Source organism: Bradyrhizobium diazoefficiens (genome assembly GCF_016616885.1).
Lineage (GTDB): Bacteria > Pseudomonadota > Alphaproteobacteria > Rhizobiales > Xanthobacteraceae > Bradyrhizobium > Bradyrhizobium diazoefficiens_F.
In genome coordinates this window covers 1,310,602-1,541,287 of the sequence record NZ_CP067102.1, presented here as the reverse complement: position 1 = coordinate 1,541,287, position 230,686 = coordinate 1,310,602, and the positions used below count along the sequence as shown (strand labels likewise).

199 protein-coding genes, 1 other RNA gene and 13 pseudogenes (2 of these 213 running past the window's edge) are annotated in these 230,686 nt (G+C 61.4%); 98 read left to right on the top strand and 115 right to left on the bottom strand.

Features of this window, described 5'->3' with window-relative positions:
- From JJC00_RS07140 to ftsZ, 3 genes are all read left to right on the top strand, one after another.
- Positions 1 to 421, top strand: the 3' portion of a protein-coding gene (locus JJC00_RS07140; RefSeq protein WP_246774115.1) for a hypothetical protein. 53 nt of this gene lie to the left of the window's left edge; only the last 421 of its 474 coding nucleotides appear in the window; the start codon falls outside the window, past its left edge; the stop codon is at positions 419 to 421.
- A 258-nt stretch (positions 422 to 679) separates the two neighbouring features.
- A complete protein-coding gene (locus JJC00_RS07135) occupies positions 680 to 1,129 on the top strand; it encodes a hypothetical protein (RefSeq protein ID WP_246774114.1) in 450 nt (149 codons plus the stop codon).
- Positions 1,130 to 1,227: 98 nt separating this feature from the next.
- The gene (gene ftsZ, locus JJC00_RS07130; protein WP_200471978.1) at positions 1,228 to 2,304 is read left to right on the top strand and encodes a cell division protein FtsZ; all 1,077 of its coding nucleotides are present in this window, start codon (positions 1,228 to 1,230) and stop codon (positions 2,302 to 2,304) included.
- 78 nt (positions 2,305 to 2,382) lie between these two features.
- Here ftsZ and JJC00_RS07125 read toward each other — a convergent pair whose 3' ends face one another.
- The 12 genes from JJC00_RS07125 to JJC00_RS07070 form a co-directional block, all read right to left on the bottom strand.
- Positions 2,383 to 2,706: a type IV toxin-antitoxin system AbiEi family antitoxin domain-containing protein gene (locus tag JJC00_RS07125; protein WP_200471977.1), complete on the bottom strand. Its 324-nt coding sequence runs from the start codon at positions 2,704 to 2,706 to the stop codon at positions 2,383 to 2,385.
- A 452-nt stretch (positions 2,707 to 3,158) separates the two neighbouring features.
- A complete protein-coding gene (locus JJC00_RS07120; RefSeq protein ID WP_200471976.1) occupies positions 3,159 to 3,479 on the bottom strand; it encodes a DUF736 domain-containing protein in 321 nt (106 codons plus the stop codon).
- A gap of 568 nt (positions 3,480 to 4,047) precedes the next feature.
- Entirely contained in the window at positions 4,048 to 4,491 is a 444-nt protein-coding gene (locus tag JJC00_RS07115) for a hypothetical protein (RefSeq protein WP_200471975.1), read from the bottom strand.
- A gap of 236 nt (positions 4,492 to 4,727) precedes the next feature.
- Positions 4,728 to 5,657: a DUF2493 domain-containing protein gene (locus tag JJC00_RS07110; RefSeq protein WP_200474009.1), complete on the bottom strand. Its 930-nt coding sequence runs from the start codon at positions 5,655 to 5,657 to the stop codon at positions 4,728 to 4,730.
- Between the two features lie 804 nt (positions 5,658 to 6,461).
- Positions 6,462 to 6,779, bottom strand: a complete 318-nt coding sequence (locus JJC00_RS07105) for a DMT family transporter (RefSeq protein WP_200471974.1) — start codon at positions 6,777 to 6,779, stop codon at positions 6,462 to 6,464.
- A 269-nt stretch (positions 6,780 to 7,048) separates the two neighbouring features.
- Positions 7,049 to 8,101, bottom strand: a complete 1,053-nt coding sequence (locus JJC00_RS07100) for a DUF7146 domain-containing protein (protein ID WP_200471973.1) — start codon at positions 8,099 to 8,101, stop codon at positions 7,049 to 7,051.
- 298 nt (positions 8,102 to 8,399) lie between these two features.
- The gene (locus tag JJC00_RS07095) at positions 8,400 to 12,695 is read right to left on the bottom strand and encodes a bifunctional class I SAM-dependent methyltransferase/DEAD/DEAH box helicase (protein WP_200471972.1); all 4,296 of its coding nucleotides are present in this window, start codon (positions 12,693 to 12,695) and stop codon (positions 8,400 to 8,402) included.
- 233 nt (positions 12,696 to 12,928) lie between these two features.
- On the bottom strand, positions 12,929 to 15,037 hold the full coding sequence (locus tag JJC00_RS07090; RefSeq protein ID WP_200471971.1) for a ParB/RepB/Spo0J family partition protein: 2,109 nt from the start codon (positions 15,035 to 15,037) through the stop codon (positions 12,929 to 12,931).
- A gap of 103 nt (positions 15,038 to 15,140) precedes the next feature.
- Positions 15,141 to 16,100 carry an ArdC family protein gene (locus tag JJC00_RS07085; protein ID WP_200471970.1) on the bottom strand — a complete coding sequence of 320 codons (960 nt, stop codon included), beginning with the start codon at positions 16,098 to 16,100 and terminating at the stop codon, positions 15,141 to 15,143.
- Between the two features lie 409 nt (positions 16,101 to 16,509).
- The gene (locus JJC00_RS07080) at positions 16,510 to 16,692 is read right to left on the bottom strand and encodes a hypothetical protein (protein ID WP_200471969.1); all 183 of its coding nucleotides are present in this window, start codon (positions 16,690 to 16,692) and stop codon (positions 16,510 to 16,512) included.
- 230 nt (positions 16,693 to 16,922) lie between these two features.
- Positions 16,923 to 17,447 (bottom strand): thermonuclease family protein, encoded by a 525-nt coding sequence (locus JJC00_RS07075; protein ID WP_246774255.1) that lies wholly within the window; start codon positions 17,445 to 17,447, stop codon positions 16,923 to 16,925.
- Positions 17,448 to 17,913: 466 nt separating this feature from the next.
- Positions 17,914 to 18,588: a helix-turn-helix domain-containing protein gene (locus JJC00_RS07070; RefSeq protein ID WP_200471967.1), complete on the bottom strand. Its 675-nt coding sequence runs from the start codon at positions 18,586 to 18,588 to the stop codon at positions 17,914 to 17,916.
- A 583-nt stretch (positions 18,589 to 19,171) separates the two neighbouring features.
- On the opposite strand from JJC00_RS07070, the gene JJC00_RS07065 reads away from it, so the two are divergent.
- A complete protein-coding gene (locus JJC00_RS07065; protein WP_200471966.1) occupies positions 19,172 to 19,756 on the top strand; it encodes a hypothetical protein in 585 nt (194 codons plus the stop codon).
- Positions 19,753 to 20,355, top strand: coding sequence for a hypothetical protein (locus JJC00_RS07060; RefSeq protein ID WP_200471965.1), 603 nt, complete (start codon positions 19,753 to 19,755; stop codon positions 20,353 to 20,355). The genes JJC00_RS07065 and JJC00_RS07060 overlap by 4 nt, the downstream gene beginning before the upstream one ends.
- A gap of 164 nt (positions 20,356 to 20,519) precedes the next feature.
- On the opposite strand, the pseudogene JJC00_RS07055 reads toward JJC00_RS07060, so the two are convergent.
- Positions 20,520 to 21,278: pseudogene (locus tag JJC00_RS07055) on the bottom strand (IS5 family transposase).
- Between the two features lie 271 nt (positions 21,279 to 21,549).
- Between JJC00_RS07055 and JJC00_RS07050 the strand changes: the two are divergent.
- A complete protein-coding gene (locus JJC00_RS07050; RefSeq protein ID WP_200471964.1) occupies positions 21,550 to 22,347 on the top strand; it encodes a hypothetical protein in 798 nt (265 codons plus the stop codon).
- A 2-nt stretch (positions 22,348 to 22,349) separates the two neighbouring features.
- Positions 22,350 to 22,880, top strand: coding sequence for a hypothetical protein (locus JJC00_RS07045; protein WP_200471963.1), 531 nt, complete (start codon positions 22,350 to 22,352; stop codon positions 22,878 to 22,880).
- A gap of 465 nt (positions 22,881 to 23,345) precedes the next feature.
- On the opposite strand, the gene JJC00_RS07040 is transcribed toward JJC00_RS07045, so the two are convergent.
- The 16 genes and pseudogenes from JJC00_RS07040 to JJC00_RS06965 all read right to left on the bottom strand — a co-directional run bounded on the left by JJC00_RS07040 (position 23,346) and on the right by JJC00_RS06965 (position 39,453).
- Entirely contained in the window at positions 23,346 to 24,431 is a 1,086-nt protein-coding gene (locus tag JJC00_RS07040; RefSeq protein WP_200474008.1) for an IS5 family transposase, read from the bottom strand.
- A 318-nt stretch (positions 24,432 to 24,749) separates the two neighbouring features.
- Positions 24,750 to 24,896: pseudogene (gene ccoS / locus JJC00_RS37845) on the bottom strand (cbb3-type cytochrome oxidase assembly protein CcoS); the annotation flags it as partial.
- The gene (locus tag JJC00_RS07030) at positions 24,896 to 27,085 is read right to left on the bottom strand and encodes a heavy metal translocating P-type ATPase (protein ID WP_200471961.1); all 2,190 of its coding nucleotides are present in this window, start codon (positions 27,083 to 27,085) and stop codon (positions 24,896 to 24,898) included. The pseudogene ccoS and the gene JJC00_RS07030, both read right to left, overlap by 1 nt.
- Positions 27,086 to 27,096: 11 nt before the next feature.
- Positions 27,097 to 27,597, bottom strand: a complete 501-nt coding sequence (locus JJC00_RS07025; RefSeq protein ID WP_200471960.1) for a FixH family protein — start codon at positions 27,595 to 27,597, stop codon at positions 27,097 to 27,099.
- Between the two features lie 19 nt (positions 27,598 to 27,616).
- A complete protein-coding gene (ccoG, locus tag JJC00_RS07020; RefSeq protein ID WP_200474007.1) occupies positions 27,617 to 29,077 on the bottom strand; it encodes a cytochrome c oxidase accessory protein CcoG in 1,461 nt (486 codons plus the stop codon).
- Positions 29,078 to 29,170: 93 nt separating this feature from the next.
- Positions 29,171 to 30,043, bottom strand: coding sequence for a cytochrome-c oxidase, cbb3-type subunit III (gene ccoP / locus JJC00_RS07015; RefSeq protein ID WP_200471959.1), 873 nt, complete (start codon positions 30,041 to 30,043; stop codon positions 29,171 to 29,173).
- A gap of 3 nt (positions 30,044 to 30,046) precedes the next feature.
- Complete coding sequence (locus tag JJC00_RS07010) at positions 30,047 to 30,211, bottom strand: cbb3-type cytochrome c oxidase subunit 3 (protein ID WP_200471958.1); 165 nt, start codon at positions 30,209 to 30,211, stop codon at positions 30,047 to 30,049.
- Between the two features lie 12 nt (positions 30,212 to 30,223).
- Positions 30,224 to 30,958 carry a cytochrome-c oxidase, cbb3-type subunit II gene (ccoO, locus tag JJC00_RS07005; protein ID WP_200471957.1) on the bottom strand — a complete coding sequence of 245 codons (735 nt, stop codon included), beginning with the start codon at positions 30,956 to 30,958 and terminating at the stop codon, positions 30,224 to 30,226.
- An 8-nt stretch (positions 30,959 to 30,966) separates the two neighbouring features.
- Positions 30,967 to 32,592: a cytochrome-c oxidase, cbb3-type subunit I gene (gene ccoN / locus JJC00_RS07000; RefSeq protein WP_433996513.1), complete on the bottom strand. Its 1,626-nt coding sequence runs from the start codon at positions 32,590 to 32,592 to the stop codon at positions 30,967 to 30,969.
- A 90-nt stretch (positions 32,593 to 32,682) separates the two neighbouring features.
- Complete coding sequence (locus tag JJC00_RS06995) at positions 32,683 to 33,132, bottom strand: DUF6455 family protein (protein ID WP_200471955.1); 450 nt, start codon at positions 33,130 to 33,132, stop codon at positions 32,683 to 32,685.
- 67 nt (positions 33,133 to 33,199) lie between these two features.
- The gene (gene hemN / locus JJC00_RS06990; protein WP_200471954.1) at positions 33,200 to 34,534 is read right to left on the bottom strand and encodes an oxygen-independent coproporphyrinogen III oxidase; all 1,335 of its coding nucleotides are present in this window, start codon (positions 34,532 to 34,534) and stop codon (positions 33,200 to 33,202) included.
- Between the two features lie 15 nt (positions 34,535 to 34,549).
- Positions 34,550 to 34,777: a hypothetical protein gene (locus JJC00_RS06985; RefSeq protein ID WP_200471953.1), complete on the bottom strand. Its 228-nt coding sequence runs from the start codon at positions 34,775 to 34,777 to the stop codon at positions 34,550 to 34,552.
- A 173-nt stretch (positions 34,778 to 34,950) separates the two neighbouring features.
- Entirely contained in the window at positions 34,951 to 35,559 is a 609-nt protein-coding gene (fixJ, locus tag JJC00_RS06980) for a response regulator FixJ (RefSeq protein ID WP_200471952.1), read from the bottom strand.
- Positions 35,549 to 36,991 (bottom strand): PAS domain S-box protein, encoded by a 1,443-nt coding sequence (locus JJC00_RS06975; RefSeq protein WP_200471951.1) that lies wholly within the window; start codon positions 36,989 to 36,991, stop codon positions 35,549 to 35,551. Before JJC00_RS06975 ends, fixJ begins: the two co-directional genes overlap by 11 nt.
- A gap of 103 nt (positions 36,992 to 37,094) precedes the next feature.
- Positions 37,095 to 37,304, bottom strand: coding sequence for a hypothetical protein (locus JJC00_RS06970; RefSeq protein WP_246774113.1), 210 nt, complete (start codon positions 37,302 to 37,304; stop codon positions 37,095 to 37,097).
- A gap of 364 nt (positions 37,305 to 37,668) precedes the next feature.
- Complete coding sequence (locus JJC00_RS06965; protein ID WP_246774112.1) at positions 37,669 to 39,453, bottom strand: outer membrane beta-barrel protein; 1,785 nt, start codon at positions 39,451 to 39,453, stop codon at positions 37,669 to 37,671.
- Positions 39,454 to 40,017: 564 nt separating this feature from the next.
- On the opposite strand from JJC00_RS06965, the gene JJC00_RS06960 reads away from it, so the two are divergent.
- Positions 40,018 to 40,242, top strand: a complete 225-nt coding sequence (locus tag JJC00_RS06960) for a hypothetical protein (protein WP_200471950.1) — start codon at positions 40,018 to 40,020, stop codon at positions 40,240 to 40,242.
- Positions 40,243 to 40,723: 481 nt separating this feature from the next.
- Here the strand turns inward: JJC00_RS06960 and JJC00_RS06955 are convergent, their stop codons facing one another.
- A complete protein-coding gene (locus tag JJC00_RS06955; protein ID WP_200471949.1) occupies positions 40,724 to 41,968 on the bottom strand; it encodes a type II toxin-antitoxin system HipA family toxin in 1,245 nt (414 codons plus the stop codon).
- Entirely contained in the window at positions 41,965 to 42,279 is a 315-nt protein-coding gene (locus JJC00_RS06950; protein ID WP_246774111.1) for a helix-turn-helix domain-containing protein, read from the bottom strand. Before JJC00_RS06950 ends, JJC00_RS06955 begins: the two co-directional genes overlap by 4 nt.
- Before the next feature lie 1,287 nt (positions 42,280 to 43,566).
- Here JJC00_RS06950 and JJC00_RS06945 point away from each other — a divergent pair.
- A complete protein-coding gene (locus JJC00_RS06945) occupies positions 43,567 to 43,764 on the top strand; it encodes a hypothetical protein (RefSeq protein WP_200471947.1) in 198 nt (65 codons plus the stop codon).
- 35 nt (positions 43,765 to 43,799) lie between these two features.
- Positions 43,800 to 44,012 (top strand): hypothetical protein, encoded by a 213-nt coding sequence (locus tag JJC00_RS06940; protein WP_200471946.1) that lies wholly within the window; start codon positions 43,800 to 43,802, stop codon positions 44,010 to 44,012.
- A gap of 51 nt (positions 44,013 to 44,063) precedes the next feature.
- On the opposite strand, the gene JJC00_RS37840 is transcribed toward JJC00_RS06940, so the two are convergent.
- Together JJC00_RS37840 and JJC00_RS06935 are read right to left on the bottom strand one after the other, a co-directional pair.
- Complete coding sequence (locus JJC00_RS37840) at positions 44,064 to 44,339, bottom strand: hypothetical protein (RefSeq protein WP_246752128.1); 276 nt, start codon at positions 44,337 to 44,339, stop codon at positions 44,064 to 44,066.
- A gap of 743 nt (positions 44,340 to 45,082) precedes the next feature.
- Positions 45,083 to 45,292, bottom strand: coding sequence for a hypothetical protein (locus JJC00_RS06935; protein WP_200471945.1), 210 nt, complete (start codon positions 45,290 to 45,292; stop codon positions 45,083 to 45,085).
- A 374-nt stretch (positions 45,293 to 45,666) separates the two neighbouring features.
- Between JJC00_RS06935 and JJC00_RS06930 the strand changes: the two genes are divergently transcribed.
- Positions 45,667 to 46,005 (top strand): hypothetical protein, encoded by a 339-nt coding sequence (locus JJC00_RS06930; protein WP_246774110.1) that lies wholly within the window; start codon positions 45,667 to 45,669, stop codon positions 46,003 to 46,005.
- 153 nt (positions 46,006 to 46,158) lie between these two features.
- On the opposite strand, the gene JJC00_RS06925 is transcribed toward JJC00_RS06930, so the two are convergent.
- The 5 genes and pseudogenes from JJC00_RS06925 to JJC00_RS06905 all read right to left on the bottom strand — a co-directional run bounded on the left by JJC00_RS06925 (position 46,159) and on the right by JJC00_RS06905 (position 48,290).
- Positions 46,159 to 47,055, bottom strand: a complete 897-nt coding sequence (locus JJC00_RS06925) for a C13 family peptidase (protein ID WP_246774109.1) — start codon at positions 47,053 to 47,055, stop codon at positions 46,159 to 46,161.
- A gap of 36 nt (positions 47,056 to 47,091) precedes the next feature.
- Positions 47,092 to 47,355 (bottom strand): hypothetical protein, encoded by a 264-nt coding sequence (locus JJC00_RS06920; RefSeq protein ID WP_200471944.1) that lies wholly within the window; start codon positions 47,353 to 47,355, stop codon positions 47,092 to 47,094.
- 148 nt (positions 47,356 to 47,503) lie between these two features.
- A pseudogene (locus JJC00_RS06915) lies at positions 47,504 to 47,697 on the bottom strand (PRC-barrel domain-containing protein); the annotation flags it as partial.
- 102 nt (positions 47,698 to 47,799) lie between these two features.
- Positions 47,800 to 48,045, bottom strand: a complete 246-nt coding sequence (locus tag JJC00_RS06910) for a hypothetical protein (protein ID WP_200471943.1) — start codon at positions 48,043 to 48,045, stop codon at positions 47,800 to 47,802.
- 23 nt (positions 48,046 to 48,068) lie between these two features.
- A complete protein-coding gene (locus JJC00_RS06905; RefSeq protein WP_200471942.1) occupies positions 48,069 to 48,290 on the bottom strand; it encodes a hypothetical protein in 222 nt (73 codons plus the stop codon).
- Between the two features lie 120 nt (positions 48,291 to 48,410).
- Here JJC00_RS06905 and JJC00_RS06900 point away from each other — a divergent pair, with 120 nt between their 5' ends.
- Together JJC00_RS06900 and JJC00_RS06895 are read left to right on the top strand one after the other, a co-directional pair.
- A complete protein-coding gene (locus JJC00_RS06900) occupies positions 48,411 to 48,647 on the top strand; it encodes a hypothetical protein (RefSeq protein WP_246774108.1) in 237 nt (78 codons plus the stop codon).
- Positions 48,648 to 49,059: 412 nt separating this feature from the next.
- A complete protein-coding gene (locus tag JJC00_RS06895; RefSeq protein WP_200298236.1) occupies positions 49,060 to 49,365 on the top strand; it encodes a hypothetical protein in 306 nt (101 codons plus the stop codon).
- A gap of 991 nt (positions 49,366 to 50,356) precedes the next feature.
- Here JJC00_RS06895 and JJC00_RS37835 read toward each other — a convergent pair.
- Complete coding sequence (locus JJC00_RS37835) at positions 50,357 to 50,830, bottom strand: hypothetical protein (protein WP_246774107.1); 474 nt, start codon at positions 50,828 to 50,830, stop codon at positions 50,357 to 50,359.
- A gap of 1,824 nt (positions 50,831 to 52,654) precedes the next feature.
- On the opposite strand from JJC00_RS37835, the gene JJC00_RS06885 reads away from it, so the two are divergent.
- Positions 52,655 to 53,812: an MFS transporter gene (locus JJC00_RS06885; RefSeq protein ID WP_200471941.1), complete on the top strand. Its 1,158-nt coding sequence runs from the start codon at positions 52,655 to 52,657 to the stop codon at positions 53,810 to 53,812.
- Positions 53,813 to 54,162: 350 nt separating this feature from the next.
- Here JJC00_RS06885 and JJC00_RS06880 read toward each other — a convergent pair whose 3' ends face one another.
- The 3 genes from JJC00_RS06880 to JJC00_RS06870 form a co-directional block, all read right to left on the bottom strand.
- Positions 54,163 to 54,585, bottom strand: a complete 423-nt coding sequence (locus JJC00_RS06880; RefSeq protein WP_200471940.1) for a hypothetical protein — start codon at positions 54,583 to 54,585, stop codon at positions 54,163 to 54,165.
- A gap of 12 nt (positions 54,586 to 54,597) precedes the next feature.
- Positions 54,598 to 54,819: a hypothetical protein gene (locus tag JJC00_RS06875; protein ID WP_200471939.1), complete on the bottom strand. Its 222-nt coding sequence runs from the start codon at positions 54,817 to 54,819 to the stop codon at positions 54,598 to 54,600.
- A gap of 469 nt (positions 54,820 to 55,288) precedes the next feature.
- A complete protein-coding gene (locus JJC00_RS06870; RefSeq protein WP_246774106.1) occupies positions 55,289 to 55,552 on the bottom strand; it encodes a hypothetical protein in 264 nt (87 codons plus the stop codon).
- Positions 55,553 to 55,709: 157 nt separating this feature from the next.
- Between JJC00_RS06870 and JJC00_RS06865 the strand changes: the two genes are divergently transcribed.
- The 7 genes from JJC00_RS06865 to groEL all read left to right on the top strand — a co-directional run bounded on the left by JJC00_RS06865 (position 55,710) and on the right by groEL (position 63,987).
- On the top strand, positions 55,710 to 56,270 hold the full coding sequence (locus JJC00_RS06865; RefSeq protein WP_200471938.1) for a sigma-70 family RNA polymerase sigma factor: 561 nt from the start codon (positions 55,710 to 55,712) through the stop codon (positions 56,268 to 56,270).
- Between the two features lie 2 nt (positions 56,271 to 56,272).
- A complete protein-coding gene (locus JJC00_RS06860) occupies positions 56,273 to 57,031 on the top strand; it encodes a hypothetical protein (protein ID WP_200471937.1) in 759 nt (252 codons plus the stop codon).
- 883 nt (positions 57,032 to 57,914) lie between these two features.
- Positions 57,915 to 59,579: a methane monooxygenase gene (locus JJC00_RS06855; RefSeq protein WP_200471936.1), complete on the top strand. Its 1,665-nt coding sequence runs from the start codon at positions 57,915 to 57,917 to the stop codon at positions 59,577 to 59,579.
- A 77-nt stretch (positions 59,580 to 59,656) separates the two neighbouring features.
- On the top strand, positions 59,657 to 60,715 hold the full coding sequence (locus JJC00_RS06850; RefSeq protein WP_246774105.1) for an NADH:ubiquinone reductase (Na(+)-transporting) subunit F: 1,059 nt from the start codon (positions 59,657 to 59,659) through the stop codon (positions 60,713 to 60,715).
- Positions 60,716 to 60,750: 35 nt separating this feature from the next.
- The gene (locus tag JJC00_RS06845) at positions 60,751 to 61,860 is read left to right on the top strand and encodes an aromatic/alkene monooxygenase hydroxylase subunit beta (RefSeq protein WP_246774104.1); all 1,110 of its coding nucleotides are present in this window, start codon (positions 60,751 to 60,753) and stop codon (positions 61,858 to 61,860) included.
- A 25-nt stretch (positions 61,861 to 61,885) separates the two neighbouring features.
- On the top strand, positions 61,886 to 62,242 hold the full coding sequence (locus tag JJC00_RS06840) for an MmoB/DmpM family protein (RefSeq protein ID WP_027545366.1): 357 nt from the start codon (positions 61,886 to 61,888) through the stop codon (positions 62,240 to 62,242).
- A 107-nt stretch (positions 62,243 to 62,349) separates the two neighbouring features.
- Positions 62,350 to 63,987, top strand: a complete 1,638-nt coding sequence (gene groEL / locus JJC00_RS06835) for a chaperonin GroEL (RefSeq protein WP_200471935.1) — start codon at positions 62,350 to 62,352, stop codon at positions 63,985 to 63,987.
- An 843-nt stretch (positions 63,988 to 64,830) separates the two neighbouring features.
- Here the strand turns inward: groEL and JJC00_RS38885 are convergent.
- Complete coding sequence (locus tag JJC00_RS38885; protein WP_246774103.1) at positions 64,831 to 65,169, bottom strand: metallophosphoesterase family protein; 339 nt, start codon at positions 65,167 to 65,169, stop codon at positions 64,831 to 64,833.
- Between the two features lie 287 nt (positions 65,170 to 65,456).
- On the opposite strand from JJC00_RS38885, the gene JJC00_RS06825 reads away from it, so the two are divergent.
- From JJC00_RS06825 to JJC00_RS06790, 7 genes are all read left to right on the top strand, one after another.
- On the top strand, positions 65,457 to 66,770 hold the full coding sequence (locus tag JJC00_RS06825; protein WP_200471934.1) for a DUF2130 domain-containing protein: 1,314 nt from the start codon (positions 65,457 to 65,459) through the stop codon (positions 66,768 to 66,770).
- 777 nt (positions 66,771 to 67,547) lie between these two features.
- Positions 67,548 to 68,672 (top strand): DUF3883 domain-containing protein, encoded by a 1,125-nt coding sequence (locus JJC00_RS06815; protein WP_200471933.1) that lies wholly within the window; start codon positions 67,548 to 67,550, stop codon positions 68,670 to 68,672.
- A 9-nt stretch (positions 68,673 to 68,681) separates the two neighbouring features.
- Positions 68,682 to 69,230: a hypothetical protein gene (locus JJC00_RS06810; protein WP_200471932.1), complete on the top strand. Its 549-nt coding sequence runs from the start codon at positions 68,682 to 68,684 to the stop codon at positions 69,228 to 69,230.
- Positions 69,227 to 70,144, top strand: coding sequence for a hypothetical protein (locus JJC00_RS06805; RefSeq protein ID WP_200471931.1), 918 nt, complete (start codon positions 69,227 to 69,229; stop codon positions 70,142 to 70,144). Before JJC00_RS06810 ends, JJC00_RS06805 begins: the two co-directional genes overlap by 4 nt.
- Positions 70,145 to 70,494: 350 nt before the next feature.
- Positions 70,495 to 71,160 (top strand): hypothetical protein, encoded by a 666-nt coding sequence (locus tag JJC00_RS06800; protein ID WP_200471930.1) that lies wholly within the window; start codon positions 70,495 to 70,497, stop codon positions 71,158 to 71,160.
- A 242-nt stretch (positions 71,161 to 71,402) separates the two neighbouring features.
- A complete protein-coding gene (locus JJC00_RS06795) occupies positions 71,403 to 72,329 on the top strand; it encodes a PD-(D/E)XK nuclease family protein (RefSeq protein WP_200471929.1) in 927 nt (308 codons plus the stop codon).
- Positions 72,326 to 73,444, top strand: a complete 1,119-nt coding sequence (locus JJC00_RS06790) for a hypothetical protein (protein ID WP_246774102.1) — start codon at positions 72,326 to 72,328, stop codon at positions 73,442 to 73,444. The genes JJC00_RS06795 and JJC00_RS06790 overlap by 4 nt, the downstream gene beginning before the upstream one ends.
- A gap of 10 nt (positions 73,445 to 73,454) precedes the next feature.
- On the opposite strand, the gene JJC00_RS06785 is transcribed toward JJC00_RS06790, so the two are convergent.
- Entirely contained in the window at positions 73,455 to 73,955 is a 501-nt protein-coding gene (locus JJC00_RS06785) for a hypothetical protein (RefSeq protein ID WP_246774101.1), read from the bottom strand.
- Between the two features lie 120 nt (positions 73,956 to 74,075).
- Positions 74,076 to 74,258: pseudogene (locus JJC00_RS06780) on the bottom strand (Arm DNA-binding domain-containing protein); the annotation flags it as partial.
- 306 nt (positions 74,259 to 74,564) lie between these two features.
- Here JJC00_RS06780 and JJC00_RS06775 point away from each other — a divergent pair.
- Positions 74,565 to 75,941: a hypothetical protein gene (locus tag JJC00_RS06775; RefSeq protein WP_200471928.1), complete on the top strand. Its 1,377-nt coding sequence runs from the start codon at positions 74,565 to 74,567 to the stop codon at positions 75,939 to 75,941.
- On the top strand, positions 75,934 to 77,160 hold the full coding sequence (locus JJC00_RS06770; RefSeq protein WP_200471927.1) for a hypothetical protein: 1,227 nt from the start codon (positions 75,934 to 75,936) through the stop codon (positions 77,158 to 77,160). The genes JJC00_RS06775 and JJC00_RS06770 overlap by 8 nt, the downstream gene beginning before the upstream one ends.
- Here the strand turns inward: JJC00_RS06770 and JJC00_RS06765 are convergent.
- Together JJC00_RS06765 and JJC00_RS06760 are read right to left on the bottom strand one after the other, a co-directional pair.
- A complete protein-coding gene (locus tag JJC00_RS06765) occupies positions 77,157 to 77,609 on the bottom strand; it encodes a hypothetical protein (RefSeq protein WP_200471926.1) in 453 nt (150 codons plus the stop codon). The two genes, JJC00_RS06770 and JJC00_RS06765, sit on opposite strands and share 4 nt — an antisense overlap.
- A 4-nt stretch (positions 77,610 to 77,613) precedes the next feature.
- On the bottom strand, positions 77,614 to 77,823 hold the full coding sequence (locus tag JJC00_RS06760; RefSeq protein WP_200471925.1) for a hypothetical protein: 210 nt from the start codon (positions 77,821 to 77,823) through the stop codon (positions 77,614 to 77,616).
- A 442-nt stretch (positions 77,824 to 78,265) separates the two neighbouring features.
- On the opposite strand from JJC00_RS06760, the gene JJC00_RS06755 reads away from it, so the two are divergent.
- Positions 78,266 to 78,901, top strand: a complete 636-nt coding sequence (locus JJC00_RS06755; protein WP_200471924.1) for a hypothetical protein — start codon at positions 78,266 to 78,268, stop codon at positions 78,899 to 78,901.
- Positions 78,902 to 79,147: 246 nt separating this feature from the next.
- Here JJC00_RS06755 and JJC00_RS06750 read toward each other — a convergent pair whose 3' ends face one another.
- The 7 genes and pseudogenes from JJC00_RS06750 to JJC00_RS06720 form a co-directional block, all read right to left on the bottom strand.
- On the bottom strand, positions 79,148 to 79,402 hold the full coding sequence (locus tag JJC00_RS06750; RefSeq protein WP_200471923.1) for a cupin domain-containing protein: 255 nt from the start codon (positions 79,400 to 79,402) through the stop codon (positions 79,148 to 79,150).
- Positions 79,403 to 79,508: 106 nt separating this feature from the next.
- Positions 79,509 to 82,631 carry an AAA family ATPase gene (locus JJC00_RS06745; protein ID WP_200471922.1) on the bottom strand — a complete coding sequence of 1,041 codons (3,123 nt, stop codon included), beginning with the start codon at positions 82,629 to 82,631 and terminating at the stop codon, positions 79,509 to 79,511.
- Entirely contained in the window at positions 82,628 to 83,275 is a 648-nt protein-coding gene (locus tag JJC00_RS06740; protein WP_200471921.1) for an ABC-three component system middle component 1, read from the bottom strand. The genes JJC00_RS06745 and JJC00_RS06740 overlap by 4 nt, the downstream gene beginning before the upstream one ends.
- On the bottom strand, positions 83,272 to 85,647 hold the full coding sequence (locus JJC00_RS06735; protein WP_200471920.1) for an ABC-three component system protein: 2,376 nt from the start codon (positions 85,645 to 85,647) through the stop codon (positions 83,272 to 83,274). Before JJC00_RS06735 ends, JJC00_RS06740 begins: the two co-directional genes overlap by 4 nt.
- A 173-nt stretch (positions 85,648 to 85,820) precedes the next feature.
- Positions 85,821 to 86,856, bottom strand: a pseudogene (locus JJC00_RS06730) (nucleotidyl transferase AbiEii/AbiGii toxin family protein).
- Positions 86,849 to 87,442 (bottom strand): AbiEi antitoxin N-terminal domain-containing protein, encoded by a 594-nt coding sequence (locus JJC00_RS06725; RefSeq protein ID WP_200471919.1) that lies wholly within the window; start codon positions 87,440 to 87,442, stop codon positions 86,849 to 86,851. Before JJC00_RS06725 ends, JJC00_RS06730 begins: the two are co-directional and overlap by 8 nt.
- An 82-nt stretch (positions 87,443 to 87,524) precedes the next feature.
- On the bottom strand, positions 87,525 to 88,622 hold the full coding sequence (locus JJC00_RS06720; protein ID WP_246774100.1) for a hypothetical protein: 1,098 nt from the start codon (positions 88,620 to 88,622) through the stop codon (positions 87,525 to 87,527).
- A 329-nt stretch (positions 88,623 to 88,951) separates the two neighbouring features.
- On the opposite strand from JJC00_RS06720, the pseudogene JJC00_RS38880 reads away from it, so the two are divergent.
- The 6 genes and pseudogenes from JJC00_RS38880 to JJC00_RS38550 all read left to right on the top strand — a co-directional run bounded on the left by JJC00_RS38880 (position 88,952) and on the right by JJC00_RS38550 (position 94,887).
- Positions 88,952 to 89,354, top strand: a pseudogene (locus JJC00_RS38880) (hypothetical protein).
- A gap of 41 nt (positions 89,355 to 89,395) precedes the next feature.
- Positions 89,396 to 89,644 (top strand): annotated as a pseudogene (locus tag JJC00_RS06715) (hypothetical protein); the annotation flags it as partial.
- A gap of 189 nt (positions 89,645 to 89,833) precedes the next feature.
- Entirely contained in the window at positions 89,834 to 91,666 is a 1,833-nt protein-coding gene (locus tag JJC00_RS06710) for an SIR2 family protein (protein WP_349643543.1), read from the top strand.
- Between the two features lie 40 nt (positions 91,667 to 91,706).
- Complete coding sequence (locus JJC00_RS06705; protein ID WP_200471918.1) at positions 91,707 to 93,572, top strand: competence protein CoiA family protein; 1,866 nt, start codon at positions 91,707 to 91,709, stop codon at positions 93,570 to 93,572.
- Between the two features lie 15 nt (positions 93,573 to 93,587).
- Positions 93,588 to 94,718, top strand: a complete 1,131-nt coding sequence (locus tag JJC00_RS06700) for a DUF4238 domain-containing protein (RefSeq protein WP_200471917.1) — start codon at positions 93,588 to 93,590, stop codon at positions 94,716 to 94,718.
- Positions 94,719 to 94,761: 43 nt separating this feature from the next.
- On the top strand, positions 94,762 to 94,887 hold the full coding sequence (locus JJC00_RS38550; RefSeq protein WP_283816803.1) for a hypothetical protein: 126 nt from the start codon (positions 94,762 to 94,764) through the stop codon (positions 94,885 to 94,887).
- A 67-nt stretch (positions 94,888 to 94,954) separates the two neighbouring features.
- On the opposite strand, the pseudogene JJC00_RS06695 reads toward JJC00_RS38550, so the two are convergent.
- A pseudogene (locus JJC00_RS06695) lies at positions 94,955 to 95,862 on the bottom strand (tyrosine-type recombinase/integrase); the annotation flags it as partial.
- Positions 95,844 to 95,960, bottom strand: a pseudogene (locus tag JJC00_RS38875) (branched-chain amino acid ABC transporter permease); the annotation flags it as partial. The pseudogenes JJC00_RS06695 and JJC00_RS38875, both read right to left, overlap by 19 nt.
- Positions 95,961 to 97,975: 2,015 nt before the next feature.
- Between JJC00_RS38875 and JJC00_RS06685 the strand changes: the two are divergent.
- Both JJC00_RS06685 and JJC00_RS06680 read left to right on the top strand, forming a co-directional pair.
- A complete protein-coding gene (locus JJC00_RS06685; RefSeq protein WP_246774099.1) occupies positions 97,976 to 98,719 on the top strand; it encodes a hypothetical protein in 744 nt (247 codons plus the stop codon).
- 478 nt (positions 98,720 to 99,197) lie between these two features.
- Positions 99,198 to 99,614: a hypothetical protein gene (locus tag JJC00_RS06680; RefSeq protein WP_246774098.1), complete on the top strand. Its 417-nt coding sequence runs from the start codon at positions 99,198 to 99,200 to the stop codon at positions 99,612 to 99,614.
- An 81-nt stretch (positions 99,615 to 99,695) separates the two neighbouring features.
- Here the strand turns inward: JJC00_RS06680 and JJC00_RS06675 are convergent, their stop codons facing one another.
- Positions 99,696 to 100,979 carry an IS256 family transposase gene (locus JJC00_RS06675; protein ID WP_200471915.1) on the bottom strand — a complete coding sequence of 428 codons (1,284 nt, stop codon included), beginning with the start codon at positions 100,977 to 100,979 and terminating at the stop codon, positions 99,696 to 99,698.
- A 307-nt stretch (positions 100,980 to 101,286) separates the two neighbouring features.
- Here JJC00_RS06675 and JJC00_RS06670 point away from each other — a divergent pair, with 307 nt between their 5' ends.
- Complete coding sequence (locus tag JJC00_RS06670; protein ID WP_200471914.1) at positions 101,287 to 101,565, top strand: hypothetical protein; 279 nt, start codon at positions 101,287 to 101,289, stop codon at positions 101,563 to 101,565.
- Positions 101,566 to 101,594: 29 nt separating this feature from the next.
- On the opposite strand, the pseudogene JJC00_RS06665 reads toward JJC00_RS06670, so the two are convergent.
- A pseudogene (locus tag JJC00_RS06665) lies at positions 101,595 to 101,968 on the bottom strand ((2Fe-2S)-binding protein); the annotation flags it as partial.
- 71 nt (positions 101,969 to 102,039) lie between these two features.
- Between JJC00_RS06665 and JJC00_RS06660 the strand changes: the two are divergent.
- The 6 genes and pseudogenes from JJC00_RS06660 to JJC00_RS06635 form a co-directional block, all read left to right on the top strand.
- Positions 102,040 to 102,462 (top strand): annotated as a pseudogene (locus JJC00_RS06660) (transposase); the annotation flags it as partial.
- A gap of 108 nt (positions 102,463 to 102,570) precedes the next feature.
- Positions 102,571 to 103,251 (top strand): hypothetical protein, encoded by a 681-nt coding sequence (locus JJC00_RS06655; RefSeq protein WP_200471913.1) that lies wholly within the window; start codon positions 102,571 to 102,573, stop codon positions 103,249 to 103,251.
- Positions 103,244 to 103,981 (top strand): RES family NAD+ phosphorylase, encoded by a 738-nt coding sequence (locus JJC00_RS06650; RefSeq protein WP_200471912.1) that lies wholly within the window; start codon positions 103,244 to 103,246, stop codon positions 103,979 to 103,981. Before JJC00_RS06655 ends, JJC00_RS06650 begins: the two co-directional genes overlap by 8 nt.
- Before the next feature lie 108 nt (positions 103,982 to 104,089).
- Positions 104,090 to 105,667, top strand: coding sequence for a phospholipase effector Tle1 domain-containing protein (locus tag JJC00_RS06645; protein ID WP_200471911.1), 1,578 nt, complete (start codon positions 104,090 to 104,092; stop codon positions 105,665 to 105,667).
- A 5-nt stretch (positions 105,668 to 105,672) separates the two neighbouring features.
- Positions 105,673 to 106,371, top strand: a complete 699-nt coding sequence (locus JJC00_RS06640) for an SGNH/GDSL hydrolase family protein (RefSeq protein ID WP_200471910.1) — start codon at positions 105,673 to 105,675, stop codon at positions 106,369 to 106,371.
- Between the two features lie 43 nt (positions 106,372 to 106,414).
- Positions 106,415 to 107,446 carry a S1/P1 nuclease gene (locus JJC00_RS06635; RefSeq protein ID WP_200471909.1) on the top strand — a complete coding sequence of 344 codons (1,032 nt, stop codon included), beginning with the start codon at positions 106,415 to 106,417 and terminating at the stop codon, positions 107,444 to 107,446.
- A 30-nt stretch (positions 107,447 to 107,476) separates the two neighbouring features.
- Here the strand turns inward: JJC00_RS06635 and JJC00_RS06630 are convergent, their stop codons facing one another.
- From JJC00_RS06630 to JJC00_RS06600, 8 genes are all read right to left on the bottom strand, one after another.
- The gene (locus tag JJC00_RS06630) at positions 107,477 to 107,905 is read right to left on the bottom strand and encodes a hypothetical protein (protein ID WP_200471908.1); all 429 of its coding nucleotides are present in this window, start codon (positions 107,903 to 107,905) and stop codon (positions 107,477 to 107,479) included.
- 10 nt (positions 107,906 to 107,915) lie between these two features.
- Positions 107,916 to 108,194: a hypothetical protein gene (locus tag JJC00_RS06625; RefSeq protein WP_200471907.1), complete on the bottom strand. Its 279-nt coding sequence runs from the start codon at positions 108,192 to 108,194 to the stop codon at positions 107,916 to 107,918.
- Positions 108,195 to 108,261: 67 nt separating this feature from the next.
- A complete protein-coding gene (locus tag JJC00_RS06620) occupies positions 108,262 to 110,040 on the bottom strand; it encodes a phospholipase D-like domain-containing protein (protein WP_200471906.1) in 1,779 nt (592 codons plus the stop codon).
- A gap of 43 nt (positions 110,041 to 110,083) precedes the next feature.
- Positions 110,084 to 111,178, bottom strand: coding sequence for a hypothetical protein (locus tag JJC00_RS06615; protein ID WP_200471905.1), 1,095 nt, complete (start codon positions 111,176 to 111,178; stop codon positions 110,084 to 110,086).
- A gap of 806 nt (positions 111,179 to 111,984) precedes the next feature.
- A complete protein-coding gene (locus tag JJC00_RS06610) occupies positions 111,985 to 112,491 on the bottom strand; it encodes a hypothetical protein (protein ID WP_200471904.1) in 507 nt (168 codons plus the stop codon).
- On the bottom strand, positions 112,488 to 112,556 hold the full coding sequence (locus JJC00_RS38685; protein ID WP_349643542.1) for a hypothetical protein: 69 nt from the start codon (positions 112,554 to 112,556) through the stop codon (positions 112,488 to 112,490). Before JJC00_RS38685 ends, JJC00_RS06610 begins: the two co-directional genes overlap by 4 nt.
- 528 nt (positions 112,557 to 113,084) lie before the next feature.
- Positions 113,085 to 113,216, bottom strand: coding sequence for a hypothetical protein (locus tag JJC00_RS37815; RefSeq protein WP_246774097.1), 132 nt, complete (start codon positions 113,214 to 113,216; stop codon positions 113,085 to 113,087).
- 1,482 nt (positions 113,217 to 114,698) lie between these two features.
- The gene (locus tag JJC00_RS06600; protein ID WP_200471903.1) at positions 114,699 to 115,481 is read right to left on the bottom strand and encodes a hypothetical protein; all 783 of its coding nucleotides are present in this window, start codon (positions 115,479 to 115,481) and stop codon (positions 114,699 to 114,701) included.
- A gap of 637 nt (positions 115,482 to 116,118) precedes the next feature.
- On the opposite strand from JJC00_RS06600, the gene JJC00_RS06595 reads away from it, so the two are divergent.
- The 8 genes from JJC00_RS06595 (at position 116,119) to JJC00_RS06560 (ending at position 126,947) form a co-directional block, all read left to right on the top strand.
- Positions 116,119 to 116,331 carry a hypothetical protein gene (locus JJC00_RS06595; RefSeq protein ID WP_200471902.1) on the top strand — a complete coding sequence of 71 codons (213 nt, stop codon included), beginning with the start codon at positions 116,119 to 116,121 and terminating at the stop codon, positions 116,329 to 116,331.
- Between the two features lie 420 nt (positions 116,332 to 116,751).
- Complete coding sequence (locus JJC00_RS06590; RefSeq protein ID WP_246774096.1) at positions 116,752 to 117,069, top strand: recombinase family protein; 318 nt, start codon at positions 116,752 to 116,754, stop codon at positions 117,067 to 117,069.
- Between the two features lie 102 nt (positions 117,070 to 117,171).
- Positions 117,172 to 117,642, top strand: coding sequence for a hypothetical protein (locus tag JJC00_RS06585; RefSeq protein WP_200471901.1), 471 nt, complete (start codon positions 117,172 to 117,174; stop codon positions 117,640 to 117,642).
- Positions 117,643 to 117,997: 355 nt separating this feature from the next.
- Complete coding sequence (locus JJC00_RS06580; RefSeq protein ID WP_200471900.1) at positions 117,998 to 119,065, top strand: DUF4062 domain-containing protein; 1,068 nt, start codon at positions 117,998 to 118,000, stop codon at positions 119,063 to 119,065.
- 358 nt (positions 119,066 to 119,423) lie between these two features.
- Positions 119,424 to 120,881, top strand: a complete 1,458-nt coding sequence (locus tag JJC00_RS06575) for a hypothetical protein (RefSeq protein ID WP_200471899.1) — start codon at positions 119,424 to 119,426, stop codon at positions 120,879 to 120,881.
- Entirely contained in the window at positions 120,868 to 121,584 is a 717-nt protein-coding gene (locus JJC00_RS06570; protein WP_200471898.1) for a hypothetical protein, read from the top strand. The genes JJC00_RS06575 and JJC00_RS06570 overlap by 14 nt, the downstream gene beginning before the upstream one ends.
- Positions 121,577 to 125,920, top strand: a complete 4,344-nt coding sequence (locus JJC00_RS06565; protein WP_200471897.1) for a hypothetical protein — start codon at positions 121,577 to 121,579, stop codon at positions 125,918 to 125,920. The genes JJC00_RS06570 and JJC00_RS06565 overlap by 8 nt, the downstream gene beginning before the upstream one ends.
- Complete coding sequence (locus JJC00_RS06560) at positions 125,910 to 126,947, top strand: Wadjet anti-phage system protein JetD domain-containing protein (RefSeq protein WP_200471896.1); 1,038 nt, start codon at positions 125,910 to 125,912, stop codon at positions 126,945 to 126,947. Before JJC00_RS06565 ends, JJC00_RS06560 begins: the two co-directional genes overlap by 11 nt.
- A gap of 16 nt (positions 126,948 to 126,963) precedes the next feature.
- Here JJC00_RS06560 and JJC00_RS38870 read toward each other — a convergent pair whose 3' ends face one another.
- Positions 126,964 to 127,356, bottom strand: a complete 393-nt coding sequence (locus JJC00_RS38870) for a mandelate racemase/muconate lactonizing enzyme family protein (protein ID WP_200471895.1) — start codon at positions 127,354 to 127,356, stop codon at positions 126,964 to 126,966.
- Positions 127,357 to 127,492: 136 nt separating this feature from the next.
- On the opposite strand from JJC00_RS38870, the gene JJC00_RS06550 reads away from it, so the two are divergent.
- Complete coding sequence (locus tag JJC00_RS06550; RefSeq protein WP_200471894.1) at positions 127,493 to 127,666, top strand: hypothetical protein; 174 nt, start codon at positions 127,493 to 127,495, stop codon at positions 127,664 to 127,666.
- Between the two features lie 24 nt (positions 127,667 to 127,690).
- Here the strand turns inward: JJC00_RS06550 and JJC00_RS06545 are convergent, their stop codons facing one another.
- Both JJC00_RS06545 and JJC00_RS06540 read right to left on the bottom strand, forming a co-directional pair.
- Positions 127,691 to 128,461, bottom strand: coding sequence for a PP2C family protein-serine/threonine phosphatase (locus tag JJC00_RS06545; protein ID WP_200471893.1), 771 nt, complete (start codon positions 128,459 to 128,461; stop codon positions 127,691 to 127,693).
- The gene (locus tag JJC00_RS06540) at positions 128,451 to 129,722 is read right to left on the bottom strand and encodes a hypothetical protein (protein WP_200471892.1); all 1,272 of its coding nucleotides are present in this window, start codon (positions 129,720 to 129,722) and stop codon (positions 128,451 to 128,453) included. Before JJC00_RS06540 ends, JJC00_RS06545 begins: the two co-directional genes overlap by 11 nt.
- On the opposite strand from JJC00_RS06540, the gene JJC00_RS06535 reads away from it, so the two are divergent.
- On the top strand, positions 129,721 to 129,861 hold the full coding sequence (locus tag JJC00_RS06535) for a hypothetical protein (protein ID WP_200471891.1): 141 nt from the start codon (positions 129,721 to 129,723) through the stop codon (positions 129,859 to 129,861). The two genes, JJC00_RS06540 and JJC00_RS06535, sit on opposite strands and share 2 nt — an antisense overlap.
- Positions 129,862 to 129,916: 55 nt before the next feature.
- Here the strand turns inward: JJC00_RS06535 and JJC00_RS06530 are convergent, their stop codons facing one another.
- Together JJC00_RS06530 and JJC00_RS06525 are read right to left on the bottom strand one after the other, a co-directional pair.
- Positions 129,917 to 133,363: an AAA domain-containing protein gene (locus JJC00_RS06530; RefSeq protein ID WP_200471890.1), complete on the bottom strand. Its 3,447-nt coding sequence runs from the start codon at positions 133,361 to 133,363 to the stop codon at positions 129,917 to 129,919.
- Positions 133,364 to 133,957: 594 nt separating this feature from the next.
- A complete protein-coding gene (locus JJC00_RS06525) occupies positions 133,958 to 134,434 on the bottom strand; it encodes an Lrp/AsnC family transcriptional regulator (RefSeq protein WP_027545364.1) in 477 nt (158 codons plus the stop codon).
- 686 nt (positions 134,435 to 135,120) lie between these two features.
- On the opposite strand from JJC00_RS06525, the gene JJC00_RS06520 reads away from it, so the two are divergent.
- The 3 genes from JJC00_RS06520 to JJC00_RS06510 all read left to right on the top strand — a co-directional run bounded on the left by JJC00_RS06520 (position 135,121) and on the right by JJC00_RS06510 (position 138,052).
- Complete coding sequence (locus JJC00_RS06520) at positions 135,121 to 135,936, top strand: ferredoxin--NADP reductase (protein WP_200471889.1); 816 nt, start codon at positions 135,121 to 135,123, stop codon at positions 135,934 to 135,936.
- A gap of 186 nt (positions 135,937 to 136,122) precedes the next feature.
- Entirely contained in the window at positions 136,123 to 136,566 is a 444-nt protein-coding gene (locus JJC00_RS06515; protein ID WP_200471888.1) for a hypothetical protein, read from the top strand.
- A gap of 1,111 nt (positions 136,567 to 137,677) precedes the next feature.
- Positions 137,678 to 138,052 (top strand): hypothetical protein, encoded by a 375-nt coding sequence (locus JJC00_RS06510; protein WP_200471887.1) that lies wholly within the window; start codon positions 137,678 to 137,680, stop codon positions 138,050 to 138,052.
- A 42-nt stretch (positions 138,053 to 138,094) separates the two neighbouring features.
- Here JJC00_RS06510 and JJC00_RS38680 read toward each other — a convergent pair whose 3' ends face one another.
- Both JJC00_RS38680 and JJC00_RS06500 read right to left on the bottom strand, forming a co-directional pair.
- Entirely contained in the window at positions 138,095 to 139,741 is a 1,647-nt protein-coding gene (locus JJC00_RS38680; protein ID WP_349643531.1) for a hypothetical protein, read from the bottom strand.
- 26 nt (positions 139,742 to 139,767) lie between these two features.
- Positions 139,768 to 140,583 carry a hypothetical protein gene (locus tag JJC00_RS06500; protein WP_200471886.1) on the bottom strand — a complete coding sequence of 272 codons (816 nt, stop codon included), beginning with the start codon at positions 140,581 to 140,583 and terminating at the stop codon, positions 139,768 to 139,770.
- Between the two features lie 1,520 nt (positions 140,584 to 142,103).
- Between JJC00_RS06500 and JJC00_RS06495 the strand changes: the two genes are divergently transcribed.
- Entirely contained in the window at positions 142,104 to 143,807 is a 1,704-nt protein-coding gene (locus JJC00_RS06495) for a recombinase family protein (protein ID WP_200471885.1), read from the top strand.
- Here JJC00_RS06495 and JJC00_RS37810 read toward each other — a convergent pair.
- From JJC00_RS37810 to JJC00_RS06470, 6 genes and pseudogenes are all read right to left on the bottom strand, one after another.
- A pseudogene (locus JJC00_RS37810) lies at positions 143,789 to 143,869 on the bottom strand (acyl-CoA thioester hydrolase); the annotation flags it as partial. The gene JJC00_RS06495 and the pseudogene JJC00_RS37810 overlap by 19 nt on opposite strands.
- A 68-nt stretch (positions 143,870 to 143,937) precedes the next feature.
- Positions 143,938 to 144,861, bottom strand: coding sequence for a metallophosphoesterase (locus JJC00_RS06490; RefSeq protein WP_200471884.1), 924 nt, complete (start codon positions 144,859 to 144,861; stop codon positions 143,938 to 143,940).
- 129 nt (positions 144,862 to 144,990) lie between these two features.
- Complete coding sequence (gene ruvB / locus JJC00_RS06485) at positions 144,991 to 146,049, bottom strand: Holliday junction branch migration DNA helicase RuvB (protein WP_246774095.1); 1,059 nt, start codon at positions 146,047 to 146,049, stop codon at positions 144,991 to 144,993.
- Positions 146,046 to 146,663, bottom strand: coding sequence for a Holliday junction branch migration protein RuvA (gene ruvA, locus JJC00_RS06480; RefSeq protein WP_200471883.1), 618 nt, complete (start codon positions 146,661 to 146,663; stop codon positions 146,046 to 146,048). The genes ruvB and ruvA overlap by 4 nt, the downstream gene beginning before the upstream one ends.
- Complete coding sequence (gene ruvC, locus JJC00_RS06475) at positions 146,660 to 147,187, bottom strand: crossover junction endodeoxyribonuclease RuvC (protein ID WP_200471882.1); 528 nt, start codon at positions 147,185 to 147,187, stop codon at positions 146,660 to 146,662. Before ruvC ends, ruvA begins: the two co-directional genes overlap by 4 nt.
- A 79-nt stretch (positions 147,188 to 147,266) precedes the next feature.
- Positions 147,267 to 148,013 carry a YebC/PmpR family DNA-binding transcriptional regulator gene (locus tag JJC00_RS06470; RefSeq protein ID WP_200471881.1) on the bottom strand — a complete coding sequence of 249 codons (747 nt, stop codon included), beginning with the start codon at positions 148,011 to 148,013 and terminating at the stop codon, positions 147,267 to 147,269.
- A 207-nt stretch (positions 148,014 to 148,220) separates the two neighbouring features.
- Here JJC00_RS06470 and JJC00_RS06465 point away from each other — a divergent pair, with 207 nt between their 5' ends.
- The 5 genes from JJC00_RS06465 to JJC00_RS06445 all read left to right on the top strand — a co-directional run bounded on the left by JJC00_RS06465 (position 148,221) and on the right by JJC00_RS06445 (position 156,163).
- Positions 148,221 to 149,963, top strand: a complete 1,743-nt coding sequence (locus JJC00_RS06465) for a methyl-accepting chemotaxis protein (RefSeq protein ID WP_200471880.1) — start codon at positions 148,221 to 148,223, stop codon at positions 149,961 to 149,963.
- Between the two features lie 189 nt (positions 149,964 to 150,152).
- Positions 150,153 to 151,577: a methyl-accepting chemotaxis protein gene (locus JJC00_RS06460; RefSeq protein WP_200471879.1), complete on the top strand. Its 1,425-nt coding sequence runs from the start codon at positions 150,153 to 150,155 to the stop codon at positions 151,575 to 151,577.
- A gap of 595 nt (positions 151,578 to 152,172) precedes the next feature.
- Entirely contained in the window at positions 152,173 to 152,637 is a 465-nt protein-coding gene (locus JJC00_RS06455) for a (2Fe-2S)-binding protein (protein WP_200471878.1), read from the top strand.
- Positions 152,638 to 152,645: 8 nt separating this feature from the next.
- Positions 152,646 to 154,823 carry a xanthine dehydrogenase family protein molybdopterin-binding subunit gene (locus tag JJC00_RS06450; RefSeq protein ID WP_200471877.1) on the top strand — a complete coding sequence of 726 codons (2,178 nt, stop codon included), beginning with the start codon at positions 152,646 to 152,648 and terminating at the stop codon, positions 154,821 to 154,823.
- Complete coding sequence (locus JJC00_RS06445; protein WP_200471876.1) at positions 154,820 to 156,163, top strand: c-type cytochrome; 1,344 nt, start codon at positions 154,820 to 154,822, stop codon at positions 156,161 to 156,163. The genes JJC00_RS06450 and JJC00_RS06445 overlap by 4 nt, the downstream gene beginning before the upstream one ends.
- A gap of 198 nt (positions 156,164 to 156,361) precedes the next feature.
- On the opposite strand, the gene JJC00_RS06440 is transcribed toward JJC00_RS06445, so the two are convergent.
- The 5 genes from JJC00_RS06440 to JJC00_RS06420 form a co-directional block, all read right to left on the bottom strand.
- On the bottom strand, positions 156,362 to 157,186 hold the full coding sequence (locus tag JJC00_RS06440) for a TIGR00282 family metallophosphoesterase (RefSeq protein ID WP_200471875.1): 825 nt from the start codon (positions 157,184 to 157,186) through the stop codon (positions 156,362 to 156,364).
- Positions 157,164 to 157,760: a 5-formyltetrahydrofolate cyclo-ligase gene (locus JJC00_RS06435; protein ID WP_200471874.1), complete on the bottom strand. Its 597-nt coding sequence runs from the start codon at positions 157,758 to 157,760 to the stop codon at positions 157,164 to 157,166. The genes JJC00_RS06440 and JJC00_RS06435 overlap by 23 nt, the downstream gene beginning before the upstream one ends.
- A 193-nt stretch (positions 157,761 to 157,953) precedes the next feature.
- Positions 157,954 to 158,114, bottom strand: a non-coding RNA gene (gene ssrS, locus JJC00_RS06430) — 6S RNA.
- Positions 158,115 to 158,383: 269 nt separating this feature from the next.
- Positions 158,384 to 158,767 carry a cell division protein ZapA gene (locus JJC00_RS06425; RefSeq protein ID WP_027530136.1) on the bottom strand — a complete coding sequence of 128 codons (384 nt, stop codon included), beginning with the start codon at positions 158,765 to 158,767 and terminating at the stop codon, positions 158,384 to 158,386.
- Positions 158,764 to 159,084 carry a DUF4164 domain-containing protein gene (locus JJC00_RS06420; RefSeq protein WP_200471873.1) on the bottom strand — a complete coding sequence of 107 codons (321 nt, stop codon included), beginning with the start codon at positions 159,082 to 159,084 and terminating at the stop codon, positions 158,764 to 158,766. Before JJC00_RS06420 ends, JJC00_RS06425 begins: the two co-directional genes overlap by 4 nt.
- 413 nt (positions 159,085 to 159,497) lie before the next feature.
- Here JJC00_RS06420 and tkt point away from each other — a divergent pair, with 413 nt between their 5' ends.
- The 8 genes from tkt (at position 159,498) to JJC00_RS06380 (ending at position 169,083) form a co-directional block, all read left to right on the top strand.
- Positions 159,498 to 161,483 carry a transketolase gene (gene tkt, locus JJC00_RS06415; RefSeq protein WP_200471872.1) on the top strand — a complete coding sequence of 662 codons (1,986 nt, stop codon included), beginning with the start codon at positions 159,498 to 159,500 and terminating at the stop codon, positions 161,481 to 161,483.
- A 168-nt stretch (positions 161,484 to 161,651) separates the two neighbouring features.
- A complete protein-coding gene (gap, locus tag JJC00_RS06410) occupies positions 161,652 to 162,659 on the top strand; it encodes a type I glyceraldehyde-3-phosphate dehydrogenase (protein WP_200471871.1) in 1,008 nt (335 codons plus the stop codon).
- 166 nt (positions 162,660 to 162,825) lie between these two features.
- Complete coding sequence (locus JJC00_RS06405; RefSeq protein WP_200471870.1) at positions 162,826 to 164,019, top strand: phosphoglycerate kinase; 1,194 nt, start codon at positions 162,826 to 162,828, stop codon at positions 164,017 to 164,019.
- A 50-nt stretch (positions 164,020 to 164,069) separates the two neighbouring features.
- On the top strand, positions 164,070 to 165,137 hold the full coding sequence (fba, locus tag JJC00_RS06400) for a class II fructose-bisphosphate aldolase (protein ID WP_200471869.1): 1,068 nt from the start codon (positions 164,070 to 164,072) through the stop codon (positions 165,135 to 165,137).
- Between the two features lie 236 nt (positions 165,138 to 165,373).
- Positions 165,374 to 166,399, top strand: coding sequence for a class I fructose-bisphosphate aldolase (locus tag JJC00_RS06395; protein WP_200471868.1), 1,026 nt, complete (start codon positions 165,374 to 165,376; stop codon positions 166,397 to 166,399).
- A gap of 3 nt (positions 166,400 to 166,402) precedes the next feature.
- Entirely contained in the window at positions 166,403 to 167,071 is a 669-nt protein-coding gene (locus JJC00_RS06390; RefSeq protein WP_200471867.1) for a thiamine phosphate synthase, read from the top strand.
- A gap of 8 nt (positions 167,072 to 167,079) precedes the next feature.
- Positions 167,080 to 168,180, top strand: coding sequence for a tetratricopeptide repeat protein (locus JJC00_RS06385; RefSeq protein WP_200471866.1), 1,101 nt, complete (start codon positions 167,080 to 167,082; stop codon positions 168,178 to 168,180).
- A gap of 117 nt (positions 168,181 to 168,297) precedes the next feature.
- Positions 168,298 to 169,083 (top strand): inositol monophosphatase family protein, encoded by a 786-nt coding sequence (locus JJC00_RS06380; protein WP_200471865.1) that lies wholly within the window; start codon positions 168,298 to 168,300, stop codon positions 169,081 to 169,083.
- 225 nt (positions 169,084 to 169,308) lie between these two features.
- Here the strand turns inward: JJC00_RS06380 and JJC00_RS06375 are convergent, their stop codons facing one another.
- Both JJC00_RS06375 and JJC00_RS06370 read right to left on the bottom strand, forming a co-directional pair.
- Entirely contained in the window at positions 169,309 to 170,445 is a 1,137-nt protein-coding gene (locus JJC00_RS06375) for a lactonase family protein (RefSeq protein WP_200471864.1), read from the bottom strand.
- Positions 170,446 to 171,058: 613 nt separating this feature from the next.
- The gene (locus JJC00_RS06370) at positions 171,059 to 171,466 is read right to left on the bottom strand and encodes a hypothetical protein (protein ID WP_200471863.1); all 408 of its coding nucleotides are present in this window, start codon (positions 171,464 to 171,466) and stop codon (positions 171,059 to 171,061) included.
- 611 nt (positions 171,467 to 172,077) lie between these two features.
- Between JJC00_RS06370 and JJC00_RS06365 the strand changes: the two genes are divergently transcribed.
- Positions 172,078 to 172,500 carry a hypothetical protein gene (locus tag JJC00_RS06365; protein ID WP_200471862.1) on the top strand — a complete coding sequence of 141 codons (423 nt, stop codon included), beginning with the start codon at positions 172,078 to 172,080 and terminating at the stop codon, positions 172,498 to 172,500.
- A gap of 158 nt (positions 172,501 to 172,658) precedes the next feature.
- Here JJC00_RS06365 and JJC00_RS06360 read toward each other — a convergent pair whose 3' ends face one another.
- From JJC00_RS06360 to JJC00_RS38860, 5 genes are all read right to left on the bottom strand, one after another.
- The gene (locus JJC00_RS06360) at positions 172,659 to 173,786 is read right to left on the bottom strand and encodes an AAA family ATPase (RefSeq protein WP_200471861.1); all 1,128 of its coding nucleotides are present in this window, start codon (positions 173,784 to 173,786) and stop codon (positions 172,659 to 172,661) included.
- Between the two features lie 122 nt (positions 173,787 to 173,908).
- Entirely contained in the window at positions 173,909 to 177,070 is a 3,162-nt protein-coding gene (locus JJC00_RS06355; RefSeq protein ID WP_200471860.1) for a multidrug efflux RND transporter permease subunit, read from the bottom strand.
- 6 nt (positions 177,071 to 177,076) lie between these two features.
- Positions 177,077 to 178,270, bottom strand: coding sequence for an efflux RND transporter periplasmic adaptor subunit (locus tag JJC00_RS06350; protein WP_200471859.1), 1,194 nt, complete (start codon positions 178,268 to 178,270; stop codon positions 177,077 to 177,079).
- Between the two features lie 264 nt (positions 178,271 to 178,534).
- Positions 178,535 to 178,672, bottom strand: coding sequence for a hypothetical protein (locus tag JJC00_RS38865; protein ID WP_433996490.1), 138 nt, complete (start codon positions 178,670 to 178,672; stop codon positions 178,535 to 178,537).
- Between the two features lie 182 nt (positions 178,673 to 178,854).
- Positions 178,855 to 179,037, bottom strand: coding sequence for a helix-turn-helix domain-containing protein (locus JJC00_RS38860; protein WP_433996489.1), 183 nt, complete (start codon positions 179,035 to 179,037; stop codon positions 178,855 to 178,857).
- 279 nt (positions 179,038 to 179,316) lie between these two features.
- Here JJC00_RS38860 and JJC00_RS06340 point away from each other — a divergent pair, with 279 nt between their 5' ends.
- The 4 genes from JJC00_RS06340 to JJC00_RS06325 all read left to right on the top strand — a co-directional run bounded on the left by JJC00_RS06340 (position 179,317) and on the right by JJC00_RS06325 (position 182,177).
- Positions 179,317 to 180,339 carry a flagellar motor protein MotA gene (locus JJC00_RS06340; RefSeq protein ID WP_200471858.1) on the top strand — a complete coding sequence of 341 codons (1,023 nt, stop codon included), beginning with the start codon at positions 179,317 to 179,319 and terminating at the stop codon, positions 180,337 to 180,339.
- A gap of 25 nt (positions 180,340 to 180,364) precedes the next feature.
- Positions 180,365 to 181,393, top strand: coding sequence for a peptidoglycan -binding protein (locus tag JJC00_RS06335; protein ID WP_200471857.1), 1,029 nt, complete (start codon positions 180,365 to 180,367; stop codon positions 181,391 to 181,393).
- Entirely contained in the window at positions 181,393 to 181,839 is a 447-nt protein-coding gene (locus JJC00_RS06330) for a GNAT family N-acetyltransferase (protein ID WP_200471856.1), read from the top strand. Before JJC00_RS06335 ends, JJC00_RS06330 begins: the two co-directional genes overlap by 1 nt.
- A 68-nt stretch (positions 181,840 to 181,907) precedes the next feature.
- The gene (locus JJC00_RS06325) at positions 181,908 to 182,177 is read left to right on the top strand and encodes a hypothetical protein (protein WP_200471855.1); all 270 of its coding nucleotides are present in this window, start codon (positions 181,908 to 181,910) and stop codon (positions 182,175 to 182,177) included.
- Positions 182,178 to 182,374: 197 nt separating this feature from the next.
- On the opposite strand, the gene JJC00_RS06320 is transcribed toward JJC00_RS06325, so the two are convergent.
- Complete coding sequence (locus JJC00_RS06320; RefSeq protein ID WP_200471854.1) at positions 182,375 to 184,201, bottom strand: ABC transporter ATP-binding protein/permease; 1,827 nt, start codon at positions 184,199 to 184,201, stop codon at positions 182,375 to 182,377.
- A 220-nt stretch (positions 184,202 to 184,421) separates the two neighbouring features.
- On the opposite strand from JJC00_RS06320, the gene rpmE reads away from it, so the two are divergent.
- Entirely contained in the window at positions 184,422 to 184,649 is a 228-nt protein-coding gene (gene rpmE, locus JJC00_RS06315) for a 50S ribosomal protein L31 (RefSeq protein WP_027530154.1), read from the top strand.
- A 221-nt stretch (positions 184,650 to 184,870) separates the two neighbouring features.
- Here the strand turns inward: rpmE and JJC00_RS06310 are convergent, their stop codons facing one another.
- The 3 genes from JJC00_RS06310 to JJC00_RS06300 all read right to left on the bottom strand — a co-directional run bounded on the left by JJC00_RS06310 (position 184,871) and on the right by JJC00_RS06300 (position 188,044).
- The gene (locus JJC00_RS06310; protein WP_200471853.1) at positions 184,871 to 185,380 is read right to left on the bottom strand and encodes a DUF1465 family protein; all 510 of its coding nucleotides are present in this window, start codon (positions 185,378 to 185,380) and stop codon (positions 184,871 to 184,873) included.
- 243 nt (positions 185,381 to 185,623) lie between these two features.
- On the bottom strand, positions 185,624 to 186,877 hold the full coding sequence (ltrA, locus tag JJC00_RS06305) for a group II intron reverse transcriptase/maturase (RefSeq protein WP_246773922.1): 1,254 nt from the start codon (positions 186,875 to 186,877) through the stop codon (positions 185,624 to 185,626).
- A gap of 975 nt (positions 186,878 to 187,852) precedes the next feature.
- Positions 187,853 to 188,044 (bottom strand): DUF1192 domain-containing protein, encoded by a 192-nt coding sequence (locus JJC00_RS06300; RefSeq protein WP_200471852.1) that lies wholly within the window; start codon positions 188,042 to 188,044, stop codon positions 187,853 to 187,855.
- Between the two features lie 120 nt (positions 188,045 to 188,164).
- Here JJC00_RS06300 and JJC00_RS06295 point away from each other — a divergent pair, with 120 nt between their 5' ends.
- The gene (locus JJC00_RS06295; RefSeq protein WP_200471851.1) at positions 188,165 to 189,163 is read left to right on the top strand and encodes an NAD(P)H-quinone oxidoreductase; all 999 of its coding nucleotides are present in this window, start codon (positions 188,165 to 188,167) and stop codon (positions 189,161 to 189,163) included.
- Between the two features lie 136 nt (positions 189,164 to 189,299).
- Positions 189,300 to 192,176: an EAL domain-containing protein gene (locus tag JJC00_RS06290; RefSeq protein WP_187436767.1), complete on the top strand. Its 2,877-nt coding sequence runs from the start codon at positions 189,300 to 189,302 to the stop codon at positions 192,174 to 192,176.
- Here JJC00_RS06290 and JJC00_RS06285 read toward each other — a convergent pair.
- Entirely contained in the window at positions 192,173 to 192,454 is a 282-nt protein-coding gene (locus JJC00_RS06285; protein WP_200471850.1) for a DUF7662 domain-containing protein, read from the bottom strand. The two genes, JJC00_RS06290 and JJC00_RS06285, sit on opposite strands and share 4 nt — an antisense overlap.
- A 146-nt stretch (positions 192,455 to 192,600) precedes the next feature.
- Between JJC00_RS06285 and JJC00_RS06280 the strand changes: the two genes are divergently transcribed.
- Positions 192,601 to 194,097: a GGDEF domain-containing protein gene (locus JJC00_RS06280; RefSeq protein ID WP_200471849.1), complete on the top strand. Its 1,497-nt coding sequence runs from the start codon at positions 192,601 to 192,603 to the stop codon at positions 194,095 to 194,097.
- Positions 194,098 to 194,209: 112 nt separating this feature from the next.
- Here the strand turns inward: JJC00_RS06280 and galU are convergent, their stop codons facing one another.
- Entirely contained in the window at positions 194,210 to 195,085 is an 876-nt protein-coding gene (gene galU, locus JJC00_RS06275; RefSeq protein WP_200471848.1) for a UTP--glucose-1-phosphate uridylyltransferase GalU, read from the bottom strand.
- A 250-nt stretch (positions 195,086 to 195,335) separates the two neighbouring features.
- Here galU and JJC00_RS06270 point away from each other — a divergent pair, with 250 nt between their 5' ends.
- Together JJC00_RS06270 and JJC00_RS06265 are read left to right on the top strand one after the other, a co-directional pair.
- Entirely contained in the window at positions 195,336 to 196,709 is a 1,374-nt protein-coding gene (locus JJC00_RS06270) for a lytic murein transglycosylase (protein ID WP_200471847.1), read from the top strand.
- A gap of 150 nt (positions 196,710 to 196,859) precedes the next feature.
- Positions 196,860 to 198,581: an SGNH/GDSL hydrolase family protein gene (locus JJC00_RS06265; protein WP_200471846.1), complete on the top strand. Its 1,722-nt coding sequence runs from the start codon at positions 196,860 to 196,862 to the stop codon at positions 198,579 to 198,581.
- A gap of 133 nt (positions 198,582 to 198,714) precedes the next feature.
- On the opposite strand, the gene JJC00_RS06260 is transcribed toward JJC00_RS06265, so the two are convergent.
- Both JJC00_RS06260 and JJC00_RS06255 read right to left on the bottom strand, forming a co-directional pair.
- Complete coding sequence (locus JJC00_RS06260) at positions 198,715 to 199,089, bottom strand: CsbD family protein (protein WP_200471845.1); 375 nt, start codon at positions 199,087 to 199,089, stop codon at positions 198,715 to 198,717.
- 91 nt (positions 199,090 to 199,180) lie between these two features.
- Complete coding sequence (locus JJC00_RS06255) at positions 199,181 to 199,918, bottom strand: SDR family NAD(P)-dependent oxidoreductase (RefSeq protein WP_200471844.1); 738 nt, start codon at positions 199,916 to 199,918, stop codon at positions 199,181 to 199,183.
- Positions 199,919 to 200,088: 170 nt separating this feature from the next.
- On the opposite strand from JJC00_RS06255, the gene JJC00_RS06250 reads away from it, so the two are divergent.
- Complete coding sequence (locus JJC00_RS06250) at positions 200,089 to 200,976, top strand: TauD/TfdA dioxygenase family protein (protein ID WP_200471843.1); 888 nt, start codon at positions 200,089 to 200,091, stop codon at positions 200,974 to 200,976.
- Between the two features lie 166 nt (positions 200,977 to 201,142).
- On the opposite strand, the gene JJC00_RS06245 is transcribed toward JJC00_RS06250, so the two are convergent.
- Complete coding sequence (locus tag JJC00_RS06245; protein WP_200471842.1) at positions 201,143 to 201,787, bottom strand: YqgE/AlgH family protein; 645 nt, start codon at positions 201,785 to 201,787, stop codon at positions 201,143 to 201,145.
- 142 nt (positions 201,788 to 201,929) lie between these two features.
- Between JJC00_RS06245 and JJC00_RS06240 the strand changes: the two genes are divergently transcribed.
- The 3 genes from JJC00_RS06240 (at position 201,930) to JJC00_RS06230 (ending at position 205,488) form a co-directional block, all read left to right on the top strand.
- Complete coding sequence (locus tag JJC00_RS06240) at positions 201,930 to 202,769, top strand: protein-disulfide reductase DsbD domain-containing protein (protein WP_200471841.1); 840 nt, start codon at positions 201,930 to 201,932, stop codon at positions 202,767 to 202,769.
- Between the two features lie 330 nt (positions 202,770 to 203,099).
- Entirely contained in the window at positions 203,100 to 204,467 is a 1,368-nt protein-coding gene (locus JJC00_RS06235; protein WP_433996486.1) for an oligosaccharide flippase family protein, read from the top strand.
- Positions 204,468 to 204,663: 196 nt separating this feature from the next.
- Positions 204,664 to 205,488, top strand: a complete 825-nt coding sequence (locus tag JJC00_RS06230) for a sulfite exporter TauE/SafE family protein (RefSeq protein ID WP_200471839.1) — start codon at positions 204,664 to 204,666, stop codon at positions 205,486 to 205,488.
- Positions 205,489 to 205,621: 133 nt separating this feature from the next.
- Here JJC00_RS06230 and JJC00_RS06225 read toward each other — a convergent pair whose 3' ends face one another.
- From JJC00_RS06225 to cysG, 12 genes are all read right to left on the bottom strand, one after another.
- On the bottom strand, positions 205,622 to 206,410 hold the full coding sequence (locus tag JJC00_RS06225; protein ID WP_200471838.1) for a 3-hydroxybutyrate dehydrogenase: 789 nt from the start codon (positions 206,408 to 206,410) through the stop codon (positions 205,622 to 205,624).
- A 1-nt stretch (position 206,411) separates the two neighbouring features.
- Positions 206,412 to 207,587, bottom strand: coding sequence for a DUF3734 domain-containing protein (locus JJC00_RS06220; protein WP_200471837.1), 1,176 nt, complete (start codon positions 207,585 to 207,587; stop codon positions 206,412 to 206,414).
- Between the two features lie 78 nt (positions 207,588 to 207,665).
- Positions 207,666 to 208,169 carry a CAP domain-containing protein gene (locus tag JJC00_RS06215; protein WP_200471836.1) on the bottom strand — a complete coding sequence of 168 codons (504 nt, stop codon included), beginning with the start codon at positions 208,167 to 208,169 and terminating at the stop codon, positions 207,666 to 207,668.
- A gap of 202 nt (positions 208,170 to 208,371) precedes the next feature.
- On the bottom strand, positions 208,372 to 209,406 hold the full coding sequence (locus tag JJC00_RS06210) for a sulfate/molybdate ABC transporter ATP-binding protein (protein WP_200471835.1): 1,035 nt from the start codon (positions 209,404 to 209,406) through the stop codon (positions 208,372 to 208,374).
- A complete protein-coding gene (gene cysW / locus JJC00_RS06205) occupies positions 209,396 to 210,307 on the bottom strand; it encodes a sulfate ABC transporter permease subunit CysW (protein WP_200471834.1) in 912 nt (303 codons plus the stop codon). The genes JJC00_RS06210 and cysW overlap by 11 nt, the downstream gene beginning before the upstream one ends.
- 11 nt (positions 210,308 to 210,318) lie before the next feature.
- Positions 210,319 to 211,104, bottom strand: coding sequence for a sulfate ABC transporter permease subunit CysT (gene cysT / locus JJC00_RS06200; RefSeq protein ID WP_246774253.1), 786 nt, complete (start codon positions 211,102 to 211,104; stop codon positions 210,319 to 210,321).
- 87 nt (positions 211,105 to 211,191) lie between these two features.
- Positions 211,192 to 212,220, bottom strand: coding sequence for a sulfate ABC transporter substrate-binding protein (locus tag JJC00_RS06195; protein WP_200471832.1), 1,029 nt, complete (start codon positions 212,218 to 212,220; stop codon positions 211,192 to 211,194).
- A 112-nt stretch (positions 212,221 to 212,332) separates the two neighbouring features.
- Entirely contained in the window at positions 212,333 to 213,058 is a 726-nt protein-coding gene (locus tag JJC00_RS06190) for a phosphoadenylyl-sulfate reductase (protein WP_200471831.1), read from the bottom strand.
- Positions 213,055 to 213,570 (bottom strand): DUF934 domain-containing protein, encoded by a 516-nt coding sequence (locus JJC00_RS06185; RefSeq protein ID WP_200471830.1) that lies wholly within the window; start codon positions 213,568 to 213,570, stop codon positions 213,055 to 213,057. The genes JJC00_RS06190 and JJC00_RS06185 overlap by 4 nt, the downstream gene beginning before the upstream one ends.
- Positions 213,557 to 215,212: a nitrite/sulfite reductase gene (locus JJC00_RS06180; protein WP_200471829.1), complete on the bottom strand. Its 1,656-nt coding sequence runs from the start codon at positions 215,210 to 215,212 to the stop codon at positions 213,557 to 213,559. Before JJC00_RS06180 ends, JJC00_RS06185 begins: the two co-directional genes overlap by 14 nt.
- An 11-nt stretch (positions 215,213 to 215,223) precedes the next feature.
- Positions 215,224 to 215,541 carry a DUF2849 domain-containing protein gene (locus JJC00_RS06175; protein ID WP_200471828.1) on the bottom strand — a complete coding sequence of 106 codons (318 nt, stop codon included), beginning with the start codon at positions 215,539 to 215,541 and terminating at the stop codon, positions 215,224 to 215,226.
- Complete coding sequence (cysG, locus tag JJC00_RS06170) at positions 215,538 to 216,974, bottom strand: siroheme synthase CysG (RefSeq protein ID WP_200471827.1); 1,437 nt, start codon at positions 216,972 to 216,974, stop codon at positions 215,538 to 215,540. The genes JJC00_RS06175 and cysG overlap by 4 nt, the downstream gene beginning before the upstream one ends.
- A 236-nt stretch (positions 216,975 to 217,210) precedes the next feature.
- Here cysG and cysD point away from each other — a divergent pair, with 236 nt between their 5' ends.
- From cysD to JJC00_RS06150, 4 genes are all read left to right on the top strand, one after another.
- The gene (gene cysD, locus JJC00_RS06165; RefSeq protein ID WP_200473992.1) at positions 217,211 to 218,005 is read left to right on the top strand and encodes a sulfate adenylyltransferase subunit CysD; all 795 of its coding nucleotides are present in this window, start codon (positions 217,211 to 217,213) and stop codon (positions 218,003 to 218,005) included.
- Between the two features lie 21 nt (positions 218,006 to 218,026).
- Complete coding sequence (cysC, locus tag JJC00_RS06160; protein WP_200471826.1) at positions 218,027 to 219,964, top strand: adenylyl-sulfate kinase; 1,938 nt, start codon at positions 218,027 to 218,029, stop codon at positions 219,962 to 219,964.
- Between the two features lie 337 nt (positions 219,965 to 220,301).
- The gene (locus tag JJC00_RS06155) at positions 220,302 to 222,467 is read left to right on the top strand and encodes a malate synthase G (RefSeq protein ID WP_200471825.1); all 2,166 of its coding nucleotides are present in this window, start codon (positions 220,302 to 220,304) and stop codon (positions 222,465 to 222,467) included.
- Positions 222,468 to 222,561: 94 nt separating this feature from the next.
- Complete coding sequence (locus JJC00_RS06150; RefSeq protein WP_200471824.1) at positions 222,562 to 222,762, top strand: CsbD family protein; 201 nt, start codon at positions 222,562 to 222,564, stop codon at positions 222,760 to 222,762.
- A gap of 84 nt (positions 222,763 to 222,846) precedes the next feature.
- Here JJC00_RS06150 and JJC00_RS06145 read toward each other — a convergent pair whose 3' ends face one another.
- Entirely contained in the window at positions 222,847 to 223,002 is a 156-nt protein-coding gene (locus JJC00_RS06145; RefSeq protein WP_084292245.1) for a Thivi_2564 family membrane protein, read from the bottom strand.
- Between the two features lie 135 nt (positions 223,003 to 223,137).
- Between JJC00_RS06145 and JJC00_RS06140 the strand changes: the two are divergent.
- Positions 223,138 to 223,599: pseudogene (locus JJC00_RS06140) on the top strand (HAMP domain-containing protein); the annotation flags it as partial.
- A gap of 224 nt (positions 223,600 to 223,823) precedes the next feature.
- Positions 223,824 to 225,917: a methyl-accepting chemotaxis protein gene (locus JJC00_RS06135; protein WP_200471823.1), complete on the top strand. Its 2,094-nt coding sequence runs from the start codon at positions 223,824 to 223,826 to the stop codon at positions 225,915 to 225,917.
- 5 nt (positions 225,918 to 225,922) lie between these two features.
- Here JJC00_RS06135 and JJC00_RS06130 read toward each other — a convergent pair whose 3' ends face one another.
- Both JJC00_RS06130 and JJC00_RS06125 read right to left on the bottom strand, forming a co-directional pair.
- Entirely contained in the window at positions 225,923 to 226,576 is a 654-nt protein-coding gene (locus JJC00_RS06130) for a DUF2865 domain-containing protein (protein ID WP_200471822.1), read from the bottom strand.
- A gap of 6 nt (positions 226,577 to 226,582) precedes the next feature.
- Positions 226,583 to 227,365, bottom strand: coding sequence for a L,D-transpeptidase (locus tag JJC00_RS06125; RefSeq protein WP_200471821.1), 783 nt, complete (start codon positions 227,363 to 227,365; stop codon positions 226,583 to 226,585).
- Positions 227,366 to 227,585: 220 nt separating this feature from the next.
- Between JJC00_RS06125 and JJC00_RS06120 the strand changes: the two genes are divergently transcribed.
- The 4 genes from JJC00_RS06120 to JJC00_RS06105 form a co-directional block, all read left to right on the top strand.
- Entirely contained in the window at positions 227,586 to 228,698 is a 1,113-nt protein-coding gene (locus tag JJC00_RS06120; RefSeq protein WP_200471820.1) for an AI-2E family transporter, read from the top strand.
- A gap of 80 nt (positions 228,699 to 228,778) precedes the next feature.
- The gene (locus JJC00_RS06115) at positions 228,779 to 229,150 is read left to right on the top strand and encodes a DUF883 family protein (protein WP_200473991.1); all 372 of its coding nucleotides are present in this window, start codon (positions 228,779 to 228,781) and stop codon (positions 229,148 to 229,150) included.
- A gap of 82 nt (positions 229,151 to 229,232) precedes the next feature.
- Positions 229,233 to 229,685 carry a hypothetical protein gene (locus JJC00_RS06110; RefSeq protein WP_200471819.1) on the top strand — a complete coding sequence of 151 codons (453 nt, stop codon included), beginning with the start codon at positions 229,233 to 229,235 and terminating at the stop codon, positions 229,683 to 229,685.
- 188 nt (positions 229,686 to 229,873) lie between these two features.
- On the top strand, positions 229,874 to 230,686 hold the 5' portion of the coding sequence (locus JJC00_RS06105; protein WP_200471818.1) for an OpgC domain-containing protein. Its footprint extends 330 nt past the window's final position; the window shows 813 of its 1,143 coding nt (coding positions 1–813); its start codon is at positions 229,874 to 229,876; its stop codon lies off the right edge, out of view.

The following is a 230,686-nucleotide window of genomic DNA, read 5'->3' as shown; positions in this document are numbered from 1 at the left end:
CGGCCCGGCGCCGGCTTCCGACAAGGAAGTGGTCGGCGCTTTCCTCAGGAACGATCCGTTTCTGCTGGCCTCCCCCAATGCTAACAACAGTCTCGGTGTGGGAACGACGCAGCTCTATGACAAGACGGTCGTCTACAATCACAAGCGCCACGGCGAGTTTCAGCTTGGCAACCGCAAGTTCGCGTTTCGCGTGAAGCCGCGCTTTCCGAAGTCGCTCACGAAGGAGTTTCTGCTTGTCGATCTCGTCAACAACGTCGATCAGCTTGCGGAAGCCAAGGATGAGGTCTTGAAGCGGGTGATGCAGCATGCCGCATCGACCGACCGGCGGCGCTTGCGCCGCGCGGTTCGCGATTATGGAAACGAAAGAACGAAGAAGTTCTTCGATCGTGTGCTGAGAACGGACGAACTGCATGCCGCGTGATTTCCTCCACAACATCCGCAGTTTGCCGACCTGATCCGGATCGTGACGGAAGAAAAGGGGATTGATCCCGCACTCGAACGCTTGATTGAGTTAGCTTTGACGAGGGCAATGCTCGGCCGCCTTGGCCTGGGCCCACGCGTACTCAAGTGGCAATCGGCACTGAAGCTGTTAACGACTTGTTAACCAACCCAGCCTACCTTGCGGTTACTTTTCGGTTAACAGCCGATTGCCTCCCGGTTCGTTCTAGGAGAACAGTCGATGCCCATTGAGGCGCTGACATATGTCGCACTTGGTGCTCGGCCGAAAATCTCACCCGAGGCCGCCCGATCGGTTGCCAAGCGGCTCAGGTTGCCGCGCTCACTTTCGGACAATGGCAAAGCAGTAGTGATCGTTGATTTCGCTGAAGTAAGGCATACTCCCTGCCCACGAGGTGGTCGTCGCGCGGGCGACATTGTCCCATTCGTGGAAAACATTGAGGCGTCGCAGACGGAAATTGTGCAGCTCGAGGCAAGGGCGGCCGGTTGCCGCGCGGATTTTGAGGGCGAACGCGAGCGCGCCGAGCGCCTGATGGCTAAAGTGCTGCAGGCGACCGCAGAGATCATGCCGCCAGAGAGGCCACCGCACCGCTTGAGGACGAGGTGGCGGCTCTACGGACCGGTGACGGAGTCGGCTCGATCGACAGCCACCGACAGACCGCACGTCGACTAGGATATCGAGCTGCGATCCTGGTCAAGACAGACCGCAAGGTTCGTCGGTAGCAATCCGGGTCCGCAATTCCAACGTGCCGAAGAAATCATGAGGTAAAAGTGACCGACATCAGCGACATTCGCGAGATGAAAGCGCGTATTATTGTGTTTGGAGTCGGTGGGGCCGGAGGCAATGCCGTCAACAACATGATCGCGGCCGGGTTGGAAGGCGTCGACTTCGTTGTCGCCAATACCGACGCACAAGCGCTCACCATGTCCAAGGCCAAGCGCCTCATCCAGTTGGGCACAAAGGTGACCGAAGGGCTTGGCGCCGGCTCGAACTCCAAAGTAGGATGCGCGGCGGCCGAAGAGGCAATTCATGCGATCCGGGATCATTTGACCGGCGCAAACATGGTGTTCGTTACCGCTGGCATGGGCGGCGGTACGGGAACTGGGGCGGCTCCTGTTATAGCCAGGATCGCGCGTGAACTTGGCATTCTCACCGTCGGCGTCGTCAGCAAGCCCTTCCACTTCGAGGGCCAGCGCCGTATGCGCGTTGCTGAAGCGGGCATTGCGGAACTGCTGAATGCGGTTGACACCCTGCTGATCATCCCAAATCAGAATCTGCTCCGAGTGGCCAACGAGAAGACCACATTCAACGATTCCTTCGCCATCGCTGATCAAGTGCTCTATTCGGGTGTGGCCTGCATCAGCGACCTTATAGTCAAAGAAGGTCTGATCAATCTCGATTTTGCCGACGTTCTCTCCGTCATGCGCGAGAAGGGCAAAGCCATGATGGGTGGGGGTGAGGCTTCTGGCGAGAAGCGCGTGCTCACCGCCGCCATGGCCGCGATCTCCAATCCATTGATCGAGGCCCCCTCGATCAAGCGCGCTAGTGGCCTCATCATCTCGATCACCGGCGGCAAGGACCTGACGTTATTCGAGGTCGACGAAGCTGCTAGCTGCATTCGCGAAGGGGCCGACCCGGACGCCAACGTCATCGTCGGCGCCACTTTCGATGAACGCCTGCAGGGTCTCGTCCGTGTCTCGGTCGTGGCGACCGGCATCGATAATCTTGACTCGGCGAATAAGTCCATTGCTGGGACAAGCAGGGTCGAACTACCAAATGATTCGAAGTCGCAGTTCGATACAGCAATATTGAACCCAACGAGGATGCGGCAAGCGGTTCAGGCTTGAATGATTCTGACCGAGCTGTACTGCGTGAGCTTCTGCTCACGTCGACAACCGGCTGCAGGAGAATTTCGGAATCACGTTTCAACGCCCTTGTCGAACTCCTTGGGACTGAAGCGCGATTTCAGTACGGGGACTTGTAATCTTGGGCCGCCAATCGCGCGGGCCGATCGCCATCCACACAGAGCGCGGGATATGGTCTATCAGTTCATGAAAGGCGAGTGCAGAGTCATAACAAACGACCCCGATAGGAACTAGTTTCGCGGCGACGGCGAGCGTGCGATTGCCGTCCAGGAGCGCGTCAGTGAGCTGGTAGAGGCCGCGAGCAAGTTGATTGAGCTTTCGCTCCATCCGGGAAATAGTTGCCGCCGTGATATTTTCGTTGAGGAATTCGGAAAGGCGCATCATGCCCCGCGCCCGGAGAAGCGAAGTTGCTCTATCCTCCTGGCGTTGCGGTTCCATGCTCATGAATCCTATGTGATAGAAAAGCTTGCAAACGTCAGGATACTACGCAAGGCAATCTATCGTGCAGGAGATTGAACAACCGAACAATTTTAAGGTCCTTAGAACTGGAAGTGCTCCAGGCAAAGGAAGACCGGTCCAACGAATTCAAGCGCATACACGCAACAGCTAAGCGGCGGGCCATCGACGTCGTCGATCGACTGGCGCGCAGTTTGGAAGTTGAGGCGGCCAATTTTTTTGACCGGCCGTCTGGCACGGGTGCCAACGAAAGACGCGCGGCTGCCTGAATAGCCAGTGGGGAGCCGAGCGGCTCGACCGGGCCGCAATGCGTCCGAACTGGCAGTTACCTCGAATTGAGAAGCCCCGCCCGGCGGACCGGACGGGGCTTCTTGGCGACCTCAGTCGCCGGTCTTGCGCGGCCGCGACCAGATCAGGCTGAAGCCGTCGCCGTCCTCGTCGCTGAACAGGTTCGCGTAGATCGGTGCGTTGAACGAGGGGTCGTCGAGCTTGAGCGAGAGGTAGTCGCGGCCCTCCTCGGAGCACTTCGACCAGGCGGCCCCGATCTCGGCCCGGCCGACGAAGACACGGTGGCTCGGGGCGTTCTCGTTGCTGCCTTTGGCCTCGGGCACGATGCGGACGCCCTTGGTCTGGAGGCTGAGGGTGACGATCTCGCCCTGGAAGTCGCTACCGACCTTCTTGAAAGAACCGATGGTAGCCATGTTACTTCTCCTTTGCTGTTTCGAGCCGCGACCACCGCGGCCTCGATGGCGATCTACAGGCCGAAGACGATCGACGACGCACCCGCCCGCGGGCCGCAGCGCAGCGGAGGACGCCAGCGGGGCGACTTTCTTGCCTCGCGAGGAATGGGCGTAGCCCAGGGGAAGAAAGTCGCGCTGCTGGCGTTGCGTTCAGGCGATCGAGGCGCAGCCGATCTTCGGCCAGATCGAGCCATCAAGAGGCCAGGTGGTCCGTGCGCTGAACAGCATCTCCGGAAGAAGTTGTGGCGCCGCTCGGTTGGGCTGCACAAGATGTGGCTGCGTTCAGGCGTAGACATGGAAACAAAAGCGAAGAAAGGGCGATCGCGATTGCGGTGGACCAACCGCGATGACATGCCCCTGGCTGGGCTTCCTTCCGCCGGGAGGGTCAGGTGCCAGGTGCCAAGCGCCCCGAGAACGCCGCGACTATCGCTCGCTCAAGCTCGTCGATCCAGCCAACGCTTGGACCCGAGGTGCCTCAGCCGTCGAGACCCAAGGCTCGTCCTTGTCGCGTCGTGGCCGAGAGAGGCTACTAATGTTCCTCCAACAAAGCCTCGCCCGATGGCGAAGATCCGGCACAGCTGGTGATCCGTCTCCAAGCCATGCCGGCGATGGCAAAGGCGCCGGTCCAGCTGAAGATATCCTGCCAAAATGAGGATGGCATCGCGATTTGGGCCAAGCCATGAGCGAGGTGATAGCCCGCGACAGCCGCCGGGACGGTGAAAGCTGCGGCAATCACCGCGCGCACGAAGGTGGATCGAGCCGAGATCAAGGCGGTTTGACCGATGAGAACGGTCACCGCGCCGGCAAGAATTGCGAGCAGAGCGGCGGAGGCAATGCCCGCGCCACCGTGAACAGCCGCCAGACCTGCGGAAAGCGCAATGAAACAGGGCAGCGCGTTGACAGCAAGGGTGAGACCCAGCCAGCAGATCAGGCCGATGCCAAGCATATTGAGGACGAGTGCGATGATAAGCATGGTGGTGGCTCCGCGACAAAAGACATGACGCTCGCGCCTTCCACCACCACCACCACGGCGCGATGAGAATCATAGCGCAGAATGCGCCGCTATGCGAGTGCGTGGCCTCGTTCGTCGAATCGGACAGAACCGACGCGTTCTGCTCGATCGCTATATCGGTCGCGTCAGAGAATTTGCACTGATCCGCGCTGGCGAACTTGGTCCTCGATCAAGAAAGCGCCGATGGATAACGGCGCTTACGCGCCGCCGAACTTCCAGACGGGAATGCCGAGCTTCCTGGCCTTGTCGGCAAGGTTGTCCTGTATCCCGCTGCCCGGAAAGTGCATGACACCGATCGGCAGCACTGCAAGCATAGCGTCATTGCGCTTGAACGGAGCTGCCTTGCCGTGCTTGGTCCAGTCCGGCTTAAAGGCGATCTGAGGAACCTTGCGGCTGGTCGCCCATTTGGCGGCGATCAGCTCGGCGCCCTTCGGCGAGCCACCGTGCAGCAGCACCATGTCCGGGTGCTTGGCGTGGACCTTGTCGAGGCGGCCCCAGATCAGGGAGATGTCATTACAGTCGAGCCCACCAGTGAGCGCGATCTTGGGTCCCGACGGCAGCAACGCCTCGGTGTCCGCGCGACGTTTGGCGGCCAGGAAATCGCGGCTGTCGATCATCGCAGAGGTGAGCGTGCGATGATTGACGAGTGACCCGGAACGGGGGCGCCAGGGCGAGCCGGTATGAAGCTCGAATTGATCAGTCGCCACGTCGCGGAACAGCTCCATGGCGTTGCGGCGTTCGATCAATGTGACGCCTTCGGCGGTAAGCCTTTCCAGTTCGACGGATCGCACCTCCGATCCATTCTGCTCGCGCTGGCTCTTTTGCTGGGCTTTTTCGTTGTCGTCGAGCTCGCGCTCGATGCGGCCCGTGGCGCGATGGAAGAGATTGACGGTCGACCAGAGGAGATCTTCGAGGTCGGGTTCAAGCCGTGTGTCGCTCAGGCTCGCCACGAGCGCATCAAAGATCTCGGCGATCGCGCCTGTGATGGCCTTGGCGTCCGGAAGCGGCCTTGGGTCAGGCTCGTCGTGGAAGGGGCGATGGCCATAGAGCTGAAGCTCGTTGAGGATATGATCGGTCGGTGATGAGCCGTGCGGCGGTTCGAACTGGTTGTCGTCGTGTTCGGTCATCATGGCTTGGGGTCCTTTGCCGTTCGGCCGCGCCCATCGCGGCCTTCGTGGCGATCACCAGACGGCGGGCGGAACGGACCAGAACCCGGAGCGATCAATCCGCCGAAGCCCGTGAGGGCGCAGGCGGAAGCGCAGGGCCGCAGCGAAGCGGAGGATGGCAGAGGTGCGGCTATTTTGTTTCGCGATGCAAAGGCGCGTGAGCGCCGGCGGAAAATAGCCGCACCGGAGCCATTGCCGGGCCGGGCCGCTTGCCGTCCGATCGCCCTCTAGAAGGCCGTGGGCGCGGCGCTGTCTGGCACAGGCACCGCGCGCAATGACCGGTCATGACGATAGCGCGTTCAAATTGCCTGGCGCATTCCCGTAGCGACCTCGGACGCGCCAAAATGCCGGCGATATCCTCAGGCACGAGTTGCGCACCCAAGGCTGAGTTGGATTCGACCACCTGGAGATGACTTTGACGCAGCCGATATCGTAAGTTGCTCTTCGGCAGCAGCAATGAGCGCCAGCGCTATCGCTTTTCCGGCGAGACTTCAGCAGCGACCCGAACGATCCCGCCTCGATGTCCACCGTCACCAGCCCTGACGGAATCAACGACCAGATTTCCTTCGAGTCCAGCGACATGAGAGCCGGCTGGAAGCGGATCTTGTGCGGGGTGTCTGCGGGAGCGACATTCCAAGTCTTGTCATCAGGAATGCGTTTTTCCATAGGGCGCCAACTGCGGCAAAATGCGCGCTTCGATCGCACACGACAGCCGCATTCGGTTCTCCATGGGCTTGATCCGTTCACGAATGGTGCAAGTGCAGACTATTCCGAAAAGAGCTTCACGCCGACCAGACCGACAACAACCAGCATGACAGAACAGAGGCGAGCAAGATTTGCACTCTCACCGAAAAACGCAATACCGACAATCGCTGTTCCCACGGTCGCAATTCCGGCGAAGGCCGCATAAACCGTCGAAGCGGGCAAGCACTTCACGGATTCACCCAACAGAAGAAAAATAGGAAGAGCGAAGACGACCCCCGATAAAACTGTTGTCCATTTCGAAAGCCCGACCGAGCGCTTCAAAACGAAGGGCCATGCGATCTCGAACACGTCCGCCAGAAGTATGTATAGCCAGGCCATCAGATATCCCTTTCATCAGGCGTCGCGTAGCACAAGCCGCTTGTCGATTACGACCATCAACTGATCCGCTTTGGTCAAAGGCGACCTACCAAATTCGGTAGTGCCACGGTCGCTGCACCTCAGATCGCTGCCGAGTGATTGCGCCTCGCATCTCGGCAGAGGTGGGCAAGGCCCGCTGGAGCGCTCTTCCAAACCCGACTGCGGTCCGCAACATCATCGACAACACAACATGATCTGCCCAATTGCCGGCGGCGCCGCAGGTGGATCAGTCAAACCGTCCCGGCATCGGCGAACAGCATAAAGCGAACGACATCCTGCGGCGCGAGTTGGATGCGCAGTGCCGCCCGCAGGGCGTCGAGCCCGAATGCATGCAGGTCCTCGTTGAAGTCGCCCGTGCGCGGAGACAGGACGAGCGCCTCGATGCCCGCGGCTTCCGCGCATTGCGTCAATGCCGCGACCGCCGTGTCACCCGCGGCGTCGGCGTCGCGGGCGATGTAGAGCCGACGCAGCGTCGGCGGAAGCAGAAGGGCGGCCAGGTGGTTCGCCGAGAGCGCGGCGGCCATCGGCATGGCAGGCAGCGCACAGCGCAGCGACAGCATCGTCTCGATGCCTTCGCCGGCAGCGAGAACGTCGCCGGCTGTGCCAAAGCGCACGGCATGGCCGAGGAGACCGCCCATGGCCCGTCGGGGCGTGTCGACCGGCGCCTTGCCAGAGCCGTCCGGCGCGAGCCAGGTGCGATGTGCGCCGGTGATGCGACCGGCAAGATCGGTCACGGCGGCGATCATCGCCGGCCAGGTCTCAGTCGGCGAACCGTCGTCCGGGCGATAGTAGCTGCGCGGATGAAACCGCAGCGCGCCCGCATCGTGGACAGCCTTGATGCCGCGATTGCCGAGGTAGGTCTCGACCAGCGTTCGGCGGATCGGCTGCGACATGGCCAAGAGCCGCCGTGCCGCTTCGACCGATCCGGCGGGGACGGGTGTGCGAACGGGCTTTAGGCTGCGGCGCGGTTCGGCGCGCGGCAGACGCAGAAAGCGTCGTGCCTCGCCTGCGATATCGCGAAACTCGACGAAACCGCAGCTCTCGCGGATCACGTCGAGGAGATCCCCATGTTCGCCGGAGGCAGCATCGGTCCAATGCCCGGCGGCGCCGGGACCACACTCCGGTCCGCTGAGCCGGACGAACATCGAGCGGCCGGGCGTATTGCGGACGTCGCCGACGATCCAATAGCGGCCCTGGCGCCGTCCATTGGACAGGTAGTGGCGGCAGACCGCCTCGGCCTCACGGGCGAGCCGGCGCGCCAGTTCGGAAGCATCGCGGGTCATCACGCAACCTCCCGCACTGCGCTGCCAGCAGGTCGCGGAGACGCTGTCGATCGTCTGTGAGACAGCGCCCAGGCGCAAACGCGCACCATCATCGGCCGCGCACCATGTTGGCTCCACTTGCCGGCCGATGCTTCGTGCGAATCGTAGAGTCGTACGAACAAAGAGCGGCCAGGCCGGTTGTGGACATCGCCCGGCAGCCAGTCGCGTCGCTCGCGCTTGCGGTTGCAGCGAGAGTGGCGGCACACAGCCTCGGCCTCGCGCACGAGGCGGCATGCCCGTTCGAAAGCATCGCGCCGCATCAGGCGGCCTCGCGCTCGCAGATGCGCTCGACCGGGTAGCATTCGAGCACCTTGCCAAGCACGACGGCCCCGCTTGCATCGGTGGGCACGAACAGGCGCAGCTTCCAGGAGATGATCTCACTGAACAGTCCATAGGTCCGTAAGCGCTCGCGCATGGTGTCGTTGAAGTCCGCGAGCTCGATGCGATGCGCACCCATGACGCGGACGCGCCGCAGTGTCAGGCCTTGCGCAAGCTCGACGAGCGCGCGGCCTTCGAGCAAGGCGGCGAAGACGTCTTCGGGTTTGAGCGTCGGCCGCTCGCTCAGCAGCGCGTTGGCGACCCAGGCGGACGAGACCTTCCGCCCAATGATCCGCTCGCCGGCGTCGGTCTGGAGGCGGTAGACGCGGGTCGACTCGTTTGGCAGCCGTTTCCAGATCGGCAGGAGGAGCCCGGCGACGACGTGGATCGTGCTCTCGGTGAACTCCGGCAGGTCTGCAAGCTCAGCTGTCCAGGCTGCGCGGAATTGCTCGCGGCCTGTCTCGATCCAATGGCTCTCGCCCATGGCCTTGGACGGGACAGCGTGGCTTTCCATCGGCCGGACCAATTTGACGCGCTGCTCGATATTGCCGTCGTCCAGCATCAGGCTTGGAGCGGGGACTTGCACGGCCGCGCGGCCGGAACGCTCGTTGACCAGCAGGGCCGCGCGGCAGTCCGATAGAAGGCCGAGGGCATCAACCAGAGTGAGCGGCCGGTTGCGTTCGCGCTGGACGATCGTGAGCAGCCGTGTCTCGGCGCAGGTGGCGGGATGGGTGTAGATTGTGCGCCGAGCTGTGACGGCAAAGCTTTCGGCACGAAGGGTCTCGAGGCCCGCATCATAGATTCCGGACGCGATTGCGCCTTCGATCCGCGCCGTCAGCAGCTGCTCGAAGGCGGTGAACAGCACGTTTTGCAGCTCGATGGTCAGCGCCAGCAGACGGTTGAGGAAGGTCGTGATCGGCGGCAGGTCATCCCGCATGCCATTGGAGTCGACGAGCTTCAGCCCGGTCGCATTCTCGAACATCTCGAGAGAGCAACCATCCACCTTGCCCCGAACCAGGAGCAGGTAGAGTTGGCGCAGAGCATCACGGCCGTAGATGCTTTCGAGATTGTCCTCGGGCCGAAACAGCCCCTGGCCCCCGGTCTGACGCTGACCGCGGGTAATCGCGCCGAGCGTGTCGAGGCGGCGCGCAATCGTGCTGAGAAAGCGCTTCTCGGCCTTCACGTCGGTCGCAATGGGACGAAACAGCGGCGGCTGGGCCTGATTGGTCCTGTTGGTCCGGCCGAGCCCCTGGATGGCCGCATCGGCCTTCCAGCCGGGTTCGAGCAGGTAGTGCACCCGCAGACGGCGATTCCGCGCCGACAGCTCGGCGTGATAACTGCGCCCGGTGCCGCCGGCATCCGAGAAGACGAGGATGCGCTTGAGATCGTCCATGAAGGCCGCGGTTTCGGCGAGGTTCGCCGAACCGGCGCGGTTCTCGACCATCAGGCGGTCGTGTTTGCGGATGATCCGGCGTGAGCGCCCGGTGACTTCGGCGACGCTGTCGGTGCCAAAGCGCTGGACGATCTGGTCGAGCGCGCCGGGCACGGGCGCAAGCGAAGCAAGCTTCTCGATCAGCCGGTCGCGGCGTGCGACGGCGTCCCGGCTCTCCACGGACTGACCATCACGGTACACGGGCCGGGAGAAGAGATTGCCTTCGGAGTCGGTGAAAGGCTCGTAGAGCTGGACCGGGAAGGAATGGGCGAGGTAGTCGAGCACGTATTCGCGCGGCGTGATGTCAACCTGGACATCCGCCCATTCCTCGGTCGGAATCTCTGCGAGCCGGCGCTCCATCAGCGCTTCGCCGGTCGACACGATCTGGACGACGGCGGCATGCCCCTCCCTGAGATCGCGCTCGATCGCGCAGATCAAGGACGGCGTCTTCATCGATGTCAGCAAATGGCCGAAGAAGCGCTGCTTGGCGGACTCGAAGGCCGACCGGGCCGCCGACTTTGCCTGGGCGTTCAAGGTCCCGGTCTCGCCGGTGATGTTGGCCGCCCGCATTGCGGCATCGAGATTGTTGTGGATGATGCTGAACGCGGCCGCATAGGCGTCATAGATGCGGATCTGTTCGGGGGTGAGCTCATGCTCGATCAGTTCATATTCGACGCCTTCGTAGGAAAGCGAACGCGCCGCATACAGACCAAGCGCCTTGAGGTCGCGTGCCAAAACCTCCATCGCCGCGACACCGCCCGCCTCGATCGCCTCGACGAATTCGGCGCGCGTGGCGAACGGAAAGTCTTCGCCGCCCCACAAGCCGAGACGCTGGGCATAAGCGAGGTTGTGAACGGTCGTGGCGCCGGTCGCGGACACGTAGACCATCCGTGCATTGGGCAGGGCGTGCTGCAGCCGCAGGCCTGCACGTCCCTGCTGCGAGGCGGCCTGCTCGCCGCGCTCGCCCTTGCCGCCCACCGCGTTTTGCATGGCGTGGCTCTCGTCGAACACCACCACTCCGTCGAAATCGAAGCCCAACCATTCGACGATCTGCCGGACACGCGAAAGCTTTTCGCCGCGCTCATCGCTGCGCAGCGTAGCGTAGGTGGTAAATAGGATGCCTTCCGACAGCCGGATCGGGGTGCCCTGGCGGAAGCGTGAGAGCGGCGTGACCAGGAGCCGCTCCATGCCGAGCGCCGACCAGTCGCGCTGTGCGTCCTCGATCAGCTTGTCGCTCTTGGAGATCCAGACCGCCCGGCGCCGGCCCTTCAGCCAGTTGTCGAGCAGGATACCGGCGACCTGCCGGCCCTTGCCCGCCCCGGTGCCGTCGCCCAGAAACCAGCCGCGGCGGAAGCGGACGGCATCTGGAGCGTCGTCGCGCGCAGCTGCGACAACGTCGAAGGTCGCGTCGACCCTCCAGGCGCCTGCAAGGAAGGCCGCGTGTGCTTCGCCGGCGTAGATCACGCTTTCAAGCTGGGCGTCCGACAACAGGCCGTCTGCGACAACGTTCTCCGGAAGATGGGGCCGGTACGACGGCTTCGGTGGAGCAACCGAGGCCATCGCGGCGGACTGCACCAGTTTGGTCGGATGCGGCTGCGATCCATGAATGCGGATCGATTGCAGGGTGTAGTCCTCATAGAGGGCATCGGTCAGATGAGCTCCGTCCGGAGGAGTCCAGTCGACCGTCTGGTAGGTGAGCTCAATGCTCTGCGGATCATCGAGCCGCTGTCCAGGCGAGGGCCGCATCGTGAAGGCGGGAGCGGATCGCCGAACCGGTCCGGGCGAGCTGACCGGAGCGAGAACAGGTGACGTGATCGGAAGCCGCGGCGGCACATGTTCGATGACCCATGCCAGCAGCGTGGCTGCGTCCGGCGCCACACCCAGACATTCTGGAAGGACGCTTCCGTCCGGCGCGGACTGCTTGTCGATGACAGTGAGCCGCGTCTCGATCGCCGTCCCGTGCTTGGCAAAAACCGCCCCTGCAATCGCTGCCGAGAACACCACGCGGCCGCGCTCCTGAAGACGGATGAAGGCGTCGGTCCACGCTGGATTGTCGGGCGCGAGATTTGCGCCGGTGATCGCGACGAGGCGACCGCCGTCGCGAAGCCTGGCCAATGCCGAGGAGAGATGGCGCAGGGCTGCGTCCGCCATTCGCCGGTCCACATTGGGCAGAGCCGAAAATGGCGGATTCATCAGCACGACGCTCGGGGCAACAGCGGTCTCGAGATGATCGTCGATCTGCGCCGCGTCGTAGCGCGTGACGCTCACGTTGGGAAACAGCAGATCGAGCAGCCCGGCGCGCGTCTCGGCGAGCTCGTTCAGCGCAAGTGTGCCGCCGGAGATCTGAGCGAGGATGGCGAGAAGACCTGTGCCCGCCGAGGGCTCCAGCACGAGGTCTGTGTTGGTAACGCCGGCGGCGGTGCAGGCGATGAAGCCGAGCGGGATCGGCGTCGAGAATTGCTGAAGCGCCTCGCTTTCTTCGGACCTGCGCGTATGAGTTGGAAGCAGGCTGGCGACCTTGGCCAGCATCGAGAGCAATGCAGCCGGCGATCCCGCCTTGGTCCGCATGGCGGCGCCGTGCTTGCGCAGGAAAAGAACGGTTGCGGCTTCACAGGCCTCATAGGCGGCTTTCCAATGCCAAGCACCGGCGGCATCCGAGCCGCCGAAGGCGCCTTCCATCGCCGAACGCAGAACACTTGCGGCATCGATGCGCCGCCCGTGTTCGAGGTCGCAGAGGATGAGCCGCGCGGCCTGGGCGATCGAGGACGCAGCCGCGGCGGTCGCGGAGCAGGACAGATTGATCATGACACTTGAGCTTTCGAGGAGAGCGGGAACGGTCAGGCCGACGGGCGCTCTCTAAGGCCCGACCGGCTCAAACCTGTCCCGGCCGATCTCTCACTCTGCTCACCTCTTGCCTCCACCGCGGGCGGAGGACGCGGGCCACGCCGCGCGCAAGGCTCAGCGCGACGGAGCCGCATTCCAAAATGAGAAGCCCGGCTGATGCCGGGCTTCGGACGCAAGTTCGAAGGCTACCGGACTCATTCAGCGGCAATGCCGTGTGGCTGAACGTCGTCTGCGGCGCCGCTACCGTCCTCATCGCCGGCGAGGAACTCGGGAAGCGGACCCGCGACTGCGTCTTGCTCTGGCGATTGGAGAGCGTCAGTGAGGCGCAGTGGCTCCGGCAGCCATCCCGTGCCCTCGAGAAGGCGCTCGGCCTCGCGGGCCATATCGGCCTTCTTCAGATGGTCGATTAGTTCTGCGGAGGCGTCGCCCTTTGCTTGCCTCACCGCCTCCAGAATACGTGGCTTGGTGACGCGGCCGAGATAATTATCGACGGTCGGCCTCCAGCCGGCCTGCACCATGTCGAGCCCGACCGCCCGTGCCAGCACGTCGGCCTGGGCGAGCCTGCGCGCGAGCCCATCAGCCGATACCCGCCCCTGAGCATAGCGGTTCACCGGTTCATAGAGCGCGTTGACCGAGAACGACGCGCAATGGGCGAACAGGGCTGCTTGCGCATTGCCGTCCAATGCGGAGAGCGTATCCCAAAGCGCCTTCGCATCGTTGGGCAGCCGCGCTTTCCAGGCTTCGTGCCTGGTGTCGATGGCCTTGGCCGGCGCGCTGTCCTTCAAGCCCGGAGCCTGGGCCGGAAATGCCGGCGTGTGCACCGCGATCTCGAGGCAACTGGCGGATGATGCGAACCGGTAAAAGGTTGCCAGCACGAAACTGTGCAGCACCGCCAAAAACGCGATCGACGGATGCTCGGCGAGCGCGTCGCGCAACGCCAGCGTTCGATGCGCTGTCAGTTCGGTGATCAGACGATCCGGCAGCGGTCTTGCAGCATCGTCCTCATCCTCTTCCGCCGGCTCGCTTGGCGCACCGCCGACGGTGATGGCCGTACGCTGCACCGGACCAACGGCATTCTCGCCGTCAACCGTTGCGCTGCCCTGTCCGGGGTCGGCATCGACCGTTGGTTCATCCTCCGGGCGGACGTAGCCGCGATCCACCGCGAGCCGTCCGTCGGAATCGATGCTGATGAAAACGCCGGCGCGGGCGATGTCGGCCGGATCGTAGATCATTGGCCGATCCTCGAACGCGAGCAATGCCGCCTCGATCTCGCCAAGGCGCTGGTCGACGGCCTCGGGCAGTTCGTCAGCATCCTGATACTCGGCTTCGAGCCTGCCATGCTCGGCATTGAGCGCATCGATCGTGCCCTGCTCCTCGATGCTGAGCGAGGCCGGCGTTCCCTCCAATTCCCGCAAGCCGCTGGTGTGGCCAAATGGAAAATCGACGGCCACCGAACCCCACTTCCACCCCTCCGCCGCAATCACCTCGGCGTCTTGCTTGAGCTTCTCCGTGACAAGACGATCGAGCAGTGCCACGTCCTGGAGCCAGCCACCGTCGTCATGCTCGAACAGATCGTGCAGGACCGGACCACCGGCGCGCTCGTAAGCCTCGATGCCGATATATTGCGCACGGCGATCGGACCCACGCACGGTGTTCTCGGTCAGCATGCGGCGGATCTGGTACGGCTCGTCATAGCCGGACCGGCTGACATTGTCCCAGACCTGCTCCTGGCGAGTGTGATCGCCGCTCACCGAGAACGCCATCAGCTGCTCCAGCGTCATGCCGTCCTCGGCATAGACCTCATGCAGCTTCGGCGAGACCGACGCCAGGCGCAGGCGCTGCTTGACGATCGCCGGCGCCACGAAATGCCGCGCGGCAATGTCCTCTTCGCTCATGCCGAGGTTTCGCAGTATCTGGAATGCGCGAAACTGGTCGAGCGGATGCAGCCCGACCCGCTCATCGTTCTCTGCGATCGAATCGTCTTCCGCGATGCCTCCCTCGCGAACGACGCAGGGCACGGCTTGGGTCTTGGACATGCGCTTCTGCTTAACCAGGAGCTCGAGAGCACGGTAGCGCCGCCCGCCGGCCGGCACCTCGAACATGCCGGTCTCATTGCCGTCTGCGTCCACGATGGCGCGGACATTGAGGCTTTGCAGCAGCGTGCGCTGGGCGATGCTCTCGGCAAGCTGCTCGATCGAGACGCCCGCCTTGACGCGCCGAACGTTGGACTGGCTCAGCACCAGCTTGTTAAAGGGAATGTCACGCGAGGGCGACAGCGTGATCTTTTGGACTGCCTTTGTCATGTTTCGTCTCCACGACGGGCGGCCGAAAGCCTCTCTCTCGACCTCCAACCCGTCGTGGCGCTCGGCGCCGCCCTCTTCCTCTGTTTCGCGAGCTAAGCTCCGCTCACGCCGCCTCCTGATCTGCGTCGGCACCATCGGCGGAAGCAGTTGGATGATCTCCTGGCAGGAAGCCAAGCAGATAGTCCGCGGCTTTGCTCGCCTGCGAGGCCGCCCGCACGATCGCGCGGTTGTCCTCGCGCAGGACTTCCAGCCAGGAGCCGATATAGTCGGCGTGCCGCACCGTCGGCACGATGCCGAGTGAAGCGCAGGAAAACGCGGCGCACAATTCCGCAATCAATTCCTCGAACGCGTATTTTTTCGTGCCGTAGGAACCGCCGAGATCGCGGTTGAGGCGCGAAGGATGACCGCTGGCATGGCCAAGCTCGTGCAGCGCGGTCCGGTGCCAATTGATCGGTTCGAAATAGGCCGCCGGCGGCGGCACCTGCACATAATCTTCTGCCGGCATATAGAAGGCGCGATTGCCGCCGATGCGAAAGTCGATGCTGGTTGCCTTGATCAGGGCCTCGACCTGCGGCTCGATCATGCCCGGCAGCGGCATTGGCGCGGTGGTGGCGACGTCGGCGGACAATCCGTCGCATTGATCGGTGTTGAAGACGGTGAACCGCTTCAGGAATGGAACGGCTTGCGCCTCTTCGCCCGTCTCACGCGCACGGCGCCGTTCGTCGGCCGGCACGAAGCGGTCGGCATAGACCACGGTTATGCCGCGCTCGCCCTTGCGGACATGACCACCGAGCGCAAGCGCCTGGCGAAAGGTCAGCCAGCTTTGGCCCGAAAAACCGCGCTCGATCACCGCCCCCCAGAGGATGAGAACGTTGATGCCGCTGTAGGGCCGGGCGGACGCGGCGTTCCTTGGCATCGACAGCGGCGCCTTTGCAGCCTCCGTCCCCCAGGGTTGAACCCAGGGCACGCGGCCGGCCTCCAGCTCGGCGATGATCTTGTCGGTGATTTCGTCATAAAGGCTTGTCCGGTCCTGACCGGCGCGCGGGCGAGAATGTCTGGACATCGCGGATCTTTCGCGACGGGCGCTGCAAGCCTCTCTCGCAGCTCCAACCCGTCGCGGCCGAACCCGGCCAGCCCTCTCACTCTCAATGTTTGTTGCGGAAGCGTTGTGTCTGTTGCAGGAGCGGCGTGCCGCTGCGAGCTCGGACGAGCTCCGGCCTTCGCGTCAGGGATGGAAGCCCGAATGGGTGAAAACCCGGCCGAAGGTCGGGGTTTCAGCGCAGCCGACAGCCCGGTCCCGCAGGGAGACGCACGGCAAAATCCCATGCAGATGGAACGATCAGGCGCCTGGAAACCAGGGCTTGAAAAAAGTGGGGTTTTCCGCCGCGACAAACGTGAAGTGCGTTTGCGCAGAGATCATGCTCAAATTAAAACTAAGAGCGTGATGGCGATTCGGCCTGATCAATCCCGCTTTAGATCTCCTCGCGAGTCTTCGTCTCTGCGTCATAGATTCTGATCCGAAGCATTGGAAAACGCTTCTTCAGCTCTTTCGCACCGCTCTTGGCCCCATCCTTGGTCGCAAATTCGGCCTTGAGGCGGCCATCTACTTCGAGCGCGTATCCTGAAGCTGGCAATTCTCGGGCAGCTGCAACCATCTTCGTCCTTTGCTCAACCGTGAGATCGAGGACAAGGCTTACCCCGAGTCGCCCAATTTGCGCCAGCTAGAGCCATTTCCCGTCCGATGGAATCGGAAGGGGCTCTAGATTGTTGTTTTGACCCGTTCTCTTGGCGCGAACCGGCATCCACTTCGCTCGAAAAACGCTCTAGCCAACAATGTTGATTTTTGCGGCCAAGCTGCGCGGGCTTTGATTCGCTCCGGGATCACTCAAGGATGTGCGTTAGCGTCATCCGAACAATTTGCCGGCGTGCCGCCCGACCGAATGCATGCGCGGTACAGCCAGGGCTCCACATAGCTCCCAGCCCACATCCCACGACCTGAACGATCCGCATCGCGCTGCGCGGCGGAATAGCGGCCGTGGGAATATCGCGGCCAATCCAGCGCGAGACCATTGCTGACCAGCCATTCCCCGAGGTCGGCAGCCCCGACAACACATGTCGCGACCGTACGCCCATATTGGTCTGCAGAAACCGAGGTGCAACTCACCGGACGTCGGGCGATGAAAATATCGAGTTCGTTGGCCGTCTTGGCGCCGCAGCGATACAAATTGCTGTCAGCACCCCGGCACAGCTGATTGCTTTCCGGCGCGTCGACACCCCAAAGCCGGATGCGGGTTCCATGTATGTCCAGCGTATCACCATCGATGACACTGGCCTGTCCGACAAGATCTGCAGCCGAGGCCGCCCTGGACAGGAGCAGGAACGTGAGGATGAGGGTTTTGCGCTTGCTCATGATCATGGGGTTTCAGTGGTCAGCGCAGATTGCGCAGATCAAATTGGGGCCAATTCTCGAGCCGCTTTTACGACGGCAGATGAGCGCAGCGCCCGGGCAGTCATGCGCGTGGAGCATGATCGGGAAAACTGTGCCGCGGACTTCCCGGCAAACGCGGAATGCGTTTGCGCGGAGACGATCCTCAAACAACAATCTAAACCGCGATGGTGATTCATCTTAAATCTCGTCGCGCTTGAGAGTGACGAATGACCAGCGCGCGATGGCGCCCTATTCTGTTCGATTTGCCGGGTGACCGGCAAAAAGTCCAGGGGGCTGATTGCGGAGGTCCCCGGCACGCCTGAGATGGTAACTATCTCGCCTTTTCGAGCCATTCACCGCGTCGATCCCATTGACGACGCGGTGCTCAGGGCCAACCCCAACAAGGCGAAAGAGCTGGTAGCAAACACCGCGGACGGAGATTCGATTGTCAGGCATTGATCCGGCTCAGCTCCACGCGGTTGCGGAGGACGATACAGCGCGAGGTTTCCAGCGCGATGGTTCCGGACAGTGCCAGCTGACTGAGCGTCCGCGACACCGTCTCGATCGTCAAGCCGAGATAGTCGGCGATGTCCTGACGCGGCATCGGCAGTTCGATGGAAGGAGCGGCAGCGTTGCGGCCCGCCATTTCCAACAGAAACCCGGCCACCCGTTCTTCCGCGCTCTTCATCAGCACCATTGAGTGCTCGTGCATACGCTGCAGCTCGCGGACCGCAAGGGACCAGAGCTGTTTGGCAACATCCTTTTCGTACTCGGCCTGGGCCATTACGGCGCTGCGCTCGGCGACCACGACATGCGCCTCCCTGATCGCTTCCGCGGAGGCAAGATGCACCTCGCTGGCCTCGACGTCGAAGATATCGCCGGGCAGATAGAAGCTGCCGATCTGGCGACGGCCGTCATCCAGCGTGCGACAGGTTCGCACCGCCCCGGAGATGACCTGGTAGAGGTATTCAGCCGGATCGTCTTCGGCGTAAATTTCGGCGTTGCGCGCAAAGCGCGTCGAAGCGCCGATCAAGCCCAGCGGGCCTCCGGGCAAGGAATTTGACCGAACCGCAGCGGCCGGACGCGCGCGGATTGAGGGCCCGGCGGCTGCGGCGGTGAGCATGGCAGATCTCCGGTTTCGATCGTCGGTGACGGCAGTCTGCCCGCTTCCCCGGGTTTCGAAACTCGTGTCATTCCCCTAAGTATAAATCCGGAGGCACCCGCAATCTGACCGGTTGTGCGGCGGTTCGTGCGCCGCTTGACCAGCTCGAGCCGGCTCACGCATGTTTGCGCTACCATCACCCGCCATTCGTCATCATGGCGGAAAAAGCGGCCATGATCCGACTGAGAGCATTCTTGTCGGAGTCTGCTGCGGACGAATGGCGCGAGATCGCCAGTGCGCCGTTCGATCGTGAGATCGAGGTTGCCATCATTGACTGGCGGTAATGCTTTGCGTTGTTTCCCCGTACCGAATCGGCAGGGAAACACTTGCGACGAAAGCAAATCGAACTACGTCAAACACGTAACTAAAATCGGTAAAATCGAGGTTGCGGCCCGTGTTTAGCGGGCTTCGGTACAATGGTCGCGCTGCAATTAAGAATCCGCCGTGTGCGGCAAGAGAAATGCCCGACCAAAGTCTAGCCTTCTGTCTTTTTGCTTGTGCACCTCCATAAGTTGCGAAATGATCCGCCGCCTTGGGGGCGAAAGTGCAAAAATTCTTAGTAGCCATTTTGACAATCGTAAGCGTCGCCTTGAGCGTGACCCTTGGGGTCGTACTTCAAGAGCCCGAAGTCTCAACCATTGAAATCGATCGAGACAGGGCCACTCTCAGCTCACAGATATCGACTACGCAAGAGGAGAGCGAAAAGTACGGACCGGGACTTCTCAGATCTCTAATCGAGATTCGGCTCGCAATCGCGCGAAATACGCTGGCCATGCTCGACCAAAAACGAGCTTCTTTCGTCAAACGCATCACGCTGGATTATCGGCTGGACGGTCGGCCGGTTCACGACGCATCCGACCAAGAACTAAACATGATCCTTGAAGAGCTCTCGCAGGCAGAGAAGAAGGCTGCCGCCTCTAAGCTTGAGGCCGCGAGGTACTCCGGCGGGCTGGCTCAGGCGATGTCTCTTTTGAAGGCAGAAACTGACGAGTTGAGTGTATCTCAACTCCGATTGAAATTTTACTCCGCAAAGCATGGAATTCCAATGTCGCTTCCGACTCTCACCGAGAATTCGAGCAAGCCTACTCAACCACCGGGCAAAGTCGTAAAGGATCGTGACGCGCTATGAAGTATGCTCTTGGCCTGATTGCATTCGCAGCATCGTGCCTCGCCTCGCCTACGCACGCACAGTCGCTCGCAACAGATGCTCCGATCGGTCTTGTTTGGGGAAGTTCCTCTGCTGAGGTTCAAGCCAAAGGGATAGAACTCAAAGAAGTTGAAGGAACGGACTTCGGAAAGAGCTACCTCGCATCGAAGTTGGAAAAGGCGCTGGCCGACCAAAGCGCAGCCTTATTGTCGTTTGGGTTCAACGACAAACTTTGGCGTGTCCTTATAACCAGCCGCCCATTCAGCGAAGACCCGGCAGGTAGTGCGGCGGTGGCTCGCTACGACGAGCTAGCCAGTCTACTGTCAGACAAATACGGAAAAGGCGCTCAAGTTCACAGGCTTGGTGAATCGATATACGCTCAATCGGGCTACTTCGTTGCGGGTATACGCGGCGGTCAATCGAGGTGGTTTACGAATTTCGATAACTCCAGTCTTTTCATTCAACTTGGTCTCACGGCAAGTGATAGCTCCACCGCAACGTGGCGCTTGATCTACGAGAACAAAATCTTTCGGCGAGACTTTGAGGCATCGAAGCGTTCACGCGAGAAGGGGACGTTATAGCCTCCTGAGACGCTAACGTTTCTGAACTGGCGGTGTCAGGTGACCTTGGTTCCATGATGGAAGCAGACAACTTAGTGACACCTTACGTCTTCATCGATGCGCAAGCATTTGTGCAAACGAAATTGGACTGGAGTTCAAATCGTTATCCAAGCTCGTCGAATTAGTTAGGGCGTGGACTCATAACGGCGCGGCCAGCCATAGCCGGATAGATGCGAGTTGGACGAAGGCAAGGTAGTCTCCCGCAAGCTGTCCTAGCGCGTCGCCACACGACGACATTGTTTGATCCTGTTGAAAAACGCGTTCGACCTGGTTGCGAGCGCGATAAAGGTACCGGCTGAAGCAGATCGGATCGCTGTGATTGCTTTTCGGGGGGATGTTGGCCCACGAGCCCTTTTTCATGGCCAGGTCTCTTGTCCAGTCGGCGTCATAGTCGCGGTCGGCAAGCGGCATTGACCCGGGCTTCAGGCGAGAGAGCAGTTTTCCGGCCAGCCGAACTTCGGGCTTCGCCGGGGTTCAACGGCAACCGTACCGGCAAACCATTGCTATCGACCACCGCGTGGATTTTACTCGTCAAGCCGCCGCGTGACCTTCCCATCGATTGGCACTGATTCCTAGTGATGTAGGCTCCATGTTGATGCACGCGGACCATCGAGGTGTCGATCATTTGGACAGCGGCATCTTGGGCAGCAGCAAGTGTGTCTATGATGCGGCCCCAGACATCAGCCCGCCGCCAACGGACGAACCGGTTATAGCATGTGGTGGACGGACCAAATATCTCGGGCAGATCACGCCAAGGTGCTCCAGAGCGCAAGACCCAGAACATGCCATTGAGGACTCGATGGTCGTTAATCCGTGAACGCCACGCGGCTTGTTCGGCAGCATGGGCTTGCGATCCATTCATCATCGGCGAGTTCGTAGTGCATGATTCGAGCCCCAGTTTCGAAGCTTGAATCACAGGGGGCTGACCGGACGCAACGCCTCTGGGCAGGTCCCAGTCGGACCCTTACGGAGTAAAAGCGGACATCAGCCAGCCGACAATCTCCGCTGAAACCGTCGAAAGTGACCCTAACCGGACGCCGGCTCTAGGAGCGGACGAAGGGCCGAAACAGGCTGTGCAACCGGGCGAGAAAAGCCTAAGATCGTCGTTAGCTTGCAATCGCAGCCTGAGTTCGGGTTCGGGAGGCGCGTAAGGATATGTGGAGAGTATTTTTCGGCGCCGGTATTTACTTTCTCTGTGTGAGCGTGGGTCCATCATTCTCGACAGATTTTGATCTGAAAAGCTTGCCTGGCCCGGGGCCGTCTCATCCCACCGTGCCGATCTCGCGTGAGACGACTGGTGGGATACCACCGTCGACGATCAAAATTGCCCCGCCGACTTCGCTGCCCTTGTCTGATCCGTGTGATGTAACCGGAAAGTCTCTCTACGAGCTACAGAAAATTTACAAGCACTGCCGAATTCGAACGGCTCCGGCCAATACTGAGGACGAGGAGGTGACGGGTGGGCTAGATGAACCGCAAATTGCAAACGCAAAGGCACTCAGGCGGTTTTTTCGAAGCGACCTAAGAGTTGAGCCCCTCATATGCCAAGCTCTTCTTCGTCTATACGATGAAAAGCCAAGCAAGAACGGCTGTGAAGGAAGAGTTACAAACCACGTCAAGTCAGTTAGCTACCTGGTAACTGCCACTGATAGTGTAGCTGGCACCTACGAGGTTGAGCTTCTCGGAAAGAGCTCGGAACTCGCGCTAAAATCACCCCATTGGATCGAGCGTCATCGATTTTACGTCGCTCTGGGCTTCAGCCGAAACCTTGAGCCTCAGATCACAGTCATTGACTTTGAGCCCATGGTCAGAACGACAGCAGAGCTTTTTCCGGAGCGCAGTGACCTCTTCGAGCACATAGGTCTCGAACACGACTCGGAAATTCGCGTGCTCCAAGACCGAATAAAAAGTTCGATAGCTGCTTCTTTACAACAAGCCACCGAGGCGAATTGATAATGCAGGCACGTACATTCCGTTACGCATGCGGGTTGTCGGTGCTGATGACCCATGTTGTGGCCATCGGGTGTATAGCGGTGGCCACACGGTTCACCGACTTTCGAGATCAAATAGGAAGTATCCTGATTGTTGCGCCAGTTACTCTGATCTATGCCAGCTCGTTTTTGAAATACGTGGTTGCAAATACCGCGCCCGCGCCTGCGGGGGCATTCGAACGCCTGGACGTTCTAGCGGCTCTAACGATGTACTTAGTGGTGGCAATTTTCTGTTTGAGCTTGCTTTATATCGTTGCGCGATTTGCGTTCTTCTCAAGCTATCAGGTTAACGAGTTCAAGATGTGGCTGGGAGCATCGGAAACTGCATTTGGCGCATTGATTGGTGTCGTTTTTGACCGCCTTTTTGGAGTTCAATCTGCGGCAATCAAGTCTGGCGGCGAGATTAGTGACGGACTGACTGTACAGCACACCAGCGGCCGAAGCGTCGAGCCACTTGGGTCCGTCGGCATCGAGAGAGCAAACGATAAAAGATAGAGCCAAACTTAATGCCCGGTGTTGGCCCATCGCGACATACTGCGCTACCCCACGAACTTGGTCGTTATAGGAGCAAAGCGGCGTAGTTAACAGTCACATGACGCCGCCGGGTTTATGGGTACACACCTAGTTCGCAGTGGCTACGTTCGCGTCCTTACGACGGGATAACTAAGCGAGAAACTTCGGAAAGGATCGTCGAGAGGCTAGGCCATGCCCTTGAGGGCATGAGAATACCTTTCTCTGCGAAATAGGGATGAGGTCGAGCTTGTAGTTCAAGTCGGGTTCGCGCGTCGTTTTGGTTACGGTGCTACGCATCATTGATCTGACGAAATCACGATCTAGCAGTTTGCTGAAAAACCTTGAAATGGAGAGTTTTCGTGTTCTTGCCGGTCGTTGTTGGGGGCGACGCGGTGGAGTTGGTTGTAATTTCCTAGGCTGGTGCTGGGTGTACCCTGACGCGGGTGGCTAAGCGGCAAGCAGTTTGGGAATGCGGATCAGGTTGTAGGCGATCAGATTGAGCAGGAAGTCGGCGGCGACGCGCGCGATGCCGCGATATTTGGTCTTGCGCATGGTGCCGTGCTGCTTGCCCCATCCGAAGATGCATTCGATCATCGCCCGGCGTGATTGCGACATGCCATATCCCGGATGCCGCGTGGTTCGTTCGTCGATGGCGCTGTTGCGGGTCTTGCCGGTTTTGGTGACGGCTTGGTTCTGCGTCACATGCGGCGTCACGCCGATGGCGCGAAGATTGGCGACATGATCGGCGGTATCGTACGCCTTGTCCTCACCGGCCGTGATGCGGCGACCTGCGGCTTTGCGTCTCGCCTTCAGCATGATCTCCGAAGCCCGGCGTTCGGCGGTGCCATTGGCATGCGTGACCCTGCCGGCCACCGCCAGCCCATGCCGGTTCTCCATGGTGGCGTGGCCCATATAGCAAAGCTTGGCTTCCCGTCCGGCCGCCTTGCGATAAAGTCTGCTGTCCGGGTCGCTGGTACTCGCATGGGTGTCGTTCTTGCGCTTCTGGCCGTGGAAGTTGGCGCCGTCATCATCGTCGCCGGAGCCGTCCTTGGGACGAAAACTCTTCTGTGAAGCCCAGGCTTCAATCAGCGTCCCGTCCACCGAGAAGTGCTCGTCCGACAGCAGCGGCTTGACCTGCGGATGGTTCAGAAGCCAGGTCATGAACTTCGTGAACACATCGCCGTTCTGCAGCCGCTCCCGGTTCTTGGTGAAGGTGGTCGGATCCCAGACCGGATCGTCCGGCGACAGCCCCACGAACCAGCGGTACAAAAGATTGTAGTCCAGTTGTTCCATCAACTGGCGTTCCGAGCGGATGCCGTAGAACACCTGCAGCAGCAAGGCGCTCAGCAATTGCTCCGGAGGGATCGAAGGACGTCCCTCGCTGGCGTAGAGCCTCCCAAGGCTGCGGTTCAAATCATTCAAGACATCCCGGACAAGTTCCCGGACCTTCCGCAGCGGATGGTTCGCTGGCACACGCTTTTCCGGCGCGATGTACGAAAACAGGCCGCCCTGATCCGTAAACCTGCCGCGCATGATCGCCTCCACCGAATCGGGATGATAAAGTGAATCATCAAGCCCTCTCCGTGGCGAGCGGGTTCTTCAGCAGACTGCTAGCGCATGTTCACGGCTGAAGCCGACATTCTTCTTGCGCTTCCGATAAACTGACCAATCCCCCAGCTGCTATTGATAGGTGGGCGGCCATGGCTGAGCGGCCGGGATCGTCCCGGATTGTCGAATCCCGCTCGGTCCGCCACGCGGGCGTCCTGATGGACGCTGCTGATGGCCTTCGCGCGGGTTGCGATCGCGTTGACGATGCTGGGCGCTCGCCGGGTGCGCCGAGGTGGAGGATGTCTCAGCCGGCTCATCGTCGGCGATCGCCCGCCAGGCGGCGCCATCCAGATCATCATACTGGCCGTTCTTGAGCGACCAGAGAAAGGCCGCGAGGCCGAACGCGCCAAGTACGATCGCAAGCGGCACCAGATAGAGCAGGACTTCCATCAGGCGGGCTCCCTCTGCCGGCGCGCGCGCAAGGCATTGAGCATCACGAGCAGCGACGAGGTGGACATCGCGGCCGCGGCGATCAGCGGCGTCACCAGGCCGGCCATGGCGAGCGGGACAGCGAGCGCGTTGTAGATCACCGCGAGCCAGAGGTTCTGCCGCATCAGCCGCACCGCCTGGCGCGAAATGGCGATCGCGGCTTGCACGGGTGCAAGCCGCTCGCCGAGGAACACCGCATGCGCCACCGACTGACTGAGGTGCGTCGCGCTGACCGGCGACATCGAGGCGTGAGCACCGGCCAGCGCCGGCGCATCGTTCAGGCCGTCTCCGACCATCAGCACCTTGTGGCCGTGGCGCGCGAGCTCGTCGATGCGGGCGATCTTGTCGACCGGGGTCACCTCGGCACGCCAATGATGAATGCCGAGCGTCTCGGCAGCGGCCCTGACGGCCGGCTCCCGGTCGCCGGACAGCATCTCCACCGTCAAGCCGACCCGCTGCAGCGCAGAGACGGTGTTCGCCGCATCAGGACGGATCCGCTGCCGGACTGCGAAGACATGGCGCGTCAAACCGTGTCGAAACGCGACGACGGATGCCTCGGGATCGTTCTGGAGAATCTGGTTAGCCGCCTCATCGGCGCCGCACCAGGACGGCCGCCCCAGCCTGATGTCGACGCCATCGACCACGCCGGAAACGCCCTGCCCCGGCACCTCCGCGATGTCCGGCAGCGGCGCTTTTGCGCCTGCCGCGCGCGCAACCGCGGCGGCGACCGGGTGCCGGCTGGACAGCGCCAGGCGGCCGGCCAAATCGAAGACATCGGCAGGAATTGACCCGGCATTTGCGACGTCGAGCTCGGGGAGAGTCAGCGTGCCGGTCTTATCGAAGATCACCCGATCGACCTCGGCGATCCGCTCGATCGCCTCACCTGCATTGAGCAACACGCCCGAGCCGAACAGGGCGCCGGAGGCCACCGTCTGAACGGCTGGGATGGCGAGGCCAAGCGCGCAGGGACAGGTGATGATGAGGACAGCGATGGCAATCACGACCGAATCGTGGAGCGTGGCGCCTGCGATAAGCCAGCCGGTCATGGTCAAGAGCGCGGTCGCGTGGACAAGCGGCGCGTAAAGCCGCGAGGCACGTTCGGCAAGGCGCAGATAGCGCGAACGCGATTGCAGGGCATTTTCCAACAGCCGCGAGATTTCAGACAGAAGCGTTGCTTCGCAGGCCGCCGAGACGCGCACGCGCAAGGCGCCGGATCGCACCAGGGTCCCGGCGTAGACCGCACTTCCGGCGATTGCCGTCGTTGGTCGCGTCTCGCCGGTGATCAGGCTTTGGTCAATCTCGGAGCGGCCGCTGAGGACAGCGCCGTCGACGGCCGACCGCTCGCCGGGACGGAGCAGCACGACATCACCGGGGCGGATCGCGGCGACGGGAACGGTGCGGATCTCCTCGTCAGTGATGAATTTCGTTGCCGTTTCCGCCTTCAGCGCGGCAAGATTGCCGGCAAAGGCGCGGGTACGCCGCCGCACATTCTGGTTGAGATAGCGGCCGGCCAGCAGGAACGCGATCAGCATGATCGCCGCGTCGAAATAGGCGTGCTCGGCATGCATCGCCGTTTCGAACAGCGACATCGCCAGCGCCAGGACGATGCCGATCGAAATCGGCACATCCATGTTGACACCGCGCGCACGCAGCGCCGCACAGGCCGACGCAAAGAAGGGCTGGGCCGAATAGGCTGCCGCCGGCAGCACGATCAGCGCGGAGAGCCAATGAAAGAAGTCGCGCTGCTCGCGCAGCATGTCGCCGAGATTGCCGGACCAGACCGGCACCGACAGCATCATCACATTCATCGCCGCGAAAGCGGCAACACCCAGGCGCCGCAGCAGCGCGCCCGCGAGGTCGGCCTCCCGTGTCTCTGCGCCCGCCGGCTCGAACGGATAGGCCTTGTAGCCGAGCTCGGCGAGACGAACGACGAAGAGCGCGGGATCCAACGCGCCCGCCTTCCACTCCAGGGCCAGGCGCCGATCGGTCAGATTGACCCGGGCCAGGGTGACATCCGGGATCTGCGACAAGTTGCGCTCGATCTTGGCCATGCAGCCGGCGCAACAGATGCCGTCGACCGCGAGATCGAGGCGCAGGCGATCGGGGCCGGACCTCTTCAGGAAGTGCGAAAAATCGATCGTCGATTGCATTCCCCCAGCCCTCAATTCAAAACGACGCGGTTGCGCGACAGGAACAGGCGCTTTCCGTCCCGATCGGCCTCGATCACCAGGTCCCACTGCCCCACCGCAACGCCATGCGCAATGCCGTGGTAGTTGCCGCCGCCCGCCTCGATCATCGCAAACGCCTGGTCGGCTCTGCGGTCGGTCGGCCGCTCGAGCCGGCCGAAGACCGACAGCCCGGCAAGCGGCGTGCCGTCCTGCGCCTTCGCGTCCACAGTCAGCCGGGCCGTCCCGCCGGCCTGGCGCTCGATATGCGCATCGATTTTCCAATCGCGCCCGTTCTGCTGATGTGCCGCCTGGATTTCCTTCTGATAGGCAAGGCTCACGCTATAGGCGCTGTCGACTTCGGTTCCCGGCAGCGTGGCAATGGCAAGCCGCATCATCACCGCGTTGACGCCGATCACGACGGCAAAGAAAGAGACTACGGCGATCAGGACGAAGCGCCCGGTGATCGGCCGTATGGCGGATGAAGACGTTGTCATGTCCGGTTTTCCTCAGATTTCAGGGCGTCACAAAATGATCGGTGGCGGAGGCAACCTCGCCGAGCCCGATGTCGGTGATGCGGAATTTCACCGGCTGGGTCTTCTCCGCTTTCTCGTCGAACGGCGCAGTCACCAGCACCCGCAACTCGGTGGTCGTATCGCGCGCAAGCACGATCATCGGCCGGTCCGGCGTGACGGAGTCGACGCCGACGATGTGGATCTGCGCATTGGCGGGGCCGTCGACATCGACGGCGATCACGCGATCAAATCCGCGCTTGTTGAGGAAGCGCAGCGTATAGCCGTTGCGGATCGCGCCGGCGCTGAGCTTGACCGCCACGGGGTTCCGGTCGTGCAGCACGTTCACGTCCAGCAGCGAGCGCGTCAGCAGCGCATGCAGCATCACCGCGCAAACCGTGGCGATCAGCGCGGCATAGACCACCGTCCGGGAACGGACCGGCTTGAAGAGTTCCGTCTTTCCGGATGTCCGCCGCTGCACATTGATGTCGTTGTCGTAGCCGATCAGGCGCGTCGGCCTGCCGATTCTCTTCATCACGTTATCGCAGGCGTCGATGCAAAGGCCGCACTGGATGCAGCCGAGCTGCGCGCCGTTGCGGATGTCGATGCCGGTCGGGCAGACCGCGACGCACTGGTTGCAATCGATGCACTCACCGATCTTCTCGCCCAGCGCGCGCAGGTCTCTTCCCTTCTTCATCGAACAGCGCGGCTCGCCGCGGTCGTATTTGTAGGTGACGTTGAGCGCCCACTCATCAGTAAGCGCGGCCTGGATGCGCGGCCATGGGCACATGTAGAGACAGACCTGCTCCCGTGCGTGGCCGGCCAGGAGATAGGTCGAAGCGGTGAGAATGCCGATCCAGATGTAGGCAATCGCCGGCGCCTGGAACGTGGCGAGATCCTTCACCAGCGTCGGTGCATCCGAGAAATAGAGGACCCAGGCGCCGCCGGTCCACCAGGCGATGATCAGCCAGATCGCCTGCTTCAACGCGCGCCGCGCCAGCCGCGCGGCCGTCAGCGGACCGGCATCGGCCTTGATTCGTGCGCGGCGGTCGCCCTCGGTCCAGCGCTCCACCGCGTAGAACAGGTCGGTCCACACCGTCTGTGGGCAGAGATAGCCGCACCAGGTGCGGCCGCCGAGCGCATTCATCAGGAACAAGGTGAAGGCAGCCAGGATCAGGAGCCCGGTGAAGTAGTAGAACTCCTGCGGCCACAGCTCGATGAAGAAGAAATAGAAGCGCTGGCTTTGAAAATCGATCAGCACGGCCTGGTCGGGCGCGCCGAGGCCCCGATTCCAGCGCACCAACGGCAGCAGGTAATAGACGCCGAGGCAGAGCGCCATCAGCCCCCATTTGATCCGCCGGAAGGTGCCCGAAACCCGTTGCGGATAGATTTTCTTCTGTGGTGCATAGAGCGGCAGATCATCATCGCCACCCATCAACTCCTTCGAAGTGACGTTCTTGGTCATCGGAACGCCCATCAAAATCCCCCGACAAGGCACCATTGCCCCAAGGCGGAACGGCTTCACCTGGGTGAACCGGTCAAACCTAGCCCGGCATTGCTATTTGCCACCGCCCAGCGAGTGGACGTAGACCGCCATCGCCTTGATGGTCGAAGGATCGAGCCGCCCTTCCCAGGCCGGCATGACGCCGGCGCGGCCATTGCTGATGGTCTCGATCAGGGTCGCCTCGTCCGAGCCGTAGAGCCAGATCTTGTCGGTCAAATTGGCGGCGCCGAGCTCCTGATTGCCCTTGCCGCTCTCCCCGTGACAGGCGACGCAATTGTCGGCAAAGATCTTCTCGCCCTTGGCGGCGTCATAACCTTTCCGGGTCGAGAGGCCCGACAGCGAGCGCACATAGTTGGCCACCGCGACGATCTCGTCCGACTTGAGCACGCCGTCCTTGCCGAAGGCGAGCATCTGGCCTTCATGCGCCTTGGCATGACCGGAGCGTGCGCCGAACTGGATGGTCTGCATGATCTGGTCGAGCGTGCCGCCCCAGAGCCAGTCGTCGTCGTTCAGATTTGGATAGCCCTTCGCGCCGGCGGCGCCGCTGCCGTGACAGGGCGCGCAATTGTCGCCGAACACCGTCTTGCCCCGCGCGCGCGCCAAGGCCAGGAGGGCCGGGTCCTTCTCGATGTCGGCCAGAGACGCGGTGCCAAGCGCCTTCATCCTTTCGCCGCGCAAGGCTTCGAGTTGGGCGAGATTTGCGGTCACGGCGGCGCGATTGGTGTAGTGCAGGACGCCGGCCGTATAGCCGCTCACCAGCGGCCAGGCCGGATAGACCACCCAATAGCCGAAGGCCCAGATGATGGTGGCGTAGAAGGTCAGCACCCACCAGCGGGGAAGCGGCGTATTCAGCTCCTTGATGCCGTCCCATTCGTGGCCCGTGGTCGACCGGCCGGTAATGTGGTCGGTGTCGTTGTGCTGGCTCATCCGTCAATCCTCCCGCAGCGGCAGTTTCGCCGCGGCATCGAACAGCGCCTTGTTGCGGGGACGCAGTGCATAAAAGACGATAGCAAGGAAGATGCCGACGAAGACCGGCGTCCAGAAATTGAGCACGAACTGCGACACCAGGTTTTCAACGGAGACAATCGCCTTCATCACAAATTGCCTTCAACGCAGATTGGCTTTTTCGTCGTAGAGCTTGAAGTCGACCAGCGTCCCTAGCATCTGCAGGTAGGCGACCAACGCATCGAGTTCGGTGGGTTGGCCGGCCTTGCCGTCGAAGTTGCGGACAACCGCATTTGGATAGCGCTTCTGGAACGCTTCGGCATCCGCGCCATCGGGATCGAGCTGCGCCTTGAGGTCGGCTTTGGCATGAGCGATCTGCTCGTCGGTATAAGGTACGCCGATTGCGCGGCTGGTCCGAAGATGCGCGGCGATGTCCTCAAGCTCGAGTTCGGTCGCAGCCAGCGATGGATACCCCGGCATCACCGATTGCGGCACGATCGCCCGCGGATCGGTCAGGTGCCGGACATGCCAATCATCGGAATATTTGGCGCCGACGCGGGCAAGATCAGGACCGGTACGCTTCGATCCCCACTGGAAGGGGTGATCGTACATGCTCTCGGCGGCCAGCGAGTAGTGCCCGTAGCGCTCCACTTCGTCCCGCAAGGGGCGGATCATCTGCGAGTGGCAGAGGTAGCAGCCCTCGCGGACATAGATGTTGCGCCCGGCAAGCTCGAGCGGCGTGTAGGGACGAAGGCCATCGACCGCCTCGATCGTGCTCTTGAGATAGAACAGCGGCGTGATTTCGACGAGACCGCCGATCGCGATGACCACGAGGATTCCACCGATCAGGATGGTCGCGTTCTTCTCGAAGATCTTGTGTCGGTTCCAGAAGGACATAGCACGACCTATTCGGCAGGCTGGAGCCGGCCGGCGGCGCGTGCCTCCTCGGCTTCGCCGGCCTGGACCGTCATCCAGAGATTGAAGGCCATGATCAGCGCGCCGATCAGGAACAACGCGCCCCCGGTTGCACGGATGATGTAGAACGGGTGCATGGCCTCGACGGTCTCGATGAAGGAATATTCAAGGAAGCCGAGCGAGGTGTAGGCGCGCCACATCAGGCCCTGCAGGATTCCCGACACCCACATCGCGGAGATGTAGAGCACGATGCCGAGGGTGGCGATCCAGAAGTGCCAGTTAACGAGCTTGAGGCTGTAGAGTCCGTTGCGATTCCACGCCCACGGCACCAGGCAGTACAGCGCGCCGAAGGAGACAAAGCCAACCCAGCCGAGCGCGCCGGAATGCACGTGCCCGATGGTCCAGTCGGTGTAGTGGCTGAGCGAGTTGACGACCTTGATCGCCATCATCGGGCCTTCGAACGTCGACATGCCGTAAAAGGCGACGGAGACGACAAGCATGCGCAGCACCGGGTCGGTGCGCAGCTTGTCCCAGGCGCCGGACAGCGTCATGAGCCCGTTGATCATGCCGCCCCAGGAGGGCATCCACAGCATGATCGAGAAGGTCATGCCGAGCGTCTGCACCCAGTCAGGCAGCGCGGTGTAGTGTAGATGGTGCGGGCCGGCCCAGATGTAGAGGAAGATCAGCGCCCAGAAATGGATGATCGAGAGCCGGTAGGAATAGACCGGCCGCTCGGCGCGCTTGGGGATGAAATAGTACATGATCGCGAGGAAACCGGCGGTGAGGAAGAAGCCGACCGCATTGTGCCCGTACCACCACTGGAACATGGCGTCCTGAACACCACCCCAGGCAATGTAGGACTTCGAGCCGAACACGGAGACCGGCAGCGCGGGGTTGTTGCCGAGGTGGAGCACGGCGATTGTGACGATGAACGCCAGATAAAACCAGTTGGCGACGAAGATGTGCGGTTCCTTGCGCTTGACCAGAGTAGCCAGGAACACCAGCAGATAAGTCACCCAAACGATTGTCAGCCACAGATCGGCGTACCACTCGGGCTCGGCATATTCCTTCGACTGCGTCACTCCGAGCAGATAGCCGGTGCCGGCGATCACGATGAAGAAGTTGTAGCCGAGCACGACGAACCAGGGCGCGAGATCGCCGGCAAGCCGGGTGCGGCAGGTCTTCTGCACGACGTAGAACGAGGTCGCGATCAGGACGTTGCCGCCGAACGCGAAGATCACGGCCGACGTGTGCAGCGGACGCAGGCGGCCGAAGCTGGTCCAGGGCAGATCGAGATTAAGCGCGGGCCATGCCAGTTGCGAGGCGATGATCAGCCCGACGGCAAAGCCGGCAATGCCCCAGAACATCGCCGCCACGGATGCGAACTTGATCGGTCCCAGATTGTAATTGGGACGCCCGTTGATCTCCTGCGGGGGCAGTCTGGCCGGGCGATCATAGTAGCGGTTGAGGATCGCAAACGCCGCCGCGATGCTGGCGGCGCAGCTAAGCGAGGCGTGAAAGGCGAACGGGGCGTCATGCGCGAATCCCGCGCCGATCAGGCAAATGAATGCGAGCACCGCAAACAGCGGCCACAACGTCGCTTCTCCGATCGTCATCGATTTTGCGCCGGCGGAGACGTTCGTCATGGTGCGACATCCTCGAGGAGTGGCTCAGGGAGGCACGCGCGGCGCCCGGGCTGATCGACATCAATTGTGGGTGGCGGGGACCGGCAGATTTTGTGGGGCGCACCGCTGCACATCGTCCGCCAACGCCCGCAGCGTCTGCTCATTTGGGCAGTATTTTGCGGGCGTCGCTTGCCGCGCGTGATTCAAGTCCCGGGCGCAGCGCGCCTTGGACGAGCATTGGCTGCACACGCGTCGCAGATCGCGGAGCACGTCACCGTGAGATGCCTCCACGTCGTCCTCAGCAAGGCCAGCATGGGAGAGGCGCCTGCTCAGGGACTGAAGCGAACCCGAAGGTTTCAAGATCAGCGCAGCGAGCTCCGTCCTGGAAAGATTCAGCTCGCGCGCGATCACCTCGATCTCCCGCTGGTCCAGCCGCTGCAACTCGTTCCTGCGATCCATGACACCTTTCAAGCGGTCACGGAGATTGCCGAACAATGTGCTGCATGTCTTGGCGGCCGCTTCAATCAACATGTGACGATTTGGGTCCCTTTCTCGATGATGTGTTACATCCGCCAAGGGACGTTGTCGTTGATGCAGATCAAATTGCGCTGCTGAACTGGGCCGCCTGCGCGCATCGATAGGTATCGAAAGTTGCGGCGATGACGCGAACGACGGCCCGGCCGGCTTGCGTGACTGTCAACTTCGCGCCATCGATCTCGACCAGCCCCTCCGATTGCATCGATGCCAGCCTCGCCATTTCATTGCGGAACTCGGCATTTGGCGCGACGGCATCGAGATCGACACTGAAATCGCACATGAGCCGCTCGATGATGTGCGCGCGCTGCCGGTCGTTTTCATCGCGCCGGCATCCCCTGGCTGAGGCGAGTGAGCCGGCAGCGATGGCACCGACATATCTCGGAACATCGGCTGCGTTCTGCACGAAGCCGTCCGTGAAGGTCGATATCGAGGAGGCGCCGAGGCCGAGAAGAACGCCGCTGGCATCCTCGGTATAGCCCTGGAAATTGCGATGCAGCGTCCCGCCTGCTGCGGCGCTTGCGAGCGCATCGCCGGGCCTGGCAAAATGATCGATGCCGATTCGCACATAGCCGGCACCAATCAGCTCCTCGGACATGACCTCGGCCTGCTCAATGCGCTGATCCTGCGACGGCAGTTTGACTTCATCGATGCGCCGCTGGTTGGCCTTGAGCCGCGGCAGGTGCGCATAGCCGAAACACGCGATGCGGTCGGGCGCCATCGCCGCGACCAACGTACACGTCTTGTGGATCGAGGCGGCTGTCTGCAGCGGCAGCCCATACATCAGATCGACGTTCAGATTTCTGATTCCGGCCGACCGCAATCGTTCGACGGCCGTCTCGATGACAGGCAGCGGCTGGAGGCGGCCGATCGCGGCCTGGACCAAAGGATTGATGTCCTGGACGCCCAGGCTCGCACGGCTGACGCCGAGCTCCGCCAGGACCGCCACGAGCGCGACAGTCACGTGGCGTGGATCGAGCTCGATCGCGTGCTCGAGGGCGTTCGCAAACCGAAAGCGATGACGGAGCGCGGCGATGACGGATCGCAGGCCGTCAGCTCCAAGAATGCTCGGCGTTCCGCCGCCCCAGTGCAGCCGGGCAATTTGGGGCCTCCCCCCGACCAGGCTCGCAACAAGATCGATCTCGGCTTCAAGCGCGCGGCGATAGGCACCGACCACGTCATCACGGACGGCCATTTTGGTGTTGCAGCCGCAGTACAGGCATATCCTTCGGCAATAGGGCACGTGAAGATAGACCGATACGGCCTGACCCGCCCCGAGGCCGGCGAGCCAGGCCTCGTGATCTTTCGCGCCGACGTCGGCTGAGAAATCGGCGGCAGTCGGATAAGACGTATAGCGCGGTACATTGTAGCCCGCATAACGGCGCACGAGGGGGTTCAAGACACATCGACCTTGCTAGGAGGCCCGGGCCCGCTCCAGCGCGGCCGGCGCCCGGAATTCGACCGCATCTGCGAAGATCGTCCAGTCATGGACGTGCCTCTCCCGGCAAAAATCGGCTTCCGCTCGTCCAACTGCGTCCGTGAGGGACGGAGCTTCGATGCTGAACGCCGCCTCGCACGCGCGATGCTTCTGCCCCCTGTCGTCGCAGACTGTCTTGATAAAGCGCACCTCAAATAAGGCCATTGTGTTCTCCTGTTTGCCGACATGTTGCTCAGAACCGGAGCGAAGTCCTTGAGCAAGATCAATCAGGATCGCGCTCGATCGCTCACGCTGCAGTCGACGCCCCTCGTCAGCGCAAGCACTGGCACTGGTCGGGCCGGCGACCGGCGGCTAGCCGATGCCGGGCTAGCCAGGCCTCACAGACCCACAGCGAGCGCGAGACGCATCAGTTCGGACACGCTGCGCGCCCCCGTCTTCGCCATGAGATTGGCACGGTAGACCTCGACCGTGCGCGGACTGATGCTGAGGTCATGCGCGATGACCTTGTTGATCTTGCCGGCCACGAGCCCCTGCAGCACGTCGCGCTCGCGGGGCGACAGGTCTGCGAGCCGCGCCTCCGCCTGCTTTCGCGCGGAATTTTCGCCCGGAGCGGAAGGACGGGTATCGAGCGCAGCGCGGATCGCGTCCAAAAGCGCCGCATCATCGAACGGTTTTTCAAGGAAATCCGCAGCACCCGCCTTCATCGCCTCCACGGCGAGCGCGACGTCGCCGTGGCCGGTGATCAGGATGACCGCACTGGCTGCTCCTTCGCGCTTCAGCTTCCTGACCAGCTCGATGCCGCTGATGCCGGGCATGCGAATATCAGAGACGACGCAGCTTAAAGTCTCGGCCCCGCCGCCGGCCAGAAACGCATCGGCCGTCTCGTAGACCTGCGACCTGTATCCATTGACGTCGAGCAGGAACGCCAGCGAATCCCGCATCGCAGCGTCGTCGTCGATGACGTGAATGACCGGCTTATCGTTCATCAGCCGCCTCCGTTTCGGCGAAGGGCAGCGTAAAATCAAAGACGGTGCCACCGCCCTCGTTGGGACGCGCCGCGACGCGTCCGCCATGTGCTTCGATGATGGTTCGGCAGATTGAAAGACCTACACCCATGCCGTTTGCCTTGCTGGTGACGAAGGGTTGAAACAGCTTCTCGGCAATCTCCGGGGCGATGCCCGTGCCGGTATCGGTGACGGAGAACAAGGCGAACCTGTTTTGGCGGGTGATGCCGATGGTCAGCTCGCGCCGGCTGGTCGTTTCCATCGCCTCGATGCCATTCCTGATGAGGTTGAGCGCGACTTGCTGGATCTGGACCTTGTCGGCAACGACATCGGGAACGTCGTGGTCGCAGCGCAGTGACACGCGCACACCCTGTTCCCTGGCGCCGACCAGGGCCAGCGCTGCGGCCTCCTCGAGCAGCGTCGCCGGATTCTCGATGGTGTGCTCGGTCTCGCCCTTGGCGACGAACTCACGCAGGCGCTTGATGATGTCGCCAGCACGCAACGCCTGGTCGGCGCTGCGGTCCATGGCCTCGCGCACGCGCTCCTTGTCAAACTCGCTCGCGTTCAGCAGGGTCGCGGCACCGCGCAGATAGCTGGTGATCGCGGACAATGGCTGATTGAGCTCGTGCGCGAGCGAGGACGCCATCTCACCCATCGCGGTCAGCCGGGACACATGCACCAGCTCCGACTGCAGCTCCTGCATGCGGCGTTCCTGGGTTCGCCGTTCGGTCAGGTCGCGGACGAAGCCGGTAAAGTAACGCTCGGCGCCGGCTTTGGCCTCGCCGACTGCGAGCTCCATCGGAAAGGTCGAGCCATCCTTGCGCTCGCCGACCACGATCCGCCCGATCCCGATGATGCGGCGCTCGCCTGTGGCGCGGTAGCGATCGAGATAGCTATCATGCTCCCGCCGGTAAGGTCCCGGCATCAGGATGGAGACATTGTTTCCGATCGCCTCCGCGGCCGACCAGCCAAAGAGGCGCTCGGCCGTGACGCTGAAGGATCGCATGATGCCCCGCTCATCAATCACGACCATGGCTTCCGGGACGGTATCCAGGATTGACTGAAGCTGGGCCTGCCGATTTCGGGCATCTTCGGACTGTTGCCGCAGCCGGTCTCCGATCACGCCGAGGATCGGTCCCATGACGGTGAAGAAGGAGACATCGATCAGGTTCGCCGGGTCGCTGTAGAGGCCGGTTCCGAGGAAATAGGCGCTGCTTCCAAGGCAGAGCAGCGTGGCGAAGATGGCCGGCCCACGGCCGCCAGCAAATGCCGCAAAGACGACGACCGGAACATAGATCACGGTGAAGGTTCGATCCTCGAAATGGTGATGCAAGGCAAGGCGCAGAAAGAAGATGAAAGCGGAGGCGGTTGCCGCCGCCCCGTAGCGAAGCAAAAATCGACCTTGTGCTGTCATTCAGTGGCCAGATGCGAAAACGAAAGCGTCTTTGCGAGAATGGACGGTGATCGCCTCATAGCTCGACTGGCCGTCCTTTCGACAAGAGGTGGGCTGGAGCAAACTAGTCTTTCGCGGGCCACGGACGCCAGTGCGTCGGATGAATGACGACCCGCTCGCGGGTCGTATCCTTGATCCAGCCGCTCGGGGTGCGACGGCAGGCGAAGATCAGCGCATGCACGCGATTGCCTTCGATCACGGCGAGCTCGAGCGCTCGTTCGTACGGGGCCGTCGAAATTCCTTCCCACACCGTTCGCTCGTCCATTGCTTTCATGTCACAGAATACCCTCGCCCGCTGGGGGAACATGCAACGGCCGCGCATCCAGCGCCTTGGCTGGGGCTTCTATTCGGCAAACCCCTTCACGCCCAGGCAGGGACAGTGTCTGGCTTTTATCCACCTCGATACTCAACTGCATCGCAAGCCCCTGCCGAACCGACATGCAGCAATACTCTCTCGTCGGCTCCGCCGTCGGGTCAACAGATGGCACTGACGCTTGAGCGAAGCCGGCCCCATCGGAAGGCTGCCCATGACATCTCTGCGCACCAGGATCCTCGCTGATCCCAAAAGCCTGCCAGAGCTCATCTGATCGCCGCCGCACGCGACCGGCCAAAACTCATCGTGCAGAGCCACTGGGATTTCAGTCAAACTTATAGGAGGCCTGGATGAACGTGCCCCATCGTTCCATGCGGTATTTCGCAAGAGCAGGCTCCTGATCTCGGCCGCCCTGCCAGTTGGCGTTGTAGATCACATCGCTGTCCTTTTTGGTCCACATTGACCAATATCGACCACCAACTCCGATGCTGACATTCTTGGTGAGAAAGTAGGAGAGCGCCCCTTCCACCTGAAGGCCTGCGCCACCGTCTCCGCGCTGATCGTAGAACGTTGTCGCTGGGCGGAGGAGATGGTTGTCGCGACCACTGAACTCGGTCCATGGCAGGTAAGCAATGTCGGCGCTCACGCGCCAGCGCTCAAGCACCAAAGCCTCGGCGCTAAGGCCGATGCGCGGCGCATTCCAATCGGTGTCTTGCGTGCCGGCGAGCTGCCGCTGCCGCTGGAACGGCCCCGTGCATGGCCAAGCCGGCGAGGACGAAGCGGTCTGCACGCAACCTATCGAATCCGACTTCTCGCCGTAGGAGGTCCATCCGACAAATGCGCCCACCTTGTAATTGCTGCCGCGCAGAAAATCGTAGCCGGCATCCGCCGTGTAGTATGTGAATCGTCCGTTTGCCTGACCGGATAACGCGTTGAGATAGGCCCACTGCCCGAGGCTCGAATCTTCGTCGTTCCGCTTTCCTTTGTTGAAGCGTCCGAGGCCGATATTGCCCTTCAGGAATATCCCCCAAGGGCTGTCAAGGCGCCCGAACATCTCGCCGGACACGCCGTCGAGCCCCTGATAGGTGAGCCTTGAAGTGGGAACGCTTTCATCTCCTGGAAACCGGGGCGCATGTGTGTAGTCCCACTGGAAAGCTCCCCGGCTGAGCCAGACCCGTGAGCCGCCCTCGATCGACCAGCCGCCCGTAGATAGAACGGGCTTGGCTTTGGCGGTCGCTGTTGCGGGGTGCAGCGGCGCATCGGCCCATTCCGCGGTCGGATCGACACCAAAATGGTAATTCAAGCCGACTTTACCGACGTGATAATCGCTGGCTAAGCTGCTCGTGCTGGCGGGGATGATAGCAAGGGGCGGACGCTGCACGGTCGGAGGGGTCGCCACACCAGGTCCGCCAAAACCCATATAGTCGTACTCAAATTTGAGGGACCAAGCGGGCGTGAGCTGCTGCTCGATGCCGACGCCGACGGTCGCGCCGAAACGACCGTCATCGAACTGCGTCGTATGCCGCGGGTATCCGGCAAAGGTCCCGTCCCGGAATTCGTTGTGATTGGTGATCGCGCCGCGATTGTTTTGCCAAGCGGCGCCTCCTTTGACGTAGGCCAGCGTGTGGCCTTGCGGGCCAAAAGCGTAACCCACACGAGCGGTTCCCGTGGCAAGGACGCTTGGACCTGCGTTGCAGGTTGCGATCACAACAACGCTGGAGAAGGCAAGACAGGTGTTTGTGCCGTCCGAGACAGCACGGCTCGCTTCCAGTTCGAGGCCGAACACCCAGCGGTCCCTCTGCCAGTTGTAGCCGAGCTGTCCGCCGGCCAGGAATGCAGGCGTATCAACGACGTCCCCGTAAATCGACGGGCCATAGGGATCGCTGAACGAGGTCCGGCCGTAGCCCCCGGCGACGTGTCCGCCGATATATGCTCCGGTCCAGCTCCACAGTTTCGGCGGGACTTTTGCTGCCGGCCTAAGATCCGTTGAATTGACCGCTCCGCTTGCAACGAGTGCAGCTGTTGCGGCCCCCCAAGTAAGAACTCCAAATCGCATCATCACCTCACAATGTGCGTCATCATCGAATGAAGGGTGATGACACACAGCCATTTGCACTCCCGTCCTTCGGTGGACCGAGTGCGACCTCTGCTTCAGGCGTGTCGCCACAGCGCATGCATCAGCAACACAGCGAAAGGAAATGCGTCGAAGCTCACCGCCCGCGACGGGCAGAGGGTTCTCATCGCAGTCCAAAATCGTTGCGTTGCTGACGCTGTTACGCCGTCCTACACACGCTGTTTTCGCGACTGCAGGATCTAGGCCAGCGCCAAAGCGCGCGTTCATTGCCTCTGGTTTGTCGTGCGCAATGTCGCGTTCGCGATAGCTTGGCGGGCTTCGGACAGACCGTGCGTTTGCTTTCGGACATAAGCAGCTAGGGGCGCCGCTACTTGCCTCCGACCGCACGCGTGGCCCTGCACACCGACCATGACCGTTTGGAAGGGTCGGGATAGCTTCGACCGATTTTGGCGCGGGCCTTCACAATGCCGCGAGAATTAAGGGCATGCTGTCGGACGGCGCGGCTCCCTTCGGCGGCAAGACTGCGCGAAGACATGAGTGTAAAATTCGATCAGGCCGGCGTCTATGGCGTGAAGTAACTGCCGCTATTACGCAATGGGCATGGTCGCCACCATCGTGGTCGGCACGCTGACAAACATCGAGCAGGACAAGGCGGTGCCGCAGGTCAGCAAGGCCGAGCAGATGTTTGCGAGGCTGTTCGAGAACATGAAAACCCGTCAAGCCCCTCTCCAAGTAGGGGAAGTCTCGTATGTCGGTCCCGCGCCTTCGCAACTATCAAGGTCCCGCGACGTCCCACAGCTTCCGCGTTCTTCCTGCTGGGCATAAACCTAGGCCGGCGCGTTGATCCCCCTGTGACCGGGCGTATTCGCGGGAGACCTTCGACGAATGCTGTTCGGGCAACTGGCGGCAAAGGCTCGGCGGGTTTCTGCATACGGCCGTTCCGAGCTGGACCGGCCGGCCTCCGCTGGAAAGTGCCGGTCTTCACCTGGCTCGCTGGATGCATCGGGGTATTCTTATCGGCGTCGATCGGATGCGCGGCTCCCTATGCGATCCACGCGGCATGTCTCGCTTTGCGTGCGACGAGGATTGTCGCAGCCGTATCGGGGTCGACCTCGATGACGGGATCGGGCAAGAGCTGATGCGCGGGCGAATGTCGGCGTCTTCAGAAGATCGCCTTCAAGAACGAGCCGTCGCCGCTTGAGTGGCTAATGCCCGGAAGCCTGCAAAACCTGTGAGCGAGCGCATTCGCCAACATCCCAGATGCGATAGCAGGATCGGGTGATGTGCGCTTCAAGACCTGCCGACCTTAAGGCGCGAGGATGGCTGCCATTTCATCGACATGCGCATCGATCCGATCGAGGACCTGCGCAGGCACAACATCGCGTTCCGGAAGAACCGACCACTTGGCGCGCACGAGCGCCGCAGTCTCAGCGACTGCCGTCATCACGGCCCCTTCCGGAAGACGGCTGCGGTTCGCAAAACTGCGCCAGCGCTCCTGGGTCAACGCCTTGAACGACTTTTCGCCGGCAAGGCTAAGTGCCATGCCGTCCTTTGGGATGTAGGGAATCGTTGAAAGCACGTCATAGACGGGCGACAGCGTTGGTGTCCGGCCATCTCCGGGATACAGCAGCGACCAGTTCTTGAGATGCATGTCACCGTTGCCTGTGAGCGCTGTCAAAGCGAGGCGTCGCACAAATTCGATGGCTGCATCGAACGAGACGCCGCTGTTCAGCGCTGCCGCGATGTTGTGATAGGCTGCGCCGGTGTATTTCTCGGACGGATATCGGCCAAACACTTGCGCGAAATCCTCCATGTGCACGCGCGCGCCGCTGGCCTCGCGGTCGAAGCGGCGGACGAGCAGGACCTTGCCCGTGGACATGGTGTTGAATTCTTCCGGGATGCCGGCAAACTCTGATCTGTCGACGAGTTCGCGGGCGGGCACGTCCATTCCCAGTGCTTCCGCAAGGGCGAGGATTGCGAATTCGTTCTCCGATAGGCCGATATGCGTGACCGAGGGAAACTTCGCGATGTATTCCCCTTGCTCGTCGTCCACCGCGAGCGTGATTCCGCCTTCCTTTCCCGTGTTTTTCATGACCGATAGTTTCATCTGCACGCCGGCGAGCGAGAAGCGCGCCTTCTTGCCGGCCTCCGCCGCCGGACCAATGGGAACGGGCATGCCGTCACTTGGCAGCGCGCGCACCGCCCCGGGCAGGTTGGTTCCCAGGGCCGCGAGCAGATCGAAATCGTTGCCCGGCCTGACTGACGCGGCGTGATGCTTTTCCATGGCCTCGCGCAGCTTCTCTTCGGGCAAAAGGTTTGCAAAGAACGGTGGAAGTGCGCCGCGTATCGGTTTGGGATCCTTGCGAAGGCCGCCATCGACTGATCGAAGCGACAGGCTCAAGATCGGCGGGTTGTTCAAGCTCCGGTAAGAGGGCAAAAGGTTGAACGCGTTGTAGTCGCCCGGTGTCCGGACCAGCGTGCCGATCGGAAGATTATTCAACGAGATATCGAGCGACTGGATACGCTCCGCCGCGGGGAGTGCCGCGCTCATGAGCCTTCCTCGTCTTCAACATCCGACGTGAACGCAGGGCGATCATCATCGCGATCCGCAGGCTGGAGCATCGACTGAACAGCAGGCACCATCGCCTGCGGGATCAGCATCATCTCCATGCCAAGTGCGCGTGCGACGTTGACAAGCGTGGTTGCACGGGCGGCGGCAGCCCCCGTTTCGATGTCCCGATAGCGAGGCCTGCTGATATTGGCCCGCTGGGCGATTTGCTGCTGCGACAGGCGAGCGGCCAAGCGCGCCTTGCGAAAGCGCAAGCCAAGGTCCTTGAGGAGCGGATCCGGTGCGGGCGGCATGATATGTTCTCGGATCATCTGAAAGGCCAAATGATACGTATACAGATCATTACGATGCCCATCAACTGATATGTCTACGTATCTCTTGGCGAGCTAATGATCCCTAAACGAGTCTTTCCGCAGCAAGAGCCAACATCTCAGTTCCCTGGCGCCTTCCCGCCCCAGGGAAGGGTGATGAACGAGCCGGCTTCTAGGGCCCTTCACGGCGCTGCCCACGGGAGCTGATGAGACGGCCCGAAGCGCCATTCGCCCTCCGGCAATCGGCCATGTTACCAAGCCCTCGCGCTGGGCCGATTCCCGGCTGCATCCGTCGCGGCGTTGCGCCAAGACCGGAACTCATGGAATGAAGCGCCTTTCGATGCGTCCGATCCGACGCATCAAGTCGGACTTGCGAGGGGCCGCTCGTTGCCCAAGCCTCGCCGGTAAGAGGGGCACCGTTCTCGGGGTGAGCCGTTCTACCACCGGGCTCACCGTGTTGATCGATGGCGACAGACGACCAACGTGCTTGCACAGGGACTATATCTCGCCAGCTCAGTATTACCGGGCGCCGCGTCTGGGCGGTTGATCGTCCCAAGGTGTACCCAATCAGACCCAGCACCGGGACAGACTCTCCCGGAATTTTTTCGGCAGAAGGACTATGGTCGATCTGGGCGCTTTCGTCTTCGACCCTTCAGGAGCGGAGGCGTGGGAATGACGGCTCCGGCGCCCACAGCCTCACGCCAGGGCCGTTTTCATTCTTTGAGCGAGCGCCAGTTCAAAGTGGAGGGATGCGGGTCGCACTCGTAATATCAACTGACGAGCTGTCTCGCTAACACCATCACAATGTTGATCTCCTCCAGTGTCTTTGAGGCGATGAAGACGGGCGAATGTCGTTGCGCAGACGATGGGCGCCACGCGGGCTTTTGATTGCGTGGTCCTGGACGGCTGAGAAATGTGCACACTTTGAGCGCGACAACGGCCGTTGCAGCGTCTGCGCCTCATTCTATGGCGCTCATGGCGCGCGTTAAGGACCTGGTTACTACTCACTGTCACCATTTGCATATTAAGTCGGCATGTGCGTAGCGCATTCTGAGAACGGTTTATATTCGACACGCCCGGTTGGCGGTATGTCGCAGGAGAGGCCTAATGTTTAAGGGCTTCACGGTGGCAATTGTGGCGCTGATTAGCACAGCGCAGCTAGATCGATACCCAGCCAACGGTCGGTACACCGAAGCGGCGACGGAAATGCTGCGGCAAATCAGGCACGCGTTTGGGTTTTAAATAATTCTTTTGGCGCGGAGGCGCGTGATGGACATCTCATGGGCTGATCTCGATAGCGACGAACGACGCGCCATTGCGGTATTGGGAGCCGGACTTTCCATTGAACTGTGCGACCCTCTTGCACTCCTGACGTTAAGGCGGCTCGGTCTGATCGTCGGATTCCATTTGACGACTGCCGGAGACAATCTCCGAAGAGATACCATTGTGAAGAATGTCGCGGGCTAAGCGTTGCGGGTGGGTGATTTAAGACTGGCGCCGGGATGCCAAACGCAATCGAGCTTATTGTGGACGGCTACGTTAGCCTGAATGACAGGAGGGCTCTCGACGATTTGCGCATGCAGCGCCGGAAGCTGGCGGCGGACCTAAAGGCACGCACTGGTTTTGATGACCGGACAACCATTCAGCAGATCGAGGAAGATATCATTGTGATCGAAGCTGGGCTGGCGCAGTTGGATGGAGCGGCGACGACCTGACCTTCCCAAAGCCGTTCGCGTTTCAAGCTGCCGGGCTTATCTGCCCCGCTGTTAGGCCGAGTAGAGGACGGAGGCTTGTGGTGATGCTGTAGAGATGCACATGGAGAAGCCGCCGACCTGCTCGACCGAGATCAACCGCTCCTTGCTAACCCGCAAGCTGCGAACGTAATAGCCCTGTCTCTGAACGGCTGACTTGATCTCGTCGCTGACTTTCAGAACTCTTGTTCTGCTCTTGCGCCATTTATTCCGAGAGCAAACGCCGGGTATTGCAGAGCCGTTACGTAGAACAAGCAGCTCGCGCTTGCCATTGCAATAGACATCAAACACTTTTTGTCCCGCTGTTCGTATGAAATAGACGAAATATGTTTCGGTCGTCTCAATGGACGAGCTCAGTATGAGCTTAGTATCTCGAATGGCTACGCGGGTTGTAAATCTGCAACGTCCGCGATTTTTTGGTTCACCGCATTCGGGATTTGGAGCGAACTGATGCAAGCCCGACCCATCGCCCAATTGGCGCGCCTAGCGCAATTACTTCAGGGATGCCGTGAACGGCGCGAGGTATCGGTTCTCTGGCCTCGACCAGCGTGCCAGTGCGGCGAGAACATGTTGCGGACGTTGGTGAACGGTGGGAGCGGCCTGTACGGCCTCTCGCGGTCGGCCGAGTTGAAGAGCCTATCGAATTACGCCAACTTCGTGAGCAAAGGCGCGGATGCTCGTGGCGTTCCGTTGTCGATTGCCCATCGTTACACGAGCGTTTGCATTGCAGGACTGATCATCAATGATCATCCTACCCGAAAATCATCTGCTATTGGCCCGTTGCCGAAAGCTACAGGGGATCTGTAGGTCGGCTCTCTGGGATCAACCGGACATGGGTCGGCCCGAGCGTGATCGCCGCTGGTTACCCTAAATGGAAATCGGCCGTCGCCTGATCGGCGTCATAAAATCCCGCTCAACGTGGTTTGCGACAAGGTGCGTGGTTTGCTCCCTAAATCGCGCGGGCCGTTCGCCACATCGGGTCAAGCTGAAGAACCCGGTGTCGCCTTCGAAGGATGTGCAGAGGACTCAGTCGTTCAGAGATGAGCACGCGGCAATAGCCATCCCATGATCTTCTGATACGGATCGCGACGACTGCGGACGAATGCGTTCTCGTTCTGCTGAGCGGCGGTCCTGGCGAATTCAGAAATCCCCTCTATAGACTCCCGTTTATCCTTCGGAAGCTTCGCCCATTGGCGAATGATCTTCCGGCGGGTTTCGCGTTGCTTTTCCCTTACGTCAGGCATCGGGACGCTCCTTGAAGAGGATTATTCCGGTCGATCTAGTATTGTTTGGGCTCACTAGAACTTCAACGTCCAATCAAGAACTCTTAGCCCCTCGTATCAAGAACAATTTTGGTTGCTTCTCACACGCCGTATCCTGCGCAGGCTAAACTTGACCGATGATTAGGTGCCCAAACCAAGATTGGTACAGCTTGGTACACCCCAACTTGGTGTCCGCCTATACACGGGAGCGAGTCTCATATTGGCTTTGCAGGCCCGCCGCCCTAGAATTGCGTCGATCGCAGGACGGGCGAAATGCAGTACGTTTGCGACGCGCCGAAGGGCAAGACGTGGTTCCGTATCGAGACGGAAGGTGAAGCGATGCATGATCGCGCCTGATGGGCCACACAGTTGAGAAATATTTCCGCCGCGAGCGGGAGAAGGCGGTCCAATCCTGGCGTCCGGAGCGGCCCAACGCGATTGAGCGCGACATCGGCCTCGAGGCCCATGTACAGCGAGAGATGCCGCTTTTCCTCACGCTGCGCGACAGGGAGGGCAATGCACTGACTACAGCGATGCTGCCACCGGGTGGCAAGGACCGCGCCGGGTTCCGGATCATCATCGTTGCCGCATCCAATGCCGATCCTTATCCTCAGCAGGACGCGGCCATCGCTGCACTGGGAGCGCATTTCGGTCTCACACTCAATCGCAACCGCTGCTTCCCCTACGGCCGCTAAGGAGCCTGAGAAGTATCGCCGCTTGATTGGAGCGATGTCGGCTCATGGCCCGAATGCGAAGCCTAAGCGGACCGCCAAACAGTCTGCTTATCGGAGGAGACCGGAACGGCGATGCGTCCGCGAGCACTAGCCTCTGCGCTCGCAGCCGGTAGTTCAAGGGCGTCCGACAAGAAACGGCAGCACGTTTGCGCCGCCCGCCATGAGCGGATTCGACGGTTCGAAATGTTCCCGCAATTCTCGCTTCCGGACGAGTGAGCGCGCATCGAGAAACGCATCCTTCAGGCTAGTGGCATTCCGGAGCGCGACATTGAAAAAAGCGTCGCCAAAATAAGTCCACTTGGCCTTGTCCTGGCAGCCGAACGACGGATGCTTGGCATCGGCCGCGGTGATGACCAGCACATCGGGATTCGCCAGACGCGGGATAAAAACCCCAGAATAACAAGCCGAGATGACCACCACCTTGTATCGCACACCTGTCTTCGCGAGCATGTCGCGGAGACGAGATGGCGTGAGCGTTTCTGTGAGCCGCCCCGCCTTGATTGCAAGGCCATCAGGAGAGCCATGCGAGGTGAGAATCAAAAAGAGAACATCTTTCTCGGCATCCAAGCGGTTGGCTGCCGTCTGCAACGACTTGGTCAGAGCTTCGATCGTTGCACTTCCGCCATTCTTGGAATTGTACTCCACGTTGATCGGGCCCGTCTCGAAACGGTCGGCCACGACCTGAGCCGCGCCGGTCGCCTCGGATCTAAACACGCCTTGATCCCCGTACAGGCCAAACGACACCACGCCAACCTTTCCAGCGTCCTCAACAGCATCTACCGGCGCAACCAACGGCCAGATGATCAGAAAAAAAGCGACGAGCGGCGCGCCGAGCCGCCTGATCGAGGACCTGGAGGTCATGGCAAACACCGTTTCGAGATCGCCGCTACAGAACTGCGGTTCAACACAAAATAGCGGAAAGCCAGTAAATTTCCATCCTTCAGAATAGTACGCGCATAGGTCCGGATATGGCCCATCGCGTCGATCCGGAGCGAGTGCTTCAATGTCCAATGCCGTGTCAGGACCGGACCTCGCCGAAACTGGCCTTCAATGAAGCGACTGACCCACAACGGAAGTCACGCCAATCCTTTTCAGCGTTCGATTTGCGCTGCTGCGATGCTTGGTGCACGTTTCGCTCTTTCTTTCACCTTCTCCGCCGAGGTATTGTTTCAGTTGAGCAACTTTCGGATGAGCACTTTCGTGCGTCATCGCCGCTGCCCGTGCGTCGTCAATGCTCGATTTGGCGCGTAAATTTACGCTGCGTAAGGAGTCCGCGTCCTTTTTGAATTCAAAGATTGGTTGTGCATCCATGAGTGTTGAGCCAAGCACCTTGTCATTCTCGTTCCTGGAACTAGCACGCGCGCGATATGGATGAGCGAGGTCAAATCGGATCTCTCACGAAGAGCACGCAACGAGTCCATGGCGCTGCCAGACTTGAGCAGCATGGCGGCCCATCTTAAGGCAGCGGGTAGTGATCGTCGCTGATGCCAAATAGGCCGCCGAAGTTGAGCACTGTGTAGGATATCTTGCCGCTGACCTTGTTGATCATGACACGCTCGATGTAACCGACTTCTGCCCGTCGGGCCCGTACTCGTTCGTGCCTTCGACTTTGTCGCTTCCGATGAGATAGGTCTCGCGGTCTTCTATGGCCATTCGACGTCCTTGATGTTGATATCTTCGGACGTGACGAAGGCGACATCGCATCCGTTCCTGAGGAGCGGCCGCAAGTCGCTTGGAGCGGACTCCCGCGGGCCTTCAGCCATCCTTCAACGCGTTCTTGACCTCCCGCACGGGCCAGCTTGCGCCTTCCGGGATGACCCGCACCTTGGCGCCGGCGCCGACCAGCACATGCGAGCCGAGATTGTCTTCTGCCGGCGCGACGCTGATTTCGGTCTCGGGCTTCCAGTTCAGCGTCAAATCGAGGTCGCCGGGAAAGATCTGCCAGCGCGAACCATCGTCAAGCTCGACGATGTGGCTCTCGGAATGCGCCCAGATCTTCATGGCGGCCACTACCCGGTTCGGCGCTACTTCTGAGCCGCCGGCGCCTGGGCGTTCGAGTTATTGGGGTTCTGCTTGCTGGCCTCGTGATGGCCGATGGCGCAGCCGGCCGCAGCGCCGAGCTTGCCATGTCCGGCCATGTGGCCGGCGACGCCGCCGACGATGGCGCCCTTCAAGCAGCCCTTGGCTTCCGCCGGCGAAATCGACGCGAGTGCGAGAAGGCACGTCGCGGCCAGAATTGCTTTCATAGTCGCTCTCCTCACAGGAAATGGTCCGATGGATCAAGTCCCCGGACCGCCTGCCGTTCCGGGGAATCGACCCGCTCAGGCTTGCCCAGGCTAAGGAACGTCCGGTGCCGGAGGAGCTTGATGGCCATGGACGTTCCATCTCCGGCAATGCGCCGGGTCCTGTGCCAGGCCCGCCTATACGGACACCTGCAGGCGCGTGACGGCGGGCTGTTTCACCCAGGCGGCAACAAGCGTTTGTGCCGCGTCGCGATGGCGGAAGAGATGGTGCGCGCAGGTTGGATGAAACGGGAGGCCGACCGCTACGAGATCACGCCTGAGGGCGCATCGGCCTTGGCTCTGACTCCGCGGCTCCCTTGAGCCCACATCGTGCGCTGCCTCGCGGGCGGCTTCAGCGGCTTTCGGCCCGCTTGCGCGCCGCGGATCGTGCAGCGGGTCGCCGTCGCAAACTGTGCAGACGTAGCGCTGCTTGCCCTCCGCTATATCGTCGGGGACGGCCGTCATCGGCTTGCCGCACCTCGGGCACAGCTTCCGAGTAAGTAGAACACTGCCATCTTGGGACAAGCGCGGTCCCAGCCCAAGAGGGTCAAGCAACGAAAAGGGAAGTGGCCCGCGAACTCCGATTTTCCATCTACGCAATGGGCGGGCTACCAACCCTGCGGCAACTTTACTGACGCACTTTCCTATTTTTCCCGATCCGGCCTTGTGTTATTTTCGGTTACTTTTTCAGATTGCTAGAATGTAGCGACACTTCAGTGATTAGGGGGGAATAATGGTCAGGATCGCTGTTTCCCGCGAAGCATTCCGCGGTCTGTTCGCCTTTTATGCTGCCAAAGCGCACCACGATCAGAAGCACGATGGCGAGCATTGCCTCACGAAGCTGTTCAGATCCAGCGACGACATACCTGACGGTCTACTCGAGCTGTGGTCTGAGCGCGTCAACACACTCGATCCCGAGACTGTTGGCAATGTCCTATGTCCGCGCGCTCGCGCGGTTGCCGATGGCCGCGTCGAATACGATCATGCCAGCGACTTCCTACATGCCTTACTGAGAGAATTGAACGGGAAGCAGCACTGAGCGCGACGAAGCAAGCTCGGCCTTTGCGCCGGGCTGATTGCCAATATGGTTCGGTTCTCCACCAATTGGAAGAGTGCTCGCGTTCGGTCGGTGTTCGGATTCCGGCATTGGTCCGAGCTTCGCATGAATGCGTTGCCTTCCGCACGCTCCTGGACACGCGCGCCATGGTGGGAAGATGCGCTTAAACGAACAGGACCCTGGTAAGCAGCATTCGAGACTGCTCGCAGAGGCACAGTACTGGGAGCATCTGGCGGCTGCGCCTCTAGTTCTTGAGCTTCGATGCGACGTGTCGGCAACCTGTTACGCCGCCATGGCTAACCGAACTAACCCGGCGGTAAGACCGGCCGTCTATGTGGGACGGAGCGGTCGCCTCGATTGTTCGGTCGACGTTGCACTTCGAAATACAGCAACGAGGCGATTACCTTCCCAAAGCTCAACGTCGTGTTCGCCATACATTTGTTCGGCTCGACGTCTCGCCGCCTGCTCGTCAATGCAGTCGAGCTTTGCGACGCAAATCACGCGCCGGCTGCTGTCCACCACGAACACCTTGTACCGCATGATGCAGTCCCTCCCAAAGGGGGACCGTCACCGTACTCGAATGTCCGTCTCAGGCCGCGCCAAACTTCAATGAATGGGTGCGGAACCTTTGTACGTGTGGCAATTCGGCTATACCAGCGAGCTAGATCTCATCGACCGCGCGGCGACGCGTCAGGTAAGCCTGGCTAGTGCGCTTCAGTGGCGCAGTCTCACCGCGTGCCGAAGCGAGCGGCTCGAGCTTAAGATGGAGAGCATCCCCAAAATCATCAGTAGTACGCCAAGCCAAGTTGCCGTCTGGCTCGGCGCCTCGTTACGAGCCTCTGCAGTGAGCACAAGCACGCCGATCGGGATAGTCGGAGGTTCGGGCGAGGTCACCACATCGTTGGCCGGCGCGGCCGCGAGAGGTTGCTCAACATCGACTTGGTTCGGCACGGAGTGCGTGGGCCGGCCGTGCTCAGCGATTGGGGGGCGCCGACATCAGAGTGGTGCCCGTATCGAGATCGGAGGCAGCATCAGCTACCTTGACTTCGGGGTGAGGCGGCTGAGACGGCTCGGCCGGTGCAGAGCGCAGCAACTCCGCGCGCGCATCAACGACCCCGCTCTGCCTGGGCCGCGCGGCTCCGTTCTCGTCCAAACTGGCGGTGTTATCTTTCACCACGCGTCGACGAACGGTCTTCTTTACCTTCGCCACACCCTCGGTCAGGAACCAGCATTTGTGGTGCCCGTCCATTCGGTAGACCCAATGCAGGCTATCGGGGGTCGAGTTGCCGGGGCGTCCCAAGCATTCCGCTTGCGGCGGAGAGGTCACCGTAGGCTGGGGTGCAGCAGTATTGAAGATATCCGCAAGAGGATTGGAAGACGCAGGGCCTGTCGAAAGAGTTTCAATAAGAGCCAAACTGACGAAGCACATTCGCAAATAACCGGACATCGAAAACTCCCGGTGTTGCGCCCCGCCCGGCATGACCCTTCGTACCGACATAGGCGGCCATGCGGCTCAAATCTGGCGGCGCCATGGATTCATTGTGTTCCGGACGTGAGCCACGGGTCCGAATGCAAGGCCGGTCCAGCCGCTCAAGGTTGCAAAACACGGCCCATGATCATGTGGTCGAGGTCCCGGCCTGCGTGATCAACCGCTGTCTTTATTCGTGCTGAGGTGCATCGGTCGTTAAGGGTTGGTTTAGTTCCCGGCATGATCATTGGGGATCACAAGGGACCCGAGCATGCAATTGCACCATGCCAATACCTTGGAAATAATCGAGACGGTCCCGTGGCCCGTCACGCTCGACCGATCCGATTTCTTGCCCTCCAATCGAGATGAGGTCCTGGCGCTATTGGCGCCAAGCGGTCATTCAAAACCCACTATTTGGCTCGTCGCGGTCGCATTGGCTGCAGGTTTTGGATTGGGATGGGCCGGTGCCTGGTATGCTCCTGCAACCATCTCGGCTCTCAATCCAAATGCTCGAATAGAACCGGCTTCGCGCCGCATGCCGGACACAAAGTCAGGCGGTAAGGCCGAAAGCGCCCGAAAGATAGCAAGCTCGCGAACACCGCCCGGTTTAGGTCAGCCCTCCACAGTCAGCGCGAGCCTTGCTCCGAAGCCTCTGGTCAAAGCGTCGAGTGGGGGGCAATCGCCGGAAGCTTTGAACCCAACCTCTTCGGTTTTCGAGCCGGATACGTCTGTGACCGGCTCGCTCGGGCCTCCGGGGCCGCTCCTGTCGGTCCCGGAGACAAGACCAACGACTATTGGGGGGTGGGCAGTCCTTGAGGTTCGCGGCGGAACGGCGGTGCTCGAAGGACCCGATGGGATTCGAATGGCAGCACGAGGGGACGTGGTCCCCGGCATCGGCCGAATCGATTCTATCGTGCGTTGGGGCAACCGCTGGATAGTTGCAACAGCTCGTGGATTGATCTCGACGCCGTAGGCGTAAACGCTTGCGACGAACAGACATGCATTCGCGTTGTCACCCGCCGCAGTTGGCGGGCCCAAGGTCAATTTACCCGTGCATCAAGCCAACCTTCACACGAGGCACGCGGTTTCCGCGACGAACGCAGCCGGCAAATATATGTGCTCAAGCTAACTGGCGGGAAGAAGATTCCATGTGAGCGTCCCTGGGGGCTGAAATGCGAACGTATCCCCCGACGGAGGGCCGCCCGAGTCCTGCGTTTGGTCAAACATGAAAGCGACAGCCAATCGCACTCTTTGCCACGGCATTCCGAGGCGTATCAGCGTCAAGATCGCGATGCTAGATTTCCTGCGCCTAGCGAATAGGAGGACGACACGCCCGACAGCGTCTACAAGGTCATTGAACTGGTCGGTACCAACGCGACGCGCGAAATTATGCCGCGCGGGAACGCGGAGAACGCAGAGCTCTCCATGACCGCCCCATTCAAGAGCCGGTGCGCCAATTACTTTTCGGCAAGATGCGGCATAATTTGTTCGGGAGATGGCGAAGTGATCGTCGGGATCAGGGACTCAAGGTACGTCCTCACTCGCTTAGCGGACCGTAATCGGCGTTAGTCGGCATGACTGACCTACAGGACTCGTTTTTTTTGGGCGTCGTCCGGAGTGCCGGTACAACTGAGAAGGGCGCCCGTCACTTGGCGAACCGAGCAGCGCAGATCGACTTGATCCGGCTGGTGCGATACGGCCAGACTTCGCTTTCGCAGCCGGTTCTCCGATTGGTTTGCGTTCTTCGCCTGAACGTCCCCAGGGTCGTGCACGCAATAGAGTAACCGATATAAGGCCCTCCCTGTGCGCATTCCCGCACCAATCGCCTATATAGTCGTCTACGTTGCCCTCTACGCGGCGTTCGGCGCCGCATCTCCGTTCTGGCCAAAATTTTTCGAAACGAGAGCTCTGGCGTCTCAGCAGATCGGCCTGATCCTCGCCGCCGCGATGCTGACGCGGCTCGTTTCCGGACCGTTAGTTGCTATGCTGGGGGATCGGCTCGGGTCATTGCGCCCCGTGCTCGCAGCCTGCGCTGCCGTGGCGGCCTCAGCAGCCGTCGCGTTGCTCTGGGCTGATACATTCTGGTTATTGCTTGTTGTCGCGTTGGCTCAGGCTGCCGCTCTCGCTCCCACCACCTCGATCGCCGATGCGTTATCGGTCAATACTGTGAGGCCTCGGCTTGCCGGAAGGCCATTCGAGTACGGATGGATACGAGGGGCTGCCTCCGCGGCTTTCGTCCTGGGAACACTGATCGCCGGACAACTCGTAAGCCCAGCCGATCTCACGCCGGTTATCTGGATGAACGCTGCCTTTCTGATCGCCGCCACTGGCGCCACTGCATTGTTACCTGGGCAAGCCCGATCGCAGAGGTCGCCGCCCTTTGCTGTGTCAGAGATGAAAGCGCTGATCAGTCTGTCGCAGTTTCGAATGATGATTATCGCATCAGCCTTGATCTATGGCAGTCATGCAGTGCACGATGTATTTGCAGTCATCAGGTGGAGCGACGCGGGCATCAGCACTTCGACGATCAGCTTCCTGTGGTCGGAAGCGGTGGTTGCTGAAGTGTTGGTGTTCATGCTCGCCGGTCCAGCACTCCTGGATAGGTTTGGCGTGCGTGGCGCGGCTGTCTTGGCAGCTGCGGCCGGAATCGTCCGCTGGTCTGTAGCGGGCGTGACCACCTCCGTGTTGCTGCTCTCGTTGATACAGCCGTTACACGGATTAACGTTCGCTCTGCTTCATCTCGCCTGCATGCGAATGATGGGGATGCTCGTCGCAGCAAGCGTCGCCGCAACTGCGCAAGCTCTCTATGCCTTTGGCTCAGGCTTGCTAACGGCAGTACTGATCTACTTGTCAGGCGCACTATATGCTTCCTATGCCGGGGCGGCATTCTTTTGCATGGCGGCGCTCTGCGTCGTCGCGCTCCCGTTCGCCTGGTTTGGCTTCGCCAATGGGAGGGGCTGACCCTTCGGTCCAGAGAACGGGAAATGGCTGCCGGTCTACGCTCCGCCGAAAAGCGAATTGGGACTGCGCCTTCTGTCGCGCGCCCTCGGCCAGTTCGGCAGTCGGACGAGATCCTGTTCGAGCCGACTGGCGTCGTCTGCAAGATCGATCTCGTGCTCCCCGTGTGCACCACGTCGGAGCCGCTCGAAGGAGATGGCGATCAGAAATTGACACCCAGGACGTATAGCCTCGAATGTCAGCTTAGTTGCTGTGGTCATCCGGGCACTCACAGGTGTTCCGATCGAATTCAGCACGTCCTGGTCTCCGCTACGCAACATCTTTCGCCGATGTCCAAGCGAGGGCCGTTGCGCTCAACCAAGGAGCCGGCTTCGCCGGAACATGAAACCGGTCGGTGCGAACCTCCTGGCCACCTGGAGCGCGCGGTTCTCGCAGCATTCCAGCGCGATCTTTTGGGAAAGCATAACATCTCCGATCGGCAGATCACCACGCGGCATGAAACACAGGCCGCGCGTCGGATAGCCCTTTTCGTCGACCTCGCAGACGTTCGTCGACCCGCCCGCGTAGATCCTATATTGCCTGCCAGTCTCGCCACCGATGACCTCGAAATAGCCCTTTCCCGCGAACTGCGCACGCTGGGCCGGCGATAGCCACTTCCGCAAGAGCTGCAGCGAGCGGCCCTCCGGAGTTCTCTCGGCGCCGTGTCTGATGAAGAGAGCCCGAATCGCTCGCGCGCGCCGGCGTTCACGCGGATGAGATGATCTGAAGCCAAACATGGCGTGGGCCGATCACCCGCCGACCAGCCTGGGGAAGAAGACGGTTTCCTCCGCGTTGGGGTCGAACGATCGCATTTGCGATACGTGACCCGGACCTGTCCGTGCCGCCGCGGTGAAGCCGGCGTCGGTCAGTTCGTAGAACCGCCGCTCCGCCTTTGCGAGCTCTCGTGCATCGTCTGGATTGAAAAAGTAACGGCTGTCGCCAGTACTATCCATCACGATCTGGATCGCCATGATCGTCTTCCTCGGATTAATGATGGCCAAGGACTTGAGGCAAGTGTCCATCCGAACTCGCGGATTTTCAAGACAAGAAGATGTCATCGCAAACGTTGGACCTGATCAGCCCAAAGGCCAATGTCGGGATGACCCGTCGCGGAGCCGATTTGATCAGGCGGGAAGATGAAAACCGTAAGAGCGAGTTGCCGAGCCGGCGCGCCCGGCAGGACGGCATCGAAAGTCTCGCTGAGCTTGCGGTAATACCAAATGGTCCCGTCGCGCTTGGCCGCACAAGCCCAAGCAACCGTGGTTTCGCAAGTGATGGCAATGGGACTGCCTTACTCGTAGGGAGGCTCAGGCGCTTACACGAGGGCTAGCTCTGCCCGGTAGGCCAACCGGACCGAGCGCTCACATCGGCACCGGCTGCGTCAGGTGCCTGATGAGACCGCCGCCGTTGAGGATCGCGCTCATGTCGAGCATGCGGACTTCACGCCCGGGAAAGCGGCGTTTCAATTCGTGCTGCGATTTTCACGACCGGGGCGCTGGTCGCCTTCGGCACGACCATCACGCCGTCATCATCCGCGCTGACGATGTCGCCCGGGCTGGACGGCAACTTGGCGACCGGCTGATTGATCACCACGAGCGTCTCCTTGTCGGTGCCCTTCGTGAAGAGCCCATAGCTGAACACCTCGAAGCCGAGCTCGCGGATCGCCGAGCCCGTAGCGCCGGAAGTCTCTTGCCAAAACAACAAGCCGCTGTTTTTGCAAAGATTTTTATGTTCTCGAATTTATTTGGTGTAAGTGGCGATGAAAACGTGCCGCAGGCTCGCCTATGCCAAATGAGATTCAGCTGTTCGCGACCCCGATGGGGCGCGGGCATTAGAATTGCCTCGATCAAGGCGGTGAAGAATGCAAAAACGACCGGACTGGGTGGACGACATCGATTGGGACGACCTCTATCCGAGAGTCCTCGCTGTCGCCTATCGGATGAGTGCCGGCCGAGCGAACAGGCGGCACGAAGCCGAACAACTTGCGCAAGAAGCTATTACGCGGAGCTTCACAACCAGGACGGTTGACTTAAAAAGATACGAGCTCTTCGTCTATCTCGTCGGCATCATGCGAAGCATTCGCAGCGATCAGATGAGGTCACCAGGCGCAAGGTTGTTCGATTTCGATGATGAAGCGGTGATCCGCTTCCCCACGCGTCCCACGCAAGACGACGCGCTGTCGATCGCGAGTCTTTCGCAACTCATCGAACAACAGGACTCTGGGGCCAACGAGGTGGCGATGCATATGCTCGCAGGACTGAGAACCTCGCGTGAAATAGCCGAGGCCATGAGTGTTTCTCCTCAAAAAGTGGACGCGCTCAAGAAGAATTTGCGCCGCATCATTCTGGAGCTTGGAAGGAACGAGGTGCGCGTCAAACGCAAGCCGCCGTCTGGCACCAAGATCGCTGATCTGGAGGAGTGAACATGGGTAAATCGCTTATCGAAACGATCTTGGCTCGCCTCGATGCGAACCCGCCGGAAGATCATACGGATATCCTCGATTATCCGGACGCCGTCGTTCGAGAGGAGCTGCGAGCAGCGGGACTGCGCCCCGAAATGCCGCAGGCCTTGCGCGAGCTGACGGGAACGTCTCAGGGCGGCCCGAAGCCTCGGGAACTCCACCCACATGGGCGGTTCGGCGCCGCTGCAGACTCCATTGCACGCATATTCACTACGCGATGGTGCTTGCGTCTAGGGTTTGGACTAGCTGGCGTCGCTCTAATTGCGAGTACGATTACCATGATCGACTTCTCGCTCCAGTTGCGAGCTGAAGTTGCCGAGATGCACTGGATCAATCAGTCCCTTAAGGCTGCGCGCCCGGAATCGCTCGCGAATGTCGTCGCCTCGTTTGTGAAGCAGCAAGAGGAAATCAGAGCAGAGCTAAAGAACAGGAAAAATGAGATTTCCGAAATCGCCTTACAGATCAACACCGCGCGGGCTTCCTTTGCCAATCGGGAAGGACAGATCATGTTGTCCCCTCCGGCAATCCAAGAGACTCAAGCCTCCGGAGTGAAGGATCGGACATTGTCTTTGGCTCATGCAGTGCCATCCCCATCGAAGGTCATGGAGATGCCAAGATTGAATCGCGACCTTAGCTCGTCCATCGACCTTGAGAAACTCGGTTATATGGGTAGTGTTCGGTGCTCGCCATTGCCAGCCAGTACCGACAAAACCCAGCCCTGAGAGCTAGCAATCAAGCCCGCGAGTGCTCTCTCACTCGCCGGCTTCTTCTAAATGCCCAGCGCATGAGCAATCGCCATCGCGAAGTAGATCAGTGCGATGGTAGCGTAACTCGCGCAGATGATCAGGGTCTCCTTGTTCATTCTCTGGCTCCTTGCTCATTCGATTTGTTCGCCGTCGATTGGCCGGTCGCAACGTGAGCTTTGTTTGAAAACCGCCAATGACCCCAGGCGACGACCAAATAGATGACCGAAATTGCGATATATCCTTGCGCCTCAAGCATTCAAAACGCCTCCATCAAAGCCTGTCGTTACTCAGTAAGGCGGCCCAGGTTCTGGATTTCGGATCGCGCGATGGCGATCGCTCAAGGAAAGCAAATTGCAATTCAAATGAGATGTTCGCGCCGCGGCTCCCAACTGGCGCGAGATTCCCATCTCGAGGTCGATTTTGCTTCACCTCATGCTTCGCCAATTTCCCAAAACCACCGTAGCCGGCATGAGGCCTCCACCTCGTCATCGCGCGGTTCGCTTGGGATACAGGCCGGCATGAGCTGATGGGAGGAGGTGAGGCGATGGCAAATGCCAGGCTGGAAGGTGAGGCGCTTGGGTGACGGAAACAGGTCGTTTCTGTGCAGAGCCGAAGACGATCGGCGGACCCGCATCGCGCATCGACGGAACAGATCTGCGTCACCGACGGGACAATAGTGTTGCGGGCCGTGTCGCATCGATGACGCGCCCCGCTCCGCCTATTCCAAGAATCCAGCACTTCTCCCCTTGGCACGTATGTTGCTGAGCGGACTCAAGCGGTGGCCGTGCCTGATGATCGGGCCATCTCGTCACAGCCAAACCGCAAAAGGCCCCGCCGCGCCAGGGAAAGGAGATGAGCGATGACTGAGGCACTCACACTCAACAAGATCACAAGCCAGAAGGGCATCAGTATCGGGGAGGCGACGCGCCTCATCGCCGATCTGGGCTGGACCCCGTCCTATGTGCAGGACGCGATGGCGGTCCCGACCGACTACAAGATCAGCAAGTCGCCGCGCGACCCGATGAAGCAGGTGCTGCGTTCCTATTTCCCCATGCAGGAAGAGAAGGACAATCGCGTCTATGGCGCGCTCGACGCAGCCTTGCGCGGCGACATGTTCCGCAACGTCGAGCCGCGCTGGATTGAATGGATGAAGCTGTTCCTGGCGATCATCCCCTTCCCCGAGATCTCGGCCGCCCGATCAATGGCGCCGCTCGGGCAGCTCGCCCCCGGCGATCATCTGCGCACCGGCTTCACGATGCAGATGGTGGACGAGTTCCGGCACTCGACCATCCAGATGAACCTCAAGAAATGGTACATGGAGAATTATATCGATCCGGCCGGGTTCGACATCACTGAGAAGGCGTTCGGCAAATGCGCTGCGACGACGATCGGGCGGCAGTTTGGCGAGGCCTTCCTGACCGGTGATGCGATCACCGCATCGAATATCTATCTCCAAGTCGCCGCCGAGACGGCGTTCACCAACACGCTGTTTGTGGCGATGCCGTCGGAGGCCGCACGCAACGGCGACTATGCGTTGCCGACCGTGTTCCTCTCGGTCCAGAGCGACGAAAGTCGCCATATCGGCAACGGCCATTCGATGCTGATGTCGGTATTGAAGGAGCCAGATAATCATCTGCTGTTGGAACGCGATATTCGTTATTCCTTCTGGCAGAACCACATGATCGTTGACGCGATCATCGGTACGATCATCGAATATGGCACCAAGAATCGCGACAAGAATAAGGAGAGCTACGCGGAGCTGTGGCACCGCTGGATCTTCGAGGATTATTATCGCACTTACATGCTGCCGCTCGAAAAATACGGCATCAAGATCCACCACGACGACGTCCATGAGGCGTTCGATTCGATCGTCAAGAAGGGCTATGTCCACAAGTTCGCGCAGGCCATCTCGGCCGGCTGGTGGGCGAATTTCTGGCGGATCGAGGCGCAGACCGAGCGCGACTTCGAATGGTTCGAGGTCAAGTATCCGGGGTGGTACGACGAGTTCGGCGCCTGGTGGGAGAATTACGAGAAACTCTCCAAACCCGGCAGCGAGATCATCACCTTCGCCGACACCGGCTACGTTTATCCGCATCGCTGCTGGTCGAGCCTGGTGCCGTGCGTCATCCGCGAGGACTTCTGCGTCGACGAGGTGGACGGCGAGCTGTTCACCTATGCCAGCGAGGTCGATCGTTGGACCCACAAGGAAGCGTTCGCCGCCGAATATCAGGGCCGTCAGACCCCGGCGATGGGCCGCTTCTCGGGCCGCCGCCAGTGGGAAGAGGTCTATGACGGCTGGGATCTCGCCGACGCCATCGTTGACATGGGCTTCGTGCGTCCTGACGGCAAGACACTGATCGCTCAGCCGCACATGTCGTTCGAGGAGAAGGACATGTGGACGCTTGACCATGTCCGAGGCCACACCATCCGCAGCCCGCTGCTCGCGCTGCGCGAACTGAAGCCCGAGGCGCGGGCCAAACATGTCGAGGACTATCGCAAGGGTTTCAAGATCCGCCGGATCTGAACCCCCCACCGGCGGCCGGGGAGGTGGTGTCGCCGCCTCCCCCGGCATCCGCTGCGACTGCCTCACGGAGAATGATCATGGGACGGGAAATGCCTCAGCGCAGGCCGGCGGTGCACAAGGTGCGCTTCGAGCCGGTAGGGGTCGAGATGGAAGTGGAGGAAGGTGAGACCGTCCTCGACGCAGCCTTCCGCCAGGGCGTCGCCCTGCCGCACGGCTGCAAGGAAGGGCAGTGCTCCGCGTGCAAATGCATCCTCAACGAAGGGGATGTGGAGATGCTCAAATATTCGACCTTCGCGCTCTCCGATCCGGAGAAGGAAAGCGGTCATGTCCTGCTGTGCCGGACGCTCGTCTATAGCGACGTCGAGGTCGAGCTGCTCAACTATGACGAGGACCTGCTGTCGCGCTCGATCGCAGTCAAGGCGTTCAACGGAAAGCTGGCGAGCGTCGAGCCGCTGACGCACGACATCGTTCGCATCGCGATCGACCTAGACGAGCCGATGAAGTTCTGGGCCGGACAGTTTGCGGACCTGACGCTTCATGGCGCGGAGATCACGCGCTCCTATTCGATGGGCAATCCACCGAGTGAGCCCGATCGCCTGGAGTTCATCATCAAGCGTTATCCCGGCGGTGCCTTCTCGACCGCGATCGGCGAGGCGAAGACCGGCGATCCGATCACGGTGAAGGGGCCTTATGGCTCCTGCTTCCGTCGCGAGCAGCGCGACGGGCCGATGATCCTGGTCGGCAGCGGATCTGGCATGGCACCGTTGATGTCGATCCTGCTCGATCAGGCGGCAAGCGGCGAGACGCGCCCGGTTCGCTTCTTCTACGGCGCCCGGACAACGCAGGATCTGTTCGCGCTCGACGTCTTCGCCGACCTTGAAGCGCGGATGCCCGACTTCAAGTTCATTCCCGCCTTGTCACATGTCGAAGCGGATTCGGAGTGGAACGGCGAAACCGGATTCATCCACGACGTGCTGCGCCGCCACCTGCTCGACATGGAGAATACCGAGGAAGCGGACGCCTATAGCTGCGGTCCATCGCCGATGATCGATGCCGCACTGCCGACCCTGCAAATGGCCGATATCGACCCGGCCAGGATGTATTTCGACAAGTTCACGCCCGCCACCCAAGCATGAGGCCGAATGCCCAAGAGAGAGAGAGGGAGAAGACGATGTCTGGACGAGTGATGGAGCAGGAGCAGAGGTCCGCAGCGGCGGGCGCCAAGACCTTTCCGGGATCGGATAGCCGAGCCTATAATTATTTCGAGCCGAAGGGGCGTCGGGCGACGCATTACGAGGACGTCACCGTTGACGTCCAGCCGGACCCCGAACGCTACCTCCTCCAGAATTGGATCATGTCCTTCGGGGACGGCACGCCGACATACTCGAAGGAGTGGACCGCGCTGAAGAGCAGCGACTGGCACCTCTATCGCGCGCCCGACCAGGAATGGGAACGGACGCATTACCAACGCCAGTCGACCATCTGCGGCATGATCAAGAACGTAATCGACAACGCGCGGCGCGCCGGAGCACCGAGGCGCTTCGACAAGGCGTGGGTGAAAATACTGCAAGATCATCTGGGTGCCTTCAAGCATGCCGAATATGGCCTGGGCACCGCGCTGATGCGCGCGCAACGCTACGGCTATACCCAAATGGTCAACAACGCGATCCTGACCAACTCGTCCTACAAACTGCGGCTGGCGCAGGATCTAACGCTCTATCTCGGCGAGATCGCGCTCGACATCGAAGGCTTCGACGTCGACGCCGGCAAGCGCAATTGGCTGGAGAACTCGATCTGGCAGAAGGCTCGCGAACTCGTGGAATCTGCACGCGGCGCCGAGGATTTCCTGGAGCAGTATTTCATCGTCAACGTGCTATTCGAGCCACTGGTAGGCGAGCTGTTCCGCTCTGGTTTCGTCATGCAGGTCGCGGCGACACAGAGCGACTATTCGTCGCCCGCCATCATCTCGGCGGCGGAAGCGGATTACGAGCGCAACCTTGCCAATACGGTTGAGCTGTTTGCGACTCTTGTGCGCGATCCCGCGCATGGTGAGGACAATCGGCGCGTGCTGCAAGACTGGTTCGACGAATATTCGCCGATCGCGACCCAGGCGGCGCTCGATCTACAACCCATCTGGTCACAGCCGCGGGTGAAATCCGCGCAGTTCGCCGAATCTTATGCGTCGGCGATCAACCGCCTGCAGGCGATCGTGTCGGAGATCGGCGTCTTCTCGACGCAAATTCCGATGCCGGAGCTGCAGGTCGCCGAGCCCGTCGAATAATCGCGCCACGAAAGGAACCCACAACATGGCCGTTACCACCGAGCAGCAGCTCTTCACGCCGCTCAAGGACATCACCCAGGAACGCACCATCTCGCATCAATGCGGGGTGACGATGAACGACAGCGTCGAGGCACGCTGCATTGCCGAGATCATGGAACAGCGTCCCGGAATCAAGGTCACCTACCTGCCGGCGATGATCCGTGTGGACGGCGAAGGTAAGATCGTCTTCGACATGGCCGAGATCAGCGAGGCGCTCGGCCGCGAGATGACACCGCACATCTTCGAGATTTCCACCGCCACCCATTACGGCCGGATGGTGATGATCGACGAGAACACCGTGATCCTCTTCGGGGACATGGACGAGGCGCTCCAATACGAATGACACGATCACGCGCCGGCGGCCGCGCCACAGGCGCGTACCATCCCACTAGCCAGACCGGAATGACAAGGCTCGGCCCAGCGGATGGCGGCGCACACAGGAGACGATAGATGGCCAAGATCATGCTTTACGATGCTGAAGCTAGGGCGGCGCTTGCGCGCGGCGTGGACCAGCTTGCCCGCGCTGTAGTCGGTACGCTCGGCCCCAAGGGAACCAACGTCATCATGGATCGCCCGATCGGGACGCCGTTGGTGTCGCGCGATGGTGTCAGCATCGCGGCCGAGATCGAGTTACCCTGCCGGTTCGAGAATCTGGGCGCGCAGGTTGTTCGCGAGGTGTCAGCCCAGACCAATGAGATCGCCGGTGACGGCACCACGACCGCGACAGCGCTCGCCAATGCGCTGGTGCAGGATGGCGTGAAACTGGTCGAGCACGAGCACAAGGCGGTCGACGTTGTCGCCGGCATGGACCACGCCTGCGATCTGGTCATTAAAGCACTGCGAGAGGACTCTCGGCCGCTGCGTCAGGGCGAATTGCGCATGGTTGCAAGCGTCGCGGCCACCGAGACGTCACTGGGAGAGCTTATAGCGGAAGCGCTCGAGCGGGTCGGCATCGAAGGCGTCGTCCATGTCGAATATGCGTTCCCGGGCTCACCGACGCGACTGGAGGTCGACGAAGGGCTCGTGCTCGATCGCGGATTCGTATCGCACCATATGGCGACCGACAGTTCAAGCCTGGTCGCCGAACTCGACAATCCGGCGATCCTGCTGACCGACCACAAAGTGCCATCGGCCGAGCCGATCCTGCGTATCCTCGACCAGCTCAAGGAAAGCGGGCGTCCGCTGCTGCTGGTAGCGGACGAGATCGCGCCTGAGGTCATCGCGGCGGTGATGCAGGCTCGGCTTCAGGGACGTGGCACCGTCGTCGCGATCAATCCGCCGGAATTCGGCCATTGGCGCAAGGCGATGATGGAGGATCTCGCGATTATGACGGGTGGCCGGGTGATCGCGCGCGACCTGGGTGCCCGGATCGAGGAGGTGACGATCGCCGATCTGGGCAATGCGACGCGCGCGAGGGTATCCGCATCCGCGACCGTGATCCTGGGCGGCAATGGCGACAAGGCGGCCATCGACGGGCGGCGGCAACTGGTCCAGAAGCTGTGGGACGAGGCACCGCAGAATATCGAGCGCGACAAGCTGGCCGATCGCCTTGCAAAGCTCACCCGCGGGACCGCACTCCTGCTCGCAGGCGGCGCCACGCCGGTCGAGCAAAAACGCACGGCGCAACTCCTCGAAGATGGCCTTAACGCAGCCCGGGCTGCCCGTGGCGAAGGTGTGGTGGCCGGTGGCGGTACTGCCCTCGCGCAGGTCGCAGCGCGGCTCGATCCATTGGTGAATCAGGAGGTTGATGGCGCACAAGCCGGTGCGATGCTGGTCCGCGACGCGATCAAGCGCCCATTGGCGATCATCGCCGGCAATGCCGGACAGGATGGCGCTATGATCGTGACACGGGTCGTCGCCGAGCAACCCGGCACGGGCTTCGATGCCAGGAGCGGCAGATTTACCGACATGTTCGAAGCCGGCGTCATTGATCCCGTCAAGGTTACCTGCGCCGCTCTCGAGAATGCGGTGTCGGTGGCCAAGCTAATCCTGACGACCCATTCGCTCGTCGTCGATCTTCCTGAAGGCGTCGATCCTACCGCCGGCCCTGCGCGCGGCGGCGGTGCCGAAGTTTACGGCCGGAGCTGATCGGCGCGGACCGACGATCGCCATCGCGTTCGTTCCGCTCCGAGCGGTGCTTTCCGAGAGCGGCACGGAAAGCACCCCACCTGCGGCCGCCCGCTTCGGCTGGGCGAGTCTAGAATAGCCAGAAACGCTCGCTGCTTGAACATTCGACCCGATAGTCGTCGCGCAGCACGCCGATGTCCTTATCGAACGCCTACCATTCGCCCAGAATGCGCTCGGGATCATCGGCCTTCACGCTGCGCGTTCTGTTGCGCCACGAAAACTGTGCGGCGAGTCCGGCAATTGGACGATGACTTTGCCTCCTCCGGGCGGCTGGACGAGACGCGGGCCGCGGCAAATCATGCGGCCATCGTCATTGTTCACCTCTCCAGCCGACGCATTCAAGGGATGTGCGTACGGCAGCCGCAGGAACGTCAGCATAGCATCGTCAAAGGCGGGACGCGGACGGACCGCCCCCGACGAGCGAGTCAAGAGCGGCTTCGGCGACGCGGTTGGTATCAGTTTTGCATTCGTGATATCGTGTCAGCGTTGCGCAAGTCGATGCATGGCGTGCGCACGTTCACTGAGTCGGTTTTTTACAGAGGACGACATGGCCAAGAAAGCGAAGAAGGCAAAGAAGACCGCGAAGGCAGCCACCAAGAAAGTGGCAAAGAAGACCTCAAAGAAAAAGAAGTAGTCGCGGCCTCGCGACTGAGACATTGCCACCTCGGGGTCGCAACCCGGGTGCAAAGCGAAACCTCTCCAAAGGATCTGAAGTGTCCTTTGCAGCCGTTCGGTATCGCGGCAAGTAAGATAAGGCCGGGCCTTTGTGCAGGTGGCTGCTGCATAATGGCCCGGTCTCTGTTTCTACCCCGGCCAAAGGCATGTGCTCTCGCGCGAAGGATCGAAGCCGAAAGCCGAGACGCACCCAAGCGGCTCGGTTCGCGAGAGCCTGGACGGCGAACGCCGACGCGCGTTATCCTTCGAGCAGCGAACGCCAGTGCATTCCGCCCAGAAGAGCTGCTGCGCTTCCCCGGAAGGATTTTGGCTGTCAAACACGTCGCCGGCGATGACGAGAGCATCGACATCCCGCTCTACGACTATCTGTTCGAGCCGCTCAAACACCTTGCGGTGCTCATGCTCCCGAGAGAAACCGCGTAAAGTTTGACCGATATGCCAATCAGCCGTGTGCAGAATACGGATCATTGTTCCTCCGGCAGTCGCGCCGGAGCAGCACCCGACCATAATTTCGAAACTGCATCGCAATCGACGCTCCGGAGATAACGCGGACTGAGGGCGCCAAGCTGCTGAGAAGAAGCAACCTTGCCTGTTAAAGCTGCTTAAGCACGTGTCAAGCTGGTTTCAGTGGAAAAGCTGCGGGCACATACCGGCGGCGTTCGACCAGAGCGTTGAAATAGCGCTAAAGCCATATCGCAAGCGTAACGAAGCTGGCCGGATCACGGCTATCGTTGGTGCGAGGGACGGGAGGGTTCATGACATTCAACGTAACCGCGGTTGGTGCCGCCCATGAACCCATACTTCATTGCCCGAATTGCAATCACGAGATCCGGTTGACGGAATCGCTTGCCGCGCCCCTTCTTGCGGAAACACGTCAGAAGTTTCAGGAACAGCTGGCCAACAAGGATGCGGAAATCGCACGCAAAGCGGAAGCCCTCCGAGGGGAGCGCGAACAGCTCGAAAAGGATCGCGAGCTGGTCGAAGACCAAGTGGCGCAAAGATTGGCCGCGGAACGCAGCCGGCTCGTCGCTGCGGAAGCCAAGAAAGCCCGGGACGCGGCGGCGGCCGAGCTACAGGCCCGAACCGATGAAGCGACGGAACTTCGGCTGGTGCTTGAAGCCAACAATGTCAAGCTGGCTGAGGCGCAACAGGCACAGGCTGCACTCATCCGGAGGCAGCGGGCTCTCGACGAGGAGAAGCGAGAGTTGGACTTGACTGTTGAGAAGCGTGTCCAGGGCTTGGTCGATCAGATCCAGATAAAGGCCAAGCAAGAGGCCGACGAGGCGGCTCGGCTGCGGGTCGCGGAGAAAGATCAGACGATCGAGTCGATGTCCCGAACGATCGAGGAGTTGAAGCGTAAGGCCGAGCAGGGATCGCAGCAGTCACAGGGCGAGGTCCTGGAACTTGAACTCGAAGGGCTTCTGCGCGGTCGTTTTCCAACCGACCTGGTCGAGCCAGTGGGAAAGGGTGAGCTTGGCGCTGACGTGGTTCAGCAAGTCAACGGATCACTCGGGCAGCCGGCGGGCATTATTCTCTGGGAATCGAAGCGTACCAAAGCTTGGAGCGATGGATGGCTCGGCAAGCTTCGGGACGATCAACGCCGGTGTGGGGCTGATGTTGCTCTCATAGTATCGCAGACACTTCCCAAGCAAGTTGAGCATTTCGACCTCGTCGACGGCGTGTGGGTGACGCACCCCCGCTGTGCACTGCCGGTTGCCGTGGCTCTCCGTCAGGCGCTCATTGACATCAGCGGTTCGCGACTCGTACAGCAAGGTCAGAAGACCAAAATGGAGGAGGTTTATCACTATCTGACGGGCACCAAATTCAGGCAGCGCGTGGAAGCCGTGGTCGAGAAGTTCAACGACATGCGGGAAGATCTCGACAAGGAGCGCAAGTTCATGGGCCGACAATGGGCCAAGCGGGAAACCCAGATATTGGCTGTCATCGACTCCACCGTGGGGATGGTAGGAGATCTTCAGGCCATAGCCGGCAAGGCTATGCCGGATATCCCAAGTCTGGACATGCCATTGCTGGAGAACGGGGGCGACCCCGATCGCAAGGCGGGGTAAGAAAGGACGGCAGTCTCGCAGAGCCTATCCCTGTCTGTGGCTGCTCGGCCGGAGTCCGGAAGACCCTACGTGACATCCATGAATTTGACCGTCACACCGGGCCGGCGCCAAATCGTGACCTCCTTCTGGAGAGGAGTGTCAGATCCTGGTAGGGTCCTGCGATCTGGCGCGCCGTGGCGCGATTTGCCGGATCACTTTGGCCCTTGCACGTCCTGCTATAACCGCGGCGCACGGGCAATTTGCGAGGTCGCGGGTCCGTCTTTCGATCAGGAGTCGGGTGCGGATCGACCAGACTTGGCTTCGCCGTAGCGGGGGCTTGGCCCCAATCAGCTTGCCCTTATTCCAAGGCGTGCGACGTGCCACGGTGGTGGGGCTTTCATCAGGTATGTTCGTACTCCTCGATTGGTGAGGGCGTCGAGCATGCGAGACCTGCGAAGCGGATCGCTGACGGTTTTGAAACAGTCCGGTTGGCGGCGCAAGACCATTGTCCTGTGCCCGTCATGCCGAACAACCGTTTCAGGTCGAAAGCATGCGCGTACGGAAAGCCATGTGCATTGAAAGGTGCCCGCACGGTTTGGAAGGAGGCGTAGGGATATCCTCTAACGAGGTGTCCCGCGCCTACCCTACCCGGAGACGCCTTCGGCTCCGTTCACGACAGCCCGCACGCAAAAACGCAGGGACGCCACAGCTTTCACCACATGTATGCAGTGCGATATTTGCTCAAACAACCATACATGGCGTATCGTCAATTTTTCGATTGATTGATGAGATAAGTAGATGCCGCCTGCCTATGATGCAAAGCTCAAGGAGTTTTCGCAGCGTTTCGACAGTTCGTTTGAGGATGTGGCGGCTCAATGCCGAGGAGCCTTCCTGCGAGCGTTTCCGATAGACCGACTCAAGAACCTGACCTTGGACGGCTACGTCATGGGTAAAGGAACGCCGTCGTTCTGTACCTATGTCGAAGCCAAGACCAAGCCGTGGGCCAATATCCTTGGCGCCACCGCCATGAAATTCGGAATCTATTTCGGTAAGGCAAAGCCCGATACAACGATGAAGTACCGGTTTCACAAGCGATTCAGCTCCAAGGAGCAGGCATTCACCGCCGTCAAAATGAATCTCCTCGACCTGATAGACGCCGGGCGGTCGCAGCGATTCTCCGACATTGACGACATCGAGATTTCGCAGAACTTCAAAGCAAAGATTCTGAGCCTCTATTTTCCGGAGCTGTATCTAAACGTATGCAGCAAAGAGCACATCGAAACGCTGAGCACGGCGCTCGGCCTCCCGGAGGATTCGGCTATCAGTGAACAACAACATCTGTTGCTGCAAGCGAAGCTGGAAAACCGCATCACGAAATCTTGGAGCAATCCCAAGTTCATGACGTTTCTGTACAACACCTATATCCGCGCTCCCGACGAGCAAAAGCACGTCAGCGCCCTTCATAAGAGGAACCATCGAAGGATCAACATCGATGAAATGTTGGAGAACCGTAACAAGATAGGAAAATTGAGCGAGGATTTCGCGCTGAAGTGGGAAAAGGAGCGCTTGGAAGGCGCGGACCACAAGGCACTTATCAAGCTGATCAAGGATTGCCGCGATATGCTTGGGTGCGGATACGATTTTGTGTCGTACACCGCACCGGGCAAGGAGCGCTTTATCGAGGTGAAGTCAGCGGGAAAAAATCGGACAGCTCCAGGCTATCGCTTTTTCCTGTCCGAAACCGAACATAAGATCTCTCTCACCGCAAACGCACGCGACTCGTACTATTTCTATTTGGTGTTTTTCGACCAAGACGGAAAACCTTACGATTTACGAGCGTGGAAGGCCGAGGAGCTATACGCAATCAGCGACCTTGGGCCGAATGGATATGTCGTGTCATTTGACTGGGAAGATGCGGAATAGGGGCGCCGGGTGGACGCATTCGAGCAGTCGGTAAGCGAAATTCTCTGGATGGAAGGCTATTGGGTCCGCACCTCCATCAAGGTCGAGCTGACCAAAGAAGAAAAGCGCCTAATCGGCCGACCGTCCTCGCCCCGCTGGGAACTGGACATTGTTGCTTATAGTGGGCGCGACAATCTCCTGAAGATCGTCGAATGCAAGAGCTATCTTGACTCCCGAGGTGTCGCGCTACGCGCGTTCGACGGCAGCGACGAAAAATCCGCGGAGCGATTCAAACTGTTTGCTGACGGCAAGTTGAGGGCCGTCGTCTTTGAGCGATTGAGGCTCCAATTCGCCGAATCCGGGGCATGCCGTCCTAACGCGAAGCTCTGTTTGGCTTGTGGCCGCATTGCTTCGGATGCCGATCGTACGGGTCTGCAGAGACATTTTGCCGAAAAGAATTGGGAGCTTTGGGATGAGCCCTGGCTGAGAGAGCGTCTCAAGCGCATGTCCGATCAGGGCTATGAAAATCAAGTGTCAGCCGTCGTCGCCAAATTACTGCTCCGAGGCAGGGTCGAATGACGCGCAAGAAAAAGCTGCTCGTAATACTCGGAGCCGGCAGTTCAATCCCTTTCGGAATGCCGTCGGTGGCTTGCCTCGGGCGGAAAATGCGCGATTGGAGCAACAATTGGCTCAATGATAAGGACGCGAGCGGTCCTGCCATCGAAAACTGCTTCGTGAAGGTGTGGGATTCGATCGAGCGTTACTATCAATCAAGCAACAGGATGGTCAATCCAGACAGTCAGCCGCAAGTAAATTTTGAAAAGGCACTCGGCGACATGACCGCTCTGGCGCATTGGGCGATGCCCGCACCATACGGTACATCCTTGCGTGAGATCATAAGGAGTGCCGACACGGCTATGGATCTTCGGTTCCCATATGACAGTGTTCCAGAACGCTATGGGCCTTCAATTTTGATTAATTCGGAACTGAGCTACCTTCTCAGCGCGCTTGCGAGGCAGATGCGTTCGTACTGCCGGGAGTTTGACGACAAGTGCGAGGACTTCCGCTCTTATCAGGCCCTGTTTCGCAAGCTGCGGACGGCGTTTGATCTCGGCATTTATAACCTGAACTATGACGATCTCGCATTAAGAGCTTGGCCGGACGCCTTTACGGGCTTCGCTCCCGATGGCTTCTTTGACAGCAATGCTGTGTGTAGCCGGGCAGATTGGGGATTCATGTATCAACTGCACGGCAGTGTGCATCACACTTTGGCAGGCCCGTCGAGCCAAGCGATTAAATGGCAACGCGACCTTCAGTCGACGTTTATCGACGATCATGGGGGCGATGGACGGAGACACGGTCTGACGGGAGAGTGTTTCAGGCCAGCACCCTGGTCGCAGGCGGATTTAAACTCGACCAGTTGCTCGTGGAGCCGTTTCAGTCTTTCTACTCGGCGTTCGTCCGACACGCGCATGAGGCGGACGCCCTTCTAATCGGGGGATATGGGTTTGGCGACGTTCACGTGAATCACACTCTCAAACAGCGTTTCCGAGGTGCGGCCGAGCGCAATCTGCCTCGTCCGCCTGTCGCGATTGTCGACTATTACGGCGACAAGACGGTGGGTCTGATTCGGCATGATATGTGGAGCCGGAGCATGTGCGATGCTCTGCTGACACCCGAATGCGCCGTAGGACCTGGACACATGCACATCTCAGGGGTGCACAAGCTTGCAGTGTGGTTCAATGGAATGGTTGAGGCCGCGAAGCGTCCGAATGCCATAGTGTCGTGGCTCGACAATCCGAGCGTGCAAGCACTGAGAACTGCTTTGGAACAGTAAAGCCTCATGGACATGTTTGACTCGTTCTACGAGCAGCTTAGATCTGGCCTGGAGATCGGCGAGTTTTTCGAGCGCCACGCCGCACTCTTCCCGAAGATCAGAGCTCGCGGATTAGTGGAAGACTACAGGCTTGGCAGAGGACAGATGAAGCGCCTTCGGGATGAGGTCACGCCTGTCGCTCTATTCCTGTCCAGGCATGCGGGCAACTCGGACAGGGTTCAATTTCCGCTGAACAGTAGCGTTCCCGACTGCAATGTCCTGCATCGGACGCCGAGCCTGCACCGAACCATAGAGGTAACGGTCGCCCAGGCCCGTGAGCGCCTTAACCTCATGACCGAGTTAAACAAGACCGGTTGGGGCCGCGGATTTATCGGCGTGACCGATGACCAACCAAAGAGCGTGTTCGACGAGAAAATGGCGGACGAGAGGGAGGCGTACTCGACCGATCAAGTGCGGGAGACGATGATCGATGCTCTCGCACTGTGCGCCAGAAATAAGGCTCACAGTCAGGGCCATACCCTGATCGTCAGTACTGCAATGGAGCATCTTCCGCGAGAGCGTTGGGTAGAGATGAGGCCGCTGCTGGCTGCGTCCATCGCCCCATTAACCTTTCAAGAGGTCTACCTAGTCGGCCGCCCGGACAACGCAGACCTTTGCCTAAAGCTTAAGTGAGACCGCAGCAAAAATAACTGCGCTTCGTGCGAGGGATCGCGACCGAAGCCGAGAGCCGAAATCCCGCACTCCCTAGGATCCGCGGGGGCTCGGCGACACCCGCGAAAGCGAGTGGACTAGAGCCCGGTCCCGTGAGCGAGACGCGGCAGAGCAATTGCTGCCTATATCAGGGTGGCTTCGTGCTAGGATAGAAAGGTATCCGATTTCAAGTCGCTCAGGATGAGAGCTAGAATGGGCACGCAGTGACACTCGACGGCTTTCTCACTTTCCTTACACTTATCATTGCCGCCTACGCCATCGTGCCGGGTGTGACGCGTTTGCGTTTTCGCCTGCATATCCCGGCTCCCCTTGTCCCACAGGCTGCGAAAGACTCATGGTTCAGTTCAATCGATCTCCGACAAGGGGAACTCCCAGAATTAGATGTTTCCGGCTTTCCGGAATTGAACCAGCGGCAAGCGGCAGCACACGAGAACAAGCAATCTTCTGACATTTTCGCGGGAGAGCAAGGAAGGGTGAGCGAGAGCGCGCCGACCGTTGTCTGGCGCCGTCCGAGCGACCACGATCGAGATCGCCTAGCTGATCCTATCGACACAGTCGTCGTGGCTGACTCGCTTGCCGAACAGATAGAAGTGGTCGGCGGCGGAGCATTACGCGGGATTGTCCTTCACAAGTTGATGGAGGAGTTCCTGGCGGGCGGGCTGGAGGCCCAGGAGAGACCGGTGGCTTCACGTGCGGACGAGTTGCTCGCCCAGTTGCTAACGGACGCGGACGAGAGGGAGATCCGCCCTGATGCGACGGAGATGGCGAGGTGCGCGTTGCGAGCTTTAGCCCTGCCGGAGATAGCGGAGATGCGCCCCTTTCTTCTGCCTGAAGTGACGATTTGGGCTTCCGAGGAAGGTGTCCTGATTGCAGGCCGAGCGGATGCGCTCGCGATCAGAGAGGGCCACGTGGAGGCGGCCGTTGATTGGAAGTCGGATATCACCCCGAGTTCTGCAGTACGAAACCGCTACGCCGCGCAGCTCAGCGATTATCTGAAGGCGACAGGCGCCAAGCGCGGAATGCTCGTATTTCTGAGTCTGGGCGAGATAGTGTGGGTCGAGAATCCGGCCTCCTTATTAGCTCGCCGTCCCGAAGAAGACGGGATAATTCACGAAGCGAGGCCCTTATGATCACTATCAGCGGCGAGTGGTGGGAACATCTCGCGCCCAAGGTCATGCACCGGCGGCGGAGTGAGATTGAGATCCTGCTCCGCCAGTGGTGCAGGACCGGATACGGCGCCCATTGGCTAAGTGTCGCTAAGCAAAAGGGAGGCGTTATTCGCGCGAAGCCGGGAGATTTCATACCGGTTGTGCACCTCGTTGCACTGGGTGATAGGCCTATCTTCATAGCGCCTCAGAATCGCGTAAAGGAGGGGCTTCGAACGGTTGGTCCTGACCAATTTAAGTCAGGGCATACTCTCGAAGCGGGTGAACTAGCGTTAGGAACGGAGGTCCGGTTTGACGTCGTGCTAGATCCAGTCCTGTTGGCGGCGGCGAATCGCCTTGAGACCTCTCCGCGACTATTTGGCGTCACACAGCCTAGCCAAGTGTTCTCCGCGCCGGCCCGCCTGCTGATTGCACCGGAGGCGTGGCTGAAGAAATCCTACGTTCTTTATCAGCATATATTTGGTGAGGGGCCATCCTACCCGGACGATGGCTTCTTCTACGTTGGCGTTACGACGCGAAGCTGGCAGAAACGCTGGTCAGAGCATCGTCGGGCTGTTGATGCCGGAAGCCCACTGCTGTTTCATCGCAAACTCCGTGAGGAACTACGCGAAGGACGCGTGACCTATATCCACCATAAGGTCATGGGGATTACTGATGATCTCGAGGCTCTTTACGCAACGGAGGAATGGCTCGTCAAAGGACACTGGTCTGACGCACGGCGCTTGAACATGATCCCCGGCGGAAAGTCTGGGCTGAAATATCTTCGAGAGAACGGGATGCTGGCCGAGCGCATTGTGCCGATGCCTGACGAACGCGACCGGCTGTTAGAGGCCTGGTTACGGGATAACCCGCGTAAAGGTCTTCCGGCACCGTGGGTGTCGGACAAATGGAAGGACGACGCTTGGGCCATTGCGCAGATCTGCGGGCGGGATGACCGCCTTTCAGTTGAGCAAGTGCGCGCCATTCGTGAGCTAGCGGCTCTCTACTCACCGGAGACCATAGCCGGGAGGATCGGAGCGAGAAATAAAGAACAGGTTCAGCGCGTGATAGATGGCGAAACCTACAGCCGCGTGGTTTGAACGCCGGAGTTCAGCCTTGGAGTTGGCCATGGTGATCGAGAGCTGTCATTAACGCGGAGTTCGCACTCGTGAAATTGTCTAGCTGCCCCGCCAGCGCGTACTGCCACTTTAGGCCATGGAACAGGTTGTTCCTGAAACGCAGAACGATGACGAATACCGTGACGACCCGACAACACGGGTCGTTGTTTCTCCCATCGATGACAGACCGGACCAACTCTATTTGGTCGTTTCGCCTCAGGTGCAGGTGGTCGAAATGATAGGTAAAGGAGCCATTCGCATAGTAACGGGCCCGGAAGTAAGCCAATTGAGGATCGTAGGCATCGGCTTGTAGGATCCCTTTATCATACCAGCCATCAACTGCAGCCCGTATGGTATTAGCGCTGCCGGCGTTCTTGAGTATCAGCGCCTCGAACAGGCTCCACAATAGTGAAAAGTCGACAATCGCGTTCCGCTCAGCTGCGGTTAGTGCATTGAATCCCGGCGCTCTAGCCAATAGCCACTGCATGCTCATAGGCGTGACCTTACAATCCCTCGTTTGCTCCCGATCGAACGCGCCGCGACGCACTTTCAAAGAAATTGTCGAGCACGTGGAAATTTAGCTACTTCTGTCTTTCGACCGGGCTCAAATACTTCTTGCAAGCTCCGGCGTCCAGACGCCATGCTGCCCGATAGTGTAGCGACGTGAGCGGCCGGCCGAACGATACTGAATCAGGTAGCTACGTTTGCCCGATGCGAACACCCGAAGACCAAAGCCGGGCAGTTCGTCATCCCAAATGACGTAGTCCTTTTCCCGGGCTTCCGCGGCGTCGACGATCCGCTAACTGAGCTTTGTCATCGAATTTCTCCGACTTGAAGCCCGTCTCTCGCGTAAGCACCGCATAAGCATGTGGAGGGAAATCGGGGCGCACAGCAGGGTAGGAGCTGCGGCCACCGGTTTTAGTTTCCATAATGAGATTAGGAGGATAGCGAAGCATTGACTGCCCTATCGCGCATTTGCGTAGGGCAGGTTAAATTGCTCCGAAGGCGAAGGCCACACGTTCGAATCGTGTGGGGTGCGCCACTGCTTCTCGAGAAATCAGCGATCTTGGCGAGTAGCGCCTAAGCGGCAAAGCTTCAGGGCTTGGTCCACATCCTCCGGAAAATAAGCGGCCGGGCGTTCAAGGTTGCGGGCGGTGGTTTGGCCACACCACTATTGCGCGCACGGCTTTACTGCTATTGTCAGACATTGCAACCTGCGAGCCATTTCTCCAATGCCGCCGCCCTATCCAGTCCTGCTTTTCGCGGGCAGCGCATCATCGATGAAGCTCACGGGATCACTGGCAAGGTTGTCGACCGGATATCACGTGCGACCCTCGCGTCCCTGACCGCACAGCCCGTCGACGATATTGTCCAAGCGCTTTACAACGAACATTACATCCACCTGCCCGTTCTGGACCGCAACGGAGCCGAACACGCGGAGTTCGAATTTTTTTACGCGCCGTACCTCGCGATGCTTCATAACATCGACTTCAAGACGCTCACGGATCAGCGCCGCGGGACCATCTTTTCTCTCGACGTACCCTTTACCGGAGACGCCCGCTACTTGAGGACTGAACCGACAGCGGTAGGTTTGAAACCTCCGCTTGGCTTTATCGGCGAGAACAAAGTCACCCTGTATGTGCCCAAAGAGAACCACAGCCTTGAGGGTGTTCAACGGGCGTTCGATGCCATCCTGGACAACATCGATGAGCATCTGAAACGCTCAGCGGAATCCCTGAGCGCTTGGCCCATGAACTTCCGGGGTATGGTCATTAACGCAATCGACCAACGGATCAATCAGCTCAAGTCCACGGCACAGATTTCGGCCGGCCTGACGTTCAAGCCCAAGCGACGGCCGAACGCTCCTGACCTAACCGTCCACCCGGTCCGCAAGCAGATCAGACCCGAGCCCTTCAATTTTCAGCTCCCCGCGGAGCAGCAATTCTATCTCGCCGAGGAAATCTACCAACACGTCCTCTCCGTCATGCAGAACATGTCGCTGGTCATGGAATACAGCCCCAAAGCCTTCGCGGATCTGGGCGAAGAGGCCTTGCGCTTCCACTTCCTGGTACAGCTCAACGGGCAGTACGAGGGGGAAGCAACCGGCGAGACCTTCAATGGCGAGGGAAAGTCGGACATCATCATCCGGCAAGGCGGTGCCAACGTCTTCATCGCCGAATGCAAAATTTGGGAGGGAGTGACGGCCTTCACCGCCGCCGTCGACCAGCTCCAGCGATACGTGACCTGGAGAGACACGAAGACGGCACTTGTCATCTTCAACCGCAACAAGGGCTTCAGCGATGTGATATGGAAGGCACAGGAGGCGGTTCGAGCGCACCCGCAATACAAGTCCGGCCCGCTGGTCCAAGGGCCCGCGCGGTTTAGGTACGTCTTCCATAACGCGAACGATCCCAACCGGGAATATGCGCTGACCTTGATGCTCTTCAATGTCCCCGACCCGGACGATGCCAATGGCTAAGGCGAAAGAGCCGCCTCTTTGGGCACCGATGTTCAGCCTGCCGAACGTTCACGTCAAATTCCCGATCGATGTGGATGGTTTCGCTCTGGTCGCTCCGGACGACTTTCGCATCACAGCCATCAAGAAGCAGCAGCCCCGGTTGGGCAGCTTCCTGAAGAGATTCAAAACTGAGTTCGGCGATCCCGTCCAGCCAAGCACCATCATTTGGCGCAAGGACAAGCCGGACACCTATCGTACGATCAGCGCCATCTCCGGATTTCGCGACCTCATATCGATGTCCGTTATTCCCCTGAGCTGGGCCAAAGTTCATCAGTTCGGCCACGTCCAGGGACCAATGTATTCGGACACATTTGCCGTTTACCCATGGATGGTAGACAACAAGGGCCAAGGTCTAGTGACTCAGACGCCTTCCCTGCTTGGTTACCATGAAGTCCGTCGCCTCCGTGGTCAGACGATGCCGGCACTGGCGACGCACCAGCTCGACCGGCGCGACGTCGATATCTTGTTGATGGCCGAACTCCTCAAACGCTGGGAGCGGTGTTTCGCGAATGATAGCCCGTCTATCGAGGACGAGCGACTGTTCCGTTCCCTTAACATGGCGAACGCGGCGGCAATGCTTCCTGCGGGCGCCGATGCGAAGCTCTATGACATCGTGAGATCGGTGGCGCTATGGGCCAGCGCGTTCGAAATCCTCTACCCGGCGAAAAAAGAAGCCTACAAGGGCGTCTATGCCGCGCTTAACAGCATCAGTTGGAATAACTCGGCTTGCTCCACGAAGAGCTACAAGGCTTATGGCGACAAGAGCGGCGCGTTGTATACCCTCCCAGTTTGGTTGTTCGGCGAGATCAATCTTCTGCGGAATGACGCACTACACGGCAACGCGATGTCGCAGGGGCGTTTGATCGTCCCTCCAACCAAGCAGCCGCTTCATATGTTTGCAGCGTTGCTGTACCGGATGATCCTGACGGCCTACCTCAACTTGAAGCTTGCTCCCAGAAGGCCTGACACGGGGCTCACGAAAGACGAAAACTTCAGGCTCGACCATTTTGAGTCCGGCGAGTACCAACGGCACATCGAAGTCGGGCTCTCAACGATCATGTACACGGCGGACGAATATCGTGCGAAGCGCCAAGGCCGTGCTAGCGATGCTTGGGCGCGTGGTCAGGCGATAAAAAAAGCCGTCGAGGAAGCCGAGGCGAAAGCAAAGGACGAAGGCTAAATCCTGTCCTTGAACATTCGCATCATCAGCGCTTTGGCCTTCGTTGTAAGCGCGCGCAGGTCGTTCAGATCGCTGTAATGAAGCGAACGCTGCAAGGAGTTCCGGGAGACGTGGCTTGCCCCGCCGGTTGTCCAGAGAGCATGCGCCACGATATTCCTGCTTGGGTTGGCCAGCCCGTGACAGTCATTAAAGAAGGACTTAATGAGCTTCTTGCGCTTGTCGCTGATTCGCTTGCGGGCGAGCAGCGCCTCTCGGGTGACTGTGCAGAGCATTGCGAAGTCGTAACCGCCCATCACGATATCGCTGTATCCGGGTTTTAGCAGCAGCACCCGCTGGAGCCTGGCTCGTATTGTAAATTCCAGTTGCGAAAAATGAAATACGAAGGCGCCGATCGCCCCGTATACGTCGCGCTCCTGGTTGATCGTCATCGTAGCCGCTTTTTTGGCCATGCCTTCACCCCAAGAAATGCCAGGCGCCTTTCGAGAGCGCCAGGATGCTGACGATACAGATCGCGAACCGCAGAAAAAGAGCGGTCATTATAATCATGATGCCGGGCCACTTCCCCGCAGCATCGATCACCGGTCCCGTTTCCCTCAGGATTTTCTGAGGCCCGAAATCCGCAATGGGCCAGTCGGCCGCCCTTCTGGTCACATCAACCTCCATCCCCAATCTTGCCTCGGCATCATGCCGCCGGACTTGGCGCGCTAGGCGAGCCTGAGGCATGTCCCGGCCCGTCAACCGCAGCAACGCACCCCCTGGAGTATCGTCGGTGCCGAAGTTGACGGTCGCAACGCACCCAGACCTAAGATCGTTAGACTAAGAGAAGGTTGTTAATCGTTTCCGCGCCATATTCTAGCGCGATATCAGGTGCTTAGATCCGCGCGATTGAGATCGATTAACTATTATCGCCTCAGCGATTCGAGCGAACGGTACGGCGTCGCAAGCCGGGTTGAGAGCTCAGGGCTCGCAATATGCCGAAGACCTCTTCCATTCACCGGTGTCTCTTCAGTTGCGTTTCGTGCAACGCAACGCCCTTTCGAATCAGGTGCGGTATGCTTCGCGCTCAAAACGGCCACAGGGCTCGGCGGGGCAAAGGAGGCAACCAATGGACGAGAAGTTTCATAAAGCAAGCCAGCAAGTCGTCGACCACAACATCCACAATTACATCGACAACGCCGCTCTATGGTTTGTAGACATCATCAAGAAGAAGGTCGCCGATAACGACGAGGCAGGCTTGACGTTTACCTGCATGGCCGCGGGCACGATGCTAGCGTTCTCATTCGAGGCGTACCTCAACGCCATCGGCGCTAAAAAACTACCTCTCTGGAATGATTGGGACGACTACCACACGAAGATCGATAAGGTTTTCCAGCACCTGAAGATTTCTCCCGATTGGGGAAAGCGGCCTTACAGCTCCGTCTCTGCGATGAAGCGCCTGCGCAACACGCTGGCTCACGGCAAGCCGGTAAAGACCGAAAAGAGCAAAACCTACATCGACAAGGCCGATGGTCAAAAGGGCAAAGAGATCGACATGACGGCCGATTGGCAGAAGCTCTGCACACCGGAAATGATTACAAACGCCTACGACGACCTCACTGAGGTTTGGAACGACATGCTCAAAACGTCAGGCATCGATCCCTTAGACCTGACAACGCAGGGGGAGTTGACCGTCACAACAGGCGAGAAGTTCGTCCCCAAAGCAAAACCAATAGCCAGCAGCCCAAACATCAAGCGGAAATAGGCTCGAAAGTACCATCTCCGCTGGCTCGTAAGACATCAATGCGCACACTTCACGTTGAACCATTCGACGGGTGAAGTCCGCACTGCCGAACCGATAAGGACGTGTCGGTCTTGATTGATAGGTTCTGCGGATTCATTTCCTGAATATTGCGAACCTAAACAAGGAACGCTTGCCGGATCCCGCAATCCTAATCCGGCAAGCGGTACGGAGAGCGCCTGCCACTGTTCGGGCGGCGTGCGGCCAATTTCAGGGGAAGAACTCTTCCATTCCACCGGGGGTGAAGATCAAGAGTATTCGCGCCTGGTTTGTACCGACGTTGGCCCAAGTGTGGCCGACGCCACGGGGAATCACGACACTCGTGCCAGCAGGGGCATCGAATTGATCGTCACCGACGCGGAAACGGAACGTGCCCTCAAGGATTTCGAATAATTCGTCGCGCTCCTTGTGGAAGTGCGCTGGTGGACCACTGTTCACCGGGACACGCGCCTCGATGATGCTCACGGCAGCTCCGCCGCCCAGACGGCGACTGTCGATCCGAATAGCCATTTGCTCCGCGGCACGCCTAGCGACGGCGCTATTAGATCTCCACTCCGCTGTTCCGGCCATATCAAGCCAACGCTGCGCGAGGCTCTATCGAAGAAGAGGATTGGACGGCCCACTCAACGCCGTCCTTGCCGAGTCCCAACAAGTTCAATGTGGTACAAGGAATACGGCGCGAACGGAACTTGCGCTGCAAAAATTCCGCTTGAGCGACATCGTGGGTCGAAAGAAGTATTTGATAGCCCTCGGCACTAACGAGATTGCCCATTAGGTCTGCAAATGCCGCAGCATGAATCGAGTCATTGTGCTGCAACGGGTCGTCCAGAACGAGCGCCTTCCATCGCGACCAGGGAAATGTCAGGCTTGCGGCGCATAGCATACTGACCGCGAGAGCAGCCATTTGACCTTCGCTGTGTACGAGCACAGGGTCTATGTCCCCGACCGCCTTAGGGACTTCACTTCCTTTAACGGCGCTCTGCTCAATCTTCTTTTTCTTGACGTGAAGATCAATCCCGACGCGCGGATCACACAGGATCGCCTGATTAATCCTCGACATCAAGAAACCCAAGGGCTTGATGTATTCTGAATTGAAGTCCTCCAGCTCGGCGCTGATGTCAGCGCTCGCGGCCTTTGTAATCTCTTTGACTTGGCGCACCGCCTCGGCGTCCGCCGTTTTGCGAGCACGAAGCGACGTAGCACTTGTCAGCAACTCGTCGCGTGTCCCATTTGGCGGCCCATCAACCTGCTCCCGGATTTGCTCGAGCACAGCGCGATGGCTTAGCTGTCGGGCCCAAGCGAGACGCCCTTCACGCAGCCGCGAAAGTTGAGCTGTCGCTTCCTTGACCGCCAGTCTCGTAGCGGCAATGCGACGCTCGAGAGTCTGGACGGGTGCAAGATCCGGAACCGAACCGAACCGTTGCAGCGCAAGCCAGTCGTTACCGATCCTCAGCTGCTTTCGATCAAGATCAGCCTTTCGGGAATCGACTTCTACCAGTCGCGCCCTCAGACCGGCCTGCTCCGCTTCGAGGGCAGCGACAGTCGTGTCGGCGTCTGCTAGCGCCCGCGTTGCAGCAGAGACACTCTCCTCAACACGACGTGACGCGGCCTCCGCTTCCTGAAGCATTCGCGAAAGGTCATTGGAACTAATTTCGCGACCCACGTCCACTGCAGAGATTGCGTTAGCTTCATCCGCCTTCGCTCTTTCGAGAGCCGCGGCGAGATCTGCGGACGTGCGGGTGGCGGCGTCCAGCGTCCGTTGCGCTGCGTCGCGCGCGCGGATCGCGCGCGTGTGTTCTACGTTCGATGCCTGGCCGCCGAGAGCCGAGTGCGTTTGCCAACGGGCCATTCGCTGGCGCCTCGCGGTTATGGCGGCGACTGCGTCAAGCAAGCGCGTTCGTCTCGCGGTGAGATCGGCGGGTCCATCGCTAGAACGATCAACAAGGCGAGAGAGCAATCGGGCTCGCTGCTCTCGCTGAACGTCAAGCGCCGCACGGGCTGAACGAATCGCCGACTGTGCGCCTCGCAGTTGTTGGAGTTCGGCTGCACGGGCGTCACGAGCGACCGACAGGGTCTTAAGCGTTTCCTCCTGGGCGACGAGGGCGGGTGCGAGACGCTGTGCGGCGGTCGAGACCCGAGACCGCAAGGAATCCGCACTGTCAAAGGGGGTCGCGCAAAGCGGGCAATCGCATGCATCGGCCGGCAAGTGCGTCGCGATCGATGCAATTGCGTTAGTCATAGTGTCGAACGTGTACCGAAGGCTCTCGACAACCGCAGTTTGAGCGCTCACGCTGTCGATGGCTGCCGTTGCGATTTCTTCGCCACGTTCCACGGCCTGATCTATGTTTGGATTGCCGGCTTCGAGGCGAGCAAGCCCGTCCGATTGGTCCCGAATGCGAGCCTCACACGCGATCGCCTGATCGACCGTCGCTACGCTGCCACGCAGGCGGTCGATCTCCTCATCGCATTGGCCGATTTCACCGTTTAGCCACTGCAAGATTTGTCGCCTGCGCTCGGCCAGCGTGACATCGCGCTCCGCTTCGTTCTTTGCCTGGTCGGCAGCCACCCTCGCAACGGCGCCCTCTTGATCTTCTGCCACCAGTCTAGCGAGCAAAACGCGCGCGTCACGCAACGTGCGTAGGCGCGAAAGGGCCGTCGACGCGCCAGCGACCTCCTCCTGATGGGCCGCAACCAGCCTGCGGCGATCATCCTTGACCTTCTCTGCCCGCTCGAGCTCGCCAGCGAGCGCGTCCAGGCGCGCCTGTGTAGCGGTGCGCGACGCTCCCACTTCGGCCACGTCCGTTAGGACGCGCTGCCGCTCGCTGTGGAGACGTCGCGCGTCCCCCAATTGAGACTCGGCGGAAAGACATTCGCGCTCAATACTGTCTGCCGTCGCCTGCAGACGTTCGATCGTGAGCTCAGCTTCACCAGCCGGCGTGTCAGTGGTTTTCTGATTGTTGAGCTGCGCACGCGATAACTGCTCTGCAATCCGGCGAGCCTCGGAATCGGCGTTGGCCTCGTCGATCGAGCCCGAAATCTGCGCTTCTGTCCATAGCGAAGCCTCCTGCTCTAGAAGGTCGCCCAAACTCTTGGCATGTCGCTCAAAGGTTTCGATTTGCCGGGCGTAGGCGCGAACGACCGTGGTGTTACCCTGGCCATGGAGAGCGTTGGCAATTGCCTCAATAGCCGTGCTCTGAGCAGCTTCCTTAAGAATATCGAACCGCTCAGTAGACTTTCGGTAAGTCAAACGCGAGAGGGTCGACTGCCCCAGGAAGTGGGTCAGCAAAAGATAGCGCTGTAGTTCCGAAATGCGCTGCTGCCATGCCGGCGCACGCAGGAAGCCAGTGATATCAGGGACGTTGCCTCGAAGTTGCGACTTAATCGATTTAGCGGACAACAGGCTTCGCTCGATTGTGCTGTCATCCGAAAAAATCATCGTGGCGCTGGTCGGCCCCGGCTCACCTTCCCGCCAGCGGCACAAATACGTGCCAGGCTTATTGACGCCGTTTGCATCTCGGAAGTGGTCGATTTGGTCAGACAGCGCCCATTCAAGTGCATCGAAAAGAGAGGACTTGCCCAGCCCGTTGCTGCCATGGACTATAAGCACACCAGGCTGCGCCGGGAGTTCAACATCGAGCGTCGCGAAACTTCTGAATTGTCGAAGTTCTACGTGCTTCAGATAGAGCGGTGTCATTCGGGCTGCTCCCGGGCAACGACCAACTGCGGGATCAATCCGTCAGGGTCATCCTTATAAGTCTCAGCAAGTACGACCCACCGCTTCGCCGCTGGCTCCGGCAACCCGTGCCTAACGAGAATTCGCTCGGCGAGTCCCTGGTTATGGTCGAGCGGCGCGTTGAGGACAGCTTGGAGCGATCGCCATGGCTGAGCGAGAAATGTTCGCGCAAGAAATAGATCGTACGATTCGTCTAACTCGTCGGTGTCTGGCATCCAGACCACTTTCCGGCACACCGTCTCGTCCCTTTCGGCAAGATCAATAATGCCACGCCAGTCAGCTTGGGAGTCCGTCGCAGTCACGCAAAGCATGATGTGCGCGTTGATCACCTCTTCAGCGCGCATGTAAGACCGGGCGATCACCATCTGGTTGTGCAGGGGTCGAAGCGAACCTTGCATTTGCTCGCTGGTGTTTAACGCGATCGGTGCGACCAGAACGGGATATGCACCAAGGCGTAGGCCGATTGTGGCTTCTGGCAGCGACGTGGCAGATGCATCCTGGCGGCCCCTGAACGTTGCAGATGTAAAGTCTGGCTCAACCGTCGACGGCCATCCAAGCGACTTTGCCGACTGCATGAGCTTGTCACTAAGGATTTTGGGAGTCATTTGGGAAGCTCCTCCAGTTCCTTGTCCTGCCGCACACGCAAGGCGGAAAATTCTGCTTCCACCGCGGCTTTCCAGCCAGCCAGATCGCCGATCAGGCGTGCACGCCACTGTTTATCGTTCCGGATCACTACGGGGCGCACCCGTCTCGCCGCCGCCATTCCCATGGCGGGCTTGCCGCCATCGAGTATGCGGCCCGGTGGATCCAGGACTTCAACTTCTGCCGAGCCCGATAGAATCAGCGCATCGACACCCCACTGGTCGGGTTGATTCCAGACCGCGATTAGTTGCTGGCCGATCATCTGACACCCCGATCCCAGCGCCACCGCATTCTTGCTAAATTTCAGATTTCCTCGGTCAACAAATGCGGGCTCCAGCGGTTCGCCATGATGCGTCGCCAGCATCATCACAACTGCCGTCGCAAGATGCGGAACGCTTGCGTGATCACCGTCCCACGGTGAACGCTCGTACTGTTCAACATTGGCTAGCCAACGGAGAAAGGCGCTAAGCAGCGTTTTGTCGCTCTTCAGCGAGGCATGCCATGCCGTCCAAGTTGGTTCGATAGCGCTGGCGATCGATGGGTTGAGCGGACCAAGTGCGTCGCAATGATAACTCGCCAGCGCTATTCGGACCCGCTGATCGAGGAGGCGGAGCAAACAGGCGTCGATCGCCTCGTCCAATCCGGTCATATTCAGCGCGAGTGCGGGATAATATGAGATCGCAACCGGCACTGCATTGATCGTCGGCACAAGCTTCTGCCAGTCAGATAGGCCATCAGGCCCGGCGGCGAGTGCGATACGACCACCACTGGCACGCGCCAGGCGAATGAGGTTCGCCGATCCGGCTATTTTCGCAGGAGGCATAGCGAGGTGGAGAATGACATTTCCGGTCAGCCGCTCGCAGCTGTCGGCAATGTTCAAAAGGCGCCGGCTGCCACGCTCGACTGGAACATGACCGGCCGGATCAATCTCCAGGACAATCGTAGCTCTCGCGCTGGCGACACTGGCCCGGGACGCTTGCTGTGACGCATGATCTTCGAGCTTCTCAATTCGAAGCTTTTCAAAGAAGTCGTAGGTCTCGCGATCGAGGATAGGCGGCGCGTTGAGATCGGGCCTCGCTGCAAATAAAGCAGTCGCATGCGCCCGATACGCTGTGAAATATGCCCCGGCGGGCGCATAGCGAAGCGCACGGTCAGGGCCGTGCCGTAGGATGACATGTTCCAGCGTCTCCGTCAGCGGCCCCCCCGCGACACTCGGACCGGCGACTTGGAAGCCCCCAGTGCCTAGGACGACGTCCGTGATCTGGCCCGAACTTCGCCGGACCGGGCGCGCGACCTGCTTCGCCGCCTCAAGAACCGCAAAGACCATAACTTGGTTGAGCTGCGCTGCCTTTGTCGCAGCAAATAACGGGCCGGAGCTGTTGATGGTGACCTTTCGGTCGGATCGAAGGTGCTGACTGAGTCGATCGAGCACGCCCAGTTCGTCAAACAGGGGTAAAAGATTGGTATTGAACGCCGCTTCGAGATCGTCGCCAGCCGTTACACCAGCGCAGGCGGTTTCAGTCGTGACGCGAAGAGCGTCATCAGAAAAATAGTCCAAAAAGCTTCGCGTAAATCTGACATGATCGAAATCCTGAATCAGCAGGTTTAGTAGGTCCGTGAGCCCGCCATCGCCATTGCCGCTGACAAGATAGGTCGCTGGACTGTGCGGTTCGGCGGCGGCCGACCCCGTGGAATTCTGTTTCCAATAGTGCACAGGGATCGCCGCCCCACAGGGGATCTCGTCGCCGAAGCCGATCGCGAGCACAACGTGGTCAAATTGACGAAAGCTGGGAGTACCATTCGTTGTGAGCCCAAGCCGCCACCGCGTGCCGACTCTATCGAGGGATGTTAATTTCTGGCCCGGTTTGAAGGTGAGATTCGGCAGGCGCGTCTCCGCAGCGTGAAAGTCTGCCTTGAGCTGAGTGCAAACGGCGCCGCCGTGATTCGCAGACCAATCCAAGACTGGTAAACCCGAGCGATCATCCAGCGATCCCAACCTGGGCCACTCGTAGATATGAGGATGCAGCAGGCGCGGTGATGCGCTCTGTAGCTGCAAGATCGATGCGGCGGGGTCGTATAGGCTCACATCGTTACCGAGTAACGCCAGTCCGAGGGCAGCCGTAACGCCCGCAGCCCCCGCGCCGACCACAGCGATGTTATCAGTTGGCTTCAACTTGCCGGGACGACTTAGGGCGTGGGCAAGCCGCAGCGCACGAACCTGCTGCGAATAAAATGTGATCCGTCGATCAAACGCACCGACGAAATGAAGTCCACTGTCAGTGGAGTTTCCCGCTATCAGAAGCCAATCATCGAAAGGCAAAACGACGCCCGTCATGCTAGACCAGCCAGGCGATACGTTCGCTCACAGTGACTGTTCTGATGAGGCAGAACGTCGATGACCCGCACAAAGTCGGCGAGCAGGCCCTGCCGTCCACATTCCTCTTTTATGACAATCTCAAGCCGCGCTACTCGTGTTAGACGTTTTATCATCACCCCCCCGGGCCTTTTTTATTTTGGCGACGCCTGATCGAATTCCTTGGATACGCTGTTTGCTCGAGCGGCAATGTCCGCGCAACGCTGCATGAGCGCCGCGAAAGATTCGGCATCCCCAAGAATAGTCCATCTTCGACCATGCGTAATCTCCTTCCAGCGCCTTCAGGCCATCCCCAGCGGGCACAAGCCGCAGGCCGCCGTCCACCGCCGCTGCGTAATCGATGGATGTTCGATCGGACGCCTTCTCGGCGAAAAACATGGTTTTTTGGCGCGCCACGGCGTTCGCCAGGTCGCGATCAGCGAAAGCTATTTTCGCAAGGCCGGCTTCATCCAGCCGCACGACATCGTGCCAATGTCGTGCGAAACGATCGCCACGAAGCCGCTCCTGCAGACAGAAGACGTGGATCGCCGTGGCCTTTTCCCAGAAGGTTCGCTCGGCACGCATCGCGCGGGGCCGGGCCGTTGGGAAGACCACGCCTTCAACCAAGCCCGATGCGTCGCAGGTGATGTCCCGCAGACTTGCCGGCTCACCCGTCGATCGTGCGCCGAACCCAAGCATCACGCTCGGCGCCACGTAGTCGGAGCCCGTCGCAATCGCCTCATAGTCGATGAACAACTTCTCGCCCTCGAGACGGATCGTGGCGGCCAACGCCTCCGCAGCCAACGCGTCCGCAATGACCGGCTGCGCTGTCCCGGCTACCCACTCCGGCAGGCGCTTGCGGACCTCGCTCGACCAGCGCTTCTCTTCGCTACGCGTCTTGGGCAATGCCTCACCGTTATCGCCCACCAGATCCGGTGCAATCGCCCGAATGTCGTAGGTCAGGTCGACGTCATCGGAAAACCGTCGGATGACGCCATAGGCCTTCGATAGTGAAGTGCCCCCCTTGAACACCAGATGCTCGCCGAGCGCCGATCCGTAGAGCGCGGCGAGGGCCCACACTACCCACACATCCTTTTCGAGGAGATGCGCCGGTCGACCCGACTGGTCGGCCGCGACGCTCAGCGCATCACGGCGATCAGTAACCGGAAGGTGGAGAAAAGTGTCAGCCATGCGCCGCCTTTCCCACGCTGCGCGCGAGCCAGGTCGGGAGCTGCGGCGCCGCCGCCACCAATTCGCTGAAGGCGGCCGGCGGGAGCTTCCGCTTCAACGTCTTCAGGGCGGATTCCGCATTCTCCGGCCCCAGCCAGGCCAGCGCTCGCACTGCCTCGCCTGCCGGCTTATGAGCTAGGGCGAGTTGCCAGCGCGGTGCGTGACGAAGTTCGACGACTTGCTTGCCGAGATTCATCGTTCGGCTCCGGCCGGAGGTCAGGTAGATCGACCGAACCGGCACCTGTGTTGTGAGGCCGAGGGTGTTGGCGGCCGCCGCCCCACTCGGGACAATGACTTCACCGCGCTGATTGGCGAGCGCCTCGACCGTCTGTTGGACAGAAGGAGCCCTCGTCCCAAACCGGCTTGCAACGGGACGCAGATAAACGCCGCGACCGACCCGGATCAGTTGGCCTCGCTCGGTCAGACGCGACAAAGCTTGATCCACCGCGGCGCGATTACCGAGATGGAGCAAGCTCTTAGCTGCCACGGGCGTGCCTTCCGGCAACCCTGCGGCGTACGCGAGAATCTGTTCCGTTAACCGCACCAATGACCGTTCTCCTGTTAGAAATGTAAGCAGTTTTCTGACAGTTTTCAACCCAGCGGATTACCGGGAGAAGACACTCGTTCGGCTAGATTAAAGGAGCGCCCTTATCGAGCAAGCCGTCTAGAAAGTCCTCCCGCGAGCCGATCGGCCCCGCACACGTCGCAAGGATCAGCGCCTCCACGACCTGGCGGGCCAATGATCGCGCCATCACCCGCTCTTTCGTCGAAATCACCGTCATGGCGCGCCCGTGAAGGAATGCGCTTCGCACGTCGAAGAGTTGCTCATACTGGTCGGCGAAGCGTCGATCGCCCAGCAGGCCGGCTACGCGTCCCCGCATTCTATTTGTGGCACGCATCCCTTTGTGACGGTCAGGTGCGACACGAAAGTTCTTCTGATAATCCGCGCGTAAGCCGAGCGCCGCCTCGATCGTCGTGATGTGCGCGAGGAGTTCGTCCACGCCCTCGGCCAGTAACGCGTGAACGAGGAAGTGGACGATCGGCGTCTCGAACAATACCGATCCCTTCGCCTGCTCAACCGTCGCCCACCGGCTCCGATCCCACACAGTCAGCTCGGTCTTGGCCACCTCATCCAACTGCAGCTCGACCGGGCGCTCTTCCTCGTAGGTCCCGCCAAAGCCATCGTCATAGACTCGCTCCTCCCAACTCAGCGTGTCGGCCGACGGCGGCGAATTGGGACGAACGAAGATATCGCTGTCGACCGTGTAAACCCATGGCACGCGAAAGCCGCGCCAATCGACCTCGGGCATCGTCGACCAGTTCTCCCAAGGAGCCAGCAGGAGGAAGAACAACGCTTCTTCCAGAGCAGTCGGAAAGCGCCCTTTATGTGGTTCGATCCGCCCGAGGTCCTGGCTGAGGTCCATGAGCAGGACCGGGACCGCGCGCTCCTCCGGCTCCTGTTCGAGAACTACGACCTCCTCGACGATGAGCCAATGGAATTCGGAAAATCGCTCGGCATCGAACTCCTGACGCGGATAAAGCCGCCTCAGCCGGGGCGCATCGATCATCCCGCGCAGCTCGTCCGCGCTCAATCGGCATACTTTGGCCGGACCGAATGCGAGCGGCGGCAGGTCGGCGGCGAGATCGAGCGGTGCAAGGTGAATGCGCTTAGCGTGGGTGGCGCGCAGCGCCGCGTCCAATCCCTTCGCCGCTTCCTCCACGGGCAAGACAAGGTGGGCCGTTTCCTTCTGCAGGTGACATGGGAGACCCAGAGCTCGCAATGCTGTCGAGAGAGCGAAGTTCGGCCCTTCTTGCCGACGTGCGGATAGCTGTCGCGACAGATCTCACGCAGCCGCACGAAGGCGGGATGCGCGAGAATATTGTCGGGCCCCGGCGGTCGTAGCCGCCACAGGTCCGTCATCGCGGTAAGCATTTCCGTGCTCGGGCCAGTCTCGCTCATCATGAAAGACGAACGACAGGACGACCGAGCGAGCACAAGCATTTTTTCACTGAGACAGACTCGCCATTTTTGTTCTTGTTATGTTCCAATAACATAATGACCGATCGTCCCGCAAGTTGGCGTTTCCCGACCATGAAACAGATCCAAAAGCTCGCCAGCGCCCCGTCGCCGGCAAAAAGGCCCCGCAGACGCCAGCCGTGGGTCCGGCAGACGATCTACCGCCCCTTTATTGGGAGGCACTGCTCGAAGATGCGCGCTCCGACAACGCTGTACCCGGGAAACCCATCCAAACGCGCAAGTTTCCGACATCGGCCGTCACGTGCTGCGGGTCTCCTCCAGCCGCTGCAATAGGATCGTCGAGATCCAGAAAGCCGATGCAGTCAGGCTGTACGGTCCTCAAGCCATCTGGAAGGAGGTCGGTCAACGTCTGCTCGACAATACGTGCCAGCAGAGGACCGGCCGCTACGAAGAGGATGGCTGCTGGCCCTTGTTCGAGTAGTCGCCGGCGCGCCGCCGGCCAATGTCACGTGACGAATTCGGATGCCGCCGAAATACCATCCAACCCCGCTTTCCGGAGGCGACCGCAAGGCACTGAACAAGGAGCTCGGCAAAGCACGCGCGATGACGACGATCCTCGCAACGCAGGCTGGCGACGCCCGCGCGAAGGGCGAGGCCTTGATCCGCCAAGCCGACCGCCTCTTATGCGAGTCGTGGAACGAGAGGATGTGGGCCGACGGAGGTCCGATCGACCCGTCTCCCACCATCGACCAGGCTGTTAATGGCGCCTACGGGATCATCCGATCCGCGAGATCTGGCGCTCGGTGGTTTGACGCGCAACCGATCCGGCTCGATTCGAATCCTGCAGCGGCCGGTCGGTGCGTCGTCATCGACGCCCACCTATCGCTGAAAAGGGCAAATGTGATTGCGCGGCACAACCAGGGAGGCGCCAGCGGCAGCCGACTGCTCCTCAATCTTGCTATGCTGGCATGCCTCTCTCCTACTGATTCGCGCGCCTGCTATATGAGCATTTTATCGAGCGACCCGACTACTCAACTCGCATTCTCAATGTTCGAGAACAAAGGCGTCTATGCCTTGCTTCTCGGCTCTGGTCTCTCTCGTACGGCCGGGATTCCAACTGGCTGGGAGATCACTTTGGATTTGGTTCGTCGGGTTGCGCTCGCGCAAGGCGTAGAGAACCAGTCCGATTGGGCGACGTGGTACCGCAAAAAGTATTCTGCGGAAGCCGACTATTCAGCGATTCTTGCAGAACTAGCGGCCTCACCTGCCGAACGGCGATCCATCTTACATTCGTACATAGAGCCTGACGAAGACGATCGCGCAGAGGGAAAGAAACTTCCAACTACAGCGCACCATGCCATCGCCGGCCTAGTTCGCGACGGGTATGTTCGGGTGATAGTAACAACCAATTTCGATCGGTTGCTAGAAAACGCCCTGCGCGAAGTTGGCGTAGAGCCAACTGTCGTCACCTCCGTTGACACTTTGTCAGGAGCCGAGCCGCTCACGCATAGCCCGTGCTACGTGCTGAAGCTTCATGGTGACTATAAGGATGCACGCATCCTGAACACCGACGAAGAGTTAGGCGCTTATCCGCCGCAATATGATGCGCTCCTCGATCGCATTTTCGACGAGCACGGTCTTATCGTTTGCGGCTGGTCAGGCGAATGGGATGACGCGTTGCGGGCGGCATTGTTGCGCGCGCCTAACAGGCGTTACCCTACTTTCTGGAGCATACGAGGGAAAGTTGGGAACGGCGCGGAACCCATCATTAGTCAGCGTAAGGCTGTGACGGTTCCGATTACCGACGCCGATAGCTTCTTTCTGACGTTGGCCGAGCGCCTGCAAACACTCGCGGAGACTCGAAAACAGAGCCCGCTGACAATTGGTCTACTCGTCGGCTCCATTAAACGATACGTTGCGCGGCCAGAATTCCGCATTCGACTCGATGAAGTTATCACGCAGGAAGTCACCAAGCTTTTCGACCGCCTAGACGCGAAGGATCTCTCTCCGCAGGGCGCGTGGTCCGTTGACGAATTCCGCCGGCGTCTTAAACTCTATGAGGCTGCGGCCGAGCCGCTCGCCAAAGCCTTTGGTGTCCTCGGGCGATGGGGAAACGACGCCGAATTTTCAATCATTGCCGATACGATCCGCGGTGTGGTTGTCAGGGCGAACAAGGTAGGCAGTGGCCTGAATATTTGGCTAGACCTACGAACCTATCCGGCGGTTCTGCTCATGACGGCATATGGTCTCGCTCTTTCGAGAGCAGAGCGATGGAAGACTTTGCATGACCTGTTTTCCCTCTCGATGCCTAGAGAGGAACGGGACCCCAAACGCCTCGTGAATTCGCTCTTCCTGTGGGACTGGAGGGGTTCCGATAACAATCTCTGGAACAACGTTGAGGGTTTCACGACTGTCAACAACCGTCGAAAGACACCGCTCAGCGACCATCTATTCGACGTATCTTCCGAGTGGGGCGCGGCTTTTTTAGGCGTTCCCACAGATAATGCTCTGCTGTTCGATCGTTTCGAGGCGCTGGGGGCATTGGTCCACCTTGAAGAGAACAGCGAAAGCGAACTGAAGGATCAACTGGAGAACGGCGACAGGAAGGCTAGGATGTCGGTCGGTCGCATCGGCTGGCGAAGCGAGGGGCGACGCTCAATAGAACACGAGCTGAAATCAACTCCTACCAGGCAACAACTACTTAAAGCAGGGTTCGCATTAGGCAGTGAAGGATACCTCGATCTATTTCTGGAAAACCTGTCACGGGTAGCAAGATGGATGGAGTGGCACTGACACTCCACCTAGCGATACCGGCCAGGGAGCAAGCTGGACGATGTCTATACGCCTGGGAGAACTGTTTGCCTGTACGGAGCAAGGCGGCGCTTTCGTCGCCGAGTCTGCCGAGGGCCGACTCCTGCACATAGGCGAGGTGCCCTCCGGCCTCGCCTGCAACTGCGTCTGTCCCGGCTGCGAAAGGCGACTGGTTGCGAAAAAGGGAGATGTGCAGGCCCACCATTTTGCGCACCACGCTCAGCAGGATGGCCGGTCATGCGAATCCGCTGGCGAGACGGCCCTGCATAAGTTTGCGAAACGCATTTTGGATGAGCGCTTGGAAATTACGTTGCCAGCGCAGGTCGTGGAAGAGCAGAAGGATCGCGAAGTTGTTGTCCGGGCCGCGAAGCGCGCTTTCGATCGAGCGATTCTGGAAACCAAAGATGGGCAGATCGTTCCCGACGTCGTGCTGCTCTTACGCGATCGCCGCCTCATTGTAGAATTCAAAGTCACTCATCCGTGCGACCCAGAAAAAATCGCTCGGATCCAAGCGATGGATATAGGCGCAATCGAGATCGACCTCTCGCAATACCGCAACCACAAGCTCAGCGAGATCGCAGACGAGATACTATATCACGCGCCGCGAATGTGGCTGCACAATCCGCGGGAACGTGAAGCGCGCGCCCGCCTCGAAGAGCGAGCACTGCTGCGAGCAGAGGAGAAGCGGACGCAAATCGAGCATTATCGCAGCTCCTATCGCCATCGTTTACCGTCAAGCGTCCCCGGAAGCGGGGCCTGCGAATCGGCGGCCCGGGAAAACGGTCTCGCCGATCTCATCAACCTGCCTGTTGATGGAGCTGGTTGCTTCACCGTGGCCGTTGCGGAATGGCAAGCGGCCATTCTGGAAGCACTACTTGCTCCAACCAAGCCGCCCTTCCGAACCCGGAATGCGCTTGCGGCACTCCGAAGCAGACGATGGCTCGACCCGTCGTTTGCTGACATTTCGGACGAAATCGCATCTGGGGTGCGAGCGTCTGGAACTCCGTTCAATCCCCCGTTCGAAGCCGTCAAAGCATATCTAGCGCATCTCGAGCGCCTTGGCTTCGTTCATTCGGATCCGACCGAGATTTGGCGATCGTCACATACGCTAAAGGCGCGGATCGATAAGGCTCGCGAGCTCCGGGCGCGCCCGGTGAAGCGCACGCGCCAGCTTCGTCAATTAGTTGAGGAACTGATTGCCGATCTACCGGCAGACGAGGCCGCCGCTTTCGTATTTGAACAATGGTCCTGTTCAACACTCGTGAAACGCGGCCATTCACCTCAGGATGCGGTCGGCTTCGATGAAACGAGGTGGCGATCGTTCACAAACGACCTGGATAACATCGCGACCCAAATTCGATTCTCGCCGCGAGAACGCTTAGACCTGATTGGACTTCCCTACCAAGGCGCGCTGGCGCGCGCCCTCGAACGCCAACGCGCAGAGGAAGCCGAACGTCAACGCGCCAACCAAGCGAAAATCGAGGCAGATAGAGCTTCGCGTGTCGCCGATCTGCGGAATCGCGCGCTTCGACAGATCGGTGGGGACGCGGAAATCTGGCTCGTGGCGATAAACTCTAGCACTGGGGGACGCTCTCCCATCGAGGCAGCTTCAGATAGCGAAGCCGGTCACGAGGACGCAGTCAGCGCTCTTCATTCCCGAGCTCGTGAGATTGAGGTTCAGCATCGAGCGAGCGAGCGGAAGGCAAAGGCCGTCGCCGAGCTCGCCGTGCTCGCACAATCCCGGTATTACGACGACGAGCGGGCAACCTTATGGATGCGAGGCAGGAGGCGCGAACTGGGTGGTAAATCGCCAGAGGAATTCACGATTGACGATGCTACCCTACAGCGATGTGGTGAACTACTACCTACGAAACGTTCGCGTCGATAGGCGCTCGGATGTTCAGTGTCCATACACCGCGTCAAAGCAATGAACCGATCTTCTAAAAAACACCATTTCGTGCCGCAGGCGCAGCTTCGGCATTTCTCTGCAGATCCGGAACGCAATTTTCTTTACGTGTTAGACAAGCAAACGGGCCGCTCCTTCCGAACCTCGATACTCAACGCTGGCTCAGAAAACGACTTCAACACCATCAGTCTCGGCGCCAACAAGTGGAACTTCGAAGATCTATTCCAGGAGGTCGATACCCGATCGCCCCGTCTTATTGCGGAGATCCTCTCGCGCGAGTCGGTAGCCTGGCTATCCGAGGATGATCGGCTTGCTCTGGCCGACTTGTTCGCCACCCAAATGCTCCGCACGCATTTCAGTCGGACCACACCGGCGCACCTCGCCGATCGCCTTCGGGAGATCACACGGCAGCTAGGCTACGATCCGGATCAGGATCCGACCATGGCGAAGCCACCCGATGCCGCGCTGCGCCTTGGCGCAGTACGGACATTCCTCGATCGCAGCGAGCAGGTGGTCGCGCTTCTGCGCCTGTATCCTGCCCTCTACCGAGCGAATGGGGGCCGTAAGTTCATAATCTCTGATCATCCCGTCGTGCTGATGAATCCCTTCCCCTATGGAGAGCTTGGACTCACTTCGCACGGCATACTTGTCGTCCTGCCGATCTCACCCGAGATCATGATAGCTTTGCACTGTCCTACACTTGTGAAGCGCTACGAGTTGGCTGAACAAGCGGGTCTCGAGGCGGATCAAAAGGAACGAGTGTTCGGATACAGAGACGGCCTCAGGTCTGGCAACCCGATCGATATTGATGAAGAGACGGTCCTCTTCCTCAATCACGAGCAAACTATTCATAGTGCGCGGTATCTCTACGCCTCTACGGACACGTTCGGTCTCGCGCGCGAAGTGTTGGAACAGCAACCTCACCTTCGGTCCGTCACGACACACCTGACGTTAGGCGACTTGGGACGGCCGCCTAAGCGAGATTCAGGAATGCCGCCGGGAACACACCTCGTTGTCCACGGTCCCCGCCGATCACGGGGTGCTCGCAATCGACGAAATCGATTCTTCTGGAGAAGGGATCACCGCTCGGACAGGCCAGATCGCATTGTTAGCCCAAATGGCATCTGATCAGGGAATGCTCCGTGTCCAACTCTATATTGATGGACGCCCCATGCGCACCCTGGGCGCGGCCATGATCGAGCCTTTCGGAAACACCGCCGATGGCTGGTTCCGGGTGGTCCATCGTGATGCCAGCTTGAGAGAGTTAGGCAAGCATCTCGACCGCAACCGCCTGTAGCCTTCCTTTTCTGACCAGCAGGCCCCGATATCGAACGTCGAACAATTTGCGCCACAAGATCGCAACCTTACGCAGCGAGACGCGTCTCTTCTTCTACCATGGAGCTTTCGCCGATGGCTTGGCGTAGGAACCGCGCAAGAGCTGCTTTCCGGGAATCACGGTCAAGAGCGTAAGCGGTCTGTTTGAACTCGATCCCATCGAGCAGGCCTTGGATATACCCAGAGATCGTGTCAGCGGCCATGATGAGAGCAGTGTCGAGCGTGTGAATGTAATTGCTCGTAACGGATCCCTTCGAATGGCCAACCAATGCCGCGATGGTTACCTCGGTGAACCCAAGATCGTTCGCTATGCTCGCGAAGCTGTGTCGGAGGACGTGAGGCGTGATGTCGGCGGCGACGTATCCTCGAAGATTTGTTCCCAATGGTTCGGAAGCTTCCGAAGACATTGTCTTCGCCCTGCCCGGGAAAGACGTACGTTCCCACGTTCATGCGCCTACGATTTTCAAGATACTCGATGACTAGAAGGCCAACAGGCCTGATGGACATTCCCTCCTTGCTGTCGATTAGGCGCAGGCAGCTTGCGTCTGTGTCGGCTTCGACCCATTGCAGCTTGATCATCTCGGTGCGGCGTGAGCCGGTGAGAGCAATCTGCCGGATGATATCGACAGTCATCTCATATTTTTCGTCCTCGGCAGCCGATCGGAGGATGGCGCCGAGAGCTCGATACTCGGATTCGGAAAGTCGCCTGTCGCGCACGTTGTCCTTCGGCCGCCGCACGCCATGCGCTGGATTTACGTCGATGATCCCATTCTCGACCGCGTAGGTTAGGATTCCACCAAATAACCCCATCGTGCGCGTTTCGGTGCCGGCCCCGCCGCTCACGATCGCTTTGCCTCGCAGCTTCTTCGTCTTGACGGCTGCAGCGCGTTTTGCCCGCCATGATGTCTTTCAAAGCCTTGCTGCCATCAGCCTTGCGAGCGCGGCCAGGTCGACGCCGAGGCCGTAGGTGAGCGTGATCATCCGTGGCGTCGCGCGTCGACCTTCACCAGCGAAGCGCAGCAAGCTCGGATCGTCGAACCTAACAAAATGATATTCCCGATCGCTGTCGTGGGCGGTCTTTTTCCGGCCCCGAGCCGAACTCGGTTGCACCGCCCGAGATGCGGAAGCCTTCATTTGCGCCACGGTAAACATTGCGCATTCAACGCTTAGAGACGCCGCCAAACAGATGCGAGCACTTCGCGTGCAATTGAGGCGGATTGCATATCGTGTGGTTGTCACTGCCGTTCGAATCGCAACAGAGGTATCGGATCTACGCGCGCCAACCCGCGCGGTCGGATCGCTGAATTAATGTGTCGGGGTTCGCCAACATTCGCCGACGCTTATTCAACGGATATTCGACGACTTCTTCACGGCGGTTCTAAGTCGTTAAATTTTCTGGCGCTCCCCAGGGGAATCGAACCCCTGTTTCAGCCTTGAGAGGACAACGGCAAAGCGGCTTGAAGAAGTTGCGACTGTTGAGCCAATCACCTCCGAACCGCGAACTGGCAACCGCACCAGTTTCGCACCAGGAACGACCTGATCGAAACGCAACAAACGCGATCGAACGCAGGCTAAACCGCAGCAAAATCAATGAATGTGATCAATAGTCTGCCGCTCATAACGGTCTGGTTGCAGGTTCGAGTCCTGCCGGGCCACCAATGAAACCGCTTATCAGGTGCTGCTTCGCCGAATCGGAATCACCGCACGCCGCACCAGATATGCGTGCGCCTTTCGTTCCGGGCAGCTATTGGTCCAGTCTAAGAACGACTTGCTCGGGCCCCAGGAGCGCTCGTTTCCGGGTTTTGGGACGGCTCAATTTTGTAAACCGAAGGTCGGGGGCTAATCCCCTGAGCCGGCGCCAATTTGTGTCTGTTTCCAATATCGCTGACCAGCCAGAAACCTGCAAAACTGTCCCCGAAGGTGCCCCCGCTAAGCTGGAGTTCCTTGCCGTGCCCAAGCTGGCCCTGACCTCCCAGTTGAGAACGCTTCTCGCGCGCATCCGGCGGCCCAACGTGGACGCCATGAGTAGAGCGTCACATCCTTATCGAGGTTCGCCCGCGTCCGGGCTTTCCGCCATGCGGTTCTAACCGACTTTACCGCCCTACCCTCGAACTCGATGAAGGCCCGCTGTCCTTGCTGGGAAAGCAGGATGGCTTTGTGGAGCGGCGGCATCTTCGCCACCGCGCGCCTTGTTCTGCTTCTGCCGGACTTGTTGAATAGATGAGGCTGGCTTCGAAGTTGAACTGCACCCGATGCATTTGAAAAATCGCGGCAGGACGGGCCGTAGTCGCGATGAGAAGCACGTTCATGAGCCGGACGTGCTCGCGCAGCTCGCCGAGCAGCCTGCGCTGTTCCCCAAGGCTCGCAGGCCCGCCCACGGGTTCCTGCTCGCCAACCTCAACAGCGTGAACGGCGGGACGGAGAGGATCTCCCCGTTCTTCCACGACATACGGACTGCAGCGCGACCCGTGGAGATGATGTTGTTGTGCTCTGGGGTGCGAGACCCTGCTCAACCAAAACGGCTTTAAAGCGCTTCTGTTTGGTGAAGGAGCTTGTCGCCAAAGAGCGGAACCCGTCTGACCGGTCGCGGGCTCGACGCCTTTGATCGCGTAGCACCACACCTACCCGCTGTTAGACTGGGTGACGTAGAGCCCGGTTGGGGCACAGATCGACGCTTGGTGGCACCCCATGGCACGCGGCGCCATCATGACCTCGCCATGTCGGGTCAACAGTGCGTGCGATTCCGAGGTTGATCAACCCACCTCATAGAAATGCCCCACGACCTGAGGCCTGGTCAGACAATCTGAGCTGATGAAGTCATGCCCAAACTTCTCGGAATCACGAGCATTGTTGGCTCGGCGGTGCGCCCCATACTGGGCCGTTCAAGGCAACACGTCAGGCCAAACCGAAAGGTGCAGCGTCCGGAATTGCACTCACCAAAACAAGGAGGCGACGGCGTGTTTGGTGTGTGGCAAACTTCTTTACCAACATTTGGAAGGACTATTCGTCCAACAGAGCCGCTCGCAGCGCTTACGCTTAGGAGCAGTCGGATGATCACGCCGCTTCGACGCAACTGGAGTCCAAAAGAATTGTTCAATGCTCTTACGCCGGGGATGTTCAGCGCCGAACCGTCGGTTGTGCGCGCACGTTGGAATAAATTGTGGCCTGACCTGTACACGGAGTATGACGCCAGGCATTTGAAAGCCGAGTTATCCGTCCGCAATCTGATTGCCACCGATGAAGCTCGGGCGTTTTTTACTGTCTGGGCCGCGGACGAAGAGCGTCACACCGATGGCTTTGTCCGCATCATTGAACTTGTCGCCAATGGATCCGAGAGGAACCTCCGAGAGAGATTGGAGGCTCGACCGCATGATTTCGATACGATCAATGACCACCTCACCGACGAATTCTCTGTGATGGTTATGATCGCATTTGATGAGATGTGCACTTGCCATGCCTATGCCGCAGAGAAGCCGTTCTATACCGAACTTCGCAACGACATCTTCCTTCATTGGCTGCGAGAGGTGGTTGCTGACGAAGCCGTTCACTCGATGAACGCCGTTAACGTGATCCGCGCACGCTATCGCGACCGCGTTGGAGAAATTGGTGCAATGCTCGATAGGATAATCAGCCACCTTGATGATCTGAGCTACGCTGGCACCTTCCTGCTGGACTATTTCGGCGCCGTATACACGAAGGAGTTGCTCGACAAATGCCGCGTCGCGATCCTGAGAAATGTCGAAAAACCTCTCCAGGCCGTAGAGCGAGACAGATGGAGCCATCGCCCGAATTGAGGTACGTAGCGATGGCTGCCGAATCCGAACGAGAGATGTTGCCGCACATTCTTGCGGTCGATGAGTGAACCAGAACGAACTGTGTCTAACTTTGTAACGGTAATTCCGCACTCCCAGTGCAGATTGCAGCTTAAGCTGTGATGCTCTGAGTTGGGCGGGAGCCGGCACGATGAACTGGAGTTCACCATTTTCAGGACCAACGTGGCGCAACCCCTTTTCAAGGAGTGATCTCGCCGAACGGTCTCTAATGTTATAGAGCCCATTCAAACAATGGACATCGTTGATCGCGCGGTTGTGAGCTGGGTGGGCACAGCAGCCGGCACTTCTGTCGAGATGATTGGAGATGCGCTGGTCGACAATTCGCAGAGAGCCGGGCGCTGCCCGGGATACGACGATCGACCGGTAACGGCTCGACCTTCACTGCCCTTCGTGCGCTGCAGCTCTGAGCCCACCCGCAGCAAGCCTCGAGAGCCGCGGCATGGCCATGAAGTCTCTCGAGCACGATGATGCCCGGACTTTCACATTGCTTTTGAGTCAGGCGATGAGCTCAATGTTGAAAATTGCGGCGGTGGGAGCGATTTTCTTTGGAGAAGCCCTTTCGATAATCGCCGAGTTGATTGCCTCAAGGCAGTTCGGGAAAGCTGGCGGGCATCTCACAACGCTTCTGCCGATGTTCCTACTGATATCAGTCGGTGGTATCCTGCTTGTCTGCGGATACGCACTCGGCTACATGTATCTCAAGAATATCTGGATCATTGTCGCAATATCGGTGGGCGCAATTTTAGTGATGGAACCGATTCTGGCGCTTCTGCTCTTTCGAGACGTGCCGACAGCCGGTTCGCTGATCGGGCTGGTGTTCGGCGCGCTCGGCACGCTAGCTGCGATAATTTTCTGAGAGACGTTCAGCTCTCTTCTGATAGGTACGCACACGACGAAGACCGGAGCTATCGCTAAATTTTGGTGACGGCCTGGCCGGTCAGGCGGCGGCGGTTATGGGCTGACGGTCAGTCGGTTTGGCGATGACCTCGATCCCGTCGTTGAATGTCACACCGAGAACGAGTTTTGGCAACTGGTTGTGGCCATCGAGACGACGCCAGCTTTTCTGCGCGGCTTCAAGCAGTTTGAAGACCATCGCGAGCGCCGTCCTGTTGGACAGGCAACCCTTCGATCGGATCGTGCGGTGGCGCACGGTAGCGAAGGTGCTTTCAATGGGATTGGTCGTCCGCAGGTGTTTCCAGTGCTCGGCCGGGAAGTCGTAGAACGCCAGTAGCGTGTCCCGGTCCTTGCTCAGGCAGTCGGCCGCCTTCTCGTATTTGGGCGTGTAGCTCTCGATGAAAGCGTCGAACGCCAGTTCGGCGGCGGCCTTGGTTTCGGCCATCCAGATCTCCTGCAACGCGCGTTTGGCCTTCGGCTGCTGGCTCGTCGGCAACTTGGCGATCACATTCGCGGTCTTGTGCACCCAGCAGCGCTGCTCGCGCGTTTTCGGCCAGACCTCGCCGGCGGCCTTCCAGAACCCGAGCGCGCCGTCGGTGATGGCGAGCCGCGGCGGCACGTCGAGCCCGCGCCGCTTCAGGTCGAGCAGCAGATCGCGCCAGTCCTGCGCGCTCTCGCGGGCGCCATCGGTGAAGCCGACCAGTTCCTTGCGGCCTTCCGGCGTCGCGCCGATCAGCACAAGGATGCACTGCTTTTCGTCTTCGAGGCGTGCTTGGAGATGGATGCCATCGGCCCAGATGTAGACGTAGCGCTTCGTCGACAGATCGCGCCTCTGCCACGCAGTGTGTTCGTCGAGCCAACCGTCCTTCAGACGGCCGATAGCCGATGCCGACAACCCGGCAGCATCCTTGCCGAGCAGCGCCGCCAGAGCCTCGGAGAAGTCGCCGGTGGAGATACCCTTCAGGTAAAGGATCGGCAGCAGCGTCTCGATCGATTTCGAGCGGCGCATGTAGGGCGGCAGGATCGACGGAGAGAACCGGATGCGGTCGGGGTCGATAGCGTCCGCCTCGCGATCGCGTACACGCGGCTGGCGGACGGCGACCGGACCGATACCGGTCATCACCTCGCGTTCCGGCAGGTGACCGTGGCGCACGACGCGCTGGTGGCCGTCCGCGGTCTTCAAATCGGCATGCTTGCCGAGAAAGTCCGCGACCTCGGCCTCGACCGCCTGGGCCAACAGAGCACGCGCCCCATTGCGCAAGATTTCGGTGAGTTGATCGTCGACGTTTCCTGGTTGAATCAGCTTGATGATGTTATCTTTGGACACGGCATATCGCTCCTTCGGTGGAGAAGTGGAGGCGTCAAGCACCCCCACGATATGCCGCCTTTCCGATTCCCGCCGTCACCAACTTTCAGCGATAGCTCCGAAGACCGCCTGATTGACGCGTGCGCGCCGGCACGGCGAGCTCTATGAGAGCCTGTGCGTGAAGGTCAGACGGCTTGCTGATCGGGAAGGACATGTCATGTTCTCCCCTCCTGCACTCCGAGAGACTCACGCCTCCGGAGTGAAGGATCGGACATTGTCTTTGGCTTATGCAATGCCATCCCCATCGAAGGTCATGGAGATGCCAAGGTTGAAGCGCGACGTTAGCTCGTCCATCGACCTTGAGAAACTCGGTTATACCCATCTCGGAACGGTGGGCGGTAATCGAAACGATGCCCGACGAGTCAATCGATACGACGACGTGTGGATCGTTGACGGTCCCATGCGGCATCTGCGCGCCACCGGTTTCGTACACCAAGCCAGCCCGCAAGCCGGAAATCTCGGCAGCTACAGCAAACGCTGTAACAGCTGCCGTCGAGCGAAGGAATTGACGCCGGCTAACGTTCTCAAGTCTCACACCGGGGTTTGACGAAGTTGACGGTGCATGATCGCTCATCGTTAGATCCCCCTTGACGCCCTGCGAACCGCAGACTGGATCCGCTGGTAGCAACCGTAGCGGCAAATATTCCCTGCCATCGCATCGCTGTTCTGCTGATCGGAGGGTTCTTGATCTCGGCAAGGAGCGCCGCGGCCTGCTTGATTTATCCGGCCTGGCAGTAGCCGCATTGTGGAACACGCTCCTCGCGCCACGCGCGCTGAACGGGATGGTTGCCGTCCGCATCCAGGCCTTCGATTGTGGTGACTGGCTTGGCAACGTCACTTACGGCCGTGATGCACGACCGAACCGCGTCACTGCCGACGTGCACTGTGCAGGCACCGCACTGGGCAATTCCGCGCGCCGCTCCCGTCCGGTCGAAGTTGGTCAGACCGGCAAGCGCAGCGACTAAGCCGATAGAAAGCTCCAGTTGAACAAGGCGCGGCGGCGCACGTGCCCTTGGGCTAGGTCACTGAGCGACGCGCGGCAAAAGACTACGCCCAATGCATGCGCGAGCTCGTCGACATCCATTATCCCGGCGCCGAGACCATCCGGGTCGTCCAGGACAATCTATCGACCCATTCCGCCGGCGCCCTCTATCAGGCGTTCCCGCCTGCCGAAGCCAGACGGATCTTGCGGCGGCTCGAGTTCCACTACACCCCCAAGCATGCAAGCTGGCTCAACATGTGAGACGAGATCGGCGTCTTGCAGGGACAGCGCCTCGATCGCAGAATCGACGACCCCAAGCGACTGCGCCGCGAGATCACCGCTTGGGAGTGGCAGAGGAATGCCGCACGCTCCCGCATCAAATGGATGTTCACTACAGAAAAGGCCCGCGCTAGCCAAAAGGCAAAAAGTGCTCCCGGCGACGTGATCGGGCTGCGGTCATGATTGACAACATCGCAATCAGTAGTGAGCCCTGTGCGACTGGCTTTCGAAGGCTCTTGATTATTGCGGTTATCGCACTATATTGATAACCGAGATAACCGGAATGAAGCCATGACGGCCGCACAAAATGCTCTTGAGCGCTCGGGTGTCGGAACCATCACCGGAACTCCCGATGAGGTACGAAAAAAGCTGGCCCACCTGTCAGTGGACCAAGTCGTTGCTTTGACATTGCAGCATGGCAACCACGCGCTCGCTCACGTGCTCTTGGACACGGTTGCTGGACTTACCGCGCTCATTCCTAGCATTATTGAGCGCCGCCACGAGGCAAAGTACCGGTCGATTATTGAGGCTCTGGTGCCAGACATTCCTCCGCCCCGGCACAAGCTGATTGAAGCTCGGATGACGGCGGAAGCCCGCAAGAGCGTGATCGAGACCGGCGAGTGGATGACGGCGGCACAAATCGCCGAGATCGCTGGCTTTAGCACCACCAACCCGAGCGCCCAGCCGAACAAGTGGAAGCGAGAGGGACAGATCTTCGCCATACATCATCGTGGCACGGACTATTTTCCAGGCTACGCCCTCGACGCTTCGACCGACTATCGACCAAGCAAGGGCCTGGCACGGGCGCTGAAGGTCTTCCGCGGAAAGAAGGACGATTGGGGACTTGCCTATTGGTTTGCGTCGGTCAACAGCTTCCTTGGCGGCAAGCGGCCGCAGGATTTGCTGATTAGCGAGCCCGATCGCGTTGTCGCAGCGGCTGAGGACGAGGTAGCCGGCGTGCTCCATGGCTAAGAAGAAGTCCGGTATACGCCGCCCGGCTGCCCGGACGAAGGGCGCCAGGTCTGGGCCAACCCCGCCTTCCCCATCCCCACTCTCGGTCGTGCCGGCTCCGCCCGCCGGTCTTGCCAATCTGGTGAACATGATGACCTGGCCGAAAGGCCAGGTCATTCATCGGATCCACCCAAAAGCCTATGACAGCAGCCAATTCAATCCAGGCCCACATGGCAATGCCCGGTTCAGTCCGATCAAAGCTTCAACCGGCGCAAACATCCCTACTCTTTATGGCGGCACGGCCTTCGATTGCGCCGCTATGGAAACCGTCTTTCATGACGTGCCTTTTCTCGCTGGACTAAAGACCTTCGACAAGCAAAAGCTGGCCGGCCACGTTTATTCACAGGTGACGCCGAAAAGAGACCTCAAACTCGTCGATCTCAGCGTGACGGCACTCAAGAGACTTGGGCTTCCACGCAGTCAGCTCATCGATACCGAAAAGAATGAGTATCCGAACACCCGGAAATGGGCCGAAGCAATTCACGCTGCTTGCTCCCATGCCGAGGGACTTTGCTGGGTGTCTCGCCAGGATGATCGTGCTCTGGCGATCGTGATCTTCGGCGATCGCGTCGCCGCGGCGGATCTATCGCCCGTGGGCGCTCCGCTGGATCTGCTGACCATCGACGCCGTGTACGCAGACGTCGTCATTCTCGCGGACAGGATCGGCGTCAAGCTTGTCGACGGCAAGTAGCGAGGCAACCGTCCTGGGCTTCAAGAGTAAGGCAGGTCACACTTCGACTTACGCAATCTGTGATAATAACTAGGGTATTGGCGCACTTTTTTGGGGGGGTAGCGTGCAATGCCGAAAAATATTCTCATTTTCTCCGACGGCACCGGACAGGCCGGCGGCATCAATTTCGACGAAGCCCGAACCAACGTCTACAAGCTCTACCGGGCCTGTCGTGTCGGTCCCGACACCAAGGTCGAGCCTTCGGAGCAGGTCGCCTTCTATGATCCTGGTCTCGGCTCGGCATCAGACGGCGGTCATTTCAAGATCGGCTGGATGCGATGGCTCTACAACCTCGCCAGCATGGCAACGGGTCTCGGCATCACCCGCAACATCGTTGACTGCTATGCCGCGATCATCAGCCTGTATGAGCCCGACGATCGCGTCTATCTGATCGGGTTCAGTCGCGGTGCCTACACGGTGCGTTCCGTCGCCGGCGTTTTGACCTATTGCGGCATCCCGCAACATTTGCCGGACGGCTCACCGCTGAGACGCGATCCGAAGAGCCTGCAAAAGCTGGCCGAGCACGCCGTCAAGGACGTGTATCAGTTCTGCCCCTCCTATCGCCGGAAGGACACCAAGGGCTACCGCCAGTTCCTGCTCGAGACACGCGACCTCATCGCAGGCAAATTCAGGCGCGAACATGGGAGTTCACGGACCGTCGGCGAGACCGAGCAGGCCAATGTGTTTCCCTACTTCATCGGCGTCTTCGATACGGTTGCGGCTCTCGGTCACAAATATCTCGGCCCCGCGCTCGTGGCGCTTGGCATCGCCGTCCTGGTGGGGCTGCATTGGGGAGGCCGTGCGCTCGAGCCGTACTTCCCCTGGGCCGGATGGGCCGCTCGGATCCTGAGCTACCTCGGCGTCGCGGCCGCGCTGATCGGCTTTCTGATGAACTATTTCAAGATGGCCCCGCCGTTGCCGGGCTACAGCTTAGCCAGGCGCCTGCTGACGCTTCACCTGGCACCACCGAAGCACAAATTCTACGACACCACTTTGAACCCGAATGTCGGCTACGCCAAACTTGCGATCTCGATCGACGAGAACCGTGCGGATTTCAAGCGAGTGCCCTGGTCGCCGACGGCGGAGAAACAAGATCGGCGCGATGCCCAAGGCAATCTGTTCTTTGAACAAGTGTGGTTTCCGGGCGTACATGCCGATGTCGGCGGGGGCTATCTGGAGAACGAAGCCAGGCTCTCCGACGTGGCTCTGAACTTGATGGTCGCGGGCGCCTCGCTGATTCCAGACGGGCTCAAGCATGACGGCGGCGTCCTCCGTCTTTTCCCAAACCCTGCCGGCCAACAACACAACGAGCAGGCCGGTGGATTCTTGAAGGCTGGCGTGCGTCAGCTTCCCGTGGATCCAAACACCGGTGCGTCAAGCTCGCCAATACACAAATCGGTCTATCGGCGGTTCGAGGTCGGCCTGGTGCTGCTGTTCGACCGCATGGCGGCGTACCTTCCCGACAACATGCGGGTACACGTGGACTTCAGGCATTACTTCGATCAAAGCGCTCCGCAGCCGCCGAAATGCGTCGCTGATGACGCGAGTTCAAATGGGAAAAGGCCAACCATGTCGGTCGCCTCTAGCGTAATGGCCCCGTCACATTTCAACGCCAAATTCCATCGTAACTCTCGAGTGCGTAGGTGAACCTCATGCCCGAAGTCGATCAGGCCGCCATTCCGGCCCAACCGATGCGGTTTCAGCACCACATGCGGTGGCTGTCGGGACGCCTGGCCGGCGTCGGAGCGATCAAAATCGTGGCGATCGGCTCGTCCACCACGGCTGGTGAAGGCGACATCGTGCCCTATCCGCAACGTCTCGAGTGGGCACTGCGAGCAAGCTTCCCGGGGAGAAACTTCGATGTTCTCAACCGCGGGGTCGGCGGTGAAGAAGCTCCGGACGAGTTACGAAGGATTGAACGCGACGTACTCGGCGAGAAACCATCGGTCGTGGTCTGGCAAGTTGGTACCAACGCGGTTTGGAAGAACCAGGATCTGGACGCCACCGCCGCCGCGATCGAACGCGGTCTCGAGATGTTCGCAAATGAATTGATGGACGTCGTGCTGATGGATCTTCAGTACGTGCCGGCCGTGCTCACTCCGACAATGGAGGAGCGAGCGCACCGAATGGTCACATTGATTGAGACAGCAGCCAGCCGGTCCGGCTTCCCGGTCAACGTGTTTCACCGCTTCGCATTGATGAAGCAGTGGCACGAGACAGAACGGACCTCCTTTGACCGGATGGTCGATCCCACCGACCCCGACCGCCTCCACCACAGTGACTGGAGCGCCCGCCGGATGGCAGAGGCGCTCGCCAACACAATCGCGATCGCCGCGACCGCAGGCTCATGAATCGAACGAAGTATCGAACTTTTCCCACGAGAGGATCCCGATCATGGCTAGAATTGCCGCCACCATTGTTGTGCTCTTGAGCCTGTTCTTGGCAAAACCTGCATCCGCTTGGGGACCCGACGGACACCGCTTGGTCGGGTCGATTGCTGACCAGTTACTGACCCCGAATGCCAAGCAGCAGGTGAAGACCTTGCTGGGCGTCGACCTTCGGGAGGCGGGGCCATGGCTCGATTGCGTGAAGAGCGTGCACAGGCAAAACGACGGCAGCCTCACCTATGTCGTGGATCCGCGGTACGAACCTCCCTGCACCCCCTTCGCAAACGACCGCAACGCCATGGTCGATTATGCCGGCCGAAATTGGATCGATTGCGTCTATCCGGAAGGCGCGAGCGCGACCGCCAATCTCGGCTGTCACAATACGTACCACTTCGACGACGTGGCCGTTCAGCGCGACAAATTCGATCGAAACTATGCAGGTACCAATGATCATGATCTGGTCGCGGCTACCAACGCCGCGATCGCCGTGCTGCTTGGCCGGCCGGCTCCGCCCCCCTTCGACATCAAAGACAAAAAGGAGGCTCTGTTCATACTCGCTCATCTCGTGGGCGACATGGCACAGCCGCTTCATGTCGCTGCGCCCTACCTCGATCCCAACGGAAGCCTGGTCGATCCGGACGTCACGCACACCATCAACCCGTCGACCGAAACTGCGGGCGGCAACTGGATCCACGATAAAGCCATCACTGTCGGAAGCGACGCGTTCCATCATGCCTGGGACGACACCCCATCCGATCTGGGAGATACCGCCCCCCTGGCCTTGGTGAACGTCGCAAAGGCCGTTCCGGCCGATACGGATCGCATCGAGAACTGGTCGGCAATTTGGGCCACGGACACGATCGCGGTGGCAAAGCAGGCGATGTCGAACGTGACCTACACGAAGATAGGTCCCAGGAAGTGGACGATCTCCTTCTCGGATCGAGTCGCCTACCTTCAGTCGGCGGATGCTATCAAGCGACAGCAGCTTGCCAAGGCGGGAGCCCGTCTCGCCGAGATCGTGAACCACATTTGGCCCTAGTCAGAAACACACTTTCGCGGGAACGATCCGTCAATCTTCGTACTCGGTAGCCGCGGGCGGCTCTTTGGGCGACGGCTCGGGCGTCGTCGTAGTCTGCTTCTTGATCCGCATCGCCAGGATAGTCGCATAAAGATCACGCGGCGAGGCCTTGTCGAGGTCCTGCAGATCACGATAGTTGGCCAAGAAATCCAGGATGCTCGGCCTCAGTGGCCGTGTGTCTGTCGGCGCTCGCGTTTTGAGCTTCCGGTCGAGGTCGAGCTTGGTGAGCTCGATTGCGTGCTTACGCCATTCGACCTCTCGATCTTGTCTGTCGCGCGCACCTACGACAAATTTGGTGATCACCCCTGTAACGACGGCAACGATCACGGCGCCGGTCGCACCTACGACGGCTGTTACGACTGTCAACGTAGCCGGCTGAAGCTTGGACAGCTCTTGAAAAAGCTCTTGAAGCGCGCTCATGGAGAGGATCTCAGGCTGACATGGCTCCGCCCGCCTGACCTTCCGTTCTGCCGACAATGAATTTCCGTTCCAGGACCTTTCCGGTCGAATCCTTGGCGATCACGACCAATTCTGCCCCGCCCACGCCCTGCGGCATCCGCATCTCTTCGTGACACGGTGGGTCGGGACAATCGCTGTCGTGCACCACCTTCCCGCTCAGCCGGACGGTAATGCGGGTCACGCCAATGCCACCCAGGATCGTGAACCGGAAATTCCCGCCTTCGACAGGCGGCTTTGCGTCCAATTCCATTCGTGAAACCATTCGCTAGTGAAGGGATAGCGTACCCTACTCAGCGCCGCAGTGCTTTTATTGAACGCTACTGTGGACACCATACTGCCAGGTGCTTCTTGCGCGAAACGGATAGATAGCGGCCCTGCCACGCGGGATCGTCCGACAAGTGCGACCACGGTACCTTGCCCTGATCGAACTGCCGCTTGACGTAGGCACGCCAGGAATAGTGCTCATATGTGGCAAGACAGGCGACGCTATACGCCTCCGCCAGCGATCGATTGCCGTGCACCACGACAAAGTTGTCGTCGTTCTGCTCGCTGGCGGAGCCGGAAAAGTTGTGGGATCCGGTGACGACCTTGCAGTCGTCTGAAAAGGGGTCGATCACAATCATTTTTGAGTGCGTAATCGCATGACCGATGCCCGGATTCTGGTTGGGAAACAGAAACTGATTGCGCGTCACCTCACCAATCCAGTCCGAAAAGGACTTCACGACGCCTTCGGGCTGCACCAGAGCCGTCTCAAATTCATGGGACTCGGTATCGACACCTCTCAGCGAGAATTTTTCGCGGTTATCCGACGTGACGGTGCTGACGACACCCCTGACGTAGATCTCTGAGGCCCTTACGACGATATCAGCGAGTGGGTCGGGACCGGGCTGGAACATCACATAGAGGATCATGTCCTTTGCGCCCGTCACGAGCTCGATGAGCGCCTCGATGTCGATACCCTTCCCGACATTCTTCTTCGACTTGTTTCGGACCCGGGTGAACCAGACGTCTGTCCCGTTCGCCGGACGGGGCGATTTGGCGTTGTCGCCCACGAGATCCGGCGTGAAGTCGCTGCCAGCATCTTTCAGACGGCCCCATTGCTCGAAATACAATCCGGCGATCTTTGGGTCGACAAACAAAATTCCGTTATTGGCCTGGGTGCAGAGGCCGGTCGGCGCCCAATTCGTGCTTCCGGTCCAAACCTTCATTGCGACGTCGCCTTTGGTGGACACAACGATGGCGAACTTGTTGTGCCCCAGGCCCTTCGAGCCGAGAATCCTGTCGTGGACGTCAACGCCGGCTGCTTTCAGCTCCTCGCGGGCATCCGCGTTGCCGTCGCCCCCTTTGTCGGAGCCATTCGAGAGGACCAGGTGTGCGCGCCGCTTCAAAAGCTTCAGCCGCGCGATCAGTTCCTCATCTGACAGCTCGTAAATCGCCAGATAAAGCTCCAGTCTGGGATCCCCGATGACTTCATCGAGCAAGCGCAAGAGCGCCAACCGAAGTTCACCCGACAGAAATCGCCTCAAAGGCTCTTCGAGGTCGGCTATGTGATCCTTGATGTCGCGCGGTTTCCAGTTCTTCTCACGCGCGATGCGTGCGACGAATTGAGACATGACGAAGCCACGATTGAAATACGCCTCTATGCCGTTGCCGGCCTGGCCATTCACCTCGATGGCTTCGGTCCAGCCGGAATCCGCCAAGGATACCAGCGTACTTTCTCCGACAATGCCCTCCCCGGACGATCCCACCGCGTTGATGCGATAGCGGACCGTCTGGCCGTTGTTGGCGCCGTGATCCGTCCATTCGTATCTTTGGAACGGCCATACGTTCGACGGCCGTGAGCTGTTTGCGTCGTCAGCGCCATCGGCGGCCGGCTGATCGGTGAAGCCCACGCGATTGCGCAGGATCTCCGTGGGCGACCAATTCCCACCCACCTGGCGCTGACGCTCAATCATGAAGCCCAGGCATCCCGGGATCGGCACGTCCGAAGCCCCACCGCTGGAGACGCGCCAAAAGAGCTGGACGTCGTCGCAACCATGATAGGCAGTTGCTCGTATCTGAATTCCATTGACTGTATTCGAAACCGCAACCGGCATTGCGATGTCTCCTCCCCTCGATGGCCATTTGACCGTTTGTCTGTCAGGCCCTGCTCAGGAAGCTGGTCGACACCTTCATCGGCTCGTCGGCCAGCGCAAACATCAAGTTCTGCAGCGCTATGCCAGAATGGAGCCGCAGCACATCCCCGATCTCCTTCGCGTCCACCGTGAACCTCACCTTGAGCAGACAGGCCGCGCCGTCCTTCTTGCGAGCCCTCGCCAACAGGTTGCGGACGGTATCGTCGACCTTGACGCCTTTCTTGGAGGGGATGGGATCACCATTTGCATCGTATTCGGCATCGCATTGCCAATAGCGATCCTCGTCGAAGAAGATCATTGGCGTGAACGATTTTGCGTCGGGGACGTAACAGTTTCGCTCGGCGTCCTCGAAGACTTCGCGCATCGTGCCGCCGCTGCCCCGCGCGTAGACAATGCCGGCGCGCGAGTTGGTGATCAGCGTCTCCTCGCGAATGCTATTGAGGATGAACTTGGCGTAATGCGTCGCAAAGGGCGTGGTCGGCTCTTGACCATAGAGCCAGGTGGGCACACCGAGGCTGAGGCTCGGCTTGGCCGGTGCACGCTTCCTGGCGTCCAGAGCGGCGTTGATCCAGCGCCTCGCGTCGTCGAATTGCGTCTCGTGGCCCGGCGCGATCCCCCCGTCGCTGGTCACGAGCTGATCCAGCACAGGAAGCAGGGGCTCCTTCCCGAGGGTGAACAGCGCCGCTGTGAAGTCCGCATCGTCGGCGCCTGCGAAAGTTGCGCCGACGTGGGCGGCCTCCATCGCACCGGGGCCGCCGCCCGTAACGATCATAAAGCCCTGTTCAGTCAGGTAACGCGCCAGGCTTGCTACCGTCGCATAGGCCGGTTCGGCCCGTGACAGCTCGTGCCCACCCATAATGCCGACAAGCTTTGGCGTCTCCTGCGTCAGGAAGCGCCTTAGCGCGTCAGATATGTTGGCATCGTGGCCGGCCTGCTTCCTCCGCACGTTCAGAGTCGCCGGGTTGTCAGCGCCGTCAGCGACATATTGTCGGAAGACCCGGAAATCCCAAGCCTCCGCCAGTCCCATCCTCGAAGTTGGATCGTAGCCGCGCAGAAGATCTTCGGAAGAATACAAATCGGTGGGCAATTCGTAATCCAAGGGGATGCTCCTAAAAACTCGGGTCAAATCGAAGGGATGGGGAATCCGCCCATCCGGACGCCAGCCGCCAAGCGGGGCAAAACCTTTTCAGTGTAAGGTCAAATGCGTAAACTACAGGTAGAGTTTGACATTCACTTCGCAGGTAGGCAAGGCCAAAATTCCTTTCTGCCACGGCCATCCGGAACGATCGTCAGCCGCCGCTCGCTGGCTCACTAAATTCGTCAAGGGCGCGCCGGCAGTGCGCTCACTGTAATTGAGAGCCGGACGGCGGCGAGCGGGCGCCTGGTTGATTTCCGGACGCGTCATGAACACAGTGAAGGTGACGATGTCGGCCGTCCGCTTGCGAAGGCTACCTAGACACGATGCTGTCGGCCCCTTTGATGGGGCAGTATTACAATGCGAACATCAAGGGTACCGGTAAGGATGGTCCGTACGACTGCCGGACACACAGGGTGCCGAGCTACTAGATTTCTGGATAATACCTGTAAGGATCGTTCACCCCGCCATCGCCTCGCGGTTCGAGCTGCCCGCTATCGACCAGCATCCGATTTCTTAATTGACCTGCTGCTGATACGCTTTGCCGTGGATGCGCCCGCGCAAGATCAATCTCTGACCGTCCGGGCCCCTTTTCAATCAGGGTTTAAGAACGTTGATCTGGATCATTTGAACCTCCAGGAGAGGCGTACCAATAATCACCTAAAATTAGGCCGCGCTAGTTTACTCGGACATTTATTTTCTGTTTGTTTTAGCTTCCCACACAGGGCGACCAATAGTACACCATCTGCGGTAGCCCTCTTCGCAGGGCCTTACTCGGGCTTCTCCAATCCTTTTTCACAATATATGCGGTGAAACAGGTTAATCACCTTCGCGGTGTACGCATTGATGTCGTTTGCCGCTTCGAGCAGGCGCTCACACGTGGACGTGGCGCTCATAAGCTCAAACTGACCTTCGCCAGTTCGTTCGTACATCCGAAGCTCGAATCTGTGATTACCCTGCTTATCGACTTCGAGGTTGGCCCAGCCGTGAGCCATAAATTTTCGAACATCGTCGAACTGAGCGAGGCCATCGCACACTTCATCCAGCTCGGCTTTGTAGGTTTCAAATCCCTCGCGCTCCGCAATTCGCTTGGCCGCTTTCAGCCTGGCCTCGATACGGTAGGGAAATTTCAGCTCCAACTTGACAGCGATGTCAGCTAGAAGAAACTCCACTTGAGAATACGAGGTTATGATGCGTCCACGCAGGTAAATGATGTCGTCGACAAGTTTCTTCTGCTCGTCGGATACTTCGTCGGAATTGAGTGGCTTACCTATCATTTCGACAATCCCTTGAACGAACTCGCCCGGAGCAACCCTTCCGAGGTGATGTCCCGGTACCCCACGTCAGCGAAAAACTTGGGCTCGACCCACGTCGCTTTAGGTTTTTTGATGCCTTCGTCAGCTTCTGTTTCGGGCTCACCACTGTATCGAGCTGCTTACGGATCTCGCTTGAGACCGTCGTAGACCAGCCCGTGCCCACCTTCCATGTAAACCAGCTCTTTGCCTTCCTGTTTCCCAGGTAAAGAGCCGCGACACCTGTAGGGTCTTTGATGAATCCGGCCGCGGGAACTTTCCCGCGCTGGACGGTTTTGATTTTCAGCCAAGCTTCGTTCCTCTCCGAGCGGTATGGCGCATCTGCGCGCTTTGAGACGTTAGTTCAGATTCGACGGGGCTTCGAACAGTTGTAGAGAACCGGAGGTTCGAGCTGATAGGTATCGAACAGACTTTTCAGGATGGCCTTGCGCCCAACCCTTCGGCCTCTTCCGGAGGTCTTGGCCATCGAGCCACAGAAGATCAAAGGCCTAGTACAGCAAACGGTCCTGGTCGCCTCTGGCGAGGTTTGCCTGCAGTTCGGAGAAGTTGGTCCAGCCTTAATGAACGACCACCACCTCACCATCGATGATCGCCTGCCCGGGAATATCGAAGGCTCCTGCAATGACTGAAAACCGTTTGGTCCAGTCCGGACCGTTGCGGGTGAACGCCTTCCGCTTACCCTTGTTCAAATGGATTTGAACCCGATCGCCGTCGCTTAATTTCGTGGAGGTAGTCGCCTTTCGGCGCCTTGGTCCTGAAGTGTAGCCAGTTGGGGCTCAATGAATCCGGGCATCTCCGCTGACGCGGCACGCACGCGGGATGTCGGACGCCTAATCATACGCAACTAAAACCCAACAAATGACCTCAAGTAACGCAACGCCCCAGGTGCCAGTTCGTGCCCTCGCCAGAGCAAGACGCCCCCGAACACGATAGCAATCAGTAGCCGGGTGTAAACCGCAACCTCCAAGGGCCTTCGGACGGCCTCAATGGCTTTGGCCCCCTTGGCCTGGATGCTAACCCGCCAGAACCTGATATTCAGCTCGGGATCACTCATGGCGCAGCTCTCCATATTTTTTCGAGCTGGCCTCTCGGGGGCGAATTACTTGTGCCAAAGGATTTGCCTGACAGGCAAGCGAAATACGGTGCACGTTTTGGCACTGGTACAGCTCTGCGACCACGCAGTGACTGACAGGTGGCAGCGAAATCATCGCCCCACCGATCTTAACGCTGGAGCATGTTTCAACAGGACTGATGATGGGTAGGACATGTCACAGCTCTCCTCAAAAGAATTCAGAGCTGCCTTGTCCGGGGGATTTCCATTTGTCGGGGTTATCGTTGGGAGTGCAAGGGGGGTGGAGTCACTTTAACACCGCCCGCTCCCATAAAGCACGTGTCACGCTGTTCGCTTTTGGTACCAACGACTTAGCTAATTTCAATCTCCTGTGGATAGCCGATTAACCTGGCGCTCTGCCTCCCAATTCTCTTGGGAGCAAACGCTCCAAAATCCGAGGCAGCCAGGCACGCCGCTTCGGCCTATCCCCACAAACATGAACTCGCCCGGTACAAACCCGATCTCCTTCCAGAACGCGATCAGAAGCTCTTGATGGGTGTGCCGAACATCGCTTCCCACGTACCGCGGTCCATCGAGTGATACAGGCGGTGCTCACGCTTCGTGACGGGCAGGACAAACCAGTGGTGAGCCTTCAAGCCCCTTCCCGGTTTCCCAAAACGCGTTGCCAAGAGGGTGATGGAGTTCTTGAGCTACCGTACCACTGACCACGGACCGAAATGCGCCTTCTGACATCCGCTCATGAAGGTGGCGGAGGAAGTCCCTTTCGGCGGTGCTTGGCTTGCTCAGCACTCGGTCACAATTTTGAGAAGCTTAGATTTGATCTTCTGCTTGAGCCAAGCACGACCGGTTAGCCGTTTGAGGCCCAGCAGAACCCTTCCTTTCAGTGAGGGCCGTCAGCTCACCGTGGAGCAGCTTGGCATGCGTCGAGATGTTTGCGTACCGGACGCGCGCCGGGATAACCGCGTAGAATGTAGGGCGTTCGATTGCTCCAGTTTTTCCTTGTTTCCGCCAGTCGTCGCATCGGCGGAGCCGCACCGACTGGAATGCGGCCCCTTGCGAACATCCAGAGTCAAACAAGCGAATCCGTCAACCGTTCTGCTTAAAGCGTCGGCACGGTCATGGTGCGAAACTTCGCAACGTTGACCGCGACCTCTTGATTGTGAAGGTCTAATCCGTCAACGCGCGCTGCGCGGAAGTGAATGTGATTATCAGAAAAGCTAAATTGGAAAACACAGCGGTCTTCGGACTGAAACCCTGAATGAGACTCCGGCACAAGGAAGCGATTAACGCCCACTTCCTTCACTGACGTGCCGGGGTGAAAGACGCTGCCACCCGTAGTCACCGACAGTTCGACTATAAGCTTGCCTGGATCACCCTGGATGCCGATGATCGAAATCCTAAACCGGTCTAATCCCCCCGAGGTCTCCCAGTAACTGCCTACTTTAATTTTGACATCTAGGACCTCACTCTCGGCCTTAGGCGGCAATGCGGCCTCAAAATCGATCGGTGGTCTTTCCTTTCGCTCCTCAAGGCCTGGCTTGATATTTTCGGCTGCATTGAGCTGCGGTGCCGGCGTACGAAATTCTGGAAACCGCTTCTCGAAACTCCTTTGAGCCATCCTGTCCATGATGGGTGCCATCAGGTAGAAGGCGGCATTAGATCCGCCGACAAGCAGTGCGGGGATAGCTAGGATCGACAATATTATATTCGCGCTATCAATACTTGTCTGAAAAACTCCGGGCAGATTTATGTACAACGCAATAAGAACGCCGACGACGGCGCAGATTGCGCTGCACACGGCAGACACTGTCTGCATAACCTGACCACGGTTCGCGAACCATTGAGCCATCGAATACCCCGACATCGGCTGCTTTTTTCGCATAATCGGTTCCCAAATGCTAGAAGTCGGCGCAAGATTCTCGCCTAACCAAACATCTTCAACCTTTGCACCATTGTAGCGATTTCACTCATGGTGCAGCGACGAGGGGTATCACCGCATGAACGGACTCAAAGAAGCGCGGTGTAGCCTGATCACTTGCGATGTTGCGATGGTGACATCCTCACGGAGACGCCCATGGCGATCGACGACGCGCGCCCCGCGCCTGTGGGTCTGGGCTTTCTTCAAGCTGGCGAAAAGATGCCCGCGGAATTCCTCTCGCGAGGGTTTGCCCAACTGCGAGGAGGAGAAACTTGGCCACTATCGGCCTGAAGTCCTCACGGACTCAAACTACCACGCTGATGAGGACATCGACGGCGATTAAGATGCAGGCCATGGTACAAGTGCGACTGGGATCACCGGCTCATGCAGTGGACCAGAGAAACACCCGACCCCGAGAACTTGCCCTGCCCTACGTGCGAGTTGCTTCAATTCCCCTGAGCTTCTGAGGACATGACGACCGCCAGGTTCAAGTCGGACAACGGCGTCATCGATCCTCCGGAGCTCGATCTCTTCAAATGGACGGCAACGCCCGGCTGTGCACCTCGCATCGGCGGGGAGACGCAGGCTATTGGAGGAGCCCATGAAACAGTGTTCGCGCTGCGGACAACCTTATGAGGAGATCCTGCCCTTCTGTCTCAAGTGCGAGGAGTACGAAGCCATCAGCTGCGTCATCATCGGGAAATACCAGGAAATACCTGTCCGTGACGTACCGCAAGAAACCCGCACCGACGATGTGGCCGGAGAAGAAGCCATGAGCTACAGCATCAAGTTTCAGATGGTGGAGCATCCTTAATCAGGCGGAGTCATTATCTTCGACGACGGCCAGGCCAGGCTCAACCGGCATCTTCTCTCACCTGACAGACCGGTGTTGGTCTAGTTGGAAGGGTTGAAGCCGAATGAAGACCAGCTCGAATGTGTCGCCACCTCTGGGGACGGCTCCACGAAGAGATGGACTTCCGGGCGGCGAGCTTCTGCCCGGCCCTGTTACCTCACAGCCAGACCATCATGGCGCCAACGAAGATCCTCGCCTGGCGGGGACTTTTATGAGCGGCTAAGCATTGGCCCCGTCGAGTGGGAAAGCAAGGCAGTGGATTCGCTCACGAATTTTAAACCAAGTTAACCCTTCATTTACCCAACCGTTGCATAATGTTTAATTAAGTCGATTTTTACTTTGCGCGTTTACGGTTCTTCCAAGAATTGCGGGAGCGCGTAAATGTTTGAGCCCCTAATCTACCTGCTGTACGTCGCGGCAGGCCTGACCATCTTTTTTGGATTGTTGCCGTTGATTGTGAGCATTGCCTACCGAGGCAACCCTAAGCTCGCTGCGGCCCGCAAGAGCGCCGTTGAGGCCGTGAGGACTGAAGCCGACAGATACGCGGCAAACGTGCTGCCCATCATACGGGAGGCACAGAAGGCCGGTGCGAACACGCTGCGGCAGATTGCTGACGTATTGAACGCGCGGGGCATCCCAACAGCACGCGGCGGGCAGTGGTACGCCCAGTCGATAGCGAACATTCTGGAACGAGCTTAGTCAGCGGGGTGACCTCCGTAAGGCCATTGAGATAACCTGTGCTGCTTGAGCCCGCCATGGTAATTCTCGGGAGAGGGGTAAGCTCAAGGAAGGGTTTGGAGCATGGTGTCGGTCATCGCGCTTCTAGTTTCAGCATATTCGCTGCTCATCTCGTCAGATATATGGAGACGCACGGCCCGGCCAGTGGTTGCGGTAGCCGTCAAGACGCACGGTGGTGGCAATATCGCTATCCTCTATGATTTGGTAGTTCTCAATTCAGGTACGATGCCCGCTAAGAATATCCGGCTGATAGCCGACTCTAACTCACTAGCTGCCGCGCTGGGACCTGATGCGACCCCGGCAAACAGGGCGAGATGGCTTGCCTGTTTTGATAAAGTAATTCCTATGCTGCTCAATAACGAGAGGACGACGTGCTCGTTTGGCACGACAATGGCGAACGATGCAGGCTTCTGGAAGCACGGAGCAGTTATTGATATCGAAGTAGCTTACGAAGGACGCTGGTGGACGCACCGCGACAAGCAACAACTTCGCATCGCCGACACGGACAGCTTCACGGGCTACTACTGGGAATGAAGGCATCAAAGGCACCAGCCGCCAGTCAGACGGCAACACTTCCACTACTACTCATAGATGCCCCTGAGACCGCAGCGAATGAAATGCGCGACCAAAAACCTTCGATGATTTGCGTGAAGATGGTTCGCGACTTTTTGGAAATGGGGGTGTGGCTAACCGAGCCAGCCAGTGTTCAGGGTCGCCCCCAATATCCTGCGCTCCGATGCCCCGCGGCCGCCGTGATCTTAGACACTCATTGTGGTCCTCCGCTAAAATCTCGCCCACAAGGCTACCTGACTCGCGGGCAAGCTGCCCCTGACTTGCCGGCAGTTCCAGCCATCGTAGACTACCGTTTTTAACGATTCTTGGGCATCCCATGACCTTCAACGCGCAAGTCTTGCGGGTATTCATCGCCTCCCCGTCCGACCTCACCGAGGAACGCGATGCCGCCACCGAGGTAATAAATGACTGGAACGCCCAGCACGCCGCTGCAGAAGGCGTGGTCCTGTTGCCGGTTCGGTGGGAAACCCATGCCCGGCCGCAAAGCGGAATCAGACCCCAACAGGCCATCAACGACCAGCTCGTGTCCAAGTGCGATATCTTGCTCGGGCTGTTCTGGACGCGCGTCGGCACCAGCACCGGCGTTGCCGAATCCGGGACCATCGAGGAGCTCGATCAGTTCGTCGCTGCCTCGAAGCCAGCTATTCTCTACTTCTCCCGGAGACCCATTGACCCCGCCCGAATTGACGCAAGGCAGCATGCGAAACTCAAGGCGTTCAAAAAGCAAACCCTGACCAATGCGCTCGTCGGCGAGTTCGCCACCATTCAATCCCTGAAAGACCAACTCCTACGAAACGTCACGGACCAGGTGCGCGAGCTCAAGGTCGATAAGCCGAAGCGCGACCGGCTTGAACAGCAGCGACGAATTACGGAGTTGTTCAAGCTTCACAAAGACGAAAACATCAGTCCAGAAGAGTTCGCGAAATTCAGCGAGCAGATGCTCGGGCCGAAACGCTCAAAAGCCCAAACATCAGATCCTATCAAGCCAGGCGAGACCGGGCCGAACGGCCACCCCATCATTTACCTGAAGAACGGCGACAAGGTTGAAGTGCTGCCCAATGATGAAGACCCGGATGGCGAGCCGTGGCACATGATCTTGCGTCGGAACGACAAAGACCTACTTGCCGCACGCGAAGAGTTTTGGGAAAAGGTCTGGTGGAACCGGCACATGATTTGGCTGGAGAAGCTGGCCAGCGGAGAAGAGAAACTTAAGGAGTCCCAAAAGACCATCTTCGCAACCGCACGGAAAGCAGCACGACGTATCGAACGTAAGTACGGCAAAATGAACCTCGGTTGGGATACGTTCGACTGGGGCATGGTAAACGGGAAGCTATCGGCGCTTAACTGGGTTCTGGGCGACGAGTGGGATTTCCTCGATACCTGACAATCAAGGCCAGCCGAAATAGGTATCCTTGATCAGTCCCATGAAGCATCTTCGCCTGGACCGCCTTCCAGGTATGAAGGGACTTCCGGCAGGAGACTCCATCGCGTTTAGCGACGGCAGCTTTTTCGGCCCGCAAAATTCAGGGCGCGCAACAGCCTTTGGGCCTTTACGCGCACCAGTTGCGTGCGTTCCCTAATTGTTCTATGTTGATGCTTTCCGGAAAGCAACCGGCCAATTGATTTGATGCGGTGGACGCCGCCCCAATCTCGGTGTGTGCTGATCGGATGGAATACGACGATCGCAAGTGGCAACGCGCGATCCAGCGGTGGGGAATCGACAACGAGAATCGGCCGAGTTCATGTCCAACCAGCGCTTCCTATCGGCCGCGGCCGCGCCGCGCCTGACCAGCCATCTACGCGCGCTCTCCTTGATCGCGCCCTTGCAGCGCGCCGAGGACAATAAGGGTATGCTGCATGTCGCTGCCAAGGCTGCCGAGCGCATTGACATGCGGTATCTGGCGCTCGCCGCCATCGAGTCGCTGATCGACCGGATGGGTGCGGGCGGCACGGCCAGTCGCGCCGAATTAATCGAATACCTCTCTGATTTGGCGCGGCTTCAGTCGCAGCGCCTGTCCGATGCAGACGCCGCGGCCTTGGCGGAACATGTGTTCGACGGACTGACCAACGCCCGCGACCGCCGTGCGCGTTTCAAGGTCCGCTTGTTCGATCCCGACGAGCCCGACGGCGTCATTTTTGAGTTTGCGCTGTTGCGGGCAGAGCCGCTGCCCGACGGTACCGTAGGTTATCGCCTCACACAGGAAGCTATTGAAATCCATCTCAGCCTGCTGGCGCATGATCCGCTCACCGCCACGCAGGTCAGCGAGATTATCGTCGGTGAGTTTCTCAAGCGGGGACTCTACGATCACGCGGTGTCCGCGGCCGAACGCACCCGCACCAACAGCATTCGCCTCGCCGAGGCGCTCCGCCTGCTCATGGCCGAAGCACGCCGAGCCATTTTGAAAGTCATGTGGCATCAGGAGCTCGGTCCGAAGATGGAGGAGGCCCGGAGCCTGCTCGACGCTTCCATTATGCGCGAGGGCGCCATGCTCGCCCAGCTTAGCGATACGACAGCCGACGTGACTGATGAAACGGACCGCCGCCATCTCTCGCGCATTCGTAACCTGTTGCTTGATGTGCAAACCCGCCACCGCAAGTTGATCGTTGTCGTGCAGAAAACAGCCGACGAATATCTTCACCTTCAGGCTGATGCTCTCAAGCTACGGCCCTTGGCGCGGCTGCCCGATCTCGAAAACGAGATACTCGACCCCTTGCTGCGCGCGCCGGACAGCTTCTTGATCGAGAACGCAGCCAGTCTTTTCGGCGCGATATCCGGGACGCTGCCGCCGCTCGTCCTCGATCTTGCGGCTACGGTGGCCGCTTTCCAGCCCGAAATCGAAGAGGCGGATGCCGTTGATCCCGACTACGCCTTCGATGACCCTACCGCAGGGCTCAAATTGCCATTCGACGAAGCCACCATCGCACGCTCGGAGCAATTCGCGCGCGAGACCATTCTTGCCGCTGGCGCAATCACACTCGGTGAGATCCTCGAGCGCGCGACCCAGGCCCGACCCGAGGACGATGCTTTTCAGCGATGCCTCTTTCTCATTCTGGAACAGGCGATTGATCCACGTACGACAGATGTTGCCGGCGACGCATCGATCTTGGGCACGCGCTTCGACGCGGGATTTGTCGAAGGCACCGATGTGAGGTTCTCACGCGCAACAGCGGTTGGAGGCGGCGTCCATGCTCCCCAATGATGTCAAAGAGGCTTCGCGCCTCATCGAGTGGGGCTTACATCCCCGCACGCTCCCCGAAGCCCATCCGGAGTACCGCGATCTGGTGCGCCGATGGATGGACGATGGCGCTTTCAAGGCGATCGTCGCTTCCGTCGCCGAAGGCCTCAGGCTGCGGGTTGTCGGCGTCAGCGCGCGAACCGGCATTGTGCTCGGGACGGAGGCCGAATCCGTGTTCGGCTACACGATCTCCCGTTTTCGCCGCCATGTCTCCCACGAGGATGCCGCCGTGGTGGCCCTCGTCCTGGTCGCCGCCTGCGCGACCTTTTATCCGGCGCAGGACGCACTCGACAGCGACGAGATCATGTCCCCAAGCGCGACCCTGTCTGAAATCCGCGATCGCCTGAGCAAATTGTGCCAATCTCTGGAATCGCAGGACAGGACTGGCGATGCCGTCGCCGGGCGCTGGCGTAAGGGGTGGCAATATATCCGCGCGCTTCCCGAGATCGTCGAGGATGCGCGGCGCACCGCGCGCAGTCATCTGCATGGCTTGGTGGGTCTTGTGCTCAACCATCTGTTCGAGACGGGCTTCGTGGCCGTCGACGAGCGCCAGGACGGCAACCACTTATATGTGGCCACGCCTCGCTTTCGTATGATGCTCGCCGAGCACGCCGCCGTACCGCTTCTCGATATCGCTCGCGCCGCCAAGGAGGCTGTCGATGCTTAAGATCAGCCGAGCCTATCTCGACGCCTGCGGCTATGTCGACGGTGTCTTTGAAGAGCTTTTGATCAAGCCCGTAGATGCGGGCGGATCAGTCTTGCATCACGTCATTCACGCACCCAACGGCGTTGGCAAGACCACCATTCTGGCGCTCCTCTTCAGCATTTTTGAGCCGGACCGCCGCAAATTTCTACGCACGGAGATCAACCGCCAGCACAAGATCGAGCATTATTTCATGCCCGGACGCCTTGGCGTCGTCGCGCTCGAACTGGTCAAGCCCGGCGTGAACAATAAGCCGTTGCGCCATGTCATCGGGCAGATTTTCTGGCTTACGCCGGCCTCCAAGGGCGAAGGAGGCGAACCCGGACACCGGCGCTTCTTCGCGTTCCAGTCTGACGCGGAAAGCGCCCTCGACACTTTGCCCTTCCGGGGGTTTTCCACCGAGGCACCGTTGCGCTCGTTGGATGATTTTACGCGCTGGGCGCGCGACATGCGCTCGAAGCCGACTTTCTTCGCTACCGACTCGCTAACCGCTTGGCGCAAACACCTAACTGCTGAACTTGGCGTCGAGCTGAAAGTCATCGACGTGCAGCGGCGGTTCTGTGCGGCCGAAGGCGGCATCGGCGCGGCCTTTCTGGATTTCAAATCCGAACAGCAGTTCCTTGAGAAGATTTTTTCTTTCATGATTCCGTCCGACGCCGCTGATAGCGTCGTCCAGGCGCTGGAGATCGGCCTCGCTAAAATCCGCGGCTTGCCGCAGCGCAAGGACCAGCTCAAGGTTCTGACGCAGCTCGCCGACGCGTTCGCACCCTTTTTTACCGCGGCAGCCGCCTTGGAAAAGGCCGAGATAGAGCGTGCCGAAGATTTCAAGCGTTTGGGACGCCTCTTCTCCCGTTTCAAGCTCGATCAGACCAAGCTTGAGGTGGAACGCGATACCGTCGGCGGCGAAATCGCGATCAAGGAGCAGCAGCTTGAGGATGCCCGTAGCCGCGAGCGCAGGCTTCACGGCGAAATTCTCTTTCTCGAAAAGGCCGCCGCCGACAGGCGCATCAGCGATGCCAAGGCGGAAGTCGAAAGGTCAACGACCAACTTGATGGCATCAACCCGTAAGCTCCAGTCGGCGCGTGCAGCGGAGATCAGCCGCAGGCTTTCATCCGCGCAAGGTCAGCGGCTCGAGTTCGAAGCCGAATTGCAACGCATCGAGCGCGACTTGGCTCCTGACCGCGCGCTCCTCGCACGTGCCGGAGCCAATTTGCATGGCTTGCTGGAGCAGCTCGCCGCCGAGGCTGAACGTGATGCTGTAAACCGCGAGCAGCAGGCCGGAGACGCGCAACAGCAAGCCGATCTGTATGACGCAGCCGACCGCGAGGCGGCCCGGCGAGTCGGAGACCTGAAAGCCGAGATCGAACGTCTTTCGGCACGCGTGGCCGAGCACGACCGCGAACGCAGGGAGCTTGAACGGTCCGCCGCCCTCAAACAGGGTGAGAGCCCGAGCATGGCCATCGTCCGGATCGACAACGAGCTGCACGTGGAAGGCGATGCGGCCGCCACGCTTGAGTTGCAAGACGAGCAGCGCCAAAATGAGTCGCGGGACCTCGAAGGCGTCCGCACGGCTGCGCTTGCCGACTCGCGCCGATGCGCCGAGGAGGCCGTGCGTCTTGCCAAAGTCGGCGAGACCGGCCGCGGCTTGGAGATGGCGATTCGCGACAGCGAGGCGCTGGCGGCGATTCTGGCCGGCGAAGCCAAAGACCCCTATCGGCTCGATCTGCCGGAGCGCGCTCGAGCCGCACGCGCACTTCGCGAGGAAGCGCATCGCAAGCTCGCGACCGAGCGCGACGTTATCGCCGGCGAGCTCAGCTTTCTTGATGCCGAAGGTGTCTCCTCCGTGCCCGCCGACGTAGCACTCGTGGCGCGTACCCTGAAGGAAGCTGGCCTTGGCGATGCGCAGCCGGCCGAGCATTATCTGGCGCAATTCAAACCGGATGCTGAACAGGCGATCGAACTCTTGCGCAACGATCCGGCGCGCTTCGGCGGGGTATTCGTCGCGCGCCTAGACCGCAAACGACTTGCGGACCTCGTCAACGATAGCCGCCTCAAGCTGAAAGGCCCGGTGGTTGTCTCAGAAGCAACCTTGCAATCGACCGCGACGCCGCTAACCGAATTGGGCATCGTTTTCGGCCCCTTCAGCGCTGCGCGTGTCAACAAACAAGCTGCCCTTGAAGAAAAAGCACGACTGGCCGACGCCTTGGGACAAAAGGAGAGGCAGCTTGAGGAATGCATCGCTGACGTCGCAGCGCTAAGCAGCCTCATCGACAATCTCCGCGATTTGCACGCCGCTTATCGCAACGACCGGCCTGATGACATCCTGTGTCGCTCCGAGACGTTCAAAGCGGATCAGGAGCGCGCCGATCGCCAGGTCAAGGCGGCGGTTGCACGGCAAGCGGCCATCACCGAGGAGCGCGCGAAATTCCACGCCAGCCAGCTCGCGATTGCTGACACAATCAGCCGCCTGAAAATGGCAAAACAGGCCGTCGAACAGTTCGCGCGCCGCTATGTGGACGTCACCGAGATGGCCGCGCGAATTCCTGATGCCACCACCGAGCGGCAACAGCAGGAAGAGGTAGCGCTTCAAGCCCGCGCCGCCGCCAGCAAGATGCGCGCCGCGGCGATCGAGCATCGCAACGAAATGGTGGCATTGCGCACCAGCGCACAGGCGCGCCTGTCCGATAAGGCGCACTATCCAGAGACGGACGGCGGCCTCGCTGATCGTAGCGGCACCTTCGATGATCTGCGCACCCAGTACAAAACCGCCGAGCATGCCCTGTCGAGCAAACGTGACGCACGGCAGGCCACAGTTTCGCTTCAACTCAACGGGGTCAAGGAAAGTATACTCAAGCTCGAGCAGGACTATGCGGTGGCAAGCCGGGGATTGACGGATGTGGACCTGGAGCCCTTTGTCGCGATCGCCGATCTTGCGCGCGCTATCAGGGAATCCGAACAGAGTGAGCAGCAATGCCGGGGTGCGGTGGTTCAGGCCGACGCGGCCCTGACATCGGCGCAATCGGCGCTGGGGCCCGTCAGCGGCAAGATCGCGCGCGCGGAAAAGAACGGCTTCAAACCGATTCTCCTGCCTGAATTTGCGCAAGCACCGGCCGATTTGTGTGCCAGCGAAGCCACGCATCGCGAACAGCAGGTCGATGCGCTTGAGACCACGATCAGGACCGTCGATCGCGAATGTGGCGGCTTACGAACGCGCTACAACGAGATCAAAGAGAAGCTCAACCACGTCCAGTCGCTCGCCAAACGGGCTGACGGGCATCTTCCCGAGACAAACCATGGCGAGCTGCCTGATTTGAGCATCGCGCATGAGGGGCTTGATGAAGCACTGGACCAAATCATCGGCCGCATTGCTGAGACGCGCGCCACAATCAGCCGCCTGGAGAGCGAGGCGGAGGGGCGTTTCGACGCCGTTCGCCAACTGATCGAGGGCGAGAATTTCCGGCGTCTCGAGCCCCAGGTCGCCGACCATCTGCGCCGCTATTCACACCGGACCGCGGGGGCCGAGCGCGCGACGCTTCAGGCGCGAATCGCCGAGCGCATCGGCATCGTCCAGGGCGAGATCGAAAATCAAATTCGCGATCAAAACGCATGCCTTGAACAGCTTCGGCTCCATGTCATCCACGCCGATGACCTGTTGCTGCGCGCGGCCCGTTGCTCAAAGATCCCAGATCACATCGCCTTCTACGGTGGCCAGCGCATCCTGAAAGTCAAGAGGCGCTTGCGTGACGTACCGGTTGAGATTGTGCGCAACCAGCTTTCAATCTGGCTGGACGAACAGGTGCTGACCGGGCGGATTCCTGCCGACGGCGCCTTGCTCGCGGCCGAACTTCTTAGCCGGGTGCACGCCGGCCGACCGCTCGAAATCGAAATCCTCAAGCCGAAGCGTGACGCCATCCAACCCTACATGCGCGTGGACCGGATGGGCCTTTCGGGCGGTGAAGGTGTGACGGTTGCCATGATGCTCTATACCGTCATCCAGAAAATGGCGATGGACGAGCGCACCGACGACAAAAACGCGGCGTCCGGCGGGTTCCTGATGCTCGACAACACCTACGGCATGTCGAATATGATGGAGCACATCATCTTGCAGAAGACGATGGCCGATCTTCTCGACATCCAGCTCTTTGTCACGACGTGCAGCGAAGACAAGCACGTCCTCAACATGTTCCCGACGATTACGCGTCTCGTGCAAGGAGAGCGCGTTCTGGTCGACGGCCAGCCGAAATACATCCGGGTGCGCTCCGGCGACTATCTCTTGAAGGGGACCGACCGTGCTGCTTGAGCCGGCCGACCGCCTTGTCCGCGCGCTCAAGAAGACGGGGCGGCGACGCATACCTCTTGAGATGCTCCGGAAGCAATTTGCATCGGCCTGCCCTGAACTTGCCGAGCAGCCGGACCGGCGCACGCGCTTGGCCGATGCCCTGCGCGTCGCAGCCGATACGGGCGAGATTTTGCTTCCGAAACAGGCGCAAAGCTGGGACCGCACGGGCGGTGCAGCGTTGCCCGGATTTGTCATGCTCGCGACACGGCGGCCGCAACCCTCGCCCGTCGTTGCGCCGGGCTATGGATGGCATCCGTTGCTTGCTTTTGCGGCCCGCGAGCGCAACCGCTTGCGCCTCCAATCGGCCAAGCGCATCAATGAATGGCTCAAGACTGATCCCGATTTGAGTCTTGTCGTTCCGATCAAAGAACGCTCTCTTGAGATTTTCGGCGATGAAAAGCGGCTCGATCAATTGCGCGGCGGCATGACCGCCCTATTTGGTCAATTGTCTCTCGCCACATTGGGCTGCCGCGTCTGCCCCATTCCTCTGCCTTTCGAAGCCGGACCTGATTCTGCACACGGTCGACCGATACTCATCGTCGAGAACAACGATACCTGGGCATCGTTTTCCGAGTGGAATCACGTCGCAGGACGCTACTCCGCCGTCGCTTACGCCGGCGGGGGCCACGGCAAGAGCCTCGGCTATGACGAGACTTTTATTGACGAACTGCTCGATCGCTTTGAGGCCGCGCAGCTCTTCTATTTCGGCGACATCGACCCCGCCGGGTTACGTATTGCGAGCCGCGCCGCAGAACGCCGTGCTGGGCGCGGAGGCCTCGCACTTCAACCGATGGCGCCCCTCTACACGTGGCTCCTTTTGCACGGGACGCGGACCCCACTCCGATCAGGCGAACGGGCGTCACAACGCGACCTTGCTTGGCTACCCGAAGATCTGCGTGACCCTGTCGAAGCCTTGTTTGCTGCCGGGCAGCGGCTTCCCCAGGAGTCTCTAGGTACACGCATTCTTTCGCAGGGCGAGATTCGCTGACGAAACTCGGACGCGGTTAACCCAACTCAGACCTACTCGCCCATATTGAAACTTTCGGCCTTCGGTGGCATCTTGGGGCTACCTGAGGTCGAATTCCTGCAGGCGCTCGATACGCCGGGCGGCTTCGGCAGGATCCTGGCTTTGATGTAGTCGACATCAGCGCGATATCAGGGTCAATCAGCTCTCGCGCCCATCGAACGGCCTCGATATCTTGAGCCAAATCCCCTGCGCCTATCTTGATCTTGATAAGCCTTGAATCCGCGCTTGAGATTGCGTCGGATAATCTGCTCATCGGCGCGGATGTCTGGCATGCCGTAGCTATCATAGGCCTGAAGGGAGGTGGAGCGCCACCTAGGAGGCGGACCACCGGCACATCGGCGGCTTTTCCCAGAATGTCCCAGAAGGCCATATCGAGCCCTGCATGCCCACTAGCCGAAGCCGATTGGCGGGTTCCAGCTCGTGCAGGACCTGCTGGTTCGAATGCTCGGCAATGTTACCGCGACGCAGGCGATGATGCTGCGGCTCGGACAGATGCAGAATGATCGATGCTGGACGAGCACGCCTCGCTGGCGAAGGCGTTCTGCACGGTGAAACGCCACGAGACGGTCGGTTACGCGCGCGAGCTGCTCGGCGGCAACCGCATCCTGCTCGAGACCAAATCGGCCGCTTCGTCGCGGATGCCTAGGCGATCTACTCCTATGAAGGCACCCGGGAGATGAACACCCTGATCGTCGGCAAGTCGATCACGGGGTTGAGCGCGTTCGTCTGACGGTGGGACCAACCGTCGCTTTCGGACCGATGATGACGACGGTGATGTTGTCATTCCCGCCGGCATCGTTCGCGGCTGTCGCGAGGTGTTCCGCCGGGTTGATGGTGGGCCCGGCGAGAAGGGCGGCAATTCGGTTCTCTTGAACCATGTCGGTCAGACCGTCCGAGCAAAGCAGTACTCCGATGTGATCCTCGAGCCGAAAGCGTCGGATATGAGGAGTCACTGGCTGTGGCGTCGCTGTCCCGCCGAGCGACTGAGTGAGCGCGTGACCGCCTTTGCGCCCCCGATCGGCGCCCAATGTATCGTCCCGGCTCAATTGGAGCAGCTGACCACGCCGGAGTTCATAGGCGCGACTGTCTCCGACGTTAAAGACGAGTGCTTCTTGATCGAAGAAGACCACGCCGACGATGGTCGAGCCCATGCCGGGCCTGCCTTGGCCCGAAAACATGGCTTCGTACAATTTTCGATGGGCATTTTCGATCATCGATGTGACGTTGGCTTCGTCGCGCACGCTCTCGATCGATTCCGCGATCGTCTCTATGACGATGCGGCTGGCGATCTGGCCGTCCTCGTGTCCGCCCATCCCGTCGGCGATCACGGCCCAGCCGTGATCGACCGTCATCCTTCCGGACCAGCTTTCGACCGGTTCGGCAGCCATCTGTTTGCCAACCAGATACAGATCCTCGTTCGCGCGTCGAACGCGGCCGACGTGCGTGGCCGTCCAAACGGGTCGGTCAGTTGCCATTTCGTCTTACCGGGCGGCTGCTGCCAAGCACGATGCTCCTGATCTCTTCCACGAACTCCGGCTTGCGGGTAACGAGTCCTTGGACGCGCATGAATCCCGTCCGGCGGGACGCTTCGCCGAAGAACGGTCGCGTCGAGATGACCGCCAGCTCGTCGTCCTGCACCAGGAAGAAGAAGTCTTGCGAAACGCCTTTGCGGATCGTCAATCCCTTGGCCCCGCGTCGCGCCAACTCCCACAGGGGATCGTATTTGCCGCCGCTCCGCGCCTCGGCCGGTACGGCGTAGTAGGACTCGACCTCTATTTGAACGCCCTCTCCGATCAGCAGATCGATTTCGCGCAGTCTGGCCGGGTTGACGATGTGCGGCTGGAGGCCGGCGCTCGTGATCACCAGCGATTTGCGCGCCTTCTTCAAGGCGGTATCGAGAAGCTCGGTCTGTTCGTAGCATGCGAGAGGCCGGACCTCGAACGCGTCCATCTCCCGGCTTGCCGTCTCCAGCCTCTTCTCGGCCGCCGCCAAGGCGGCGGCCAGAGGGCCCGACCTGCGCATCTGCGAGCCGGCCGCGGCCTGTCTGACGGAATCGGCCTCCACCAGGCTATCGACCTCCAGCTTGCGCGCCGCCTTCATCGCGTTTCGATCGGCCATACTCCTGTATATCGTGCGGCCGACCATCTTTTCGAGCTTTCTGCTCAGATCGGTCTCGGCGACCGCGCGCACGAAACCCATCTTTTTGGGTCCGCCGTTTTGAGCGAAGGCGAGTTCGTACGCGTCGGCAAGTTTGTCCTCGATGACGAACGCCACCTGGACCTCGTCCGACTTCTCGGCGGCGTAGACGAGCGCGACGCCTTCCCGGAAGAGATTGTTGCGCCTGACGATGCGTTTCAGAGAAAGCACGGTGCGCCGGAAGTCCTCGCTCTTCTGGCGGCGGATTACCTTCGAGATCTCAGGAATGGCCAGATCGTCGACACCGGGCGCGTCCGCCGGATAGGGCCGTATCTGAACGGCTCCGGTCCCCTGAAGCATAGCCGCACGCACGACGCTCTCGCCCGTCAGACGCAGGGGAATTCGACGGACGCCGTCGTAATCGACGACGATCATCTCTTCCTGGGGGACCTCCAGCCGGTCGACAAGCAGCCGCGATTTTCCGGCGTCGGTGAGATGGAATTCGTCGGCACCGTCGCTGTTGGGCTCGCGCGCGACGTATCCGTCGGAGATCAGCACGTTCATCGCTCCGATGACGATGTCGAGCTTGAGGCCGAGCATGTTGGCGACGTCCGCCTCGTGCCTTTCGCCGAGCGCCAGGCATCGCATCGCGAATTCCTGGATGGTCGGCATGAAGCGGGGAGACATCGTGATCGCCTCCAGCGTTAGCCGGAAGATCGGCAATCCGACCTCGCCGTAATCGACCAGGTGGAAACCCTCGCGAAACTGGAATTTTCTGGCTGCGAGCTCGGGGGTCACTGCAGATCCTCCACCGTGCAGGTGCTCTCGTTGTTGTCGATATGGTCGATCACCGATTTGAACGGATTCTTGCCGCGGACGTTTCGGCAGAAGTAATTGTCCCCGACGATGAGCAGACCGCTTTTGCCTCTCGACAGGGCGACGTTCAGCCGAGGACGTTCGCGGAGAAAGCCGAGGTTCTTCTGATCGTTCGATCGGACGACCGAGTAGATGCAGACGTCGGCCTGGCGTCCTTGAAAAGCGTCGACGCTGGAGCACGCGACGTCGAGCGACGACCATTCGGCGATGCCGCGCTGGACCATTTCGCTGAGGAGCTTCACCTGCGCCGTGTAACCGGACAACACCGCGACGGAAATCCGCTCCTTCTGACCCTTGGCGACGAATTCTAGGCGCAGCAGGATCTGACGGATCTGCGCGACCTCGGCGAGATTCTTGAATGTCGACCCATCACGTTCCTCGAACCGGTTAGGCAGATCTTGAGTGGAATACCAGGTCACCGGCTTAGGAAACGCCATCGACAGCTTCAGGCCATGGGACAGTACCGGGCTTTTGAGCTTCTTCTGGTAGAAGCAGGCGCTCACGAGATCGCCGATCGGCTTGATCATTCTGTACTGATTTTTCAGGTCCGCGCGACATCCCGCAGGTAAGCCCGCCTGCTCGTCCAACAGTCTATCGAGCAGGGTCGCCTTGACTTCGTCGGCCTCGAACTCCTCCAGGAGGTCCTCGCCCAACTGCTCGAAGAATGGAGGAAGCTGCTCCGGATCTCCGACGATGATGGAGCGCATGCTGCGAGACAGCGGAATGAGAATTTCGGTCGCGGTCGCCTTGGAGGCCTCGTCGACGATGCAGAGGTCGTAGCCGACCTCCTCCATGCCGCGGACGCCGGCGATGCCGACGCATGTCCCGGCGATGATCTGGGCCGACGACAGCATCGCGGCGTTGAAGTCCGACGATCGCCCGACCCTCAACAGCCAGTCCTCGAGCAGCTTCAATCGATCGCGGCACGCCGTGATCATCGGCGTATCGTCCAGGAAATGAGCGGCCCACTCCCCGAGTTCGTCGGGGTCTTTCGATTTCGAGAGGTAGGCCGCGTATTCGCCCATGTCCTGCATTTCGGCGCGCAGGTCTTTTTCCTCAGCTATCGCGCGCTTAAGCGCCTGCTTGCTGGCGCCGATCTCGCTGTCGATCTGGGTTGTCTCCTCCGCGACCTCGCCCTGGTCGGCGGGCCCACCTGCGGCGTCGGTGCCACCGCTCTCGACGCTGGCCCGATCGGCTTCCTGCCTGGCTATGCTCTCGCGCAAACCCTTCTGAACTGCGAGTAGCTGCAGAAGGCGCTCGACCTTCATGCCGAGCGCCACGGCGACTCGGTCCACGTTCTTCTCCGCGGCCCACCGTTGCATGTCCGCCTCGGCCGCCTTGCGCACGTCCTTGATCCAGGCTTCGACCCGCCTCTCCAGCAGGAGCTCTTGGCCGAGTTCGGAAATGCGCGTTTCGTCGCTCCGCCCGATGCGGATCATCTCGGGCGGCAGCTCTGCTTCCGTAATCCGCTCGAGAACGTTATCCAGCGCGATGTGCGTCTGCGATGACAGAAGGATCCTGTGTCCAGGATGGCGCTTCAGCCACTGGACGACGATTTCCGCGATCAGCTTCGTTTTCCCGGTCCCGGGAGGCCCCTCGATCGCGAGGATGTCCTGCACGCCTAGGGCCTTGGCCAGAATCTCCCTCTTCTCGTCGTCGAAGTCCGCGCTCGTCGGAACGACGTCCTGCACCTCCACGACCGGCTCCGCCGTACGCGGGTCGATGATGATGCCCTTCAGCCGTTCGCTCTCGGCCCTGTCGTAGAGTACGGTGTCGAGGGCCGCACTCTGGCGGTCAAGCGCACGCTGGGCCGCGAGCGTGTTGATCGCGAGCTCTCCGCGCCGGGGTAGTCGGCCCGCATCGCCGAACGTCACGTCGAGCAGGACCTTGTTGAAGACGACCGCCGCGACGATGCCTGTCACCCGTCCTCCAGACGGAAGGTTTATCACGCGTTCCTGCCCAACCAGGTCCTCGCTCTGCGCGATTTCGGTTGTCAGCGTGACGCGATCTTCCTGAACGCTCCGATCGACGTACTTGATGGCGCTCGTGCGCTTCGCCTCGAGATCGGCGCGGTCGCGCAGGTATCCGCGCCAGACGCGGAATATCCGCTGGCCGGACCTGGCCTTGCGCTCCTCTGCCAACCGCCGCTGGACCTCGGCCGCCTCGGCGAGCAGCAGCCCGAGCTGCTGTCCGGCGGTTTCCGGATCACGCGCCCGCTCGAAGGTGAACGACATAGGCCGGGTAAGACTGCGGTCCCTGAGACTGGTGGCGAGCGAAGCATCCACTTCGAGCACGTGGACCAGTTCGAGTATCTCGTTGTGACGCCCGTTGAAGCGGCATCTGAACCGCCACGTCGCTCCGATCAGATCGACGTCGGCTTTGTCGAGCCCGGCCGGCACGTCGGCGGGCATGAGTCCAGCGACCTCGCCGAGCTCGTCGAGCACGGAGCGCTCTGCGTCCTTCCGCTCTTGAAGCTCCATGCGCGAGCAGATCCTTGACTGGACGCCGGAGGACAAGGACAGATGACACACCGGAACGACCGCGGTTTCGCGTCTGGTCTCCTCCTCCGCCCTTTCGATCTCGCTCAGAAGCGCCGAGGCCAGCGCGGGCCGCTTGGAAGCATCCTTGTGGAGACAACGCTCGAAGATGACGCGGATGTTGCCCGGCAGGACGGCCTCCTGCAGGGCGACATGCGGGTCGTTCTCGCTGTCGAAGATCCGGCCCGTCAGACACGAGAGTGCCACCGCCGCGAAGGCGTAGCAGTCCCGGCTCAAGATTGTGCCGGCGGTATCCGCCTCAGCCGGCGTGTAGCCCTTGGTGTAGTCGAACCTGAACGTGGGTCCTTTCACCGGTGCCCAACTGCCGACGGTGTCCAGAAGCTTGGCGATCCCGTAATCGGCGAGCTTCGGCACACAGTCTGCGGACACCAGAATATTCTTCGGCTTTATGTCGCGGTGCGCGATCTGCTTTTTCTGCCCGAAGACGATGGCGTCCAAGATCGGCCGGCCGAAACGCCGCAGGAATTCGTCCCACGTGAAGGATCCGTCCTTCTTGATGACGGTCTCCAGATTGTCCGGCAGCCATTCGAGAACGAGGTACCAGTTCCCGTCGTTGTCGCGGTCGACCTCGATCATCTCCACGATGTTCGGATGACGGAGATCCTGGAGCATCTGCACTTCGCGCTGGAAACCCTCGCGCGAGCGCTCGTCCCCAGGCCCGAACCGCATGCGCTTGATGGCGACGGTCCTGCTCTCGTCCGGGTCGTACGCCTGGGTGACGATGGCCTGCCCGCCCGGGCGGACGATCTTCGTCGATAGGGTGTATCGGCCGAGCGTCTCAGGCGGGGTCGCGGGTTTCGAAGCCATGGCGATATCGATTCCATACCCGGCGGCAGCGCCCTACGCTACCGCGGCGGGAGGCGACCTATAAGCGCGCGGAGTTTGATTTGAAAGTCCAAATACCCGGACGGGCGCCTGTGGCGCTACGGAACAGGGCGGGTGATTTGCGGCCATTCCTTCGATGACTATCTACGCACTTACGCGCGTTGTTGCGCTTGAACAAAGTCGTGGAATATGGCCAGAACGAACAAACTGAATGCGACCGGACCGAGGGAATCGGCTGAACACCTCCTTGAGATCATTTTGATGGATGTCATTAAGGCGGCCGCGATGCCCTTCGACGCCTAGCGGGTGCTGAATCCAAACCCATTGGTGCCAATGGTCATCCGCGGCAGGTCAGGCTACGAATATCGCGTAACCCCGGATGGCGTGGATGCCATGCACCGGTTGACCGATCAGGAGTGGCGGGCGCGGGACGCTGTCCGTCAGACGATAGGCGCGCGGCAAATTCGACAAGATCTCCTTTCAGGCCATGGGCGACGCCATCGTGGACGTCGATCCCACCTCCCGGCCGATGCGCCAAAAGGATCCGGGGGATGAGACATCTTCATCCGAGTTTCGTCAATCCTCGGACGGGACCTCAACTGGAACGGCAAAGCCCGCCTTTACGCGATCCATTATGACCATAGTCTTGAAGCCCTTAATGTCCGGGTTCTGATAGAAGAATCGCCGGGTGAACTGCTCATAATCATCCATGGTACACGCGGTAATGTAGAGGACAAAGTCAGCATCGCCCGTGACGTAGAATCCATTGACGACTTCAACCGACGATTTGATGGCCTTCTTAAACCTATCAATTATACCCGAACTTTCCCGCTCCAGGCTCACTAACGCAAGCACTTGAATAGGTCTTCCTACCGCCTTCGGCGAAACGATTGAGATATCGGCTTGGATGATGCCTTCCGAGCGGAGCCTCTTCAGTCGTCGTTGACATGCGGTCGCAGAAAGCCCGGCCAATTCGCCGATCGCCTCGGAAGTTAGACGGTTGTTCTTTTGCACAATCTCGAGGATGCGGGCGTCCGTTCGGTCGTATCGCACAATCGGCTCCTCCCTTTGAGGTGGATTCCGTCGTCAGATGCCCATGCGATGCAGAAAGTCCTCCGAATGACAGGAAAATGCAACGAAAACAGTTATACGACACCGGTATGCTGACCGACAGTTTTGCGACACCTCTGCTGCTGAATGATGGCAATTAGGACATCAACCCAACCACCCGGCGGTCCGCACTTGGCAGATTCGACCCCACAGCAAACCGGGAAACCAAAAGCCATGACAACCACCGTGCTTTCAGATCCTCGAGAAATCCTTGCAGAGGACGTGAAGGAAGCCCTTCTGAGATACTATTCTGGGCGGCGCAAGGTCGCGATTTCTATCAGCAAGCCAACCAGCGACTGCCCACTGCTATCTCTCTTGCTGGAGGGTGGGCAGAGGCTTCATCTCAGCGTGACGGAGGCGCGGTCATGATCCTGTTTCCGCGGCGACCCGAGCGCGCCTTACGTTCGAGGGTATTTCATGGGCAATCGTGACCTTGTCTCCGACAGCTTCCTGGCAGTGACCGGAGTCGGTCTCGTGCTGCTCAGCTCAAGCCTGCTCGCCTTTGCCTTTACCTAAGGAGAACGCGCTGGTGCGTTTCGCGCTCTTGTCATTCAAGATTCCGTTTGAGGATGAGATGCTCGGCAACTCGGAACGATGATTATGCTCTAATTTTTTCGCGAGCGGTCACAATGAGTAATTTCAACCAGGAAAGCGTGCTGAGCGTTCATCACTGGACCGACAATCTCTTCAGCTTCACCACCACGCGGACTCCATCATTCTGCTTCCGCAGCGGCGAATTCACGATGGTCGGGCTCAAGGTCGACGAGAAGCCGTTGTTACGTGCCTACAGCCTCGCCAGCGCCCATTACGAGGACCGGCTCGAATTCTTCTCGACTAAGGTGCCGGATGGTCCCTTAACCTCGCGTCTGCAGCATCTGAAAGAGGGTGACGAGATCATCGTCAGCCGCAAGGCGACGGGGACGCTGGTCATCGATAATCTCGAGGACGGGCGCAATCTCTATCTGATCGGCACGGGCTCCGGGCTTGCGCCGTTCCTGAGCGTGATCAAGAATCCCGAAACCTATCTGCGATTCGAGAATGTCGTGCTGCTGCATGGCTGCCGTCGGATCGCCGAGCTCGCCTATGGCGAGATGATCACGGAAAAACTGCCGAGCGATGAGCTGGTTGGCGACTTCGTGCGGTACCAGCTGATCTATTATCCGACCGTGACGCGCGATCCCTTCCACAACCGCGGTAGGATCACCGATCTGATCGCGTCAGGCAAGCTGTTTACGGACATCGAGCTGCCGGAACTCGAGCCGCAGCATGACCGCGTCATGATTTGCGGCAGCCCTGCACTGATGCGCGATGCCCGCGAGTTGTTGGTGGCGAGGGGCTTTGTCGAAGGCAATCACGGCGAGCCCGCGCAATTCGTGGTCGAAAAGGCGTCTACCGAACGCAATAGCTTGAACTCTTCGCGGACAATGGTTCTACATGAATCATGATGCAAGGAGGAATCGCCGTGAAGCACCGGCGCGGCCCCGCCCTTGTGCTCCAGGAGGCGGGGCTCCAAATTTTTAGTTGGAAGCGCCGGATAGGTCAGGAGACACATTGATGAGGGGCTGGACAGAGCAAACGCGCCTTGTTGTAGGCGATGGCAACAATTGCTTCTGAGCTTCAGTGGCGGGCTAATGTTCAGCCGCGACGGTGAATTCTGGTCTCAACTTGCAGCCTATATCTACGCTGTGATTGTTGCGTTGTCTGTGTTGTACGGCATTGGTCAACTTCTAACAGGGGATACTCTGAACTATCTCTTAAACTCGGATGAGCGAGCATCGGGTATCTTTTTTTGGATGGATTGCATGCGGCCGAATGAGTGGCGGCAGCGGTCGAACGCCAATGCGCCATCCGACAAAATCGCGTTCTTTATCGACGGCGCCAACCTGTACCTGGAACGCGCCGTGCCGACCAATCCCGTGGCGGACATGAGGCGTCGCTACCAGGACGCGCCGCCGGAAGCGCGCACGTTGAATGACTTCAAAGATGTTCGAACCTGCATCAATTGGGACGATGGGACCTCTTATCGCGACATGAAGGACGGCAATGGTGTTTGGTCCAAGGTAGCGGATCAATAACTGGTCCCATCCAGCAGTTTGCTGCGCACGTCCACGAAGTACCGCTCTCGCGCAGCCATAGCTCCTTCGCTACATTTCGGAGCTTTGTGGCTCCTTTCCTGTTGAGGGACACGGCCGATACTTCGCGAAGCTCATTTGGAGGGCACGACCGTGCCCAACATATCGGAGGATCTGCTGAGGAGGGCTACCCTGGCGACCTGGCTCATGCTTCTCTGTGGATTTGTCGTCGCCCCGCTGCAGCCTTTTGCAAAGAGCTTTCGCATTGGCTCGAGGTCGGAGTGAAGTCCAAAGTGGAGCGAGGCTGAATGAATGGGTTTTGCGTATAGGAACTTTTGAGACCTGGCGAGTCTCTGCACCGATCCTTTGTCGCTTGTTGGATCGGTCGATGGAAAACGCCCTCGCCTACGCCATTTCGGCACTCATCTTGGGCTTTGGTCTCTTGATCTTTGTTGCCGACCTTGGCTCCAGCTCGCCCGTCCTATGGACTATCGTGGGACTGGTGCCCGTCGCAGTCGGACTAATGAGCGCTGTCGGTCCTACTTAATCGATTCGTTCACATCTGGAGCGGAACGAGCCAAGGTAGCTCGCGCAATTTCCAGAGAGGCAACAGTGGATAAGCGAGGCGCCCTGATCCGCTCCTCACGGCTACGTCACAGCCGCGCGAATGGTTCGAGGCCGACCTGTCGCGAACCACCAGCGAACTCCTTCGGAAGTTCAGGTCGAATGCCGCTTTCGCTGCACCACCTCCGGATCTACGTCGTCTCGCCTTGGTCACAAGAGCTTCTCCGTCCATTGCGCTCGCCCTGCTCGGCTCCGCCATCTATCCGATTCCTGTTCGTCGGCACGCAGCTTCGTTGCACGCTTTCTCCACACCGTCTTACGGTCCGACGCTATTCCCTTCACTTCGCTCGCCGTGAGCAGCTCGCGGCAAGGACTTTCCTTTGAGTCAATGCCCATGCCGGGCGCGCAATGGAAACGCGTTACGCACTCAGCCCGTCAGAATCAGGCCCTGCACATTTAATCGAGCTAAAGGCAGCAACATACCGTTCCTGTGTTGCGCGTGATCTCAACCCATGGTAGCCTTTTCTGTCCATTCGTTAGGAGAATGGCCATGCCGGGCGGTGTTTACTTTCTCGTTTTTTTCTTCGCGATTTTCGCTGCATCCCAGGCCAACGCTCAGTCTCAGTCGATAGACGCTCAGGCCAAAGCACTCGATCTCATCACCAAAACCGCGGATAGCGTCTGCGGCATTGTCAAAACGGCTGGAAACTCAGAGAGCATGAAAGTCAAAGGCGAAGTCAAGGCGCAGCTGAGCGGTTTAATCAGGCAACTCGCCGATCTGGGTATTAGCGGGGATGCAGATTTCAATTCAGATAAGTACGAGGGCTTTATTCGGACCGATCTTGCCACGGCCATCCAGAATAGCGCCCAATGCAAGTTTAACGTCTTTGACAAGCTTCAGGCGAAGATGATCAAGAGTGGTTGAAATCATTCTGGTCGGTCGCGCCCCACGAACGGCTACTGGAGGCTATTTGCGCTTCCGGCTCTTTGCGCGTGACGGCTTGCCTTGCGCTGGTTTGGGGTTCGACGCCACCTCAACGAGGGGTCGACGATAGGTGTCGACGCGACGCAGCCAGCCCGACTCCCACGTGCGGTTGGCTGGAATATTGCGAACCCGTTGCTGCAAAACAGACTGCGCGGCATCGGCATATTCAGCGAGCACCGCCTTCGGCTCGATTGCCGTGCCGTCCATCTTGAGAAGCACTTGCTTCAGTCCCCAGCCCTGCCGGGTGCCAGTCTGCTTATCGACCGCCGTCTCCTCCGGGTTGATGCCCTCGCCCTTAAATTCGACGTAGTCGATAAGAGGGTAGAGATCCTTGGAAGCCTGCACGATGCGTGAAAACTGGGTGATGATATGCGCGCGCTCCGCGCTGTCAGTCACGGTTCGTAGGATCTTCTCCATCGCGCCATTGGCGCGCACCACCAAGTATTGGGCCTGACCAGCGACGGTGTCGAGCAGGAATTGTCGCAGCTCCTTCATCTGAGGCGAGTTGTAGTTTTTCTTGAAGTCAGCACGACTTGTCCAGGGGCAGGGCGGAATTGGCATCTTGTCGACCCAAGAGGGTAGATGCGCATTTTGTTGGCGCAGAAACTCGAGCAAGGGTGGAAAACTCTCCTCGAACGGCGCCGATTTACCCGCTGGAAACCAGAGAAAATGGCCAATACCAAGTGAGGCAAATTCCTCGCCTGCATTCCATGACGTGATCGCATCGCGATTACCATCCGTTTCGTTCAACCAAATCTTGTAGCCGACCTTTTGAGCCACATCGTCGGGCAGAACGAGTTGCGGCACCGCGACTACGTTGTCCGCATTGATGTCTTTGTCTTTGTCTTTGTCTTTGTCTTTGTCTTTGTCTTTGTCTTTGTCTTTGTCTTTGTCTTTGTCTTTGTCTTTGTCTTTGTCTTTGTCTTTGCCCTTACTTTTGCTGCGGGGGCTCTGCGTATTGAACGCGTCGAGTTGTTGCCGCGTGGCTATGTCGATTTCGGGCTTTGATATCTGCATATCCGGCGAGGCCGCAGCCGTCTCCGACTTTGATCTCTGTGGATCACGTAGTGTTGCGACAGTGTCCGCTCGCGGTGCCTGGTCCTCTATTGGCGGCGTAACGGCGTTTAATGCTGGGGCTTGCGGCTGAACTTGGTTTTCAGGCTGTCGCAGGGTTGTTTCTTGTTCCGATTTTGACTGTTGAACCTCAGGCGGCGACACGGCCGGGGCCGGCGTCAATGTCTGCGGGTCAGGCGGTGATGCGATCGTGTCCGAACCTGTCTCGCGCTGCGCGGTCGAAGCCGCAACTGTGTTCGACCCCGGATCTGGCACTCCCGCCTGCCGCGTGGCCACCATTTCCAACTCTGGCCTTCGCGCCGCGGTCTCTAACTTTGCTTTTTGCGCGGCGGCCAGCATCGCCGCGCCGCGTTCTCTCAGCCTTGTTTGATTGTCGCCAACATCCGCCGTCACTGGCGCGGCGCTTTCAGCCGGCGCCGTGCGACGCATCCATACGGCCGTGACGACACACATTAGCAATGCGGCGTAAACCATCCACCACGAGCGGAATCGCTGCGGCTTTTTCCGGAGCACTGTCCTATTGCTGACGACCGGACGCTGGTAGTCGCCGCTCATGTCCATGTCTCCTGACGAGGCATTTCCTAGTGGCGGCCCGATAACACGTCGGTTTGGCGCTCGACAATGCGTGGCCCGTTACCCTCGCTCTTTATACCAAACTCAAATCTGAAATTGCTGAGTTGCACGCTTCCATTGGCCTTTTGCTTATAGCCGTCGACCTGCTGCGTGAGCACGCATTGGTCTCCGACCCGGCTCGCCGACGATGACGTCGGCGTATATCTCTGCATCGGGTATACCTTTCTGAAGTCGCTCTCTTCTTTGATGACGTCGGCTTTGGTCTTCGTGGCCTGCTTCCCGTTGACTGTCCAGGTGACCTGATCATCGTAGATGGAACTGTCGAAGGGCCGGTTGCCATAAATCCCGTGCTGGTCGAGCCAATCGATGATCTGGTCCGTCTGGCAGGACAGCCCTGTCCGGGATACCGGTTGGGGCGGAGGCGGCTTGTACGTCGGAGGCGGCGTCGGATTTGTTCCGCCTGGTGACATGCTTTTGAACAGGATCGTGAAAACCTCGAACCTGCATTTGCTGAGATCTCTTATCAGGGGCGCAGCTTGCTCGCGAATAACCCCCACATATTCGTCAGTTGTAATGCTGCCGCTGTTTTGCCCGCCGGTACTCTGAATTTGCGAAGCCAGTCCTCTTAGCTCCACGCTAACGGCACCTTTCGCTGCCGCGGTCGAAGCGCTGCCCTGGTCTTTAACAACCCCGCAAATGCGTTCTGCTGTGCTTGCGATAACGATAAGCTGAGCTTCGTTAAGCCCCTGGGCATGGGCGCTTGGCGGTATGAGAAGTACCTGCAGAAAACACGCAACAGCTAAAAATAAGAATCTTGTACTCATGAAAACGCCTCCAACCCAATGACTTAGTGATAGAAGCGAGGACGCATTATAGAAGCGAGACCGCTCCATTCGCAACCCTCTATTGCAAGCGCAAGGTCATACATCTTCGGTCTGAACTGGCTGGCGCCGGTGTTCGTCAGATAAACTGACCTAATGCAGCGACACGACAGGCCTAACCAGCGCAAAAGCGGCGCGACCGGCCGTTCATGAGCTAGCCCTGATACGCTGGCGAACGACGCATTACCTCGAGCGTTGTCAGCGCGAGCTACCTATCGAGGCTCAAGAGTCGCCGAAACTACGTCGACGCTCCAAGCGAGGCGGCATAACGAGCGAGAGGATCCGGGCACAGAGAGCGCGGCGACCGCAGGAGAAGTCGCACGCTGGGGCGGATCCAGTCGTCCGTGAAAAATCCTGAAGCAATTGAGCGGCAAAGGAAAATGCCGGAATTTCCGGAATTGGATTTGCCAGCGACCGGTGCTTGGGAGGCGGTTTTCTCGAAAAATGATGTTTGTGATTCCCTCGAATCTCGAGCTGTGATTCCCTGCTGCTGGCGGTGACGAGCGGAGGATTCGATGCGGCCACGGGAGCGTCGGGAGAGCGGCGATCGCTGCATGCGCCGGAAGTCGAATGCATCGGCAGGCTCCCGCAAACAGTGTTGGTATCGTCAACGATAACGGATAGGCGTACGATCGCCCCCTTCGCGTTGCTGTTCCTCGATCTGCGTTATCCGTGAACTGACCCCTTTCGTCCTCGATGAACTTCTTGATGTTCGGGATGGCGGTCGGCGTGTCGATGCGGACCGCTCCCGAACATACGGCGTTGCCGCCGGAGAGCGCGGCAATGCCACAGGAGAGCTCCTAAGAAGTTGGACGCAGGTCTTCGGACCTTCATCGCCGTCACGCGCAAGTATTTTTACTCCGCTTTGGTTAGCGAGTCTGCTCCCGCCTACGACCACCATCGCAGGAGTGCGCTAACACCCGATATGGAGCATTGAGATATTTGAAGAATCTCATTTTCATTCGCCGCCGCCACGGTCAACATGAATGGACACATAACTGCGCGGATCGAGACTTCCATGAATGCTCCACAGGCAAAGGTCACGTGTGGTCCTGTGATTCCTGTCGGGTCGCGGCCACGGCCGAGGGAAGCTGTGGCTGAACGATGATCTGGATCGGATCATCGCAGCAACAAAAGTCGTGAAATTGCAGGGAAGTTCTGGCGGGCACAGGAGCGATCGGAGATGCGAATGGTGGAAGCAAGCGCCGCAAGTAATCACAGCCGCCCGGCTGTAGCGCAGGGCGGAAATTTACGTTAGCTTCTGCTGGTGAGTTTGCAAATGCGTACCCGCATCCGATCTCTCCGAGGACAACGGGCTATCATTCGACCGCTTGACCCCTCCCACCCTCAGAGCTGGGATAGTCCCGACAATGAGGAAATCTGGTTTGACCTGGCGCGCGCCATCGGACGCCAGATCGCACGGGATGAAAACGACGGTTTGGGGCAGCAGCTAAAGGACCGGCATGACGACAGCGTCATCCAAGAAAACGGCCGTACTGTACGCCCGCTACTCCAGCGACATGCAAAAGGCGACCTCGATTGACGGTCAGCTATTGCTCTGCAGGAAGGTTGCGTTGCGCAGCAATCTCGATGTCATCGGGGAATTTGTGGATGCCGCAAAATCTGGTCTTACCGAAGGTGCGCGGGACGGTTATCAACGCCTGCTCAACGGTGTGCGAAATCATGACTTTGACGTGGTCGTCGTCGAGCACTTCGACCGCTTGTCGCGCGATCCCGCAACCATCCAGCGTCTCAAGCAGATTTTCGAGTTCAACCGCGTTGAGCTGATGGATCAGAAGGGCGTCTATGCGACCGCCACCGACATCAGCATCGCAAGCCTCTACAACACGATTTACAAGCCGCAGCTCGCCGAAAAGGTTCGGCGCGGCCATGACAACGCTGTTGCGAACGGAAGAATTCCTGGCTCACACGCCTATGGTTATCGGCCGAGGCTGGGCGCGCCCGGCGAACGCGTGATCGATGAGAACGAAGCAAAGATCGTGCTCCGCATTTTCACCGAATATGCGGTGGGCCGCTCGACCCGAACTATCGCCGCTGATCTAACCCGCGAAGGCGTGCCCTCACCCGGGGCAACTCGTCACAAGAACAAGGCTGGTCGCACCACCTGGAATCATCAGTGCATCACAGGCGGTCGGCATGGTCGCGGCATTATCGGCAACCAGCTATATATCGGCGAGATACATTGGAACGTTCGCTCGACAATTCTCAACCCGGAGACGCAGAAGAAGCAGAAGCGCCGCAATCCAGAAGAACGCCATATCATAGTCAAAAAGCCTGAGCTGCGGATCATTCCGCAAGCGCTCTGGGATCGAGCGCAGAAGGTTCGTAGCGCGCGTGCCGTACATATGTTCGGGCCGACTGGCAAGCCGCGCCGCCGCCTGGTGATTCCGCGCAACAATGAACACCCGCTTGCCGGCGTTCTGCGGTGCGGTGTCTGCAACGGCCATATGCGAATCGCTCAATCCTCCCGAAATGGCGCGCCGCGCGCCGCATGCGCCAACGCGCATCAGCGGGGTACCTGCGAGCACACCCGTAGCTTTGACATGGACATTCTGCTCAAGGATGCCTCCGAAAAAATCGAAGCGAAATTGCTTTCGCCGAAGGCCACTGAAGAGGCGATGCGTGCTTGGAAGGAGGAATGCAAAAACGGTCGGAACAAGGGCGGCAGCGAACACGCTAAACTGGACCGTCGACGCCGTGTGTTGACTACCGAGATCGAACGGCTGACATATGCCATCGCGAACAGCCGTCGCAAACCGGATGAGTTACTCAAGCGGATCGATGAATGCGACTTGGAACGGGAAACCGTTGAAGAGCGCTTGCGACTGATGGGCAGTGGCGGCGAAAATGTGATCCCATTCGACCACCCAAAATTCAGTGACCGATACCGTTCGGAGGCTCGAAAACTGGTCAATGCGCTCAAGTTCGACCCGAAGTCGATCGAAACTCGCATCGCCTTCCGCAACTTGATCGGCTGCATTGTAGTGCATCCGGTTCGCAAGCGGATGCCCTACGAATATACACCCTACATGAACAGCGCCGCCCTTCTCGGTGAGAAACTTTTCCCCAAAAACCGCAAGGCAGGAGAAATCGGCACGTTTGCCTACTACGACAATGGCAAGTCAGGGAAATCCGTGTCCTCGTAATAGACGCGGACCTGCATGTGGTGGCGGCCGTTGCGGATCTCGCCGTCGAGATGAGCTGTCACGTCGCGGGCCTCTTCGCTTGTCGCTACCGGCCCGTTTTGCGCAAAAACGGCCGGCCGCGCAAGCGCGGCTAGGACACAGTTGCCACCGGCGCCCGCCCCAGCGTCACCTCGACGATCTCCGGCGGCACGCCGACCCGGACCGGCATGATGCTGCAACCGAGGCCGCCGGAGATGATGACGTCGCACTGCAGGCGCAGATGGCCGTAGACGAGCGGAACGCCGTGCTGCGACGGCAGCGCCGGCGACCAGCCGAACAGGCGGACCTGACCGCCATGGGTGTGGCCGGACAGCTGGAGCGCGACACGTGCGGGCACGCGCGTCGCGATATAGGGCTCATGCGCGAGCAGGATGATTGGCGCGTCGTCGGTGACCTTTGCGAGCGTCGCGGTGAGATCGTCGGCACCAAAGAGCTGAGCGCGGCCATAGCGCTGCGACGGCGCATAGGCGAGTTGATCGCCGAGGCCGGCGAGCCAGAACGGGCGGCCATTCCTGGTGAGACGCACGACGTCGTTCTCGTAGACGGGAATGCCAGCCGCTTCCAGCGCACGATGGGCGACCGTCGGCCCGCACCCGGCCCGCTGCACGACCTTGTCGTCCCAATAGTCGTGATTGCCCATCACGGCATGAACGCCGAGCGGCGCCTTGAGGCCAGTCAGCACCCCCGCCCATTCATCGGCCGGGATGATGCGCGTGACATGGTGATGACCGGCGACATAGTCGCCGAGCAGCACGATGAGGTCGGCGTTCAGTGCGTTGGTGCGCTCGACGATGGACTCGATCCGGTCCAGCGACATCCAGGGATCGCAGGCATGGATGTCGGCGATGACGGCGATCTTCAGCGGAAAATCCGCCGGCCACTGCCGCGGCATTGGATGATATCGGGTGATGCGCGGCCGCAGCTCCGGCTCGATGCCAACGCCATAGGCGGCCGTCGAGATGCCTAGCGCGGAAAGTCCGCCGACAGAACGAATGAGATGACGCCGAGAGATCATGGAAGCCCACTGTTGATGCGCTTTTGTGATGCGGCCCGATTTGAGCGGAATTGGGGTGCGCTTGTGCAGATCATCTGCACGGAGATTACCGGAAGTTCATGACACCAGAGCAATGCGCGCCGGCGCGGATCACTCGTCGCTCTCGTCGGTGCCGAACAGGCCGAACTGGGCCGACGCATCGCGCGACGGCTCGGCGATGCCGAGATGGCGGAAGGCGTGCGAGGTGAGCAGACGGCCGCGCGGCGTCCGCTGGAGATAGCCGCACTGAATGAGATAGGGCTCGATGATGTCCTCGATCGCATCGCGCGGCTCCGACAGCGCAGCCGCCATCGTCTCGACGCCGACCGGGCCGCCACCATAGTTTTGCGCGATGGTCGTGAGGTAGCGGCGGTCCATGGCGTCCAGGCCGGCGGCGTCGACCTCGAGCGCGCTGAGCGCGTGGTCGGCGATCTTGCGGTCGATCTTGTCGGCATTGGCGGCCGAGGCGAAATCGCGCACGCGGCGCAACAGGCGGCCGGCGATGCGCGGCGTGCCGCGCGCGCGGCGCGCAATCTCGTTGGCACCGTCGGCACTCATGCCGACATTGAGCACGCGCGCGCCGCGGGTGACGATGCTCTCCAGCTCCTCGATCGTATAGAAGTTGAGACGAACCGGAATGCCGAAACGATCGCGCAACGGATTGGTGAGCAGGCCGGCGCGCGTGGTGGCGCCGACGAGAGTGAATTTCGACAGCTCGATCTTGACCGAGCGCGCCGCCGGACCCTCGCCGATGATGAGGTCGAGCTGAAAGTCCTCCATCGCGGGATAGAGCACCTCTTCCACCGCAGGACTGAGGCGATGGATCTCGTCGATGAAGAGCACGTCGCGCTCTTCGAGATTGGTCAGCAGCGCGGCGAGATCGCCGGCCTTGGCGATCACCGGCCCCGACGTGGCGCGAAAACCGACGCCGAGCTCCTTGGCCACGATCTGCGCCAGCGTGGTCTTGCCGAGGCCGGGCGGGCCGACGAACAGCACGTGATCCAGCGCCTCGCCGCGCTTGCGCGCCGCCTCGATGAAGATCGAGAGATTTTTGCGCGCCTGCTGCTGGCCGACGAAGTCGGACAGCGATTGCGGGCGCAGCGCGGTGTCGCCGACATCGTCGCCGCGGCGCTCGGGTGTGACCATGCGGTTGGCCTTGGGATCGCTCACTTCGCGAGCTCCTTCAGGCCCAGCCGAATGAGCTGCGCCGTTTCGGCGTTCTCACCCGCGCTGCGCGAGGCTGAGGCGATGGCGGCAGCCGCCTGCGGCTGGCCGTAGCCGAGATTGACCAGCGCTGAGATCGCGTCCGCCACCGGCCGCGGCGCGCGCTGCTCGTCGACGGCGCCAGCGAGATGCACGACGGCGGGATCGACATTGGCGAAGGCCGGCGCCTTGTCCTTCAATTCGGTGACGATGCGCTCGGCCACCTTGGGCCCGACGCCGGGGGTGCGCGCCACCGCAGCCTTGTCGCGCAGGGCGATCGCATTGGCGAGATCGGCCGGCGCGAGCGTGCCGAGCACGGCGAGCGCGACCTTGGCACCAACGCCCTGCACGGTCTGGAGCAGGCGAAACCATTCGCGCTCCTGGTCCGTGCGGAAGCCGAACAGCTTGATCTGGTCCTCACGGACATAGGTCTCGATCGACAGCACCGCCGCTTCACCCGACGCCGGCAGATGCTGCAGCGTGCGCGCCGAGCAATGCACCTGATAGCCGACGCCGCCGACGTCGAGGACGACATAATCCTCGCCGTAGGAATCGATCAGACCCTTGAGCTTGCCGATCATAATCCCACCACCTTCAACCTGAGCGCTGCGCTCTGGCGATGATGGGCGTGGGTGATGGCGATGGCCAGCGCGTCCGCGGCGTCGGCCGACGGCGGCTCGGCCTTGGGCAGCAATATCTTCAGCATCATCGCGATCTGTTGTTTGTCGGCGTGGCCGGCGCCGACCACCGTCTTCTTCACCTGGTTCGGCGCGTATTCGGCGACAGAGATGCCGAACATTGCGGGCGCCAGCATGGCGATGCCGCGGGCCTGGCCGAGTTTCAGGGTCGCGACGCCGTCCTTGTTCACGAAGGTCTGCTCGACCGCGGCTTCCATCGGATTGTGATTGGAGAGAACCGCCGTGAGCCCCTCATGGATCGCGAGCAGCCGGCTCGACAGCGGCAAATCGTCCGGAGGTTCCACCGACCCGCAGGCAACGTAGATCAGGCGATTGCCGTCAGCCTCGATCACGCCCCAGCCGGTGCGGCGCAGGCCGGGGTCGATGCCGATGATGCGAACGGGTTGGCGAATCGGGAGCGCGGTCATGGGCCAGTGATAGCGGTTGGCCCATGATAGCGAAACAGAAACAGAACAGAAGTCCCCGGAGAAAGGCGGTCGCGCGCCCCTAGCCGCCCATCTTCGCGACCAGCGCGTCCGAAATCTCGAAATTGGCGTAGACGTTCTGGACGTCGTCGTGCTCGTTGAGCAGGTCCATCAGCTTCAAGAGCTTCTCGCCGGTCTCGTCGTCGACCACGACGGTGTTCTGCGGCTTCCAGATCAGCGCGGCCTTGCGCGGCTCGCCGAACTTGGCTTCCAGCGCCTTGGCGACATCGCGATAGCCTTCTGTCGAGGCATAGATCTCGTGACCGCCCTCGCCTGAGACCACATCGTCGGCGCCGGCCTCGATCGCAGCATCCAGCACCGCGTCGTCATCGGCGACGCTGCGGTCGTATTCGATGATCCCGGTGCGGTCGAACATGAAGGAGACCGAGCCGGTTTCGCCGAGATTGCCGCCGGATTTGGTGAAGAAGGAGCGGATGTCGGAGGCGGCACGGTTGCGGTTGTCGGTCAGTGCCTCGACGATGACGGCGACGCCGCCCGGGCCATAGCCCTCATAGCGGATCTCGTCATAGTTCTCGCCCTCGTTACCAAGCGCCTTCTTCACGGCGCGCTCGATATTGTCCTTCGGCATGTTCTCCTGGCGCGCCGCGATGATGGCCGCGCGCAGGCGCGGGTTCATGTTGGGGTCGGGCGTCCCCAGCTTGGCCGCCACGGTGATTTCCCGCGCCAGCTTGCCGAACAGCTTCGACTTCTGCGCATCCTGCCGCCCCTTGCGGTGCATGATGTTCTTGAATTGGGAATGTCCGGCCATGCGTATCTTCTCTAGGGATTCGTGCGCCAAAGGTGAGCGTGGGGAAGCGCGGCCTTATAGGCCGCCAACCCACCGGAATGAAAGAGCCTCTCATACTTTAAGGTAATACTGTAGCGACCCGTGCCCGGAAGTCAGGCACCGTTAACCCTGATTTCATTCCGGTCTGCGAAAATAACGTCCGCCCGTCTCCCGACAAGAGTAGACCCAATGGCGTTCGCATTATTTCGGAAGCGCCTGCCGGACATGGCCGCACCAGCGGCAGCCCCGCAGGTCGCGCAGCCAGCAGCCGCGCCCGTTCCGGCCGCCGAGGTCGATTCGGCCCGGGAAATCCTGGAACTGCTGGAACTCGAGCTCGGCGCCATGATCCGCCAGCTCGAACGCGCCGCCAATTCGGTCGCGGGCGGCGCCGAGGCGACCGCGGCGACACTCGCCGACATCCGCCACCGCACCGACACGCTGACCGGGCAGACCAATGCCGCGCAGTCGAACGCCTCGAGCTTTGCCCATGCCGCCGACAAGTTCACCCAATCTGCGCAAGGCATCGGCGCGCAGGTCCGCGAGGCCGGAAAGCTCGCCGACCAGGCCAGCGCCGCCGCACAAGAAGCGCGTGCCAATGTCGACCGCCTGCGAGAATCCTCCGCGGCGATCGGCAATGTCGTCAATCTGATCGCCCAGATCGCGCGGCAGACCACGCTGCTCGCGCTCAACTCCACCATCGAGGCCGCGCGCGCCGGTGCCGCCGGCAAGGGCTTTGCGGTCGTCGCCACCGAGGTCAAGGCGCTCGCGGTGCAGACCCAGGGCGCGACCGAGGAGATCTCCAAAAAGATCGACGCGCTCCAGCGCGATGCCGCGGGCTCCGCGGACGCGGTGCATCGGATCTCGCAGGCGATCGAGGCGATCCGCCCGGTGTTCGACACAGTCAACGGCGCGGTGGCCGAGCAGAACGCCACCACCAGCGAGGTCTCCGGCAACGCGACCAGCGCATCGCAGTTCATCATCTCGGTCGGCGAGAGCGCGGCCGAAATCGACGCCGCGACCAAGGCGGCCGAGACCCACGGCGAGAACGTCGCCAGCGCCGGCAAGGCCGTGACGACCTTTGCCCAGAAGCTGAAATCGCGTTGCGCGGTGCTGCTCCGCCAGAGCGAGCACGACGACCGCCGCAAGACCGAGCGTCTGCCCTGCCATCTCAAATTCGAGACCGCGCGCGGCGTGCTGCCGGTCTATGAGATCGCGATGGACGGCGTCTTGATCGGCGGTGCGGAAGCTAGCCGGCTCGCGGCGCAGGCGATCATCGACGGCACCCTCGAAGACGTCGGCGCGTGCCGGCTGCGCGTGGTCGAGCAGGCCAAGGCCGGCGCCCGCACGCAATTCGTCAATCCCAATACCGCGCAGCGCGAGAAGATCGAAGACAAGCTCTGGTCGATCCACGAGGAGAACACGGAGTTCGTCACCCGCGCGATGGAGGCGGGCACCGCGCTGACCCGGATTTTCGAGCAGGCGATCGCGCGCGGCGAGGTCAGGATGGATGACCTCTTCGACACCGACTACGCCGAGATCGCCGGCACCAATCCGCAGCAATACCGCACAAAATATCTGGACTGGGCCGACCGCGCACTGCCGCCGTTCCAGGAAGCCTTTCTCGCCAAGGAACCGCGCATGGCGTTCTGCGCCATGGTCGACCGCAACGGCTTCCTGCCGGTCCACAACAAGATCTATTCGCATCCGCAGCGACCGGGCGACACCGTCTGGAACACGGCCAACAGCCGCAACCGCCGCATCTTCAACGATCCGGCGGGGTTGGCTGCCGCGCACAACCTGCGCTCGTACCTGATCCAGAGCTATGCGCGCGACATGGGCAACGGCAACACCGTGATGATGCGCGAGATCGACGTCCCGATCCGCGTGCAAGGCCGCCACTGGGGCGGATTTCGCACGGCCTACAAGCTGTAGGCATGGTCCGAAAAAGTGTGCAGCGGTTTTTCGACAAGACCATGCCCAAACTAAAGAACTAGGGCGCGAATTGCGCCCTGGTGCACGCTCAGGCAAGACGGGGAGCGCGAATCATCCTCTAACGTCGAAATTGGAATGGGAATGCCGCGGTGAGCCGATGGACGGCCCCGAGTTGAGGAAGCCCGCAACATGTCCCTCGTACAACTTGCCGTCATGGACACTGCGTGCAGCCGGACGCTCGCCGAGCGGCTGATCGACCAGCTCGCCGACCGCATCGGCGGCCTCGGCGTCGAGCTGGCCGACATCGCCGGCAATGTTCAGGAGGTCGCCAACCGCGTCGCCAACCAGTCGGAGCGGTTCCATCACCTGCAGAAGACGGCCGAGACCATGGTCTCGGCCAATCACGACATCGCCAACGCCTCGCAGGCGGTGCAGTCGACCACATCGGCGGCAGTCGGCGAGATCGCGCAATCGCGCAACGCGGTCGACGCCGCGGTCAGCCATATCTCCGAGCTCGTCGCGGCGGTGGAGCGGATCGAGGCGCGGCTGAGCGCCGTCGGCTCGGCGCTGGCGCAGGTCGCAAAGGTCTCCGGCTCGATCGAGGCGATCGCCAAGCAGACCAATCTGCTGGCGCTGAACGCGACGATCGAGGCCGCGCGTGCCGGCAATGCCGGACGCGGGTTCGCCGTGGTCGCAAGCGAGGTCAAGAATCTCGCGGAGGCGACCCGCCAGGCCACGCACCAGATCTCCGACACCGTGCGCGATCTCGACGGTCAGATCGAAGGCCTGATCGGCGAGAGCAGCGATGCATCCCAGCGCGCGAAGACCGCCGGCGAGGGCGCCCAGCAGATCTCCGGCATCATCTCGCGCGTCCAGCAGGGCTTTGCCTCGGTGGAAGCCGAGATCGACAGCGTCACGCGTGCGGCGACCTCCAATCTCGGCCACTGCGACACCGTCATCAACGAGCTCAACGAGCTCGCCAAGGGCGTCGACCTGTCCTCGCGCGATCTCAGGAGCGCCGACCAACGCGTGACCAAGCTGCTCGATACCTCCGAGGGGCTGATCGCACTGATCGCCGACAGCGGCGTGGAGACGTCGGATGCGCCGCTGATCCGCGTCGTCGTCGACACAGCCAAGCGGATCTCGGCCGAGTTCGAGGCCGCGGTCGATCGCGGCGAGATCAGGCTCGACCAACTCATGGACGAGAACTACCGGGAGATCGCCGGCACCGATCCCAAGCAATACAACACCGCTTATGTCGACTTCACCGACCGCGTGTTGCCGGCGATCCAGGACCCGATCCAGAAGTCCGATCCGCGCATCGTGTTCTGCGTCGCCTGGGCCAGGGGCGGCTATCTGCCGACGCACAATCCGAACTACCGGCTGCCGCAGGGCAAGGACCCGGTCTGGAACAACGCCAATTGCCGCAACCGCCGCCTGTTCAGCGATCGCGCGGTGAAGAAGGTCGCGGCCAACACAAAGCCCTTCCTGCTCCAGACCTATCGCCGCGACATGGGCGGCGGGCAGTTCGTGCTGATGAAGGACCTGTCCTCGCCGATCATGGTCCGCGGCAAGCACTGGGGCGCGTTTCGGATGGGTTTTCGGCAAGGCTGAATTAAAAATCTCGAAAACAACCCCATGCACAGTAGCCGGGGTGTGCGGAATCAATGGCTTATCGCGCATGATGCGATGAGACTCGCCTAGCACCCCTGAGGAACGGAGAGAGTCGTGCGATCGGCCAAACTCGATCCCGTTCAGCGCATCTCGCTTCAAGGCACTGAATGTAGCCGTTGACCCGTCGGGCAAAACAGGCGCACGATGGCATCATCGCGCATGTCAGTTATCCGGCGGCTGGCCGCTGCGATTGATGCCGTCAGCAGCGCTGCGCTGCTCGCACCTCACCCGACTTTCACAATCGCACGACTTTCGTCTTCGCACGGATTTGCGCATTCGCACGATCATCTGCGGCGATCAATCATGCGCATGATGAAAATGCGTCAGAAAATGACGATTATCATATCAATTAGCCCAAAACCGCCGCACCGATCGCCGCACAAATTCGTGAACGTCATGGCCTGACGCGTGAGCCGCGCAAATATGCATCGCCAGAAATTTCGATGCTTCATCGTTTCACATCGGTATGATTATTGTCGCGCGCGAGTTCGCCAACTAGATCGCCGTAAGCGATCTGGCGAAGAAGGGGATGCATATGGCAACGACACTCACCATCAACGGCGAAACGAAATCATTCGACGCGCCACCCGAAATGCCGCTGCTGTGGGTGCTGCGCGACATCTTAGGCATGACCGGCACCAAGTTCGGCTGCGGCATCGCCCAATGCGGCGCCTGCACGGTGCACGTCGACGGCAAGGCGGTGCGCTCCTGCGTGCTGCCGGTCAGCGCGGTCGCGAATCGCACCGTCACCACCATCGAACATGTCGGCAGCACGCCTGCTGGCGCGAAGGTGCAGAAAGCCTGGCTCGAGGCCGAAGTGATCCAGTGCGGCTATTGCCAATCCGGCCAGATCATGTCGGCCGCAGCACTTCTGGCGACAACGCCGAACCCCGACGATGCCGACATCGACGCCGCGATGGCCGGCAACATCTGCCGCTGCGGCACCTATGTGCGCATTCGCGAGGCCATCAAGCTGGCCGCGTCCGGCCGTCAGTCGTGAGGTCCGCCATGATCACCGAGAAGACTCTTCCCGACGTTTCCCGCCGTGCGCTTCTGACCGGCGGCCTCGCCACGGGCTTTCTGCTCGCCTTCCATCTGCCGCTGCGCGCCGCCGTCAACGAACCGGAGCAGCCGAAGGACGCGACCGATGGCAAGTTCGCGCCCAACGCCTTCATCCGCATCGACGAGACCGGCCGCACCGTCCTGATGATGCCGCAGGTGGAGATGGGCCAGGGAGTCTACACCTCGATTGCGATGATCCTGGCCGAAGAGCTGGATGCCGATTGGGCAAAGGTCTCCGTGCTGCATGCGCCGCCCAACGACAAGCTCTACGCTAATCCTGTGTTCGGCTTGCAGGCCACAGGCGGCTCGACCTCGATCCGCGCCTGGTGGAAGCCGCTGCGCGCAGCGGGCGCCAGCGCGCGCGCAATGCTGATACAGGCTGCCGCCGCGCAGTGGCAGGTCGAGCCCGCGAGCTGCACGGCGTCGAAAGGCGAGGTCGTGCACGCTGCAAGCGGCCGCAAGCTCGGCTATGGCGAACTGGCACTGGCCGCACAGAGCCAAACGCCGCCGGAGGATGTCCCGGTCAAGGACCCCAAGGATTTCGTCTATATCGGCCAACCTCTGAAGCGTCTCGACACGCCGGACAAGGTCAACGGCAAGGTCGTCTACGGCATCGATGCGATCCTGCCGAACATGAAGATTGCGACAGTCGCGACATGCCCCGTGTTCGGCGGCAAGGTCGGCAAGGTCGACGACAGTGCAGCGACGAGAATCCCGGGCGTGCGCAAGGTCGTGGTGCTCGATGACACGGTTGCGGTGATCGGCGACCACATGTGGGCCGCCAAGAAGGGGCTCGATGCGCTCAAGATCGAGTGGAACGAGGGACCAAACGCAAAGATCAGCACCAAGGATATCTGGCAGGATCTGCGCGCCGCCAGCGAGAAAGACGGAGCGATCGCAAAATCGATCGGCGACATCGCCAAGGGGCTCGCAACCGGCGACAAGTTCGAGGCGAGCTTCGAATTGCCGTTCCTGGCGCATGCCTCGATGGAACCGGTCAACGCCACCGTTCACGTCAGGCCGGATGCCTGCGAAATCTGGACCGGCACGCAGATCATGACGCGCGTGCAGTCGGAGGCAGCAAAGGCCGCCGGCCTCCCCGTCGACAAGGTGATCGTCAACCAGCATCTGCTCGGCGGCGGCTTCGGCCGCAAGCTCGAACCGGACATGGTGGTCACAGCGGTGAAGATCGCAAAACAAGTTGACTATCCCGTCAAGGTGATCTGGACCCGCGAAGAGGACATCCAGCACGACGTCTACCGCCCGGTCTATCGCGACCAGGTCACCGCGACATTGGTCGATGGCAAGGTGTCGGCCTGGAAATACAAGATTGCCGGCTCGGCCGTGATTGCACGCTGGCTGCCGCCGGCATTCCAGAAGGGCATCGACATCGACGCAGTCGATGCCGCGGCGGACATGCCCTACGACTTTCCCAACTTCCACGTCGAATATGTCCGCGCCGAACCGCCTGCGGTGCCGACCGGCTTCTGGCGCGGCGTCGGCCCGAACAACAACGTGTTCGCGTTCGAATGCGCGATGGACGAGCTGGCGCGCAAGGCCGGAAAGGACCCAATCGAATTCCGCCGCGCCAATCTGACAAAGAACCCACGCGCGCTGGCTGTGCTGAATCTTGTCGCGGAAAGATCCGGATGGGGACAGCCACTGCCTCCGCGCGTCGGCCGCGGCGTCTGCGTACAGCCGTCGTTTGCGAGCTATCTCGCGACCGTGGTGGAGGCGGAGATCGACGACATGGGCGAGATCGTACTGCGCCGCGTCACTTCGGTGGTCGACACCGGCATCGCGGTGAATCCCGATACGGTGAAAGCGCAGATCGAGGGCGGCCTCATCTTCGGCCTCACCGCCGCGCTCTACGGCGAGATCACCATCGACAAGGGCCGCGTGCAGCAGTCGAACTTCCACGATTACCGCATGATGCGCATCAACGAGACCCCGAAGATCGAGGTCATCGTCGTCAAGAGCGGCGAAGCGCCCGGCGGCATCGGTGAGGCCGGCGTCAATGCCGGACCGCCTGCGCTGCGCAACGCGATTTACGCCGCAACCGGCGTGGCGCTGCGACGCCTGCCGATCGATCGGAAACTGCTGGCTGTGGGGAAGAAGGCATGAACAGGACAATGCGTATCCTCGCGGGCCTCGTCGTGATCGCCATCGTCGCGGTGGCGCTCGGCGTCTTCATCATCCGCGGACCCGGTCCGCTCGATTTCGCCGGCGGCACCAAGGTAGCGCTTGCGGATTACCGCGCCGGCAAGCCCACGGGCGTGCCGGCAAAGCTCGAGAAGGCAAGCCTGGTCGAACGCGGCGAATATCTGGCGAAGGCGGCCGACTGCATGGTCTGCCACACCAAGCCCGGCGAGAAGGACTATTCCGGTGGGCTCGGCTTCAAGCTGCCGTTCGGCACGCTCTATTCCACCAACATCACGCCGGACAAGGACACCGGCATCGGCAACTACAGCGACCAGGATTTTCTGAACGCGGTCCAGCGCGGCAAGCGCCATGACAGCGCCTGGCTCTATCCGGCGATGCCGTACACGTCCTACACCTACATGAGCGACGAGGACGTGCTGGCGGTGAAGGCCTTTCTGTTCAGCCTGCCGGCGGTACGCGCCAAGGCGCCGGAGAACACGCTGTCGTTCCCGTTCAACCAGCGCTGGGCGATGATGTTCTGGTCGGCCGTGTTCAATCCGGACACGCGCTTTGCGCCCGATGCGTCGAAGAGCCCGGAGTGGAACAGAGGTGCGTATCTCGCCGAAGCGCTGGCGCATTGCGGCGAGTGCCACACGCCGCGCAATCTCGGCTTTGCGCTGGACAACCGCAAGAAGTTCGCAGGTGCCGTCACCGCCGGCTGGCGCGCCTTCAACATTTCCACCGACAAGGCCACCGGTCTCGGCAACTGGCGTGATGAGGATCTGATCGCGTATCTGTCGCTCGGCCACGCGCCGGGCCACGGCTCGGCCTCGGGTCCCATGGGCGAAGCCGTCGACTACAGCTTCAGCCAGTTTGCACCGGAGGACATCCGCTCCATCGTTGCTTACTTGCGCAGCGTGCCACCGGTCGCCTCGCCCGACCTGCCGGCTACCACGGCGCCGGTCGCGCCCGCCTCGCACAAGGACGGCGTGACGGCGGACGCACGCGGCAAGAAGGTGTTCGCCAGCGCCTGCGCCAGCTGCCACGGCTGGAGCGGCGAAAGCCCGGTGTCGCCGACGGCGACGCTGACCGGCACCTGGGCCGTCAACGACCCCGCCGCCACCAACGTCGCGCAGATCGTGCTCTCAGGCACCAAGCGGCACACACCTGACGGTGCGCTGTCGATGCCGGCGTTCGGCGAGGCCTACACCGACGACGAGATCGCAGCGGTGGCGAACTACGTCACGGCGAGATTCGGCACGAAGGGCTCGAAGCTGTCGGCAAAGGATGTGGCCGAGCTGCGGGAGCAGACGGCGGATTAGATCTCGGCGCAGGCGCCGCTGTCGCCTTCTCCCCTTGTGGGAGAAGGTGGCGCGAAGCGCCGGATGAGGGGTTGCCGCCGCAAATTCAAACGCGAGAGGCTTGCGCGCGGAGAGAACCCCTCACCCGTCTCGCCGCTACGCGGCGAGCCACCCTCTCCCGCAAGGGGCGAGGGTGCACCGAAAATGCCGCTCGAAGATTCAGCTCAACCAGAACTTCGGCGTCGCCGGCTCCAGCCGGCCCCCCATGCGCACAGGCGCAATCTTCAGCGCGAGGCCTGTTGCGTCATCCGTTTCCACCGCGACGCCGCTGAGCGTCGCGACGCCCGCCGCCGGCTCGAACCGGCCCGACGGAATTCCCGACGTGAACCTGCGCAGCGGCTCTTCCTTCTGCATGCCGATGATGGAGTCGTAGTCGCCGGTCATGCCGGCGTCGGTCATGTAGGCGGTGCCGCCGGTGAGGATCTGATGATCGGCGGTCGGCACATGCGTATGCGTGCCGACAACGAGGCTGGCGCGGCCGTCGCAGAAGAAGCCGATGCCCTGCTTCTCGCTGCTCGCCTCGCAATGGAAGTCCACCACGATGGCATCGGCGGCAACGCCGAGCGGACAGGCGCCGAGCTCGCGCTCGAGCGCTGCAAAGGGATCATCGAACGGGGTCATGAAGACGCGCCCCAAAGCGTTGACGACGAGCGCATGCTTGCCGTTCTTGGTCTCGACCAAAGCGGCGCCGCGGCCGGGCGTGCCGCGCGGATAGTTCGCCGGCCGCACCAGGCGCTCCGCGCGCTCGATGAAAACCAGGGCTTCGCGCTGATCCCAGGAGTGGTTGCCGAGTGTCACCGCATCGGCGCCGGCATCGAGAAATTCCTGATAGATCGCTTCCGTGATGCCGAAGCCTCCGGCCGAATTCTCGCCGTTGACGACGACGAAATCGAGCGACCAGTCCTTGACCATGCCGGGCAGATATTCGGCGATGGCGTTGCGGCCGCTACGGCCGACGACATCACCCACGAAGAGAATGCGCAACTTCAGAACTCCGGAAATCAAACACGTCCGATTCCGTTAGCACATAATCCAGCGCGACGTCGTGCGATAGTGCCGGAACCGCCTTGATCTCCTGCGCTGCAAAAGCAAGCCCGATGCCGACGATGTTCTTGGCTTTCCGTAAGTGCGCGAAGGTGAAGTCGTAATGTCCCGCACCATAGCCGATGCGATGGCCGAGACGGTCGAACGCCGCGAGCGGCGTCAGCATGATGTCGGGGATGACTTCGCTTGCTGCCGGCGACGGCTCGGGAATGCCGAGCGGACCGAGCATCAGGCGGTCGTTCGGATGAAAGAGGCGGAAGACCAGCGACTGGCCGCGCGCGGTGACGCAAGGTAGCGCCAGCCTGGCGCCCTCTTCTGCCAGCTTCTTTAGCAGCGGCATCGGATCGATCTCGCTGCGGATCGGCGAGTAGCCGGAGACGATGCTGCCGGGCAGCAGATCGAACGGCAACCCGCGCTTGGCGAGCTTGGCGGCGGCGGCAATGCGCTTCTTCTCGCTCAACGCGTCGCGCGCCGCGAGGGCTTTGGCACGGAGTTCGGATTTCGAATTGGACATGCGCTTTCAGTCCCCCACGTCATCACCCGCGAAAGCGGGTGATTCAGTATTCCAGAGGCGGTCGTGATTCACGCAAAGGCCGCAGCGTACTGGATGCCCCGGTCCCCCGTGCGCAATTGCGCACTAGGCGGGGCATGACACCTGCTGAACTGGCCGCAGTCGTTTCAACAAGCACAAACCAAGCAAACAAAAGTGCGAAGCCGCGGACGCCGTTGAAGCACTCGATCCCGGAGTTCCCTACGAAAGTAGGTGGGCACCATATGTCCGAGCCCACGGGCCCGGCCAGGGACAGTTCCCTAAAGGATCGATAAGGCCCCGGGGATATATGGCTCCGGACGCGCGTCGCAGCCTCGCTCACGCAATGTAACAACGATACCGACGAATCGCCAGCGCGATCGCAAAGGCCGCGGCGCAATGAGATCAGACTTCCCCGCCGCCACGGCGGAAGTGCGCTCCCTCCCCCGCTTGCGGGGGAGGGCTGGGGAGAGGGTGTCTCCGCGGGCGAGAACCCCCAAGACGTCAGAGCCCTCACCCGGCGCTACGCGCCAACCTCTCCCGCAAGCGGGAGAGGTTGAGCCCGCGGCCAGATCGAGCACAACAATTGACTGAGTCTTCCGCGGAGCCTACCCGATGGCGATCCCGTTGCCGACGGTGCGGTTCAGGACCTGGGTCGACTTCTCGATGCGTTCGGCGGCGGCGTTCAGCGCGTTGACCACGGCGGTCTGGGTCATCCGGGCGCGCTCGACGGCGGCGTTGCGGAAATCCCGCAGTTCGGTCAGCTCCTGCTCCATGGTGCGGATGCGGTTGCCGGCGTCGACCAGCTCGTCGCACACGGTCAACGCCGCCATCACGGTGAGGCGTGCATCGCCGATCTCGCCGAATTTTCCGCGCAGCGACTGAATCCGCGTCTCCAGGCTTTCGGCGAGCTTCAACAGCCGCACCTCCTGGCCCTCCTCGCAGGCCATGCGATATTGGCGGGCGTTGATGGTGACGTTGATGTGGCTCATCCGTCCTCTCCGGTATCAAGTACCGAACGTATCGTGACGATTGCGGAATCCAGCCGGTCGGAGATTTCGCGATTGGTGCGCTCGAGCTTGCGCGCCTTCACCAGCGCGCCGTCGAGCTCGTCGGCAAGCCGCGAGCGGTCGGCACCCAGCGCCTGGATTCGCGTCGCGAGCTCGTTCTCGTCGCGATCGGCATCGCGCCGCCGCTCGACCGCGCTTTCGAGCCCGTCGAGCGCCGCCGTGAGTCTGCGGGTCGCGATCTCGATCTCGACGGCAGAGGACTCCGTCATGGCAGCGCTGTTGGATACGCGATCGTTCATGCAGTCAGCGGCGGAACCTATGGGCCTTGCCCGTGGCCTTTACCTCAAGAGCTTGCCGTCCGGCAAAAGACTCGGTTCGGCAAGCGGTTAGAAGCAGAAATTTACGTGGCAAGCTAGCCAAGCGCAACGCCGCCGCGAAACTATGCACCGCTAGATCGGGATGAGATCATCCCGATCTAGCAGTTCCTCTTGGGCATGATCCCCGCTCAAACGCCCTGCGTTTGTCGCGCGGAAAACCGGCCCGCCACTTTTCCGGATCATGCCGTAAGCAACTTTTACGGCGAAACCGGCGTTTGATCGCCTTGGACTCCCGGAACCGAGGTGCTATCCCAGCCCCGATCTTCAGCGGCCGCCAAGCTCCCCGCGCGGCCCCCACCCACCGCCAAGCGCCTCATTTCAGACGGATTTCAGACATGACGCAAGTCGACCCCAACCGCATGGCCAACGCGATCCGTGGCCTCTCGATGGACGCTGTCGAGAAGGCGAAATCGGGCCACCCCGGCCTGCCGATGGGCGCAGCCGATGTCGCCACCGTGCTGTTCACGCAATTCCTGAAATACGACGCCACCGCCATCGACTGGCCCGACCGCGACCGCTTCGTGCTTTCGGCCGGACACGGCTCGATGCTGCTCTATTCGCTGCTGTACCTGACCGGCAACGCCGACATGACGCTGGACCAGCTCAAGCAATTCCGCCAGCTCGGCGGACTGACGCCGGGCCATCCCGAGAACTTCCACACCAAGGGCATCGAGACCACCACCGGCCCGCTCGGCCAGGGCATCTCGACCGCTGTCGGCATGGCGCTCGCCGAGAAGATGCTCGCCGCCGAGTTCGGCAAGAAGATCGTCGACCACCACACCTACGTGCTCGCCTCCGACGGCGACCTGATGGAAGGCGTGTCGCAGGAAGCGATCGCGATGGCCGGCCACTGGAAGCTCGGCAAGCTGATCGTGCTCTACGACGACAACGGTATCTCGATCGACGGCCCGACCTCGATCGCCGACTCGGTCGACCAGGTGAAGCGTTTCAAGGCGTGCGGCTGGGCCGCCGAGAAGATCGACGGTCATGACCAGGCCGCGATTGCCGCAGCAATCACCCGCGCGCAAAAATCCAACAAGCCGACGCTGATCGCCTGCCGCACCACCATCGGCTTCGGCGCGCCGCACAAGGCCGGCACCGCAAAAGCGCATGGCGAGGCGCTCGGCGCCGACGAGCTCAAGGCCGCCAAGGAAAACCTCGGCATCTCGCTCGAGCCATTCTCCCTGCCTGATGACGTGCTGAAGGCCTGGCGCGCAGCCGGCGCGCGCGGCGCGACGGCACGCCAGGAATGGGAAGCACGGCTCGGTGAGCTCGGCAGCCGCAAGCGCGCCGAGTTCGAGCGCCGGCTGCGCCACAAGCGCCCGGCTTCGCTCGCAAAGGCCGTGCGCGCCTACAAGAAGGAACTCTTGGAAAAGCCGATGACTGCGGCCACCCGCAAATCGTCGGAAGCGGTGATTGAAGTCATCGCCGCCGCAATGCCGATGGAATTCCTTGCCGGCTCCGCCGACCTCACCGGCTCCAACAACAACAAGGCGAAGTCGGCGACCGCGTTCTCCGCCAAGACGCCGAAGGGCCGCTTCATCCATTACGGCATCCGCGAGCACGGCATGTGCGCGGCCATGAACGGCATCTTCCTGCACGGCGGCTTTGCGCCGAACGGCGCGACCTTCCTGGTGTTCACCGACTACGCACGGCCCGCGATGCGCCTTGCGGCATTGATGGGCGCCGGCGTCGTCTACGTGATGACGCACGACTCCATCGGCCTCGGCGAAGACGGCCCGACCCACCAGCCGGTCGAGCATCTTGCAGCGCTTCGCGCCATTCCGAACATGCGCGTGTTCCGCCCCTGCGATTCCATCGAGGTCGCCGAGTGCTGGGAGCTTGCGCTCAATCGTATCGACGGTCCGACGGTGCTGGCGTTGACGCGGCAGAACCTGCCGCAGCTCCGCACCACCGCGCCGAACGAGAATCCGTGCGCGGCCGGCGCCTACGAGCTGGTCGCGGCCGAGGGCGAAGCCAGGGCGACGCTGTTCGCCTCCGGCTCCGAGGTCGAGATCGCGGTGGCCGCCCAGAAGCAGCTCGCCGAGCGCGGCATCCCGTCGCGGGTGGTCTCGGTGCCCTCGCTCGAGCTGTTGTTAGCGCAACCAGAGGCCAAGCGTGCCGCCATCATCGGCAATGCGCCGGTGAAGGTCGCGATCGAGGCCGCGGTGCGCTGGGGCTGGGATGCCGTGATCGGCCAGGATGGCGAATTTGTCGGCATGCATTCCTTCGGTGCGAGCGCGCCGGCCAAGGACCTTTACAAGCATTTTGGCATTACCGCCGAGGCTGCGGTGAACGCCGTGCTGAAGCGCGTTTCCTGAGAGTTGAGCTTGCCAAAAAAAAGGACTACGTAATCTCTCATATGATCAAGCACCGCCCGGCCGAACCGGGCGTCCGCCCTAAAAAACCCTCGCAGGCGCGCTAAGCGCGTTGTGCGGGATCATCGGGGTTATTGAACACGTCATTGAACGGTCATAAGGAGACGAAACATGGCAGTCCGCGTCGGAATTAACGGTTTTGGTCGTATCGGCCGCAACGTCCTGCGGGCTATCGCTGAGTCCGGCCGCAAGGACATCGAGGTCGTCGGCATCAACGATCTCGGCCCGGTCGAGACCAACGCCCATCTGCTCCGCTTCGACAGCGTCCATGGCCGCTTCCCCGGCACCGTGACCGTCGACGGTGACTCGATCAGCCTCGGCGACGGCAAGATCAAGGTGACCGCCGAGCGCGATCCCTCGAAGCTGCCCTGGAAGGATCTCGGCGTCGACATCGCGCTGGAATGCACCGGCATCTTCACCGCCAGGGACAAGGCCGCCGCGCATCTGACCGCCGGCGCCAGGCGCGTGCTGGTCTCCGCGCCCGCCGACGGCGCCGACGCCACCATCGTCTACGGCGTCAACCACGACACGCTGACCAGGGATCATCTGGTCGTCTCCAACGGAAGCTGCACCACCAACTGCCTCGCGCCGGTTGCGAAGGTGCTGAACGATCTCGTCGGCATCGAGACCGGCTTCATGACCACGATCCACGCCTATACCGGCGACCAGCCGACGCTCGACACCATGCACAAGGATCTCTATCGCGGCCGTGCGGCGGCGATGTCGATGATCCCGACCTCGACCGGTGCGGCCAAGGCGATCGGCCTCGTGCTGCCCGAACTGAAGGGCAAGCTCGACGGCGTCGCGATCCGCGTGCCGACCCCGAACGTCTCGGTCGTCGACCTCAAGATCGTCGCCAAGCGCGCCACCGATCCGAAGGAAATCAACGAGGCGATGAAGCGCGCCTCCGAGCAGCAGCTCAAGGGCATCCTCGGTTACACCACGGCGCCGAACGTCTCGATCGACTTCAACCACGACCCGCACTCGTCCACCTTCCACATGGACCAGACCAAGGTGCAGAACGGCACGCTGGTGCGCGTGATGTCCTGGTACGACAACGAGTGGGGCTTCTCGAACCGCATGGCCGACACCGCGGTGGCGATGTCGAAGGTGATCTAAGGGGAGCGTTATGCTTCCTGCCTGGATCGGAATCCCTGGCGTCATTATGCTGTTCGCGTTGATTGCGTACGGCATGCGCCAGGGAAGCGAGGTAACGACCAGGCAGGAAGGCAATCCACCCGAGCGCGATGCGCCTTAGCATCGCCAGCTAACGAGTGATCAGGACATGGCCAAATTCCGCACCCTCGACGACGTCGACGTGAAGGGCAAGCGCGTGCTGCTGCGCGTCGATCTCAACGTACCCATGGACAATGGTCGCGTCAGTGACGCGACCCGGCTCGAGCGCGTCGCGCCGACCATCACGGAGATCTCGGACAAGGGCGGCAAGGTCATCCTGCTCGCGCATTTCGGCCGGCCCAAGGGCCGCGATGCCAAGGACTCGCTCAAGCCGGTCGCCGAGGCGCTGTCGAACGTCGTCAAGAAGCCCGTCGCTTTCGCCGATGATTGCATCGGTGAGCCCGCGGCCACGGCCGTGGCGGGCCTGAAGGATGGCGACATCCTCTGTCTGGAAAACACCCGCTTCCACAAGGAAGAGGAAAACAACGATCCGGCCTTCGTGGCGGAGCTGGCGAAGCTCGGCGACATCTGGGTCAGCGACGCGTTCTCGGCCGCGCACCGCGCCCACGCCTCGACCGAAGGCCTCGGCCACAAGCTGCCGGCCTATGCCGGCCGCACCATGCAGGCCGAGCTCGACGCGCTGGAAAAGGCGCTGGGGTCGCCGACCAAGCCGGTTGTCGCGATCATCGGCGGCGCAAAGGTCTCGACCAAGATCGACCTGCTCGAAAACCTCGTGAACAAGGTCGATGCGCTCGTGATCGGCGGCGGCATGGCCAACACCTTCCTGCACGCCCAGGGCGTCGGCGTCGGCAAGTCGCTGGCCGAGAAGGATCTCGCGCCCACCGCCGTGCGCATCATGGAGAAGGCGGAAGCCGCCAACTGCGCCATCATCCTGCCGGTGGACGCGACGGTCGCCTATCATTTCGCCGCCAACGCGCCGTCGCACGCCTATGGGCTCGACGCGATCCCGGCCGACGGCATGATCCTGGACGTCGGCCCGCAGTCGATCGCGCGGATCCACGCGGCCATCGACGACGCCGCGACACTGGTCTGGAACGGACCGCTCGGTGCGTTCGAGATGCAGCCGTTCGACCGCGGCACGGTCGCGGCCGCCAAGCACGCCGCCGAACGTACCAAGGCGAAAAAGCTGGTCTCGATCGCAGGCGGCGGCGACACCGTTGCGGCCCTCAACCAGGCCCATGTGGCCGGTCAGTTCACCTATGTCTCGACCGCCGGTGGCGCATTTCTTGAATGGATGGAGGGCAAGCCCCTGCCCGGCGTCGAAGTGCTGCGCACCAAGTAAATAGACTGCAAGAAACAAGCGGCCCTTAGGCCCGAACGGAGAAAAGACAGATGGCTCGGATCACGTTGCGTCAGTTGCTCGATCATGCGGCGGAGCACGATTACGGTGTCCCGGCCTTCAACATCAACAACATGGAGCAGGCGCTGGCGATCATGGAAGCGGCCAACCAGGTCGACGCGCCCGTCATCATCCAGGCCTCGCGCGGTGCGCGCTCCTACGCCAACGACGTCATGCTCAAGCACATGATGGACGCGGTGACCGAGATCTATCCGCATATCCCGGTCTGCGTGCATCTCGACCACGGCAACGAGGCCGCGACCTGCATGACCGCGATCCAGGCCGGCTTCACCTCGGTGATGATGGACGGCTCGCTCAAGGCCGACGGCAAGACGCCTGGCGACTGGAATTACAATGTCGGCGTCACCAAGACCGTGACCGACATGGCCCATCTCGGCGGCATCTCGGTCGAGGGTGAGCTCGGCGTGCTCGGCTCGCTCGAGACTGGCATGGGCGACAAGGAAGACGGCCACGGCGCCGAGGGCAAGCTGAGCCATGACCAGCTCCTGACCAATCCGGACGAGGCCGTGAAGTTCGTCCAGGAGACCAAGGTCGACGCGCTCGCGATCGCGATGGGGACTTCGCACGGCGCTTACAAATTTACCCGCAAGCCGGACGGCGACATCCTCGCCATGAACGTGATCGAGGAGATCCACCGCAAGCTACCGAACACGCATCTCGTGATGCACGGCTCCTCCTCGGTGCCGCAGGACCTCCAGGACATCATCAACGCCTATGGCGGCAAGATGAAGCCGACCTGGGGCGTGCCTGTTGCCGAGATCCAGCGCGGCATCAAGCACGGCGTGCGCAAGATCAACATCGACACCGACAACCGCATGGCCATGACGGGCCAGATCCGCAAGGTCCTGAAGGACAATCCGGAAGAGTTCGATCCGCGCAAGTACCTGAAGCCGGCAATGGAAGCCATGACCAAGCTGTGCAAGCAGCGGCTCCAGGAGTTCAATACCGCCGGCCAGGCCGCCAAGTTCAAGAAGATCCTGCCCCCCGCCGACATGGCCAAGCGCTACGCCAAGGGCGAGCTCGATCCGAAGGTTGCCTAAAGGCTTCAGCCCCATCCCCCCGTCGGGACACGCGAAGCGTGGGCTATGATGCGCAATTGCGCATCTGTGAATCCATAACCTCCGCCCGGGGTTATGGATTCCGGGCCTGCGCCTTTCGGCGCATCCCGGAAAGACGGGGAGCCGCCCTTACCCTGCGACGAACGTTAACTCGGCAATTGCCCGAGAACCGTCTATTTTCGCAGGCAAGGGCAGAATCGTTTTGGGAGGACCTCTCGATGAATCTGACTGAGCTCAATGGGATCGCGACCGCCATGGTCGCGCCGGGCAAGGGCATCCTTGCCGCCGACGAATCCTCCGGCACCATCAAGAAGCGGTTCGACGCGATCGGCGTGGAATCGACGGAAGGCAACCGGCGCGACTATCGCGAGATGCTGTTCCGCTCGACAGAGGCCATGCGCCAGTACATCTCCGGCGTGATCCTCTATGACGAGACCATCTGGCAGGACGCGAAAGACGGCACGCCGCTGGTGAAGCTGATCGAGAGTAGCGGCGCCATCCCCGGCATCAAGGTCGACGAAGGCACGCAAGCCCTGCCGATGTGCCCGGGCGAAACAGTCACCGTGGGACTCGACAAGCTCGCCGATCGCCTGAAGAAATATTACGAGCGCGGCGCCCGCTTCGCCAAATGGCGGGCCGTGATCGATATCGGCAGCGGCATTCCCTCGATGACCGCGATCAGCGTCAATGCGCATGCGCTGGCGCGCTACGCCGCGCTGTGCCAAGCCGCGCAGATCGTGCCGATCGTCGAGCCGGAGGTGCTGATGGACGGCGATCACGACATCGACCGCTGCTATGAGGTGACCAGCCGCGTGCTCAACAAGACGTTCCAGGAATTGCGTGCGCAGCGCGTCGCGCTCGAAGGCATGGTGCTGAAGCCGAACATGGCGATCTCAGGCAAGAAATCCGCAAAGCAGGCTTCCGTCGAGGAGGTCGCGGAGAAGACGATCCGGCTGCTGAAGGCGTGCGTGCCCGCGGCCGTGCCCGGCATCGCCTTCCTCTCCGGCGGCCAGTCGGACGAGGAGGCAACTGAGCATCTCAACGCCATGCACAAGCTCGGCCCGCTGCCCTGGAGCCTGACCTTCTCCTACGGCCGCGCGCTGCAGGCCGCGCCGCAGAAGGCCTGGTCGGGCAAGGCCGAAAATGTCGTGGCCGGACAGAACGCATTCAGTCATCGTGCGCGCATGAATGGCCTCGCCTCCAAGGGCGAATGGCAAAGCAGCCTGGAACAGAAGGCAGCCTAGATCTTGTCGAACAAATCGCCTCCCCCGCGCCCGGCGCCGCGCCTTTACCTCGCGACGCCGGTCGTCGATGATCCCGCCTCGCTCCTCGCCGAGTTGCCGGCGCTGCTCGCGGCAGCCGACGTCGCGGCCGTGCTGGTGCGGCTGAAGGAGACCGATCAGCGCACCATGATCTCACGGATCAAGGCCTTGGCGCCGGTCGTGCAGAACGCGGGCGCGGCCGTGCTCGTCGACGGCCATCCTGATATCGTCGCACGCGGCGGCGCCGACGGCGCGCATCTCGCAGGCATCGCCGCGCTGGAAGAGGCGATGCCGTCGCTCAAGCCCGATCGCATCGCGGGCGTCGGCGGGCTCGAGACGCGGCACGAGTCCATGAATGCCGGCGAGATGGGCGCGGACTACGTGCTGTTCGGCGAGCCCGACGCCAAGGGCCAGCGACCGTCATCCCAGGCGATTGCCGAGCGGCTGGACTGGTGGGCCGAGCTGTTCGAGCCGCCCTGCGTCGGCTTCGCGACGTCGTTCGCGGAGGCTCACGACTTCGCCGCCAGCGGCGCGGATTTCGTGCTGGTCGGCGATCTCGTCTGGGCGGATTCTCGCGGGCCGAAGGCCGCGCTGATCGAGGCCGACGCCGCGATCAAGAGGGCCTTCACGGCTGTTGCCGCGGGCCAGGGCTAGCGCCCGCCATGACGCTCCCGCGCATCACCCTTCTGGCCACGCTGCTGCTGGCAACGCCCGCGGCCGCGCAGCTCCAGATCACGCCGCCGGCGACGATCCCTGCGCCCGAAAAGCAGAAGGCCAAGGAAACGGCAAAGGAAGCGGCAAAGGAAAAGCCAAAGGTCGCGCCGCACTCGATCACGAAAAAGAAGGAGGCCGGACCGGCGCCAAAGCCGTCGGCCTTGCCGAGCCCGACGCTGCCGGCAACCGTGATCCCGGCGCCGGCGACCGACAATTCCAATGTCGACCTGGTGTTCGGCGCCTATCAGCGCGGCCAGTACAAGACCGCCTTCGACCTCGCCAGCGCGCGCGCCAAGACCGGCGACTCCAAGGCCATGACCATGCTGGGCGAGCTCTATTCCAACGCCATGGGCATCAGGCGCGACTACGCCAAGGCGGTCGAATGGTACAAGCGCGCGTCCGACGCCGGCGATCGCGAGGCGATGTTTGCGCTCGCCATGCTGCGCATCGCCGGCCGCGGCGGCCCGGTCGACAAGGGCGAGGCGGTCAAGCTGATGGCCTCCGCCGCCAAGCTCGGCGAGCCGAAGGCGGCCTATAACCTCGCTCTGCTTTATCTGGACGGCCAGACCCTGCCGCAGGACGTCAAGCGCTCCGCCGAGCTGTTGCGTCAGGCGGCCGATGCCGGGCTGCCCGAGGCGCAATACGCGCTCGCGACCTTCTACAAGGAAGGCACCGGCGTGCCGAAGGATCCCGAAAGGTCGGTGCGGCTGCTGCAGGCAGCCTCGCTGGCCGACAATGTCGATGCCGAGGTTGAATATGCCATCGCCATGTTCAACGGCACCGGCACGCCGAAGAACCAGCCCGCGGCCGTGGCGTTGCTGCGCAAGGCGTCCCGCCAGGGCAGCGCGATCGCGCAGAACCGGCTGGCCTGGGTCCTGATCAGCGGCATGGGCACATCCGTGGACAAGGTCGAGGGGTTCAAATGGCATCTGGTGGCCAAAACCGCCGGCAAGGGCGATCCCGAGCTCGACAAGCAGCTGGCCGATCTGCCCGCGGACGACCGCGCCAAGGCGGAAGCCGCCGCCAAGAAATGGCTCGGAAACAAATGACCTGACGCCAAATGGCGTGCAAATGAGCTGAACGACTTGACGTTTGGCCCCTCGCGGGGCACCCCATCCCCTCAAATGGCGCGGTTCTGCGCCCCTCCCCCAATCAAGACTGATCTCATGCTATATTCCGCCACTATCAATGTCATGGTCAAAGCCGCGCGCCGCGCCGGCCGCAGCCTCAAGCGCGATCTCGGCGAGATCGAACATCTCCAGGTCTCCCTGAAGGGGCCGGCAAACTTCGTCTCGCTCGCCGACAAGCGCGCCGAGGAGATCCTCTACCAGGACCTCGCCAAGGCACGGCCCGGCTATGGCTTCATCGGCGAGGAAGGCGGCACGCGCGAAGGCTCCGACAAGAGCCATACCTGGATCGTCGACCCGCTCGACGGCACCACCAACTTCCTGCACGGCATCCCGCAATTCGCGATCTCGATCGGTCTCGTGCGCGAGGGCACCATCATCGCCGGCGTGATTTACAACCCCGCCAATGACGAGCTCTACATCGCCGAGCGCGGCAAGGGCGTGTTCCTCAACGACCAGCGCCTGCGCGTGGCCGGCCGCCGCCAGCTCAACGAATGCGTGGTGGCCTGCGGCCTGCCCCATATCGGCCGCGGCGACCACGAGGAATTCCGCCGCGAGATGACCGCGATCCAGGATCGCGTCGCGGGCCTGCGCCGCTTCGGCGCCGCCTCGCTCGACCTGGCCTTCGTCGCCGCCGGCCGCCTCGATGGCTACTGGGAGCGCAATCTGCAATCCTGGGACCTCGCCGCTGGCATGCTGATGGTGCGCGAAGCCGGCGGCACGGTCAGCGACATCAACACGCCGGGCGATGCGCTGGTCACGGGCGATGTCGTGTGCGGGAATGAATACGTGCACGGGGAGCTGGTGAAGATTTTACGGAAGTAGGAATCGCGATCCATTCATAATCGGCGCGATTGTAGCGCATGATTCGAGCCCCAGTTTGGGAGCTGGAATCAAAAGGGTCTGGCCAGACGCAACGCTTCCGGGGCAGGTCCCCGGTTGAACGCTTACGGGATAGAAGCGGACATCAGCCAGCCGACATCTCCGCTGAAACCGTCGGAAATGACCCATACCGGAAGTGACCTTCAACGGCACTCGAGCAGGGGCCGGCTAGTCGCCGATCCTATCGACGATCTCAACCCAGTTCGGCTGCTTGCCCATCGGATATTGCTTGACGTTCTTCAGCTCGCCGCTGTCCGGGTCGATCGCATGGACGGTCAGGCTCGCTGAATCCATCCCCACGGCCAGCAAGAACTTGCCGCGCGCATCGATGTTGAACCCGCGCGGGGTCTTCTCGGTTGGCCATTTGCCAATCCCGGTCAGTGTGCCCTTCTCGGGATCGATCTTGTACCCATGCAACATGCTGGTTGTCCGGACGGCGCCATAAAGGAATTTGCCATTCGGCGTGATATGGATGTCGGATGCGAAGGCCGAGTCTTTTTGGTTGTAGTCGCCGGTGTCGACGTACGCCACCTCGGTAAGGGTACCGGTGTCCTTTTCGATCGAATATGTGCCGATCGTCGCGGTCGTCTCAGTGATGAGATAACCCCATTTGCCATTCGAGTGGATGGTGAAATGGCGCGGGCCGGCGCCGGCCTTGGTGGCGACTGTGGGCGGATCATTGAGCGTCAGTATGCCGGTCCTAGCATCGAACTTGAACTGCATGACGTAGTCGGCCCCGAGCACCGGCACATAGACATGCCTGTTGCTGGTGTCAACGAAGACGCAGTGCGCCTTCGGTTTGGTGTCGATGATCTGGGTCGCCTTGCCTTCGACGGTATAGCGCGCGTCGATCGAATAGACTGCGACCTTGGCGGCGGTATAGGACGCGCCGAGCAGGTGTTTGCCAGTCTTATCGACGTTGATGTAGGCCATCTGATCGACCAGTGGCGTCACGTCGAGATGGGTAAGCTTCCCGCTGGTGTGGTCGATGGAGAATGTCGACACCGGATACGGCTCACTCCGCAGTTGCGCGTAAATGAAGCGCTTGTTTGGGGCCAGCGCCATCGGCAAGCTGACCAGCGACGTCTTCTCTGCGCCGGGCACCGGCACCTTCTCGACCATGGTGAGCTCACCGGTGTCGCGGTTCATGCCGAGGACATAGATGTCCTTGGTGCCAGCGTTCGAGACGTAGACGAATGTTTCGGCGCCATCAGTAGCCGTCGCCCTCTGCGCTCCGATGAGGGGAACGGCGCCAAGCGCAGTGATCCCGCTGAGCCCGAGTTGCAATACGCGGCGTCGTCTCATGATGTTCTCCTACCGTTGCAACTCACGTTCGGCACGAGCCGCGGGTCTCACGACATCCCCCGGATTGTTGAATCTTATATCTGAAATCGGGGCCGTGCATTCAAAATCACGCCATGATCATGGATTGCGGGCCAGCAACTATAGCGACGTCGCCAGCCTAGCCATTGCGACGTTATCGTCGCGTCTGCGGTCCGAGATAGCCTGACCGAGCTTTACATTTATTGTTTCGTTGGCGCTGGCGGCCTGATCTCCTACTGGTCTGACATCATCGACCAGCCTTGAGGTCGGTCACTAGGTCGGCTTGGTCGGCCCCCGCACCAGCTCACGGCTGGATGCGCCAATCGCATCCTCAGGGGGCGGAAACCGGGCGGCTGCAAAGTCGCTGGGCCTGCCGGTGCCCCCACGCTGGTTGCCCGCGCCGGCAATGTGATTGAATAGAACTTTCTTGCTGCGGTGCATGAGTCCGGAATTGGCCCGAAGAAGAATTGGCGTCATTTCAGGGCCGCCGGTGCGCTCCTCGGCAAACCGTTGGCGACCCCACATTCCGCGGATGACGCTCCTCCAAGGAACGTCATCCGCACCTGCAGTCAGTCTCTTGCGAAGTAACGAGCCCTTAAGCCTTTAGGTCCGTGATCCGCATGATTGCGACCGCGTTCCCATCGTTGTGCGCTTGCTCTTTTGTGTCCTTGTTGCAGGTCCAGACAAAGTTCTTCTTGGCCGTAAAGGTCTTTCCATCCTGCTCGATCCGAAGCTCCCCTTCGGGAATATGACAGATCATGGCATTCATCATCGGGGGGCCCATAGTCTTCGATCCCGGTTGCATAATGACATCGCGCATCGAGACGGTCTTAAAACCGGGGATGAGAGATGGTGTCTCTGCATCATAAGCACGCACCACGACACCTGGCCACGGCGTGGTGTCCTTGTAGCCCGCGCTTTGAGCGGCGGCTGGCTTCATCATGGCAGCCGAAGCCGCTGCAAACCCGATTCCCAGTGCTAATCTTCGATCAATCTTGTTCATCGCTTTTCTCCCGGCGTTACGCAACGTGCCGCCGCAAAAGCGGCGCGCAACATTCGTGCTGAATGGTGGTGCGAAACCGAAAAAAGGATCGATCTCTTAAGAGGGCGTGCCTGCCGATGGCACCAGCGCTGCTTGTTCGCCCCGACGGGGATTTCGGCACGTCCCGCTTCAAGGGCAACCACATTCTACGCGACCTGACGCACCTGGGAAACAGGTGGCGTCGCCCGAAGACACGATTGCTATACCGACCGGAGGCGGCGACTACAGCTCCTTAGGAATGTCCGGAGTTGGACCTTCGCGTCATATTGCGCCGCCGTACGATGTCGGCCGTCAACGGGGCATTGCGGAAGTCGAAGTGTGGCCGTCAATTGCAGAGCTCGTGACCCACAGCGGACGTTGCAGTGAACAGATTTACTAGGCTGGGGGTACCGACCGCTTTGCGAAGCTTCATCAGATCGGAGCTCTACCATCGCCTCTCAGGCAATGGTCGCGCGGTGTTGCAGCCGAACTTCCGACTATACGATCGGTGCAGCGTTATACACGGGAGCGAATCTCATATTGGCTTTGCAGGCCGGCCGCCCTAGAATTGCGGCGATCGCAGGACGGGCGAAATGCAGTATGTTTGCGACGCGCCGAAGGGTAAGACCTGGTTCCGTATCGAGACGGAAGGTGAAGCGGCGCATGAGTCGCGCCTGATGAGCCACACAGTCGAGAAATATTTCCGCCTCGAGCGGGAGAAGGCAGTCCAGTCCTGGCATCCGGAGCGGCCCAATGCGATCGAGCGCGACATCGGCCTCGAGGCCCATGTAAAGCGAGAGATGCCGCTTTTCCTCACGTTGCGCGACAGGGAGGGCAATGCACTGGCTACAGCGATGCTGCCACCGGGTGGCAAGGATCGCGGCGGGTTCCGGATCATCATCGTTGCCGCATCCAATGCCGATCCTTATGCTGAGCAGGATGCGGCCATCGCTGCGCTGGGAGCGCATTTCGGTCTCACACTCGATCGCCACCGCTGCTTCCCCTACGGCCGCTAAGAAGTCTGACAAGTATCGCTGCTTGATTGGAGCGATGTCGGCTCATGGCCCTACTGCAATGCCGCACGAACTTGGCCGCTATAGGAGCAGAGCGGACGTACATGACGCCGCCGGCCTTGTAAGTACACGGCCTCGCACGACGGCTCGGCCTGCAACGACTAAGAGTCGTCTTCGTCGGATTCCTCGTCCCGATATTCACCGCCAATGGTCAGGCCCTCGATTGTCGTGGCGCCTTTCGGCTTGATCACCCGGCGAAGCGGGACCGAACTCTCGCTTCGCAATGCGTCCATCAGGTGTTCCGAATGGGTGACAATCCAGATGTCGGCACGGCGTGATGCCTTGGCGATCAGCCGGGCCAATGGTGCCAGCAGCGACGGATGCAGGCTGGTCTCGGGTTCGTTCAGCGCGATGAACGGCGGCAGCCGATAGCCCATGAACACCGCGAGCAGGCAGATGTATTTCAGCGTCCCGTCGGACAGTTCGTGAGCCCTAAACGGCCGCGGCATGTCCGCCAGTTGCAGATCAAATTCACACAAACCGCTTTCTTCCCACGCGCGGAGCTCAGCGCCGGGGAACGCATCTTGGATTGCTTCCTGGATGTCGCTGGCGTCTTCCCGAATGGTATAGAGTGTCGCCAGGGCCGCAGCCAAATCGCTTCCATCGGCACTGAGCGAGGGCGTCGTGATCGCCAGACAGGGCTTTCGTATCGGTGACGCCGGATCGGTGCGAAAGTCGTGATAGAATCGCCAGCCCAGCATTGCGTTTCTGATCAAATCGATTTCGGGACATTGCTTGCCATCGGAAAAACCTGCAAGCGCTGTCTCGGACGGCAGCACCGCATCCTTGTGGCTGCTCCATGCACCGCTCTCGCCGCGAACACTGACGAGCGAATTTTTCCGCTCCATGAGTTGAACCGCTCGTTTGCCCTGTGTCGCCTCGATGCTTTCGGTCTTGATCATCGGCTCGCCGGAAAACGCCGCCTCAAGCGGGCCGGGAAATCCGAGCTCAATGGAGTATCTGAGACGATCAAACCTGGCCGACAAACGCAGTCGCCCATCTTCGCCTCGCTTGCGAGGGCCAGACCAGCAGACGGACTTCAATCCGCCATCCTCGGCGATCGTGCGCGTGATTCGACCTGTCGCCGCGTCGCGCAACAGCGACAACGACTTGTAGAGATTGGATTTGCCGACACCGTTCTCACCCACGAACACTGACAAGGGGTGGATGGGTATCGAGAGCTGCCGAATGGAGCGATAGTTGGAGATCGCAACGTCGGTCAGACGCATCACATGCTCTCAATCGGCGGGTTGGCTGTGCATTCGCGCTGCGGCGCGAATACATGCTCATTCAATCCAGAGATGCAGTCTGGATTGACGTCGCCGAGAAAGCAAGCCGGCCGATTCCGCGTTCAGTGACCGGCCCTTGCCGGTGCGGGCGGCCCATACATCTCGGCCTTCTTCTCCTTTGCCTTCTCCCGGTCCCCCGCCAACACGCGCTGCACGGAGACGAAGAACACCGGCACCATCAGCAGCGCCAGGATCACCACCGCGATCATGCCGCCCATGACGACGCTGCCGAGCGATTGCTGGCTGGCGCCGCCGGCGCCGTGAGCGATGGCCATCGGCAGCACGCCGCAGATGAAGGCAAGACCGGTCATCAGGATCGGGCGGAAGCGCAGGCGGCAGGCCTCGATGGTGGCCTCCACCAGCGGCTTGCCTTCCTTCCGCAGATCCTTGGCGAATTCGATGATCAGGATCGCGTCCTTTGCGGCGAGACCGATGATGGTGATCAGGCCGACCGTGAAATAGACGTCGTTCGGCAGGCCGCGCAGCATTGCCGCGATCACGGCGCCGACGATGCCGAGCGGCACGGTGAGCAGCACCGCGAGCGGAATGGTCCAGCTCTCGTAGAGCGCGGCGAGACACAGGAACACCACGAACACCGACAGCGCCAGCAGGAACGGCGCCTGCGAGCCCGACAGCTTTTCCTGGAGCGACTGTCCGGTCCATTCATAGCCGAAGCCGCGCGGCAATTTGCCGGCGAGCCGCTCCATCTCGGCGATGGCATCGCCTGAGGTAAAGCCCGGTTTGGCTTCGCCGGAGATACGCACCGCCGGATAATAGTTGAAGCCGGCGATCTGCGTCGGGCCGCGCGCCCATTCGATCGTGGCGAAGGACGAGAACGGCACCAGCTGGCCGCGGCTGTTCTTGACGTTGTAGTTGAGGATGTCCTCGGTCCGCATGCGGTCGCGGGCATCGGCCTGCACCACGACGCGCTGCATGCGGCCGCGGTTCGGGAAGTCGTTGATGTAGTTCGAGCCGAGATCGGTCGAGATCGTGTTGTTGATGTCCTCGAAGGTGACGCCGAAAGCGCCGGCCTTCTCGCGGTCGATAATGAGATTGACCACGCCCGCCTCGGGCAAGCCTTCGATATAGACCTTCTGGAGCACCGGGCTCGCATTGGCCTGCGCGATCAGCTGATCGGCGGCGCGCATCAGGGCCGGATAGCCCTTCTGGCCGCGATCCTGGAGGCGGAACGAGAAACCCGAGGAGTTGCCGAGATTGTCGATCGGCGGCGGTTGCAGCGCGGAGATTTTTGCGTCGCGGATCGACGACGACAGATCGCGGTTGATGTCGTTGACGATCGCGGCGGCCGAGTCCTTCGGGCCGCGCTCCGACCAGCCCTTCAGGGTGATGAAGGCCTGCGCGGTGTTCATGCCCTGTCCGGAGAAGCTGAAGCCGGTGAGGAAGGTGACATCCTTCACGCCGGGGCGTTCGGCGAGATATTTCTCGACCTTCTCGATCACGGCCTCGGTGCGAGGATAGGACGAATCCGACGGCGTCTGCACGTCGGTGGTGACAAAACCCTGGTCGTCGACCGGCAGGAAGCCGCCGGGCAGGCTGACGAAGGCCCAGGACAGGCCGGCGAGCAGCGCGACGTAGACCAACATCAGGCGGCCGGTGCGCTTCAGCGAAAAGCCGACGGTGCGGGAATAGCCCTCCTTACCGCCTTCGAGCATCCGGTTGAACCAGCCGAACACACCCCTCTTCGCGTGGCCGTGACCAGCCGCTACCGGCTTCAGAATCGTCGCGCACAGTGCCGGCGTCAGCGAGAGCGCCAGGAACGCGGAGAAGCCGATCGCTGCGACCATGGTCACCGAGAACTGGCGGTAGATGATGCCGACCGAGCCCGGGAAGAACGCCATCGGCACGAACACCGCCATCAGCACCAGCGTAATGCCGATGATGGCGCCTGATATCTGGGACATCGCTTTCCGCGTCGCTTCCTTCGGCGGCAGCCCCTCCTCGCTCATGATGCGCTCGACGTTCTCGACCACGACGATGGCGTCGTCGACGAGGATGCCGACCGCGAGCACCATGCCGAACATCGAGAGCATGTTGATGGAGTAGCCGGCGAGCAGCAGCGTGGTACAGGCGCCCAAGAGCGCCACCGGCACCACGATGGTCGGAATGATGGTGTAGCGGATGTTCTGGAGAAACAGGAACATCACCACAAACACCAGCACCACGGCTTCGACCAGCGTCGTCAGCACCTTCTTGATCGAGGCCTCGACCACCGGCGTGATGTTGTAGGGAATTTCGTAGGAGATGTTGGCCGGGAAGAAGCGCGACAGCTCCTTCATCTTCTCCTCGACCGCGCTCGCGGTCGCCAGCGCATTGCCGGTCGGCGACATCAGCACGGAGAGACCGGCAGTCGGCTTGCCGTTCAGGCGTGTGTTGAACTGGTAGCTGAGACCGCCGACCTCAACCCGCGCGACGTCGCGCAGCCGCACAGTCGAACCGTCGGCATTGGCGCGCAAGATGATGGCGCCGAATTCGTCCGGAGAGGACAACTGGCCCTTGACCAGCACCAGCGCGGAGGTGCGCTGGCTCGAGGTCGACGGCTCGGCGCCGATGCTGCCCGAGGCAACCTGCGCATTCTGCGCGGCGATCGCCTTGTTGACGTCGTCGGCCGTCAGCCCATAGCCGACGAGCTTTGCCGGATCGACCCACACGCGAAGACTGCGCTCGGTCGAATAGAGGGTGGCGCGGCCGACGCCCGGAATGCGGCGGATCTCGCCGAGCACGTTGCGGATCATGAAGTCGCCCAGCCCGACCTCGTCGAGGCTGCCGTCGGTCGAGTTCAGCGTGATGATCTGAAGCACTGCGCTGGAGGCTTCCTCGATCAAGATACCCTGCTGGATCACCGCGCGCGGCAGGCGCGCCTCGACGCGCTTGATGCGGTTCTGCACCTCGACCGAGGCCGCGCTGGTGTCTGTGCCCGGCTGGAAATTGGCGATGATCTCGACCTGGCCAAGCGAGTCGCTGGTCGATTCGAAATTGAGGATGCCGGAGGCACCGTTGAGCTCCTCCTCGATCAGGCGCGTAACGCTGTTGTAGAGGTTTTCGGGCGACGCGCCCGGGTAACTCGTCGAAATCGAGATCGAGGGCGGCGCGATGATCGGATATTGCGCGATCGGCAACAGCGGGACCGAGATCGCGCCGATCAGACAGATGAACAGCGCGACGACCCAGGCGAAGATCGGCCTGTCGATGAAGAAGCTGGCCATGGCGCGCTACCGCGTGACCTTGAGGGCGTGCCGGTTGTCCGCGCTCGCCTCGGCCTCGGACCAGGATTGCGGCTTGACCTTGTCGCCGGCGGCGAATTTCTGAAAACCTTCGACCACGACCTTGTCGCCGGCCTTGAGGCCGTCGGTGACGAACCAGATGCCGTCCTGCACCGAGCCCGTACGCACCGCCTGCACCGCGATGCGGTTGTCGTCCTTGACGACGAACACCTCGCTGCCGCCGCCGCCATTGCGCTGGACCGCCTGCTGCGGCACCGCGATCGCGTCGGAGTCGAGACCCTGATCGAGGCGGACGCGGACATACATGCCCGGCAGCAGCTCGCGCTTGGGATTGCGGAACTCGCCGCGCAGCGTCACTTGCCCGGTATGGGCGTCGACCTTGGCATCGGAGAACAGCAGCTTGCCGTCGAGTCCATAGAGGGTGTTGTCGTCGAGCACGAGGCGCACCTTGACGGCGTCGGCCTCGATGCGATCGAGATCGCCGCTTTCGAAGGCACGGCGGAGCTGATTGAGCTCGGTCACCGACTGGGTGAAGTCGGCATAGATCGGATCGAGCTGCTGCACGGTGGCGAGATTGGTCTCGTTCTGCATGACGAGCGCGCCTTCACTGACCAGCGCTGCACCGACGACGCCATCGATCGGCGCGCGCACGGTGGCGTAATCGAGGTTGAGCTTTGCCCGCGCAAGCTCGGCCTTGCGGCCCTCGACTTCGGCCTTGGCCTGAAGCTCGGCGGCGATGGTCTTTTCGTTCTCGGCTTCGGGCGCGGCGCGCTGGCTGGTCAGGGTCGCGATGCGGCGTGCCTGCTGCTGCGCCTGCATCAGGGCAGCATCAGCCTTGGCCAGCGCGGCCTCATTGGCCATCACCTCGACCTCGAACGGACGCGGATCGATGCGATAGAGCGGATCGCCGGCCTTCACCTCGCTGCCCTGGCGGAACAGGCGCTCGACCACGATGCCTGACACGCGCGGACGCACCTCGGCGACGCGCGTCGGCGAGATCCGGCCCGGCAGCTCGCGCACAATGGCGCGGGCTTGGGGCTTGACGGTGACGACGCTGACATCGGGTTCGAAGGGTTGGGTAGCGGAGACGGCGGAAGAGGATTCGTCGCACGCGCCGAGCAGCGGCGCAAAGGCCGCGAGCATCATTGCAACGCATGCCGATCGCGCTCGAAGTCCTGACATGAAGTGGGGTGCCCCAAAATTGTTGAAACTGATCACGCGTCTCGCGACGCCCGTTCCGGGCAAGTCTGCGCGAGTGCTGCGACCAAGATAGATTGGACGTGCTGCAACGCAACGCGTCACGCGGGCGGCTCAATGTCACATGAGCTATCGCGCTGAGTTTTGGCTCATTTTCGCGATTCACCGGATTGTGAGTCCGGTTCCATCACGTCGCGATGCGACAGTTTAACGCCCACGTATCCCCGATCTGCTCCTACGCCTTGGCCTTCATGCATTCTCCTTCTCGATCACGCCAAGGCAGAACGCGATGAAGCTACGTACTTTCGCAGGCTGATGATGCCGCGAGGGAAACAGGGCATAGAGCGGGAACACCTCGCCGGGCCACTCGGGAAACAGGTTGATCAACGCTCCACTCTCCCAGCGACACCTCCGGATGTTGCGTCAAGAAGGCTCTGATGTGGGATGACAGGACGATCCGCGAGAAAAACGGATCGACGTTCACCCTCAACAGCCCACGCACGATGCCGGCCGAGCCCGAAGCTTCGGTTGCCGCTTCCTCGATGCCGGAAAGGTGTGGACTGACGCGCTCATAAAAGCGCCGTCCCTCGTCTGTCAAAGACAGTGAGCGCTTCGTGTTCAAGCAGCCTGACCCCAACGCGCGCTTCCAGCCGCGAAATTGCACGACTGACGGCAGAGGTCGTGAGGCCCAGCGCATCGGCCGCGCGCGGCACGCGTTCGGCAGTCCCGATGATCGTCGACACGACGCTCATGCGGCCATTCCCTCTCTGGGTGGCAGGGGAAAGAACATGCTGATTCGGGATTGATAGGCCCGGTAGCGCTCGATGGCCGCCAGTCCGGCAAGATACGTCGCCATGCAAAAAATCCGAGCTAAGCCTGTGGACTGCCGAAGTTTTGCAAAATACGTCTGTACCAAAGCCCGGTTTCAGCTTTGGGTTCCGACTCCTCCCGAAATCCGCACATCCGGCGCTTTTTTTAGGCGAGCGCTGTGCCATAGTGCGGAGGCAAGCAAGTAACGGATGATACCGGCCATGCCGTCTGGCGCCTCGCCCCGCTCCACCCTCGACATCGAATACACAAAACTATCCTCGCCCAGCGTCTTCCTGGTGCGGATGCTGGTTTTCCTGGTGCTGTGCACGCTGGTGGGCGTGGTGCTCTACAAGCAGATCATCCAGGCCTTCTTCGCCAATCCCGGGCTGAACGCCCTGATCGGGGCCGTGCTGTTCATCGGCATCGTGCTGGCCTTCCGGCAGGTGATCCGGCTCTATCCTGAGGTCTCCTGGGTCAACAATTTCCGCATCGCCGATCCCGGCCTGGCGCCGGCCCGGCACCCGAAGCTCCTCGCACCGATGGCGATGATCCTGGGCGGCGAGCGCACCGGGCGGATGTCGATCACCCAGACCACGATGCGGCATCTGCTCGATTCGATCGCGACCCGCCTGGACGAGGCCCGCGACATCTCCCGCTACATGACCGGCCTGCTCGTCTTCCTCGGCCTGCTCGGCACCTTCTGGGGCCTGATCGAGACGGTCGGCTCGGTCGGCAAGGTGATCGACGGGCTCAAGGTCGGCGGCGATGCCGGCGCGCTGTTCGACACGCTGAAGGAGGGCCTGGCCGCCCCGCTCGGCGGCATGGGCATCTCGTTCTCCAGCTCGCTGTTCGGCCTCGCCGGCTCACTGATCCTTGGCTTCCTCGATCTGCAATCGAGCCAGGCCCAGAACCGCTTCTACACCGATCTCGAAGACTGGCTCGCCACCACCGTGCGCGAATATGGCACCGGCGAGGTCGCCGCGGTCGCGAGCGGTGGCGGTGGGGTTGCCAGCGGCGAGCTCCAGGCCGCCGTCGAGCGGCTGCGCTCCGCGCTCGATGAAGGCAGCGCCAGCCGCGGCACCACCGCAGCGATGGCGAGCCTTGCGGAAGCGATCCAGGCGCTGGTCTCGCACATGCGGACCGAGCAGCAGATGATCCGCGAATGGGCCGACGGCCAGGGTGAGCAGAACCGCGAGATCCGCCGCCTGCTGGAGCGCATCGCGCGCCAGCCCGAGAAGAGTTGAGCAATCTAACGTGTGAGAGGCGAGCATGGCTCTAGCCCGCGGCCGCCGCAGTGAAGGCGCCTTCAACTACTGGCCCGGATTCGTCGACGCGCTGTCGACGCTGGTACTGTCGATCGTGTTCCTGCTCTCGGTGTTCCTGGTCGTGCAGTTCTTCCTGTCGCAGGAGGTGACCGGCAAGGACAAGGCGCTCGAGCAGCTCAACGCCAAGATCGCGCAGCTTAACGAGCTGCTGTCGCTGGAGAAGCTCGGCAAGCTGACCCTCGACGACCAGGTCTCGCAGCTCAAGGCCGGGCTCGCCTCGGCCGAGAGCGAGCGCGACCGCATCAAGGGCCTCTATGAGGGCTTAGCCGCCGCCGGCAACGACGCGCAGGGCAAGACTTCCGAGCTCGGCAAGGCGCTCGACTCCGAGAAGGCGGTCTCAGCGCGGGCGCTGGCGCAGATCGAGGTGCTGAACCAGCAGATCAGCGCGCTGCGCCGGCAATTGGCGGCGCTCGAGGAGGCGCTCGACGCGAGCGAGAAGCGCGACAAGGAATCGCAGAGCCGCATCGCCGATCTGGGTTCTCGCTTGAATGTTGCCTTGGCGCAGCGCGTGCAGGAATTGTCGCGCTACCGCTCCGAGTTCTTCGGGCGCTTACGCGCCATTCTCGGCAACCGTCCTGACATCCGCGTGGTCGGCGACCGCTTCGTGTTCCAGTCCGAAGTGTTCTTCGACACCGGACAGGCAACGCTGCTGCCCGAGGGCCGCGCCGAGCTCGATACGGTCGCGGCCGCGCTGATCGAACTCGACAAGAAGATCCCGGCCGAGATCGCCTGGGTGCTGCGCGTCGATGGCCACACTGACGTGCGGCCGGTGAATGGTCCGAACTTCAAGTCGAACTGGGACCTGTCCGCAGCGCGCGCGATCTCAGTGGTGCAATATCTGATCTCGCTCGGCGTACCAGCCCAGCGCCTGGTCGCCGCCGGCTTCGGCGAATTCCAGCCGCTCGACACCGCCAACACCGAAGACGCCTACAAGCGCAACCGCCGCATCGAGCTGAAGCTGACGGAGCGGTAGTGAGCGCGCCCCACCTCCGCCCCTACGCAGACGCTGACGAAGCGGCAGCGATCGACCTCTGGCATCGTACCTGGCAGCAGGCCTATCCGCAGATCGATTTTGCTGCGCGGGTGGACTGGTGGCGCGAGCGCTGGCGGAAAGAGCTGGTGCCGAAGGCCGCGATCGTGGTGGCCGAACAGGATGGCGCCGTGACCGGTTTCGTCACCATCGACGGTGACGGCTATCTCGACCAGCTCGTGGTCGATCCCAGCCATTGGGGCTCGGACGCGGCAAGCCTGCTGGTCGGCGAAGCGAAACGCCTGTCGCCATCAGGCGTCACGCTGCTTGTCAACAAGGATAACAGCCGCGCCATCCGCTTCTACGAGCGCAACGGCTTTGCCCATGAGGGCTCCGACGTGAACCCGACGTCGGGACGGCCGGTGCTGAAGATGGCATGGCGGCCGTGACAGATGTCACGGAGAAGCCCGACGTGGTTTGCTAGTCGTGGCAACCAGCGAGCTGATGGAGAGGATCGATGCGGCTGAGCGATCTGGCCATGGGGTCTTCGGTCTTTCTGGGCGTCATCGTCGCCGGCTATGTCTCGACGATCTACGTCGACCAGCGCCTCGCGCCGGCGCCCAATATAGCCAATGGGACGACGGGTTCGCCGGCGCCGACGAGCCCCCCTGCTCCGACCGACAGCCCGGCTCCGGCCAATGGCGGGTCGGCCTGTATCGGCGAGGACGGCAGCTGGAAGAACTGGCCGTGGCCGAACGTGCCGATGGGATCGCCGAAGTGCAAGTGAGATCAGACAGGGCATTTTGTTGGCATCGGGTACTGCAAGAGAGAGCGGTGTGAAGCTCCTTCCAAATGCGCCGCTGTCATTCCCCGCGAAAGCGGGCAATCCAGTACGCCGCAGCCTGTCGATTTATCACTACCGTCACGGCGTACTGTGGATCACCCGCTTTCGCGGGCGATGACACCGTCAATGAGGTGAGAGCCTCACGCCCCCTCGAACTGCAGCCTCGCAAGCCTTGCATAGAGCCCGTTCACAGCCACCAGCTCCGCATGCGTGCCCTGCTCGACGATCTTGCCCTGGTCCATCACCAGGATGCGGTCGCAGGAAAGAACGGTGGCGAGGCGATGCGCGATCACCAGCGTGGTGCGGTGGCTCATCAGTTCCTCGAGCGCGGTCTGCACCAGCGTCTCGCTTTCGGCGTCGAGTGCGGAGGTTGCTTCATCGAGCAGCAGCAGCGGCGCATCGCGCAGGACGGCACGGGCGATCGCGATGCGCTGGCGCTGGCCGCCCGAGAGCGTCACGCCGCGCTCGCCGAGCGGGGTCTCGAAACCTTCGGGCAGACGGCGGATGAACTCGGTGGCATGCGCGAGCTCCGCCGCACGCTCGACCTCGGCGTCGGTCGCATCAGGCCGGCCGAAGCGGATGTTTTCGCGGGCGCTCGCGGCAAAGACGTTCGATTCCTGCGGCACCAGCGCGATGCGGGAGCGGAAATCGCGCGGGTCGGCAGATTTCACCGGCACACCGTCGAGCGAGATCGCACCACCGCGCGGATCGTAGAAGCGCAGCAAGAGATGGAAGATCGTGCTCTTGCCGGCACCGGACGGGCCGACGATCGCAACCTTCTCGCCAGGCCGCACGGTGAACGACACGGCGTCGAGCACGTTGGCGTCGGGCCGCGCCGGATAGGCGAAGCTGACGCGATCGAAGCCGACCTCGCCGCGCCCCGGCACCGGCAGCACGCGCGGCGACGCCGGCGCCTTGATGTCGGGCTGCACATGCAAGATCTCGAACAGGCGTTCGGCAGCACCTGATGCAGCCGACACCTCGCCCCAGACCTCGCTGAGCTGGCCGAGGCCTGCCGCCGCAAACGCGGCATAGAGCACGAACTGGCCGAGCCGGCCCGGCGTGATCGCGCCGGTGAGCACGTCGTGCGAGCCGATCCAGAGGATCCCGACCACGCTTGCGAACACGATGAAGATGACGATGGCGGTCAGCACCGCGCGGGCCTGGGTCGAGGTGCGCGCGGCCTCGTAGGCCTGCTCGACCTCGCCGCCAAAACGCTTCGCAGCCAAGCCCTCGCTGGTATAGGCCTGCACGGTGCGGATCGCGCCGATCAGCTCGCTGGCATAGGCGGACGCATCGGCAAGCGTGTCCTGAGCATTGCGCGAGAGGCGCCGCACCCAGCGCCCGAAGGCGACCAGCGGCAGCACGATCAGGGGGATCGCAAGCAGCACGAAGCCGGAGAGACGGGGACTCGTAATCACCATCATGGCTGCCGCGCCAAAAAACATCATCAGATTGCGCAGCGCGATCGACACCGAGGCCCCGACGGCGGATTTGATTTGCGTGGTGTCGGCGGTGAGGCGCGACACCAGTTCGCCGCTGCGCGCGGAATCGAAGAAGGCCGGCGAGAGCGAGAGCAGATGCGCAAACACGTCGCGCCTGAGATCGGCGACGATGCGCTCGCCGATCGTCATCACGAGGTAGTAGCGCGCGGCGCTCGCGAGCGCGAGCACGGCGACCACCGCGATCATCACCGAGAAGTAGCTGTTGATCAGCGCGATGCCTTCCGGCGTCAGGCCGAAATCGATCATCCTGCGCACCGCGACCGGCACCAGCAGTGTGGTGAGTGCCGCGACCGTCAGCGCGACAAAGGCGAGCGCCGCCCGGCCTCGATAACGGGCCACGTAAGGCGCGAGCGCCATCAGTGGCCGCAGCTTGGCGCGGCCCTTCTCCGGCTGCTCGATCAGCTCGGCTTCGATCGACGGGGCCTCTGCCGGCCCGGTTTCAAGCCGTTCTACTGCGCTCATTGGAATCCGACCAAAAGAGAGACGTTGACTCCACATAGGCCGCGGCAGGGGGCGAGGCAAATCCGGGATGTCCCTTAGGGGACGGCCCGGTTCTCCTTTGCCCACAATGGCTTGTTTTAGGGGCCCAGCTTGTCATTAAGGGGGCTGTGGGGTATAGACCCGGCCAAATCCGTCATTCGATAGTCACTCAAGCAAGGCGCCGGGCGCCCTAGGAATTGCCATGAAAGCCGAAATTCATCCGGATTATCATACGATTAAGGTCGTCATGACCGACGGAACCGAGTACCTGACCCGCTCCACCTGGGGCAAGGAAGGCGACACGCTGAACCTCGACATCGATCCGAAGTCGCACCCGGCCTGGACCGGCGGCAACGCCCAGCTGATGGATCGCGGCGGCCGCGTCTCCCGCTTCCAGAAGAAGTTTTCGGGCTTCCTCAAAAAGGATTGATCCGGCCGCAAGGCTGGAGACGAAAAACGCCCCCGGAGAGCCGGGGGCGTTTTTGTTTTGGACCCGTCATCCTGAGGTGCGAGTGATGGGGCGCAGAGCGCCCCATCGGGAGCCTCGAAGGATGAACGGCCCGGATGCAGCGGGGCCGTCGCCCTTCGAGGGCCGCTAAAGAAGCGGCCACCTCAGGGTGACGGTTCGACGTCAACGGCGGCGATAGACCCTTACCGCTCGAACGCAGCCTTCAGCGCGTTGAGGTGCGGCACCAGCGGGTTGCCGATCGCGGGGAGCTCGGCCGGCGGGGTGTGGATGGTGGTGTCGAGACGGCGCACGCGGGTCTGAAGGCTCATCGAGCGATGGATCAGGTCCTGGAGCTGCGACGGCAGCTTCTCGATGGTATCGGCGGGGCCCGGATCGGCGGCGGTGAGCTTGACCTTGGTCTTCTCGCGGTTGGCCTGGACCAGCGTCATCTCGCCTTCCTTCACCGCGCGGTGCAGCAGCAGCCACGAAGCGAGCTGCATCAGGCGGGTGGTGAGGCGCATGCTCTCGGTCGCGTAAGTGAGGCTGACGGCGCGATCGAGCGCCTTGGCTTCGTTGCGGCCGGCGCCGTCGAGATAGGCGGCGGTCTCTTCGACCAGATCCATGCCCTCACGGAACAGGACGCCGAACGCCGCAGAATTGGTGAACCGCTCGCTGAGTTGAACGAGAGCGCCGTCGGCCTGCAAACGTTCCATGGTTAACGCCCCTTACGCAACTGTTTACCCGTCCGGCTTTGGCGCCGGCTTATGATGAACAAATCATTGCGCGGGCGAACCGCGGAGTCCAGCGACAAGCGCGGATATGGTTTCCACGGGTCTTTCCTCGGAATTCAACCGGGACGAGACGCAAAAAAGCAGGAATGAGAATCGGGTAGGAGGAAGCCTTGCGGCTTCCCCCTCCCACACCACCGTACGTACGGTCCCGTATACGGCGGTTCGTCAAGCACGATTGAGGTGGCGGTGCAGTCCGACGAAGGACGGCAGGCCGAGTTGCGTGAAGAAGGCGGCGCGATAGGCGTCGTTCATGTGGCTGGCCCCGGCATTCCACCAAGGGCCGCGGCCGTTGTAGGCCGACCGCCATGCCCGCTCCGGATCGAGCCCGCGTTGCATCAAACGCTTGAGGCGTGTCCGTGGCCGTTTCCACTGTCGCCAGAGAACACAGCGCAATTTGCGCCGCATCCAGCCGTCGAGCTCCTCGAACACCCCTTTGGCCTCCGCCAGCCGGAAGTATTGCAGCCAGCCGCGCAGGATGGGGGTCAGGGTCTTGACGGTCGATGCCAGTGTTCGTCCACGCCCTTGGCGCAGCGTCGTCCTCAGCTTGCTCCGCAACCGCTTCACGCTTTTGACCGCTACCCGGAGGCGCGGCTGCTTGTGAGCGGTCATGGTGTAGCCGAGGAAGGTCCGCACCCAGGGACGGTCAACCGCGCTCTTCGCTGCGTTGACCTTGAGCCTCAACCGCTCGGTCAGGAATCGCGTGATCGACGCCATCACCCGCTCGCCGGCCCGTCGCGTCCGAACATAGATGTTGCAGTCGTCGGCGTAGCGGCAGAAGGCATGGCCTCGTCGCTCGAGTTCCTTGTCCAGATCGTCGAGCAGGATGTTCGACAGCAAAGGTGACAGAGGGCCGCCTTGCGGCGTGCCTTCGCTCCGTGCCGTCGTAATCCCGCCCGTCATCAGTCCAGCCCGCAGGTAGCGGCGGATCAACCGCAGCACCCGCTTGTCCGCAACCCGGCGCGCCACCCGTGCCATCAGCACGTCGTGGTTCACCCGGTCGAAGAACTTTTCCAAATCGAGGTCGACGACAAAGCGTCGACCCTCAGCCACATGCGCTCGCGCGGCAAGCACCGCGTCGTGCGCGCTGCGTCCCGGACGGAAGCCGTACGAGGCCTTGGAGAAGCCTGGATCGAACAGCGGCATCAGCACCTGATGCATCGCCTGCTGGATCAGCCGGTCTACTACCGTCGGGATGCCAAGTTGGCGCACCCCTCCGCCAGGCTTGGGGATTTCCACCCCGCGCACCGGCTGCGGCCGGTAGCGGCCTTCCAGCAGTTCCTCTTTGATGCGCGGCCAATGCTCCTTCAGATACGGCTGCAATTGCTCCACGGTCATCCGATCGATGCCTGCAGCGCCCTTGTTCGCCATTACCCGACGGTAGGCCGTCATCATGTTCGCTCGGCTGACGATCTCCTCCATCAGCCGCGCTTCCACCTCCGGAGGGGAAGGTTGCGGTCTCGCCGTGGCGATTGATGCACCCAGCCCCTGCTCTGGCGGCTTCCGGCCGCTACCCTCGGGGTGAGCACGACGCATCTCAGCGTCATCGTCTGCATCTGTTGGCACCATCGACAGGCCGGCCTCCTCCGGTACTCGACGTTCGGCCCTTCGCCGGCTTGGTGCTGCCGGTTACTACGGCCTCTGCTGACTTCTGCCGCCCCATCCCGACGCCTTGCGGCGCCGGTAGCACACCCGTTGCCGGGGGCAGGACGGCAGACCTCCCAGGGTCAGTCGCGTGACCTTCGTGCCATCTACCTGTCGCATCTACGGCCGCACCCTCCGAGTGATATCGGGCTTCGGGTATTTGGGCTCCCTCGCCCGGATGCGGACGCCTCTTATGCGCTTGCTGTTCGTCAGGCCGGCACTTTGCTTACAGCTTCCTTCAGACCCCGCCTCGCGACGACGCCCTTGCTGTTCGGCTAACGGTTCCTATCACCAAGGTCCGTAGAGGACTCACACCTCCAAGTCATCGACCGGACACCACTCCGGTCAAATCGCGCCACTCACGGCGCTCCGCGCCATGCCTGGCGCACCCAAAAAAGAGCCGCCGGAAGACCGGCGGCTTTGAAAGTTGATAACAGGGAGGCGTCAAACAGAGTGGACAGGAGCCACTCGGTGTCCAAACGAGGACAGTTCCAGTCATAAACTCGAAAGCTTAATGTGGAGTAAACGAACGAATTTTTTGAGGGTTCGTTAGCCATGTCGGTCAGTGGCCGAGGGGGACGGACAAGGCTCTCCGTCATGCCCGGACTCGTCCCGCCTGCGCGGCCGAAGCCGCTTCGGCGAGGCGAAGGCCCGGGCATCCACGTTCTTCGTCGCAGCCGGAAAGAAAAACGTGGATGGCCGGGACAAGCCCGCCATGACGCCGTGGAAGCGGCTCGCTCCTCTCTGGAGTTCCTACGTCTTGAAGACACTGTTCGCCGCATCGCGCGAGGCGCGCTTTTTGGTGGCGGCTTCCTCCAATCGCACGATCTCGGTCTTGAGCAGGGCGACACGCTCGGTCAATTCCTCGACCGACAACAGTGAGAGATCCTGTCCGATCTCGTGGGTGATCTTCTTGCGCGGGCGGTCGTCGTCTTCCATCGGCATCGTCGTTCCTCCGATCAGGTCCGCCAGGCGGTCAAACGAAGTTGAAGCGGTTGCCAGCGCCAGGCGCTCTGGTTAATCAACTGGCCTATTCAATCCTGCCCTCTTCTCCAAGGACAAATCATGGAAAAGCTGCCCGCGCAAATGACCGTGGTCGCCATCTCCAAGCCCGGCGGACCGGAGGTGCTGGTGCCGGAACAACGGGCCCTGCCGCAGCCCGGGCCCGACGAGATCCTGGTCAGGGTGCAGGCCGCCGGCGTCAACCGGCCCGACGTGGCGCAGCGCTCCGGCGCCTATCCGCCGCCGCCCGGCGCCAGCGACCTGCCCGGACTCGAGATCGCCGGTGAAGTGGTGGCCGTCGGCAGCAATGCCAAGCGGCACAAGATCGGCGATAAGGTGATGTCGCTCGTCGCCGGCGGCGGCTATGCGCAGTACTGCATCGCGCAGGACGCCCAGGCCATGAGCGTACCGCCGGCGCTGTCGATCAAGGAAGCCGGCGCGCTGCCGGAAACCCTGATGACGGTCTGGCACAATGTGTTCGAGCGCGGCGGGTTGAAGGCCGGCGAGACGCTGCTGATCCATGGCGGCTCCTCCGGCATCGGCACCATGGCGATCCAGCTCGCCAAGGCGTTCGGCGCAAAAGTGTTCGTCACCGTCGGCTCGCAGGACAAGATCGATGCCTGCCTGAAGCTCGGCGCCGATCGCGCCATCAACTACCGGAACGAAGACTTCGTCGCCGTGGTCAAGGAAGAGACCAACAAGGTCGGCGTCAACCTGATCCTCGACATGGTCGCGGGCGAGTATGTCGACCGCAACTATGATGCCGCGGCGGTCGACGGCCGTATCGTGCAGATCGCGACCCTCAACGGCCCCAAGGTCAGCGTCAACATCGCCAAGGTGATGGTGAAGCGGTTGACCCATACCGGCTCGACCTTGCGTCCCCGTAGTAATGCGGACAAGGCGGCGATGGTCGCCGCGATCGAAGCCAAGGTGATGCCGCTTTTGCGCGAAGGCCGCGTCAAACCGCTGATGGACAGCGCTTTCCCGCTGGAAAAGGCATCCGACGCACACCGGCGCATGGAGACCTCCGCACATATTGGCAAAATTGTGTTGGAGGTCTAGGCCGCTGGCCCACCAAACGAGGCGGAAACCCTTTGATTTTCTTGGGTTTCGTGGCATCTATCGCCACCTGCCGAACCACTTCTGTTCGGTCTGAAATCGTCTTTACAGAGTTTGCGTCGAACGCGGAGAACTGACCTTGCGTCTGATCAGGTGCCTCGCGCCCATCGCGCTGGGCCTCATGATTCTTGTCGCCGCGTCCCCTGCACGCGCGCTTGACGCTGTCAGCGTCCGTGGCGATGCGCCCGCGATCGACCTCACCGGCGTGCTCGAGCACCAGCGCAGCGACGCCGACCGCATCCAGGTCTCCACCGCGCCCGGCACCGACGGCATCGTCCGCCGCATCGAGGTACGCGCCCGCGAAGGCGGCCAGAACTGGGTGGTGTTCGCGCTCGCCAACAACACCGACGACCAGCTCGACCGCCTGATCGTCGCCCCGCATTACCGCATCGTCTCGTCGGGCCTGCTGTGGCCCGACCTCGGGCTATCGCGCATCGCGACCATCACGCCCTCGACCGGCGACCGGCCGGAACGGCAGGAAAGCCCGACCGCCGACGTGTTCCGTATCACGCTCGATCCCGGCGCCGTCGTCACCTTCGTCGCGGAGCTGCGCACCGACAAGCTGCCGCAGCTCTATCTGTGGGAGCCGGAAGCCTACAAGGACAAGGTCAACTCGTTCACGCTGTACCAGGGTATCGTGATCGGCATCTCCGGCCTGCTGGCGCTGGTGCTGACCATCCTGTTCGTCGTCAAAGGCAGCATCATGTTCCCGGCGGCGGCGGCGCTGGCCTGGGCGGTGCTGGTCTATATCGGCGTCGATTTCGGCTTCTGGGGCAAGGTGCTCGACATGTCGAACAACGCCGAGCGCATCTGGCGCGCGGCGGGTGAAGCGATCCTGGCGGCGACGCTGCTGGTGTTCCTGTTCGCCTATCTCAATCTCAGTCGATGGCATGTGCGCTACTCGCACATCACGGTGGGCTGGCTTGCGTTCCTTGGCTCGCTGGTCGCGCTCGCGCTGTTCGACCCGGCCGTCGCCTCCGGCATCGCGCGCATCTCGCTGGTGCTGATTGCCTTCGCCGGCTTTGCGCTGATCGTCTATCTCTCGACCCACGGCTTCGACCGCGCGGTGCTGCTGATCCCGACCTGGTTCCTCCTGGTGGTCTGGGTGGTCGCGGCCGGCATGACGGTCGCGGGGTCCGTCACCAACGACATCGTCGGCCCGGCGCTGCTCGGCGGCCTCGTACTGATCGTGATGCTGATCGGCTTCACGGTGATGCAGCACGCCTTTGCCGGCGGCGGCGCCACCACCGGCGTCGTCTCAGATATCGAGCGGCGGGCCCTGGCGCTGGCCGGTTCCGGTGATCTGATCTGGGACTGGGATGTCTCCGCCGACAAGGTCTTCACCAGCCCCGAGACCGAGGCCCTGCTCGGCCTCAAGCGCGGCACCCTGGAAGGCCCGGCCGCCTCCTGGCTCGAAGTGCTGCATCCGCTCGACCAGGACCGTTTCCGCGCCGCGCTCGACAGCGTGCTCGACCAGCGCCGCGGCCGGCTGGTGCAGGATTTCCGGCTGCGCACCCCCGACGGCCACTTCATGTGGTTCGCGCTGAAGGCGCGCCCGGTGGTCGGCTCCGACGGCGAGGTGTCGCGCGTGGTCGGCACGCTGACCGATGTCACTGAGCTCCGCAACGCCGAGGAACGCCTGCTGCACGATTCCGTGCACGACAATCTCACCGGCCTGCCCAACCGCAAGCTGTTCATGGACCGGCTGGGCGCGGTCGCGCATTTCGCCAAGTCGATGCCGACCCTGCGCCCGACGCTGATGGTGATCGACCTCGACCGCTTCAAGCAGGTCAACGATTCCGTCGGCATCGCGGTCGGCGATTCCATCCTGCTGACGCTGGCCCGCCGCCTTACCCGCATCCTGAAGCCGCAGGACACGCTGGCGCGACTCGCCGGCGACCAGTTCGGCCTGATCCTGCTCTCGGAGCAGGACCCGGCCCGCATCACCGCCTTCGCGGAAACCATCCGCAAGACCATCCGCGCGCCGATCGCCTTCAACGACCGCGAGATTTTCCTGACCGCCTCGATCGGGCTCGCGCTGTCTGATCCGCAAGTTCAACTGACGGACGAGATCATCAAGGACGCCGAGCTGGCGATGTATCACTCCAAGCGCATCGGCGGCGACCGTATCGACGTCTACAAGCCGGCGATGCGCGCGCGGAAGACCGATCGCCTGACGCTGGAGAGCGAGCTGCGCCGCGCCATCGAGCGGCAGGAGCTCACCATCCTCTACCAGCCGATCGTGCGGCTGGAGGATCGTTCGGTCGCCGGCTTCGAGGCGCTGGTGCGCTGGGATCATCCGAAGCTCGGGCGCATGGCGCCGTCGGAATTCATCACCATCGCGGAAGAGACCGGCCTGATCGTCGACCTCGGCATGTTCGTGCTCGACCAGACCGCAAAGCAGCTTTCGATCTGGCAGCGCGCGATGCGCTCGCGCGAGCCGATCTTCGCGAGCGTCAACGTCTCCTCGCGCCAGCTGCTGCGCCATGATCTCATCCACGACATCCGCACCGTGCTGTCGCGCTCCTCGGTGGCGCGCGGCACGCTGAAGCTGGAATTGACGGAATCGCTGGTGATGGAGAACCCGGAGCACGCAGCCCAGATGCTGACGCGCATTCGCGAGCTCGGCACCGGGCTGTCGCTCGACGATTTCGGCACCGGCCATTCGTCGCTCGCCTATCTGCAGCGCTTCCCGTTCGACACCATCAAGATCGACCAGTCCTTCGTCCGCACCACCAATCGCGGCACGCGGCCGGTGATCCTGAAATCGATCATCGCGCTGGCGCATGATCTCGGCATGGACGTGGTGGCGGAAGGCGCCGAGACCGATTCCGACGCGGTCGAGCTGTATCAGCTGGGCTGCGAATACGCGCAGGGCTTTGCCTTCGGCGAGCCGATGGACGCGGACGCGGCGATGCGGCTGCTGACGGAAGTGCGGCTGGAAGCGGCGAGCTAATCGCTCTTTGCCGTCAGGCGCCGCCTGTCACCCTTCTGTTTCGTGAACCGCACCGTCTGGCCGTCCGGCATCCGCGTGGCCTTAAAGCCCGCAGCGAGGCAGGCTTCGCGCTGCGGCATCTTGATATCCGGGCTGCGCAAGGTATCCCACCATGAGGCACGATTCGCCGCACGCGGCAGGGCCGCGCCGATGATCTCCTCGATCTCCTCAAAGCTCAGCACGAATTCCATCTGCTTCTGCCGCAGCAGGTAATCGCGTAGCGCGTCGTAATCGTTCACCGTCGTCCTCTATTCCTTTGTCCACGGTCTGACCTGCTCAAAAGCGGGACCGGCGGAAACCAATCCTTAACTGATTGCGGCAGCGGCGTCGCGGCTTAAACACTACGCAAGATTTCAGGCGCATCCACTACGGTCAGGAGCAAAGGATGCTGTCTGGATCGCGCGACACCACGGCCGGCCGGCCGTGGCGCATTTCGGCGAAGCTGCTGATCATCTCGTCCGTCGTGACGGTGATCGGCTTTTCCGCCATTTGCGTCAACGTCATGCTCGACATGCGCCGCGGCGAGGAGGCGCTGGCCCGCCAGACGCTGGAAAACCTGGCCACCTCGATCGACGCCGACATCAGCCGCAATATCGAGATCTACGACCTGTCGCTGAAGGCGGTCGCCAACAACATGCTGATGCCCGAGCTCGCCACGGTCTCGAAGCCGATCCGCCACCTCATCCTGTTCGATCATGCGACGACGGCTCGGCATTTCGGCGCCATCCAGGTGTTCGACGCCGACGGCAGGCTGACCATCGACGCCTCCACGCTCGATCCGCAAGCAGAGAACCGCGCCGACGAGGACTATTTCAGGATTCACCGCGACAACCCTGAGGCCGGTCTGTTCATCAGCCGGCCGATGCTGTTCCGCGGCGCCTATTCGATCGTGCTGAGCCGGCGCATCAGCGACACCGACGGTGGCTTCCTGGGGGTCGTCGCCGGCTCGATCCGCTTCAGCTATTTCCACGAGCTGTTCGAGCGGCTGAACCTCGATCCCGAGGATACCATCACCGTGCTCAAGCGCGACCGTACCATCATCATGCGGCGACCGTTCGATCTCGACGTCATCGGCAAGAACCTCGGCGACCGGCCGACCTGGAAGGCCGACAATCTCAAAGTCGGCGGCTCGTTTGCCGGACAGGGGCCGATCGATGACACGGCGCGGCTTTATGTCCGCAGCAGTGGGGCCAATCCGCTGTTCGTGGTGGCCGGCAAGCCACTCGGTTCGGTGTTCGCGCTGTGGCAGAAGGAGGCGCTCCGCATCGGCGCCGTGGTCCTGATGCTCTCCCTGTTCGTGCTGGGATCGGCCATCGTGCTCGCCCGCGAGATCGCCCGCCGTGCGGATGCTGAAAGCAAGCTCGAGGAAATGGCGACGACGGACGCGCTCACGGGCCTGCGCAACCGCCGCAAGTTCGATTCCGTCATCGAGATCGAATGGCGGCGCGCCATGCGCGAGAAGACGCAGGTCGCGCTGCTGATGATCGATGCCGATCACTTCAAGGCCTACAACGACACGTTCGGCCACCAGGCCGGCGACCAGCTGCTGGTCGGCATCGCCATCTGCATCTCCGATTCGGTGCGCCGCGCCGGCGACTGCGCCGCGCGCTATGGCGGCGAGGAGTTCGCCGTGCTGCTGCCGAACACCTCGGCCACTGACGCCTTCAAGATCGCCGAGACCATCCGGGCCAAGGTGCTTGGCTGGTCCGACGGCGGCGCGGGATCGACCGTCTCCTGCGGCATCGCCAGCCTCGCGCCCACCGCCGGCATGGACTGGGCCATCCTGGTCGCCGCCGCCGACAAGGCGCTCTATGCGGCGAAAGCCGGCGGCCGCAATCAATCGGTGGTGGCGAGCCTGCCGAAGCTGTCGCTGGTGGCGTGAGCTCGGCTCTTTCCTCGTCATTGCGAGCGAAGCGAAGCAATCCAGAAATGCATCCGCGGAGACAGTCTGGATTGCTTCGCTTCGCTCGCAATGACGGAAGGGGTGGCGAGCCCTACTGCCCCAGATATTTCCTCATCTCCGCGATCAGCCCCTCACGCAATTCCGGCCGCTTGAGGCCGTAGGCGATGTTGGCGCGGAGGAAGCCGGACTTGGAGCCGCAATCATGGCGCTCGCCTTCGAACTCGACGCCGTAGAATTTTTGCGACTTGGCGAGGCCAATCATGGCGTCGGTGAGCTGGATCTCGCCGCCGGCGCCGCGCTCCTGGGTCTCCAGGATCTTGAAGATCTCAGGCTGAAGAATGTAGCGGCCGGTGATCGAGAGGTTGGAGGGCGCGGTGCCCTTGGCCGGCTTCTCGACCATGCCGTCGACCTCGAACATCTTGCCGGTGCGTTTTCCCACGCCGCAGATGCCGTATTGATGGGTCAGATGGTCGGGCACCGCCTCGACCGCGATGACGTTGGACTTTTCGCCGAGCTTGCTGGCCGTCTCGATCATCTGCTTCAGGCAGCCGGGCGTGTTGAGCACGAGCTCGTCGGGCAGCACCACTGCGAACGGCTCGTCGCCGACGATGTCGCGCGCGCACCAGACCGCATGACCGAGGCCGAGCGGCGCCTGCTGACGCGTGAAGCTGACCGCACCGGCTTCCGGCTGGTTCTGCGCCAAAATCTCCTGCTCGGCCTTCTTGCCGCGCGCAGCGAGCGTCGAGTCGAGCTCGAACATCTTGTCGAAATGATCTTCGATGACATTTTTGTTGCGGCCGGTGACGAAGATGAAGTGCTCGATGCCGGCTTCCCTCGCCTCGTCATAGACGTACTGGATCAGCGGCTTGTCGACGATGGTAAGCATTTCCTTCGGCATCGCCTTGGTGGCGGGCAAAACGCGGGTGCCGAGGCCGGCGACGGGGAATACGGCTTTGCGGATTTTCATGTGATTGATCGAATACCTTGGAGCGCACGTGAAAGAAGCAATGGCATCTTGCTAGCCGGTTTGCAGCCGGTAACAAAGGCGGATGTAGGGCTCGGGTCCTGGAATTGAGAAAACCTGGAATTGAGAAAAGGCCACCACCGAAATTTCACCTTTGTTAAGATATTGGCAACCGTAACGAGGCCTCCTGATGGCTGATTTTTGGCCGGACGGGTGGGACATGAGGAAATCGGTGACAGGGGTAGCTTTATCGATGACCGGCGCAACAATGCTTGCGGCCGCGCTCCTGTTCCCTGTGTCCGCGCAGGCCCAAGGCCAACAAGGGCAACAAGGGCAAAACGGCCTGTCGAACCTGTTCGGCGGTATTTTCTCCGGCTCTAACCTGGTGCCCTCGCAAGCCCCGCCCGGCCCCGGCGGCGCCCAAACGGGAGCTCAGCCTTGGAGCGGCGAGGACGGCGCCTCCGGCCATCCGCTGATGACGGTGGCCGCGATCCGCGAGGCGGCCTCCAATTTTGACAATTGCGTCGCGGGCATGTGGCCTGATGCCGCACGGCGCAACATCACGCAGGAGAATTTTCAGCGCTTCACCACGGGCCTTGCGCCTGATTTGCGCATCATGGACCTGATGGATTCGCAGCCAGAGTTCACCAAGTCGATCTGGGACTATCTCGACATCCTCGTGAACGACAACCGCCTCGCCAAGGGCAAGGAAGTCCTCGCCAAGTACAAGGCGCAGTTCGACGCGACCGAAAGGGCCACTGGCGTCGACCGCTACATCATCGCCGCGATCTGGGGCATCGAGTCCAATTATTCGACGCAGATGGGCGACCGCAGCGTGCTGCAATCGACCGCGACGCTCGCCTGCGTCGGCCGCCGCCAGGCCTATTTCAAGGACGAGTTTCTCTCGGCGCTGGAGATCCTCAACCGCGGCGATCTCAGGCCTGAGCAGATGCGCGGCTCCTGGGCCGGCGCGTTCGGCCCGACTCAGTTCATGCCGACCGCGTTCAAGCGCTTCGCCGTGGACGGCGATGGCGACGGAAGGCGCGACGTCGTCGACAACGCCAGCGACCTGATCGCCTCCACCGCCAACAATCTGAAGAAGGACGGCTGGCAGAGCGGCCAGACCTGGGGTTTCGAGGTCGTGGTACCGCAGGGCTTCAACTACATGCTGGCCGACCGCGCCAAGGCGATGACGATCGCGCAATGGGAGAAGCTCGGGCTCAAGCGCGCAACCAACCAGCCCTTCCCGCATCCGGCGGAAAAGGCCTATCTGCTGGCGCCCGCCGGCGCGCAGGGGCCGGGCTTCCTGATGCTGCAGAATTTCCGGGTCATCATGAAATACAATCCGGCCGAGGCCTATGCGATGGCGATCGGCCATTTTGCCGACCGTCTGCGCGGCGGCCAGCCCTTCGTGCAGCCCTGGCCGCGCCAGGAACGGGAATTGTCCAGGGGCGAGCGGCTGGAACTCCAGCAACTGCTGGCCCAGCGCGGCTTCTACAAGGGCACCCCGGACGGCCAGTTCGGCGGCCAGACCCGGGACGCGCTGCGCAACTTCCAGGCCTCGATCGGGCTCCCCGCGGACGGGTTTGCCTCCTCCGATGCGCTGGACCGGCTGCGCGGGCGGTAAAAACGCGCCGAAAGTAACCCTGAAGCGGGATTTTGGCCGATCCCGGGTGTGTGGCCCCCAAGAATCTGCAAGAGAATTTGCCCGTTTGGCGCCCGATTCCGTTATTATAACGACCTACTTCCAGACCCCGTTGCGCGCGCCCGAGATCGCATGTCGAAGCCCAAATCCTTTTTCAAGGCGCTGACCGAGACCGGCCCGTTGATCGCGCTGGGGACGGCGCTCGCGATCCTGGTCTCGATCGCGGGACCGGCTTCCGCGCAGTTCTTCAACTTCCCCGGCTTCGGCGGCCCGCCACAGCGGCAGGCCCCGCCGCCGCGCAGCGGTGGAGGTGGTGGCGGCTGGTTCGGCGGCGATTTCTTCGCGCCGTTCCAGCAGCAGCAACAGCAGGCCCCGCGCCAGGATTTTTCGCGCGCGCCGGCGCCTATCAAGCGAGACACCATTCCCGACAAGAACGTGCTGGTGATCGGCGACGCCATGGCGGACTGGCTCGCCTATGGCCTGGAAGATGCCTACACCGAACAGCCCGACATGGGCGTGATCCGCAAGCACAAGACCACGTCAGGCCTGATCAAGTACCAGCCGAAGGGTGAGCCCTCCGACTGGACGGCGGCCGCCAAGGGCATCCTCGAGACCGAGAAGCCCGACGTCATCGTCGTGATGCTCGGCCTCAATGACCGCATCGCGATCCGCGAAGCTGCGGCCGACAAGTCAGACAAGCCGGCGGATAAGGACAAAGACAAGAAGAACGACAAGGGCGCGCGCGCCAAGCCGCAAGGAAAAGGTGACGCAAAGCCCGGCGATGCCAAGCCCGACACCGCCGCCAAACCCGACGACAAGCCTGTTGACACCGACCTGCCGCAGGACGACGCCGATAACGCCGATACGCCGGCCGCCGCGCCCGAAAAGACCGCGCGCAACCCGAACGGCCTCTACGAATTCCGCGACGACCACTGGGTCGAGCTCTACAGCAAGAAGATCGAGGAACTCGCCAACGTCCTCAAGGCCAAGGGCGTCCCGGTGCTCTGGGTCGGCCTGCCCGCGATCCGTGGACCCAAGGGCACCGCGGACATGCTGTTCCTGGATTCGCTCTATCGCGAAGGCGCGGCCAAGGCCGGCATCACCTATGTCGACGTCTGGGACGGCTTTGTCGACGAAGCCGGCCGCTTCCTGCAGAAGGGTCCGGATTTCGAAGGCCAGATCCGCCAGTTGCGCAGCGGTGACGGCGTCTATTTCACCAAGCCGGGCGCACGAAAACTCGCCCATTATGTCGAGCGCGAGATCACGCGCCTGCTGGCGGGACGCTCGGGCCCGATCGCGCTGCCGAGCGAGCCGGCGACGCCCGACACCAGCGCCGAGCCCGGCAAGCCGGCGCCGCGGCCACTCGCCGGTCCGATCGTGCCGCTGGTTGCGGCCTCGATCTCGACCGATCAATTGCTGGGTGGACCGGGCACGCGCCCAGCCGCCGTCGATGCGCTCGCAGCCCGGACGCTGGTGAAGGGCGAGCCGCTCGCCGCGCCCGCAGGCCGTGCCGATGATTATTCCTGGCCGCGCCGTGAAGTCGGCCGCGAGCAGGCCAAGGGCGATACGCCGATGGCGGCGACGACGCCCGATGGTGGTGCTGCGGCTCACGGTGCGGCCGGCACGCCCGGTGCCGCCGCTGCGATCGCGCCGCCCAAGCCACCCGCGCCGAGGAAGCCAACGCCGCCGCAGCAGCCGGCACAGGCCGCGCCGTCATTGCGCGATTTCTTCGGCTTCGGCTCGCCGCAAGCACCGCCGCGTCAACTGGCGCCGGCGCCGCGCAACCCGAATCCGAACCCTGCGATTCCGCGTCCGCCCGGCAATGTCGGACGGGCGGCGGAAGTGATGCGGTAATTGCTGTCATTCCGGGGCGCGTCTCATGGCGCGAACCCGGAATCCATTCAACGACATTGATGCTGGCACGACGGATGCTCAGATGCGCAATTGCGCATCAGAGCTCGCGTTTCGCGCGCCCCGGAATGACGACCTAGCCGTAATAGCGCCAGCGCGGGGGCGGGCGACGTGCGGGGCGCGACATCAGCAGCGCGAGCGCGAAGCCGATGCCGCCAGCAACCAGCAGTGCGCCGAGCGGATTGTCCTGCACCTTTTTGGACAGCGCCTGCGAGCCATCACGAAGCGTGTCGCCGCTATTCTCATAGGCATCCTTGGCGTAACTTGTCGCGGTGTCCGCGGCATCACGCACGGCGTCCTTGGCCTGGCCGTAGAGATTCTGCACGGTGCCGGCGGCTTCGCGCGCCTTGCCCGATGCCTGCGTCTGCGCATCGCCTGCGAGATCGCCGACCGCACCTTCCGCGCGTCCGGCGAATTCCTTGGCCGTTCCGACGATCCTGTCGTTGTCCATGATGCTCCTCCTCGGGGGGTTCGCCGGAGTAACCGATCAGGAGCAGCGCAGTTCCAATGCGGCTCAGAGTTTGGCCTAGAGAGAGTTTGGCCTAGAGAATGAGACCGCCATCGACGACCAGCGTCTGGCCGATGATGTAGGACGACAACGGCGAGGCCAGGAACAGGGCCGCGCCCGCCATGTCGGCCGGCGTGCCCAATCGCCGCAGCGGAATGCGCAAAAGTGCACCTTCGAGCCGCTTCGGATTGTCGGTCGTCACCTTCGTCATCTTGGTGTCGACGAGACCGGGTGCGATGCCATTGACGCGGATGCCGTCTTCCGCCCAGGCCTCGCCCAGCGTCCGCGTCAATCCGACCGCGCCGGTCTTCGAGGCATTGTAGGCGGGATTGCCCATGGTGGAATGATAGGCCGCCGTCGAGGACACCATGATCAGCGCGCCCTTGGAATCCCGCAACATGGAATGAAACCGCGTCGCGCACGCCATCAGGCTCATCAGATTGACCTCGACGACCCTGCGGAAGCCCGTCATTTCGAACTCGCCGCGGCGATAGATCACCGCGCCCTGCGCAAGCACCAGGATATCGAGCCGGTCGAACGACGGCTTGAAGGCTTCGATCGCACCGGCATTGCTGACGTCGAGTTGCGCGTAAGCAAGCGAGGTGAGATCGGAGCCTTCCTCCGCAGAATATTCCGTGGCCCGAGCACGCGTTCCGCACACCGCGACAGCTGCGCCCCTCGCACGGAAGGCTTGCGCGATGCCGTTGCCGATACCGCTGGAGCCACCGACGACAAGAACCTGCTTGCTTGAGAAATCGAGCTCGTTCGTCATCGCGGCCTCCCTTTTGTTTTGCTTGTTTGACCTGTCTGCGGATCGATGCCAGCCTTGTCGATCTCAGCGCTTAAGAGATATGCGCACCGAGCGTTGACAACTAGGAGTGCAGGAGTAGCTTTTTCGACAGCAGAGCGGGACCAACCGCTCGCACTCGCGGGAGAGACGCCATGACGATCGCCATCCGGCAGCTTCAGAAGCATTTTGCCGGCGAGGTTTCCGGCCTCGACCTGCGAAAGCCTCTCACACCGGATGTGGCCCGCGAGGTCGAGGCCGCCATGGACGAATACGCGGTACTCGTCTTCCACGATCAGGACATCACCGACGAGCAGCAGATGGCCTTTGCGCTAAATTTTGGTCAGCGCGAGGATGCACGCGGGGGCACCGTCACCAAGGAAAAGGACTACCGGCTCCAGTCCGGCCTCAACGACGTCTCCAATCTCGGCAAGGACGGCAAGCCACTCCCAAAGGACAGCCGCTCGCATTTGTTCAATCTCGGCAACTGCCTGTGGCATTCCGACAGCTCGTTCCGCCCGATCCCGGCAAAATTCTCGCTGCTGTCGGCGCGCGTGGTGAACCCGAAGGGCGGCAACACCGAATTCGCTGACATGCGCGCGGCCTATGACGCGCTCGACGACGAGACCAAGGCAGAGATCGAGGATCTCGTCTGCGAGCACTCGCTGATGTATTCGCGGGGATCGCTCGGCTTCACCGAATATACCGACGACGAAAAGCAGATGTTCAAGCCGGTGCTGCAGCGGCTGGTGCGGACCCATCCGGTGCATCGCCGCAAGTCGCTGTATCTCTCATCGCATGCCGGCAAGATCGTCAGCATGAGCGTGCCGGAGGGACGGCTGCTGCTGCGCGATCTCAACGAGCACGCGACGAACGCAGAATTCGTCTACGTCCACAAATGGAAGCTGCATGATCTCGTGATGTGGGACAACCGCCAGACCATGCACCGCGTCCGCCGCTACGACCAGTCCCAGCCCCGCGACATGCGGAGGGCGACGGTGGCGGGGACGGAGCCGACGGTGCGGCAACAGGCGGCGGAGTAGGACGAACGATCAGCCTGTCGTTGAGAGCGAGCGCGTCTCAACAAATTCCGTCATTGCGAGCGAAGCGAAGCAATCCAGAATGCCCCGCAGAGAGTTTCTGGATTGCTTCGTCGCAAGGGCTCCTCGCAATGACAGCGGTGAGAGCTATGCCACACCCACCAGAAAGCTACGCGTGTCCCGCCTCGTTCGAGAGCATGCCGGGATCGATGCCGATCTTGCGCAGCGCTCGGCCGTATTTCTCGTCGACGTCGTCGCCGAAGATCAAATCCGCGTCCGCGTCGCAATGCAGCCAGCCATTGCTCTGGATCTCGGTCTCGAGCTGGCCCGGGGCCCAACCGGCATAGCCGAGCGCGAGGATGGCGTGCTTGGGGCCGGAGCCGTTGGCGATCGCACGCAGGATGTCGACGGTCGCGGTGAGGCAGACGCCGTCGTCGATCCGCAGTGTCGCGTGCTCGATGTAGAAGTCGCTGGAGTGCAGCACGAAGCCGCGGCCGGTGTCGACCGGGCCGCCGGCCAGCACCTTCATGCTTTCGGCATTTTGGGGCAGCTTGATGTGCTCGCCCTTCTTGACGATGCCGAGCTGCTCCAAAAGTTCTGGGAAATCGATGCTGCCGGCCGGATGATTGACGATGATGCCCATCGCGCCCTCGGCCGAATGCGCACAAAGATAAATCACCGAACGCTCGAAGCGGGAGTCGCCCATGACAGGCATCGCGATCAGGAGCCGACCGTCGAGATAACCGGCCGAATTGGGGAGCCCAGCGCCTGCGCTGCGGGTGCTTTCGCCCGTCCTCTTGCCTGTGGCAGCCATGGATGAAGCACTCCGGTTTCAATTCCTATCCTGATGTCGGGCCGCCTTGCTGTCAAATCAAGGCTTGCAGAGACTTGAATCAAGTGCATCCATCACAAGCAATTCAATGGTTTGCCCTGGGGCGACCCTGTAAAGACGTGCCATGCTGACAAGAGTTCCCCTGCATGCGGCGTTTGGCGTCGCGACCACCTTGCTTGCGTCGTCGCTGGCGATGGTGGCCCATGCCGACGATGCTTCATTGTGGCAGCGCGACGGCCATTCCGCGGTGCGGCTGCTCGCGGGATCGCGCACCGGCGCGGTGCTGCTCGGCGGTATTGCTTTCCAGCTCCAACCCGGCTGGAAGACCTATTGGCGCATGCCCGGCGATTCCGGCGTGCCGCCGCGGTTCGACTTCTCCAAGTCGGATAATGTCGAATCGGTGACCGTGATGTGGCCGGCGCCGCTGAAGTTCGACGACGGCGCGGGCGGCCATTCGATCGGCTATCACAACCAGATCGTGCTGCCCTTGCGCATCGTCGCCAAGGCCGCCGACAAGCCGGTGACATTGCGCGCCGAGATCAATTACGCGGTCTGCGAAAAGCTCTGCATTCCCGTCGAGGCCAATGTCGAGCTCGGCTTCAACAACGTCGCCTCGACCGAAGATGCCAATCTGCGCGCGGCGCTCGACAGCGTGCCGAAGCCCGCCACGATCGGTGATCCCAATCCGCTGACCATCCGCGACGTCAAGCGCGACGGGCCCAAGAACGTTGTGGTCGACGTCGTTGCGCCCGAGAACAGCAAGGTCAATCTGTTCGTGGAAGGGCCGACGCCGGAGTGGTCGCTGCCGATCCCTGCGCCGGTCGAGCACAGCCCACCCGGCGTGAAGCGATTTTCCTTCGAGCTCGACGGATTGCCGCCGGGCGCCAAGCCCGACGGCGCGGCGCTGAAGTTCACGCTGGTCGGGCCGGAGAAGTCGTACGAGTTCAATACGAATTTGGAGTAGTTCGTCGTCCTGGACAAAGCGCGAGTGAATGCTCTGCTGGCGCTCCACCATCAGCTGTCGTCCCGGACAGGCGGAGCGCAGATCCGGGACCCAAACGCCGCAGCAATAGTTTTGCGAAAATTCGGAGTTACCAGCTTCGCGCCGCAACTACTCCCTGGGGTTATGGATCCCGGCCCCCGTGCGCAATTGCGCACTAGGCCGGGACGATACTGTTGGTTGAGGCGACAAGACAGATCGTCACCCAACCGAATCTTAACGAATGGTTGCTAGTCCCAGGGACGACCGCATCAAGCCTGCCGCAGCATGCGGAACGCCCGGGGATTCCTAGAATTGGCCGTGATGGATGCAGAACCCGCAACGACCGGACCGGCCGGGTTGATCGCGCGGCTGCGCGCCAGGCTGACGGGCGGATCGAGCGAAGCATCGCTGACGCGGCGGCTGGCCGGCACCATCTTCATCATCCGCGTCATCAGTGCGGGCCTCGCCTATGTCTCGCAGGTCCTGCTCGCGCGCTGGATGGGGACGTCCGACTACGGCATTTATGTCTATGTCTGGACCTGGGTGCTGCTGCTCGGCAGCATGATGGATTTCGGCATCTCGGCTTCCGCGCAAAAGATCATTCCGGAATATCGCGCCAGCGGTGACCATGCGCTGCTGCGCGGCTTTCTCTCCGGCAGCCGCTGGCTGACTTTTGCAGTCTCCACGCTGGTGTCGCTCGCGCTCGCCGGCATCGTCAAGTTGTTGTCGCCTTGGATCGATCCGGCCGAGGAGCTGCCGCTCTATATCGGCTGCATGACGCTACCCGCTTTCGTCGTCGCCAACACCCAGGACGGCATCGCACGCTCGCATGACTGGATGCAGCTCGGCCTGATGCCGCAATTCATCATCCGCCAGGCGCTGATCATCGGCATCACGGCCTGCGCCTTCCTGCTCGGCTATCATCTCGGCGCGATCGCCGCGATGGTCGCGAGCGCCGGCGCGGTGTGGATCGCAATGACGGGGCAGATGGTGGTGCTGAACCGCAAGCTCGCCGATCACATCACGCCCGGCCCCAAGGCCTATGACATCAGCGGCTGGCTCGCGGTCTCGCTGCCGATCCTGCTGGTCGAAAGCTTCTATCTGCTCTTGTCCTACACTGACGTGCTGGTGCTGCAGCAGTTCCGCCCGTCCGATGAGGTCGGCGTCTACTTCGCCGTGGTGAAGACGCTGGCGCTGGTGTCGTTCATTCACTACGCGATGTCGGCGACAACGGCGCATCGCTTCGCCGAATACAATGCGCTCGGCGACAAGGCGCGCTTGTCCGCCTATGTCGCGCACGCCATCAACTGGACGTTCTGGCCGTCGCTGGCGGCGACCGCCGTGCTGCTCGCGCTCGGCAAACCCCTGCTCTGGCTGTTCGGACCGCAATTCGTCGTTGGCTACGACATCATGTTCGTCGCCGCGATCGGCCTCGTGGTGCGCTCCGCGATCGGACCGGTCGAACGCCTGCTCAACATGCTCGGCCAGCAGAAGATCTGCGCGCTGGCCTACGCGCTCGCCTTCGTGATGAACCTCGTGCTTTGCATCGCGCTGGTGCCGCGCTTCGGCGGCCATGGCGCCGCGGCCGCGACCTCTGTCTCGCTCACCTTCGAAACGGTGCTGCTGTTCTGGATCGTGCGGCAGCGGCTGGGGCTGCACGTGCTGGCGTTTGGTAAATAGGTCCGGACCCGCCCGTCCCTGCCAGCCGCTCGGGGAACGGCTGTTTCGCAACGGGCCCAAGGACAACGCGAAACACCTGCCCATTCCCGGCTCGGAGTACAATTTTTCTTATTGTACCCAAGCGATTGCGCTCTAGAGGAAATTTATTCTACGTCATATTGCCCAAATGACGAGATAAACCTAGATTTTCCCAACCATGATTGATCCGCTCTACGTCGCCTCGGGATTCGGCGTCGGCCTGCTTGTCGGGCTGACCGGCGTGGGAGGCGGCTCGTTAATGACGCCGCTGCTGATCCTGCTGTTCGGCATCCACCCGACCACCGCCGTCGGTACCGACCTGCTCTATGCCGCCGCCACCAAGACCGGCGGCAGTGTCGTGCATGGATGGTCGCGCAGCGTGCACTGGCCTGCGGTGCTGCGACTGGCTTGTGGCAGCATCCCGGCGAGCGCGCTGACACTGCTGGTGCTGTGGAAGCTCGATCTCAGGGGCGATGCCGAGCGTAACCTGGTCAATCTGGTGCTGTGCTTCGCGCTGATCCTGACCGCGACATCGCTGATCTTCCGCAAGTCGATCATGGAGCGCTATCGCCGGCGCATGGAGCGGGTCAGTGAGCGCACCACGGTGATTGCGACCGTCGTCACCGGCATCGTGCTCGGCGTGCTGGTCTCGATTTCATCCGTCGGTGCCGGTGCGGTCGGCGTGACCGTGCTGTTGCTGCTCTACCCGCGCCTGCCGATGGCGACCATCGTCGGTTCTGATATCGCGCATGCCGTGCCGCTGACGCTGGTGGCCGGCATCGGACACTGGATGCTCGGTTCGGTCGACTGGGCGCTGATGGGCGTGCTGCTGCTGGGCTCACTACCCGGCATCATCCTCGGCAGCTTCAGCGCAACGCGCGTGCCGGAGACGGTGCTGCGCGTGGCGCTCGCCAGCGTCCTCGTCGTGGTCGCCGGCAAGATCATGTTCGCGGAGCTGAATTTGCAATCCGCGATCGTGACGGCATTGGCCTGGAGCCATTGAGCGGGAAGAGGCCGCCGCGGCCTCGGTGTCGTAGGGTGGGCAAAGCGGAGCGTGCCCACCACTTTTTTCGATCAGCGGAAAGATGGTGGGCACGACGCTGACGCGCCTTTGCCCACCCTACAGCATCGAGCCCTTACTCCGCAGTCCAGCCGCCGTCGATCGACAGGTTCGTGCCCGTGATCTGCGCGGCGTCATCGCTGCACAGGAACAGCGCAAGAGCAGCAACCTGCTCGGACGTCACGAACTCCTTGGTCGGCTGCGCGTCGAGCAGCACGTCGTTGATGACCTGCTCGCGGGTGAGGTTGCGGGCCTTCATCGTATCGGGGATCTGCTTCTCGACCAGCGGCGTCCAGACATAGCCGGGGCTGATGCAGTTGCAGGTGATCTTGTTGGTCGCGACTTCCAGCGCCACGGTCTTGGTCAGGCCGGCGATGCCGTGCTTGGCAGAGACATAAGCCGATTTGAAGGGCGAGGCGACCAGCGAGTGCGCCGACGCGGTGTTGATGATGCGGCCCCAGCCTTTCTTCTTCATGCCGGGGACGGCGGCGCGGATGGCGTGGAAAGCCGAGGACAGGTTGATCGCGATGATCTGGTCCCACTTCTCCGGCGGGAATTCCTCGATCGGCGAGACAAACTGGATGCCGGCATTGTTGACGAGGATGTCGACCGAGCCGAACGACTTCTCGCCGAGCGCGATCATCCCGGCGATCTCGGCCGGCTTGGTCATGTCGGCGGGCGAATACACCGCCTTCACGCCGAAATCGGACTCGATCTTGGCGCGCTCCTTCTCGATATCCTCCGGCGAGCCGAACCCGTTGATCACGACATTGGCGCCGGCAGCCGCAAAGGCGCGCGCATAGGCGAGCCCGATCCCGCTGGTCGAACCGGTCACGACGGCGTTCTTGCCTGACAGAGTACCCATATCATTCGCTCCTTTTTGGCGGGGGCGCGGTGATGTCCCCCGTGAGATCGTAGGTCACCATGGTCTCGCCGGACTGCGGCTTCTCCAGCCAGTCCTTGTGGCGCATCGACAGATGCACGTCGCGCACGCCGCTTTCCCAATGCTCGACCATCGCGACATGCGAGAAGTCGTAGTCCTTGGACGAGGATTCGTAATTCTTGCTGCGATAGATCAGGTGCACCACGGTAACAGTGCTTTCGCGCGAGACCTTGGCGAGGAATTCGACGGACGGGTCGTTCTTCAGATAGTCCGGCAATTTGCCGATCAGGTCGCGCACGGCCCTCCGCGCGTTGTGGATCTGCTTGTTCTTGTCGGTGTTCATCCGCGTGCGGCTGGAGAAGCGGATGTCCTTCTCGCGCTCGGTGGCCTCGAGCAGCGAATTCGGCAGGTCACCGCGGGCGCTGAACAGGTCGACCTGGAAGATCAGCATGTCGCGGTTGACCTCGGCATCGAGCACGAAGTCGAGTGGCGTGTTGGAGGCGATGCCGCCGTCCCAGTAATGCTCGCCGTCGATCACGACCGACGGAAAGCCCGGCGGCAGCGCGCCGGAAGCCATGATGTGCTCGGGGCCGATTTTCTTGCCGAGCTTCTTGAACTCGTAATTGTCGAAATATTTGAAGTTGCCGGAGGTGACGCCGACCGCGCCGACCGACAGGCGCGTCTTCAAATCGTTGATGCGGTCGAAATCGACCAGACGCTCGAGTGTCTTCTTCAGCGGCGCGGTGTCGTAATAGCTTTCGGCCTGCGGGCTGCCCGGCGGCCAGAGCGGCGCGGGCGGCAGGCGCGGGACGAAGAAGCCGGGCACCCCGAAGGTCGCGATCAGCGCAGCGCTGGTCGAATTGAACAGTTCGCGGCTGTGGTCGCTCTTGCCAATCGGCTTCCACGGCACCGGCGCGGAGACCATCTCCCAGAATTCCTTGAGCCGCGCGACGCGGGTGTGCCCCTCGTTGCCGGCGATGATGGCGGCATTCACCGCACCGATCGAGATGCCGGCGACCCATTCCGGCTCGAAGTCGAAATGGCACAGCGACTGATAGGCACCTGCCTGATAGGAGCCGAGCGCACCGCCGCCCTGGAGAACCAGGACGCGTTGCGCCTTCGCGGGGACTGTTGCGACTTCCGGGCTATGATCTGTCATTCAGGAACAATAGCAAAAGGCGAGCCACCGTGACGACAGTCTGCCGCGGCGTCAATGCATCCCGGGATCAAGTCTGGCTTATCGGGGGTCGGTCGAAGCCAGGATCATGGTCCAGAACACCTTGTATTTGGTGCCTGGAGCATAGCCCGCCGCTATGCCCAATTTTGTGACACCGCTCTTGAGCATGTTGGCGCGGTGCGGAGGCGAGTCGCGCCAACCGGAAAACGCTTCCGCCAGCGTATGATAGCCGGCCGAGACGTTCTCGACCGCCACCGTCGCAGGGTAGCCGCCGGAAGCAAGGCGCTTGGCGAGCGGCGCGCGGACGTCGTGGTCCATCTTGTTGGCCGCCGCCATGGCTTGGGACTGAGATTCGGCAAGCCGCATCAGATCGGGATCGACGATGACGGTGCCGAGACCGTTGTTCTGGCGGTATTGCGAGATCATGATCGCGGCCGCCGGCGCATCAAGCTTGGCGCCCGGGACCGACATGTCGGCATACATCGACGGCTGCTGGACCGGCGCTTCATTGCCGGCGCAGCCGGCGAGAAGCAAAGTGATGAGAATTGCGGCCGCAGCGCGCATGAATCGAAGCCCCCAGAGGAAGGGCCGTTGTTGCATACCAACCGTGGCTGAAAGGTGAATTTTGAGGAAAATCGACGCAAGTCGTTCCGGGGCAGCGCACAGCGCTGAACCCGGAATCTCGCGCCACAACCTCGAGATTCTCAGGTGCGCGATTGCGCACCATAGTTCGATGCTCCGCATCGCCCCGGAATGACGGGGATTTCTAGCCCGCAAATATGCGGTAGCGACGGGGCTCGAGGCCGATGGTGTCGCCGGCGCGCAGTTCCCGGTCGCGGGGGGCGTCGATCTCAATGGTCTCGCCACCCGATAGCGCGACCTCTGCCCGTTGCACGGGACCGAAATTGCGGACGTGCTGCACGGCGCCCTCGAAGGCTCCACTGCCGGGTGGACCGACCAGCATGTCGTGTCGCCGTACGAACAGTTTTGACGCGCCAGGCGCAAGCCCGTCTGCCGCAAGCCGCAGCGGCCGGTCGCCGAGCCTGATCACGCCGCCCTCGACCTGGACCGGCAGCTCGATGGATTCGCCGATGAAGCCGTGGACGAAGGCAGTCGCTGGCGTCTCGTAGACGTCGTCGGGCGAGCCGATCTGCTCGATCTTGCCCTTGTCCATGACGACGACGCGGTTGGCGACTTCGAGCGCCTCCTCCTGGTCGTGGGTGACGAAGATCGAGGTGACGTGGATCTCATGGTGCAGCGAGCGCAGCCATTTGCGCAGCTCTTTGCGCACCTTGGCATCGAGCGCACCGAACGGCTCGTCGAGCAGCAGGATCCGCGGCTCGATCGCAAGCGCACGGGCCAGCGCGATGCGCTGGCGCTGGCCGCCGGAGAGCTGGCTCGGATAGCGGTCGGCGAGCCAGTCGAGTTGCACGAGATCGAGCAGCTCTTTGACGCGGGCGCGGATCGTCGCCTCGTCCTTGCGGACCGCACGCGGCTGCACGCGCAGGCCGAAGGCGACGTTCTCGAACACGCTCATGTGGCGGAACAGCGCGTAGTGCTGGAACACGAAGCCGACATGGCGCTCGCGCGCGCCCTGCGCCAGCGCGTCCTCGCCGTTGAAGGCGACCTCGCCCGAGTCAGGCCAGTCGAGGCCGGCGATGATCCGCAACAACGTTGTCTTGCCGGAGCCGGAGGGACCGAGCAGCGCCAGCAGCTCGCCGTCATTGACCCTGAGGTCGACGCCGTCGAGCGCAGCAAAACTGCCGAACTTCTTGACGAGATTTCTGACTTCAATCGTCATTGATGTCGCGTCCTTCGCCGAGGTGACGTTCGAGAACGGTCTTGGCGATCAGCGTGATCAGCGCCAGCATCGCGAGCAGCGAAGCGATCGCGAACGCGGCGACGAACTGGTACTCGTTGTAGAGAATCTCGACCAGCAGCGGCATGGTGTTGGTCTCGCCGCGGATATGGCCGGAGACGACGGAGACCGCACCGAACTCGCCCATCGCGCGCGCGTTGCAGAGCAGGACGCCATAGAGCACGCCCCATTTGATGTTGGGCAGCGTGACGCGGAAGAAGGTTTGCAGGCCCGAGGCGCCGAGCGAGATCGCGGCCTCCTCCTCCTGCGTGCCTTGCTCCTGCATCAAGGGGATCAGGGCGCGCGCCACGAAGGGGAAGGTCACGAAGGTGGTAGCGAGCGCGATGCCGGGCACCGCGAACAGGATCTGGATGTCGTGATCCCTCAACCAGCCCCCGAAATAGCCCTGCGCGCCAAACAACAGCACGAACACGAGACCCGAGATCACCGGGCTCACCGAGAATGGCAGGTCGATCAGCGTGATCAGGAAGGTTTTTCCGCGAAACTCAAACTTGGCGATCGCCCAGGCGGCGACGAGACCAAACACAAGGTTGAGGCCGACCGAGATCGCCGCGACCAGCAGCGTCAGCTTGATCGCCGCCAGCGCCTCCGGCTCGGCGAGCGCGTCGAAATAGGCCAGAATGCCTTTCGAGAAGGCCTGCGCGAACACCAGCACCAGCGGCAGCACGACAAAGGCGGAGAGGAACAATATCGCCAGCGCGATGATGGCGATGCGCACGGCCTTCGGCTCGGTACGGAGATTGTTGCGCGCGGCTGCCGCATGCGCGCGCGCCTTCGCCTCGGGCGAGGACAGCGAAACGGCGTCGGCGATCTGCATCGTCATCGCATTCCGCCCTAGTGCACCGGGATCCGGTTCTGCGCCCAGCGCTGCAACCGGTTGACTGCGAAGATGATGACGAAGGAGACGACGAGCATGACGACGGCGATCGCGGTCGCGTCGGCATAGCGGAATTCGGAGAGCCGGATCACGATCAAGAGCGGCGCGATCTCGGAGACGTTGGGCAGATTGCCGGCGATGAAGATCACCGAGCCGTATTCGCCGACCGCGCGCGCAAAGGCGAGCGCGAGCCCCGTGAGCAATGCCGGACCGAGCGACGGCAGGATCACGCGAATGATCGTTTGCCAGCGGCTGGCGCCGAGGCTGCCCGCGGCCTCCTCGATCTCGGGGTCGAGATCCTGCAGCACCGGCTGCACGGTGCGCACCACGAAGGGAATGCCGATGAAGATCATGGCGACGAAGATGCCGAGCGGCGTGAACGCCACCTTGATGCCGAGCGCGGCGAGCGGCGCACCCAGCCAGCCTTTTTCGGCAAATAGCGAGGTCAGCGCGACGCCGGCAACAGCCGTCGGCAATGCAAAAGGCACATCGACGATGGCATCGAACAGCCGGCGGCCGGGAAAGCGATAGCGCACGAGCGCCCAGACGATGATGCTGCCCATCACGAGATTGACGCATGCCGCTGCAAAAGCGAGGCCGAAGGAGACGCGAAGCGCATTCAGGGTACGGCGGCTCGAGAGGATGTTCCAGAACTGCTCGGGGCTGAGCTCAAGCGACTTCAGGAACAGGCCGGCGAGCGGAATCAGGATGATGACGGACAGCCAGGTCAGCGTCAGTCCCATCGTGAGACCGAAGCCCGGCAACGTCCGGCGTCGTGCTGCGATTACGCTCACCAGACCCCCTGTTAAAACCCCTCCGACAGCGCCCGATCAGTTCTTGTAGATCTGATCGAAGACGCCACCGTCAGCAAAATGTTCCTTCTGCGCCTTGGTCCAGCCGCCGAACACATCGTCGATCGTGAACAGCTCGACCTTTGCGAACGAGTTTTCGTGCCTTTTAGCAATCTCGGGATCGCGCGGACGGTAGAAGTTGCGCGCGGCGATCTCCTGCCCTTCCTTGGTGTACCAGTACTGGAGGTAGGCATCGGCGACGTTGCGGGTGCCCTTTTTATCGGCAACCTTGTCGACGATGGCGACCGGCGGCTCGGCGAGGATCGACAGCGGCGGCGCCACGATCTCGAATTTCTCCGGACCAAACTCCTTCAGCGCGAGATAGGCCTCGTTCTCCCAGGCGAGCAGCACGTCGCCGACGCCGCGCTCGACGAAGGTCACGGTGGCGCCGCGCGCGCCGGTATCGAGCACCGGAACCTGCTGATAGAGCTTGCCGATGAAGTCCTTGGCCTTGTCCGCCGAACCATATTTCTTCTGCGCAAAGCCCCAGGCCGCCAGATAATTCCAGCGCGCACCGCCCGAGGTCTTCGGGTTCGGCGTGATCACGGCGACGCCCGGCTTGAGCAGGTCATCCCAGTCCTTGATGCCCTTGGGATTGCCCTTGCGCATCAGGAACACGATAGTCGACGTGTAGGGTGATGAATTCTGCGGCAGCCGCTTCTGCCAATCTGCCGCGATGAGGCCCTTGCCGGCGATGGCGTCGATGTCATAGGCGAGCGCTAGCGTCACCACGTCGGCCTGCAATCCGTCGATCACGGCGCGCGCCTGCGAGCCGCTGCCGCCATGCGACTGCTTGATCTCGACGCTCTTGCCGGTTTCCTTCTGATAGGCGTTCGCGAACGCCTTGTTGAACTCGACATAAAGCTCACGCGTCGGATCGTACGACACGTTCAAGAGGTTGATATCAGCAGCGAGAGCCGCGCTTGCCAAGAATCCCGTTACGAGCAGTCCTGTTGCGAGAAGTCCTGCAGCGAGCGGAACGATACGACGCATCATGTCCATCTCCATTCACTTCGACGACGTCACTGTCATCGAAGGCATGCAGGCGAAACTCGTGGCGAAACGCTCTCAAGTCAACGGAACCTGATTTTCTTGTTCGTAGCCTTGCAGCTCGACTGTGCTACGAAGTCTTCATCGTGTGGATGCCGCATTCTGTCTTCGGTCGGCCGCGCCAGCGACCCGCGCGCTCATCCTCGCCCTCGGTCGTTCTGCTCGTGCAAGGCATACACCCGACCGAGCGAAAACCCGACGCCGCGAGTGGGTGACGCGGCAATTTGGCGCGGAGGAAAATCGCTTCGAGTTCCTCGCGCGAGACGTTGGCGAACGGATTGAACTTCAACCGTGCGCCGTCGTCTTCGACCACCGGGATGTCGGCGCGGGCATTGCCCTGGAAGCGCTTGCGACCGTTGAGCCAGGCCGAAAACGGCTTCAGCGCACGCGCCAGTGGCTCCACCTTACGGATGCGGCAGCAGGCGTCGGGATCGGAGAACCAGAGGTCGCGGTCGGGATCCTCCCGCGACAGCGTCTCTTCGGCCGGCTTGATCGAGCGGACGTCCTTGAGGCCCAGCGTCGCGATCAGCGTATCGCGATAGGCGAGCGTCTCCTCGAACAGCCAGCCGGTGTCGAGGAAGATCACGGGGATGGCCGGGTCGACGTCCGCCATGACCTTGAGCAGCGTTGCCGATTCCGTGCCGAAGGACGACACCAGCGCGAGTTTTTCACGCCCGACCGTCTTCAACGCCGCGGCGATGACTTCCACCGGCGACGCATCGCGCAGCGCATGGTCGAGCTCTTCCGCCGAAGGCAGCGCAGAGGCGGATGAAACCTGGGGCGCGATCGCGTTCACGTGCCGACACCTTCCGAATGACGCAGCTGCATGCGCCGGTGCAATGCCGTGATCCGGCCGTCGCCGGTCGGCTGGTAGAACACCGAATAGCGCTTCGCGGTCTGCATGAAGGCTTCCGCATCCGCCTGCTTCTTGACCTCGAAGGAATCGAAGCCGGCGCGCAGCATGAACACGAACTGGTCACGCAGGATCTGGCCGGTCGCGCGCAATTCGCCGCGATAATTGTAACGCTCGCGCAGCAGCCGTGCCTGGCTGTAGGCGCGTCCGTCGCGGAAGGTCGGGAACACCAGCGCGACGGCGGCGACCTTGCCGAGATACGGCACCAGCTCGTCGATGTCGCGGCTGTTCGGCCAGATCACGCCGACCCTGCCGGCGCGCTTGAGCAGTACCTCCGCCTCGCCGACGAAACGCTCGGCCGGCACCAGAATGTCGCCGCTCTCGGGCAGCGGCGTGTCGACGGCCAGCTTGACGAAACTGTCGTCGGCGATTTTTCCGCCGTTAACGAGTGGCATAGACGCGCTCCTTGAAGGGTTCGACGCCGAGGCGCTTCACCGTGTCGATGAACAGCTCTTCGGGCCGCTCGCGCAGCGCCAGATAGGCTTCCACGACGTCCTCGATGACGTCGGCGACCTCGTCGAACTTGACGCCTGGGCCGATCAGATTGCCGAGCGCAGCAGCTTCGTCGGCACGGCCGCCGATGGTGATCTGGTAGATCTCCTCGCCGTTCTTCTCGACGCCGAGAATGCCGATATGGCCGACATGGTGGTGACCGCAGGCATTGATGCAGCCGGAGATGTTGATGTGGAGCCGGCCGATCAGATTGGCGAGCTCGTGGTTGGCGAAGCGCCGCGTCAGCTCCTGCGCGATCGGGATCGAGCGCGCATTCGCCAGCGAGCAGTAATCGAGACCCGGGCAGGCGATGATGTCGGTGATCAGATTGACGTTCGGCGTCGCGAGACCGAGCTTGTCGAGCGCCTTCCACAACGCCGGCAGGTCACGCTTGGCGACATGCGGCAGCGCCAGATTCTGCTCGTGGCCGACGCGGATCTCACCGAACGAATATTTATCGGCGAGATCCGCCAGCGCATCCATCTGCTCGGCCGTGGCATCGCCCGGAGGCGCGCCGATCGGCTTCAACGAGATCGTGACGATGGAATAGCCCTGCACCTTGTGCGGCGACACCGAATTCTTGCGCCACGCCTCGAAGTCCGCGTCCGCCGTGGCCTGACGCAGCTCGTCCGGCATATGCGGCAGCTTCTCGTAGTTCGGATAGGTGAAACGCGAGCGGATATCCTCGATCACCTCGTCGTCGATCTGCAGCGAGGAGTTGCGGATGTGCTGCCACTCCTCCTCGACCTCGCGCGAGAATTTTTCGATGCCGAGCTCGTGCACCAGGATCTTGATGCGCGCCTTGTAGATGTTGTCACGGCGACCGTACTGATTGTAGACGCGCAGGATCGCCTCGATATAGCTGAGGATATCGCGGCCATGCACGAAGTGCTTGATGGTCTTGCCGATGAACGGCGTGCGGCCGAGACCGCCGCCGACGAGCACCTCGAAACCGGTCTCACCCTCCTCGTTCTTGATCAGCTTCAGCCCGATGTCGTGGATCTTGATCGCGGCGCGGTCATGGTCCGACGCGGTGATCGCGATCTTGAACTTGCGCGGCAGGAACGAGAACTCCGGATGCAGCGTGGTGTGCTGGCGGATCAGCTCCGACCAGATGCGCGGGTCCTCGATCTCACCGGGCGCGACGCCGGCCCACTGGTCCGAAGTGACGTTGCGCATGTTGTTGCCGGAGGTCTGCATCGCATGGATGCCGACCTTGGCGAGGTCAGCGAGTGCGTCCGGCAGCTCGGCGAGCTTGATCCAATTGAACTGGATGTTCTGCCGCGTGGTGAAGTGGCCGTAGCCGCGGTCATATTTGCGCGCAACATGGGCGAGCGCCCGCAACTGGTTCGTCGCCAGTGTCCCGTAGGGAATCGCGACGCGGAACATGTAGGCGTGCAGTTGCAGATAGACGCCGTTCTGCAGGCGCAGGATCTTGAACTCGTCCTCGGTAAGCTCGCCCGAGAGGCGGCGCTTCACCTGGTCGCGGAACTCCGAGACGCGCTCGTTAACGAGCGTGCGGTCGATTTCGTCGTAAGCGTACATGAGAGAATGCCTTAAACCTGGGCCGGCTGTCCGATGGTCACACCGGTGCGACGGATCTGTTCGCGCAGATTGCCGGGTTCGATCTTGCCGTCCGCGCCGACCTGCACCGGGGCGATATAGGGACCGATCGCGCCGACGTCATCGGCGACGGACTCCGCAAGCAACGCTTTCGCTTCATCCGAGGTGCGCACGATCGCGGCTTCCGCCAGGTCCGCGGACCAGCTCTTGGCGGCCGTGCGGTATACCACGATGCCGTCCCAGGTGCGGTTGGCGGTCACCACCGAGGGGCCGGCGATCTTGATCTTCTTCTGTTCAAGCGGGGAGGTCATTCGGCTGCATCCAATAGGTCAGAGATGATTTGAGCTGAGTTTGTCTTGGGTGTTTGACGGAGAAGCGAACCGGCATGCCGGACCACGTCGCCGATGATGAGAATGGCGGGACCGCCATTGGTCTGCCGCACCAGCTCGGGCAGGTCGCGCAGCGTGCCGATCGCGCCTTGCGCATCCGGCCGCGTGACGCGGGCGAACACGCCGACCGGCGTCTCCGGCGAACGACCGGCGGCGAACAGGCCCGCGCGAACGGCGGGCGCAGCGGTCATGCCCATGTAGACCACGACAGTCATTTTGGTGTCGGTCAGCGTCGACCAATCCACCGTCTCCGCGTCGCGCGCCTTGTGCGCGGTGAGGAAGGTGATGCGGGTTGCTTCGTGACGGTAGGTGAGCGGCACTTCGAAATCGGCAGCGCCCCCGAGACCGGCGGTGATGCCGGGAATGATTGAATAGGCGACACCGGCCACGCGCAGTGCCTCCACCTCTTCGCCGCCGCGGCCGAACACGAAGGGATCGCCGCCCTTGAGCCGCACCACGCGCTGACCAGCTTGCGCGGCCTCGATCATGCGCTTGTTGATGGCGTCCTGGCCGATGCCGGGCTTGCCGACACGGCGGCCAACGGCGACGCGCGTGGTGTCACGACGGATGCGGTCGAGAATGTCGGGCGAGACCAGCTCGTCGTGAAAGACGATGTCGGCATCCTGCAACGCGCGGAGCGCCTTGATGGTGAGAAGATCGGGATCGCCGGGGCCGGCACCGACCAGTACGACCGAGCCTTCCGGCTTGTTGGCGCGCGCGAACGCGGACGGATCTGAAATCTGCTTGAGCGCCGCGTCCGCCTCGTCCTTGCGGCCGGCCAACACGGAAGCGCCGATCGGACCGTCGATGACGCGCTCCCAGAAGCGGCGGCGCAGCGGAAACTCGGCAATTCGCTCGTTGATGGACTTGCGGAAGCCGCCGATGAACTCGGCGAGCTCGCCGATGCGCGCGGGCAGCAGCGCCTCGATCTTCTCGCGCACGCGCCGCGCGACCACCGGAGAGGTGCCGCCGGTGCCGACCGCGACCACGACATCACCGCGATCGACGATTGCCGGAAAGATGAAGCTGGAATGTTCGAGATCGTCCATGACGTTGACCGGCAGGCCAAGCGACTTCGCCCGCGCCGACATCGCCACGCCAATATCGCCCGCGCCCGCGCAAACGATGGCGATGACGCCGGCAAGATCAGCCGTCAGCGGATCGCCGGTCGCGGTCTCGATACGCGCCGCGTCATCGGCGCTCAGGCCAAGCTCGTGATTGCCGTCGATCGCATGCACGCGGATGCGCGCACCAGCAGCGGCGAGCACGCGCAGTTTTGCGCGCAAAAGCTCACCCGCGCCGACGAGAACAACCGGACCGGCCTTGAGATCGAGGAACACCGGCAAGAACCGCATACGATACTCGCTTGCCCCACATTCGGGGTTGACTGGAATTATTTTCTATATATGTGTCGTTTCGAGCGCGCAAAGAGAAAATTTTTTCTTCTCTTCTGCGTCGCAACTATAGAAAATTCGCCTCCAAACGCAAAGTGGCAAAGATGCATCTTCTCAGGACCGATTCCGGTGCAGATGGACGGGACTCCCAGACGCTCGTTTCCGAGCAAATTCCCGTCGCGCTGACCGCTCCCAGCATGGACCATCTCGACCAGCTGGAAGCGCAAAGCATCTACATCTTCCGCGAGGCCTTCGCCCGTCTGAAGAAGATCGCTCTGCTGTGGTCGCTCGGCAAGGACTCCAACGTCATGATCTGGCTGGCGCGCAAGGCATTCTTCGGCCGCCTGCCGTTCCCGGCCCTCCATGTCGACACCGGCAAGAAGTTTCCGGAGATGTATCGGTTCCGCGATCACTACGGGAAAGAGTGGGAGCTCGATCTTCGTGTCGAGCCTTGCCCGCCCATCGATGCCGTCGACCCAACGCTGCCGCCGGCGGCTCGTTCCGCCGCGCGCAAGACCGAGGGCCTCAAGATGGCGCTGGCGAAATACGGATTTGACGGCCTGATCGCCGGCATTCGCCGCGACGAGGAAGCCACCCGCGCCAAGGAGCGCGTGTTCTCGCCGCGCGGTCTCGAAGGCAATTGGGACGTACGCGACCAGCCGCCGGAGTTCTGGGACCATTTCAACGCATCGCCGCCGCAAGGCGCTCACTTGCGCATCCACCCGATCCTGCATTGGACCGAGGCCGACATCTGGGCCTACACCAAGCGCGAGAACATCCCGATCATCCCGCTCTATCTGTCGCAGAACGGCAAGCGCTATCGCTCGCTGGGCGATCAGGACATCACCAATCCAGTCGCCTCGACCGCATCGAACATCGACGAGATCCTGATCGAGCTCGAGCAGACCAAGGTGCCGGAGCGCGCCGGCCGTGCGCTCGACCACGAGACCGAGGACGCTTTCGAGCGCCTGCGCGTCGCCGGTTATCTCTGATCTCAAGGATGCATCGCGGCTATGAACATGCTCGTCACCCCCGCTTCGCCTGCCACGCCGAACGGCACCACGTCGATGCCAAATGGCACGACGCGACCGCAAGTGCGCATCGTCATCGTCGGCCATGTCGACCACGGCAAGTCGACGCTGGTCGGCCGCCTGCTGCACGAAACCGGCAGCCTGCCTGACGGCAAGCTCGAAATGCTCAAAGCCGTCAGCGCGCGGCGCGGCATGGCGTTCGAATGGTCGTTCCTGCTCGATGCACTGCAGACCGAGCGCGACCAGGGCATCACCATCGACACCACACAGATCCGCTTCCGCACCAATTCGCGTGACATCGTGCTGATCGACGCGCCCGGCCACGCCGAATTCCTGCGCAACATGATCACCGGCGCCTCGCAGGCCGACGGAGCAGTGCTGATCATCGACGCGCTCGAAGGCGTGCGCGACCAGACCCGCCGTCATGGCTATCTCCTGCATCTGCTCGGCGTGAAGCAGGTCGCGGTCGTCGTCAACAAGATGGACCGCGTCGATTTCTCCGCCGATCGCTTCAAGGAGATCAGCGACGAGATCTCCGCGCATCTCAACGGCCTCGGCGTGACGCCGGCCGCAATCATCCCGATTTCGGCACGCGACGGCGACGGCGTTGCCGAGCGCACCGACCGCATCGGCTGGTACAAGGGTCCGACCGTGGTCGAGGCGCTCGATCGGCTCGAGCCGGCGCGGCCGCTGGAAGCGCTGGCGCTCCGTCTGCCCGTGCAGGCGATCTACAAGTTCGACGATCGCCGCATCGTCGCCGGCCGCATCGAATCCGGCAGCTTGATTGCCGGCGACGAGATCGTGATCATGCCGGCCGGCAAGATCGCGAAGATCAAGACGGTCGAGACCTGGCCGGTGACCCCGGCCGCAAACCGTCAGGGCGCGGGCCGCTCGGTCGGCATCACGCTCGATCGCGAGCTGTTCATCGAGCGCGGCGACATCATCGCGCGCGCCAATGCCGCCCCGCGCGAGACGCGGCGGCTGCGCGCGCGCATCTTCTGGCTGCACGACAAGCCGCTCGCCAAAGGCGATCAGCTTCTGGTCCGCTGCGGACCGAAGGAAAGCCGCGCCACCGTCGTCGCCATCGAGAAGGCGGTCGATCCCGGCGAGCTCGAGAGCCGCGAGAACAAGGCGATCGGCCGCAACCATGTCGGCGAGATCGACATCTCCTTGTCCAATCCGATCGCAACCGATCCCTATACGGAGAACCCGCGCACCGGCCGCCTCGTGATCGAGGTCTCCGGGCGCATCGCCGGCGGCGGCCTCGTTCTGTCCGTCGATGCCGGCCAGCGCGCCGTGCCTGTCGATATCGTGCCGGTGGAATCGGCGCTGCGTCCTGATGAGCGCTCCGCGCGCTATCGCCACAACGGCGCCGTGGTCTGGCTCACGGGTCTGCCGGCCTCCGGCAAGTCGACGCTGGCGAAGGCGCTGGAGCGGCGGTTGTTCACCAATGGCGGCTCGCCGATCCTGCTCGACGGCGACACGGTACGCGCCGGACTCAACGGCGATCTCGGTTTCTCCACCACTGATCGCAGCGAGAACATCCGCCGTCTCGCGGAGGTCGCGACCCATCTCGCCCGCAACGGCCACATCGCCATCGTCGCCGCCGTCTCGCCGGCCCGCGAGGACCGCGCCACCGCACGCCGTATCGCTGACACTGCATTCCGCGAGATCCATGTCGCGACACCGGCCGAGATCTGCGAGGAGCGCGATCCCAAGGGCCATTACAAAAAAGCCCGTGCCGGCGCCCTTGCCTCGTTTACGGGCATCGGCAACGACTACGAACGGCCCGAGGCGGCTGAGCTCGTGATCGACACGTCGACGCGGACGGTTGCCGAGGCGACCGATGAGATCGAACAGATGCTGAAGACAACCGGCGTGCTGTTCGACGAGCTCGTGGATCTCGCCGCGAATATTTGAGTCTCCCAACTGTCGTCGCCCGGCTCGACCGGGCCAGAGACAGCGTTGGGATACGCAGAAGCTGCGGCGTACTGGATTCCCCGCTTGCCGCCTTCGCTAAAGCTTCGGCGCCCCTGGACCTCAACCTCGGCGAAGCCTTGGCGCAGCCGGGTCGCGGGGAATGACAACGATGCGCTGGGCCGCCACCTCGCCTTGACATTTTGACAAGTTTTGGGGGTCTTCTCACCGCCCCGATTTTGGGGCTAATAGGTCCCGAAAGTCGCCCCGCGTGGGCGCATTTTGCTGCCGTCGGGTCAAAAGCAGCCAAAAACAGCCATTTCCAACAAGAAAGACCATCATGAAACGCGTCGACGCCCACGGATTGAAGATCGCCCCCGTCCTTTTCGATTTCATCGCCAAGGAAGCCGCCCCGAAAACGGGGATCGCGCCGGATGCGTTCTGGGCCGGGGTGGCCGCCATCGTCAAGGAGCTGGGGCCGAAGAACCGGTCGCTGCTCGCCTTCCGTGACGCGCTGCAGGCCAAGATCGACGACTGGCACCGCGCGAGCAAGGGCAAGGCGTTCGACCTCGACGCCTACACCGCCTTCCTGAAAGAGATCGGCTATCTCGTCCCGGAGCCCGCGACGCAGAAGGTCGAGACCGCCAATGTGGACGAAGAGATCGGCAAGATCTGCGGGCCACAGCTGGTCGTGCCGCTCACCAACGCGCGCTACGCGCTGAACGCGGCGAATGCGCGCTGGGGCTCGCTCTATGACGCCTTCTACGGCACCGACGCGATCCCTCACGACGCTGCCGAGAGCGGCAAGGGCTACAACAAGGCGCGCGGCGACAAGGTGATCGCGAAAGCAAAAGCCTTCCTCGACGCCGCCGTGCCGCTGGCAACCGGCAGCCACACCGACGTCACCGCCTACAGCGTCGTCGCGGGCCAACTCGCAGTGAAATTGAAGAGCGGCAACGCCACCGCGCTGAAGAACGCCGCGCAATTCGCCGGCTTCCAGGGTGATGCAGCGGCGCCGAGCGCGGTGCTGCTCGCCAACAACGGCCTGCATGTCGAGGTGAAGATCGACCGCAACAGCACCATCGGCAAGGACGATCCGGCCGGTGTCGCCGACATGATCATGGAATCTGCCGTGTCGACCATCCTCGATATGGAGGACTCGGTCGCCGCGGTCGATGCCGAGGACAAGGTGCTGGTCTATCGCAACACGCTGGGCCTGATGAACGGCACGCTGTCGGCGGACTTCGAAAAAGGCGGCAAGGCGCTGACGCGTTCGCTCAACGCCGACCGCTCCTACAAGACACCGGACGGCAAGGGCGAGGTCAAGCTGCACGGCCGCAGCCTGCTCTTGATGCGCAATTGCGGTCACCACATGTTCACCGACGCGGTGCTGGACGAGAAGGGCGACGAAATTCCGGAAGGCCTGCTAGACGCTGCCGTCTCCGGCCTGCTCGCCATTCACGACCTCAAGGGCAACTCCAAGGTCAAGAACAGCCGCACGGGATCGGCCTATATCGTCAAGCCGAAGATGCATGGCCCGGACGAGGTCTCGTTCACCTGCGAGATCTTCGACCGCGTCGAGAAGATGCTGGGCCTGCCCGAGAACACGCTCAAGGTCGGCATCATGGACGAGGAGCGGCGCACCACCGTCAACCTCAAGGCCTGCATCCAGCGTGCCTCCAAGCGCATCATGTTCATCAACACCGGCTTCCTCGACCGCACCGGCGACGAGATCCACACCTCGATGGAAGCGGGTCCGATGATCCGCAAGAACGAGATGAAGGCGCAGGCCTGGATCAAGGCCTATGAGGACTGGAACGTCGACATGGGCCTGATCGACGGCCTGCCCGGCCATGCCCAGATCGGCAAGGGCATGTGGGCGGCGCCGGACAAGATGGCGGACATGCTGCAGCAGAAGCTCGCCCATCCGCAGGCCGGCGCCACCACGGCGTGGGTGCCCTCGCCGACCGCCGCGACCCTGCACGCCCTGCACTATCACCAGGTCAACGTGATCGCACGCCAGCAGGAGCTGACCAAGGGCGGTCCGCGCGCGAAGCTCTCCGACATCCTCACCATTCCGGTGTCGAAGTCGAACTGGGCGCCCGACGACGTCAAGCAGGAGATCGACAACAACTGCCAGGGCATTCTGGGCTACGTCGTGCGCTGGATCGACCAGGGCGTCGGCTGCTCCAAGGTGCCTGACATCCACGATGTCGGCCTGATGGAAGACCGCGCCACCCTGCGCATCTCCAGCCAGCATCTCGCCAACTGGCTGCACCAGGGCGTCATCACCGAGGCACAGGTGATGGAATCGCTCAAACGCATGGCCGTCGTTGTCGACAAGCAGAACGCCGGCGATGCGATCTACAAGCCGATGGCGCCCGCCTTCGACGGCGTTGCCTTCAAGGCGGCTAGCGACCTCATCTTCAAAGGCCGCGAGCAGCCGAACGGCTATACCGAATACATCCTGACCGCGCGCCGCCGCGAGGCCAAGGCAGCGGGCTGACGCCCTCGGCCGATCGGGCGAAACGCCGCAGCGCGCTGCGGAACGGCTGCGTTCCGCAATGGTTGTAGGGCCATCAACTCTTCAGGAGATGGTCATGGACTGGAATCGCATTGAAGGAAATTGGAAGCAGTTCAAGGGTTCCGCCAAGGAGAAATGGGGCAAGCTCACTGACGACGATCTCAACGTGATCGAGGGACGCCGAGAACAGCTTGAAGGCCGGCTCCAGCAGCGCTACGGCCTCGCCAAGGATCAGGTCCGGCAGGACGTTGACGCCTGGCTCAAATCACTGCATTAGAGCGACGCAAACCCAAGCCCCGGCTCAACGCCGGGGCTTTTTGCTGGAGAGTTCCGTAGATGGAGTCCGGACTCCAGGTCCGCCCTAAAACACCGCGAGATATTTCAGCAGCGACACGATGCCGATGATGATGACGACGACGCGCGCGATCTGCTTGGCGCGGCCGTCCATCGGCAGCATGTTGATGAGATAAAGCACGAGAATGATGACGAGAAAGGTGACGAGTACGCCGACCAGCATTGCGAGGCCCCCTTCAGGCAAATTGCTAACGAGGTCCTAACGCCTGTCTCGCGCGCCGGTTCCATGCGCGCAACCCCTTACAACTTCTGGTAAATGCGTAATTCTACCGGCAGGCGGCCTGCCTAATACTTTACCCTGAGCCTGCGTGATCGCCTCGCGGACACGCTGGCCAAAGGCGAGAAGGCCGAGCTGACCGCCAACCAGTGGAGCCCGCTCACGGTCGGCCGCCTGGCGAGCGCGGTCGCAGTGGCCGAAGCCGCCCTCGACGCCGCCAGGGCGCACACCCTCGATCAACGCAACACCGCTCAACGCGCCCTGATCGCGCAGCTCGTGCTGCTGGCGCTTGCCATCTCTTTCGCCGTCGGCGCGATCATGCTGGTCAGCCGCCGCGTGATCCGTCCGCTCAACACCATCCGCGATGCGATGCTCAAGGTCGCCGGCGGCGATCTCGCCGTCGACAGCGGCTATCTCGATCGCAACTACGAGATCGGCGCGCTCGCCGGCGCGCTGGAAACCTTCAAGCAGCAGGCCACCGAAAAGCTCAAGATCAAAGAGCACGAGCGCGAGCGTAACGCGGGCGCCGTCGCGCGCCAGCGTCGTCCTGGCGAAGACCAGGACGACGTGGAGATGCAGCGGATTCCCTGGCCTACGTAATTTTACGGCAGAAACACTGTCTAAGTTTTTACCCTTTTCAGGCCAAATGCGATCGGAGCGCCTGCCGGAGGCAGGTGCGCCTGATTGCACGCATCCCTTTGGTTTCGAAGTTCGTGGGGCTGCCTTTCAGGGGGCCATGAATTTCGAAACGCGTACCGGGGTGTCCGATGCTCAACCGCTTGACCGTATCCACGCTGCTGAAAGCGGTAATCCTCTCTACCGCCTTGGTCGTCGTCATCGGCTTCTCAATCAGCGCATGGAGCTCATGGGGCCTGCTGCAGCAGGCCAACCGGATCGTCGCGGTTTCGGCGGCTTCGGCCGAAGTGTTCAAGGCGATGGCGAACATTCGGGCCGACCGCTCGACCAGCAACCGCCAGCTCACCTCCGACATCGCGATGGACAAGGACATCGAAAAATATATCCGCGATATCCGCGAGGCGCTGATGCCCGCGCTGGCGCACGCGACCGAGATCCTGCCTTCGATCGACATGCCTCAGCGTGAGGCGATGGTTACAGACCTCAACCGATTCAACAAGGCGCTGCTCGCGGCACAGACCGAGTTCTGGACCGAAGTTGCCAAGCCGAAAGCATCGCGCCGCGCGGCGTTGGCAAAGGAATACACCGATAGCGAAGATGGATTGATGTCGGTGCTCGAGAAACTGTCGCCGCTGCTTGCGGCGAGCGTCAACCACCAGGATCCGACGATCGACCAGTTGCTGATGATCAAGCAGATGGCCTGGCTGTTGCGCCTGAACGCTGGCGAGTCCTCATTGATCGTCGGCAATGCACTCGGCAGCGGCAAGCTCGCGCCCGAGGTCCAGCTCGCCTACACGAAATGGGTCGGCGGCACCGAGACCGCCTGGAATGCGATCGAGCTCGCCGCGACCGGCATGCAATTGCCATCAGCGTTGAGCGCGGCAATGGCTGAAACCAAGGCGACCTATTTCGATCCGCAATATGCCGCCACGCGCGATGGCGTCATCACGGCGATCGCCAAGGGCGAGAAGGCGTCGATGACCGCCAACCAGTGGAGCCCCTACTCGGTGCCCCGCATGATGACCGCGGTGAAGCTCGCCGATGCGGCGCTACAGGCCGCCAAGGACCATTCCGCGGCCCAACGCTCGGCTGCGGTCCAGTCGCTGATCATCAATACCGCCCTGCTGATTGCCGCCATCGTCCTGACCGGCGCCGCGATGCTCGCCGTCAGCCGCCGCGTGATCACGCCGCTGCATCGGATCCGCGACGCCATGCTCAAGGTCGCCGGTGGCGACCTCGGCGTCGACAGCGGTTATCAAGACCGTCACGACGAGATCGGCTCGCTCGCCGGCGCGCTGGAGACCTTCAAGCAGCAGGCGATCGACAAGCTCAAGATCGAGGCGCAGGAGCGCGAGCGCAATGCCGGCGCGGCTGCGCGCCAGCGCGCCATGGAGACGTATGTCGGCGAGTTCGAAGGCGTGGTGCGCAAGTCGCTCGGCGAATTGAACGATGCCTCGGCCGAGATGCGCAAGACCTCGGGCGATCTCTCCGCCGTGTCGCGCCAGACCAATGAACGCGTCGAGGTCGCCGGCAAGGCCTCCAACGACGCTTCCACCAGCGTCGAAAGCGTCGCAGCCGCCGCCGAGGAGCTTTCGGCCTCGATCAACGATATCAGCCAGCAGGCGGCGCATGCCGCGGGGATCGCCAGCCGCGCCGTCAACCAGGCGCGCGAGACCGACAGCACCGTGCAGGGGCTGGCGCAATCCGCAGGCCGCATCGGTGAGGTCGTCGGACTGATCAACACCATCGCGGCGCAGACCAATCTGCTCGCGCTCAATGCCACGATCGAGGCCGCGCGTGCCGGCGAAGCCGGCCGCGGCTTTGCGGTTGTCGCCTCTGAGGTGAAATCACTTGCGAGCCAGACTGCGAAGGCGACCGAGGAGATTTCGGAGCAAATCGCCGACATCCAGAAGGTCGCGGGCGATGCCATCAACGCGATCCAGACGATCGGCGGCATCATCGGCGAGGTCAACGAGGTCGCCACCGCGATTGCCGCCGCCGTGCAGGAGCAAGGCGCGGCAACGCAGGAGATCACCCGCAGCACGCAATATGCCGCGCAGGGCACCAAAAATGTCTCCGACAACATCACCGGCGTGAAGGCCGACGCCGACACCGCGGCCGGCGCCGCTGACAACGTCAAGCAGGCCTCGCAGATGCTGGAGACCCAAAGCCGCCAGCTCGGCGATCAGGTCAGCGATTTCCTCGGCAAGATCCGCGCGGCGTAGGGGCCCTACTCCTTCGCCACCACCGGCACCTGGCGGAATTTTGCGCGGACCTTGTCCGGCAATGGCGAAAAGTTCATCGCGACACCGCGGCGATCGTTGGCGTTGCGGTTGGCGACGACGAGGCCGTCGCTACCTGCAACGATATCGCCTTTGCGCAAGGTCGGATCGTCCTCGGCCTTGAGCGAAGCGAGGCCGCCCGGGTCCTTGCCGTTGCAGGTACACCCGGAAACGATCTCGTTGCGATAGCGGAAGGCGTTCGGCAGATCGGAATAGGACTTGCCGCTGTCGGTCGTGGCGTCGTCGATGTTGCTGCCATAGACCAGCGAGGTCTCTGACGCCGGGCAGAAGCTCTTGCAGGATTGCTCCTTGCTCTCGGCGTCCGCCCCTTGGGCCGGGAAATAGCGCCCGTCGCAGCCACGCACGCAATAAGCCATGCCACCACCATAGGACGCGCGCTGGCGCGGCGGGTCGTAGCGCGGCATGTCGTCGTTCGGGAACGGTACCCGGATCTCCGGCGGCGGCCGCATGCGAAAGCCGCCGAACAGCGCCGAGAAGAAATCTTCCGCACGCGCCGAAGGCGTCAGCGCGAGGCCGAGGGAAGCGATCGTGACGAACGCGGCCGTCCCCCCAGCGAGCTTGCTGATCGAACGTCTCATCATGTGACCTCACTCAACTTTTCGGTCTACCGACGACGCTGAGATGTTCAGCGCCTGGCGACCCGAGGGCAGCGTCGTCGCGGCCGGCCGCTTGCGTACGGGATCGCCGCCACGCGCCATCAGCGGCGCGTTCTTCGACAGCACCACGACCCTGGCGCCGACACTGACGCGGCTGAAGAGATCGCTGACATCTTCATTGGTCAGACGGATGCAACCAGAGGAGACAAACTTGCCGATCGTGGTGGGATCGTTGGTGCCATGGATGCGGTATTCGCTGGAGCCGAGATACATCGCGCGCGCCCCGAGCGGATTGCCGGGGCCGCCGGCGACGAAGCGCGGCAGATAAGGCTGACGCGCGATCATCTCTGCCGGCGGATGCCAATCCGGCCATTCCGCCTTGCGGGTAATGCTCTGCACGCCCGACCAGGTGAATCCTTCGCGGCCGACGCCGACGCCGTAGCGCATGGCGCGTCCGTTACCGAGCACGTAGTAAAGATAGGTGTTGGCAGTATCGATGACGATGGTGCCGGCCGGCTCGTTGCGATCGAAGTTGACGATCTGCCGGCGCAGGCGATCCGGCAATGCCGCGTCCTCGTCGGTGGCCTGCGGCGCCTCGCTGATGTAGCCCTGCGAATAGGTCTGGGCCTGCGGATACACCTGCGGCTGCATCGGCGCGTAGCCGAGCGTCTGGGCCCGAGCCGCGAGGGGCACGGTCAGTAAAGCTGTCGCAAAGGCACAAGCGGTGACGACGCGCGGCGAAAAGCTGCGACGGATTACGGAGAACTTGGTCATGTGCTGCCCCACTGGATGTGTGCATCTGGGTGATGCCTGCACTCCCGTAAACGCAGCATTCTCGACTCAAGTTCCGCCCTCGCGCGCGACCGTGATGTCACAGTCAAGCGAGCGCGACCTCACGAAGGCGCGATGGAACCGCCGCGGTATTGGGACGTTTTCCCGGTCAATAATGGGCCACTGGGCGTGCGGTTAGGGCCTCCGTGCGAGGAGAGAGATTGTGCGCGTCCTTCCCAGTGAACGTCTAATTTCCGGCAACAGCGAAGGCGTCCCGCTTCCCGAAAGCCACAGCGAGTTGCCACCAGTCGTCCGGCGCACCGAGTTCGTTGCCTTTGCGCTTGCCGGTCTGCTCCTGATCGCCGTCGTCGCGGTGCTCTATGTCGCCAAGGCCTTCTTCCTGCCGGTCGTGATGGCCATCGTCGCTGGCACCATGCTGTCGCCGGCCGCGACGTTCCTGGAAAAGCGGGGGGTACCGCGCGCCGTCGGCGCGGTACTCATCGTGACCGCGGTGACCGCGCTGGTCGCGTTCGTGCTCGCGCTGATTGCGGCGCCGGTCATGGAGTGGAGCTCGCGCCTGCCGGAGCTGGGCGCTCAGCTCAAGGAAAAGATGCACGTCTTCGACCGGCCTCTGGCGCTGTGGCAGGAGCTTCAAACCATGGTGGGCGGCTCCGAGGGGCTGCCAAGCGTCCCGCTTCCCAAGATCGAATGGGTGCAGCCGACGCTGGAATTCCTGTCGCCGACCTTCGCCGAATTCCTGCTGTTCTTCGCCACCCTGATCCTGTTCATCGCGAGCTGGCGCGACCTGCGGCGTGCGTTGATCATGAATTTCGGCGAGCGCGACGCACGGCTGCGCACGCTGCGGATCCTGAACGAGATCGAGGTCCATCTCGGCAATTACCTGCTGACGGTGACCGTCATCAATATCGGCGTGGGCGTTGCGGCCGGCATCGTCTGTGCGCTCACTGGAATGCCCAATCCGGCCGGCCTCGGCGCACTTGCAGCTGCCCTCAATTTCATCCCGATCATCGGGCCTGTCGCCATGTTCGTCGTGTTGGCCGTGGTCGGGCTGGTCGCCTTCCCGACCATCGGCGGCGGCCTGGCCGCGGCGCTGGCTTTCGGCGGCATTACCTTCCTGGAAGGGCACTTCGTCACGCCGACGATCATCGGCCACAGGTTGGCGCTGAACGCGCTCGCCGTGTTCATCGCGCTGGCGTTCTGGACCTGGCTGTGGGGGCCAATGGGTGCGTTCCTGTCATCTCCGCTGCTGATCGTCGGGTTGATCCTGAAGGAGCATCTGCTGCCGGAGAATTCGCCGCAGCTTCCACAGGCGTGACCGGTTTCAGCGGACGGAACTTCCCCCGCGACGAAGCGTTTTCCGGGCAGCCTCAGCCGCCGACGATTCAGGAGTTCGTGATGTCAATGACAAATGGCGAAGCCGGGATGAAAGACTGGCCCGACAAAGCCACCAGAGACCGCCTCGAGAAGGATGTAGCAGCCGTGAAAAGCGATATCGCCGCCCTCACCGACCAGATCACCGACGCCCTCAACACGTTCGCCAAGGCCACGGGCAAGCAGGCCCGACGCGGTTACAAGCAGGCGCGCGACAACATGGATTCGTCGCTCGACGACTTCTCCGAGCGCGGCAGCGCGATGATGGACGCGGCGCAGGATGCCTACGGCTCGATCGAGGAGACGCTGGAAGACGCGATCACGCAGCGGCCGCTCGCGACCGTCGGTGTCGCGCTCGGCATCGGCTTCCTGATCGGTTTCGCCTGGCGCCGTTAAGGCGTGCGCGAGCTGCCGGCGGCTTCGGCTGCCGTCACCGGCACATGACGAATTGGCTTGTGGGCATCTGAGGAGCAAGACCGTGTTTCAGCGCATCATCGACGGCATCAGCGCATCGACGGGCACGACTGTGCGGCTGACCTCGCTTGCCGCGGGTGCGGCGTTCGCACTGTTCATCACCACATGCTTCCTCTGTGCGGCGGCCTTCATCGCGGTGCTTGAAAAATACGGCCCCGTGCAGGCCTGCCTTGCAGGTGCCGGCATCTTCTTCCTGCTGACGCTTGCCGCGGCGGGAAGCTACTGGGGCTACAAGCGGGAGATACGGACCCGCGCGCGCATCGCCGCCGAGCGCGCCGCGAAGGCGGCCCCAAGCATGCTCGCCGATCCCATGCTGATCGCGACGGGCCTGCAGATCGTCCGCGCCATCGGCGTCAAGCGGCTGTTGCCGATTCTGGCCATCGGCGGCGTCGCGTTCGGAATCATGGCAAGCCGCGCCGGCGCTGCGGATGAGACGTCGGTCGAGCCAGCCGAATAAGCGCGAGACCGCATTAAGAAAGTTGCGCTACCGGCCGGACGAGCAAGGTCGTGGGAATTCAACAGCCGGCCTCTGCGCAATTTTTCATCAGTCTCGTTAGATCGGCCCTCCTTCACGCAAACGCTACTCGGATGGGCAGGCGGTTGCCGCTAAAAGCATCGCCCCGATTCCAAATGAAATAATTAGCAATGAAGCCGTCTGTTAGGGCTAACCTCGCCGCATTCCACCACGACGCAAGGGTGTATCTGACGCTCGGCATCGCGACCTGGTCGGTGTTCGTCGATCACATCCCGAACAATGTCGTCAACTTGCTGACGCTGCGCAACTTCGGCTTCAGCGGCGCCGCCGACCTGTTCGTGTTCGTGGTGGGCTATGGCGTCGCCATCATCTACGGCAAGATGGCGCTGGAGCGCGGCTATGTCGTCGCCGCGACGCGCATCTTCCGCCGCGTATGGCGGCTCTATGCCGCCTATGTCGTGCTGTTCGTGATCTACATCGACACCATCGCCTATGTCGCCTCGCAATCGATGGCGCCGGAGATCATCAGCGACTACAACATCTCCGGGATACTCGAGCATCCGCTGCGCATTCTGGTCCGCGGTCTCCTGCTGCAGGAGGAGCCGCTGAACCTCGACCTGCTGCAATTGACGATCCCGCTGATGGCTTTCTTTCCATTTGCCTTGTGGGGGCTGTTGCGGCGGCCGAACGTGACGCTGGCGCTCTCTGTCGCCTTCTATTTCGCGGCGCGCTGGTTCGACTGGAATTTCCGAACCTACCCGGACCAGGAATGGGCGTTCAATCCGTTCTGCTGGCAGATGCTGATGGTGCTGGGTGGCTGGTTCGCCGTCACCGGCGCGTCGGGCCGCGCCTTGCGCGACCTGCCCTGGCTCCGCGTGCTGGCGGGTGCCTATCTCGTATCGGCGATGGCCATCACCCTGATGCGCCATTCGCCGACTTTATCCGCCTATTTGCCGGATGTCGTTCTCAACGGCATCTCGCCG

Bases quoted from the DNA above. Each gene is read 5' to 3' on its own strand.
- JJC00_RS07135 (WP_246774114.1), top strand. From the start codon at position 680: ATGCCCATTGAGGCGCTGACATATGTCGCACTTGGTGCTCGGCCGAAA.
- JJC00_RS07125 (WP_200471977.1), bottom strand. From the start codon at position 2,706: ATGATGCGCCTTTCCGAATTCCTCAACGAAAATATCACGGCGGCAACT.
- JJC00_RS07120 (WP_200471976.1), bottom strand. From the start codon at position 3,479: ATGGCTACCATCGGTTCTTTCAAGAAGGTCGGTAGCGACTTCCAGGGC.
- JJC00_RS07115 (WP_200471975.1), bottom strand. From the start codon at position 4,491: ATGCTTATCATCGCACTCGTCCTCAATATGCTTGGCATCGGCCTGATC.
- JJC00_RS07110 (WP_200474009.1), bottom strand. From the start codon at position 5,657: ATGACCGAACACGACGACAACCAGTTCGAACCGCCGCACGGCTCATCA.
- JJC00_RS07105 (WP_200471974.1), bottom strand. From the start codon at position 6,779: ATGGCCTGGCTATACATACTTCTGGCGGACGTGTTCGAGATCGCATGG.
- JJC00_RS07100 (WP_200471973.1), bottom strand. From the start codon at position 8,101: ATGACCCGCGATGCTTCCGAACTGGCGCGCCGGCTCGCCCGTGAGGCC.
- JJC00_RS07095 (WP_200471972.1), bottom strand. From the start codon at position 12,695: ATGATCAATCTGTCCTGCTCCGCGACCGCCGCGGCTGCGTCCTCGATC.
- JJC00_RS07090 (WP_200471971.1), bottom strand. From the start codon at position 15,037: ATGACAAAGGCAGTCCAAAAGATCACGCTGTCGCCCTCGCGTGACATT.
- JJC00_RS07085 (WP_200471970.1), bottom strand. From the start codon at position 16,100: ATGTCCAGACATTCTCGCCCGCGCGCCGGTCAGGACCGGACAAGCCTT.
- JJC00_RS07080 (WP_200471969.1), bottom strand. From the start codon at position 16,692: ATGGTTGCAGCTGCCCGAGAATTGCCAGCTTCAGGATACGCGCTCGAA.
- JJC00_RS07075 (WP_246774255.1), bottom strand. From the start codon at position 17,447: ATGAGCAAGCGCAAAACCCTCATCCTCACGTTCCTGCTCCTGTCCAGG.
- JJC00_RS07070 (WP_200471967.1), bottom strand. From the start codon at position 18,588: ATGCTCACCGCCGCAGCCGCCGGGCCCTCAATCCGCGCGCGTCCGGCC.
- JJC00_RS07060 (WP_200471965.1), top strand. From the start codon at position 19,753: ATGAAGTATGCTCTTGGCCTGATTGCATTCGCAGCATCGTGCCTCGCC.
- JJC00_RS07050 (WP_200471964.1), top strand. From the start codon at position 21,550: ATGTGGAGAGTATTTTTCGGCGCCGGTATTTACTTTCTCTGTGTGAGC.
- JJC00_RS07045 (WP_200471963.1), top strand. From the start codon at position 22,350: ATGCAGGCACGTACATTCCGTTACGCATGCGGGTTGTCGGTGCTGATG.
- JJC00_RS07040 (WP_200474008.1), bottom strand. From the start codon at position 24,431: ATGCGCGGCAGGTTTACGGATCAGGGCGGCCTGTTTTCGTACATCGCG.
- JJC00_RS07030 (WP_200471961.1), bottom strand. From the start codon at position 27,085: ATGCAATCGACGATCGATTTTTCGCACTTCCTGAAGAGGTCCGGCCCC.
- JJC00_RS07025 (WP_200471960.1), bottom strand. From the start codon at position 27,597: ATGACAACGTCTTCATCCGCCATACGGCCGATCACCGGGCGCTTCGTC.
- ccoG (WP_200474007.1), bottom strand. From the start codon at position 29,077: ATGACCAAGAACGTCACTTCGAAGGAGTTGATGGGTGGCGATGATGAT.
- ccoP (WP_200471959.1), bottom strand. From the start codon at position 30,043: ATGAGCCAGCACAACGACACCGACCACATTACCGGCCGGTCGACCACG.
- JJC00_RS07010 (WP_200471958.1), bottom strand. From the start codon at position 30,211: ATGAAGGCGATTGTCTCCGTTGAAAACCTGGTGTCGCAGTTCGTGCTC.
- ccoO (WP_200471957.1), bottom strand. From the start codon at position 30,958: ATGTCCTTCTGGAACCGACACAAGATCTTCGAGAAGAACGCGACCATC.
- ccoN (WP_433996513.1), bottom strand. From the start codon at position 32,592: ATGACGATCGGAGAAGCGACGTTGTGGCCGCTGTTTGCGGTGCTCGCA.
- JJC00_RS06995 (WP_200471955.1), bottom strand. From the start codon at position 33,132: ATGTTGATTGAAGCGGCCGCCAAGACATGCAGCACATTGTTCGGCAAT.
- JJC00_RS06985 (WP_200471953.1), bottom strand. From the start codon at position 34,777: ATGGCCTTATTTGAGGTGCGCTTTATCAAGACAGTCTGCGACGACAGG.
- fixJ (WP_200471952.1), bottom strand. From the start codon at position 35,559: ATGAACGATAAGCCGGTCATTCACGTCATCGACGACGACGCTGCGATG.
- JJC00_RS06975 (WP_200471951.1), bottom strand. From the start codon at position 36,991: ATGACAGCACAAGGTCGATTTTTGCTTCGCTACGGGGCGGCGGCAACC.
- JJC00_RS06970 (WP_246774113.1), bottom strand. From the start codon at position 37,304: ATGAAAGCAATGGACGAGCGAACGGTGTGGGAAGGAATTTCGACGGCC.
- JJC00_RS06965 (WP_246774112.1), bottom strand. From the start codon at position 39,453: ATGGCTGTGTGTCATCACCCTTCATTCGATGATGACGCACATTGTGAG.
- JJC00_RS06960 (WP_200471950.1), top strand. From the start codon at position 40,018: ATGGTCGCCACCATCGTGGTCGGCACGCTGACAAACATCGAGCAGGAC.
- JJC00_RS06955 (WP_200471949.1), bottom strand. From the start codon at position 41,968: ATGAGCGCGGCACTCCCCGCGGCGGAGCGTATCCAGTCGCTCGATATC.
- JJC00_RS06950 (WP_246774111.1), bottom strand. From the start codon at position 42,279: ATGCCGCCCGCACCGGATCCGCTCCTCAAGGACCTTGGCTTGCGCTTT.
- JJC00_RS06945 (WP_200471947.1), top strand. From the start codon at position 43,567: ATGGACATCTCATGGGCTGATCTCGATAGCGACGAACGACGCGCCATT.
- JJC00_RS06940 (WP_200471946.1), top strand. From the start codon at position 43,800: ATGCCAAACGCAATCGAGCTTATTGTGGACGGCTACGTTAGCCTGAAT.
- JJC00_RS06935 (WP_200471945.1), bottom strand. From the start codon at position 45,292: ATGCCTGACGTAAGGGAAAAGCAACGCGAAACCCGCCGGAAGATCATT.
- JJC00_RS06930 (WP_246774110.1), top strand. From the start codon at position 45,667: ATGGGCCACACAGTTGAGAAATATTTCCGCCGCGAGCGGGAGAAGGCG.
- JJC00_RS06920 (WP_200471944.1), bottom strand. From the start codon at position 47,355: ATGGATGCACAACCAATCTTTGAATTCAAAAAGGACGCGGACTCCTTA.
- JJC00_RS06910 (WP_200471943.1), bottom strand. From the start codon at position 48,045: ATGAAGATCTGGGCGCATTCCGAGAGCCACATCGTCGAGCTTGACGAT.
- JJC00_RS06905 (WP_200471942.1), bottom strand. From the start codon at position 48,290: ATGAAAGCAATTCTGGCCGCGACGTGCCTTCTCGCACTCGCGTCGATT.
- JJC00_RS06900 (WP_246774108.1), top strand. From the start codon at position 48,411: ATGGCCATGGACGTTCCATCTCCGGCAATGCGCCGGGTCCTGTGCCAG.
- JJC00_RS06895 (WP_200298236.1), top strand. From the start codon at position 49,060: ATGGTCAGGATCGCTGTTTCCCGCGAAGCATTCCGCGGTCTGTTCGCC.
- JJC00_RS37835 (WP_246774107.1), bottom strand. From the start codon at position 50,830: ATGTCCGGTTATTTGCGAATGTGCTTCGTCAGTTTGGCTCTTATTGAA.
- JJC00_RS06880 (WP_200471940.1), bottom strand. From the start codon at position 54,585: ATGTTTGGCTTCAGATCATCTCATCCGCGTGAACGCCGGCGCGCGCGA.
- JJC00_RS06875 (WP_200471939.1), bottom strand. From the start codon at position 54,819: ATGGCGATCCAGATCGTGATGGATAGTACTGGCGACAGCCGTTACTTT.
- JJC00_RS06865 (WP_200471938.1), top strand. From the start codon at position 55,710: ATGCAAAAACGACCGGACTGGGTGGACGACATCGATTGGGACGACCTC.
- JJC00_RS06860 (WP_200471937.1), top strand. From the start codon at position 56,273: ATGGGTAAATCGCTTATCGAAACGATCTTGGCTCGCCTCGATGCGAAC.
- JJC00_RS06855 (WP_200471936.1), top strand. From the start codon at position 57,915: ATGACTGAGGCACTCACACTCAACAAGATCACAAGCCAGAAGGGCATC.
- JJC00_RS06850 (WP_246774105.1), top strand. From the start codon at position 59,657: ATGGGACGGGAAATGCCTCAGCGCAGGCCGGCGGTGCACAAGGTGCGC.
- JJC00_RS06845 (WP_246774104.1), top strand. From the start codon at position 60,751: ATGTCTGGACGAGTGATGGAGCAGGAGCAGAGGTCCGCAGCGGCGGGC.
- JJC00_RS06840 (WP_027545366.1), top strand. From the start codon at position 61,886: ATGGCCGTTACCACCGAGCAGCAGCTCTTCACGCCGCTCAAGGACATC.
- groEL (WP_200471935.1), top strand. From the start codon at position 62,350: ATGGCCAAGATCATGCTTTACGATGCTGAAGCTAGGGCGGCGCTTGCG.
- JJC00_RS38885 (WP_246774103.1), bottom strand. From the start codon at position 65,169: ATGATCCGTATTCTGCACACGGCTGATTGGCATATCGGTCAAACTTTA.
- JJC00_RS06825 (WP_200471934.1), top strand. From the start codon at position 65,457: ATGACATTCAACGTAACCGCGGTTGGTGCCGCCCATGAACCCATACTT.
- JJC00_RS06815 (WP_200471933.1), top strand. From the start codon at position 67,548: ATGCCGCCTGCCTATGATGCAAAGCTCAAGGAGTTTTCGCAGCGTTTC.
- JJC00_RS06805 (WP_200471931.1), top strand. From the start codon at position 69,227: ATGACGCGCAAGAAAAAGCTGCTCGTAATACTCGGAGCCGGCAGTTCA.
- JJC00_RS06800 (WP_200471930.1), top strand. From the start codon at position 70,495: ATGGACATGTTTGACTCGTTCTACGAGCAGCTTAGATCTGGCCTGGAG.
- JJC00_RS06790 (WP_246774102.1), top strand. From the start codon at position 72,326: ATGATCACTATCAGCGGCGAGTGGTGGGAACATCTCGCGCCCAAGGTC.
- JJC00_RS06785 (WP_246774101.1), bottom strand. From the start codon at position 73,955: ATGAGCATGCAGTGGCTATTGGCTAGAGCGCCGGGATTCAATGCACTA.
- JJC00_RS06770 (WP_200471927.1), top strand. From the start codon at position 75,934: ATGGCTAAGGCGAAAGAGCCGCCTCTTTGGGCACCGATGTTCAGCCTG.
- JJC00_RS06765 (WP_200471926.1), bottom strand. From the start codon at position 77,609: ATGGCCAAAAAAGCGGCTACGATGACGATCAACCAGGAGCGCGACGTA.
- JJC00_RS06760 (WP_200471925.1), bottom strand. From the start codon at position 77,823: ATGGAGGTTGATGTGACCAGAAGGGCGGCCGACTGGCCCATTGCGGAT.
- JJC00_RS06755 (WP_200471924.1), top strand. From the start codon at position 78,266: ATGGACGAGAAGTTTCATAAAGCAAGCCAGCAAGTCGTCGACCACAAC.
- JJC00_RS06745 (WP_200471922.1), bottom strand. From the start codon at position 82,631: ATGACACCGCTCTATCTGAAGCACGTAGAACTTCGACAATTCAGAAGT.
- JJC00_RS06740 (WP_200471921.1), bottom strand. From the start codon at position 83,275: ATGACTCCCAAAATCCTTAGTGACAAGCTCATGCAGTCGGCAAAGTCG.
- JJC00_RS06735 (WP_200471920.1), bottom strand. From the start codon at position 85,647: ATGACGGGCGTCGTTTTGCCTTTCGATGATTGGCTTCTGATAGCGGGA.
- JJC00_RS06710 (WP_349643543.1), top strand. From the start codon at position 89,834: ATGCTGGCATGCCTCTCTCCTACTGATTCGCGCGCCTGCTATATGAGC.
- JJC00_RS06705 (WP_200471918.1), top strand. From the start codon at position 91,707: ATGTCTATACGCCTGGGAGAACTGTTTGCCTGTACGGAGCAAGGCGGC.
- JJC00_RS38550 (WP_283816803.1), top strand. From the start codon at position 94,762: ATGCGCACCCTGGGCGCGGCCATGATCGAGCCTTTCGGAAACACCGCC.
- JJC00_RS06685 (WP_246774099.1), top strand. From the start codon at position 97,976: ATGATCACGCCGCTTCGACGCAACTGGAGTCCAAAAGAATTGTTCAAT.
- JJC00_RS06680 (WP_246774098.1), top strand. From the start codon at position 99,198: ATGGCCATGAAGTCTCTCGAGCACGATGATGCCCGGACTTTCACATTG.
- JJC00_RS06655 (WP_200471913.1), top strand. From the start codon at position 102,571: ATGACGGCCGCACAAAATGCTCTTGAGCGCTCGGGTGTCGGAACCATC.
- JJC00_RS06650 (WP_200471912.1), top strand. From the start codon at position 103,244: ATGGCTAAGAAGAAGTCCGGTATACGCCGCCCGGCTGCCCGGACGAAG.
- JJC00_RS06645 (WP_200471911.1), top strand. From the start codon at position 104,090: ATGCCGAAAAATATTCTCATTTTCTCCGACGGCACCGGACAGGCCGGC.
- JJC00_RS06640 (WP_200471910.1), top strand. From the start codon at position 105,673: ATGCCCGAAGTCGATCAGGCCGCCATTCCGGCCCAACCGATGCGGTTT.
- JJC00_RS06635 (WP_200471909.1), top strand. From the start codon at position 106,415: ATGGCTAGAATTGCCGCCACCATTGTTGTGCTCTTGAGCCTGTTCTTG.
- JJC00_RS06630 (WP_200471908.1), bottom strand. From the start codon at position 107,905: ATGAGCGCGCTTCAAGAGCTTTTTCAAGAGCTGTCCAAGCTTCAGCCG.
- JJC00_RS06625 (WP_200471907.1), bottom strand. From the start codon at position 108,194: ATGGAATTGGACGCAAAGCCGCCTGTCGAAGGCGGGAATTTCCGGTTC.
- JJC00_RS06620 (WP_200471906.1), bottom strand. From the start codon at position 110,040: ATGCCGGTTGCGGTTTCGAATACAGTCAATGGAATTCAGATACGAGCA.
- JJC00_RS06610 (WP_200471904.1), bottom strand. From the start codon at position 112,491: ATGATAGGTAAGCCACTCAATTCCGACGAAGTATCCGACGAGCAGAAG.
- JJC00_RS06600 (WP_200471903.1), bottom strand. From the start codon at position 115,481: ATGCGAAAAAAGCAGCCGATGTCGGGGTATTCGATGGCTCAATGGTTC.
- JJC00_RS06595 (WP_200471902.1), top strand. From the start codon at position 116,119: ATGAAACAGTGTTCGCGCTGCGGACAACCTTATGAGGAGATCCTGCCC.
- JJC00_RS06590 (WP_246774096.1), top strand. From the start codon at position 116,752: ATGTTTGAGCCCCTAATCTACCTGCTGTACGTCGCGGCAGGCCTGACC.
- JJC00_RS06585 (WP_200471901.1), top strand. From the start codon at position 117,172: ATGGTGTCGGTCATCGCGCTTCTAGTTTCAGCATATTCGCTGCTCATC.
- JJC00_RS06580 (WP_200471900.1), top strand. From the start codon at position 117,998: ATGACCTTCAACGCGCAAGTCTTGCGGGTATTCATCGCCTCCCCGTCC.
- JJC00_RS06575 (WP_200471899.1), top strand. From the start codon at position 119,424: ATGTCCAACCAGCGCTTCCTATCGGCCGCGGCCGCGCCGCGCCTGACC.
- JJC00_RS06570 (WP_200471898.1), top strand. From the start codon at position 120,868: ATGCTCCCCAATGATGTCAAAGAGGCTTCGCGCCTCATCGAGTGGGGC.
- JJC00_RS06565 (WP_200471897.1), top strand. From the start codon at position 121,577: ATGCTTAAGATCAGCCGAGCCTATCTCGACGCCTGCGGCTATGTCGAC.
- JJC00_RS38870 (WP_200471895.1), bottom strand. From the start codon at position 127,356: ATGGCCTTCTGGGACATTCTGGGAAAAGCCGCCGATGTGCCGGTGGTC.
- JJC00_RS06550 (WP_200471894.1), top strand. From the start codon at position 127,493: ATGCTGGACGAGCACGCCTCGCTGGCGAAGGCGTTCTGCACGGTGAAA.
- JJC00_RS06545 (WP_200471893.1), bottom strand. From the start codon at position 128,461: ATGGCAACTGACCGACCCGTTTGGACGGCCACGCACGTCGGCCGCGTT.
- JJC00_RS06535 (WP_200471891.1), top strand. From the start codon at position 129,721: ATGTTGGCGACGTCCGCCTCGTGCCTTTCGCCGAGCGCCAGGCATCGC.
- JJC00_RS06540 (WP_200471892.1), bottom strand. From the start codon at position 129,722: ATGCTCGGCCTCAAGCTCGACATCGTCATCGGAGCGATGAACGTGCTG.
- JJC00_RS06530 (WP_200471890.1), bottom strand. From the start codon at position 133,363: ATGGCTTCGAAACCCGCGACCCCGCCTGAGACGCTCGGCCGATACACC.
- JJC00_RS06520 (WP_200471889.1), top strand. From the start codon at position 135,121: ATGAGTAATTTCAACCAGGAAAGCGTGCTGAGCGTTCATCACTGGACC.
- JJC00_RS06515 (WP_200471888.1), top strand. From the start codon at position 136,123: ATGTTCAGCCGCGACGGTGAATTCTGGTCTCAACTTGCAGCCTATATC.
- JJC00_RS06510 (WP_200471887.1), top strand. From the start codon at position 137,678: ATGCCGGGCGGTGTTTACTTTCTCGTTTTTTTCTTCGCGATTTTCGCT.
- JJC00_RS38680 (WP_349643531.1), bottom strand. From the start codon at position 139,741: ATGAGCGGCGACTACCAGCGTCCGGTCGTCAGCAATAGGACAGTGCTC.
- JJC00_RS06500 (WP_200471886.1), bottom strand. From the start codon at position 140,583: ATGAGTACAAGATTCTTATTTTTAGCTGTTGCGTGTTTTCTGCAGGTA.
- JJC00_RS06495 (WP_200471885.1), top strand. From the start codon at position 142,104: ATGACGACAGCGTCATCCAAGAAAACGGCCGTACTGTACGCCCGCTAC.
- JJC00_RS06490 (WP_200471884.1), bottom strand. From the start codon at position 144,861: ATGATCTCTCGGCGTCATCTCATTCGTTCTGTCGGCGGACTTTCCGCG.
- ruvA (WP_200471883.1), bottom strand. From the start codon at position 146,663: ATGATCGGCAAGCTCAAGGGTCTGATCGATTCCTACGGCGAGGATTAT.
- ruvC (WP_200471882.1), bottom strand. From the start codon at position 147,187: ATGACCGCGCTCCCGATTCGCCAACCCGTTCGCATCATCGGCATCGAC.
- JJC00_RS06470 (WP_200471881.1), bottom strand. From the start codon at position 148,013: ATGGCCGGACATTCCCAATTCAAGAACATCATGCACCGCAAGGGGCGG.
- JJC00_RS06465 (WP_200471880.1), top strand. From the start codon at position 148,221: ATGGCGTTCGCATTATTTCGGAAGCGCCTGCCGGACATGGCCGCACCA.
- JJC00_RS06460 (WP_200471879.1), top strand. From the start codon at position 150,153: ATGTCCCTCGTACAACTTGCCGTCATGGACACTGCGTGCAGCCGGACG.
- JJC00_RS06455 (WP_200471878.1), top strand. From the start codon at position 152,173: ATGGCAACGACACTCACCATCAACGGCGAAACGAAATCATTCGACGCG.
- JJC00_RS06450 (WP_200471877.1), top strand. From the start codon at position 152,646: ATGATCACCGAGAAGACTCTTCCCGACGTTTCCCGCCGTGCGCTTCTG.
- JJC00_RS06445 (WP_200471876.1), top strand. From the start codon at position 154,820: ATGAACAGGACAATGCGTATCCTCGCGGGCCTCGTCGTGATCGCCATC.
- JJC00_RS06435 (WP_200471874.1), bottom strand. From the start codon at position 157,760: ATGTCCAATTCGAAATCCGAACTCCGTGCCAAAGCCCTCGCGGCGCGC.
- JJC00_RS06425 (WP_027530136.1), bottom strand. From the start codon at position 158,767: ATGAGCCACATCAACGTCACCATCAACGCCCGCCAATATCGCATGGCC.
- JJC00_RS06420 (WP_200471873.1), bottom strand. From the start codon at position 159,084: ATGAACGATCGCGTATCCAACAGCGCTGCCATGACGGAGTCCTCTGCC.
- tkt (WP_200471872.1), top strand. From the start codon at position 159,498: ATGACGCAAGTCGACCCCAACCGCATGGCCAACGCGATCCGTGGCCTC.
- gap (WP_200471871.1), top strand. From the start codon at position 161,652: ATGGCAGTCCGCGTCGGAATTAACGGTTTTGGTCGTATCGGCCGCAAC.
- JJC00_RS06405 (WP_200471870.1), top strand. From the start codon at position 162,826: ATGGCCAAATTCCGCACCCTCGACGACGTCGACGTGAAGGGCAAGCGC.
- fba (WP_200471869.1), top strand. From the start codon at position 164,070: ATGGCTCGGATCACGTTGCGTCAGTTGCTCGATCATGCGGCGGAGCAC.
- JJC00_RS06395 (WP_200471868.1), top strand. From the start codon at position 165,374: ATGAATCTGACTGAGCTCAATGGGATCGCGACCGCCATGGTCGCGCCG.
- JJC00_RS06385 (WP_200471866.1), top strand. From the start codon at position 167,080: ATGACGCTCCCGCGCATCACCCTTCTGGCCACGCTGCTGCTGGCAACG.
- JJC00_RS06380 (WP_200471865.1), top strand. From the start codon at position 168,298: ATGCTATATTCCGCCACTATCAATGTCATGGTCAAAGCCGCGCGCCGC.
- JJC00_RS06375 (WP_200471864.1), bottom strand. From the start codon at position 170,445: ATGAGACGACGCCGCGTATTGCAACTCGGGCTCAGCGGGATCACTGCG.
- JJC00_RS06370 (WP_200471863.1), bottom strand. From the start codon at position 171,466: ATGAACAAGATTGATCGAAGATTAGCACTGGGAATCGGGTTTGCAGCG.
- JJC00_RS06365 (WP_200471862.1), top strand. From the start codon at position 172,078: ATGCAGTATGTTTGCGACGCGCCGAAGGGTAAGACCTGGTTCCGTATC.
- JJC00_RS06360 (WP_200471861.1), bottom strand. From the start codon at position 173,786: ATGCGTCTGACCGACGTTGCGATCTCCAACTATCGCTCCATTCGGCAG.
- JJC00_RS06355 (WP_200471860.1), bottom strand. From the start codon at position 177,070: ATGGCCAGCTTCTTCATCGACAGGCCGATCTTCGCCTGGGTCGTCGCG.
- JJC00_RS06350 (WP_200471859.1), bottom strand. From the start codon at position 178,270: ATGTCAGGACTTCGAGCGCGATCGGCATGCGTTGCAATGATGCTCGCG.
- JJC00_RS38860 (WP_433996489.1), bottom strand. From the start codon at position 179,037: ATGAGCGTCGTGTCGACGATCATCGGGACTGCCGAACGCGTGCCGCGC.
- JJC00_RS06340 (WP_200471858.1), top strand. From the start codon at position 179,317: ATGCCGTCTGGCGCCTCGCCCCGCTCCACCCTCGACATCGAATACACA.
- JJC00_RS06335 (WP_200471857.1), top strand. From the start codon at position 180,365: ATGGCTCTAGCCCGCGGCCGCCGCAGTGAAGGCGCCTTCAACTACTGG.
- JJC00_RS06325 (WP_200471855.1), top strand. From the start codon at position 181,908: ATGCGGCTGAGCGATCTGGCCATGGGGTCTTCGGTCTTTCTGGGCGTC.
- JJC00_RS06320 (WP_200471854.1), bottom strand. From the start codon at position 184,201: ATGAGCGCAGTAGAACGGCTTGAAACCGGGCCGGCAGAGGCCCCGTCG.
- rpmE (WP_027530154.1), top strand. From the start codon at position 184,422: ATGAAAGCCGAAATTCATCCGGATTATCATACGATTAAGGTCGTCATG.
- JJC00_RS06310 (WP_200471853.1), bottom strand. From the start codon at position 185,380: ATGGAACGTTTGCAGGCCGACGGCGCTCTCGTTCAACTCAGCGAGCGG.
- ltrA (WP_246773922.1), bottom strand. From the start codon at position 186,877: ATGGAGGAGATCGTCAGCCGAGCGAACATGATGACGGCCTACCGTCGG.
- JJC00_RS06300 (WP_200471852.1), bottom strand. From the start codon at position 188,044: ATGCCGATGGAAGACGACGACCGCCCGCGCAAGAAGATCACCCACGAG.
- JJC00_RS06295 (WP_200471851.1), top strand. From the start codon at position 188,165: ATGGAAAAGCTGCCCGCGCAAATGACCGTGGTCGCCATCTCCAAGCCC.
- JJC00_RS06280 (WP_200471849.1), top strand. From the start codon at position 192,601: ATGCTGTCTGGATCGCGCGACACCACGGCCGGCCGGCCGTGGCGCATT.
- galU (WP_200471848.1), bottom strand. From the start codon at position 195,085: ATGAAAATCCGCAAAGCCGTATTCCCCGTCGCCGGCCTCGGCACCCGC.
- JJC00_RS06270 (WP_200471847.1), top strand. From the start codon at position 195,336: ATGACCGGCGCAACAATGCTTGCGGCCGCGCTCCTGTTCCCTGTGTCC.
- JJC00_RS06265 (WP_200471846.1), top strand. From the start codon at position 196,860: ATGTCGAAGCCCAAATCCTTTTTCAAGGCGCTGACCGAGACCGGCCCG.
- JJC00_RS06260 (WP_200471845.1), bottom strand. From the start codon at position 199,089: ATGGACAACGACAGGATCGTCGGAACGGCCAAGGAATTCGCCGGACGC.
- JJC00_RS06255 (WP_200471844.1), bottom strand. From the start codon at position 199,918: ATGACGAACGAGCTCGATTTCTCAAGCAAGCAGGTTCTTGTCGTCGGT.
- JJC00_RS06250 (WP_200471843.1), top strand. From the start codon at position 200,089: ATGACGATCGCCATCCGGCAGCTTCAGAAGCATTTTGCCGGCGAGGTT.
- JJC00_RS06245 (WP_200471842.1), bottom strand. From the start codon at position 201,787: ATGGCTGCCACAGGCAAGAGGACGGGCGAAAGCACCCGCAGCGCAGGC.
- JJC00_RS06240 (WP_200471841.1), top strand. From the start codon at position 201,930: ATGCTGACAAGAGTTCCCCTGCATGCGGCGTTTGGCGTCGCGACCACC.
- JJC00_RS06230 (WP_200471839.1), top strand. From the start codon at position 204,664: ATGATTGATCCGCTCTACGTCGCCTCGGGATTCGGCGTCGGCCTGCTT.
- JJC00_RS06225 (WP_200471838.1), bottom strand. From the start codon at position 206,410: ATGGGTACTCTGTCAGGCAAGAACGCCGTCGTGACCGGTTCGACCAGC.
- JJC00_RS06220 (WP_200471837.1), bottom strand. From the start codon at position 207,587: ATGACAGATCATAGCCCGGAAGTCGCAACAGTCCCCGCGAAGGCGCAA.
- JJC00_RS06215 (WP_200471836.1), bottom strand. From the start codon at position 208,169: ATGCGCGCTGCGGCCGCAATTCTCATCACTTTGCTTCTCGCCGGCTGC.
- JJC00_RS06210 (WP_200471835.1), bottom strand. From the start codon at position 209,406: ATGACGATTGAAGTCAGAAATCTCGTCAAGAAGTTCGGCAGTTTTGCT.
- cysW (WP_200471834.1), bottom strand. From the start codon at position 210,307: ATGACGATGCAGATCGCCGACGCCGTTTCGCTGTCCTCGCCCGAGGCG.
- cysT (WP_246774253.1), bottom strand. From the start codon at position 211,104: ATGGGACTGACGCTGACCTGGCTGTCCGTCATCATCCTGATTCCGCTC.
- JJC00_RS06195 (WP_200471832.1), bottom strand. From the start codon at position 212,220: ATGGAGATGGACATGATGCGTCGTATCGTTCCGCTCGCTGCAGGACTT.
- JJC00_RS06185 (WP_200471830.1), bottom strand. From the start codon at position 213,570: ATGCCACTCGTTAACGGCGGAAAAATCGCCGACGACAGTTTCGTCAAG.
- JJC00_RS06180 (WP_200471829.1), bottom strand. From the start codon at position 215,212: ATGTACGCTTACGACGAAATCGACCGCACGCTCGTTAACGAGCGCGTC.
- JJC00_RS06175 (WP_200471828.1), bottom strand. From the start codon at position 215,541: ATGACCTCCCCGCTTGAACAGAAGAAGATCAAGATCGCCGGCCCCTCG.
- cysG (WP_200471827.1), bottom strand. From the start codon at position 216,974: ATGCGGTTCTTGCCGGTGTTCCTCGATCTCAAGGCCGGTCCGGTTGTT.
- cysD (WP_200473992.1), top strand. From the start codon at position 217,211: ATGGACCATCTCGACCAGCTGGAAGCGCAAAGCATCTACATCTTCCGC.
- cysC (WP_200471826.1), top strand. From the start codon at position 218,027: ATGAACATGCTCGTCACCCCCGCTTCGCCTGCCACGCCGAACGGCACC.
- JJC00_RS06155 (WP_200471825.1), top strand. From the start codon at position 220,302: ATGAAACGCGTCGACGCCCACGGATTGAAGATCGCCCCCGTCCTTTTC.
- JJC00_RS06150 (WP_200471824.1), top strand. From the start codon at position 222,562: ATGGACTGGAATCGCATTGAAGGAAATTGGAAGCAGTTCAAGGGTTCC.
- JJC00_RS06145 (WP_084292245.1), bottom strand. From the start codon at position 223,002: ATGCTGGTCGGCGTACTCGTCACCTTTCTCGTCATCATTCTCGTGCTT.
- JJC00_RS06135 (WP_200471823.1), top strand. From the start codon at position 223,824: ATGCTCAACCGCTTGACCGTATCCACGCTGCTGAAAGCGGTAATCCTC.
- JJC00_RS06130 (WP_200471822.1), bottom strand. From the start codon at position 226,576: ATGATGAGACGTTCGATCAGCAAGCTCGCTGGGGGGACGGCCGCGTTC.
- JJC00_RS06125 (WP_200471821.1), bottom strand. From the start codon at position 227,365: ATGACCAAGTTCTCCGTAATCCGTCGCAGCTTTTCGCCGCGCGTCGTC.
- JJC00_RS06115 (WP_200473991.1), top strand. From the start codon at position 228,779: ATGTCAATGACAAATGGCGAAGCCGGGATGAAAGACTGGCCCGACAAA.